The organism is Klebsiella sp. B345 (assembly GCF_051131735.1).
GTDB lineage: Bacteria > Pseudomonadota > Gammaproteobacteria > Enterobacterales > Enterobacteriaceae > Klebsiella.
In genome coordinates this window covers 3,722,552-3,953,237 of record NZ_CP180443.1, presented here as the reverse complement: position 1 = coordinate 3,953,237, position 230,686 = coordinate 3,722,552, and the positions used below count along the sequence as shown (strand labels likewise).

Sequence of the window (230,686 nt, the reverse complement as noted above, 5' to 3'; positions counted from 1 at the left end):
ATGGAACCGTAACAACATGCGTACTAGCCAATACCTGCTCTCCACTCAAAAGGAGACACCTGCCGACGCCGAAGTCATCAGCCATCAGTTGATGCTGCGCGCCGGGATGATCCGTAAGCTGGCCTCCGGGTTGTACACCTGGCTGCCGACCGGCCTGCGCGTCCTGAAAAAAGTCGAAAACATCGTGCGTGAAGAGATGAACAACGCCGGTGCTATCGAGGTGTCCATGCCGGTGGTTCAGCCAGCGGATTTATGGCAGGAGAGCGGCCGCTGGGAGCAATACGGTCCGGAACTGCTGCGCTTCGTTGATCGTGGCGACCGTCCGTTTGTCCTTGGCCCGACGCATGAAGAGGTCATCACTGACCTGATTCGTAACGAGCTAAACTCGTACAAGCAGCTGCCGCTGAACTTCTTCCAGATTCAGACCAAATTCCGTGACGAAGTTCGTCCACGCTTTGGTGTGATGCGCTCGCGCGAGTTTCTGATGAAAGATGCATACTCTTTCCATACTTCTCAGGAATCGCTGCAGGAAACCTACGACGCGATGTACGCCGCGTACAGCAAAATCTTCACCCGTATGGGCCTGGATTTCCGTGCAGTACAGGCTGACACCGGCTCCATCGGCGGCAGCGCATCGCATGAGTTCCAGGTTCTGGCACTGAGCGGCGAAGATGACGTGATCTTCTCCGACAGCTCTGATTTCGCCGCCAACATCGAGTTCGCAGAAGCCGTTGCGCCAAAAGCGCCGCGTGCCGCGGCCACCCAGGAGATGACCCTGGTCGATACGCCGAATGCGAAAACCATTGCTGAGCTGGTTGAACAGTTTAATCTGCCGATTGAAAAAACCGTCAAAACGCTGCTGGTTAAAGCCGTTGAAGATGGAAGCTACCCGCTGGTTGCGCTGCTGGTACGCGGCGACCACGAGCTGAACGAAGTGAAAGCGGAAAAACTGCCACAGGTTGCCAGCCCGCTGACCTTCGCGACCGAAGACGAGATCCGTGCCATCGTTAAAGCAGGTCCAGGATCTCTGGGCCCGGTGAATATGCCGATTCCGGTGGTTATCGACCGTACCGTTGCCGTCATGAGCGATTTCGCTGCCGGCGCCAATATCGATGGCAAACACTACTTTGGCATCAACTGGGATCGCGACGTCGCCACCCCGGAAGTCGCGGACATCCGTAACGTGGTCGCAGGCGATCCGAGCCCGGATGGTCAGGGTACGCTGCTGATTAAACGCGGCATCGAAGTCGGTCACATCTTCCAGTTGGGGACCAAGTACTCCCAGGCGATGAATGCATCCGTACAGGGCGAAGACGGCCGTAACCAGGTCCTGACCATGGGTTGCTATGGTATTGGGGTGACGCGTGTCGTTGCGGCAGCCATTGAGCAGAACTTTGACGATCGCGGTATCGTCTGGCCTGATGCCATTGCACCGTTCCAGGTCGCAATTCTGCCAATGAACATGCACAAGTCTTACCGTGTGCAGGAACTGGCTGAGAAACTGTATGCTGAACTGCGCGCTCAGGGCATTGAAGTACTGATGGACGACCGTAAAGAGCGTCCGGGCGTCATGTTTGCTGATATGGAGCTGATTGGTATTCCGCATACCATCGTGCTCGGCGATCGTAACCTCGACAACGACGATATCGAATATAAATATCGTCGCAATGGCGAGAAGCAGCTGATTAAAACCGGTGACATCGTGGACTATCTGGTTCGCGCTATCAAAGGCTAATTCCGCTGATGAATGTAAAAGGCCCCGCAAATGCGGGGCCTTTTTTATGTCCGTGGTACCAGCAATACGGCCATGGCTGGTTACTGATTACAGTCTTTACCGGGGACAAATTTAATGTCTTTATCCGCCTTCAGGGTTTTCATCATTTCACCGCTGTCAGGGTTGGCTTCCAGGGTAAAGTGTCCGTCCAGCACCAGCAGAACCGGATGCGTTTGGTTGCCGCGAGCGGCGGCATAATCACGTTCCAGCTGAGCATTGTTCGCCACCGCAACCCGCTTACCGGTTGCACAGTCGGTGAAGGTCGCCGCATCCGCCATATAGAAATACATGCCACGCATGGTCATCGGCGTGGTTGGCAGACTGGCTTTAACCGATTTCAGGGTATAGTTCAGAGTCGACTCAATCGGATTGCCTTCACGATCGAGCATATCCAGCGAGTCCCCCTTCGCCCGGTAATAGGATTTCTCGCCTTTGCTGTCGGTCAGTACCAGCTTATCCGCAGTCCGCGCCCAGGTGCCGTATGAGGCAAATGATGACGGCTCACGGTTGACCCCTTGATAGCGCTCGTTCATCACCCAACTACCGTCTTTTTCGAGGAACAGCGTGGTTTCGATGCCTTCACAATCAGCGCAGGGCAAAACACCGCGCCAGCTTTGCTGCATCGGCTTCAGCTCTTCCATCGGCGCTGGCTGCAGCGTTTCAACATCCGAACGATGGTTACAACCAAATAGCGCAAAGAGCGAACACGCCGCTGCCACTGAGAGTACGATTTTCTTCACTGTTAATTCCTTATAATCCATTCCACCGGTTCGCCATAGCGCTTACTGACGAACTTTCCCACGCAGTGCTTTGACTGAGGATTTTTGCGCCTTCGAGGCAAGGCGCCGCTCTTTTGACGCCCGGGTCGGCCGGGTCTCACGACGGCTTTTTTGCACTACGGTTAATTCTTTAATTAACGCAACCAGACGAGACAGTGCTGCTTCGCGATTCATTTCCTGGCTGCGATATTCCTGAGCCTTAATAATAACCACACCGTCGGCAGAAATTAAGTGGTGGCTGGCGGCCAGCAGACGTTCTTTATAATACTCAGGCAGACTTGAAGCTTTAATGTCAAACCGCAGATGGATGGCGGTTGACGCCTTATTGACGTGCTGACCGCCCGCGCCCTGCGCGCGGATCCCCGAAAGAGTCACCTCTTCATCGGGAATAGCAACGCTGCGGCTAATCGTAATCATGCTGACGGTTGCCACGCCGTCAGATTAATTTCCAGATTATTCTTAGCATCCGATAACCAGATGCTGCCGTCCTGGATCGTGGCCTGTAATACCATCGAGCGATCGGCAAATGCGCTGAGCTGGGCCAGTTGAGCATCATCCAGATACCACACCGTCAGCTTACTGAACTGCGCCATTTTGTTCTTATTTTGCTGCCACCAGATTTCCGCCGCCCGGCTATTGTAGGTAAACAACACCACTTCCTGCGAACGCGAGCAGGCTTTTTTTATCCGTCGCTCATCCGGCAAACCGAGTTCAATCCACAGATCAACGCCGAGATGATCGTTGAGCAACCATAGCTCAGCCTCATCATCAGACGACAGGCCACGGGTAAACTGCAGTCGCTCGTCGGCATATTTGATCCACGCCAGCAGGCGTAACATCATGCGCTCCTGGGTTTCTGACGGATGCTGTGCCAGCGTCAGGCTGGCATCCAGAAACTGGTTACGATCCAGATCGGCGACGTTCACCGTTGCCTTATAAATTGTCGCTTTCAGCGCCATGAATAAACTCCCGAAAAAAATGGCGTACATTGTAGCGAAACTCACGACAAAAGGCTGCCGACAATCCGCGGTCCCCTTTTCATCCTGCTGATATTGCTTAAATGACTATGGTATAGTCACCTTGCTAAACAGAGTGTATCTTCGTAGGCTTAAACTTGCATCCCACGGTTGAGTCAGCATACTGACAGGAGGGAATGTGGAGCAATATTGTGAGTTAATACGCAAGCGATATGCGGAAATAGCCAGCGGAGACCTGGGGTATATCCCGAATGCGCTGGGTTGCGTGTTGAAAGTATTGAATGAAATTGCGGCGGATGAGGCCCTTTCGGAGTCAGTCAGGGAAAAGGCCGCGTATGCGGCAGCAAACTTACTGGTGAGCGATTATGTCAATGAATGATACTTATCAACCCATCAACTGTGATGATTATGACAATCTCGAGCTTGCCTGCCAGCACCATCTGGTGCTTGTTCTGACGCTCAAAGATGGTGAGCAGTTGCAGGCTAAGGCAACCGATCTTATCTCACGCAAAAATATCGAGTATCTGGTAGTGGAACTGAGCGGGAATGCTCGTGAGCTACGTCTGGATAAAATCGCCAGCTTCAGCCACCCGGAAATCGGTACCGTGGTGGTGAGTGAGTCCTGAATAAAAACGGGTGGCTCAGCCGCCCGTTTTCCTCCATATCAGCTGTATCCCTTCACCATCACCCACTTCCCCTTCACGGGTAACAAACAGCGCATCTGCGGCCGCAATCAGCGTATCGCCGTAAAACAGCAGCGGCGTGGTATCACGACGCCAGGGGGCGACGCCTAATTCCTGCCAGATTTTTTTCAGCTTACGGCCTCCATGACGACCGACAATATGCAGATGGCCGCTGGCACGAAAGCGTACCGTCACCACCTCTTCCGGACGCGGCCTACGCAACGGCCCACCGGTTTGCAATGCCAGTTCTCCCAATCCTTCCGGCAGCGCTAATGGCTGACGGTAATCGGGCCACGGCACGGTGAGATCGGCCTGACCCGGCAGGTATCTTACCCACCACAGACGCTGCTGATAGCGGCGTACGGAAAAGTCCCCAAGCCGCAGGCAGGGAAACGCATCTTCACGCGCCAGGGCCACTTCACGCCAGATACGCTCCGGTACCTCACGGGAGGGCATCGGCGCGTGCTGTCCTGCCAGCCATCGCCGCAGCAGCGCCGCACGCCGCGGCGCACTCATGGCGATTAGCGGTTCGATAGTCAGCGAGCCATCAGCGGCCACCAGCTTTGCCAGATCTTCGGCAAGCAGTTCATCCAGCAACTGTTCCTGCTCGCCGCACAGCCCGGCGCTGCGGGCCACCGCTTCACTAAAGTGAGGCCAGCGTGCATTCAGCTGCGGGACCACGCGCAGACGAAGAAAATTACGATCGTAGGCATCATCCTGATTGCTCTCATCATCAATCCACTGGAGCTGATGGCTTAGCGCCCACTGTAGCAGCGCCTCACGGCGGCTGTTCAGTAGCGGACGCAGCAGACGGGTGCCGGCGAACTCAGAGGATGCCGCCATCGCCGCCAGTCCGGTCGGGCCGCTGCCTCGTTTGAGCGCCAACAGGAAGGTTTCACACTGGTCATCAAGATGCTGAGCGGTTACCAGCACCTCGCCCGGCAGCAACGCCGTCCGGAAAGCCTGATAACGCGCCTGTCGGGCATGCGCCTCCACGCCGAGCCCCTCATCTGCCAGGGTCACACGCTCAACCACCAGCGGTACCTGCCACTGCTGGCAAAGCTGCTGGCAGTGCGCCACCCAGCTATCGGCATTGGCGCTCAGGCCGTGGTGGATATGGATAGCCCGCAGCTGCAGCGTCGGGTCCCGCTCGCGCCAGCAGACCAGCTGATGTAAAAGTACCGTTGAATCCAGGCCGCCGCTGAAGGCGACTAAAAACTGGCGGTACGGTTGAAGGCGTTGCGCAATATCGGGCGTCATCATCATGATAGTGCTGGCTGGGGAGAGATAGTCCGGCACGTTACCGGGCAGGACGTTCTCTGACAAGGGCTACTGTTGATAAATCTCGAGCGGCAGGCCGTCGGGATCGCTAAAAAAGGTAAAACGCTTACCGGTGAAGGGATCGATACGCACCGCTTCACAGGCCACGCCGTGTGCCTCAAGATGGACAACCGCCGCATCGATATCATCCACGCTAAATGCCAGATGACGAAGGCCACAGGCTTCCGGGCGGCTGGGTCGGGCCGGCGGGAACGGGAATGAGAACAGCTCAATCACATATTCGCCGTTCAACGCCAGATCGCCCTTCCAGGAGTCACGCGCTTCGCGGTAGAACTCGCTCTGCAATGTAAAACCCAGGATGTCGCAATAGAAGGCTTTGCTCTGCTCATAGTTGGTGGCGATGATGGCAATATGGTGAACCCGTTTTAAACCCAGCATATCTACTCCTTCTGTTATTACTGACCAGGTTACTCGCGCCGTTCATCACGGCGCAAGCCGTTAGTCATTTTTTAAGACTCGTACCCGGTATACGCCATCCTCATCACGCTTCGCTCCGTGGATATCCGTTTCAAATCCGGGATAATGACGGCCAATTGAGCAGAGCATTAGCAGGAAATCGAGTACCGTCCGGCTTTCTTCGGTAATCATCTCGCCGGGCATCAGCAGCGGCACGCCCGGCGGATAAGGCAGAATCATATTCGCTGAGATGCGACCGACCAGATTTTCCAGCTCAATGGTTTCCACTTCGCCTTTAATTTGCCGCTGCCAGGCCTTATTCGGCGTCATCTTCATTTCCGGCAGAACATCAAAGGCGCTGAGCATCAATTGCGGTAGCTGATGTTGGCGGATCAGACGGTGGATCCCCTGCGCCAGATCCTGGATGCGCATGTTGCGGTAGAAGTCGGGATCTTCTGCGTAGAGATCCGGCAGCATGTTCTTCACCCGCAGGTTAAGATCGTAGGCGCGCTTAAACTCGGTCAGGCCGCGCAGCAACCCCATTGCCCGGGTTTTATCGATACCGATACTGAACAGAAACAGCAGGTTATAGGGGCCAGTTTTCTCCACCACCACGCCACGCTCATCAAGGAATTTTGCCACCAGCGCGGCAGGAATACCTTCATCATCCATCTTGCCTTGTTCGTCCATACCCGGCGTCAGGATCGTCACCTTCACCGGGTCGAGGAACATATGATCGTCGTCGGCATCGCTGAAACCGTGCCAGCTCTCACCGCTTGCCACTGGCCAGCACTGCGCCTGTTCGATGTCTTCCGGTTGCCAGATATCAAAGAACCAGCCGTCAGACTCTTCGCGCAGGCGCTGAACCTCTTTGCGGAAGTCGAGAGCCCGCTCAATTGAACGCTGAATCAAACGTTTACCGGAGTTGCCACGCAGCATCGCCGCTGCGGTTTCTATCGAGGCGACAATGGGATAGCTCGGTGACGTTGAGGTGTGCATCATAAAGGCTTCATTAAAGGTCTCTTCGTCATAGCTACCTTTAATATGAATAAGCGAGGCCTGCGACAGCGCTGCCAACATTTTATGCGTGGATTGCGTTTCGAAGATCACCTTACCGGGAATGCGATCGCCGCTCATTCCGCTCTTCCCGTGATAGATCGGGTGGAAGTGGGTATAGGGCACCCAGGCGGAATCAAAATGGATCGACGGCACATCCAGCGTCTCTTTGATCCAGGTGGTGTTATAGAGCAAGCCATCATAGGTGGAGTTGGTGATCACCGCATGCACCGGCCACGCGGCGCCACCCGTCCGGTTAACCTTTTGTTGAATGCTGTCGCGGGTGAATTCGCGTTTCGGTATGCCACCGAGAATGCCCAGCGCATTGCGGGTCGGTTTCAGCCACAGCGGAACGACATCGCTCATCATCAGCAGATGGGCCAGTGATTTGTGACAGTTACGGTCGATAAGCAGCGTGCTGCCAGCCGGTGCTGAGTACATGCCAACAATCTTGTTCGAGGTCGACGTCCCGTTGGTCACCATGTAGCTCTGTTCCGCACCAAAAGCGCGAGCGATATACTCTTCCGCTTCCAGATGTGGGCCGGTGTGATCAAGCAACGACCCCAGCTCGGTCACCGAAATAGAGACATCGGCTTTAAGCGTATTGCCGCCGAAGAAGTCATAAAACAGGCAGCCAACCGGGCTTTTCTGGTATGCACTTCCCCCCATATGCCCCGGCGTACAGAAGGTATATTTTCCCTCCTGCACATAGTTGAACAGCGCTTTGGTAAACGGCGGCGTAATGTTATCCAGATATTCACGGGTGTACTGGGCGATACGGGTAGCTATCTCTGGTGCCAGGCCCAGCGCATATTCGAAGAACCACAGCGTCATCCGCAGATCCTGGCTGCTGACGTCCATCGTCGAGTGCGCGTTGATAAAGGCATAAAGCGGGAGGTATTCGTTCAGTTGATTGATATCGCTGCACAGATCGACGTTGTACTCATCCCAGTCAAAGATGACTCCGCAGATCCGAGGATTATGTTCAATAAACTGCAGCAGGTCGGCGCTGTTTTGCGGCCAGATGGTCTGAAAGCCTTGCCGTTGCAGGGCAGCGTCCAGCTCTTTGATCGGTTCGTCTTTATGGTAGACGCCGTGTGGCCCCATGATGGCGATGATATTCACGCTTTCCTCCTGGAATTAACCTAAGTCAGGCATCATATCAATCGCGCTGGCGTATGGCACATAAAAAAGGGGTCGGAAAATCCGACCCCTTATATGCGTTAAGCCGGGAGATTATCAGGCGTAACCGTAGCTCATCAGGCGCTGATAGCGACGGTTTAACAGCTCTTCTTCGCTCAGCGTATCGAGATCCGCCAGATCGGCCAGCAGCTGCGCCTTCAGGCTTGCCGCGATGGCTTCCGGGTTACGATGCGCACCGCCCAACGGCTCCGGAATAATAGAGTCAATAAGCTTCAGCTCTTTCAGACGCGGTGCCACGATCCCCATTGCTTCGGCAGCCAGCGGAGCTTTATCGGCGCTTTTCCACAGAATGGACGCGCAGCCTTCCGGTGAAATAACCGAGTAGGTGCTGTACTGCAGCATGTTGACCTTGTCGCCAACGCCGATCGCCAGTGCGCCACCGGAGCCACCTTCACCAATCACGGTGCAGATGACCGGAACGCTCAGACGTGACATTTCACGCAGGTTGCGAGCAATCGCTTCAGACTGGCCGCGCTCTTCTGCGCCGACGCCCGGGTAAGCACCTGGGGTGTCGATAAAGGTGATGATCGGCATTTTAAAACGCTCGGCCATCTCCATCAGACGCAGTGCTTTACGGTAGCCTTCCGGTGCCGGCATCCCGAAGTTGCGACGAATTTTTTCTTTCGTTTCGCGCCCTTTCTGATGGCCGATAATCATCACCGGACGCCCGTCCAGACGCGCAATGCCCCCGACAATAGCTTTGTCGTCAGCGTAAGCACGGTCACCAGCCAGCTCGTCAAACTCGTCGAAAGCCAGGCGGACATAATCCAGGGTGTACGGGCGACGTGGATGGCGAGCCAGTTGAGCAACCTGCCATGCACCAAGATCGGCGAAGATTTTACGCGTCAGTTCTACGCTTTTCTCACGCAGACGATGCACTTCTTCGTCGATGTTAATATCGAGTTTCTCATCCTGACGGCTTACTGCAGTCAGGGAATCGATTTTCGCTTCCAGCTCTGCAATCGGCTGTTCAAAATCAAGGAAATTCAGACTCATAGTATTCCTGTATTAGTCAAACTCCAGTTCCACCTGCTCCGAGCCGATAAGGCCACGCAGATCGTTGAGTAAACGATCGCTCGGAGAGACGCGCCATGTTGCGCCAAAACGCAACCGCGCGCGTGCATCCGCCCTCTGATAATAGAGGTGTACTGGAATAGTTCCCGAACGGTGGGGTTCCAGAGACTGACGGAGTCGGTTTAAAAGCTGGTCATCAATTTGCCTGTCCGTCAGCGAGATAGCAAGCCCGCGAGCATATTTTTCCCGGGCTTCGTCAATGTCCATCACTTCACGGGCGGTCATTTTAAGCCCCCCGCTAAAGTCATCAAAGCTGACCTGTCCGCTGACGATAAGTATGCGGTCTTTTTCCAGCAATTGCTGATATTTATCCAGCGCGTCGGTGAATAACATCACCTCCAGACGCCCAGAACGGTCATCCAACGTACAGATACCGATACGATTACCGCGCTTGGTGACCATTACCCGCGCGGCAATCACGAGCCCCGCCGCCGTGGTCACTTTACCACGATCGGTCGGATGCATGTCTTTGAGTCTCACGCCACCCACGTAGCGCTCAATCTCTTTCAAATACTGGTTGATGGGGTGTCCCGTCAGATACAGACCGAGCGTTTCCCTTTCACCATCCAGCACCACCTGCTCCGGCCACGGCTGACAGTTGGCATAAGATTGTTCGATCTGTTCCGGCTCTTCTGCCAGCACCCCGAACATATCTGCCTGACCAATCGCCTCGGCTTTCGCATGTTGATCGGCGGCCTTCAGCGCATCACTCAGCGAATTCATTAACGCCGCACGATGCGGACCGAGGCGGTCAAATGCCCCGGACATAATCAATTTTTCCAGTATCCGACGGTTCAGTTTTTTGATGTCGGTACGGGCGCACAGGTCGAACAGCTCGCGGAAATAGCCGCCCTCGTTACGCGCTTCAATAATCGCTTCAATGGGGCCTTCGCCGACGCCTTTAATTGCGCCGATGCCGTAGACTATCTCACCGTCGTCATTGACGTGGAAATGGTACAGCCCGGAGTTAATATCCGGCGGCAGGATTTTCAGCCCCATGCGCCAGCATTCATCCACCAGCCCGACCACTTTCTCGGTGTTATCCATATCTGCGGTCATAACCGCCGCCATAAATTCGGCTGGATAGTGCGCCTTTAACCACAGCGTCTGATAGGAGACCAGCGCGTAGGCAGCCGAGTGCGATTTGTTAAACCCATAACCGGCAAATTTCTCCACCAGGTCGAAGATTTTCATCGCCAGCTCGCCGTCGACGCCGTTTTTCTTCGCCCCATCCTCGAAGGTCCCGCGCTGCTTGGCCATCTCTTCGGGTTTTTTCTTACCCATCGCACGACGCAGCATATCCGCGCCGCCCAACGTGTAGCCAGAAAGCTCTTGGGCGATCTGCATGACCTGTTCCTGATACAAGATGATGCCATAAGTTGGCTCAAGCACCGGTTTCAGGCATTCATGCTGCCACTGTACGTCAGGGTAAGAGATCTCCTCGCGGCCATGCTTACGGTCGATAAAGTTATCGACCATCCCCGATTGCAGAGGGCCGGGGCGGAACAGCGCCACCAGGGCGATCATATCTTCAAAGCAGTCAGGCTGCAGACGCTTGATCAGGTCTTTCATGCCGCGCGATTCAAGCTGGAACACAGCGGTGGTTTCCGAGCGCTGCAGCATGTCGAAGCTTTTCTTGTCATCCAGCGGGATCGCCGCAATATCCAGCGGCGCTTCGCCTTGCTTCTCCCGCCGCTTGTTGATCATCTCCAGTGCCCAGTTGATGATGGTCAACGTACGCAGACCAAGGAAGTCAAACTTGACCAGCCCGGCGTATTCAACGTCGTTTTTGTCAAACTGGGTGACCGGATGCAGCCCGGCTTCATCGCAGTACAGCGGGGCGAAATCGGTAATTTTAGTTGGCGCGATAACCACGCCCCCGGCATGTTTACCGGCGTTACGCGTGACGCCTTCCAGTTTGCGCGCCATGTCGATCAGCGCTTTGACTTCTTCGTCAGCTTCGTAGATTTCCGGCAGCTGCGGCTCGGCCTCAAAGGCTTTCGCCAGCGTCATACCCGGGTCTGGCGGCACCAGTTTTGAAATACGATCAACAAACCCGTACGGGTGGCCAAGCACGCGCCCCACGTCACGGATAACCGCTTTCGCCGCCATCGTACCGAAGGTAATGATCTGCGATACCGCGTCTCGACCGTACATGTCCGCCACGTGTTCGATAACCTGGTCGCGTTTCTCCATGCAGAAATCGACGTCAAAGTCGGGCATTGAGACACGTTCCGGGTTGAGGAAACGTTCGAACAGTAGATCGAACTCCAGCGGGTCCAGATCGGTGATCTTTAAGGCGTAAGCAACTAATGAGCCAGCACCAGAACCACGACCAGGCCCGACCGGCACGCCGTTATCCTTCGACCACTGGATAAACTCCATTACGATCAGGAAGTAGCCGGGGAAGCCCATCTGGTTAATCACCTGGAGCTCAATGTCCAGACGCTCATCATAGGCGGGACGTTTCTCCGCGCGGACAGCCGGATCCGGGAACAGGAACTCCAGACGCTCTTCCAGACCTTCTTTCGATTTCAGGACCAGAAAATCTTCCGTCGTCATCTCTCCTGTCGGGAATTGCGGCAGGAAATATTCGCCTAAACGCACGGTCACGTTGCAGCGCTTGGCTATTTCGACGGTATTTTCCAGCGCCTCGGGAATATCGGAGAACAACTCGCACATTTCGTCTTCGCTGCGCATATATTGCTGCGGCGAATAGTTACGTGGGCGTTTCGGATCATCAAGGGTAAAACCGTCATGGATCGCGACGCGGATCTCATGGGCATCGAAGTCGCCGGTTTCGAGAAAGCGTACGTCATTGGTGGCCACAACCGGTAACCCACGCGCTTCGGCGAGCTGCACAGCGGCATGTAAATATGCCTCTTCATCGGCACGGCCGGTGCGGATAAGCTCCAGATAGTAGCGGTCCGGGAAATGTTCTTCGTAGAAAGCGACGCACTGTTCGACCAGCGGCATATTGCCACGCATCAGGCTGATACCGACGTCACCTTTGCGGGCACCGGACAGCAAAATCAGCCCTTCCTGGTGTTCAATCAACCAGTCGCGATCAATATAAGGCCCCAGCGCGCCATAGCCACGCTGATAGGCGCGGGAAATCAGCAGCGTCAGGTTCTGATAACCGGTATTGTTGGCCGCCAGAACGGTTAATTCGGTTAACTCATCACCCATCAGCTCGCTCTGGACGTGAAAATCCGCCCCGACGATAGGTTTCAGTCCCGCGCCATGTCCCGCGCCGTAGAACTTCACCAGACCACACAGGTTAGTAAAATCGGTGATCGCCAGAGCAGGCATGCCAAGCGCGGCCGCCTTTTTCACCAGCGGCCCGGTTTTTGCCAGCCCATCGATCATAGAATAGTCGCTATGCACCCGTAGGTGGACGAAACGTGGTTCAGACATCTTCAGATTCCGGTTTACTTATTTCTCGACACAAGAATCAGGACGCAAGGCCCAGCGCGCGTTTTACCGGGCCAAAACTACGCCGATGGTGTTCGGTTGCGCCATGTTCGATCAGTTTTTCCAGATGGAAAGCGGTAGGATAGCCTTTATGCTGTGCAAAGCCATATTGCGGAAATTCGAGATCCAAAGCGGTCATTTCCGCATCGCGCACGACTTTAGCCAGAATAGACGCTGCGCTGATTTCTGCCACCCGACTATCGCCTTTGACCACCGCCTGAGCAGGTATCGGCAGCGACGGGCAGCGGTTGCCATCAATTAGCACAAACTCCGGCACCACAGTCAGGCCAGCAACGGCACGCTGCATTGCCAGCATCGTTGCATGAAGGATATTTAGCTCATCAATTTCATGGGGTTCCGCGCGACCCAGGCTCCAGCACAGTGCCTTTTCTTTGATTTCATCGAACAGCGCCAGTCGACGCTTTTCGCTTAATTTTTTCGAGTCGTTGAGGCCCACAATCGGCTTTTCCGGGTCAAGGATCACCGCAGCGGTGACCACCGCGCCAACCAACGGCCCACGGCCGACTTCGTCAACGCCGGCCACCAGGTGGGTATGTGGGTAAACAAACTCAATCATTTTGCTAGCTCCAGTACTGCGTCCGCTGCCTGCTCATCGGCATTGCAACGAATCTGTTGATGCAGCGCCCGGAAGGTGTCGTGCATGTCATGGCTGGTCTTGCCATCAGCCAGCAACGGCCGCAGCGCATCGGCCAGCGACTGCGGCTGGCACTCGTCCTGCAGCAGTTCTTTCACCAGTTCCCGCCCGGCCAGCAGATTCGGTAAGGAGACATAGTCGGTTTTCACCAACCGTTTCGCCAGCCAGAAGGTAAACGGCTTCATGCGATAGCCCACGACCATCGGGCACTTCGCCAGCATACACTCCAGTGCCGCGGTACCGGAGGCCAGCAGAGCCGCATCGCTGGCAATCATCGCATCACGCGCTTGTCCATCCAGCAGATGTACCGTGAGATCCGGTGCCGTTTCCGCTTTAATGCGTTCAAACTGCTCCCGGCGTTTCGCATTCACCAGTGGTACCAGTACCTGCAGGTCGGGATAGTCTTCGCGTAAAATCTGCGCGGTTTTCAGAAAGTCGGCGCTGAGCATTTCCACTTCAGCACCACGACTTCCCGGTAGCAGCGCCAGACAGTGGACATCCCGGGCAATACCTAAACGGTCACGTGCGGCGTCTTTGTCCGGATCCAGCGGCATCGCATCAGCCATGGTGTGGCCGATAAACCGGCAGGGAACGTTAAACCGGTCATAAAACGCTTTTTCGAAAGGCAGAAATGCCAGCACCAGATCGGTCGCTCTGCCAATTTTGAAAACGCGTTTTTGGCGCCATGCCCACACTGACGGGCTGACGTAATGAATGGTTCTGATGCCCTGTTTTTTCAGGTTACCCTCAAGGGTAATATTAAAATCAGGCGCATCAATCCCAACGAACACATCGGGCTGCAGCTCGGTAAATCGTCGGGTCAGGTCGGCGCGAATATGCAGCAGGCGGCGCAGTCGTCCGAGCACTTCAACAATGCCCATCACGGCCAGCTCTTCCATCTCGTACCAGGCTTCACAGCCTTCGGCCTGCATAAGTGGTCCCGCCACGCCAACAAAGCGAGCATCGGGGATACGTGCTTTGAGCGCGCGGATCAGACCTGCACCAAGAATATCGCCGGAGGTTTCTCCGGCGACAAGGGCAATCGTCAGGGGACGCTGTGCAGACATTAACGAATCAGGCCGCGTGTAGAACGGGCGAAGAAATCGACAAATGGCTGTACTTCAGGGTGCTGAGCGGCCAGCTCGGCGATTTCCGGTTTGGCTTCGTCCAGCGTTTTGCCGCTGCGATACAGCAGTTTATAGGCGTTACGAATTGCGGTAATCGCTTCGCGGCTAAAGCCACGGCGCTTCAGGCCTTCAATATTGACGCCATACGGCGTCGCGTGGTTGCCCTGAGCAATCACGAACGGCGGTACGTCCTGTGCGACGCCGGAACAGCCGCCTACCATGACGTGCGCGCCGATGATGCAGAACTGATGCACTGCGGTCATGCCACCGATGATAACGAAATCATCCAGTGAAACATGCCCGGCCAGCGTGGCGTTATTCGCCAGAATACAGCGGTCGCCGACCGTGCAATCGTGTGCAACGTGCGCGTTGATCATCAGCAAGTTATCGCTGCCCACCTTCGTTAATCCACCGCCCTGTACTGTGCCGCGATGAATGGTGACGCTTTCGCGAATGCGGTTGCGATCGCCAATTTCCACCCGGGTCGGTTCACCAGCGTATTTCAAATCCTGGTTAACTTCACCGATGGAAGCGAACTGATAGATCTCGTTATCACGACCAATTTTAGTGTGGCCGTTAACAACAACATGAGACTTCAGTACGGTACCTTCGCCGATTTCGACGTGAGCACCAACAATACAAAACGGGCCAATGTGAGCGTTAGCACCAATAATGGCGCCCTCTTCCACAATGGCAGTAGGATGAATAAAGGCGGTTTTATCAATCACGTATCAGGCCTCCCGGCTACGCGCACACATCATCGTTGCTTCGCAAACCACTTTACCGTCAACCAGTGCCACACCTTTGAAACGCGTCAGGCCACGGCGGGTTTTCTCGAAAGTGACTTCCATAATCATCTGATCGCCAGGTACTACCGGACGTTTGAAACGCGCTTCATCAATCCCCGCGAAGTAATACAGTTCGCCAGGTTCGAGTTTACCCACGCTTTTAAATGCCAGAATCCCGGTGGCCTGAGCCATCGCTTCCAGAATTAACACGCCAGGTAAAATCGGCTTACCAGGGAAGTGCCCCTGGAAAAACGGCTCGTTAACAGAAACATTTTTTACTGCGCGCAGAAAACGGCCTTCTTCAAAATCCAGCACACGGTCTACCAGCAGGAACGGGTAACGGTGAGGCAGAAGTTCCAGAATCTCTTCAATATGCAGAGTATGAGTTTCAGTAGTCAAAATACTCTTCCTGTCTAAATATACTAAAATGCAATAATAACACGGCCTGCTGCAATCTTATGAATGCAACAGGCCGAAAATTTTTACACATCATCTCTTGGGCCACATCGTTGTCAGCAGTAACCGCCGTTACGATATCGCTTACATGATGCCGTGTGTTAACAGAGGCGCTAATCTTGCTGATTAACCTTCCGTTCGATTGATTTGAGGCGTTTGCTTATCTCGTCAATGTTCATCACCAACGCTGCTGTTTTACGCCAGACTTTGTTCGGCTGCAGCGGAATACCTGATGAATAGACGCCAGGCTCGGTAATAGGACGCATCACCATACCCATTCCGGTAACGGTGACTTTATCGCAGATTTCCATGTGCCCGTTGATGACGCTCGCGCCACCAATCATGCAGTAACGGCCAATTTTCAGGCTGCCTGCCATGATTACGCCACCAGCAACGGCCGTATTGTCGCCAATCACAACGTTATGCGCAATCTGGCACTGATTATCAATAATCACGCCATTACCGATGACGGTATCATCCAGCGCGCCACGGTCAATGGTCGTGCAGGCACCAATCTCCACACGATCGCCAATAATCACGCGACCTAATTGTGGGATCTTCACCCAGTTACCACGATCGTTGGCATAGCCGAAGCCATCTGCGCCAATCACCGTACTGGACTGAATCAGGCAATTCTCACCGATCTCAATCTCATGGTAAATGCTCACGTTGGCCCACAAACGGGAGCCTGCGCCAATTTTGGTCTTTTTACCAACGAAGCATCCGGCACCAATCACGACGTTATCGCCAAGCTCAACATCAGATTCGATAACGGCATTAGGACCGATGGCAACGTTTTTACCTAGCTTCGCCGTGCTATCAATCACCGCGCTGGGCGCGATATTCTGCGCCGGCTGCGGCGTAGTATCCAGAATTTGAGCCATACGCGCGTAAGTCAGGTAGGGGTTACGCACTACCAACGCTGCGCCTTGGGCAAAGGGTAAATCTTCCTGCGTCATCACGACGGCAGAAGCCTGGCATGCGGCCAGGTGTTCACGGTATTTAGGATTTACCATGAACGTAATATGGCCTGCTTTGGCAGTCTGCATGGACGCAACACCGGTGATGACGATATCGCCATCACCGTGTAATTCTGCATCCAACTGCTGCGCAAGATCAGCCAGTCGAATTGAAGGCATTACTTATTTAACCTGTTTCAGCACATCAGCGGTGATGTCTTTCACATCGCTGCTGTTGTATGCAACGGCATTAGAATCAACAACCAGGTCGATGCTCTGGCTGCTCGCTACGCTTTTCACAGCGGTCTGGATACGGTTAACCAGTTTGCCACGTTCTTCGTTGGAACGACGTGAACGATCCTGCTCAAAAGACTGTGCTTTTTGAGAGAAAGTCTGGCGCTGAGCCATAACGTCTTTTTCCAGCTTGGTACGGTCGGCACCCGGCTTCATAGACTGCAGACGCTGCATTTTGGACTGCAGGTCGCCTTCCATACGCTGCAGCTCGCTTGCGCGGCCTTTGAACTCGTTTTCCAGCGTATTAGAAACACCCGTTTTCTGGGCTACCTGTTGGAACAGGCTGTTCATGTTAACCATTGCAATTTTATCTGCCGCCTGCGCGGAAGTTACCATTGCCAAACCCAGACCTGCAGCTAATAACCACTTTTTCACAATTAACTCCTTACCATCCCATGAGTACCCAGGGGTACCGTTATTTGCGTGGCCAGGCGATAACCACGGTTATCGCCTAAAGTCAGCGCTATACTGCACTTACATTCCTTTGCTGCCCACAATTACCAGGTTTTACCAATGTTAAACTGGAACTGCTCGGCTTTGTCTCCCTCGTACTTTTTAAACGGTTGGGCGTAGGAGAAGACCAACGGCCCCAACGGCGACATCCACTGTACCGCAATACCGGCGGACATACGGATGTTGCTCGGGTCACCGTAATCCGGATAACCCGCGTAAGCGCTTGAATCCCAATGTGTATCCCACACGGTACCCATATCCCAGAAGAACGAGGTACGGACCGAGTTAGCATACTTATCACTGATAAACGGTGTCGGGGTGATCAGCTCAAGGCTGGCCACGGCCATGGCGTTACCGCCCACCGCATCATCCGATTTACACGGCGCAGATTCAGTGCTCTTACAGTTGCTGTCATAGTTGTCATCGTCATCATGACGATTGCTGGCCGGGAAATATACCGCTTTCGGGCCAATGGTGTTCGACTGGAACCCACGTACGGTGCTTGAACCACCGGCGTAGAAGTTCTCGTAGAACGGCATTTCTTTACCGCCAATACCGTCGCCATAACCGAAGCGAGTACGTCCCAGAACAACCCACTTGTGGTCGTTATCGATCGGCACGTAGGTCGCGGTATCCAGCGTGGCTTTGTAGTATTCGTTATCAGAACCTGGAATGGTCACTTTACCATTCAGGTTGACTCGCGAACCTTCCGTCGGGAAGAAGCCGCGGTCGAGTTTGTTATAGGTCCACCCGTAGTTGAAGGTGAAGTCGTTCGCGCTGAATGAGTTGTTATCATCCGTCGTGCCCGGGTTCTGACCCATTGAGTTCAGGTAACGCCACATCGACACCTGCGGTTGCATGTTGGACAAGGAGTTATGGACATAACCCAAGCCTGCACGCAGGGTGTTGTATTCGTTAACCGGGAAGCCCAGCGTGACATCTGTACCATAGCTTTTGTTGGTATAGTCAGACAGGTCCGCATCGTTCGCGTCGAAGTCGTTATAGAAGATACGACCACCGAGGCTCACGCCATCCACGGTGAAATACGGGTTGGTTACCGACAGTTCAGTATAGGTCTGATAATCGTTTTTGGTGCCGTTAATTCCAACGGAATAGCCGGTACCTAACCAGTTGTCCTGCTGAACGCCAGCCTGGAAGCTTACGCCACTTTCCGTACCGTAACCGATACCGAAGTTGAAGCTACCGGTGTTACGTTCTTTGACCTTATAGACGACATCAACCTGATCCGGGCTACCTGGTACGCGCTGCGTATCGGTATCTACCGTTTCAAAGTAGCCTAAGCGATTCAGACGATCTTTACCCTGATCGACCATATCGCTACCCAGCCAGGCCCCTTCCATCTGACGCATTTCGCGACGCAGAACGGAGTCTTTTGAGGTGTCGTTGCCTTCGAAGCGAATTTTACGCACGTAGTAGCGGTTGCCCGCATCAACATTGACGTGCAGCTTCACGGTCTTATCGGTGTCGTTGATTTCCGGCTGGGACTGTACGCGCGGATAGGCGTAACCGTAGCGACCGAGGAGTTTCTTAATATCATTCTCCATTTTGGTCACTTTGGCGCCGTTATACAGCTCGCCCGGCTCCACCTTGGTCAAGGCTTCGATTTCCGCCGAATGGCCTGCCAGATCGCCCGTCACCTGCACACCAGAAAGCTTGTACTGATCGCCTTCTGTAATGTTGACGGTGATGTAGATGCCTTTTTTATCTGGCGTCAGGCTCACCTGCGTGGAGTCGATGTTGAAACGTGCATAACCGCGATCCAGATAGTAGCTGCGCAGAGTTTCGAGATCCCCTGCCAGTTTCTGTTTCTGGTATTTACGGTCGCCGACCACGTTCCACCACGGTACTTCATCACGCAGTTGGAATGTTGAGATCAGTTCATCGGTGCTGAATGCATGGTTACCGACAATGTTAATCTGCTGGATTTTCGCCGAAACGCCTTCCTGGAACACCAGTTTCAGGTCGACACGGTTACGTGGCAGCGGCGTGACGACAGCTTTTACGCTGGCGCTGTATTTACCGACGCTGTAGTAGAAATCTTCCAGCCCTTTCTCGATATCAGCAAGCGTCGTGCGGTCAAGAGATTCCCCGACACGAACACCGGATGCCTCAAGGTTTTGCTTGAGCATGTCATCCTTCACCGATTTGTTACCGGAGAAGGTGATGCTGGCAATCGTTGGGCGCTCTTTCACCTGCACCAACAGGGTATCACCATCGCGCAGGACGCGAACGTCCTCAAAGTTGCCAGTGGCAAACAGAGCACGGATGGTGTTACTGATATCATCATCGGTTACCGTATCGCCAGGACGCACTGGCATACTGAGGAGGGCCGCACCAACAGCGACACGCTGCAAGCCTTCGAAATGAATGTCCTTCACCACGAACCCTTCAGCACCGTATACGGTTGCGCTGCTAAACAGCAGCGACGCTATGAGCAACTTTTTCATCGCCATCGTTATTATGCGTTCTTCCTAACAAACTCTCTTACAACCGAGAGAAATCATTGAAAAGTGCAAGCCCCATTAACAACACCAGCAGTATTGAGCCAATGCGATAACTAAAGTCTTGAACTCGCTCGGATACCGGCCCGCCCTTCAGCTTTTCAATTGCCAAAAACAGCAGGTGCCCCCCGTCCAGGACGGGAAGCGGGAACAGATTGATTATCCCGAGGTTCACGCTAATCAGCGCGAGGAACATCAGATAATAAATCAACCCAAACTCCGCTGACATTCCAGCCCCCTGGGCGATAGAAATCGGCCCGCTGAGGTTGTTCAGTTTGACATCACCGGTTATCAATTTACCCAACATCCTGACCGTCAACGACATCAGTTGCCAGGTTTTATCCGTGGCTTCAGCAATGGCCGCAAACGGCCCATACTGACGCACTGTCTTATATTCATCGGGCAGCGGAATGACCTTTGGTACCACTCCTGCAAACCCTTCAGCCTTACCTTTCGCGGACTTCGTATCCGGCGTCAGCGTAACAGATAAGGGTGTCCCCTGTCGCTCAATGTCCAACACCAGCGCCTTGCCTGGGTTGTCACGCACCAGATTAACGAACATCATCCACTGCGTTAACGGCTGACCATCGACTTTAACGATCCTGTCGCCCGCTTGCAAACCAGCCTTCTTCGCAGCCGAGTTTGCCTGTACTTCAGCCAGCACCGTATCAATCTGCGCGCTACGAGGCTGAATACCTAACGACGTCACCGGATCTTGTTTATCCGGCTCGAAAGCCCAGTGTCGCAGATCGAGGATTTTATCCTGACGCTGGCTGCTGCCGAAAGGGGCGACCGAAACTATTGTTTGCTCATCACCAATCTTCGTCACCAGCGCCATACGCACGGCATCCCAATCAGGCGTTTCGATGCCATCTATCGCTTTAAGTTCCGTTCCTTTTGCAATTTGTGCGTGTGCAGCAATCGAATCGGGTACTATTTCGCCAACGACAGGGCGAACGCCGGGGACGCCGATGATGAAGACCAGCCAGTAGGCAAAGATGGCAAAAATGAAGTTGGCGATAGGCCCGGCGGCGATCACCGCCGCCCGCTGGCCTACGGTTTTATTGTTAAACGCGTAGTGGCGCATCTCCGGTGCCACCGGCTCGACGCGTTCGTCGAGCATCTTGACGTAGCCACCGAGTGGGATAAGCGCAATGACGAATTCAGTCCCCTGCTTGTCGTAGCGTCGCCATAACGCTTTGCCAAAGCCAATGGAGAAGCGTTCAACGCGAACGCCACAGCGACGAGCCACCCAGAAATGACCAAACTCATGCACGGTGATCAATACGCCCAGCGCAATGATAAAGGCAGCCAAATTCCAGAGTACGCTTAGCATAAAACCTTCCGTCAAATCGTCCTGAAGACCAACAATAGCAGACAGGCGAACACCGGTACCGCCGCCGTCAGGCTATCGATACGATCCAGTATTCCACCGTGTCCGGGAATCAGATGACCGCTATCCTTAATGCCGGCCTCTCGCTTAAACATACTCTCTGTCAGGTCACCCAGTACTGATGCCAGCGCGGCTACCACCGAACAAATCAGCAGTACCGTTGGGGTCACATCGAGATTTGCCCACAGACCGTAGGCCCAGGAGATCACTGCGGCGGTCACCAGGCCACCGAAGAAACCCTGCCAGGTTTTCCCCGGAGACACCTTCGGTGCCAGCTTGTGCTTACCGAACAGCTTGCCAAACATATAGGCACCGGAATCGGCACCCCAGACAAGAATCATCACGTACAGCAGCCACAGCGCGCCGCTGTAGTGATTATCGGCATAGTGCCATGCGCGCAGCGCCAGCATGCCCCAGAAAAAGGGAACGATAGTCAGAATGCCGAAGATAAGGCGCAGAACTTTTGAGTTTCGCCAGAATGCAGCCGATGCCGGGTAAGACAGCACCAGCAACAGCGCCACAATCCACCAGCCAAACGATGCCCACAGCGATCCCTCAACCAAAGGTTGATGAACGTCATAGTGGTATTCTGGCATCAGGAAAAGCATCAACGCTAACAGCAAGCCGCAAAGCAGCGCCAGCCAGATGCGTTGTGAGGTAGAAGTGAAACCGCTAAATTGTCCCCATTCCCACGCAGCGAGCATGCAGACAACCAGCGTGACAATAGCGAAACCCGCCGGCGGCAACAGAAAAAGCGCCGCAATCACCGCGGGAATTAAGACCAAAGCCGATATCAGGCGATACTTCAGCAAAAGTGACCCCCATCAGGCATGATTGCCACCCGGCTCAGTGCCGCCGAAACGACGCTCTCGATTAACAAAGGCATGGAGTGCACCTTCAAAGTCCTGTTCAGCAAAATCGGGCCAAAGAACATCGGTAAAGTAAAGTTCGGCATAGGCAATTTGCCAAATCAAAAAATTACTGATGCGATGCTCTCCCCCGGTCCTAATAACTAAATCTACAGGTGCCAGCTCATGCATACAGACCTGCTGACTCAGCATGTCTTCGGTTATCTGTGCGGGCTGAAGTAACCCTTTCTGTACCTGTTCAGCCAGTTGGCGGACACCCTGAGTAATATCCCAGCGCCCACCATAGTTCGCTGCAATATTCAGCGTTAAGCCCGTGTTGTTTTCCGTCAACGCTTCCGCTTTACGGATACGTTCCTGTAGACGGGAATTAAAACGCGTTGTGTCGCCGATGATCCGCAAGCGGACGTTGTGCCGGTGCAAACTTTTGACTTCGCTATCCAGTGCCCAGACAAACAGTTCCATCAATGCCGTGACTTCCTGCGCGGGACGGTTCCAGTTCTCACTGCTGAATGCGTATAGCGTCAACGCTTCAATACCATTGTTCGCCGCGAAAGAAACGGCACGACGAACCGATTTCGCCCCGGCTTTATGGCCGAATGCGCGAATTTTTCCTTGTTGCTTAGCCCAACGACCGTTGCCATCCATAATAATGGCGACATGACGGCAGCCATGAGCAAGCGACCCTTCGCTGACAGTGTGATTAGCAGACAACATATATGCGTTTTAAGTCCATAATAAGGATTAGCCAAGCCACTAAACGCAAGCAACAGGTCAGCGCTGTATACGCATTTTTATCCAGTGCCGAAGCTGCAGCTAATCGCAGAGAACAACCAAAAGCTTTACGCAAAAAAGCCGTGTTTTTCCACGGCCACCGCAATCTATTACAGCAATATGCAACGATTGGGTGGCGCAGACTATATCACCGAAGCCCAGCGCCCACAAATATCACAGCGTGCCGCTGAGGTTCAGACCCGCGTTATCAGATGTTTAATCTGTTGCTGTGCGCTCACCCTGGCATGGGCGTCAATGGCCAGCACTTCCTCAATGCTTTGAGGTTCATCCAGCGCCAGTCGATCCAGCACGGCCTGGTTGATCGCAGCAATATCAGTGAAGCGAATCTCTTGCGCCAGGAAGGCGGCCACGGAGATTTCATTGGCCGCATTCAGCGCCGTAGTCGCCGCCTGACCAAGCTCAAATGCATCCATCGCCAGTTTCAGACAGGGGTAACGTCCATAATCCGGCGCGGAAAAGCTCAGGTGACTCAACTGGCAGAAATCTAACGCTGGTACACCGGAATTGAGGCGTTCTGGCCACCCCATCGTATGGGCGATAGGCGTGCGCATGTCTGGTTCTCCAAGCTGCGCAATAACGCTACCGTCAAGATAACGCACCATAGAATGGATCACGGACTGCGGGTGAATCAGCACTTCCATCTGCCGGGCCGAGGCATTGAACAACCAGCGGGCTTCGATATATTCCAGCCCCTTGTTCATCATGGTGGCGGAATCCACGGAAATCTTGCGTCCCATTGACCAGTTAGGATGGCGGCAGGCCTGATCTGGCGTCATTGCAGCCAGGTCGGCTATTGCCGTCTCCCGGAAAGGACCACCCGAACCGGTCAGCAGAATCGACGAAACGCCATTCTGCGTTAAATCAGCGTATCCAAGATTATGTTGAACAGTTACCGGCATACTCTGAAAAATAGCGTTATGTTCGCTATCTACAGGCAACAAACGCGCGCCGGACTGCTGCACCGCATCCATGAACAGACGACCGCAGGTCACCAGCGATTCTTTATTTGCCAGCAGCACCGTTTTACCGGCACGAATTGCCGCCAGCGTCGGCACCAGTCCTGCGGCGCCCACGATCGCGGCCATCACCTGATCAACGTGCTCCATCGCAGCAACGTCAGCGGCAGCCTGCTGGCCGCTCAATACTTCAGTACGGCTGCCGCTTTCACGTAGCCGGATGCGCAACATATCCGCACTTTGCGCATCGTCCATGACCGCGTAGCCAGGGGAGAATTCCAGACATTGTTCAACCATGCGGTCGACATTTTTCCCCGCGACCAGCGCGGCGATGGAAAAGCGTTCGGGGTTATGGCGCACCACATCCAGCGTGCTGCATCCAATTGAACCGGTCGAACCGAGAACGGTTAATTGCTTCATGAGATGTCCAGAAGAATTGAGACAGGATAAAAAGAAAAACGCCGCCAGCAAGCCCTTACACATCAGTAATATGGGAACGGTTTTGCACAAGATCGCCTTTAACAAGCGTTAAAGGCAACCCGTTTAACTCATTCCCAGGAACTAAGCGTTCGGTCTTCTGTACGGCGTTTCAGACTTGACGACCGCAGCCCATCAGCAGTGATGCGCAGCAGTCGCTTTAGCAGGAAATCAGAACTGCATCAGTTCCGCTTCTTTATCTGCCAGCGCCGCATCAACTTTCTTAATGGCGGCGTCAGTCATTTTCTGCACGTCGTCCTGAGAACGGCGATCGTCATCTTCGCTGATCTCTTTGTCTTTCAGCAGCGCTTTGACTTTGTCGTTGGCATCACGACGAACGTTACGTACTGACACGCGAGCCTGCTCGGCTTCCGCGCGTACGATCTTGGTCAGATCTTTACGACGTTCTTCCGTCAGCGGCGGCAGCGGTACGCGAATGTCGGTACCCGCGGAGCTTGGGTTCAGGCCGAGGTCAGAAGCCATGATGGCTTTCTCAACGGCCGGGCTCATAGAGCGGTCGAACACGTTGATTTTCAGAGTACGTGAGTCTTCTACCGTTACGCTTGCCAGCTGACGCAGCGGCGTCGGCGTGCCGTAGTATTCCACGACGATGCCATCCAGCAGGCTGGGAGAAGCACGACCCGTGCGTATTTTGCTGATTTGGGTTTTGAACGCTTCGACGCATTTTTCCATGCGTACTTCAGCATCTTTTCTGATATCGCTAATCACGTTACGAATCCTTGAAAACTTGTCTCAGACAGACCAGACGGTCGCTCACCGCAAAAGTGAGCTAAGTATAGTCAGGTTTAATGCAAATCACCGGGCAATACGCCCGCGAAAGTAAAGCGGAATATTACCCGGATTTGGCGCTGACGGGAATTATTCTGTAATCAAAGTGCCTTCTTTTTCGCCCATCACCACGCGACGCAGTGCGCCAGGTTTATTCATGTTGAAGACGCGAATCGGCAATTTATGGTCACGCGCCAGGGTAAAGGCGGCCAGATCCATGACTTTCAGTTCTTTATCAAGCACTTCGTTGTAGCTCAGTTGCTCATACATCGTTGCAGTCGGATCTTTGGCCGGGTCAGCGGTAAATACACCGTCAACTTTCGTGGCTTTCAGCACGACATCGGCTTCGATTTCAATACCGCGCAGGCAGGCTGCAGAGTCGGTAGTGAAGAATGGGTTACCGGTACCGGCAGAAAGAATCACCACGCGGTTGTTACGCAGCAGGCTGATCGCTTCCGCCCAGCTGTAATTATCACACACGCCATTCAGCGGAATCGCTGACATCAGGCGAGCGTTCACATAGGCGCGATGGAGAGAATCTCGCATTGCAAGGCCGTTCATCACCGTTGCCAGCATGCCCATGTGGTCGCCCACAACGCGGTTCATACCCGCTTTCGCCAGACCAGCACCACGGAACAGGTTACCACCACCAATCACGACGCCGACCTGAATACCCAGTTCAACCAGTTCTTTGATTTCCTGAGCCATACGGTCAAGTATGCTTGCATCAATACCGAAGCCTTCCGAACCCTGCAGAGCTTCGCCACTTAACTTAAGCAGAATACGTTTGTAGACAGGTTTTGCATTGGTAGCCATGTTTCTTTCCTGAGACGGTAACAAGTGAGATGAGTTAATTCTGGCGACATTGTATGTCGCTTTTCAGCACAGTCACTATAAGCATTGCGCTGAATTTACAAAACGGGCACAAAAAGAAGCCGCCCTCAGGCGGCTCCTTGTGAAAATTAAGACTGCTTGGACATCGCAGCAACTTCTGCTGCAAAGTCGGTCTCAACTTTCTCGATGCCTTCGCCCACTTCAAAGCGGATGAAGCCAGTTACATCAGCGTTGTGCTCTTTCAGCAGCTGAGCAACAGATTTGCTCGGGTCCATTACGAACGGCTGGCCAGTCAGAGAAACTTCGCCGGTGAATTTCTTCATGCGGCCTTCAACCATTTTCTCTGCGATTTCTTTCGGCTTACCAGACTGCATCGCGATGTCCAGCTGAACCTGGTACTCTTTCTCAACGACTTCAGCAGAAACGTCTTCCGGCTTAACGAACTCAGGCTTGCTTGCAGCGATGTGCATTGCCAGCTGTTTAACCAGCTCCTGATCGGCGCCTTTAGCAGCAACCAGAACACCGATACGTGCACCGTGCTGGTATGAACCCAGAACGTCGCCTTCAAGAGCGGAAACGCGACGAATGTTGATGTTCTCACCGATTTTAGCAACCAGCGCAACACGTTCTTCTTCGAACTGTGCTTTCAGAACGTCAACATCAGTGATTTTGCCAGCAACAGCTGCATCCAGAACTTTGTTAGCAAATGCCTGGAAACCACCATCTTTAGCAACGAAGTCAGTCTGGCAGTTAACTTCCAGAATGATGCCGTAGGTGCCATCGATTTTAGTGATGATCACGCCGTCAGCAGCAACGTTGCCTGCTTTCTTCGCCGCTTTGATCGCGCCGGATTTACGCATGTTTTCGATTGCCAGCTCGATGTCGCCGTTAGCTTCAGTCAGCGCTTTTTTGCAATCCATCATGCCTGCGCCAGTACGTTCGCGCAGCTCTTTTACCAGGGATGCGGTAATTTCAGCCATTCTTTAATCCTCGGGAGAGATGACCTGCCCGGTTCGCAGAACCAGACAGGTTTAAAAGTGAAAAAGGGGCCAAATATAGGCCCCTATTTATACACGGTACTAAATAAGGGATAGACCTTATTATTCAGCTTCTACGAAGCTTTCTTCAGCCTGAGAAGCCAGATCCTGAGAACGACCTTCACGCACGGTAGTCGCAACAGCACCCAGGTACAGGCTTACTGCGCGGATTGCGTCGTCGTTACCCGGGATAACGAAGTCTACGCCGTCCGGATCGGAGTTAGTATCAACGATAGCAAATACCGGGATACCCAGGTTGTTTGCTTCTTTGATAGCGATGTGTTCGTGGTCTGCATCGATAACAAACAGTGCGTCCGGCAGGCCGCCCATGTCTTTGATACCGCCCAGGCTGTTTTCCAGCTTGTCCAGCTCACGAGTACGCATCAGCGCTTCTTTCTTGGTCAGCTTCTCGAAAGTACCGTCCTGGGACTGAGTTTCCAGGTCTTTCAGACGTTTGATGGACTGACGAACGGTTTTCCAGTTAGTCAGCATGCCGCCCAACCAGCGATGGTTCACGAAGAACTGGTCGCAGCTGTTAGCAGCTTCTTTTACCGCTTCGCTTGCAGCGCGTTTAGTACCGACGAAAAGGATTTTACCTTTACGTGCAGAGATTTTGTTCAGTTCAGCCAGAGCTTCGTTGAACATCGGTACAGTTTTCTCAAGGTTGATGATGTGAACTTTGTTACGTGCGCCGAAGATGAAAGGCTTCATTTTCGGGTTCCAGTAACGGGTCTGGTGACCAAAGTGAACACCAGCCTTGAGCATGTCGCGCATGGAAACAGTTGCCATGTTTAAAACCTCTATAGATAAAGTTGGGGTTATGCCTCCACGTATCCCATATTACCGACCCCAAAGGGCACCCCGGAATATGTGCCGATACGTGTGTGTTATTTACACAAAATGAGATTTGTCGCTTCAGTCCATCCTGTGTAGTTCGAATGGAACGGAAGTCCGGCGCGCTTTATACCACAAAACCCGGCCGGACACCAACTCTTGTTGACGTCACGTGCTGTTAATGATTCTCAATTTGGCACCAGGTCGCCCGGACTGTTAACATTGACAGGACTTACTCTATTATTGTCGAAAAAATCGGCGCAGCTGGACAGAATCCACCATGGCTATATCTATTAAAACACCTGAAGACATCGAAAAAATGCGCGTGGCCGGCCGCCTGGCCGCTGAAGTGCTGGAAATGATCGAACCTTACGTGAAACCGGGCGTCAGCACCGGCGAACTGGACCGTATCTGTAACGATTATATCGTCAACAACCAGCAAGCAATCTCAGCCTGCCTCGGCTACCACGGCTACCCGAAATCCGTGTGCATCTCTATTAATGAGGTCGTCTGTCACGGCATCCCTGATGACGAAAAACTGCTGAAAGACGGCGACATCGTCAACATTGATGTGACGGTGATTAAGGATGACTTCCACGGCGATACCTCGAAGATGTTTATCGTCGGGAAACCGACTATCCTCGGCGAGCGCCTGTGTCGCATCACCCAGGAGAGCCTGTATCTGGCCCTGAAAATGGTCAAGCCGGGAATTAACCTGCGCGCGATTGGCGCTGCTATCCAGAAATTCGTTGAGGCAGAAGGTTTCTCGGTCGTACGCGAATACTGCGGTCACGGCATCGGCCGCGGCTTCCATGAAGAGCCGCAGGTGCTGCACTACGACTCCCCGGAAACCAACGTGGTGCTCAAACCTGGTATGACCTTCACCATCGAGCCGATGGTCAACGCCGGCAAAAAAGAGATCCGCAGCATGAAAGACGGCTGGACGGTGAAAACCAAAGACCGGAGCTTGTCTGCGCAGTACGAGCATACTATTGTGGTGACAGAGAACGGCTGTGAGATTCTGACGTTACGCAAGGATGACACCATCCCGGCGATAATCTCGCACGACGCATAACGAAAAGCCGGCGCCCGCCGGCTTTTTTATGACAAGCGTCCTGCCGTCACCCTTTGGGCCGCCGCAGGCGACGTTAAAAATCGCTCCCGGCGTTTATTATGACGGGCGTCCTGCCCGTCACCCTTCGGGCCGCCGCAAGCGACGTTAAAAATCGCTCCCGGCGATTTTTTATGGGCGATAGTTTTTTCATATGGTGACGCAATGAGCAACCCTTTACCTGACACTGTCTCCCCTCCCCTTTCCGGTCAGCCGGCGAATCCCGGCAGTTGGCCACAGGCGGATTTACACTGTGCCGCCATCAAGGCACATCTTGATAGCTTCCAGCGCTGGCTGGGCGAGGCGTTTGATAGCGGCATCGCCGCCGAACAGCTGATCGAAGCGCGAACCGAATTTATCGACCAGTTGCTTCAGCGCCTGTGGGTTGATTACGGCTTTGGCCCGATCAATGACCTGGCGCTGGTAGCGGTTGGCGGATACGGTCGCGGCGAGCTGCATCCGCTCTCCGACGTTGACCTTCTGATCCTTAGCCGCAAAAAACTTGCCGATGACCAGGCACAGAAAGTGGGAGAACTGCTGACGCTGCTGTGGGACATCAAGCTGGAGGTTGGTCACAGCGTCCGTACGCTGGAAGAGTGTCTTCTGGAAGGGCTATCCGACCTCAGCGTTGCCACCAACCTGATTGAATCACGCCTGCTGATTGGCGACGTCGCCCTGTTCCTGGAACTCCAGAAACATATCTTCAGCGATGGCTTCTGGCCCTCGGAGAAGTTCTTTGCCGCCAAGGTCGAAGAGCAGCATATTCGCCATCAGCGTTATCATGGCACCAGCTATAACCTCGAGCCGGATGTGAAAAGCAGCCCCGGTGGGCTGCGCGATATTCACACGCTGCAGTGGGTTGCCCGTCGCCACTTTGGCGCCACCTCGCTGGATGAAATGGTCGGTTTTGGCTTTATTACTGAAGCGGAACGCAACGAGCTTAACGAATGCCTGCACCAGCTCTGGCGGATCCGTTTTGCTCTGCACCTGGAACTCACCCGCTACGACAACCGTCTGCTGTTTGACCGCCAGCTCAGCGTCGCCCGTCGCCTGCGCTACGAAGGCGAGGGAAACCAGCCGATCGAGTACATGATGAAGGATTTCTTCCGCGTCACCCGCCGGGTCGGCGAGCTGAATCACATGCTGCTCCAGCTGTTCGATGAAGCAATCCTCGCTCTCACGGAAGATGAAAAACCACGGCCCATCGATGATGATTTCCAGCTGCGCGGCACGCTTATCGATCTGCGCGACGACACGCTGTTTATCCGCGAGCCGCAGGCCATCCTACGCATGTTCTATATTATGGTGCGGAACAGCAACATCACCGGCATCTACTCCACAACCCTGCGCCACCTGCGCCACGCCCGGCGCCACCTGACGCAACCGCTGTGCTATATCCCGGAAGCGCGCAGTATTTTCCTCAGCATGCTGCGCCATCAGGGCGCTGTCAGCCGTGGGCTATTGCCGATGCATCGCCACAGCGTACTGTGGGCCTACATGCCGCAGTGGTCGCATATTGTCGGCCAGATGCAGTTTGACCTGTTCCATGCCTATACCGTCGATGAGCATACGATCCGCGTGCTGCTGAAGCTGGAAAGTTTCGCCAAAGAAGAGACCCGTAGTCGCCATCCACTGTGCGTGGAGCTGTGGCCTCGCCTGACCCACCCGGAGCTGATTCTGATTGCGGCGCTGTTCCATGACATTGCCAAAGGCCGTGGGGGCGATCACTCGGTGCTCGGCGCGCAGGACGTACTGAAATTTGCCGAGCTGCACGGGCTCAACTCCAGAGAGACCCAACTGGTCGCCTGGCTGGTACGCCATCATCTTCTGATGTCGGTCACCGCACAGCGCCGCGATATTCAGGATCCCGAAGTCATCAAGCAGTTTGCCGAAGAGGTACAAACGGAAAACCGCCTGCGCTACCTGGTGTGTCTGACCGTCGCCGATATCTGCGCAACCAACGAAACCCTGTGGAACAGCTGGAAACAGAGCCTGCTGCGCGAGCTTTACTTCGCAACGGAAAAACAACTGCGCCGGGGTATGCAAAGCACGCCGGATATGCGCGAGCGGGTTCGCCATCATCAGCTACAGGCGCTGGCGCTCCTGCGGATGGAAAACATCAACGAAGAGGCGCTGCATCAAATCTGGAACCGCTGTCGCGCCAACTACTTCGTTCGCCATACGCCAAACCAGCTTGCCTGGCACGCCCGCAATTTGCTCAAGCACGATCTCAGTAAGCCGATGATCCTGCTCAGCTCGCAGGCTACCCGCGGCGGAACGGAGATCTTTATCTGGAGCCCGGACCGGCCTTATCTTTTTGCCGCCGTCTGCGGCGAGCTGGATCGCCGCAACCTGAGCGTCCACGATGCGCAGGTCTTTACCACCCGTGACGGGATGGCGATGGACACCTTCATCGTCCTGGAGCCGGACGGCAGCCCGCTTTCTGCCGATCGCCATGAGATGATTCGGCTTGGCCTCGAACAGACCATCACCCAACGCAGCTGGCAGCCACCGGCGCCACGCCGACAGGCCGCAAAACTGCGTCATTTCTCCGTGGCCACCGAAGTCAATTTCTTGCCAACGCACACCGACAGAAAATCGTTCCTTGAACTGATTGCTCTCGATCAGCCCGGACTGCTGGCGCGCGTCGGTCAGGTGTTCGCTGACCTCAATATTTCACTCCATGGGGCCAGAATTACGACAATTGGTGAGCGAGTAGAAGATTTATTTATAATCGCGACGGCAGACCGGCGTGGGCTTAATAATGAGCTACAACAAGAAGTACAACAACGGTTGACAGAGGCCCTCAATCCAAACGATAAAGGGTGACGAACTTTTAATGTGTAAAGAGAAAGAGTAAACAATGCAGCAATTACAGAATGTTATTGAGTCCGCCTTTGAGCGTCGCGCCGACATCACGCCGGCAAATGTGGATACCGTAACCCGCGAAGCGGTTAACCAGGTGATTTCTCTGCTTGATTCCGGCGCGCTGCGTGTCGCTGAAAAAATCGATGGCCAGTGGGTCACCCATCAATGGCTGAAGAAAGCGGTTCTGCTCTCTTTCCGTATTAACGATAACCAGGTTATCGACGGTGCGGAAAGCCGCTACTTCGATAAAGTACCGATGAAATTCGCTGACTATGACGAAGCGCGTTTCCAGAAAGAAGGTTTCCGTGTGGTACCACCGGCCGCGGTGCGTCAGGGTGCATTCATTGCCCGCAACACCGTCCTGATGCCGTCCTACGTTAACATCGGCGCCTACGTTGATGAAGGCTCCATGGTTGATACCTGGGCAACCGTAGGTTCCTGCGCGCAGATTGGTAAAAACGTTCACCTGTCCGGCGGCGTCGGCATCGGTGGTGTTCTGGAGCCGCTGCAGGCTAACCCAACCATCATCGAAGATAACTGCTTCATCGGCGCACGCTCTGAAGTAGTTGAAGGCGTGATCGTCGAAGAAGGCTCTGTCATCTCCATGGGTGTATACCTGGGTCAGAGCACCAAAATTTACGATCGCGAAACCGGCGAAGTGTTCTACGGTCGCGTTCCGGCGGGTTCCGTGGTGGTTTCTGGCAACCTGCCGTCGAAAGATGGCAAATACAGCCTGTACTGCGCGGTGATTGTGAAGAAAGTCGATGCGAAGACCCGCGGCAAGGTCGGTATCAACGAACTACTGCGTACCATCGACTAAGTGAATCGTTTAAAAAGCGGGGGCAACCCCGCTTTTTTTGTATCTGCCGCTGGCGAAAAGACATTTTATCGTTAATTATTCAAAGGTTATGTTTAATTCAAGGATACCGCTATGTACGACAATCTGAAAAGTTTGGGCATTACCAATCCTGATGAAATAGATCGTTACAGCCTCCGGCAAGAAGCCAACAACGACATCCTGAAAATCTATTTTCAGAAGGACAAAGGCGAATTCTTCGCTAAAAGCGTTAAGTTTAAATACCCGCGTCAGCGTAAAACCGTGGTCGCCGATGGCGTCGGCCAGGGGTATAAAGAAGTCCAGGAAATCAGCCCGAACCTGCGCTACGTGATTGATGAGCTGGACCAAATCTGCCAGCGCGATCGCACCGAAGTCGATCTTAAGCGCAAGATCCTCGACGATCTGCGTCACCTGGAAAGCGTCGTTACCCATAAGATCAGCGAAATTGAAGCCGATCTGGAAAAACTGACCCGCAACAAATAACGCCTTCCGCTCCCCGGCCGGTCATGCCCGCCGGGGCAATTCCAATGACAACCAGGCCGATTATCGTCTAGCGCTGCTCATCCAGCTGCAGCGAAATATACAGCAGCAGGCGGTCGTCGAAGTTTCCCAGATCCAGTCCGGTCAGCTCCGAAATACGGTTAAGCCGATATTCCAGGGTATTACGATGAATAAACAGCGCCTTCGAGGTCGCCAGCGGTTGCACGTTGTGGCGAAACCACGCCTGCAGCGTCCGGCGCAGCAGACCGTTGTTATCCATTGCCTTCAGCCGGACCAGCGGGCGGGCCAGTTCATTGGCCTGCCAGCCGCCGCGCAGGCTATCAAGCAACACCGGCAGCATCAAATCCTGATAAAAATAGCTGCGGCTTTCAGGCATCCGCTGCTTGCCGACCATCATGGTGGTACGGGCGGTACGGTACGAACGGGCAATACTACCGGGACCGGTAAAAAAGTTACCCAGCGCGACGCGAAACCGCAGCTGCCCGTTCTCTTTCATCCTGGCGATAAGCTGCTCAACCCGCTTGCCATGATCGTCTGCGTCCCAGCGGCCAAAAGCATTGAGCGCCGGCTTCAGAACCACCATCTCCGTCAAAGAGACGATAGCGACCAGATTGTTACGATCGGGGGTGGTCAGCGCGGTCTGGAGCTGCTGCAGTTCGGCCATGGCGCTGTCGACGCCAAGCTGGCCGCTGTCCACTTCAATCATCGCGACAACCCGCGGCTGGTTCAGATCGATCCCCAAACGCTGGGCCCACTCCGTTAGCGCCGGCGTATTCTCTTCCGCCTGGATCAGGTTCATCACCAGCTCTTCACGCAGACGGCTGTCCTGAGCCAGCAGGTGCATCAGCCGCGACTGCTCAAGCATCATCTCGGCGGTCATGCACACCAGTTCACCATACTTACGCAGCGTTTCTGGTTCGCCGGTCAGGCCAATCACCCCGACAATCTCCCCTTCCAGACGCAATGGCAGGTTGATCCCCTGACGGACACCGTGCAGATGGCGGGCAACCGCATCATCAATATCCACCACTCGCCCCTGAGAGAGCACCAGCAGCGCACCTTCGTGCAATTCCCCAATTCGCTCACGATCGCCGCTGCCGATAATCCGCCCACGGGCATCCATTACGTTGATATTGGTATCAATGATGCGCATCGTGCGTGCCACAATATCCTGCGCCATTTTGGTATCAAGATGCCAGCCAGCCATGTAACCCTCCCGTAAGCAGGGCTCCAGCATAAAAGAGTTCAGTGTGCCTCGCATTGTGCATATGCATAAAGCAGGACGGAGAAGTGTGGAGTTGCGGGTGGGGTCACAGAATGAAAACGCAGGGTAAATGCGGGCAAAAAAAAGCCCCTTCCCTCAACGAGGAGAAGGGGCAGATTTCACGGTGAACGATTACTGCATCAGCAGATAGATCGTCGCGTCGCCGCGTTGGATATTCAGCGCCAGCACCGAAGGTTTGGCATCGAAGATTTTGCGCAGGTCGGCAATATTTTTCACCGGCTGCTGGTTAGCGCCGACGATAATGTCACCTTTCTTGAGGCCAATTTGTGCCGCCGGAGTCCCCGCCTTCACGTTATTGACCGTCACACCTTTATCCTGACCTTTGTTGCTCATTTCCGCACCTTCAATACCGTTGAAGATGCTGCTGGAGTCAACCTGAGTCTGATTGCTCTGCTGCAGCTCGACGGTGACGTTCACCGGCTTGCCATCGCGTACCAGGCCCAGTTGGACCTTGCTACCAATCGGCATCGTACCGACCTGAGCACGCAGAGCGGCGAAGCTGCTGATCGGTTTACCGTTCAGCGAGGTAATCACATCACCCGCTTTAATGCCGGCTTTCGCTGCAGCAGATCCTGGCATCACCTGGCTGACGAACGCCCCGCGCTGCGCGTCAACTTTCATCGCTTTCGCCAGTTCAGAGTTCAGCTCGGTGCCCATGATACCCAGCTCACCGCGTTTCACCTGGCCATACTTGACCATCTGCTCGGTCAGGTTTTTCACCATGTTGCTTGGGATGGCGAAACCGATACCGATGTTGCCGCCGTCCGGTGCCAGGATCGCAGTGTTAATGCCGATCAGCTCGCCGTTCAGGTTAACCAGCGCCCCGCCGGAGTTACCGCGGTTGATGGCGGCATCAGTCTGGATAAAGTTTTCGTAGTTTTCGACGTTAAGTCCGCTACGGCCAAGCGCAGAAACAATACCCGAGGTCACCGTTTCTCCGAGGCCAAACGGGTTACCGATCGCGACGGTGTAATCACCCACGCGCAGCGCATCGGAGTCTGCCAGCTTGATCGCCGTCAGGTCCTTCGGATCCTGAATCTGGATCAGCGCGATATCGGAACGCGGATCTTTACCAACGACTTTCGCATCAAACTTACGGCCATCGCTCAGCTGTACTTTGATGGTGGTGGCATTGTCGACAACGTGGTTGTTGGTCACGACATAGCCTTTCGCCGCGTCGATAATGACCCCGGAACCTAACGCCATAAATTTCTGCTGCTGACCGCCGTCACCCTGCGCTCCGCCGCCCTGTCCACCACCCTGACAGAATGGTGAACTCTGGAACGGCGAACCATCCTGGCAGAACGGCGAATTATCACCGAAGAACTGCTGGAAGTTACGCGGCATCCGCGGGGTATTTACCGTCGTGCTGCCCTCAACATTAATGCTCACTACCGACGGCATTACTTTTTCCAGCATAGGCGCCAGACTCGGCATCTGCTGCGCGTTGGGGGCTGAAGAGGACGTTTCTGCCGCGCTCGCAGAGAGCGGGGATAACGCCAGACCTAAACTCAGAGCCAGTGCACTCATTGCTAACGTGGTTTTTTTCATCATGTCTCAATCTCGATTTTGGATAACGCAATTGCTATGTAAGTGACTATCAGAGTCATTTTATCGCGCTAAGTTCCGGAATTAAGCGTCGGCAAAAAGTAAAAATTTATTGTCCGTCTTTACAAAACCTGTACCTATTCTACCGCCATTAAGCGGCGATATTCATCCCACGCATACAAGTCCGTCATGCCGCTGATATAGTCCTGAATCAGCCGGCAGCGATAATAATATTCCATTATTGGAAAGGCCTCATCATCGCGAGAAATCTTATTCACCGCCTCAACATAGGCCAGTCGATGACGCGTCGAAAGTTTCTGAAACAAGCGTGAAGCAATGGGGAAAATTCTTACCCGCTCTTTTTCCACTAATAAACTAAAGTCTTCCAGTGACAAATTGAGCAACGGTGCATAGATATCCAGAAGTCCGCTAATAACACGATAGCCCTGCAATTCAAGCTGCTCAACATCCTGATGACTAAACACATGTTTTATAGCAACATTTTTATATAACTCTAACAGCTGGCTACAATCGCTATCATCTTCAAGCAACGCATGATTAAAATCACCGGTAAAGATCTTCGGTAAATTATCGATAAACCGCCGCGCCGCATAGGGCACCAGTTTATTCAGCGTATTGACCCGCAAATACATAAAGAACTGATCTTCAGTGCTTCGACTGAGGGAATTTGAGCGCGATTTCTCCCATGCATTTTCCACCACCTGCGAAAACAGCGAGCCTTTTTCATGCTGGCCCCATGCCTCGTACAGCAGCTGATAAAGCTGTTCGACGCTGAAAATTCGTTTTTCTACTGCATCTTCAAGATCGGCCACGCAATATGAAATATCGTCCGCGGCTTCCATAATCCATGTTAATGGAAAGCGATTGTAAGGTGCCAGATCAAGTTCTTTACGTAACCGCGCAATATAGCCCTCTTCGGCTAAATAATAACCAGGTTTTTTCATTAAATAACTGTGGCTGTCGGGCAGTTCACCGCGCCACCACGCCGGTCGCGTGTACTTTAAAATGCAGCCAACCTGCGCCCAGGTCAGATTCATACGCATTAGCGTATGGACCAAACGAATACCCTGGGCGTTTCCCTCAAACCAGCACAGATCCTGGCGAACTTTGCTCCGCAGCGTATTCAGTTCCGTCTGCCCCACCTGCAAACGCAGTGCTTCAACCGTGCAACGATCCTGCGCTAACGGTTCTCCCGCCGCGTCATCGGGCACAAGCCGCTGTCCAAACCAGTCATTAATTGCCGCTTCGCCAAAATGGCCAAACGGCGGGTTGCCGATGTCGTGCATGAGACAGGCCATCTCGACGACGCTCTCAAACGGCCCGGTCAGCTCATCCAGCCCGTAGCTTTCCAGCAGGTGCTGCTCTTTCAGCCGACTCAGGATCTCTTTGGCGATATAGCGGCCAACCTGCTGAACTTCAAGGGAGTGGGTTAAACGAGTGCGCACCGCTGCATTACGTTCAAGCGGAAAAACCTGCGTTTTTTGCTGCAGACGGCGGATCGCCGGCGAGTTAATAATCCGCCCGCGGTCGCTTTCAAAGATGCGCAGAATTTCACGTTCCGTTTCGACGCCCTGCGGTGAGCGGTAGCGTCGACGCCAGTTAATCTTGTTGCGAAAATCAATTTTTGCCATGGCCTCTCCCGCGCGAGCAATAACGTTTCCTTCTGAGTGCATGATAGACTATGCAACTAAACCTGACACATCGCGAGTAAATCTATGAAAATCGGCATTATTGGCGCTATGGAAGAAGAAGTTACCCTTCTGCGCGACAAAATCGAAAACCGCCAGACCCTGACACTGGGCGGCAGCGAAATCTACACCGGTCAGCTGAACGGCACCGAGGTTGCGCTGTTAAAATCAGGCATTGGCAAAGTGGCAGCCGCCATGGGTGCCGCGCTGTTGCTGGAAATTTGTAAGCCAGACGTCATCATCAACACCGGTTCTGCAGGCGGTCTCGCGCCAACGCTGAAAGTGGGTGATATCGTCATCTCCGACGAAACCCGCTACCACGATGCCGACGTCACTGCATTTGGCTACGAATATGGCCAGCTACCGGGCTGTCCGGCCGGCTTTAAAGCAGACGATAAGCTCATCGCCGCCGCGCAGACCTGCATCGAAGCACTGAACCTTAATGCGGTACGCGGCCTGATTGTCAGCGGAGACGCCTTCATTAACGGTTCCGTCGGGCTGGCGAAAATTCGTCACAACTTCCCGCAGGCCGTCGCGGTCGAGATGGAAGCCACCGCCATTGCACATGTCTGCCATAACTTCGGCGTACCCTTTGTGGTCGTGCGTGCCATTTCCGATGTCGCCGACCAGCAGTCACATCTGAGTTTCGATGAGTTCCTGGCCGTCGCCGCGAAACAGTCCACCCTGATGGTGGAAAAACTGGTGCAGAACCTGGCACGTGGCTAAGTCGCTCACCCTGGCGCTTAGCGCCCTGCTGTTGCTTGTCCCGGCGTGGCTCCTCGCCGCGCCGCGGGTCATCACGCTGTCACCATCTAATACCGAGCTGGCCTTTGCTGCCGGGATCACCCCGGTTGCCGTCAGCAGCTATTCCGATTATCCACCGCAGGCCAGCGCTATCGAACAGGTTGCCAGCTGGCAGGGGATGAATCTGGAACGGATCGTCGCGCTGAAGCCCGATCTGGTCCTCGCCTGGCGCGGCGGCAACGCGGAACGGCAGGTGAATCAGCTGCAAGCGTTAGGCATCAAAGTGCTGTGGGTCAATACCTCGACGATCGAAGAGATAATCGCAACGATCCGCCAGCTGGCGCAGTGGAGCCCGCAGCCGGAAAAAGCCCGTGAAGCCGCCCGGCAAATGCAGGAAGACTACGAGGCCCTCAAAACGCGCTACGCCAACACGCCGAAGAAGCGCGTCTTCATGCAGTTTGGCTCCAACCCGCTGTTTACCAGCAGCCGGGGCTCCATTCAGGATCAGGTCCTGACCCTCTGCGGTGGTGAGAATATTTTCGCCTCCAGTACCGTCCCCTGGCCACAGGTCAGTCGCGAACAGGTTCTGGCAAGGCAGCCCCAGGCGATTGTTATCGCCGGTGACGACAGCCGTCTCCCCGACGTCGAGCGTTACTGGCATAATCAGTTAAAAATTACCCCAATTGCAGTGCATGGCGACTGGTTTGAACGCGCAAGCCCGCGTATTATCCTCGCCGCTAAACAGCTCTGCACTGCGCTCGAACAGGTCAAATAGCACCGTTTACGCAGTACAACAGCGTCATCCCGGCAGCATTACGCCTTATCGGTACGGTAGGCGGACGCCGCCGGATTCACCATGATGAATAAAATAGCCTAAGGAACCGGGCGCGAAACGAGAACTGACGATGCTTGTCTATTGGCTGGATATTATTGGCACCGCCGTATTTGCAATCTCGGGCGTACTGCTGGCCGGTAAACTCCGTATGGACCCTTTTGGCGTGCTGGTGCTCGGCGTGGTGACCGCCGTGGGTGGCGGCACAATTCGTGATATGGCCCTCGCCAACGGCCCGGTATTCTGGGTCAAAGACCCCACCGACCTGGTGGTCGCTATGGTCACCAGCATGATGACTATTTTGCTGGTCCGTCAGCCGCGCCGCCTGCCGAAATGGATCCTGCCGGTGCTGGATGCCGTTGGCCTGGCGGTGTTTGTGGGCATTGGCGTGAATAAGGCCTTTCTGGCGCACAGTGGCCCGCTGGTGGCGATCTGTATGGGCGTGGTTACCGGCGTGGGCGGGGGGATCATTCGCGACGTGCTGGCCCGCGAAATTCCCATGATTCTACGTACGGAAATCTATGCCACGGCCTGTATTGCTGGTGGGATCGTTCATGCTACCGCTTATGATACGTTTCATGTTCCGCTGGAAAACGCAGCGATGATGGGGATGGGCGTCACGTTGATCATTCGCCTTGCTGCTATCCGCTGGCACCTGAAGCTGCCGACATTTGCTCTCGACGAGAACGGACGATAAACGCGAACATTCTCCCCCGGCAGCAACCTGTGCCGGGGCGAGAATCAGACGCCGGGATCAGACGCTGAATGAAGACCCGCAGCCGCAGGTGCTTTTGGCATTTGGGTTGGTCACGATAAACCGCGAGCCTTCCAGACCTTCAGTGTAATCGACGGCGCCACCGACCAGATACTGCAGGCTCATCGGATCGACCACCAGGCCAACGCCCTGTTTTTCAATGGTCATATCACCTTCGTTAACCTGATCGTCAAAGGTGAAGCCGTACTGGAAACCACTGCAACCGCCACCGGTGATATAAACACGCAGCTTCAGGTTCGGGTTGTCTTCATCGGCAATCAGGAATTTTACTTTTTTGGCTGCGGCTTCAGTAAACTCCAGCGGCAACGCGATGTCATCACTCATTTTATGCTCCCATTGATACTTCTGGTCGGTTAAAGAATAACCCGACCTTTTGAGCCATTATCTAATACCCTGGTAAATCGTTCAAGTATTCTCCCCGGCAACCTGCTGCGCTTTCGCCGCTTGCTCCGCGGCCTGCTTTTCCAGGGTTCGTTCAAGGATAGTGGAATACAAAGGCTTACCACCAAGGAATTGCGCCAGTAGTGTTGCGCCAAGACAGGTAATAATCATTGGCAAAATGAGCTGATAGTTATCCGTCATCTCCAGCACCAGCACGATGCCGGTCAGCGGCGCACGAATGGAAGCCGCCAGCAGCGCGCCCATACCGGCAATCGCAAAGGTCCCGGCATCCAGATGATAGGCCGGCAGCAGCGGCGTAACCGCCATACCGAAGGCTGTTCCCAACAGAGTCCCCAACGCCAGCATCGGCGCAAAAATACCGCCAGGAGCGCCGGAGGAGAAGCACAGCAACGTGGTAATCACGCGGGCAACAAAGATAAATAACAGCAGGCCAACGGAGAAATTACCCGCCGCGGCGATAGGAATCAGGTTAAATCCGCCTCCCGACGCCGCCGGCTGAATCAGGCCGAGCACGCCGCACAGCCCACCGATGGCGCCACCGATCAGCACCCATTTTTTCGTGTCGCCGCCATGGAAGCGCTGGAACATATCCTGGGTACTCAACACCAGACGGTTAAACAGCGGCCCGATGCAGCCAAAAATCATCCCCAGAATCAGGTACAGCCACAGGGTATTGACCGGCGCATCACTCAGCTTGCCGACTTCGATGAGCGCCGACTCGCCATTAAACACCCGAAATACGATGCTCGACATAATCACGCCGGTAAAGACGGCTTTAATCGAAATCAGGTTATAGCGGAACTGCGGGCGCATCTCTTCAATAATGAACAGGATCCCCGCTAGCGGCGCGTTAAAGGCGGCGGACAAACCTGCCGCGGCCCCGGTTGCCAACAGCGTATGGCGAGCTTCGGGACTGCGCATGCGGAAGATATCCAGCACCATTCGCCCGACGTTACCGCCCAGCTGTACCGTCGGCCCTTCGCGACCCAGAACCATCCCGGCGCCCAGGGTTCCCATGCCGCCGATAAATTTGACCGGCAGCACGCGCCACCAGCGGACCGGACGCAGCTCTTCCAGCGCCCCTTCGATCTCCGGAATCCCGGAGCCTCCCGCTTCCGGCGCGAAACGCCGCACCAGGAAATAGCCGACCATGGCCAACAGAGCCGAAAAAATAAAGGCCAGCGGCCAAATCAGAAACCAATGATCGGCAACCTGCACCAGGGTACCGATACGCATGTTCTGCACCCAGGTGACGCTCTTTTCAAACGCGACCCCCACCAGCCCTGCCAGGGTTCCGACCACCGCGGCCATCAATAATACGGCCAGCGGCGTCTTGTCACGCTGAACTAATCGACGGACCATATCGCCACGACGCAAGCGCACGATTTGTTTTGCTTCAAAAGTTGAGGCTGCTAGTTTCATACTCTTATCGTCAATAGTCATACAAATACGAGGTGGATATTTTAGCCTTCCGCACGTCTCGCGTCGCGGAAAAATTTCATCGGCTGCGCTTTGTTTCAATTGGGCAAAACTTTCATAACTATCCTGGAATAACTTAGAATAACCAGCAAAACATTTATCACGAACCAGGATCATCGCAATGAGCAAATCTGAAACACTCTATAGCGCCGCACGTGAACTCATCCCCGGCGGCGTGAACTCGCCGGTACGCGCCTTTAGCGGCGTTGGTGGCACCCCGCTGTTTATCGAACGCGCTGACGGCGCCAGACTGTATGATGTCGATGGTAAAGCTTATATCGATTATGTCGGCTCCTGGGGACCGATGGTGCTGGGCCACAACCATCCGGCGATTCGCAACGCGGTAATTGAAGCGGCAGAACGCGGCCTGAGCTTCGGCGCCCCGACCGAGATGGAAGTCAAAATGGCGGAGCTGGTGACGGAACTGGTCCCGACCATGGATATGGTGCGTATGGTGAACTCCGGCACCGAAGCGACAATGAGCGCTATTCGCCTGGCCCGTGGTTTTACCGGTCGCGATAAGATCATCAAATTTGAAGGCTGCTACCACGGCCACGCCGACTGCCTGCTGGTTAAAGCGGGATCTGGCGCCCTGACGCTGGGTCAGCCGAACTCTCCAGGCGTACCGGCCGATTTCGCCAAACATACCCTGACCTGTACCTACAACGATCTGGCATCCGTGCGCACAGCGTTCGAGCAGTATCCGCAAGAGATTGCCTGCATTATCGTGGAGCCGGTTGCCGGCAACATGAACTGCATCCCGCCGCTGCCTGAGTTCCTGCCGGGCCTGCGCGCACTATGCGATGAATTTGGCGCGCTGCTGATTATCGATGAAGTGATGACCGGCTTCCGCGTCGCACTGGCGGGAGCGCAGTCGTACTACAACGTAGTGCCTGACCTGACCTGCCTGGGCAAAATCATCGGTGGCGGCATGCCGGTCGGCGCATTTGGCGGCCGCCGCGACGTCATGGATGCCCTGGCCCCGACCGGCCCGGTTTATCAGGCCGGGACCCTCTCCGGTAACCCAATTGCCATGGCCGCCGGCTTTGCCTGCTTAAGCGAAGTGGCGCAGCCGGGCGTTCACGAAACGCTGACGGATTTGACCAACCAGCTGGCACAAGGACTGCTGGATGCGGCTCGCGACGCGGGTATTCCGCTGGTGGTCAACAACGTAGGCGGGATGTTCGGCATCTTCTTCACCGATGCCGAAACGGTCACCAGCTATCAGGATGTGCTGAAATGCGACGTTGAGCGCTTTAAGCGTTTCTTCCATCTGATGCTGGAAGAAGGGGTCTATCTGGCGCCGTCGGCGTTTGAAGCGGGCTTTATGTCCGTGGCTCACAGCGTCGAAGATATCAACGATACCATCGCCGCCGCACGCCGCGCCTTCGCGCAGCTGTAATCGTGTTTTATCCCCGGCGCACGAAACCCGGCGCCGGGGGAATCTCTTAGCGACTCTGCTTTCTCAGCAAATAGATAAAGTACGGCGCACCGATAAAGGTCGACAGCAGACCGGCCGGGATCTGATACGGGAACATCATCATCCGCCCGCACCAGTCGGCAAAGACCAGCAGCAGACCCCCAATCAATCCGGACACCACCATCTGCGGCATCGTGCGGCGGAATCCCATCATGCGCGCAATATGCGGCGCCATCAGGCCGACAAAACTCAACGGGCCGATCGTCAGCGTAGCGGTTGCCGTCAGGCACGCGGCCAACATCAGCAGGCCAATGCGTGACGGGGTCAGCGCCATGCCCACCGCACGCGCCGCTTCACCGCCTAACGGTAGAATGGTCATCCAGCGTCGGCACAGCGGCGCCAGCGCCAGCAGCACGACCATCGCGATACCGCTGCGCAGTACCATCTCAGGCGTAGCGCTGTAGGTCGACCCGGAGATCCACGTCAGGATCTGCGCCATCCGCGGATCGCCGCTGGCCTGCAGCATCATTAACAGCATGGTGAAGGCGGTGCTGAGCGCCATCCCCGCCAGCAACATCCGGTGCGGCGAGAAGCCACCGCGTCCGGCGGCAATCAGGATCACCAGCAGCGTCACCGCCGCCCCGAGGCTCCCGGCGGGCAGCAGCCAGCCAAACGCGTTGCCAGGGACGAAAAACAGCATCATGACAATCCCGAACGCCGCGCCGGAGCTGATCCCCAGCACTTCCGGGCTTGCCATCGGGTTGCCGGTCAGGCGCTGGATAATACAGCCGGCGACCGCCAGCATCACTCCGGCGAACAGCGCGGCAAATACTCGCGGCCAGCGCCACGGCATCAGTTGATCCAGCAGCGTACCGCTCGCCCACTGCCAGCTCTGAGCATCCCGGCCAAAAGTCAGGGCAACGACGATCGCCAGCAGCAGAATCAGCAAGCCGCCGAGGGCAAACCACTGCACGTTTTGCCGTTCCACCAGCACCTTGTCACCGACGTTCATCACCGGCGCGCTGATGCTCCGCAAGCGTGGCAACAGCCACAGCAGTAACGGTGCGCCAATCAGCGCCGTCACCGAACCGGTAGAGACTTCCATCCACACCCGGGTCAGCCACAGAATAATCTGGTCCGACAGCCACAGAATGAGAGCGCCAATCAGCGCCGCCAGCAGCAGACGCGACAGCAGGCGACGAGCGCCGAGCATTTTCGCCAGCAGCGGCGCAAACAGGCCAATAAAACCGATAATCCCCACCGCATTCACCAGCAGCGCACTGATGACAATCGCCAGCGTCAGCGTTGCCAGACGCGCCAGCGACAGCGCCAGCCCGAGGTTACGCGCCACGCCATCATCCAGCCCCATCAGCGTCAGCGGACGCAACAGCAACAGGGTTAAAATGGCACCGCCGAGCAATTGCGGCCACAGCCGTTGCACCACGCTCCAGTCGGTTTGCGTCAGCGTACCGGTGCTCCACAGGAACATACTCTGCAGCTGATCGTGATGGAAAATCACCATCAGTTGATTCAGCGCTCCGCAGTAAAGACTGACCACCAGGCCGGCAAGAATCAGGGTCACCGGCGACAGCCGCTTGCCCCAGGAGACACCGAACACCAGCGCCCCGACCAGGCAGGCCCCGGCCAGCGCGGCAAACTGCGATGCCAGTACGCCGGGGATCGCCCAGAGCGTCGTCACCGTCATCCCCAGTTGAGCGCCGGTGGCCACCCCAAGCGTCGTCGGTTCCGCCAGCGGATTGCGCAGCACCTGCTGGAACAATACGCCGACCAGCCCCAGACCGGCGCCGACCAGCAGCGATATCGCCAGCCTCGGCAGCAGGCTGTAGTGGAACAGCATCTGGGCAATATTATCGATATCCGGCTGCCGTAACGCCTGCCACCACTGGCTTTGCGGCAACGCGGCATGAAGATTGAACAGGCTGAGGGTAAACGCGGCAATCACCAGCACCGCCAGCAGCAGCGCCGTCAGAGGAGAAATTCGCGATCTCACGCAGCACCTCCCTGAGCATCCGCCAGCACGCGGGCAAAATGCATCGCCGACAACGTCGCACCATAGAACCACACCGCCGGTACACGCTGGAAACGTCCTTCGCGCACAAACGGCATCGCCCGCCATAGCGGCGTCGCCATCAGTTGCGTCATCTCGGCATGATTACCATGGTCAAAGCAGATAACGTCTGCGTCTTTGTAAGCGGCCAGCCGGTCGATCCCGACGCTGACGCTCCCCCAGAAGGCGGTCTCGCCGCGCCAGGCGTTCTTAATGTCAAAGCGATCGAGCACCTCCTGGAACAGGCAGTTGTGCCCGAAAACCAGCACGTGGCGGGGATCAAGCAAGGTGATCATCAGCAGCGGGCGATCGCCGCGCTGAGCAAACCGGGGATGCAAATTCTCCATCAGCGCATCGAATTCCGCCAGATGGCGTTTTGCCGCCTGCTGTCGGCCGATCAGTTCGGCCATTTCGTTGAGGGACTGCTGGGCCATCATCAGCGGGCGTTTGCCATCACTGAAGGTGAAGCCTTGTCCCGGAGCGATGCGCGCCAGCTTCTCCGATGACGGCCCGTAGCCTGCCGACCAGACGATAAACGACGGCTTCATCTGCGTCAGCAGCTCAAGGTTCGGCTCCGTACGCAGCCCGACATCGATCACCGAGGCAGGTAATGCTGGCTCGTTCACCCACAGGTTATAGTTCGGAATATCGGCAACGCCGTACGGCGTCACGCCGAGCGCCAGCAACAGCTCTGCCGGCAGCCACTCCAGCGCTACAATGCGCTGCGGGTCGATCGCCGCAGCCTGCGCATGCCGCATCTGCCACAGCAGTGGCGACAAGGCCATCGCCGTCAACAGGCGACGACGCGTAAGGAAATCGGTCTTGTCCATCAATACACAAAACTTACCGGCGCGTTGCCCGCCGGATGCGGCAGAATGCCCATAGGGATACCGTAAATTTGCTCCAGCGTTTCGCTACGCATCAGCTCCGCCGGCGTGCCCTGGGCAATCATCTCCCCCCCGCGTAGAGCGACCAGATAATCGCAATAACGGGCGGCCATATTAATATCATGCAGGACCGCAATCACCGTTAAGCCGCGCTGCTGGCTCAGACGGTGTACCAGCGCGAGCACATCAACCTGATGGGCAATATCCAGCGCCGAGGTGGGTTCATCCAGCAACAGACAGCGGCTGTCCTGGGCCACCAGCATCGCAATCCACGCACGTTGACGTTCGCCTCCAGAGAGGCTGTCCACCAGCCGGTGCGCCAGCGGTTTGAGACCTACCAGCGCAATCGCTTCTTCCACTTTCTCCCGATCGGCGCTGCCGAAACGCCCCAATGCGCCGTGCCACGGATAGCGACCAATAGCCACCAGCTCACGTACCGTCATCCCTTCTGCCGGCGGCAGCTGCTGCGGTAAGTAGGCGACTTTGCGGGCAAAGGCTTTGCTGCTCCAGCTATCCAGCGGTTGCCCGTCCAGCAACACATCTCCTTCCGATGGCGGCTGATGGCGACCCAGCATTTTCAACAGTGTGGATTTGCCGGATCCGTTATGGCCAATCAGGCCCGTCACTTTTCCTGCCGGGAACGTTAAGGAGAGAGGATGCAGCAGCGTACGGCCTGGTACGCGAAAGGTGACGCGGTTCAGTGAGAACGTGGTATCGGTGTGCGGAGTCTGTTCCTGCATAGCGGCGACCTGGTGAAAGGCGCGGCGAACCGCGCCCATTAAGTGATTAGAAACGGAAGGTTCCGGTCGCAACGATCTGACGACCTGAGCCCCAGTAGCACGCGTATTCGCTGTAGCAGCTGGAAACGTATTCACGATCGAACAGGTTGTTGACGTTGATCCCCACCGACGAGCCTGGCATGCCAAAGCGCGCTAAATCATATTTCACCGTCGCATCCATCAGGCCGTAGGCGGCCACATTGAAGGAGTCGTTTTTCTTCCCGGAGTCCGTGTCATTTTTGTAGTAGCTGACCGTAGAGCCAACATAACGCGCCCCGGCACCAATCGTCAGACCACTTAACGCGGTTTCGTGGAAGGTGTAATCCGCCCACAACGATGCCATGTTGCGCGGGACTTCCGCCGGACGTTTGCCTTTAAAGACGGTATCTTCGGTATATTCAGCATCGGTATAGCTATAGGCTGCGGTCAGGTTGATATTGGCGTTGACCGCCGCTTTCGCTTCCAGCTCAAAGCCGCGCGAGCGAATTTCACCCGTCTGGATGCTATAAATGCCGTACGGATCGTTAGGGTCCGCCGTCAGGTTTTTATCTTTGGTCAGCTGATAGACCGCCGCGGTAACCACCACTGGCATATCTTTCGGTACGTATTTCACACCCGCTTCATACTGCTCGCCGCGGGACGCATCGAACGGGACGCCTTCACGTGAAGAGCCGGAAACAGGTTCGAAAGACTGACTATAGCTAAAGTACGGAGAGATCCCGTTGTCGAACAGATAGTTAATGCCGCCACGCCAGGTAAACTGCTGATCGTGGTTTTTGGCCTCAACGCCAGTAGAGCGCGTCAGGGTTGAAGCCATCGCGTAATCGTAACGACCGCCCAGGGTCATTACCCATTTGTCCCATTGCATCTGATCCTGAGCGTACAGGCCGGTCTGCTCCATACGGTTCAACACCGCATATGGGAAGTTCACGTTGACGTTAGCATCGCCATACTGCGGGTTGCTCATGCTGATCGGATCGGCAGAACCGTAGTCAGCATTCACATCGTTACGCATGCGCGAGTAGTCAACCCCGGTCAGTAACTGATGGCTAACCGCACCGGTCGCGAAGTCAGACTGCAGCTGAGTATCGACGGTAAAGGTATTGAGGTGCTCATCAGAACGTACGTAGGCACGGTTGATCTGCCCCGGAGCCGTATAGCCATTACCGTAGACGGCGCGATACAAGGTATTCACGTCGGTATAACGCAGGTTCTGACGCACCGTGAAGGTATCATCAAACTGATGTGAGAAGCTGTAGCCGACCATCTGCTGGCGGCGGGACATCTTGTTATCCTGCTCACCTTCGTTGTAATCCGTCGGCAGTTTATGCGCGTTGCCGTTAGCGTCGTAATACGGCACCACGGTTCCTTCACGAGGCAACCAGCCGTAGTAACCCGCATCCGGATCGTTCTGGAAGTTGCTCAGGAAGGTGAAATCGGTTTTATCATCCGGACGCCAGCTGAAGGACGGCGCGACCGCGTAGCGGGTCGATTTTGCCATCTGCTGCTGCGCATCCTGACTGCGACCTAAACCGGTCAGGCGGTAGGACCACACGCCAGCATCATCGATGGCATCGCTGAAGTCAAAGCCGGTTTGCCATAGGTTGTCCGTACCCATTTTGAACTGCACTTCTTTCAGCGGTTCAGTGGTCGGACGCTTACTCACCATGCTGACGATGCCGCCTGGGTTACTGTTGCCATACAGCACAGAAGTTGGCCCACGCATCACTTCCACACGCTCGAGGAAGTAAGGGTCCATCGACACTTCGGAGTAGTTATTACCCTGCAGCTTCATGCCATCCAGATACTGGTTGGTGTTGACCGTGGATGAGGTCGTGAAGCCGCGGATGGTCACCACATCATAGGTGGTGGAGCTGCCGCGGGTGGAGAACACGCTCGGCGTATAGGCCAGCGCTTCTTTTACCGTCGTCGGCTGCTTCATATCCATCTCAGCACGGGTCACAACGGAGATAGACTGCGGTGTTTTTTCGATTGGGGTATCGGTTTTGGTGGCAGTAGCTGAACGCTTAGCCGCGATCGTCGGTGCCGGACCCCAGGCACTTTCCTGGTCGGCAGGTGCCGCGATAACAGTGATAGTTTCTTCTTTATTCGGTTCAACCGCCGCCTGTGCGTAGACAGACATGCCGCTAACCGCCGTGGCTACTACGACTGCGATTTTACGCAGCGAGTGATTTGGCTGAGCAGTTTTTGGACGCGCCATTGGTATATCTCTGATGAAAGTGAATGATAACGTAAACGAGAATTATTATTATGACCAATGCAATAATAGGCGAAACGCCGAATACAAGGCAAGCAATATGGCCGCTCTGAATACCGAAGGATGAAATAATAACCAGGCAGTTATTGTGGGGTTAAGTGACTGTTAACTAATGTGCGAAAATAAAAAAGCCCTCTGATACTTTTGCATCAGAGGGCCTGGTCAGACGGGAAATCAGTTGCTGCCGAACATGTCCTTAATCCAGCCCGCTACACCATCGCTCTTTTCCTGCTTCGGCGGCTGCTGTTGCTGCTGTTGTGTTGCCGGCTGCTGCTGTTGCTGCTGTCCGGACTGATTAAACGGATTGTTCTGCTGCTGTTGCTCCAGCTGCTGCTGTTGCATCTGCTCGCCCTGGCGGCACAGCGCATCCGGCGTAGTGGTCCAGACCGGAAGCGAACGGACCCCACCGCTGCACAGGAAGTTACCGCTGCTGTCGACACCCATATCAACCACATCTTCCGGTGCCGTCAGCGCCAACGGCGTCGGCGTCTGATTGGCCAGATAGCGCTGGTAAATCGACATTGCGCCACTGGCACCATACAGCTTGGTCGGTTGGTTGTTATCGCGTCCCACCCAGGTAATCGTCACCTGACTTCCGTCGATGCCGGCGAACCAGGTATCGACGTTATTGTTGGTGGTCCCGGTTTTCCCTGCCAGGTGCAGGCCAGGATACTTCGCGCCAAGTTGACGACCGGTCCCGCGCTGGACAACCTGCTGCATGGTCCACAGCGTCATGTACGCCGCCTGAGCAGGTACCGCGCGTTCTGCCTGCGGATAGCTCTGGTAGAGTACGGTGCCGTCTTCCGCGATGACCGAACGCAGCGCTGAAAGCGTCGCGCGGTTACCGCCGCTGGCGATCGTCTGGAACGCCTGGGCGACTTCGATTGGCGTCAGGTTCAACGCCCCCAGAATCATCGCCGGTACCGGATTAAGCTGCTCTTTCGGTACCCCCAGTTTGACCCAGGTATCGGTGATGGCCGGTAAGCCCAGCGCCATCCCCAGATTCACGGTCGGGACGTTCATCGAGCGCGTCAGCGCGTCCACCAGCATCACCTGGCCGCTGAAACGACGATCGTCGTTCTGCGGAGACCAGGTCTGGCCATTTGGCAGACGAATGGTAATCGGCGCATCGGCAATCGAGGTGTTCAGACGATACTGATTCGGCTGGCTTAATGCCGTCAGATAGGTCGCCGGCTTCGCCAGAGAACCGATCGAACGACGCGCCTGCATCGCACGGTTATAGCCGGCAAACTGCGGCTCCGCACCGCCGACCATCGCCCGGACTTCACCGGTAAAGCGGTCAACCACCACCATCGCGGTTTCCAGATCCGGCAGCTTACGCTGCTTTTTCAAGGCCGGAATACCGTCGATCGCTGCTTTTTCTGCCGCATCCTGCGCCACCGAGTCAAAGGTGGTAAAGATCTTCACGCCGGAGAGATCTTTCACCTTATCGCCCAGTTTAGCCTGCAGCTCCTGACGCACCATCTGCATAAAGGCCGGCTGCGGAGAGATCACCCCACCACGCGGCTGCACGCCCAACGGACGAGCGCTCAGCATGTCGTACAGTTCCTGGTCGATAACATTCTGCTGCTGCAGTAAACGCAGGACCAGATTGCGTCGTTCCAGCGCCAGCTTCGGGTTACGCCACGGGTTGTAAATCGACGCCCCTTTCACCATCCCTACCAGCAGTGCCTGCTGATCGAGGCTCAGCTCTTCGACCGGACGACCAAAGTAATAAAGGCTCGCCAGCGGGAAACCGCGGATTTCGTTGTCGCCGCTCTGACCGAGGTAGACCTCGTTCATATACAGTTCAAGGATGCGGTCCTTGCTATAACGGGCATCGACGATCAGCGCCATATAGGCTTCGTTGGCCTTACGCCAGTAAGAACGTTCGCTGGAGAGGAACAAGTTTTTGACCAGCTGCTGGGTCAGGGTACTTGCCCCTTGCACCGTCCGTCCTGCGGTCAGGTTCGCCAGCACCGCACGACCAATCGAGTACAGGCTAATCCCGTCATGCTCATAGAAATGACGGTCTTCGGTCGCCAGCAGCGTATCCACCAGCAGGTCCGGGAAGCCGCTGCGCTTCACGAACAGGCGCTGCTCCCCGTTAGCCGACTGCAGCATGGTGATCAGACGCGGATCGAGACGGAAGAAGCCGAACTGGCGGTTGTTCTCCATATTCTCGATTTTTTCCAGGCGATCGCCGTCAAAGGTCAGACGCGCGCGTACCTGCCCTTCTTTGCTGTCAGGGAAATCAAACGGTCGGCGGATCATCTCAATGCTGTTGGCCTGCACGGTATATTCACCCGGGCGGGTCATGGCACTGACCTGACGATACTGCGTTGCATTCAGCAGACGCACCATCTCGTTTTTGCTGACCTGCATATCCGGTTCGAGGTTAACCATCCGGCCATACACCGCTGCCGGAAGCTCCCAGACTTTACCGTCGATGCGGCTACGGATTTTCTGATCGAGATAGACGCCATAAGCCGCAACCAGCACCGCCATGACGATACCCAGCTTGAACAACAGCCATAGCCAGGTATGTTTACGGCGAGGCTTGTTACCTTTGCCCTTTGCTTTCTTTGGCATTGGCTCTTCGTCCTCATAATCATCATCGTAATCGTCGTCATAGTCCTCATCCCGGACCCGACGACGAGTCACTTTTTGTTTTGCCGGACGCGAGGTTTTTCCCTTACGTCCGATAGGCTCGCGGTCATCTCCCGCCATGCTTACTCTCCGCAACTTTCAGGCGTAAAAGCCTGATTCTCAATGCTTCCTCTTGAGAGAGGAAGAAGATATCTCTCAAATTCACGCCTGGGGGCTCTTACCCCTGCAGGCAACCTGCTCAGTATCACGGCGCGTCGCGCGCGCGTGGTCATGATGCCAGCTTAAGCCTTAATTTCATTATTCATAAAATAAATCATCATGTTACGCACAGCGCCTGACGAAAATTTAGGGCCATAGCACGAATAGTCCAGGCCACACAGGATAGCACTAAACCGGGGCCGGCTTAACCAGCATTTTACGCCCCCATGGCATGACAAAATCGAAAATATTATGTTTTTTAATAACATAAAAATATTACAGACAGTGCATCATCGCGGCATACCGTCCGGGAGCTGCCGATCGCTAAAAATGGCGTTGACGCTAAATATTATATTCAGATTGTAGCCGGTAATATTCGACAAGAAGTAAAGCGAAACTTTAAGCCATCCGGGGATAAAAGTGAGAGCGCCTTAACAAATATATATAATAATATTTCCTGATGACAGCCTGGAAATATTTGTTAAACTGTCAGCCAGTTAACCCGACCTGTTTAATATATTATGCGAACTTCCATTATATTTCCGCTTCTGATGATTAGCGCGCTGGCAGGTTGCCAGCAAAACCGTTCGTCTACGCTCAGTCCCACCGTCAGCAATGAAGCCCAGCTGGAGCAGCTCTCCTCGGTGGCGGCCGGTGCGCGCTATCTGAAAAACAAATGCAGCCGCAGCGATCTCCCGACAGATGAAACTATCGATCGCGCAGCATGGAATGTCGGTAAAAAAAGGGGATGGAATAATATTGATTACGCCACGCTGAGTCAGCGCAGCACGCAAATGTACCAACAACTCCAGCAGGACAGTACGCCGGAAACCACAAAATGCAGCCAGTTTAATCGTCAGCTCGCACCATTTATTGCCAGCCTACGTCAGCAATAAAAAGCCGAAATAAGTAAATTGTTTTTTATTTCACGCCGATTTATTCCCCTTGCGGGCTATCTTCTATAATGCCTCCCGGCCAGTCGTCCAGCGCCGCCAGCGTGAACGTTTTGCCGTTAAAACTGAACAGAGTGACATCCTGCTGAATCTGTTCAATCACCAGATTTGGCAGCGGCGACTCCCCTTCTTTCCAGGATTGACCATTTAACACGATACTGCGTTTCTCCGCTGATGAGGCGTAGACATGTGCGCTGTAGCGTAGTGCCGGCAAATTATCATCCTCAACGATGCGCTCCGTCTGCGGTTGTGGTGGCGTTTTCTCAGGTGACGGAGCCGGTTCCGGCTGGTGCGCTTTTGGCACAGTATGTGTCATCGGCACCAGCGCTGCATGTGCCACCGGAACCATCAATGCTGGCGCCACGGCGGTATTGCGCCACTGCTCGCCCGCAAACCAGCCGAGGGCAATCAGCAGCGCCGCATAGACCGGCACGGTCAGGTACGGCACCTGCACCATACGCCCGACCACCAGCGGCGTTTCCGCCGCCTCAGGCGCCAGTAACGCAGGCACACGGCAGGTTTTCTCATCAGGCACGACCACAGGCTCTCCTTAATCGCTAAAACGATAGCCCGGCAACGATCGCCGGGCTATCTGGCGCAGTTTGCAAAGCGTTGCAACCCGCCCTGGGTTACTGTGTTACTTACTGCTCACCGGCAGGCCAGTTCCCTGGGCATCGCCCTGCGGTTTTTCCAGAACCACCACGGACCAGGCTGGCAGCGTAATCGCGCCATTGGCGGCAATCTCCACGCCGTTTGCCAGCGAATTATCACCGGCCGTCTGCTGGATTTGGCTTAACTGCAGATTCTCACCGGCAAAGTCATCGAGAGTCCGGCTTTCAGGCGCAGCGTTAATCGCCACCACCAGGCCATCAACCCGGCTATCAAGGCTCGCGCCAGCCTGCACGCCATCGTCGATTGTCATGATCAGCAGACCGGCCAGCTGTTCAGGTCCGGTGTTGCGGAAGTCAACGCGCTTCATGACCGCGCTTCCGTCACCTAAGGTAAACAGCGGGGAGGATTTACGCAGTTGAGTCAGTTCCTGATAGAAAGCGGTCATCTGCTGCAGTTCCGCCTCGCCCGGCGTGGTGACCATCTCTTTCACGCGGGAGATCAGATCGTAGTTATCACCATCGTCGCTACGGCGCGGCATCCCGACGTTAAAGTTATTGTCCTGCATCGCGTAATCCACGCGGTTAAACCAATCGCCGGAGTCATAGGAATCGCGGGTGAAGGATTTCGAGCGCAGCAGTTCCGAACCTTGCTGATCGAAAGCAATCCCCTGGCCCAGCATCACCGTCGCCAGCGATACCGCCTGCATCCGCACCCGGGTATTCAGATCGGCCTGCTGCGCGGCTTTGTAGGTGATCATATCCCACAGGGTTTGGTTATCGTGCTTGGAGACATAGTTAACCACTTCCGTCGGGTCAGCCGCATAGCCGCCAGGCGCGCCGTTGTAGTCAATCTCGCTGCCTTTTTTCACCGCACCGTCTTTATCGATCAGGATAAAGTCGGCGAGGTTGCCGGCCATGCCGAGACGGGTCAGATCGGCCAGGTGGCGCGCATCGTCGTCACTCTGCTGGGTCAGCTCGTTAGGCAGAATCCCGGCGCCGCTGCCGACGCCCTGGTTCTGGCGCAGCGCATCACCTGAGTCAAACGGGCCACCGCCGCGCACTGCGTCACGCAGACGATCGGAGAAGGTGCCGATGCCGGTGCCTTTCAGGTTGATTTGCGAGGCAATATCAAAGCGGTCGCCCTGGCTTGAATCCCAGCCTTCACCGAAGAAGTAGATGTCCGGATTTAACGCTTTCACGCGCTCCCACGCCGACAGAATCTGCGCTTTCGGGTGGTAGCCCATTAAGTCGAAACGGAAGGCATCGATCTTATAGTCGGTGGTCCATACCGCCAGAGAGTCAGCGATCAGCTTGGCAAACATGCGGTGCTCCGGCGCAGAATCCGAGCAGCAGGTCGCCGACTCAACGCTACCGGTGGTTTCGTTCAGACGCTGATAGTACCAGGGGACGATTTTATCCAGTACCGATGTGCGGTCAGTTGGTCCCGCGGCATTGGTATGGTTATACACGACGTCCATAATGACGTTCATCCCCAGATCCTGCTTGATCGCCTGAATCATGGTGCGGAACTCTTTAATGCGGGTCGTCCCTTCCGGGTTGGTCGCATACGAACCTTCCGGCACCGTGTAGTGGAACGGATCGTAACCCCAGTTATAGGAGTCCGTCTGCGCCACCAGCGTGTTCAGGGCCTGCACCTGCGGATTGTCCTGGCTATCGTTCTGCTTCAGCTGGTTGAGCACCTCTTCAACGGTGGAGCCGCTTGAGCAATAACCGGCAAATTCGCTGCTCTTGACCGCGCTGTTGACCTCGCACAGATGGCTGAACGGTTGCTGAATATCGGCGACTTTATCGCTGAACTCGTTAACCGTCGCCAGATCGAAGACCGGCAGCAGCTCCACGTGAGTGACACCTGCGCTGGAGAGCTTTTTCAGATGCTGCACCATATTGCTGTCCTGCGCGGTGAGCGCGAGATACTTACCACGCAGCTCGGCCGGCACGGTCTGATCCCAGGCAGACAGATCGCGAATATGCGATTCATGAATCGTCATTTTGGCGAGGTCGGCCTTGGTTTTCTGGGCATGAGGCATCGCCAGGCTATCCCAGCCTTCCGGCTTGAGATCGCTGTCGTTAAGGTCAACGACCTGGCTGTATTCCGAGTTAGTCGACAGGCTATGGGAGTACGGGTCGGTGACTTCATACTGCTCAACCTGCCGCGACTGCGGATGGTAGACCGTTAGCGCATAGCGGTAGAACGCCCCTTTCAGGTCGCTGCCGCCCTGCCACGCCCAGGAGCCGGAGGCGCTGTCGCGGGTCATCGGATGGCTGGCCAGCACTTTTTTGTCGGCACTGTAGATAACCAGATCGACCTGCTGCGCGGTCGGCGCCCACAGGCGGAAATTGACCCCGCCATTCTCAACCTGCGCACCGTAACTCAGCGCTTCAGCCGCCGACGCATAAGTATCATCCAGCACGCCAGCCGTTTGTACCTGAGTGGCGGAAATTAGTACCCCGTCTTCCTCCGCAGCAATCGCCACGGTTTCGCCTTGAAGCAGCTCGTCGGTTTTAGCGTCATCCGGCAGTTTAAACGCCGCATAGCTGGAAAGCTGCGGGAAGCGCATACTGACCTGCTGGCTGATAGTCGTTGGCGTCAGCTTCAGGTAGCTGTCGGTAAATTTCCCTTCGCTATTGGCCGCCACTTTACTGCTGTGGCTGTAGTACAAACGCACGATGGGTTTATCTTCACCCGCCGGCCACAGCAGCGTCGTTTTATCGACCCAGTGGGCCTCAGCAAGCGCTACACCAAAGGCCGCGCGAAACGCCTCGGCGCGGGAGTCATAGAGCGTGCCGCTACCGGCAATGACCGATACGGTACGATCGGTAAAGTCACCAAACGAGACCTGCAGATCGCTGTCGATCAGTTTGTTAGTACCATCCCGGACGATGACGTTGATGCAACCGCTCTCTTTATTCAGCGGAATAACCCAGTACGGGCCGTATTTATCGCTACCGGCCGGCGTGGTGCTGACATCATTCCAGTCGGCGACAGGCGAGCTTAGTGCATCGCAGGTGTCATTATTCCAGAGATAAAGGTTCTTACTGCTGTAATCCACCGTGCCCGTTCCGGTGATACCCGCGATATCGACCAGGTGGATGACGGCCTGGTTCGCCGTCGCCGTGGCGGCTTCGCCAGGCACCGCCACATCGGGTAAACGGACAACGACATCCTGATTATCAGGATTGCCAGGGTTATCAGGTGAGCCAGAGGAAGAAGATGAAGAACTATTATCGCAGCCGCTAAGTAAAATCAACGAGCCAAGGAATAGGGCATTACAGGTATATCTGAGCATTCGATAGTCCCTAATATGCTTAATAATTTATGAAAGGTAAGAAAAGATGTTTATCTGTGAAGCGTCGCAATTAGATATTTTTGTTTTCTCCGGTTCAATCATCCATTAACAATTAATGGGGGGCGTAGGCGGCCGGGGGAGTAAAAACAAAAAGGGAATGACGACCCGAATCGTGAAACTCATTATGATTCGCGACGACCCGTTCGGTTTCTCGAAATACCAGCTCGCAATATAAAAAAATCACCCACCAATACAGGTAGGGAGACCGTACTGCCTCGAGGGAAATAAAATGAGCGACAAAATAAAAGATATATTTCTGTGATGCGGTTAACAATAATAAATAAAAAAATATTCCTCAAGCCTCGTCAATAGTCATGCTCATCATTTTATTATTGACCGCCCAAAAACTGGCTAAATTAAGCTGGTGGGCGATCGTCCCGGTGACCGCTCCAGATATTGAGATTAACGATACCCCCGTACCTTCAGCTATTCTCCCGACAACCACAACGGAATTACCGCGCCTGACGCTGTTTGGCCGCGCAGAGCAAAAAGCGCCGTCATCTTCCCATGGTGGTAGCCTTGAACAGGCCCCGCTCTCTGCGCTTAAGCTGCGGATAACCGGCCTGCTCACCAGCAGCGATGCATCGCGATCGATTGCGATCATCGCAAAAGGGAATCAACAGGTTAGCCTGATGACCGGCGACAGCACACCGGGTAATGAAGCCCGTATTATCGCGATTCTGGCCGACCGCATTATCGTGAACTACCGCGGGCGCAATGAAGCCATTTTGCTGAATGACGACGCGACGGAAAAAGCGGCGACGTCCTCCGTATCTCCGCAGACACCACGCCTCAGCCAGATTCGCCAGCAGCCACAGAATATACTTAATTACCTCAACATTTCCCCAGTCATGGTCAATGAGCAACTCAGCGGATATCGGCTCAACCCAGGTAAAGACCCCACTCTTTTCCGTGAGTCAGGTTTGCATGAAAACGATCTAGCGGTGGCCTTAAATGGTCTTGATCTCCGTGACAAACAACAGGCTCAGCAGGCATTAAAACAGCTTCCGGAGCTTAACGAAATAACGCTTACCGTCGAACGCGAAGGCCAGCGACAAGATATCTATTTAGCTTTGAGGGATGAATAATTGGCAAATGCAACGATTTTCCGCCTGATGCTCATCACCCTGATGATATTCAGTTCGCTGTTATTCAGACCTGCCGGGGCTGAAGAATTCTCCGCCAGTTTTAAAGGAACGGATATTCAGGAATTTATTAATACGGTGAGTAAAAATCTGAATAAAACGGTGATCATTGACCCCAGCGTACGCGGGACAATTACCGTCCGCAGCTACGATATGCTCAATGAAGAGCAATATTATCAGTTTTTCCTTAGCGTACTGGATGTCTATGGTTTCGCCGTCATCAATATGAATAACGGCGTGCTGAAAGTGGTCCGCTCAAAAGATGCCAAAACCGCGGCAGTTCCGGTAGCCAGCGATGCCGCTCCAGGTGAAGGGGATGAGGTCGTGACCCGGGTCGTGCCGTTGACCAACGTCGCCGCCCGCGATCTGGCGCCACTATTGCGCCAGCTCAACGATAATGCTGGTGCCGGTAGCGTGGTCCACTACGAACCGTCAAACGTCCTGCTGATGACCGGACGGGCCGCGGTGATCAAGCGTCTGTTAACCATCGTAGAACGCGTTGATAATGCCGGCGATCGCAGTGTGGTAACGGTTCCGCTGTCATGGGCCTCGGCGGCCGACGTGGTCAAACTGGTCAACGAGTTGAACAAAGACACCAGCAAATCTGCCCTTCCCGGCTCGATGGTGGCAAACGTGGTCGCCGACGAACGGACCAACGCCGTGCTGGTCAGCGGCGAGCCGAACTCTCGTCAGCGCATTATCACCATGATTAAGCAACTCGACCGCCAGCAGGCGGTGCAGGGAAACACCAAAGTTATCTATCTGAAGTACGCCAAAGCAGCCGATCTGGTGGAGGTGTTAACCGGGATCAGCAGCACGATGCAAAGCGAAAAACAGAGCGCCAAACCGGTGGCGGCGCTCGATAAAAATATCATTATCAAGGCCCATAGCCAGACCAACGCCCTGATTGTCACCGCCGCACCTGACGTCATGAACGACCTTGAACGGGTCATCGCCCAGTTGGATATTCGCCGCCCGCAGGTGCTGGTTGAGGCGATTATTGCCGAAGTTCAGGACGCCGACGGCCTCAATCTGGGTGTCCAGTGGGGCAATAAAAATGCCGGCATGACCCAGTTCACTAACAGCGGCCTGCCCATCTCGACGGTGGTCGCCGGGGCCAACCAATACAACCAGGACGGCACCCTCACCAGCTCGCTGTCCAGCGCCTTAAGCTCGTTTAACGGCATCGCCGCCGGGTTCTATCAGGGAAACTGGGCCATGCTGCTGACCGCGCTCTCCAGCAGCACCAAAAACGATATCCTCGCCACCCCCAGCATCGTCACCCTCGACAACATGGAAGCAACCTTTAACGTCGGCCAGGAAGTGCCGGTACTCAGTGGCTCGCAAACCACCTCCGGGGATAACATCTTCAACACCGTGGAACGTAAAACCGTCGGCATTAAGCTGAAGGTTAAACCGCAGATCAACGAAGGCGACTCGGTGCTGCTGGAAATCGAACAAGAAGTGTCCAGCGTCGCCGACTCCGCCTCCAGCACCAGCTCAGATTTGGGGGCCACCTTCAATACCCGCACGGTCAACAATGCGGTGCTGGTGGGCAGCGGCGAAACCGTGGTCGTCGGCGGGCTGCTGGATAAAAGCGTCACCGACACCGCCGATAAGGTGCCTCTGCTCGGCGATATTCCGGTGATTGGTGCCCTGTTCCGCTCCAGCAACAAGAAAGTCTCCAAACGTAACCTGATGTTGTTTATCCGCCCGACGATCATTCGCGATCGGGATAGCTACCGTCGGGCCTCGTCCGGCCAGTACGAGGCCTTTAACGAAGCCCAGACCAAACAACGTGGCAAAGAGAACAACGAGGCGTTGCTGAACGAAGAGAAGCTACAGATTTACCCCCGCCAGGACACCGTGGCATTTCGCCAGATCAGCGCCGCCATCGATGCCTTCAACCTGGGAGGCACCCCATGATGCCGGTGACCGAACCTCGCCCGTTGCTGCCTTTTGCCTATGCCCGCAGCCACAATATCGTGCTGCTTAACGATGGCGTCTCGTGCCTGGTCCACTGCCTGAGCAGCACGTCCGCGCAGGCATTGCAGGAGGCCCGGCGGGTGGCCGACGGCCCGATTGCCGTCGAGCACCTCACCGGCGAAGCGTTTGAAAAGCTGCTGGTGCTCAGCTACCAGCGTGACTCGGCGGAAGCCCGGCGCATGATGGCCGACATCGGCAATGAGCTGGATCTCTACACCCTGGCAGAAGAGTTGCCGGATACCGATGACCTGCTGGACAGCGACGACGATGCGCCAATCATCCGCCTGATTAACGCCATGCTGACCGAGGCCATCAAAGAAAAAGCCTCAGATATTCATATCGAAACCTACGAACGCCACCTGCAAATTCGCTTTCGCGTAGATGGCGTGCTGCGTGAGATCCTGCGTCCACAGCGTCGCCTCGCCGCGCTGCTGATCTCACGCATAAAGGTCATGGCCAGCCTCGATATCGCGGAAAAGCGCATTCCCCAGGATGGACGGATGGCGCTACGCATCGGCGGACGGGCGATCGATGTTCGCGTCTCAACGCTGCCCTCCAGCTACGGCGAACGTGTGGTATTGCGTCTGCTGGACAAAAACAGCGTCAACCTCGATCTGCTGACCCTCGGGATGCCGCCGGCGCTGCTACAGCAGGTCGACGATCTGATGGCCCGTCCGCACGGCATTATTCTGGTCACCGGCCCGACCGGCTCAGGCAAGAGCACCACCCTGTACGCCGCCCTCAGCCGGCTTGATGCCCGTGAGCGCAATATTATGACCATTGAAGACCCGGTTGAATATGAACTGGAAGGCATTGCCCAGACTCAAGTGAATGCCAAAGTGGAAATGACCTTTGCCCGCGGTCTGCGGGCGATCTTACGTCAGGATCCTGACGTGGTGCTGGTCGGTGAAATCCGCGATGGCGAGACGGCACAAATTGCCGTCCAGGCCTCGCTGACCGGGCACCTGGTGCTTTCCACCCTCCATACCAACAGCGCGCTGGGAGCCATTTCACGTCTGCAGGATATGGGGGTGGAGCCGTTTTTACTCTCGACCTCACTGCTGGCGGTGATGTCGCAACGGCTGGTGCGCCAGCTCTGCCCGCACTGCCGCCAGCCGCAGCCGGCCGATGCTCAGACCGCCAGCCAGATGGCGATCCCCCCGGGAACCCCGCTGTGGCGGGCGGTGGGCTGCGCGGAATGCAGTTTCACCGGCTATCGCGGCCGTACAGGGATCCACGAACTGCTGCGGGTTGATGACCGCGTACGCAGGGCGATCCACCGGGGAGAAAACGAAGTCACGCTGATCCAGCAACTGGGCGAAGACTACACCACGCTACGGGATGCCGGGCGCGCGAAGGCGTTGGCCGGTATTACCAGTTGGGAAGAGGTGCTCAGGGTGACCGAACAACGAACAACGGAAGCAGACTAAGATGGCTATTTACCGCTATCAGGCGCTCGATGCGCGGGGCAAAACCCAGCGCGGCGTGCAGCAGGCCGATTCCGCCCGTCATGCCCGCCAGTTGCTGCGCGATAAAGGCTGGTTGCCCCTGGAGATCCACGCCGTCGACCGCGCCTCGCCAGGCACCGCCCGCTCACTGTTAACGCGGCGCACCAGCGCCAGCGATCTGGCCTTGCTGACTCGTCAGTTGGCCACCCTGGTGGCAGCGGCCATCCCGTTAGAGAAAGCGCTGGATGCCGTGGCCCAGCAGTGTGAAAAAGCGCACCTTAAAACCCTGATCGCAGGCGTTCGCAGCAAGGTCCTGGAAGGCCATTCTCTGGCCGAGGCCATGCGCGGCTATCCGGGATGTTTTGATCGGCTGTACTGCGCCATGGTGGCCGCAGGCGAAACCTCCGGCCATCTCGACGGAGTCCTTAACCGTCTGGCGGACTATACCGAACAGCGCCAGCAGCTGCGCGCCCGCCTGCTGCAGGCGATGATCTACCCCATTGTCCTGACCCTGGTCGCCGTCAGCGTCATCGCCATTTTACTCTCCACGGTGGTGCCCAAAGTCGTTGACCAGTTCATCCATCTGAAGCAGGCGCTGCCGTTCTCCACCCGATTGCTCATGGTTCTCAGCGATATCGTCCGCACCGCCGGCCCCTGGCTGCTGCTGGCCCTGCTCGCCGGCGGTCTGCTGTTGCACTACCTCTTACGCCAGCCCGCGCGTCGCCTGCTGTGGCACAAACAGCTGCTGCGCCTGCCGCTGATAGGCCGGGTGGCGCGCAGCATCAACAGCGCCCGCTACGCGCGAACCTTAAGCATTCTGAATGCCAGCGCCGTTCCGCTGCTGCTGGCAATGCGTATCAGCGCGGAAGTGCTGAGCAACGCCTGGGCGCGCCGCCAGCTGGAGGCCGCCACGGAATCGGTCCGTGAAGGCATCAGCCTGCATCGCGCCCTCGAAATGACCGCCCTCTTCCCGCCGATGATGCGTTACATGGTCGCCAGCGGCGAACAGAGCGGAGAACTCGACGGCATGCTGGCGCGTGCCGCCGACAATCAGGACCGTGAGCTGAACGCGCAGATACAGATGGCGCTCAGCCTGTTTGAGCCTTTGCTGGTAGTGGCGATGGCCGGAATGGTGTTGTTCATCGTTCTGGCGATCCTGCAACCGATCCTGCAGCTCAACACCCTTATGAGTATGTAATTGTCTTAATGGAGAAAAATATGCAACGGCAGCGCGGCTTCACGTTACTCGAAATCATGGTGGTGATTGTCATCCTCGGCATTCTTGCCAGCCTGGTGGTGCCCAACTTAATGGGCAACAAAGAAAAAGCGGACCGCCAGAAGGTAGTCAGCGACCTGGTGGCGCTGGAGGGAGCGCTGGATATGTACAAACTGGATAACAGCCGCTACCCCAACAGCGAACAGGGGCTGCAGGCGCTGGTCAGCCGCCCCACCGCCGAGCCGCAGGCGCGCAACTATCCGGAGGGAGGATACATCCGCCGTCTGCCTCAGGACCCGTGGGGCAACGACTATCAACTGCTCAGCCCGGGCCAGCACGGTCAGATCGATGTGTTTAGCGTCGGTCCTGATGGCGTGCCGGATACCAATGACGATATCGGCAACTGGACTATCGGGAAAAAATAGTGCGACAGCGCGGCTTCACGTTACTGGAAATGATGCTCATTTTGCTATTGATGGGCATCAGCGCGAGCATGGTGCTGCTGGCCTTTCCGACGGCGCGCGACGATGACGCAACCCAGACCCTTGAGCGCTTCCAGACTCAGCTGCAAGTTATCCGCGAGCGCGGGCTACAGACCGGGCAGTTCTTTGGCATCTCGGTTCACCCCGACCGCTGGCAGTTTATGTTGCTGCAACCGCAGGATGACCGCCAGCCGGATAATGCCTCGGACGACAACTGGTCCGGTTATCACTGGCAGCCGCTGCCAGCCGGCCGCGTCGCGACCGCCGGTCAGGTCCCGTCGGGAAAACTCACCCTGGTCTTCCCACATGATGCCCAATGGACCCCGGGGGAACAGCCCGATGTCCTGCTGTATCCCGGCGGTGAAGTGACGCCGTTCCAGCTCCTGCTCGACGGCACAGCGGGAATTGCCGTCGATGCCCGCGGCGCCATCCAACAGGCACAACAGGACGACACACCATGAAATCACAATCCGGGATGACGCTCCTCGAAGTCATGGTAGCGCTGGTGGTCTTCGCTCTGGCCGGACTGTCCGTGATGCAGGCCACGCTCCAGCAGACCCGCCACTTGGGACGAATGGAAGAGAAAACCCTCGCCAGCTGGCTTGCGGATAACCAGCTGGTACAGCTGAAACTGGAAAACCACTGGCCGGCGCTGCGTGACTCAGAAACCACGGTACAGGCGGCGGGCAGCAGCTGGTATATCCGCTGGAAAGGGGTGGAAACGGAGCTCCCACAGCTGCGGGCGCTGGATGTGGAAGTCCGTCACGATAAGCGTGATAAAACGCCGATCGCCTCCCTGCGCACCTACGTGACTCAGCCATGATCGAACGCAAGCTGCACGGCTTCACCCTCGTGGAAATGCTGCTGGCGCTGGCGATTCTGGCGGCGCTGAGCATGGCGGCAATGGCGGTGCTGCAAAACGTTATCCGCGCGGATACCCTGACTCGCGACAAGACACAGCAAATGCAGGCGCTACAGCACACCTTCGGCCAGATGTCCTCCGACATCAACCAAATCATTGCGCGTCGAAGCCGCGAGAGCAGCAGCCTCTTTTTTGCCGGACGTTACCAGCTTAACAGTGAGGACTGGGCGCTAAGCTTCAGCCGCAACGGCTGGCCGAACCCGCTGGGCATGCTACCGCGCTCAGAGATCCAGAACGTCAGCTATCGCCTGCGTCAACAGCGCCTTGAGCGCCTGAGTTATGACCAACAGGATCCGCTTACTGGCGCGCAGCCGACGGTAGAAGTGGTGCAGGAGGGCGTCCAGGCATTCCGCCTGCGCTTTTACGCCAGCGGCCGCTGGCAAGAGCGCTGGGACAACACCCAAAGCCTGCCCCAGGGGCTCGAAGTGACCCTGACGCTGGAGGACTATGGCGACATCACTCGTCTGTTTTTGATAACCCCAGGAGCCAGCCAATGAATCACCGTCAGCGCGGGGTCGCGCTCCTGATGGTACTGCTGATTCTGGCTCTGATGATGGTGCTGGCGAGCGCCATCACCGAGCGAACAGCGCAACTCTATCAGCAGACCGCCACCACCCTCGATAACCTGCAGGCGAAATGGTACGCGCTTGGTGCTGAAACCATGGCGGCCGCCCTGCTACAACGCGACGCGCTGGACTCTCCCAATCAAACCCATCTCGGGCAAAACTGGGCCCAGGAAGGGCGCCGTTTCACAGTCGATGGCGGCGAGATCGGCGCCACGATCCGCGACGGCCAGGCCTGCTTCAACCTGAACGCAATCAACCAGAAGAGCGCTGAGGAGAGCGAAGAGACCCCCTGGCCGGCAGCGACCTTTATCCGCCTGCTGGAGAATCTCGGCGAAGAGCCGCTGCGCGCGCGCCAGCTCACCGCCGCGCTTGGTGACTGGATCGACAGCGATCGCGAGCCACGGCTTAACGGCGGCGAAGACGAGGTCTATATGGCGGGAACACCGGGATATCTTGCCGCCAACCAGAAGATGCAGGACGTCAGCGAACTGCGCCTGCTTAACGGAATGGACGCGGCGCTGTATCAACGCCTGCTGCCCTACGTGTGCGCCCTGCCGGACGACGCGCTGCAGATCAACGTCAATACCCTCAGGCTCGGGCAGGCGCGGCTGCTGATGGCGCTGTTTCCCAGCGGCGTGAATCTTCAGCAGGCGCAGCAACTGCTGCGGGATCGCCCACAGAGCGGCTGGAACAGCGTCGCCGCCTTCCTGGCTCTGCCGGCCTTACAACAAAGCGATACCGCCGCCGCCCGCCCCTGGCTGGCGGTTCGCAGCGAGCGCTTTGTCGCCGCCTTTACCGTGGCGATGGGCAGCACCCAGTATCAACAACGTAGCGTCCTGCAAAAAGAAGGCCGCACGTTCCGCATTATCCAGCGGCAATATGGACGCTATAGGATGGCCGATGAATCACGATAAAACAGCGCACCGCGCGATGCTCATTGTACGCCTTGCCGCGTCCGACGCGCCCGTCGCCTGGCGACTGATCTGCCCGGACGACCCGCGTCAGGAGCGCGCTGGCGAATGGTCCGCCTCCGGCGATGACGCCACGCTCCCCGGTCTGGCGGAACGCGTTCCCGCCTGGGTACTGATACCGGCCAGCGACTGCGCCTTTCATGACGTCACACTTCCGGCAGGGCTACGCAAACCGCCGCTGCAGGTGTTGCCGTTTTTGCTGGAAGAGCAGTTGGCCACCGACGTCGAAGAGACCCACTTCGCCTTGATCCATCGCCAGCGAGAGCACTGTTCGGTGGTGGCGATTGCGCGGCAGAAAATGGCGGACTGGCTGGCCCGCTGCGACAATCTTGGGCTAACGCTGCTGGCACTAACGCCGGATGTATTAACCCTGCCTTGCCACCCCGATCGCTGGAGCGCGGTCCGGACCGACGGCCAATGGTTGATTCGCCAGAATGCCAGCCGCGGCATGGCGGCGGAAGATAGCTGGCTTGCGGCACTGCTTGCCTGCTGGGAAACCCTGCCGCCAATCGACTGCTACTCTCCGCCCCCCACGACCGTCGCCCCCTGGCAGGTGCTCGCACCGCAGGATGTGCTCGCGCTGGCAGCGGCGAACCTGGCAGCCCGCAGCATCTGCCTGCGTCAGGGCAGTTTTACCCCACAGCGTCGCTGGCAGCCTGCCGCTCAACGCTGGCGTCCGCCCCTGTTCGCCGCCGTGGCGCTGGCGCTGCTGTGGAGTACCAACACGGTGATCGATCATCTGTCCCTCAGCCGTCAGGCGGACGCCGCCCGGGAGGCCAGCCTGGCGTTCTATCGCCACTGGTTCAATCACGATAAAAACGTCATCAACCCACGGTTGCAGATGCAGCAGCACCTGCGCCAGCTGGAGAGCTCCACCACGGCATCCCCGCTGATTGACCATATCCGCACTCTGCAAAATGTTGTTTCTGAAACGCCGGGGATCCAACTGCGAACGCTGAGCTGGGACGCCGCCCGCAACATGCTACAGCTCGATGTTTCCGCCGTTTCTGCGCGGGCGCTGGAGCAGTTCACCGCCCGCGCGCAGACGGGATTTCGCGTGCGCACGGGAGAGATGAAACCCCGCCCCGATGGCATTGACGGGCGCCTGACGCTGGAGGGCCACGATGGCTGATGTTCGAGTGTTATGGCAACAGCGTACCCGCCGGGAACAGAGGTTGCTGGTCGGCATGGGCCTGCTGTTGCTTGTGGGAACGATCTGGTCTGCCATCTGGCAGCCCTGGCTCGACCGGGAAGCGCAGTGGCAACAAACGCTCGCCAAAGAGCAGGCCAGCCTGCGCTGGATGCAGCAGCAAACACCGCGACTCCAGCAGCTCGCCCGCCAGCAACCAGACGTTCCGACCACAGCAACCCGGGAAGAGCTCTCCGCCATCGTCATGCGGGAGGCCACGCGTCAGGCGCTGACCATCGTCCGGCTACAGCCGCAGGGCGCACGGGTCAACGTGACGCTCCAGCCCTGTACCTTTCAGGCGCTAATGACCTGGCTGGACCTCCTCGCCAGGCAGGGGATACTCGCCCCAACGCTGGCAGTCAGCGCCGATCCTAGCCGGCCCGGCTGGGTGACGGTCAATACCCTGATACTGGAGCGTCAGCATGAGCAATAAAATCATGCCCGGCATGCTGTTTGCGGGGATCTATCTGCTCTGGCTGCTGGTGAGCGCACCGGCCCGTCTTCTGCCCCTCATACTGCCAGAAGAGCTCAACGTCAGCGGGCTTTCCGGCACCTTGTGGCAAGGTGAAGCCCGGCAGTTGAGCTGGCGCGGCGTGCGCCTCAATCATCTCCGTTGGGCGCTGACCTTCTCTTCCGGCCTGCCAGGTTGGCGGCTCACCTTTCACGATCCCGACGGTTTACGCGGTCAGCTCTCGCTGTACGCCCTGTCGGCGCTCAGAGTGCAAAACGGTTCCCTTACGATGCCGGCCAGCCTCGCCAGCGGCTGGCTGACGCCGACGCTGCCGGTGGAGGCCAGCGGGCTGATCACCCTGCACCTGTCAGAAGGTCGCTTTAACCGCGCCGGCTGTCAGCAGGTCTCCGGAGGGCGTGCACAGTGGCAGCAAGCGCAATTACGCTCCCCGGCGGGTTCACTGGAGCTGGTCAGCGTGGGCGGCACATTTCGCTGCACGCCTACCGGCGCGCTGGCGCTGACCCTCAGCCAGGACTCGCATCAGCTCAGCCTCAGCGGGCAAGGTACCCTGAGCCCCGACGGACGCTACGCCTTTCACGGCCAGCTTCAGACCCGCCAGTCAACCCCAGCACTGCTCGCCCTGCTGATGAGCCAAAATCAGCGCAAGGATGAGCAGGGACGTATTCCCTGGCAGCTGCAGGGAAAATGGTAACCCCAGGAGACATCATGACGCTATTGAGTACATTTTCGCTGCAGTTTCCCCTGGTATGGGGCGGTTTTTTGTTTCTTTTCGGCCTGACGTTTGGCAGTTTTTTTAACGTGGTCATTCACCGTTTACCGCTGATGATGCAGCAAGAAGATAGCCTGCGATTCAACCTGTGCGTGCCTGCCTCCTTCTGCCCACAGTGCCGGCGTCCCCTTCTCTGGCGGGATAACATTCCCCTGCTGAGCTATCTCTCGTTGAAGGGGCATTCGCGCTGCTGCCAGCTGCCAATTTCTCGCCGTTATCCGCTGACGGAGTTGGCCAGCGGGCTGATCTTTGTGCTGGCGGGTAGTCTGCTGACGCCGGGATTACCGCTACTGGGAGGCCTGATCCTGCTCTCCACGCTGCTGGTGCTGGCGATTATCGACGGGAAGACGCAGCTTCTGCCGGATCGCCTGACGCTGCCGCTACTGTGGGCCGGCTTGCTCTTTAATCTCGACGGGACCTTTGCCCCGCTTGAGGATGCGGTAATCGGCGCCATGGCGGGCTATTTATCGCTGTGGGCGCTGTACTGGCTGTTTCGCCTGCTGACCGGCAAAGAGGCGCTGGGCTACGGGGATTTTAAGCTGCTGGCCGCGCTCGGCGCGTGGTCAGGCTGGGAGCTTCTGCCGCAGACGCTGCTGTGTGCGTCTGCCAGCGGGCTGATCTGGACCTTACTGCAACGCCGTATCACGCTTCAGTCACTGGATCAGCCGCTGGCTTTCGGTCCCTGGCTGGCGCTGGCCGGCAGCGGGTTGTTCCTGTGGAACCAGACGCTGTAACCGTTACGGCAATCATAGGGAATGCTCCCGGCAACACCGCTACGAATATTTTTTGGTGCGCCGGGTCGGTGCCGTATTAGCCGGATCGTCCGGCCAGACGTGTTTGGGGTAACGCCCTTTCATCTCTTTTTGCACCTCCCGGTAAGTCCCCTGCCAGAAGGCGCCAAGGTCGCGGGTGATTTGTAGCGGTCGCTGGGCGGGGGATAAGAGCTCCAGTACCAGCGCCACCCGGCCCTGGGCGATGGTCGGGGTCGTGGCCTCACCGAACATCTCCTGCATGCGCACCGCCAACGCCGGCGGGTTTTCCTCATGATAACGTATAGCTATCCGGCTGCCGGTGGGTACGGTGTAATGCGTTGGCAGTTCGCTCTCCAGCTTCTGGCGCAGCGACCAGGGGAGCCAGTTTTGCAGCGCCTGCCGCACATCCAACGCCTTCAGCGCCCGCAACGAATGAACGCCGCTCATCTGGGGCAGCAACCACGCTTCAAGCGAAGCCAGCAGCGATACATCATCCACCGCGGGCCACGCCTCCTCCGGCAGCCATTGTGCCGCACAGTGCAGGCGCAGGCGCAATTGCTCCGCTTCCGGAGTCCAGTGCAGTACGCCCAGGCCTTTATCCCGGATACCGTTGAGCATCGCCTGATGTAGCTCCTCTTCTGAGGGTTTTGCCAGCGGCTGCGTTTTCACCACCAGTTGCCCAATACAGGTACGCCGCCACGCCTTCAGAGTACCTTGCGCCTCGTCCCATTCGACGGTATCAGACTGCTGCGCCAGCGCCGGGCATTGTGTCATCAGCGCGTTAAGATCCAGCGGCAGCGCCAGCAAGATACGTGCATCCGGCGCGCTACTGCCCTGCAACAGCAGCGGGGCAATCAGCCACTCGTGGCGCCCCAGCGCATCGTCAGCATCCAGCATCGCCCCCATACCATTGGCGAGCTGATAACGACCTTCCTGGCCACGGCGTCGGGCAATACGATCGGCAAACGCCGGAGCCAGCAGCGACGCCAGGCGCTGAGCATCAGGATGGCCGCCGCGGCTGGCGAGCCGTTTTAAGAGCTGCTGCGCGCGCTGCTGCCAGTTTGGCTGCTGGCGGGCGAAAGCCGCCCCGAGATCGCTGCTTGCGCCGCGCGGCGGCTCCTCGAGGATCGCCACCAGCTTTGCCGCGGTTGCCGCATCGTCAGGATCGTTCGCTGCCGTGAGGATCGCCGCCAGCCGCGGATCGTTACCTATGCGCGCCATTTTGCGCCCGAGCGCCGATAACCCTTCCCCCTCCAGTGCCGATAGCGCCGTCAGCAGACGCCGGGCCGCCGCCAGGTTGGCGGCAGGGGGGAGATCGAGCCAACTGAGCTGTGCGGGATCGCGACATCCCCACTGTAAAAGCTCCATCAGCAGCGCCGACAGGTCGCTGTGCAGTATTTCCGCCTCGCTCTGTGCCGCGGCCCGTTCCGCCTGCTCTTTGCCGATTAAGTGCAGGCAAATCCCTGGTTCCAGGCGCCCGGCACGACCGGCGCGCTGGGTCATTGATGCCTGACTAATACGCTGGGTCACCAGCCGGGTTAACCCAGTTCGGGGGTCAAAGCTGGCGACTCGCTCCTGAGCGCTGTCCACCACCAGGCGAATGCCTTCGATGGTTAAACTGGTTTCGGCGATATTGGTCGCCAGCACCACTTTACGCTGGCCTGGTGCCGCAGGAAGAATCGCTTTGCGCTGTTCACTCAGCGGCAGCGCGCCGTACAGCGGGCAGAGAACCACGTCATCGGCCACCCGCTCGGCCAGCTGCGTCTGCACCCGTTGGATTTCCCCCACTCCCGGGAGAAACAGCAGCATCGAACCCTGTTCCTGGCGCAGTAATTCGGCGGCCGCGATCGCCACCGCCTCATCAAAACGCTGATGCGCCGCCAGGGCCTGATAACGTTTCTCCACCGGGAACGCCCGGCCTTCAGAACTGATGGTAGGGGCCTCAGGTAACAGCTGCTGCAGGCGATCGTTATCCAGCGTCGCGGACATAATCAGCAGTTTCAGATCGTCGCGCAGCCCCTGCTGGACATCCAGCAGCAGCGCCAGCGCCAGATCCGCCTGCAGGCTACGTTCGTGGAACTCATCGAGGATCACCAACCCGACGCCGCTCAGCTCGGGATCGTGCTGGATCATCCGCGTCAGGATCCCCTCAGTGACCACCTCCAGGCGCGTCTGCGGCCCGACGCAGGTTTCCGCTCGCATCCGGTAGCCGACGGTCGCACCGGGTTTCTCATCCAGCAGCTCCGCCAAGCGTTGGGCGACGTTGCGCGCGGCTAAGCGCCGGGGTTCCAGCAGGATAATGCGTCCCTCAATCTGGCCCGAGGCAAGAATTTGCAGCGGCAGCCATGTTGATTTACCGGCACCGGTTGGCGCATTAAGCAGCACCTGCGGCGCCTGCTGCAGTGCATTAAGAAGTTCAGGAAGGACGGCGGCAACCGGCAATGGGGACACGAAAGGCTCCGGAGGTTAACATTTGAGGGCAAGCATTGTAGCATCCTGATAATTCATAACCGAGTCTCTATCATGTCCGAGCCGAAAAGGCTGTTTTTCGCCCTTGAACTGCCTGAAGAAGTCCAGCAGCACATCGTGCAGTGGCGCGCCGCGCACTTTGCGGAAGATGCCGGACGACCGGTCGCGGCCAGCCATCTGCATCTGACGCTGGCGTTTCTCGGAGAGGTCAGCGCGGAGAAACAGCGCGCGCTGGCGGCGATGGCCGGACGGATCCAGCAGCCAGGCTTTACGCTCACCCTCGACGATGCCGGGCAATGGCTGCGCTCACGGGTGGTCTGGCTTGGCCCTCGTCGGCCAGCACGCGGCCTGCTGCAACTGGCGGACATGCTGCGCGCTCAGGCGGCCCGCAGCGGCTGCTACCAAAGCCCGCAACCGTTCCACCCGCATATCACCCTGCTGCGTGACGCCCGCCATGCGGTAGCGATCCCGCCTCCGGGTTTTGCGTGGACCTTTGCCGCCAGCGAGTTCGTTCTCTATGAGTCCAGTTTTACGCGCGGACGTACCCGCTATACCGCCCTGGAACGTTATCCCTTCAACAAGGAAAGCTGATGCAGTTCACTCCTCCGTTACAGTCCGCCACCCTGATTAAACGTTACAAACGATTTCTGGCAGATGTGGTGACCCCAGAGGGTCAGGAGCTTACCCTCCACTGCCCGAACACCGGCGCCATGACCGGCTGCGCAACCCCCGGAGATACCGTCTGGTATTCCACGTCAGATAATCCCAAACGCAAATACGCCCATACCTGGGAATTAACGCAAACCCAGCAGGGGGCAATAATTTGTGTTAATACGCTACGCGCGAATATACTGGCGAAAGAGGCCATACTGGCCGGGAACATTCCGCAGCTTTCTGGCTATAACGTATTGAAAAGTGAAGTTAAATATGGCGAAGAGAAAAGCCGTATTGATATTATGTTACAGGCAGAAGCGCGACAAAACTGCTATATTGAAGTGAAATCGGTTACGTTGGCGGATAAAGAAAGCGGTTATTTCCCCGACGCGGTCACCGAACGCGGTCAAAAGCACCTGCGGGAGCTCATGAGCGTGGCGGCGGCAGGCGACCGGGCAGTCATTTTATTCGCCGTACTCCATTCGGCGATTGACCGTTTCTCACCCGCGCATCACATTGATGCCAGATACGCACAGCTGTTGATTGAGGCGCAAACCAAGGGGGTGGAAATTCTCGTTTATAAGGCGGAACTTTCTACCGAGATGATGACTCTGAATAAGCCGATTACCGTGGTGTTAACCCCCGGTAAATAAACGGCTAAATAATGTCCGGGTCGCGAGCGCAAATACGCTTTTCTTCACAGGGTTGTCAAGTGTAACGTTTACATAATTGCTATCCGGAAAAGCATCTGCTATTTATAGCGGCCTGATTTTTCCCCCAACATGGGGATCGATAGTGCGTGTTAAGGAGAAGCAACATGCAAGAAGGGCAAAACCGTAAAACATCGTCCCTGAGTATTCTCGCCATCGCTGGGGTGGAGCCGTATCAAGAGAAGCCAGGCGAAGAGTATATGAACGAAGCCCAGCTGGCGCACTTCAAGCGTATTCTTGAAGCATGGCGTAATCAACTCAGGGATGAAGTGGATCGCACCGTATCGCACATGCAGGATGAAGCAGCAAACTTCCCGGATCCGGTAGACCGTGCCGCACAGGAAGAAGAGTTCAGCCTGGAACTGCGTAACCGCGACCGCGAACGTAAACTGATCAAAAAGATCGAAAAAACGCTGAAGAAAGTCGAAGACGAAGATTTTGGCTTCTGCGAATCCTGTGGCGTTGAGATTGGTATTCGCCGTCTGGAAGCGCGCCCGACCGCTGACTTGTGCATCGACTGCAAAACGCTGGCGGAAATTCGCGAAAAACAGATGGCTGGCTAATCCGCTTCGCTATCGTATCTCCGGCGGGAGTCTCTCCCGCCTACATGCTTTAATAGTCACCCCATGAATGACTCACACTATATTGGCCGCTTTGCCCCCTCACCGTCCGGCGAACTTCATTTCGGCTCTTTGATAGCAGCCCTCGGCAGCTACCTCCAGGCCCGTGCGCAACATGGAATCTGGCGCGTGCGTATTGAAGATATCGATCCGCCACGTGAGGTCCCCGGCGCCGCCAGTACCATCCTGCATCAGTTAGAACACTACGGCCTGCACTGGGACGGAGAAGTCCTGTGGCAGTCGCAGCGCCACGAAGCCTACCGCGAACGCCTTGCCTGGCTGCACGAGCAGGGACTGTGCTATTACTGCACCTGCACGCGAGCGCGCATCCACGAAGTTGGCGGCGTTTATGATGGCCACTGCCGGGATTTACAGCTCGGGGCGCACAATGCCGCCCTGCGTTTACGCCAGACGCGGCCGGTCCTCGATTTTTACGACCAGCTGCGCGGGACCCTCGTCGCCGATGAAGCGCTGGCGCGCGAAGATTTTATTATCCATCGCCGCGATGGCCTGTTCGCCTATAATCTTGCGGTGGTGGTGGACGATCATTTTCAGGGGGTGAGCGAAATTGTGCGCGGTGCCGATCTTATCGAACCGACGGTACGGCAGATTTCCCTGTATCACCACTTTGGCTGGCAGGCCCCGGACTACGTCCATCTGCCGCTGGCCCTGAATGCTGAGGGGAGTAAACTCTCCAAACAAAATCACGCCCCGGCGCTGCCGGCAGGCGATCCGCGCCCGGAAATTATGCGGGCGTTAATGTTTCTGAATCAGGATATTGATCAGGAATGGCGAGCGCTCAATATTGAGGATTTACTCAAGCATGCGGTAGCGAACTGGAACCCGAAAAAAATCCAGCATTCTCAAATGACTCTTGCTGAGCTATGATTAGCCGCTATTTTTCTCGTCGCCTTTCAAGTTGCTCCTGCGTTGGCTGCACTTGTTCACCCCAATCACATAGTTATCTATGCTGCTGGGACTCACAAGTTTGCCACCTTCCTGCAACCCGAAATGCCTAGAGTAATATTTTGATCTGAAGTCCGTCTGACACTACGAGGTGCAACATTTTTACCCGAGTCGCTAATTTTTGCCGCAAGGTGCTAAGCCGTGAGGAGCGCGAGGCAGAAGCCGCCGTTGAACAAACGCATATGACGGTTATCCCGCGTGAACAGCATGCAATTTCCCGCAAAGATATCAGTGATAATGCCCTCAAGGTGCTCTATCGACTGAACAAGGCGGGCTACGAAGCCTATCTCGTCGGCGGTGGCGTACGTGACCTTCTGTTAGGCAAAAAACCAAAAGATTTTGACGTCACCACCAGCGCAACGCCGGATCAGGTTCGTAAACTGTTCCGCAACTGCCGTCTGGTCGGCCGTCGCTTCCGCCTGGCACACGTGATGTTTGGGCCGGAAATCATTGAAGTCGCCACCTTCCGCGGCCACCATGAAGGCCACACCACCGACCGTGTGACCTCCCAGCGCGGCCAGAACGGCATGCTGCTGCGTGACAACATCTTCGGCTCCATTGAAGAAGATGCCCAGCGTCGCGACTTCACCATCAACAGCCTGTATTACAGCGTGGCCGATTTTACCGTGCGCGACTATGTCGGCGGCATGAAAGATCTGCAAGAGGGCGTCATTCGCCTGATTGGCGATCCGGAAACCCGCTATCGCGAAGACCCGGTCCGGATGCTGCGCGCGGTGCGCTTTGCCGCTAAGCTCAACATGAGCATTAGCGCCGATACCGCAGAGCCGATACCGCGTCTTGCCGCGCTGCTTCACGACGTGCCTCCGGCGCGTCTGTTCGAAGAAGTGCTGAAGCTGCTGCAGGCTGGCTACGGTTATGACACCTACATGCTGCTGCGCGAATACAACCTGTTCCAGCCGCTGTTCCCGACCATCACCCGCTACTTCACCGAGCGTGGCGATAGCCCGATGGAACACATCATTACCCAGGTGCTGAAGAATACCGATAACCGCATCCATAACGACATGCGCGTTAACCCGGCGTTCCTGTTTGCCGTGATGTTCTGGTATCCGCTGCTGGAAATGGCGCAGAAAATTACCCAGGAAAGCGGTCTGGCCTACAACGACGCCTTCGCACTGGCAATGAACGATGTGCTGGATGAAGCCTGCCGTACGCTGGCGATTCCGAAGCGGATCACCACGCTGGTGCGCGACATCTGGCAGCTGCAGCTGCGTATGTCTCGTCGCCAGGGCAAACGCGCCTGGAAGCTGATGGAGCATCCGAAATTCCGTGCGGCCTACGATCTGCTTGAGCTGCGTGCCGGCGCTGAAAAGAATAATGAACTGCAGCGTCTGACCAAATGGTGGGGCGAGTTCCAGGTCGCTGCGCCGCCAGATCAAAAAGATATGCTGAACGATCTTGATGACGAGCCGGCACCGCGCCGTCGCCATCGTCGCCCACGCAAGCGCGCACCGCGCCAGGGCAACGCATGACCCGCGTCTACATCGCCATCGGCAGCAATCTGGCCTCTCCTCTGGAGCAGGTAAATGCTGCCGTTGCGGCCCTTGCGGCGATTCCCGACAGCCGGGTGATTGCCACCTCTTCTTTTTACCGCACCCCGCCACTGGGGCCGCAGGATCAGCCTGATTACCTCAATGCCGCCATCGCGCTGGAGACCGAACTCCAGGCGGAAGCCCTGCTGGATCATACTCAGCGCATTGAGCTGCAGCAGGGCCGCGAGCGCAAAGCCGAACGCTGGGGCCCACGCACGCTGGACCTCGATATCATGCTGTTTGGCGATGCGGTCATCAACAGCGAACGCCTGACGGTGCCGCATTACGACATGAAAAATCGTGGTTTTATGCTGTGGCCGCTGTTTGAAATCGCCCCGACGCTCCGCTTCCCGGATGGCATCTCCCTGCGTCAGGTGCTGGAAAATCTCGCCGCCGACAAGCCGGCTATCTGGTCACTCCCCTCTTCCCAGGCTTAACCATTCTGGCTATCGGGGTAATCGGTTGCCTATACCCTAAATAATTCGAGTTGCAGGAAGGCGGCGACGCAGGGAATCCCCAGGAGCTTACATCAGTAAGTGACTGGGGTGAGTGAGGAAAGCCAACGCTCATGCAACCCGAAGTATGACGGGTATAAAACCATTGCCCCCTTCAATGCGACTGTTAGAATGCCGGTTAAAATGACTTTCATCATCAGGAAACGTTATGAAACCGACCACTATCGCCCTGCTGCAGAAATGCAAACAGGAGAAGCAGCGCTTCGCCACCATCACCGCCTATGACTACAGTTTTGCAAAGCTGTTTGCCGATGAAGGGATCAACGTGATGCTAGTAGGCGACTCGCTGGGCATGACGGTACAAGGGCACGACTCGACTTTACCGGTGACCGTGGAAGACATTGCCTATCACACCCAGGCGGTCCGTCGTGGCGCGCCACATTGCCTGCTGCTCGCTGACCTGCCGTTTATGGCCTACGCCACGCCGGAACAGACCTTTGCCAACGCCGCTCTGGTGATGCGGGCCGGGGCCAACATGGTCAAACTGGAAGGCGGCGCATGGCTGGCGGATACCGTGAAAATGCTGGCACAACGCGCGGTCCCGGTCTGTGGTCATCTGGGCCTGACGCCGCAGTCGGTCAACATTTTTGGCGGCTATAAAGTACAGGGCCGTGGTGATGCGGCGCAGTCGCTGTTTGAAGACGCGCTGGCCCTGGAAGCCGCCGGTGCACAGCTGCTGGTTCTTGAGTGCGTCCCGGTCGCGCTGGCGCAGCGGATCACCGAAGCCCTAACTATTCCGGTAATTGGTATTGGCGCAGGTAACGTGACCGACGGGCAGATCCTCGTCATGCATGACGCCTTCGGCATTACCGGTGGCCATATCCCGAAATTTGCGAAAAATTTCCTTGCTGAAGCGGGCGACATGCGCGCCGCCGTGCGGCAGTATATTGCCGAAGTGGAGTCCGGCGTCTATCCGGGCGAAGAACACAGTTTCCATTAAGGAGTCTTGTTGTGTTGATTATTGAATCTCTGCCGCTGCTGCGTCAGCATATCCGCCGCTTACGTCAGGAAGGCAAGCGTATCGCGCTGGTGCCTACCATGGGCAATCTCCATGACGGCCATATGCAGCTGGTGGATAACGCGAAAACCAGCGCGGATGTCGTGGTGGTCAGTATTTTCGTCAATCCGATGCAGTTTGACCGCCCCGAGGATCTGCAGCGCTACCCGCGTACGCTGCAGGATGATTGCGAAAAGCTGAACAAGCGTAAGGTGGATTTCGTTTTCGCCCCGGCAGTTGCAGAGATCTATCCCAACGGTACCGAAAGCCAGACCTATGTCGATGTTCCCGGCCTGTCGACCATGCTGGAAGGCGCCAGCCGTCCGGGACACTTCCGTGGTGTATCGACCATCGTCAGCAAACTGTTTAACCTGATTCAGCCGGACATCGCCTGCTTCGGCGAGAAGGATTTCCAGCAGCTGGCGCTGATCCGTAAAATGGTGGCCGATATGGGCTACGACATCGACATCATAGGCGTGCCGATTATTCGCGCCAAAGATGGTTTAGCGCTGAGCTCACGCAACGGCTACCTCACCGCGGAACAGCGTAAGATTGCGCCGGGTCTGTACAAGGTGCTGAGCACCGTGGCAGATAAGCTTGCCGCCGGCGATCGTAACCTCGATGAAATCATCACCCTTGCCGGGCAGGAGCTGAACGAGAAAGGCTTCCGCGCTGACGATATCCAGATCCGCGATGCGGATACGCTACTGGAGCTGACGGAGACCAGCAAAAACGCGGTGATCCTGATGGCGGCGTGGCTGGGCCAGGCACGGTTGATCGATAACCACATCGTGGCGCTGAGCCAGTAGACAAGGGTTAAAAATCTGGCAATATTGCCGGGCATTTACGCCAGGCGGATGTTAAATCCGCTTCGTATCGTTAAGGTATAACCCCTGACGCATCCAGACGACCAGCGCACGCTGATGCACCACGGGAATAAAGGTAGATATCATGATTCGTAATATGCTGCAGGGTAAACTCCACCGCGTTAAAGTCACGCAGGCTGACCTGCACTATGAAGGTTCTTGCGCCATTGACCAGGATTTTCTCGATGCTTCCGGCATTCTTGAGAACGAAGCGATCCACATCTGGAACGTGACCAATGGTAACCGTTTCTCCACCTACGCCATTGCGGCAGAACGTGGCTCCAGAATCATCTCGGTGAACGGCGCCGCCGCGCACTGCGCCAGCGTCGGAGACATTCTGATCATCGCCAGCTTCGTCACCATGCCTGATGAAGAAGCCCGCCGCTGGCAGCCGAAAGTAGCCTATTTCGAAGGCGACAACGAAATGAAGCGCCAGGCCAAAGCCATTCCGGTTCAGGTTGCCTGACCCCTCACCAGGCCCCGGTTCAACGGGGCTTCGGGTTATCCCTGCGGCTGGTTGCTGATCAGCCGCGACATCGTCTCCAGCGAATCCGTACGCAAGATATAGAGCCTTTTCAGTAAGAACGGATTATCCCCCGGCTTAATTTTCCCTCTCACCGTGGTGACCGCCATATGAAAGCCCGCATCGTTTGCCGCCTGGATCGCCGTCGTGTTGTAGCCACCGAAAGGGTAAGAGAGGTACAGCACGTGCGGATTAAATTGCGACAGCGCGCGCCGGGAATGTTCAAAATCGAACAGGATATTGTGATAGCTGCGGCTCAGCAAGATAGGATGACGCTGGGCATCGACCCGGTGCAGGAAGTGGGTGTGAGACTGAATATCAAAGACGTCCTGAATCTGGCGCAGTTCGGAAATGCTCATAAACTGCAGCGATTTCGGGTCCCATTTTTGCGGATGGCGCTTGATGCGTGACGAGATAATAAATGCCGTCGCGTGAAAGCCGTATTGTTTCAGAATCGGATAAGCGTAGCGGTTTACTGACTTCAGACCATCATCAAACGTAATCACCACCGCGCGGGCCGGCAGATTGATTTTGTTCCTCAGATAGCCTTCCAGTTGATACATATTCAACGTGGTGTAGCCTCGATCGCGCAGCCAGGTCATCTGGTTACTAAAGGCACGAACCGAGGTCGTGGTGGAGGTATGGCGAAAACGGCTGTTCTCTTCGTCACGCAGAATATGGTGATAGGTCAGTACCGGAATACCATGATCTTCCTGGGCATCAAGGCTGCTGATCCACGCCAGGCGGTTACCGATGCGGATCTGAAACCAGGTTTGGTTCAGACGGTCTTTCAGCTTGCCGATCACCGGGTAGCGCACATTATTGGCCAGCGTGCCGAACGGCGCGCTGCCGGCAGACGGCGCATCGTAGACCGGGGTATCTTTCCAGGTCAGCAGATTCTGGTTACTCAGCGGTTTATGTAAATCACCGAGGTTATCCTCCACCCGCTGCTTACCCTGAACAGGCTCAAGATGGCCTTTATCAATAAATCCGGTGCCGAAGCCGAAGTTAAATTCATAATAATCGGCCGCCGTCGGCACCACCGCGATAATTTGCCCGCCGCGAATATTACCGACGCTCACCACATCATTGCCGACCTGCGCCCAGATAATCGCATCTTCGGTGGTTTGCATATAACGTGCAGGAGACCCCTGCTGGCTTAACAGGCTGGCGGAGACGCTGACCGACGTCAGCAACAGGAACAGAGCAAAAATGCGGGCAAACATGCATGGCGGGCCGGTGAAGAAATCAGTCGCCATTGTAACAAAAGCGGCATCAATACCAACGCTTAATTCCCGAAGGCATCATGCAGCAGACGAAAAGGTGGATTTTTTTGCTGTTGGTGCCAGAGACTGCTGACCACCGGACCTCCGCTGCTCACGATAGTCTCGCGAAAGGCTTCGCTGCTCAGGCTGGTACGCAGAAGATACATTCGCTCCAGCAATGAATAGCTAATCCCGGAGATCACTTCGCAATGAGTATGTTTGTGGCTCATCAGCGCGGCAATGCGATAGGGAGCTTCACCGGTTTTATCGGTCAGGAAAATCACGCCGTCTCCGCTGTCCGTGGCGTGCAATGCATCACACATCATCCGGCTCAGCATGTTACTGCTCAAATTACGCCAGTAATTAACCGCCCGGCATTGCGCCAGCGGCCCAAACTTTTTTTCCAGACGATCCAGCCACTCCTGTGCCTTCTCATCATGACAGGTAATCACCCAACCTAGCATCGACAGCCTCCTTACTTAGCAGGGAATTACTGTAGCAAAGGGAGTAAGGCGGATGAGTGATGGCCGTCAAGATTAGCGGATAGCGCTTCACCTAATAACAGCGTGAAGCGCTAACGAGGAGACGCCGCTAGCTACGCAGACCGCGTCCACGCTGGATCAGATACCAGCACAACGCATAAAACGCGATGATAAAGACCACCAGTACGCCAAACGTGGTGATCAACGGCACATCGTTGATCCCAAGGAAGCCGTAGCGGAACCCGCTGATCATGTAGACAATCGGGTTAAGGTGCGACAGCGCCTGCCAGAATGGCGGCAGCAGGGTCAGGGAGTAAAATACCCCGCCAAGGTAGGTCAGCGGCGTCAGTACGAAGGTCGGAATCAGGCTGATATCGTCAAAGGTTTTGGCAAAAACGGCGTTCAGCAACCCCGCCAGCGAGAACAGCACAGCGGTCAACACCAGCGTCAGTCCCACAAACAGCCACGAGTGAACCTGGAACGGCACGAAAAACAGCGATATCGCAGTCACCAGAATCCCCACGCACAGCCCGCGGGCTACCCCACCGCCCACGTAGCCGGCAATGACCACGTGCGTTGGCACCGGCGCCACCAGCAGCTCTTCAATGTTGCGCTGGAACTTTGCGCTGAAGAAGGAGGAGGCCACGTTGGCGTAGGCGTTGGTGATCACCGCCATCATGATCAAACCCGGTACGATAAACTGCATATAGGTGAAGCCATGCATTTCGCCGATCCGTGAGCCAATCAGGTTGCCAAAAATGACAAAATAGAGGGTCATGGTTATCACCGGCGGCACCAGCGTCTGGATCCAAATGCGCATAAAACGGTGAATTTCTTTGGTCCAGATGCTTTTCAGCGCGACCCAGTAAAGCTGCATCATGCTGATTCTCCTTTCCGGTCATGCACCAGCGTGACAAACAGCTCTTCCAGACGGTTGGCTTTGTTACGCATACTTAATACCTGAATACCCTGAGCGCTCAGCTGGGCAAAGACGCTGTTGATCCCCTGCTCACGCAGCACTTCCACTTCCAGCGTTGAGGTATCTACCAGGCGATACTGATAGCCTTCCAGCGTCGGTAGCGGGCTTTTGGGCGCCAGGTCGAGGATAAAGGTTTCTGATTTCAGCTTGGACAACAGCGCCTTCATCGAGGTGTTTTCCACCAGCTCACCACGCTGAATAATCCCGATATTGCGGCACAGCATCTCCGCCTCTTCCAGGTAGTGGGTAGTGAGGATAATGGTGGTGCCTTTATCGTTCAGATCCTTGAGGAACCCCCACATCGAGCGGCGAAGTTCAATATCCACGCCGGCGGTCGGTTCATCGAGAATCAACAGTTTCGGTTCATGCATCAACGCACGGGCAATCATCAGACGGCGCTTCATCCCGCCTGACAGCATCCGTGCACGTTCGTTGCGTTTTTCCCACAGATCGAGCTGTTTGAGATACTTTTCGCTTCTCAGCAGCGCGTCTTTACGTTCGACACCATAGTAACCGGCCTGGTTAACAACGATCTGCTGGACGGTTTCAAACGGGTTGAAGTTAAACTCCTGCGGCACCAGCCCGAGCTGGCGCTTGGCATTCACCACGTCCTTTTGCAGGTCGTAGCCAAACACGTTGACCTGACCAGAGGTTTTATTCACCAACGAGCTGATGATACCGATAGTGGTCGATTTCCCCGCGCCATTTGGACCGAGAAGCGCATAAAAATCCCCCGCCTCCACCTGCAGATCTATCCCCCGAAGCGCCTGAACCCCGCCGGGGTAGGTCTTGGTGAGCTGTTTTAGTTCAAGAGCAATGGTCATTAAATTTCTCTTCTCGCGTGATGGCACGCGATGGGTTGTTTTAAAAAAAGTAAGGTTAACCTATATTAGCCCAACGCACTTACTTGGTTACAGGCCGTGAACGTCCATGAACGATATAGATACACTCATCAGCAATAATGCACTATGGTCAAAAATGCTGGTGGAAGAAGACCCTGGCTTTTTCGCAAAATTGTCGCAAGCGCAGAAGCCACGCTTTCTGTGGATTGGATGTTCTGACAGCCGTGTTCCCGCAGAACGGTTAACCGGCCTTGAGCCAGGCGAGCTGTTTGTCCATCGTAACGTCGCCAATCTGGTGATTCATACCGACCTGAACTGTCTGTCCGTGGTGCAGTATGCCGTCGATGTGCTGGAAGTCGAGCATATCATTATCTGCGGCCACTACGGCTGCGGCGGCGTACAGTCGGCGATTGATAACACAGAGTTAGGGCTTATCGATAACTGGCTGCTGCATATCCGCGATATCTGGTTCAAGCACAGCTCGCTGCTGGGTGAAATGCCGGAAGATCGTCGGCTGGATACATTATGTGAGCTGAACGTGATGGAGCAGGTCTATAACCTGGGGCATTCGACCATTATGCAGTCGGCGTGGAAGCGCGGCCAGAAAGTGACAATCCACGGCTGGGCTTACGGTATTCACGACGGGCTGTTACGCGATCTTGATGTTACCGCCGTCAGCCGTGAAACCCTCGAGCAGCGCTATCGACATGGGATTTCCAACCTCAAAATCAAACACGTCAACCACAAGTAACCCGCCCGTTTTGAAAACCCCGGCAGCGCAGCGCGCCATCGTCCGGGGTCGCATGAAACCTTACTCGTCCAGCAGTACGACTTTTCCGACATACGGCAGATGGCGATAGCGCTGGGCGTAATCAATCCCGTAACCGACCACGAACTCATCCGGAATCGCAAAACCAACGAACTCAACCGGGACATTGACTTCACGGCGGCTTGGTTTATCCAGCAAAGTACAAATCGCCAGTGATTTCGGCTCGCGCAGGCTGAGAATTTCGCGCACTTTCGAGAGCGTATTACCGGAGTCGATGATGTCTTCGACAATCAGTACATCTTTACCACGAATGTCTTCATCCAGGTCTTTCAGGATTTTCACATCACGGGTGGTCGACATGCCGCTACCGTAGCTGGAGGCGGTCATAAAATCGACTTCGTGCGGGACCTGAACTTCACGGCACAGGTCGGCCATAAACATAAATGAGCCGCGCAGCAGCCCCACCAGCACCATTTCACTGCCGCTGTCTTGATAGCATTCGTTGATTTGACGACCCAGTTCGGCGATACGCGCTTTGATCTCGGCTTCCGGGATCATCACTTCTACAATATGTTTCATAATCTATATATCTCACTGATTTTAATCAGTTAAATTCAATCTCAAGCCATGCAATTCAGTGAGTATTGATACACCGATTGATATACGGACTATCGCACAAACCTGAAATGATGCGAAAGCATGAGTACCGAAGAAAGGCGGCGAGTATACAGTATTATGTTCTGAGAAGAAAAATGCAGCACTGACTATCAGTTCAAACTGTTAATCCCAGGCAAGGCGTCGTATTCTGGAAATCTGTTAAATGGGAAAAGGGGTAACAAGATGAGCCACCAAGAAGACTACGCTCGCGGGTACAGCGATGGCTACAAATCAGTACAAGGAAACGTCATTCCTCCAATAGCGCCAATCGGTCCAATAACCCCACTAGGTTCTGATCCTTACGAGGAAGGATACAAAGCCGGAGTTGAAGCTGCTGGAGGTTAGCAGAGAAAAACGACATGAACTGGCACTAATCAGTAACATGTTGTTTATAAAAGCATTAGAATTAGGGAATGATAAAAAGGCGGTGGAATCGGAGATCTTCAAAGAAACCACGGAGTACGGGAAAAATTGATTGTGCATACGCTCTCGTTGTCCGTGGGCGTTGAATAACGGGCCTCTGTCGAAGAATTGGCGTATTACGTAAAAAGCTAAACATCATGTCTCAACGACCGTCTGCCCAGCAGAATAACAATCATTTATAAGGGTTTTTATGCTTTTTTTACTTGTGGTTTTTCTTGTGCTATTGGGTGTGCTTTGGCATTGGTTTCAAAATAATATTACATTGATATCAGGACTTGCCACAGCTCTTGCGTTTTTTGCAACAGCCTGGGCTGCCCATGAAGGCAGGAAAAGTGCCAGAGCAGCATTTCGTGCCGTAAAAACATCAGAGGATGCCCTAGAGGAAACAAGGAAAAACTATCTCAGAGATGCCTTCAATCAACGGTTCTCTTTATTACTTGAACAACACAACACCTATCTTGAAAAGGTAAATAATTATGTTCTTACTGAATCAGGATGGCTCTTCATAAAAGAAAAATTCTATTCAACTAATCATTTCGAAGCATTTAATGCGATGAGTGGGCATGTTATACTTAGCCCTTATATGCGTATTTTATATCACACGCTTAGATTTGTTGATCAAGATTATTTTGGCGAAAATAACGATATAAAAGGAAAGAAAAAATACACTTCACTAATCAGATCACTTATAAGCAATGATGTATTGTTTTTGGTTGCAGTTAACTCTAGCTATGTTTCAAATGAAGGTAATAAGAATCAGTATTACAAGTATCAATATCTTTTACAGAGGTTTGATTTTTTTGAGCATGCAAATTTCATTAACATTAATCATCAAAACGAAACCAGCAAAAACTTTGCTTTAACAACTCCAATTCTAAATATTGAGTACGACATTAAAAATACCTTTTATAATTACATCTCAGACGGAAGCTACGATGCCACTTCAAATTTTAAAATAAACATGTACATACCAGCCATTGTTGCATACATATATAAAAACCCTCTTCAGGGTACAATGCGAACGTGGCTCGATAAAGCCCCCTCTTTTTGTTTCACACTTTTATAGAGAAAACAGACAAGAAAAGTCATGAAGATATTTTCAATATGTATTTATTTGAAAAGTTTTCTAACTGTTATATCGATAAAGCCATCTATAACACTAATACTCCATACAACGCAGAGAGCAAGAGCAAATTAGATAAAGAGATATTAAAAAGCATCATCAGGGCTGTCAGGGGTGGACGTTTGCAATCTAACTCTCTTGATTCCATAAAGTTTGTAAAATTAAAAAACAACAGTAGCCACGTCTCAACCTGTTATAATTTTGAAACTCTTTATTATGATATAATAAATTATAACAAACATATTGACAGGAAAAATTATATTTTATTTGGCAATCGTTACTTACCTGTAAAAAACATGGCTACTAAATTCAGAAAATTTGAAAGTGAACTAAAAAAACAATGTGCTCTAACTTACATTGATTAACAGATTGTATACATAACACAATAAGTGCTTGATTTATCCGAGACCGTCACTTTGGTCGTCATGCTTTCAGTGAATTCATATTTATAGCGCAGGTAAATATTCAGCATCTCATACGTCAAACAAGCTTTAGCGGTTCAATGATGAGAAGGAGCTATCGACGAGGTACTGGCTTACTCCAGTGATATTCGGGAGCGGTCATCCGCCGGCGGTGCCGTTCTTTAGCAGCGAGCGAACCCGCAACCCTGCAACGTAACTCCAGCATATCGGCAGCATTCAGCTCATGCCCCTGCAGGCGGGCCAGCTCTTCAATTACCGCCTCGATTTTCTTCTGTTTTAACACCATACATCCTCCAGCCCTACAGGCTCACCGGCTACGCCCTGAGCATCAATATAAAAAGCCAGCCCCGGAGGGCTGGAATAACAGGAGCCCACTGGCACACTTTGGTTTAGTCGATATCGTCGGCCAGGGCATACAGCAACGAAGGGATCGCTCTCCGCATGGCTGTTTCTTCAGTTTCATCGCTCATGAGGGTCAGGGTGTAATCCCGGCACTCGTAAACCACATCATAGGCAGACAGGCCAAACGCACCACCGGCGATGATCTGCCCGATTTCATCATCTGGCGTTTCAACAATCGACAGCCGGTAGCCGCCGAACGTGACAGGCGGGTTATAAGGCCCTTCGCTTAAAAACAGCTCTACAGCCTTTGCGGCCAGCTGAGCGCGTTCGTCCGGGTCCATCCCGGCCACCTTGCCGGCACCTGACGCCATGATGCGCTTAATCTCCGCAACGCTCATTTCCACCAGCGCACTCCCTTGCGCCTGACCGGCTGGTGCAGGTTTGGTTTTACCCCTGGCATTCTTCGTGCGCGGGTCACTGGCGCTGCGGTATCGGGCCAGATAGGCATCGCAGGCCTCCTGGTCAATCTTCCCGTCAACCCGCACCGGAAATCCTTCATGGCTCTCCCAGTTATACAGCGCCTGCCGGCTCATTCCGGCATATTTTGCGTACTGACTGACGCTCATTAGTAACATAACTTTTCTCCTGCCTCATTGTCGCCGGCTGGCCAGTGTGTCAACCCGCAAGCGGAAAACTGTCAATCAAACGTCAAGGGTTCACCCGCTTGACACTTTTTTCTGTCAACTGGACACTTTTCGGGCTGAAAGTGTCAATCAAACTGTCAATCAAAATTCTCACGAACTCCCCTGCATCACGCGCCGCCTCCGGACTTTAACAACCTGACAACAAAAAAGTGTCAAGTGTAAAGTGTCAATCAAATTGAAAACCCGTAGCTACAAAAACACTGCGGCGCGCAATGCCCGTGCCTTACAAAAGTCTCAGGAAGGACCCATTTTTGTAAGGCGACGGCGGAAGGCCGCATCAATAGTTCATGGGCATAATTATTTTCCCGTTGTTCTCAACGTTGTAAGTTTTCCGCTCGCCTTTATCGTTAGTCATAACGATCTCCAGTCTTAACGGTTGTTCTGTGAAAGCATCCTTGAGGGAGCGGGCCAGGTTATCGGTGACGGCATTCGAGTCACTATTGCTTTTCTTTGGCGCCAGTATTGATTCCGGGCGATAGCCACCAGTCGGCATCGAGTTGATATTGTTCCGCTGCTGAGAGAGAAGCTCCGGGTTGCGCTTTCCTGACCACCGGTCATCCGTGATGGCCGTTCTTATTGCGTTTTTGAGTTGTTCTTCCGTGTATGGTTGAGAGCCCTGCTCATGCCTGATCATTGCGGCCATCAACGTCTTGAGGACTTCAGGGTTATGGAGGTCAAGACGCTGGCCTGCACCAAAACCTGTTCTGGAAGTCACATCATCGATATAAGCCCGGGTATTGTTTTCAGAGCTCGGGGCATACGTATGAAGAACGCCCCTTGGGGTATTGTTTCCGCGGTCACCGTATAACATCAGCTGGCGCGCCATTGCTGCAAGCCCATCATGATCACTGGCGAACGTCGAGAAACCGCCGTTCTTCCCTGTTGTGTTTGAGGCATCTCTCAAGTTGCCAGGATTGCGATTCCGAAATCCCAAAGTGTTAGAGGCATTATGGCCATCGTTATAAGGGACTTTGTCATTGCCGGATATTTTGGGAATGGCAGATAAATCATCCTGCAACCGATATGCCTGCCACATTGCGCCGTATCGGGCATTAAGCTTTTTCTCCACCTCGGGGTCGGGTCTGTTAAGTGTAAAGTTGAGCCTTTCAGAAGCTGACAGGCTGGCTTTAAACTCATCATCCCTTAATGCTTTCCAGCGAATGTCTTTATCACGATCGCCATGATAAAACTGAGTTCCATCATATTTCAGACCATCATTCAAACTGTCCTGCCAGCGATTACCATTTATATCTTTTGAATCATTGGCCGGAGATACAATAAATTTACCTACCCGCTGTGTAGCCTGAACTTTAAGACCACCCCAAATCGCCGCCATTTCATTCATCTGGCGATTGGCTTCTGACATTTCCTTATTAAACTCAGGATCCACTGTCAGACCAAACTTCTCTGCCTTCGACAAGAGCGTTGCATATTTGGCCCCCTCACGCATCAAGGTCAGCAGCTCTGGAGTAAGCCCAACCGCATCAGCAAAGGATTTTTGCTGGTCAGGCCGCAGGGTCGGGAAAATTTTCGCAATCGACTCCAGTGTTTTTAGGGTATTTACTGAGCCATCACTGTTCTTTTCTATCTGCGCGCCAATTTGTGCCATTGCAGCCATAACACCCGCATTCTTACCGCTGGCTGCCTCATTGAATGCTTTGAAAATACCCTCTATTGACGCAGCCGCCGTCTCACTGTCCGTACCAAGAATACGCAGGGCACCGGATAGTGCCGAGAAATCTTTAACGCTCATGGCGGTATTTTGGGCGTGGGTCTCGAGGTCATAAGCCCCTTTTGCCGCATCCCGAAAACCGTCAGCAATCTTTTGGACACCGAACCCTACGACGCCAGCCGCTCCGAAGCCAGCCACCTTACCAGCCAGTTCACCTACAATTTTTAGTGGAGGGATAATATCCCCGATGAACTGGACGTTATCCCGCGCACTACGAGACATTTTATCCAGACGCCCGCCAACGTCATCTAGGTTATCAACTGTCCCATCACCGCCCAGATTAAGCTTTTCCTGCGTCTCATCTAGCTGGGGGAGCAGGTTTTTAATGGCCTCGTTGATTTCATCAATGGTGGCGCTGACCCTGTCATCAGCAACCAGCTCAAAATCGAATGAATTACTCATACTTCCTCCACCAGCGAATTAACGCCGTTAACGATTTTAAAAGTTCAGATAGCAGCTGATTTGTTTTCCGCTTCATTCTTCAACCAACCAGACCATAACCGGTTTAAAATTCCGGCCATATGTTCGGCCCGCTCAAGTAAAGCAATAACATCCTGATATTCTTCCAGGCCATCGCTCGTATCCATTGAGTCTTTATTCGGGTTTTGTCGGGCAGCAGAGGCTAATTTTTCCAGTTCCTCAATGGAATACCTCAGATAACCGCTATTCTGGCGATCCAGCTCTCTCATGTAGTCATAAGTTGCCGCCTGTAGCTCATAACTCATGCTCATGGCCATCAGGAAGGTTTCACGTGCAGGAAGCTCATATGTTTTTCGGTTTTCCTGAGTGCCGTCTTCATTGGTATGAACATCATCAATTAAGAATTGATCCGATGACTTACCTAATACCTCGGGTATTTTCTCCAGAAGTTTAACGTTAAGAGTTGGGCTGGTATTTTTATTCAACGTCATTTTCAGTGCTCCTGACTGGTTATATCGTGAGACGCCGGAAGAGAATTAACGATATCGTCAAACGTTACTGGCTCTACAAACTTCTCCAGCGCCGACAGAGCAGCGTTAAAACCAGCCCGATAGCCGTTGGTGTCGCCGTTAATCATGCTGTGCTGGAATGCCGCCATGTTCTGGTCTTCGGCATCAAGGAGCTCCCAGCCAGGATAGGCTTTCTCCATGGCCCGGCGGGTAAAACGACTGAGCTGCCGAACGCTGCCCTGCAGTATGGCGATGGCCCGCTGGTGTGGGCTCCCTTCGGCGATAAGATGAAATGCCAGTATCGGGTTTTGTTTTGCTTCTTTGCTCACCGCGATCAGATGTGCATCCGAATGGCGACATTCAGGGGGGTGCTCGTCTTCAACAGATTGCTGAAGCCGGTGCATGCGCTGCATACGGCGCCCGGAAAAGCCATATGCATGCGCATCGGGCTGCGGCGGATTGAGATGCTGAAAGTTCATAACGCTCATCTCCGCACCACTCAGAGAGACACTTGTGATTTAAGGAGTTCGGCTTCACGTACCGGCCCTTCAATCTTGCCATTTACGCGACGGGTATCCCCCGGCAAGCTCACACCAGATGCACGGATACGATCATTGCGGCGTGCTGTGGCCTGTGCCACTTCCTCCCGGTACTCCTCATCTGCTTTGCGGCGAGCATTGACATTGTCAGGCGACATCGGGTCGTACTCGTTTTGCATCTTCAATGTCATGTTGGCTAATGCCTTGACCTCATCCTCTGTCAGAGGCTCTTCCATTTTTTTCAATGCTTTGATAGCGCTACTCTGGGCAGCGCTGTAACCATTTGCATCACGGTTCTGCGTTGAAAACGTCAGAGCCGTTCGGGCTTTCTCTTCGTCGTCCTGAAACTCCCAGGTCGGATCGTTCTCTTCCATAAATTTCTGGGTAAACACAGAAAGCGCCATCGGCGACGATGCCAATTGCAGCTTTATTTTCTTCGACGAAAGCTTTGTTTCTTTCAGCAAACGAACAGCCAGAACCGGGTTGTTCTTAGCCTCAGAAGACACCGCGACATTGTGACCACGGCTGTGCTGGTTAGGGCGGTATACCTGAATATCGTCACTATCCTGTTTCAGTGGCTCATTACCGTTATCGGACTCGCCTTTCGTTTTGGTTTTGCCTGACAGATGCGAGAAATCAAACATGGATGGGTTTTCCTCAGAGAGTTGGGGCTGTTTTTTCTTACCTTTCATACCGAACGCTGTTTGCGCCCATGCAGGTAGTTTCATTAGCGGCATTGGTTTCTCCTTTCCGGGCGATAGCGTTACTTCTTGCCCGCCTCATGCCGGTGGATGCCCTGGCGCAAAAGGTGACGCGCCAGCTCCTGAATGCTTGGGGCTGCGCCTACGGTAGAACGTCGGCACTCATCATCCCGAAGGCGCTGTAACCCTTCGAGAATCGGCTGATCAACAAGAATCGGCTTTTTGCTGGTTACTGCCATTTCCTGACCTCCTGACACTGGTTAAACATACAGAATTATTCTGCGTTCGCTTAACTTATGATCAATATATTAAATCGTCAAGATAAAATATTTTAATCAAAAGAGAGTGCAGAGTTCATAGTGGCATAATGAATGCGCTTGTTAATGGAGATGCGACAGGAGGTTTCAGTGCCGGTAAAGCGCCGGTAAAGCGCCAGCTCAGCGGCTACGCACTCAGGCGTACAAATCACAGGCTAATGGACTGGAAAAAGAAACTGTGCAGATTTTCACAGTAACGAAAGGGGGTCAGATATCGATGGCGGGAGCTGGGAGTATTACCGGCTTTCTATCCCGGCAAGATGTACAAAGCTTCCTGCACCAGCAACAAAGAGGGGCTACGCATAGTCGCTCCGAACTGCCAGGCAGCGAAGACCAGAAAACCAACCAGGACAACGACAGACACATTCAGTACCCGCCGTTCAGCATGCAGTAACACGACAACGGCGACCAACAGCAGGATCAACGTGACTGGCCAGCAGGAAGCAAGCGCAATGTACGACATCAACAGGTAATCCGTAATCATAGCCTCACCTCTTTTTTTACCTGAACGCCCCATAACTTTCCGTACCATCCTTATTAAATACTGATTAAATTTTTGTGGAAAGTCATTTTCACTGGAATCATTACTTATTTTAATTGGGAATTTTGTGGGTGTGATTTTATCATTTCTTATAGTGATCATAATTAGCATCCACATATAAATAATATTTTCCCATCATGCTTGTAAAAGAAAACTTAAAAGCTAACGTTTATAGAAGATACCAAACATTTCTTTCTGGACTTCACTTACAGTTGAAGTTTGCGAAATGGTTATGGTATCTAAGCAATAAATTAACGGTGAAGTCTTTTTGTCATATTATATGCTTATCAATTAAAACCTCAATGATACAGATTCCTTAACAATGATGTAAGGCGCAACCCCTTAAATACATTCTGGAGTGTCATATCATGGCTACGAGAAAAATACTTAGCATTGATGGTGGTGGTATTCGTGGAATTATCCCCGCCTTAATATTGGCTGAAATTGAAGGGAGGGTAGGAAAACCCATTTCTAAATGCTTTGATTTAATGGCCGGAACATCAACCGGAGCACTACTTGCTCTAGGTTGCGCTAAAAAAGATTCGAATGGTAACGCGAAGTATAAAGCAAGCGATCTTGTGAAAATTTATGAAGACAGAGGGAAAGACATATTCCCTCGTTCTTTCTGGAAAGGCGTTTCTTCTGTAGCGGGATTAGCTGATGAAACATACCCAGCAAAAGGGCTCGAAAGTGTTCTCAATGAGTATTTTGGCGACGATGAAATAAAGTCCAGTTTAACAAAAACGCTCGTAACAAGCTATGATATCCAGCAAAGGACTCCTTTATTCCTAAAGAGCTGGGATGATAAATATAGCAATGTGCTCATGAAAGATGCAGCCAGAGCGACCTCAGCCGCTCCGACTTATTTTGAACCGGCATATATATCTGTTGGAGGGAGCAAAAGAGCTCTTATTGATGGCGGAGTATTCATCAACAGCCCTGCTGTATCCGCATTCGTAGAGGCCAAGAAAATATTCCCTGATGATAATGACTTCATTTTGATATCACTAGGAACCGGCGAACACACACGGGCAATACCTTATGATGAAGCAAAAGAATGGGGGAAATTAGAATGGGTTTTGCCATTGTTAAGTTGCATGTTTGACGGCTCAGCTGACGCTGTAAATTATCAGATGAATTCTCTTTTAGGTGAAAAATACTATAGATTCCAGGCTACCCTTGATAAGGCATCGGATGATATGGATAATGTAACGAAAGCAAATATTGAAGCGCTAAAAATGGCCGCAAACTTTATCATTAGTAATCAAAGCAATGAGATTGGCAGAGTATGTGAATTATTAAAATAGTAATTTACGGTATAACATGAGACAACATATCTTCGTATGTATTTACCAGAAATTATTCTGCACTCAGCTATGAGCAGCACTAACCATCCTGTGCGGTATTACAGGGCAGTGATACCGCCAGTCGGACTATCGCTATATTCGTACCTTTTTCCGTTGTCCGGGTCTCAGGTTCGTCCACCAACCAGCATAATCATTAAGTATCTCCAACAAGCTTATTGATTTTTGTGTAGTTGTAGAGAAGTATTGCCCTTCCTTCAGTGGCCTGAGGGTTAGGGGAGTGCTTCTTGTAATGAATGCCCTCAACCCATCGCCCCTCCCGGTAAGATTTTATTTGCCGAGGAGTCATATACATCTTCGCTACAATTCCCGCTTCCATCATCCATTCATCATCTTGAGTAATATTGGCCATAATTAACCTCATTTCTTTTTTTGACTGGTCAGCTCGCACGAACGGGCGGTTCCGCTGGTGGCTGAGTAGAGTAAATTGGCTGGTGGGCTACCGACAAACTTGTCCGGCCACCAGCCGCCCATAGGCTGATATTTGTGCTGTCATTTTTCGTGGTCCTAAAACTATAAAATTAAAAAATATGCGTTTAAGTGTTCACCCCTTCACCTTTTAAAATTTCATGATTATATTCATGTGGTTATATGGTGAATACCTTCTTTAAGGTATTCACTAGTGTTCACCCTATCCTTCACCTTTTAGGACGAAAAACAATCAAAAGGTGAACAGGTGAATACTTGGTGAACACTTAACAGCTAAGTGTTCACCACTTAACTTACTGTTATGAATAAATTTTTTAACAGGGTGAATACTGGTGAACACTTAATCCATAACTTTACTCTACCTTGCCGCCCTCAGAAGTACTGTTACATGATGGCATCCAGTCTTCTGAATCATCATGCAGGGTGACGTTTGACCTGATACCGTGCTTTGTTTTCCGTTTATCGTACTTCTTCCCATACTCGGCCATAGCTCCGGGCATATCCGTACCGAACCGCATTAACGATACCGGCTTATTCAGGCCATTCGCCCGCATGTATGCCATGTAGGCGTGATACAGATAACGCCGTGGGCTGAATGGCACTATCTCGGCATTACCGATAAACATGCCATCGCACACCACCGATGCCATCAGATAGCCGCAGAAGTCCACCAGCGAATCACCTTCTCGCTTGATAGTCAGCGCCTCCTCTGATTTCTGCTGTTCGTGCAGTAGTCGTTTAGCTTCGTCCTGGCTGGCAAAACGGATCAGCAGGTGGCGAATAATGACGGCCAGCTCACCTTCGATTTTTTCGGCCAGCATCGTATCCCGCTCGTCTTCCGGTACGACCTCGGAAAAGTTGAATATCACACGGCGACGCGATATCCCTCCGCTGCGGTCGCTGAACGTCATAGCGTTGTTATTGACGGCCAGCACTACCGCCTGTATCCGCGTCGAGTATGGCGCCTTATGCTTAGGGTCTACCGACACCTTATCGCCCCCTGTAATGGCCTTAATACCGGCGCCATCGCCAGCGTATCGCGTCATGTCCGGCATGATGATCAGCGAATAACCAACCACCAGCGCCCTGTCCCTCGCATCCTCCAGCGCTTTCATACTAGCCGAGACGGTATTGGCCTTGCCCGCAAGCATCGTGCAAATTTCCGCCATGACGCTTTTACCGCTGCCGCCGGGCCCCGTGACCTCAAGAAACAATTGCCAGTCGTAACGGTTCGCCAGCACCATAAACAGCGCAGCCAGTACACGATCGGTTTTTCGGTCATTACTGGCCACAGAACGGCGAAGCCATTTCCAGAAGTTCGGCGCATGAGTCGCCAGTGTCTCGCCTTCTGCCGGCGGACTGAACGGGAGTTCGCTGGCGATCAGCAGCCAGTCAGTCTTGTTATGCTCCCTGAATTGCCCCGTCCGGGTATCAAATACCCCATTGCTGAAGCCAATAAGGTTGCGGGCTGTAACCCCCATGACCGGTAGACTCAGTTTCATAGTTTCCACCGCAGATTTAATGGCGTTCTGCGAGTAGGCCACCTCAGAATCGATGTAGATCTGTGCCATTTCACGCTGTAGTTCTTTATCCGGTAGTGGATTCCAGACAACACCGTTGTAGTGGTGAACCGTATCAGAGTCGGCATGAATCGCCAGGTTCCCACCATAGTGAGCCAACAGCACCTCACCGCGCTGGCTGGCCCCCATCTGGTTCAGTGCTGGCACTACGCTATTTTGCAAGGGTTCTCGCTTAGTTACTGGCAGATCGACCACAGTGCTTTCCCTTCGTTCCGCTTGTTCACGCAACCGGTTCAGATAATCGTGCCAGTCCTCCGGATGGCGATCCGGAATACCTTTATACAATTTGGCATCCTGGACGCCTGCCAACGCCAGCTTTTCACCAATAGTGTTAATCTGTATCGGTTCAATATCTCCGGCCAGGTACACGCGGGCACTCCGTCGCCCCTTATCAACGATATTAAGGTTCGCCAGCTCAGCCAGTTGTTTTGGGCCTAGGTAGATGGGAGGCGTCGTATCCTCGGCAACCTGTTTACCCAGCCCCTCCTCCCACCCTTTCGCATGCGCATAAGCATCAGTTCCCGCAAAAATAACCGCCTCAGTAAATTTTTCCCTGGGAAGATGTTTAAGGTTCGGTGCATTTTTCACTTCGGGATCCCTCCACTCATCTGGAATTTGCCTAACAGCGGGTGATACCAGTACGCAGATCCGTATTTACGTTTAGCGCTACGTAACACCTGTCTGGCCACCTCCCTGAATTTCTCCTCTGGGGCGACAAAACCACCACTTTTTAACTTAACCATCATCACGCCCGTGTTCTTCGCCAGCTCTTCAGCCTTTTTCGTGGAAATACCGAACTCAGCCGCCAACGTAGACAATGGCGCCATACCCGGGGGGATTTCGCCCCCCTGGCTGTCAGTCAGTGATTTGATCTGCTGCTCAAGAACCAGCACCTTTTCAGTCAGCAGTTCCACACGCCTTTCAAGCGATTCGTTTAACTCAGCCGGGTTATGCATGGCCTACCTCCGGCAATTCTTGCTCAAGCATGAAGGAAGCAAGCTCACACGAAATGTCGTAAGCAAGCTCGACCAGATACTGTCTTTCGTGCTCCTGCAGGGCGTTCTGTGAAATCACCATAAGCAGCGTTGAAAGCTGTAAAGTTCGCGACTTCGCCTTCTTCGGGGTCAATATTTCGAGCCTAGACATCACCTGCCCCCTTCATTTGCTGAAGTGAGACGTCAGCATCACAGCCCATAACAGACCACAAAACAGAACTATCCCGATCCATCCAATGACAGGTGAGAGGACAATCGGAACGGATTTTTGCTGCGAATGTCAGAGAAAAATTACCAGCAAGCTTCGAACGTGCTTCATCTTCGGTATTAGCCTGAGTACGCAGAACGACAGGAAGTGCCCGCGAGTCGGCGTAAGTGGCCAGAAACAACCAGGTAAAGTTTTTCGGTTGAGGGTTACGCATTTTCCTCCTCCTCCTCGCGTGATGATTCTTCACCAAGAAAACCACCTACGTCGCCAATCAACCCTTTAAGCATTGCGAGCAGCGCATCTATCTCGCAATCCTCCATGCTAGCGGCTGTCCTTTTTTTCATCATGCTAAGAATGATTTCTGCCTGAAATGCTTTTTCAGCAGCCTGGTGGACAGTTAGATCACTCATGGCGCACCTCCATAACCTGAAAGGCATGGTATGGGAGGCGGGAGTCGAGAATGAGGCTTACTCCCGGCATAGTGTCGCGGGCTTCCTGCTCGCTGGATGCGTTGACGTAAATCACCAACGGTTTGGCGACAGGAGAACGCTCAGAAATCGAGAGAAAACGCCATGTGAATTTTTTAGAGTCAGCATCTACAGGTTGACGATTCCGGTAGAAGATCGCCGTATACTGGGCTTTCAGCTTTGCTTTGGCTTCATAGAGAGTTTCAGCCGCAACTGATACCAGAACAGATTCACCAGCCATGTTGTCTCGTTCCAGAGCGGTGAATAGGTACTGATATTTAGGGCGAGTTTGGGTATGCTGTTGATCAGCCATAACTGTTACCTCAACTAACGGTTTGTGGTTAGAGGCCCGGTTAGTGTTCCTAGCACTGCCGGGCTTCGCACTTACAAGGTGTATTTCACCTTTGATATTCAAGCTAGCCCAAAGTGAAATACACTTCAAGCCTTTTTCTTTTGTTTTTTTTGCGTATACTGAAATACACCTAACACAAGGAGTTTCAGTAATGGCAACAGGTGCGAAGAACGCAAAGTCACAAATGACTACAGTTCGAATCCCCCATGATGTGATGGAAGATATTGAAAGTTTGAAGCAAGAAGGCGAAAGCACCGCTGGTTTTCTCGTAACTGCAGCCAGAGGTGAGATCAAACGCCGCCAGCGTAAGCAGACTAAAATCGCTCCGAATGAGGCCACATAATGACCATAATTAATGATGAATCCGTACCTAACGTCCAGGAAGTTGAGGAAGCCATTAATCAAGTAAGGCATCACTTCTCTGAGTATAATTGTTTCATTAAAACAGACGATTACGGAAATGTAGTTTTTATCAGATTCCCCGAGTCTGAATCTCATAACCCATTCAATTTCACTATCGACAGCAAAATCTTCAAAAGGAAAAGTCGGCTGAAAGAACACCTCGAATTCATTGAGCGTCAATTGAAAGAAAACGGAAGAATATAAATTTAAGGGCTGACCACCCCATAATCTATCAGCAGATAGGGCACCCCTAATATCGATTGAGAAGTGATTTTGACCACAAGCATTAACCCTGGTATTCTTATTTTTCTTGAGTTTTTGGTAGTGACATTGGCAGCTCTGCAAAGCTGCCTTTGTTTTATGCATCATCTTCAATGCCCTCCAGCAATCCGGGTTGATACTTTCTCCATAATCCAATTTCTTCCATCTCAAGACGGGCTTTCTCTCCTTTGCACGCCTGTAGGTCACTACCGCACTTACTGGCTTTCTTTGTGTACTGATCCTTACGACGACTGAAGTCATTCAGGAATGAGAACGGGACGCCGTATGAACCGGTTTTACGTATGGACGGGATAACTTCGCGGAATACCCAATTGCTGAAGCGGTGGGCGAAGGTCCCGGCAGTGGATGCCTTGCGGCTGCGGGCAATCAATTTGTAGAAGCCTGATTCTGCGGCCATATTCCAGCTACGCGCTCCACCACGCTTACCCGAATGACCCTCAGTTAAAGTTAGGGTCATTACCTCGTCACCATCCAGAGAGGTAACGGCACTGGTTGGGTTGCTGATTTCCAATGCCTGGCACACATCAGACACAACGAACCACGGCTCACCGAAAACATTCACAATCCTGACCGTGCGTCCTTCAAATTTAATTACAGAAATATCATTTTCATTTGCCGTGAAATTAGCCTTTTGGCTGGTTTCAGGGTGAGTTTTGACGCCGCCAGTAAAGGCAGTTAATTTTTCCTGAGTCATTTCTATCGCTCCAAAAAATTCTTATTCAGAGCCGCCGCGACAGCGTTAGGTATGCTGCAATATTTTTAACGCAACGCCACGCAACAAAATTTCTTTTCGCTGATCAGACGAAGTTGCGTGCGGTTGCATTGGTCTTCTGTTAGGCCGATTTACGGCTATATGGGTTATTGACGTTAGGTACAGCTGGAGGGTTACGGACCCACCAAAGCACATCTGACAGAAGCCAGGCGCAGCTATTGCGGCCAAAGTGGCAGCGCGGAGGAAAGCGACCCTCTTGCTCCATCTTCCAACGACTGGAGCGGGAAAGACTTGTGATTTCGCCACATTCATCTTCACGAATCCGGCGATCAAACTTGAAGCCGTACTCCTCAAGAAGGTTACGGCGTTGTTCGGGGTTAGGTGGGGTAAAGATAATATTGTTCATGCTGCCTCCACTGTTTCTGGGTTTGTGGAGGTTATTGTTATCAATCAAAAAAATTTTGTCTGAAATATTCCGGAAAATCAACGGAATTTCCGAAGATCATTCATCGCCAGAGAAAGGGATATCAACACCTTTAACCCAATCCTGAACAGCCTTTCCTGATGGGGGTGTAATATTAATAATTTTAAAATCTTTGCTTATTTCACTATTATCATCCTCAAGAAATCGTCGCGGACTTTCTGCCACCTCGTTTCCATAATGAATGCGCAAAAGAGATTTTATAAACTGAGCACGCTTATTTATGGTTTTTGTTGAGTGAGCTTCATCGGGATTTTTTGACGGTTCTATCTTTTCTTTTCCACCATTAATATAACTTGGAAACTCATCACCATCATTACATTTTTTAATTAAAACAAAATCAGATTTAGAAATACAGAAATCTTCAACATCGAAATTAAGAAATTCATCCATTTCAAAAGAAACAAACATCTTGCTTTCTGCCGAAAACCAAAAATCATCCAAACTTGGTTGGAAACTGTAAAGCGCGGTCATTCCGTATGCATTTTGCGGTAAAGCCCATAATCCGCTAAATGAGCAGGGATAAAACCTTTCTTCGCGTGGGAGGCTATCTAAATCTATATCTTCATATCTCATTAATGAGACAACTCTGGAAAATTTATCGATGGTATGTTTTTCTTTAAAAAGCTCATCTCTGAGATGTTGAGCAGATTCAAATTGTTCCTCTGTGAATCTATCTAAATTCCTGTTCTCTTTTTTTACACCATCACCAATAAAACGGACATATCCATGTCCTTCCTCAAAAGAAACAAACAACTTGATTGCTCCAATCGAAGCCCAATGAAACAAATCTTCAACTTTACATCCGAGCAACTCAGCAGCGCGAACTACTGAGTAATATTCCCGTAATGGCATTCCCATATCGTCACCCTCAACGCCCCCTAAATAACTTGCGGGCCAGGCGGGTAGGGTTTCCCGCTTTTCGGTTGGCCGACCTAGACCCGCAATATCAGTTTAATCTCTATTCGCTACAGGTAACAGAACCACATTTTTATGATTACCCGCAAGAAGTTCTAAGCGTTCATGCCATTTGTTCAGAGCGTCCAGCTTCTCCGGCAAGTACAGGCTACGGTTATAAATAGCCATTACGCCCGGTAAAGCATGACCCAGCAGCAGCTCTACAATATGCGGTGCTATGCCCATATTGTTTAGCCCCGTGGAGAACGTGCGCCGCAGATCGTGAAGAGTCCACGGCTCGTTATGATGGAAATCTTTAAAAAGCCTGCGCCCTTTCAATGATACAGCCTGACGGGTGCGATCTTCTCCCAGTAACAAACCCGTTTTCCCTGTCTCGCGCTTTAACTCTTCCAGCCACGGGCGTATTGCTTCGGGTATCGATCTCACAATTTTCTCGCGGGTTTTGCTGTGCTCTTTCGGTACTGTCCAAATCCACGAGGTAAAATCCCACTCTGACCATCGAGAGAGACGAACCTCCATCGTTCGCGCACCAAACAGCACCAGCATTTTGAGAAGACGTGAATAATACGGCTGCTGATCATCGCTGCCTGTACAGCGCCACACATCAGCCAGCTCGCTATCTGACAATACGCGGTCACGTTGGCCGGATGGCTGGCCCACATCCTGAATGGTGAGAAAGGCCAGAGCATCACTGGCGGCATAGCGGCGAACCTTGCAAAAACGTAACGCCTGTTTGGATATCTGGAACATGCGGCCAGCGGTCATTGGTTTGGTCTGGTTTATTTCATCAAAACAAGACACCCAATGCCGGGTTTCACATCGGGTCAGAGGATAACGACCAAGGCGGGGGTAAATATGCTTGCGTAGCTGTGCCCTTACCAGCTCCTCATCACTGCGCTTTCTCCTGGCGTAATTCACCAGCCAGTATTCGAGAGCATCCTGTACTGTCACAGGTTTAAGCGTTTCTTCGGTGCTCAGTTCAAGCTCTGTTTTTGGATCAAGACCACCAGCCAACCACTGACGACACTTTTCCCTCTTTTCTCTCGCAGCTTTTAGCGACAAATCAGGGTAACGGCCAAGCGTTAAACGTTCGAGTTTGCTACCCCTTCCACCCAACCGGTACGAGAATACCCAACTCAGTTGACCCTGTTTTGATGCCCTGACGCTTAAACCTTCACCATCAGCATACATTTCTGGCGCATCACGGCTGGCCCCCTGGAGTGCCTTGAGCTTTTTATCACTTAGCTTGTTAGTGCCCGCCATAGCCCGCCCCGCCTGGATTCGTGATTGCGATTGATACACCGATTGATACACCGTTCGTTGCTACAGTCAAAAAAACCGCATAAACATACGAACGAAAATAACCGTATCTTACTGATAATAAAAATCAAAATTGAGAATTCGCGAAATCATCTAAAAGCATGAAAACACGAAGTTTTTTGCTTCTACAGTATGTTTCATAAAACTAACCATTTGATTCTTAGGATAAATCATCAAAGCCGCTGCGAGCGCACCGACGTTGACCGGCAAGCTATGCAGTATACCAGTAAAAAGAAATATCCGATGCAGGGAATAATAAAGCCCATTTTGTGATTCCGATCACACTTGTTAAATCCTATAATTAATTGCACTTAAAAAATTAACAAACAACCGAGTCTCTTTCTATGGCAGAAACAAAATCTCAACAATCACGATTACTCGTGACACTGACGGCGCTCTTTGCTGCATTCTGTGGCCTGTATCTTCTCATTGGCGGAGTCTGGCTGGCAGCGATTGGCGGTTCCTGGTACTACCCCATCGCCGGTCTGGTGATGCTGGCCGTTACCGTGAAACTCCTGCGTGGTAAGCGTTCAGCTCTTTGGCTGTATGCCGCACTGCTGCTCGCCACCATGCTCTGGGGCGTCTGGGAAGTCGGCTTTGACTTCTGGGCGCTAACACCTCGTAGCGATATTCTGGTCTTCTTCGGCATCTGGCTGATTCTGCCTTTTGTCTGGCGTCGTTTGCCGTTCCCGTCTGGTGGCGCGGTCGCCGGTCTGGTTGTCGCTCTGCTGATCAGCGGCGGTATCCTGACCTGGGCGGCGTTCAATGACCCGCAAGAAGTCAACGGCACCCTGAGTGCCGACGCTACACCTGCCGCACCGATTTCCGCCGTGGCCGATGGCGACTGGCCGGCCTACGGTCGTAATCAGGAAGGCCAGCGTTTCTCACCGCTGAAGCAGATTAACGCCGATAACGTGAAAAACCTGAAGGAAGCCTGGGTGTTCCGCACCGGCGACCTGAAGCAGCCGAACGATCCGGGCGAAATCACCAACGAAGTGACGCCGATTAAAGTGGGCAACATGCTGTACCTGTGTACTGCTCACCAGCGTCTGTTCGCGCTTGATGCAGCTACCGGTAAAGAGAAATGGCACTTTGATCCGCAGCTGAATTCGGACCCGTCATTCCAGCATGTGACCTGTCGCGGCGTTTCTTACCACGAAGCAAAAGCAGACAGCGCGCCGGCTGACGTCGTCGCCAACTGCCCACGCCGTATCATTCTGCCGGTCAACGATGGTCGCCTGTTCGCCATCAACGCCGACAACGGTCAGCTGTGCGACTCCTTTGCCAACAAAGGGATCCTCAACCTGCAGACCAATATGCCGGTGACCACGCCGGGAATGTACGAACCAACATCTCCGCCGATCGTAACTGACACCACCATTATCATTGCCGGTGCGGTGACCGATAACTTCTCTACCCGCGAGCCGTCAGGCGTCATTCGTGGCTTCGATGTCAACACTGGTAAGCTGATGTGGGTGTTCGATCCGGGCGCGAAAGATCCAAACGCAATTCCGGATGATCAACACCACTTTACGCTGAACTCGCCGAACTCATGGGCACCAGCGGCCTATGACGCGAAGCTGGATCTGGTGTACCTGCCGATGGGCGTCACCACTCCGGATATCTGGGGCGGCAACCGTACGCCGGAACAGGAACGTTACGCCAGCTCTATCGTGGCGCTAAATGCGACGACCGGTAAACTGGCCTGGAGCTATCAGACCGTTCACCACGACCTGTGGGATATGGATATGCCGTCCCAGCCGACGCTGGCGGATATCGACGTTAACGGCAAAACCGTTCCGGTGATCTACGCACCAGCGAAGACCGGTAATATTTTTGTCCTCGACCGTCGTAATGGCGAGCTGGTCGTCCCGGCACCGGAAAAACCGGTTCCGCAGGGCGCCGCGAAAGGCGACTACGTCTCGAAAACGCAGCCGTTCTCCGACCTGAGCTTCCGTCCGAAGAAAGATCTGACCGGCGCGGATATGTGGGGCGCCACCATGTTCGACCAACTGGTGTGCCGCGTGATCTTCCACCAGCTGCGTTATGAAGGTATCTTCACGCCGCCGTCTGAACAGGGCACTCTGGTGTTCCCGGGTAACCTGGGGATGTTTGAATGGGGCGGTATTTCCGTCGATCCAAACCGTCAGGTGGCGATTGCTAACCCGATGGCGCTGCCGTTTGTCTCAAAACTGATCCCACGCGGCCCAGGCAACCCGATGGAACCACCGAAAGATGCCAAAGGCTCGGGTACTGAATCCGGCATCCAGCCGCAGTACGGCGTGCCGTTCGGTGTCACCCTTAATGCTTTCCTGTCGCCGTTTGGCCTGCCGTGCAAACAACCGGCGTGGGGCTATATCTCAGCGCTGGATCTGAAAACCAACGAAGTGGTGTGGAAAAAACGTATCGGTACCCCGCAGGATAGCCTGCCGTTCCCGATGCCTGTCCAGCTGCCGTTTAACCTCGGTATGCCAATGCTGGGCGGCCCGATCTCCACCGCCGGCAACGTGCTGTTTATTGGTGCCACCGCCGACAACTACCTGCGCGCATACAACATGAGCAACGGTGAGAAACTGTGGCAGGCCCGTCTGCCGGCTGGCGGCCAGGCAACGCCGATGACCTATGAAGTGAATGGCAAGCAGTATGTTGTCATCTCCGCCGGCGGTCACGGCTCGTTTGGTACCAAAATGGGCGACTACATCGTCGCCTATGCGCTGCCTGACGACGCGAAATAAGCGCTGACGTCATACGCAAAAGGCCCGGATTATCCGGGCCTTTTTTATTGCTGTCAGAATATCCCTTTAGGGAGGCAAGCTAGACCGTAAAGCCGAGCATCATCCCGGTATCTTCATGTTCCAGCAGGTGGCAGTGCGCCATATAGGCATGCTCTTTCGGCGCTTCATGGTCGAACTTCACTAACACTTCACTGACCCCACCTTCTACCCGCACGGTATCTTTCCAGCCCGAACGGTGAGCGGCAGGCGCGGCGCCATTTTCAGACAGAATGCGGAACTGGGTCCCGTGAATATGGAACGGGTGCAGCATCATGTCGCCTTTGCCTGAAATCACCCAGCGTTCATATTGCCCTTTGGCCGCGGCAAACATCGGCGTATCCATATCAAACGCTTTGCCATTAATCCGGTTGGCATTATGGAAATCAAAGCCCTTAGCGCCATGGTTCATCTGCCCCATATTGCCATGCTTCATGTTCCCCATATCGCCATGATTCATCTGTCCCATGTTGCCCATTTTGCCGTGATCCATCATGCCGCCATGCTCCATGCCGGACATCGCCTGGTCGCCATATTTTTGCATCAGCGCCTGCATACCCATCATGTCGAGCATCGGGTCCATCGATAGCTGCAGCGTGCGCTGGGTCAGCCCTTCCAGCGACGGCAGCACGGACATGCTGACCAGTGAATCCGGAAGCGTACCGGATGCCTGAATCGTCAGCGGCTGAATGCGCAATACCGGCTGTGGCTTGTCGAACGGCGTAATCGCCATCCCCATCTGGCTCACCGGCAGCGTGATCAGGTCAAACACTTTGCCGTCGCGGGTATCTATCAGCACTTCAAAACGCTCGCCCATTAACACCGGCAGCTCATTAACCTTCACCGGTTCGGCAAGCAGACCGCCATCGCTGGCGATAACGTACATCGGTCGGTTATCACTGGTGGAGAAATTGAGCGAGCGGGCATTACAACCGTTAAGCAGGCGCAGACGCAGCCAGCCGCGCGGTGCAGCATGTTCCGGGTAGAGCGCTCCGTTCGTCAGCAGCGTATCGCCAAACCAGCCCACGGCAGCGCTCATGATGTCGAGCTGATAGTCAATCTCGCCGGCCGCGGTAAAACGCTTATCCTGGACGATCACCGGCACATCATCGATCCCCCACTGCTTCGGCAGCAGCAGTCGTTCGCTTTCTTCATCAGATATCAGCACCAGTCCCGCCAGTCCCATAGCAACCTGATGCCCGGTCTTACCATGCTGATGCGGGTGGAACCAACAGGTCGCGGCCCGCTGGCTGGGAGTAAAACTCACGCTGCGGGAGGCGCCCGCCGCAATAATCCCCTGCGGTCCGCCGTCGACCTCCCCCGGAACCTCCAGGCCATGCCAGTGCACGGTGGTTTCTTCCGCCAGGCGGTTATGAATGTCGACGGTCACCGCCTCACCTTTTTTCAGTTTCAGCGCCGGCCCCAGCAGATTGCCGTTATAACCCCAGGTGGACGCCTGATGGGGACCAAACTGCGTCTTCCCGGCCTGGATCGTTAAGGTGATGCGATTTCGTGCGTCGGCGGTCAAAAGATTGGGTACCGGCAGAGCCGGACGGCTGGCGGCAAATGCTGAGCGACTCCAGAGCGGAAGAGCACTTAATACGCCGGCTGCAGCGGTTAATTTGATGAATTCACGACGTTGCATTTTCACATCCTTTTATTCTGCTGGTGAACATTTGAGCTTAAACCTTCCACCAACGGGAAGGTCAAGCAGAAGAGTAAGAATAAAGCTCTGCGCACTGTAACGAAGTATGCTAACGTTGAGCGTCCGTGATGCAATGGTAAAAAAAATGAAGACGCTTTTCAGAACGGTAGTGCTCGGCAGCCTGCTTACTCTTTCCAGCAATAGCTATGCGTTAAGCGAGTCCGAAGCAGAAGATATGGCTGATTTAACAGCGGTATTTGTATTTCTGAAAAACGATTGCGGATACCAAAACCTTCCCAATACCCAAATCCGTCGGGCGCTGGTGTTTTTTGCCCAGCAAAACCAGTGGGATCTGAGCAACTACGACAGCTTCAACATGAAAGCGCTCGGTGAAGACAGCTATCGCGATCTCAGCGGCATTAAGATTTCAACGACGAAAAAATGTAAAGCGCTGGCCCGTGATTCATTAAGTCTGCTGGCCTACGTCAAATAAAATTCATGTCATCACCCTGTCGAATATGTAGCCGATGAAACACGGCTACAGTACTTTATGTATATCCTTCCCATTACCATGTCGCAGTTTCCAGTTTATATATTAATTCATCAAATCAACTAAAACCCATCAATATATTCACCAAATAAATACAAAGTCATATACTTCATAATTTTTGAGAAAGCCGTTCATTGACTTCTATTTTTCGCCACACTATCATCGCCGATTAATGACTCTTATTTTTCAAATGGACTGAAATTTTGAATACCATTTTACTTACTCGTATTGTTCCGTTTGCTGTAATGTTGTTAGTGGGCTGCAATAGCACATTGTCCCGGCAATCAAAGCGTATAACAACGCCAGTCGCAGATCCCGTCACCAGCCAACAGCAAATTGAACAACAAAGAATCGCGGCTGAACAGGAACGAATGAATAATTGCAGCCAAGCGCTGGAATCATTGAAAGAGGTACATCCAAAAGAGGCAGATAAATTCAGTAATGAATTTACAGCGTTAGTCAGCGCCGCTTCACAGTACAATGCGGTTCGTAATAAGGTTGCCGAGCCAACCAAACAAGGTATCGATTCGATGTATCAGTTCAAATCTATCAAGCTGTGCGCTGATATTGAAAAGGAGCTGATAGACAGTCTGGTTAAACGTGGCAACAATACTCCGCTATGAATATCTCAACGGCGGTGAACTCCAGAACGGTAACGCGCGCCATATCGCTTATAGTGGCGTTATATTTTTCGCAGAGTGTTTGGGCAGAAAACGGTGCGCTCGTTAATGTAACAGCCAATTCAGTCAATAATAGTTCGGCGCCAGCGTTCCTTAATTACGTTCAGCAACAGGAGAAAAATAGCCCGACGAAACCAGCTGCACTGACCAACGATAATAAAGCTAACGATTCTCACGACTCGAATAAGAAATCACCTCCTCAGAAAAAGCATTCCGCAGCTCAGCAATCCACCGTTATTCAACAAAAAGACAAAACAATCCGCCAACTTCAGGCGCAGTTGAAAGCGAAAGCCGCAGCGGCAAAGGGTGCTGTTTCTGACGATCAGAAAGCACTTCTTGCTAAAATTAGCGATTTGCAGGGAAAGTTGAACCAGGCGACGGCAGAGAACGCAAAAATACGTTCAGCGGTGAATGACAAAAACCAGAACACCGCACAACCCGGTGCTAATGAAAGTACAAAGAACGCGCTTGCTGCGGTGACATCAGAAAAGCAAAAGATTGCCGCTCAGCTGGCCGCCCTGACCACAGAAAAACAGGCGCTCACGACAACTCTGACCGCCGCACAGGCGAAAAATAAGGACGAGGTTGCAAAACTGGCTACCGCCACCTCGATGATCAAGGATCTCACGGCGAAGCTGAAAGCCTCAGCGGAGGAGAAGCAAACCCTCAGCGCTAAATTAGCCGCAACCGCCCCTGAGAAACAGGCCGTTACCAGCAAACTCACGGCCAGCGAAACCGAAAAGCAGGCCCTCGACAAAAAGCTCAGCGCCGCCCTTGCGGACACCCAGGCACTCACTGCGAAGCTCAAAACCGCCACAGATGAGAAGCAGGCCCTTGTCGCTAAATTAGCCGCAACGGCCCCTGAGAAACAGGCCGTTACCAGCAAACTCACGGCCAGAGAAACCGAAAAACAGGCCCTCGACAAAAAGCTCAGCGCCGCCCTTGCGGACACGCAGGCACTCACTGCGAAGCTGAAAACTGCCACAGATGAAAAGCAGGCTCTTGCCGCTAAATTAGCCGCAACCGCCCCCGAGAAACAGGCTGTTAACAGCAAACTCACGGCCAGCGAAACCGAAAAACAGGCCCTCGACAAAAAGCTCAGCGCTGCCCTTGCAGACACGCAGGCGCTCACCGCAAAGCTGAAAACCGCCACAGATGAGAAGCAGGCCCTTGCCGCTAAATTAGCCGCAACCGCCCCCGAGAAACAGGCTGTTAACAGCAAACTCACGGCCAGCGAAACCGAAAAACAGGCCCTCAACAAGAAGCTCAGCGCCGCCCTTGCGGACACGCAGGCGCTCACCGCAAAGCTGAAAACCGCCACGGAAGAGAAGCAGGCCCTTGTCGCTAAATTAGCCGCAACGGCCCCTGAGAAACAGGCCGTTACCAGCAAACTCACGGCCAGCGAAACCGAAAAACAGGCCCTCGACAAAAAGCTCAGCGCCGCCCTTGCGGACACGCAGGCCCTCACCGCGAAGCTGAAAACCACCACAGATGAGAAGCAGGCTCTTGCCGCTAAATTAGCCGCAACCTCCCCCGAGAAACAGGCTGTTAACAGCAAACTCACGGCCAGCGAAACCGAAAAACAGGCCCTCGACAAAAAGCTCAGCGCTGCCCTTGCAGACACGCAGGCGCTCACCACAAAGCTGAAAACCGCCACAGATGAGAAGCAGGCCCTTGCCGCTAAATTAGCCGCAACCGCCCCCGAGAAACAGGCCGTTACCAGCAAACTCACGGCCAGCGAAACCGAAAAACAGGCCCTCGACAAAAAGCTCAGCGCCGCCCTCGCAGACACGCAGGCACTCACGGCGAATTTGAAAGCAGCAACGGAAGAAAAACAAGATGTTGCCACAAAATTAGCCACCACAATGGTGGAAAAGCTCGTGCTGACGGCAAAAATAGATTCGTTTAATCTCACCAGGCAGCAGGCGGTAAATACTGAAAATGCTCTGAAACTCCAGGCAGAAAAAGATAAAGCCCAGTTACAGGCTAATACGAATGAAATTAGCCAACTGAAGGCAAAACTGACGCAAACCCAAAAGGATGGCAGTGGAAAATCTGTCGCGCTTGACCTGACTAAAGAATCACAGCAACAGGATTACGCCATCGGGACATCGATGGGCGATGAAGCACTAAAAGTCCTGTCTACACGCAATACTCAGGGTGTGGAAATAAACCAAAATATCGTGCTGCAGGGCATAGTGGATACCTTCTCCGGCAAAATCGCGCTGGATGAGAAAGCACGCGACAAAGCCTTATTTGATGTCTCCAATAAACTGTTCCAGAACCTGAATAAAATCGAAAAACAGGCGATTAGCGAAGGGGAAAAATATCAGAAACAGTTCAGCCAACAAAAAGGCGTACTGTTTAAAGACGGGATCTACAGCCGTATCGATTATTCCGGAAAAGGAAAAATTCTCGACAGTGATACCGTCACGATAACCATCAAAGAGATGCTTATCGACGGAACCGTCATTAACGATATGGAAGCCGAAGGTAAGGTCTGGTCTCAGGTGCTAAATAAGTATCCAGCTACTTTCCTTGGACCAATAAAGCGCCTGAGCAATCATGGTGTGATTACTGTGGTGATCCCACCAGAGCAAGCTTACGGTAGTGAAGGTATCCCATCTAAAATTCCCCCTGGCTCAACGATGGTCTACACAATCAGAATCGTCGATGTCAAAGCGGCAGAGTCGCAGGCTAAAAAACCCTGACCCCAATGCCTCCTGAAAAGGAGGCATTATTCATTTTTACCTTAATAAATCCACTGACTGCATTGCTGAAATACCAACCGTGCATCCTCATCTATAGTTGGCTATGATGTTGCGCTTGTTTGTACAGGCGTAACGGGTGTTAACAACGGAGGATCAGCCAGTGGCCGATAGCAATCTGTGGCATGAAACGCTGCACGACCATTTTGGTCAGTACTTTGCAGTCGATAAAGTGCTTTATCACGAAAAAACCGATCACCAGGATTTGATCATTTTTGAGAACGCCGCCTTTGGCCGCGTGATGGCGCTGGACGGCGTGGTTCAAACCACCGAACGCGATGAGTTTATCTATCACGAAATGATGACCCATGTGCCCCTGATGGCCCACGGGCAGGCAAAACATGTGCTGATCATCGGCGGGGGTGATGGTGCCATGCTGCGTGAAGTTTCTCGCCACAACACCATCGAAACCATCACCATGGTGGAAATCGACGCTGGTGTAGTCTCGTTCTGCCGCCAGTATCTGCCTAATCACAGCGCAGGGGCGTACGACGATCCGCGGTTTACGTTGGTGATTGACGATGGCGTCAATTTTGTTAACCAGACGACGCAAACGTTTGACGTGATCATCTCCGACTGTACCGACCCTATTGGTCCCGGAGAAAGCCTGTTCACCTCCGCCTTTTACGAAGGTTGTAAGCGCTGCCTTAACCCTGGCGGAATTTTTGTTGCCCAGAACGGCGTCTGCTTCCTGCAACAGGATGAAGCCCTCGATAGTCACCGCAAGCTCAGCCACTACTTCAGCGATGTCAGCTTCTATCAAGCCGCCATCCCAACCTACTATGGCGGCATCATGACTTTCGCCTGGGCGACGGATAATGACGCCCTACGCCACCTGTCCAATGAGATTATCCAGGCGCGTTTTCACAAAACGAATCTGAAGTGCCGTTACTACAATCCGGCGATTCATAAGGCGGCTTTCGCCCTACCGCAATATTTGCTGGATACGCTGTCTACCAGCGAACCTAAGTAAGGGGGTGAACGAATTGAAAAAATTGAAGCTGCATGGCTTTAACAACCTCACCAAGAGCCTGAGTTTTTGCATCTACGATATCTGCTATGCCAAAACGGCAGAGGAGCGCGATGGTTACATTGCCTATATCGATGAACTTTATAACGCCAACCGCCTGACCGAAATCTTGTCAGAGACCTGCTCGATTATCGGTGCCAACATTCTGAACATCGCGCGTCAGGATTATGAACCTCAGGGCGCAAGCGTCACTATTCTGGTCAGTGAAGAGCCCATTGACCCGCAGCTTATCGATCAGACGGAGCATCCTGGCCCGCTACCAAACGCCGTGGTCGCCCATCTCGATAAGAGTCATATTTGCGTGCATACCTACCCGGAAAGCCACCCGGAAGGCGGACTATGTACCTTCCGCGCTGATATTGAAGTATCGACCTGCGGGGTGATTTCACCGCTTAACGCGCTGAATTATCTGATTCATCAACTGGAATCTGACATCGTTACTATTGATTATCGCGTTCGCGGTTTTACCAGAGATATCAATGGAATGAAGCACTTCATCGATCATGAAATCAATTCAATTCAGAATTTCATGTCCGACGATATGAAAGCGCTGTATGACATGGTGGATGTTAACGTCTATCAGGAAAACATTTTCCATACCAAGATGCTGCTGAAAGAGTTCGATCTGAAACACTATATGTTCCACACCCGGCCAGAAGACCTGACCGAGGAAGAGCGCAAAACCATTACCAGCCTGTTATGGAAAGAGATGCGCGAAATCTACTACGCCAGAAATATCCCAGCGGTATAACCTCCCGACGGAGCACGGAAGCTCCGCTCATCAAAGCGCTGCCTGAAGGCCGTCACCTCTTTTTTTCCTGCTACCGCCAGGAGCACTACCTCCCAACCGGGAGGCAGCCATTAACGCTGTTTCATAAACTCGCGATACGCCGTCACAACCTGAAGAAAATCCTCGACGCCGCACAGAGAGAGACTTTCTTCGTCGTAATAGCTCATCCCCTCTTCGATCTCATCACCCGTAATATCCAACTGATTGGCGCGGATCATCACCTCTTCACCATCCAGCCATAACGTGTATTCATGACCGGCACGCTGCCAGGAACGCTCGCTGCCTTTTACGGTACGTGCTGCCTGTTCCACTTCATCCAGCAGGGCCAGGTTTTCTTTCACTTCTTCATTAAACCAGTGCCCAACGACCTCGTGGCCCATCGACATTCGCACCTTTACCACTCCGGTAATATCGCGCAGAAATTCGTAATCCATAGTCTCTTCCTCTGCAAGGGCAATGCGTCACCGCTACATTGTACCCATAGGGTAATTATCGCAGTACCAGGGCAGAAAAAAAGTGGAGCAGACTGGGCTACAGCAAATAAAAGCGTTGCGGCCCGCTCACCGGTCGTCTTAGCATCAACTACCGAGCATAATTCCACCATCGATCGCCAGATGCTGGCCGGTAATAAAGGTATTTTGCAGTAAGAACAGGTAGGCGCCGGCCAGCTCATCAATGGTCGCGGTACGTCCCAATGGGATCGACTCCGCAAAACGCAACCGGGTCTCTTCCAGCTGTTCGGCCGGCATATCACGCCAGAACGGCGTAATAGTCCAGGTCGGCGAGACGGCGTTAACCCGCACGCGCGGAGCCAGTTCTACCGCCAGCCCCTCGACCAGCGCATTAATGCCAAGATTGCCAACGTAGCTAGCACAGGCATCCTGGGCACGCCCACCGGTGCCGGAAGTGAAGATCAGGCTGCCACCGGTATTCAGTTTCTTTGCCGCCAGCTGGCCAATTTTCACATTGGTGAAGAATTTCGACTCCATTACTTGGCGAATCGTGGATAGCGATGCAGACAGAAAACCGCCGCCCATCACATCACCAACCATAGAAATGAGGTGATCAATGTTTGGCAGCCCGGCAAATACCCCTTCCAGAGCCTGATGATCGTGCGCATCCACAGCATGGGTCTCAACCGTCGCACCCGCCGACGTGAGCCTCATTTTTGCCTCGGCAAGGCGCCCTGCGTGACGTCCGATCACAATCAGATTAGCCCCGGCCTCAGCCGCAAGCTGCGCAACCCGAAAACCTATCCCCGAGCTGCCGCCGATAATAGCCACAGTCTGATGTTGTAACGAAACCATATCTCTCTCCTTCCTGTCTGGGAATTCAGGACCTGTCGATACATTGAGATGTTCTGACACGGCGTGATACAGGAGAGGTTAAGGAATCGCCTGACGGCAGTAATAGACATTTGATGCGCTTAACGTGACAGATCACGCAGCAACAAAAAAGCCACCCCGAAGAGTGGCTTTGAGCAGCAAGATTTGCTTATACCGCGGTCTGGAAAATCACGCCGTCAGCTTTCTCGGTGTACTCTTCCAGCTGGTTGAAGTTCAGATAGCGGTAGGTATCCGCCGCGGTCTTATCCACCTGGGCGACGAAGGTCTGATACTCTTCCGGCGTCGGCAGTTTGCCGAGCAGAGAAGCGACCGCCGCCAGCTCAGCAGAAGCCAGATAGACGTTAGCACCGGTACCTAAACGGTTCGGGAAGTTACGGGTTGAGGTGGAGACCACCGTCGCACCATCGGCAACACGCGCCTGGTTACCCATACACAGGGAACAGCCAGGGATTTCGATACGTGCACCGCTCTTACCAAACACGCTGTAGTAACCTTCTTCAGTCAGCTGTGCCGCATCCATACGGGTTGGCGGAGCCACCCACAGACGGGTCGGCAGCTGGCCTTTATGGCTATCCAGCAGTTTACCTGCCGCGCGGAAGTGACCGATGTTGGTCATGCAGGAACCGATAAACACTTCATCGATTTTTTCACCCTGCACGTCGGACAGCAGACGAGCATCGTCAGGATCGTTCGGTGCACAGAGGATCGGCTCTTTGATATCAGCCAGATCGATCTCGATCACCGCAGCGTACTCAGCATCGGCATCCGCTTCCAGCAGTTGCGGATCCGCCAGCCATTTTTCCATGCCCTGGATACGACGTTCCAGCGTACGACGATCGCCATAACCACCGGCAATCATCCACTTCAGCAGCACGATGTTGGAGTTCAGGTACTCAACGATCGGTGCCTGGTTCAGCTTAATGGTACAGCCAGCTGCAGAACGCTCTGCGGAAGCATCGGTCAGCTCAAACGCCTGCTCAACTTTCAGATCCGGCAGACCTTCGATTTCCAGAATGCGGCCAGAGAAGATGTTTTTCTTACCTTTCTTCTCAACGGTCAGCAGGCCCTGCTTAATCGCATACAGCGGGATCGCATGAACCAGATCGCGCAGGGTGATCCCCGGCTGCATCTTGCCTTTAAAGCGGACCAGCACCGATTCCGGCATATCCAGCGGCATCACGCCGGTTGCAGCGGCAAACGCCACCAGACCAGAGCCTGCCGGGAAGGAGATCCCAATAGGGAAACGAGTATGGGAGTCACCACCGGTACCAACGGTATCCGGCAGCAGCATGCGGTTCAGCCAGGAGTGGATAACGCCATCGCCCGGACGCAGGGAAACACCGCCGCGGTTCATGATGAAGTCTGGCAGCGTGTGGTGCGTGGTCACGTCAACCGGCTTCGGATAAGCGGCGGTGTGGCAGAAGGACTGCATCACCAGATCGGCAGAGAAGCCCAGACACGCCAGGTCTTTCAGTTCATCACGGGTCATCGGACCGGTGGTATCCTGAGAACCAACAGATGTCATCTTCGGTTCGCAGTAAGCGCCCGGACGAATACCGGCAACGCCACAGGCGCGGCCAACCATTTTCTGTGCCAGCGAGTAACCGCGGCTGCTTTCAGCAACGTCTTTCGCCTGACGGAAAACATCGCTGTGTGGCAGACCCAGCGCTTCGCGAGCACGGGTCGTCAGACCACGGCCGATAATCAGCGGAATACGGCCACCGGCGCGCACTTCATCAACCAGTACGTCGGTTTTCAGCTCGAAGCTTGCCAGCAGGTCGTTGGTTTCGTGGTTACGGACTTCGCCTTTGAACGGGTAAACGTCAATCACGTCGCCCATGTTCAGGTCATTCACGTCGACTTCAATCGGCAGTGCGCCAGCATCTTCCATGGTATTGAAGAAGATCGGGGCGATTTTGCCGCCCAGGCACAGGCCGCCGCCGCGCTTGTTCGGCACGTTCGGGATATCGTCGCCCATAAACCACAGCACCGAGTTGGTGGCAGATTTACGCGAAGAGCCGGTACCGACCACGTCACCGACGTAGGCCAGCGGGAAGCCTTTCTGCTGAAGCGCTTCAATTTGCTTAATCGGGCCAACTGAACCCGGCTGATCCGGCTCGATACCTTCGCGGGCGTTTTTCAACATCGCCAGGGCGTGCAGCGGGATATCCGGACGGGACCAGGCATCTGGCGCCGGCGAGAGATCATCGGTGTTGGTTTCACCGGTCACCTTGAAAACGGTCACGGTAATTTTTTCAGCCAGCGGCGGACGGCTCAGGAACCACTCGGCGTCGGCCCAGGATTGCATTACCTGCTTCGCATGCTCGTTACCAGCTTTTGCTTTCTCTTCAACATCGTAGAAGTTATCAAACATCAGCAACGTATGAGAGAGCGCTTTTGCAGCAATCGGTGCCAGTGCGGCATCGTCCAGTGCATCGATCAGCGGGTGAATGTTGTAACCGCCCTGCATGGTGCCCAGCAGTTCAACGGCTTTTTCAGGAGTGACCAGTGGGGAGGTCGCTTCGCCTTTAGCGATAGCGGCAAGGAATCCGGCTTTAACATAGGCGGCTTCGTCGACGCCCGGTGGTACACGGTTGATTAACAGGTCTAACAGGAATTCTTCTTCACCCGCAGGCGGGCTCTTCAGCAGTTCTACCAGCGCGGCCATTTGGGTAGCATCTAAGGGTTTGGCAACAATCCCAACGGCTGCACGCTCAGCTACGTGCTTACGGTATTCTTCTAGCACGACGGTTCTCCTCGCTCTCATTGTAAAATGCGGTAGGCGATTCTCTTCACGCTCCTGTGAGACAGCAGTTTGTAGGGTAAATGCCCGATACCGCGTCGGCAGCATAGCAGGATTTTGGCGAGGTGTTAATCTGTTTACAAAAAAGCAACATTAAAATTTAGCTGAATCGTTAAGGGCAGGATTTTACAGGCTTTCCCCACATTTCCCGGTATATAAATTTAATTCTGTGCAAGATTGCTGGCCAAAAACCCAACAAACATCAAAAACCAAAAATAGACCTGCTTATACTCCGTCACGAGCGCTATTTTCGGCGATACTCAGTGGAAACAGGCCAAACTATTGCGCCGGGAGCTAACATGATAAGACCTTTGAAACCCCACATGATTGCACTGATTTGCAGTGCAGGGTTACTAGCCGCCTCCGGCACCCTGTATGTCAAAAGCCGCGCCGCAGAAACACCGCCCGTACCTGCACCAGTCGCCCAACCTGCCGCGCCTGCTGCCGTGCAGGCCCCGGCTCCGGCAGCTCAGCCAGCTACCGCCACTTACACGTCGGCACAGATCGATCAGTGGGTTGCACCCGTCGCCCTGTATCCGGATAACCTGCTGTCGCAGGTGTTAATGGCGTCTACCTACCCAAGCAACGTGTTGCAGGCCGTCCAATGGTCACAGGATAACCCCACGATGCAGGGCGATGCCGCCGTGCAAGCCGTAGCGAACCAGCCGTGGGACCCAAGCGTGAAATCCCTGGTCGCCTTCCCGGCGCTGCTGTCGCTGATGGGGGAAAATCCGCAGTGGGTTCAGGACCTGGGTAACGCGTTTCTTGCTCAACCACAAGATGTGATGAATTCAGTGCAGAAACTGCGCGCTATCGCCCAGCAAACCGGGACGCTGAAATCGTCGCCGCAGCAGAAAGTGACGACCACCCAGATAACGCCGCCACCGGCAACGGCAACCGCAAAAACCAGCACCACCACCGTGGTTGAACCGGCGCCCACAACGCAAATCATCAAGATTGAATCTACCGATCCGAACGTGGTGTATGTGCCAACCTACAACCCCAATACGGTTTATGGCACCTGGCCGAACACGGCTTACCCGCCGGTATACTTACCGCCAACGCCGGGCGAGCAGTTCACCAACAGCTTCGTCAACGGCCTCGGCTTCAGCCTGGGTATCGCAACAACCTATGCACTGTTTAGCAGCATCGACTGGGATGACGACTATCACCATCACGACGATGACTGGAATCACGGCGGCTACCACGGCGGCGGGAACAACAATATCAATATCGACGTCAATAACTTCAACCATTTCAACAACCAGCGATTTGACGGCAAAAACACCAACTGGCAGCACAACCCGGCGTTTCGCAATAACGTGCCATACCCGAACAATAATGTGGCGCAGCGTTTCCACCAGACCAACGTTCCCGGAGGTCTCAGTGCCACGCAGCGCAACCCGGCGAATCTGACCAACCAGCGTCAGGCGGCACTTGATCAGTTCCAGCACAGCACCCATAACGGCGCGGCGAAAGGCCTGACCGCAGGCGGCGTGGCAGCAGCGGGCAACCGGGATTCTCAGCGTCAGGCGGCCTCGCAGCAGCTCAATAAAATTACTCAACGCAGCAACTACCGTGGCTATGACACCCCGGAAAACCGCAGCGCGGCGAAACAGAAGCTGCAAAAGCCGGCAGCACAGCAACAGCGACGTGAAAATGTGAAGTCGCATGTCCAGAACCCAACGGCTCAGCAGCAACAGCATCGCGAAACGGCGAAATCACAGGTTCAGCAGCACCGGACCAATGCCACGCCACAGCAGCGCCAGCAGAAAGTGCAGAATGTCCGTTCGAATGCGTTCAGCGGCAACGACAGTCGGTCGCCGTCGTGGGAGGCCCAGCGCCAGCGAGGTACGCAGAGCCGGAATTCGGCGCACCTCAACAATAATCAGCGTGCGGCAGTGCAACAGCACGCGGGCCAACATCGCGAACTGCGTCATCGCTAAGGAGCGGTCATGAAAAAAGTCCTGATTTCTGGCTGGTTGGCACTTTTCGCCTTCCCCGTTTTTGCCCAACAACATTTTGCCACTCCGGAGAAAGCAGCCATCGCGCTGGCGGATGCCATTTCGACGCAAAACGAGGCGGCGCTCAACGACCTGCTCGGAGATAACTGGCGTCAGTACCTGCCCCAGCGGGAGGCCGATCCGGAAGCCGTCGCCCGTTTTCTGCGTGACTGGAAAGTCGGACATAAAATTGTCGAGCAGGGTGACACGGCGCACCTGAACGTCGGTCGTGAAGAGTGGCAACTGCCGCTACCAATCCTGAAAACAGCCGAAGGTTGGCACTTCGATATGGCGCAGGCTGAGGATGAGATCCACACGCGTGAAATCGGCCGTAATGAGCTGTCGGCGATCCAGGCAATGCATGCCTATGTTGATGCACAGAATGAGTATTACCAGCATTTCCAGACCTACGCCAAAAAGCTGTTCAGTGGCACAGGGGCAAAAGACGGCCTGTACTGGCCAACTCAGCCCGGCGAAGAGCCTAGCCCACTTGGACCAGCCTTCAGCCCCGCCGAGCCTGGTGAAGGCTATCACGGCTATCGTTTCCGTATCATTGACGGCGGTGACAAGCAGGCCGTTGCCCTACTAGCCTGGCCCGTTGAATGGGGTGAAACCGGCGTGATGAGCTTTATGGTTGATCAGAACGATCGCGTTTATCAGGCTAATCTTGGGGAAGAAACGGCAACCTTAGCCCAGGCAATCACCCGTTTTGCCCCGGATGCAAAATGGCAGGCTATCACGCAATAAAAAATGCCCGGCGCAGTCATCTGCCACCGGGCATCCTGAGAGTCTGAGCGCGGTTTAGCCCTGGTGCGGCATCAGCTGCGGATAGCCGTTGAATGCCGGCCTGGTGCTGCTTAACGCTGCTTCGTCCTGATGAATGCTGCCGGAGTTTGCGGCCCACACGCCTTCCGACGATTTGCTGATCAGCTGATGCTGTGAATTCAGATTTTGCCCCATGTTGGCAATATGCGTATTTTCCGTACCACCGCTGTTATCGGCCCAGGGAATAGAAGGATCGGCGGCACAGGCCAGGCCGGAGACCATCGTAGCGGCTAACAGCGCAGTTGTTAAAAAGAGTTTCATGGCACACCTCACTAATAATTAACTACCTATAAGTTTAGTCAGTAATTATTTCGGAAGTATTTATAAGATGTGCCCATTTGTTTACGCAGACACAGTTCTAAACATCAGGCATAAAAAAAGCGGCTCTGAGAGCCGCTTATATCCTGTTGCGAAAAGAAAACTTATTTCTTCTTCGCTTTCGCGTTCGGCAGGTCGGTGATGCTACCTTCGAAGACTTCCGCCGCCAGGCCAACGGACTCGTGCAGAGTCGGGTGCGCGTGGATAGTCAGTGCGATGTCTTCAGCGTCACAGCCCATTTCGATAGCCAGACCGATTTCACCCAGCAGCTCGCCGCCGTTGGTACCGACAATCGCGCCGCCGATAACACGGTGGGACTCTTTGTCGAAGATCAGTTTGGTCATACCGTCTGCGCAATCAGAAGCGATAGCACGGCCAGAGGCTGCCCACGGGAAGGTGGCAGTTTCGTAGCTGATGCCTTTTTCTTTCGCTTCTTTCTCGGTCAGGCCAACCCAGGCAACTTCTGGCTCGGTGTAGGCAATTGACGGGATGACTTTCGGGTCGAAGTAGTGCTTCAGGCCGGAGATAACTTCAGCGGCAACGTGACCTTCGTGAACACCTTTGTGCGCCAGCATCGGCTGACCCACGATATCGCCGATAGCGAAGATGTGTGGCACGTTAGTACGCAGCTGCTTGTCTACACGGATAAAGCCGCGCTCGTCAACTTCAACGCCCGCTTTGCCTGCATCGAGGTTTTTACCGTTCGGTACGCGACCGATAGCCACCAGCACTGCGTCATAACGCTGTGCTTCTGCCGGCGCTTTTTTGCCTTCCATGGAAACATAGATGCCGTCTTCTTTCGCTTCAACGGCGGTCACTTTAGTTTCCAGCATCAGGTTGAATTTCTTGCTGATGCGTTTGGTGAAGACTTTGACTACGTCTTTGTCGGCGGCCGGGATCACCTGGTCGAACATTTCAACCACGTCGATCTCTGAACCCAGCGCATGGTACACGGTACCCATTTCCAGACCGATGATACCGCCACCCATGACCAGCAGGCGTTTTGGTACGGTTTTCAGCTCCAGCGCATCGGTGGAATCCCACACGCGCGGATCTTCATGCGGAATGAACGGCAGTTCGATCGGGCGGGAACCCGCTGCGATGATGGCGTTGTCGAAGTTGATCACGGTTTTACCGTTCTCGCCTTCCACTTCCAGGGTGTTAGCCCCGGTGAATTTACCCAGACCGTTGACCACTTTCACTTTACGGCCTTTAGCCATGCCAGCCAGACCACCGGTCAGCTGAGTGATCACTTTTTCTTTCCAGGTGCGGATCTTGTCGATGTCAGTTTTCGGCTCACCGAAAACAATGCCGTGTTCGGCCAGCGCTTTCGCTTCTTCGATAACTTTCGCAACGTGCAGCAGTGCTTTAGAAGGGATACAGCCGACGTTCAGGCAAACACCGCCGAGGGTGCTGTAGCGTTCTACGATGACGGTCTCCAGACCTAAATCAGCGCAACGGAAGGCAGCAGAATAACCTGCAGGACCTGCCCCAAGTACCACGACCTGAGTTTTAATTTCAGTGCTCATCATGACCTCTGTAGTTTGTATCCGGCGGGTCTGACGCTATTGTTTTTACGCCCATGTCCACCGGGACGTTCTATCCGCCTGCATTTTACAAAATTGTTAACAATTTTGAAACAACAAACGGCAAACGATTTTGTCCTTTGTTGCTGGTAACCCCGAAATGATGACCAGATTACCAGAAAAAAGCCGGCCGTCAGGCCGGCTTTTCACTTACATCACCAGGCGGCGAATATCGCTCAACGTATTGTTGATGATAGTGATAAAGCGCGCACCGTCAGCCCCATCGATCACGCGGTGGTCGAAGGACAGAGAGATAGGCATCATCAGACGCGGCACAAACTCTTTACCGTTCCACACCGGCTCCATCGCGGACTTGGAAACACCGAGGATAGCCACTTCCGGCGCGTTAACAATCGGCGCAAAGTGGGTTGTACCCAGGCCACCGATGCTGGAGATGGTGAAGCAACCGCCCTGCATTTCGCCAGCGGTCAGCTTACCGTCACGCGCTTTCTTAGAAATCACCGTCAGCTCACGAGACAGCTCGGTAATGCTCTTCTTGTTCACGTCTTTGAAGACCGGAACAACCAGACCATTCGGCGTATCAACCGCAACACCAATGTTGATGTATTTCTTCAGCGTCAGACGCTGTGCATCTTCGGACAGAGAGCTGTTGAAGCGCGGCATCTGCTCAAGCGCAGCGGCTACGGCTTTCATGATGAACACTACCGGCGTGAATTTCACATCCAGTTTACGTTTCTCAGCTTCAGCATTCTGCTGCTTACGGAACGCTTCCAGATCGGTAATGTCGGTTTTGTCGAAGTGGGTAACGTGCGGGATCATCACCCAGTTACGGCTCAGGTTAGCACCAGAGATTTTCTGGATACGACCCAGTTCCACTTCTTCAACTTCACCAAACTTGCTGAAGTCAACTTTCGGCCACGGCAGCATACCCGGGATACCACCGCCAGCAGCGGCTGCAGCCGGAGCGGCTTCTGCGCGTTTCACCGCGTCTTTCACGTAAGCCTGAACGTCTTCGCGCAGGATACGGCCTTTACGACCGGAACCTTTCACTTTCGCCAGGTTCACACCGAATTCGCGCGCCAGGCGGCGAATCAGCGGAGTTGCATGGACGTAAGCGTCGTTTTCCGCAAACTCAGATTTGCCTTCCGCTTTCGCTGCCGGAGCCGCTGCTTTTGCAGCCGGTGCCGGTGCGGCAGCCGCAGGAGCTGGTGCAGCAGCAGCCGGAGCTGCAGCAGGCGCAGCGCCTTCCACTTCGAAGACCATGATCAGAGAACCGGTAGAGACTTTATCGCCGGTGCTGATTTTAATTTCTTTCACGGTACCCGCGAACGGTGCCGGAACTTCCATAGAGGCTTTGTCGCCTTCTACAGTGATCAGTGACTGCTCAGCGGCAACTTTGTCGCCCACTTTCACCATCACTTCAGTGACTTCAACTTCGTCGCCACCGATGTCCGGTACGTTGACGTCTTTCGCGCCGCTGGCGGCTGGTGCCGCCGCCGCCGGAGCAGCTGCCTGTGCTGGCGCAGCAGCAGGTGCAGCACCCGCCACTTCGAAGACCATGATCAGAGAACCGGTGGACACTTTGTCGCCGGTGTTGATTTTGATCTCTTTAACCACACCCGCGAACGGAGCCGGGACTTCCATAGAGGCTTTGTCGCCTTCTACGGTAATCAGGGACTGTTCTGCCGCAACGGTGTCGCCGACTTTAACCATGATCTCGGTGACTTCAACTTCGTCGCCGCCGATATCCGGTACATGAACGTCTTTCGCCGCAGCCGTTGCTGGTGCTGCTGCCGGTGCAGCTTCTTTCTTCTCTTCCTGCGCAGGTGCAGCAGCTGCTGCACCCTCGGCGGAATCGAAAATCATAATCAGTTTACCGGTCTCGGTTTTGTCGCCGACAGAGACTTTGATCTCTTTCACGACGCCAGCCTGCGGAGACGGGACTTCCATAGAGGCTTTGTCGCCTTCTACGGTGATCAGCGACTGTTCAGCTTCAACTTTGTCGCCAACTTTGACCAGGATTTCGGTGATTTCAACTTCATCTGCCCCGATATCCGGTACGTTGATTTCGATAGCCATTATTCTTTTACCTCTTACGCCAGACGCGGGTTAACTTTTTCTGCATCGATGTTGAATTTAGTGATGGCATCTGCAACCACTTTCTTATCGATTTCACCACGTTTAGCCAGTTCGCCCAGCGCCGCTACAACCACATAGGAAGCATCAACTTCGAAGTGGTGACGCAGGTTCTCACGGCTGTCAGAGCGACCGAAGCCATCAGTACCCAGTACACGGTAATCATCAGCCGGTACGTAAGTACGGACCTGCTCGGCGAACAGTTTCATATAGTCAGTAGATGCCACAGCCGGAGCGTCGTTCATCACCTGAGCGATGTACGGTACACGCGGGGTTTCCAGCGGGTGCAGCATGTTCCAACGTTCGCAATCCTGACCATCACGCGCCAGTTCAGTGAAGGAGGTGACGGAGTAAACGTCAGAACCTACACCGTAGTCTTTCGCCAGGATCTGTGCTGCTTCACGAACGTGACGCAGGATAGAACCGGAGCCCAGCAGCTGAACTTTACCTTTGCTACCGTCGACGGTTTCGAGTTTGTAGATACCTTTACGGATACCTTCCTCGGCACCTGCTGGCATTGCCGGCATGTGGTAGTTTTCGTTCAGCGTGGTGATGTAGTAGTAAACGTTCTCTTGTTTCTCACCGTACATACGCTCCAGACCGTCGTGCATGATCACAGCGACTTCGTACGCGTAAGACGGATCGTAAGAGATACAGTTCGGGATAGTCAGAGACTGAATATGGCTGTGACCATCTTCGTGCTGCAGACCTTCGCCGTTCAGCGTTGTACGACCGGAAGTACCACCGACCAGGAAGCCGCGAGCCTGTTGGTCGCCAGCCTGCCAGCACAGGTCACCGATACGCTGGAAACCGAACATGGAGTAGTAGATGTAGAACGGGATCATCGGCAGGTTGTTGGTGCTGTAAGACGTTGCCGCCGCCAGCCAGGATGCGCCTGCGCCCAGTTCGTTGATACCTTCCTGCAGGATCTGACCTTTTTCGTCTTCTTTGTAGTAAGCAACCTGCTCACGGTCCTGCGGGGTGTACTGCTGGCCGTTCGGGCTGTAGATACCAATCTGACGGAACAAACCTTCCATACCGAAAGTACGCGCTTCATCGGCGATGATCGGCACCAGGCGGTCTTTGATGGATTTATTTTTCAGCATCACGTTCAGGGCACGAACGAAAGCGATCGTGGTAGAGATCTCTTTGTTCTGCTCTTCCAGCAGCGGTGCGAAATCTTCCAGAGTCGGCATCTCGAGCTTCTCAGTGAAGTTCGGCTGACGGCTCGGCAGATAGCCGTGCAGTTTCTGACGCTGAGCGTGCAGGTAGGTGTGCTCTTCAGAACCTTCCGGGAAGGTCACGTACGGCAGTTTTTCGATGTCAGCATCAGCAACCGGTACATTGAAACGATCGCGGACGTAGCGTACGCCGTCCATGTTCATTTTCTTGACCTGGTGAGCGATGTTTTTACCTTCAGCGGTATCGCCCATGCCATAGCCTTTAATGGTATGAGCCAGGATAACGGTCGCTTTGCCTTTGGTATCCTGCGCTTTTTTCAGTGCAGCGAAGACTTTCTTCGGATCGTGACCACCGCGGTTCAGGGCCCAAATCTGCTCGTCAGTCCAGTCAGCAACCAGTGCGGCAGTTTCCGGATATTTACCGAAGAAGTGCTCACGCACGTAGGCGCCGTCTTTGGATTTGAAGGTCTGGTAGTCGCCATCAACGGTTTCGTTCATCAGCTGAATCAGCTTACCGCTGGTATCTTTGCGCAGCAGTTCGTCCCAACGGCCGCCCCAGATAACCTTGATGACATTCCAGCCAGCACCGCTGAAGATACCGTCCAGTTCGTTAATGATTTTGCCGTTACCGGTGACCGGTCCGTCCAGACGCTGCAGGTTGCAGTTGATGACGAAGACCAGGTTGTCCAGTTTTTCACGGGTCGCGATGGTGATGGCGCCTTTAGATTCCGGCTCATCCATCTCACCGTCGCCCAGGAAGGCGTAAACGGTTTGTTTAGAGGTGTCTTTCAGACCACGGTGTTCCAGATACTTCAGGAATTTAGCCTGATAGATAGCACCGATCGGGCCCAGACCCATAGATACGGTCGGGAACTGCCAGAATTCCGGCATCAGTTTCGGGTGCGGATAAGAGGACAGACCGTTGCCGTGAACTTCCTGACGGAAGTTGTTCATCTGCTCTTCAGTCAGACGACCTTCAAGGAAGGCACGTGCGTATACGCCCGGAGAGATGTGGCCCTGGAAGTACACCAGGTCGCCGCCGTCCTGCTCGTTACGCGCACGGAAGAAGTGGTTGAAGCACACTTCGTAGAAAGTCGCGGAGGACTGGAAGGATGCCATGTGGCCGCCCAGTTCGAGATCTTTTTTCGATGCGCGCAGAACGGTCATAATGGCGTTCCAACGAATCGCAGAACGAATTCGACGTTCCAGATCCAGATTCCCCGGGTATTCCGGTTCATCTTCAACGGCAATAGTGTTGACGTAACTGCCTGTAGATGTGCCAGCAGCAACCTTCACCCCGCCTTTGCGGGCTTCAGAAAGGAGTTGGTCAATCAGATACTGAGCGCGCTCAACACCTTCTTCACGGATGACCGATTCGATCGCCTGTAGCCAGTCGCGAGTTTCGATCGGATCCACGTCATTTGGTAAACGTTCTGACATGGGGGTTATTCCTTATCTATCTAATCGTTGATTAATCTGGAACCTGTCCCATTGCGCTCTTGCCCGTCATACTTCGACTTGTCTCATTGTTGGCTTCACGTCCTCATCCCAGTCACTTACTCTAGTAAGCTCCTGGGAATTCGACGCTTGCCGCCGCGATACAAGCCGAATTACTTTGGGCAACTGAAGCGAAGAACGCAATAAGACAGGTTCTGCGTTTAGTTGCCGCGCTCTAAAAATGGCGCTTAAGAACCGGAGTTCTCATCTTTCCGTTGCTGTAAACGACGCAGTGAGCGTTCTCGACGACTCTCCTCACGGCTACGATCCAGCAAAATTTCTTCAATGAACGCCAGGTGACGATGCGACGCTTCACGCGCCTGCTCCGGCTCCCCGGCGATTATCGCCTCGAAAATCCGAGTGCGATGATTGCTGACCTGCGGGAGCATTTCCCGACGGGCGTACAACAATTCAAAGTTCTGACGAACGTTTTGCGCCAGCATCGGCTCCATGCAACGTAGCAAATGGAGGAGCACGACATTGTGTGCGGCTTCGGTGACAGCAATTTGATACTGGACGACGGCGTCTGATTCGGCGTCAAGGTCGCCAGATTGCTGAGCCCGCTCAATTGCCTGGTGCAGTTCGCGAATACGCTCACGGTCAGCCTCATTGCTGCGCAGTGCCGCATAATAAGCCGCGATGCCTTCCAGCGCGTGACGGGTTTCAAGCAGATCAAATTGGGATTCAGGGTGATCGGACAGTAGCTCTACCAGCGGATCGCTGAAGCTCTGCCACAGGCTGCTTTGAACAAAAGTTCCACCGCCCTGGCGACGAAGCAACAAGCCCTTGGCTTCGAGGCGTTGAATCGCCTCACGCAGCGAGGGACGGGAAACGTCAAACTGTTTTGCCAGTTCGCGTTCAGGCGGGAGTTTTTCACCGGGACGCAGCGTCCCTTCAAGGATTAAAAACTCAAGCTGCTGCTCTATCACATCAGATAGTTTTGGTTGGCGGATTTTGCTGTAGGCCATATTCCCTGTCTCTGCCATTAGCCCGTAGTCAATTGGTCTTACCAATTCGCAGTTCGTAGCGGTAAAGTAACAAAGTATTCACCTTCTGTCCATACAGGTTTTGATTGAAATCAGTAAACCACGCACATTTTAACAACCTTACAGAAATAACATTTCAGAATTGTAACTTCACACAAATGATGTGTTTACCCCATTAGAGGTAGCATTAACGTTTATGAAACGAAAAATTAGGCTATTTGAACCGATTCAACCCTGAAAAAACCGACTTTTTATTCACATAAAATGAATTTTACATCACAACCTGCTCAACACCCCTGCCACGGCGCCATTTACAAATGGTTTCTTTTTGTTCGCTTCGTCATCATCCCTTCATAAAGCAGGTGCATTCACCCGCACTTACCACTATTCTCCAGGATACGAAAGGCCTTTAGGCGATTTCATGCTGCGCCTTGCGTAAAGAAATCAATACGAAAACGGAATTTCATAATTACACACCACAACAATATGACAGCCAAATCCATCGGGACTGCACTGACTAAAACTCCCTTGAATATAGATAGCTATGCTATTTGGCAGGGACAGACAACGCAGCAGTAACCTGAAGGACGACGCGTATAAACATAATAACCACACACGAGGTTTCATGATGGAAGGTCAACAGCATGGCGATCGGCTTAAGCGCGGCCTGAAAAACCGCCATATTCAGCTTATTGCCCTGGGCGGTGCTATCGGTACCGGCCTGTTTCTGGGCAGTGCATCGGTGATTCAATCTGCAGGCCCCGGGATCATTCTGGGCTATGCAATCGCTGGTTTTATCGCCTTCCTGATCATGCGTCAGTTAGGCGAAATGGTTGTCGAAGAGCCGGTAGCAGGTTCATTCAGCCATTTTGCGTATAAGTACTGGGGTGGGTTTGCCGGCTTTGCCTCCGGCTGGAACTACTGGGTGCTGTACGTTCTGGTGGCCATGGCGGAACTGACTGCCGTTGGGAAATACATCCAGTTCTGGTGGCCTGAGATCCCAACCTGGGTCTCCGCGGCGGTGTTCTTTGTTGCCATCAATGCGATTAACCTGACCAACGTGAAAGTGTTCGGGGAAATGGAGTTCTGGTTCGCCATTATTAAAGTTGTCGCGGTTGTCGCCATGATCCTCTTCGGTGGCTGGCTGCTGTTCAGCGGCAACGGCGGCCCGCAGGCAACCGTGAGCAACCTGTGGGATCAAGGCGGTTTCCTGCCGCATGGTTTCACCGGGCTGGTGATGATGATGGCGATAATCATGTTCTCGTTTGGCGGTCTGGAACTGGTCGGCATCACCGCCGCTGAAGCAGATAACCCTGAGCAGAGCATTCCAAAAGCCACAAACCAGGTTATTTACCGCATCCTGATTTTCTATGTGGGTTCACTGGCCGTCCTGTTGTCGCTGCTGCCATGGACGCGTGTCACCGCGGATACCAGCCCGTTCGTCCTGATCTTCCACGAGCTGGGCGATACCTTTGTCGCCAACGCGCTGAACGTGGTTGTTCTGACCGCCGCGCTTTCGGTATACAACAGCTGCGTTTACTGCAACAGCCGCATGCTGTTTGGCCTGGCTCAGCAGGGTAACGCGCCAAAAGCACTGATGAGCGTCGATAAACGCGGCGTGCCGGTCAACACCATCCTGGTGTCGGCGGTAGTGACTGCACTGTGCGTACTGATTAACTACTTCGCACCGGAGTCGGCGTTTGGTCTGCTGATGGCGCTGGTTGTCTCCGCCCTGGTCATCAACTGGGCAATGATCAGCCTGGCACACATGAAGTTCCGTCGTGCCAAACAGCAGCAGGGCGTCGTTTCACGCTTCCCGGCCCTGTTCTACCCGGTCGGTAACTGGGTCTGCCTGCTGTTCATGCTGGCGGTGCTGGTGATCATGCTGATGACCCCAGGAATGGCGATTTCCGTTTACCTGATCCCGGTCTGGATTGCGATTCTTGGCGTCGGATACCTGTTTAAACAGAAAAGTGCCAGCGCAGTAAAAGCACAATAATACATCTCCCAAGGCTGTGTCCGCCCTGAACTGGCGGGCACAGCGCATTGTTAGCTGGTTCACACTTTCCTCTCCATAGCATATTTATCCATATCGTTGACCTAATACTGCAACGCATTTATTCGTTACTCAGCAAATAATTCTCTCCATATCGTAATGGGGAGATCGCCAGATGGCAGGCAATAAACTTTCAGTCAGAGAAAAGATTGGCTACGGGATGGGTGATGCCGGATGTAACATCATTTTCGGCGCCATCATGTTGTTTGTTAACTATTTTTACACGGATATCTTTGGACTGACGCCGGCCCTGGTCGGTGTGTTGCTACTCTCAGTACGCGTGATCGATGCGGTAACGGACCCGATTATGGGCGCCATGGCCGACCGCACCCGCAGTAAATATGGCCGCTTCCGTCCCTGGCTGCTGTGGATAGCCTTCCCCTATGCGTTGTTCAGCGTGCTGATGTTCACGACGCCGGAATGGACCTATCACAGCAAAGTTATCTATGCCTTCGTCACCTACTTCCTGCTCTCCCTGACCTATACAGCGATCAACATTCCCTACTGTTCATTGGGTAGCGTGATTACTAATGACCCACAGGAACGCGTAGCCTGCCAGTCGTACCGCTTCGTGATGGTCGGCATTGCCACCCTGCTGCTGTCGCTGACGCTGCTGCCAATGGCGGACTGGTTCGGCGGCGCTGATAAAGCCAAAGGCTACCAGATGGCGATGACCGTACTGGCGCTCATCGGAATGTGCATGTTCTTGTTCTGCTTCGCCACCGTGCGCGAACGCGTGCAGCCAGCGGTTCAGACCAATGATGAACTGAAAAAAGACCTTAAGGACGTGTGGAAAAATGATCAGTGGGTCCGCATTCTGCTGCTGACGCTGTGCAACGTCTGCCCGGGTTTCATCCGCATGGCGGCCACCATGTACTACGTGACCTGGGTCATGCAGCAAAGTACCCACTTCGCGACTCTGTTTATCAGCCTCGGCGTGGTCGGGATGATGATCGGCAGCATGCTGGCAAAAGTGCTGACCGACCGCTGGTGCAAACTGCAGGTATTCTTCTGGACCAATATCGTACTGGCGATCTTCTCCTGCGCCTTCTACTTCTTCGACCCGCATGCCACCATGATGATTATGGTGCTCTATTTCCTGCTCAATATCCTGCATCAGATCCCATCGCCGCTGCACTGGTCGCTGATGGCCGACGTGGATGATTACGGCGAGTGGAAAACCGGCAAACGCATCACCGGTATCAGCTTCTCTGGCAACCTCTTCTTCCTTAAAGTCGGGCTGGCGGTCGCGGGAGCCATGGTCGGCTTCCTGCTCTCCTGGTACGGCTACGATGCGGGCGCCAAAGAACAGAGCGCCTCAGCGGTTAACGGCATTGTGCTGCTGTTCAGCGTGATCCCCGGCATCGGCTATCTGATCACCGCCGGCGTGGTGCGCATGCTGAAGGTCAATCGCGAATTTATGCGTCAAATCCAGTCGGACCTGGAAAAGCGCCGTACAAACTACAGCGAACTCAATACCTGGCAGGATCACAAAACCAGTGAACACGTAAGGAAAGCTTGATGAACAACTGGCCCAACCCGTTTATTGAACAGCGCGCAGACCCGTATATTCTGCGCCATCAGGACCACTACTATTTTATCGCCTCAGTGCCGGAATATGACCGGCTGGAGATCCGCCGCGCCGCCACCCTGGAAGGTCTGCGCCAGGCGAAGCCGGTGGTAGTCTGGCGCAAACCGGAAAGCGGCCCGATGAGCCAGCTGATCTGGGCGCCGGAGCTGCATGAAATGAACGGCAAGTGGTACATCTATTATGCCGCCACCCACACCCACGACCTGGATGAACTGGGGATGTTCCAGCACCGGATGTTTGTCCTTGAATGTGCCGACAGCGATCCGCTGAGCGGCCAGTGGGTAGAAAAAGGTCAGGTGCACACGCCGTTCGATACCTTTGCTCTCGACGCTACCACTTTCCAGCATCAGGGTAAGCAGTGGTATCTGTGGGCGCAGAAGGCCCCGCATATTGCCGGCAACTCCAACCTGTATCTGGCAGAGCTGGAGAATCCCTGGACGCTGAAAGGCGAACCGGTAATGCTGAGCAAACCGGAATTTGACTGGGAATGCCGCGGTTTTAAGGTCAATGAAGGTCCAGCGGTACTGGTGCACGGCGACCGGCTGTTTATCAGCTATTCTGCCAGCGCCACCGATGAGAACTACTGCATGGGGCTGCTGTGGATAGACCAGCAGGCCGACCCGCTGCGCCCGGAAAACTGGCATAAATCACCGGAGCCGGTGTTCCGTACCAGCTATGAGAACCGTCAGTACGGTCCCGGTCACAATGGCTTTACGCAAACCCCGGAAGGGGAAGATGTACTGGTCTATCACGCCCGGAACTACACCGAAATTGAAGGCGACCCGCTGTACGACCCCAATCGCCATACCCGGCTAAAGCTGGTGCACTGGCAAGAAAACGGGATGCCTGACTTCGGCATCCCGGCTGCGGACACAGAGTAAAACACCGCCCCTGTCCGGATACGGGCAGGGGGTTAAATCAAGGTGCCGTAAATCGTCAGCAGCGCCATGATGACCACCACCACCAGCGAGGTTTTCTTGGCCATTGAGACCGCGGCTTTTGGCGTCTCGACCTTATCGACATGCGGCTCGCGCGCCAGAGAAAACTGCGCCAGACGAGTCAACACCTGATACTGCGATGAATGGCGATCGCCCAACGAAGCAAACCAGGCCGGCAACGCTCTTTCTCCGTGCCCCACCAGCGCATACACCACACCGACCAGACGCACCGGCAGCCAGTCCACCACGTGTAAAATCGCATCAATCCCCGACTGTTGACGATGGCGAGGCGTTTGATAGCGCGCCAGCCATGTTTGCCAGGCACGCAGCACGCAGTATCCAATCAGCGTGACAGGCCCCCAGCTGCCGCCCACCACAAACCAGAACAGCGGTGCCAGGTAGTACCGGTAATTGATCCACAGTAGCGCGTTTTGCAGCTCGCTGAGAAATTCGCGGTTATCGCAGCCGGGCGGCACACCGTGAATCAGCGTCAGCTCGCTGGCCATCGCATCACAGGCGTGACTATCGTTGCGGGATGCCGCTTTAAGATACGCATGATAATGCAGCCGTACCCGACCGGCGCCAATGCACAGCAGCCCCAGCAGAATCCAGAAAATCAGCAACGGCACGTTAAACAGCACTCCGTGCAGCAGGCGCTGAATAATAAACACCGCCGCCATCGCGACCACCGTCATTAACAGAGTAGCGGCGAACGAAAAATGCTTCACCCGACGAAACAGCACTTCCAGTCGATGATCGAGCTGCCAGTGTTCACCCAGCTTAAACAGACGTTCAGCGATGAGAACCAACAGCGTAGTAAACAACGTCATGGCATCTCCTTTTCTGACGAAGCGGTCAGCAGACCGCGGAATTTTGCCCAGTCAAAAGCCGGGCCGGGATCCGTTTTCCGTACCGGTGCAATATCGCTGTGGCCGGTGATATTGTCGGCGATGGCCGGATACAGCGCGATCAGCTGCCGCGTCACGGCTACCAGTTGCTGGTACTGTGCATCGGTATAGGCCAGCGTGTCTGTCCCTTCCAGCTCAATACCAATAGAAAAGTCATTGCAACGCTCTCGCCCCTGATACAGGGAGACGCCCGCATGCCACGCCCGCTTATCGAAAGGAACATACTGCACGATCTCGCCATCACGGCGAATCAGACAATGTGCGGAAACACGCAGGTGCGCGATCTCAGCAAAGAAAGGATGGGCGTTGGGATCGAGAGTGCCACTGAACAGCGCGTCAATCCACGGGCCACCAAACTCCCCAGGCGGCAGGCTAATATTATGCACCACCAATAACGAAGGGGCTTCATCATCCGGACGGCAATCATGGTGCGGCGAAGGAACCCGACGCGCCTCCATCAGCCATCCCCCATTCAACTGCATGTGACCTCTCCTTTCACTCACTGGTGCTCCCGGGCCTCCACTGGCCAAAGGATGCTGATTATCATACACAAAATTGTTCGGCCTGCCGCACAACATCCCTGCATATTCAACGCCAACGCAGGGAAAAACCAACGGGCCAGGCGGCAGGAACCGCCAAGTGTATATGGTGTAAAAACACGGTTCAGGTTAGCATGTTTCCCATTGCTGAATCTTATCTATCTGGAGCTTTATCATGTCGCCTCGTCGCTACAATCCCGACCGCCGCCGTGACGCGCTGCTGGAACGCATTAACCTCGATATCCCGGATGCCGTCGCCCAATCTTTGCGGGAAGACCTCGGTGGCGAAGTGAATGCCAACAACGATATTAGCGCCCAATTATTGCCGGAAGACGCACGCTCGCATGCGGTCATTATTACGCGCGAAGATGGCGTATTTTGCGGTAAACGCTGGGTGGAAGAAGTCTTCATTCAACTGGCCGGCGACGATGTCAGCATCACCTGGCACGTCGCGGATGGCGATATGATTAAAGCCGATCAGCCGCTGTTTGAACTGGACGGCCCGTCTCGTGTCCTGCTGACCGGGGAACGTACTGCACTGAACTTCGTGCAGACACTGTCCGGCGTCGCCAGCGAAGTGCACCGCTATGTCGATCTGCTAGCGGGCACGAAAACCCAGTTGCTCGATACGCGTAAAACGCTGCCAGGCCTGCGTACCGCACTAAAATACGCCGTATTGTGCGGTGGCGGCGCCAACCATCGCCTGGGCTTATCCGACGCCTTCCTGATCAAAGAAAACCACATCATCGCTTCCGGTTCGGTACGCCAGGCGGTGGAAAAAGCCTTCTGGCTGCATCCGGACGTGCCGGTCGAAGTGGAAGTGGAATCGCTGGATGAACTGGACGAAGCGCTGAAAGCGGGTGCAGATATCATTATGCTCGACAACTTCACCACCGACCTGATGCGTGAAGCCGTGCAGCGGACCCAGGGCCAGGCAGCGCTGGAAGTCTCCGGCAACGTAACCTTCGATACTATCCGCGAATTTGCCGAAACCGGCGTGGATTACATCTCTGTCGGCGCCCTCACCAAGCACGTGCGCGCGCTCGATCTCTCCATGCGTTTTCGTTGATTGACGCCCCCGGTGCCGGTCCGGCGCCGGGGCTATCATTTGCTAAGCCGCTAGCATTTCTCACCTGCCATTTGTGTAACAACACCAGAAAGCCTGGAATCTCGTTTCCTACCCTCTTATTTGCTATTCGCCGCCGTCGCCAAAGCCCGTCACCGTACTCCTGACAACACAAGGAGCACTTATGGACAGACAACGCGGATTTACTCTGATCGAACTGATGGTGGTTATCGGGATCATCGCTATTTTGAGCGCCATCGGTATTCCGGCTTACCAGAATTATCTGCGTAAAGCCGCCCTGACCGACATGCTACAAACGTTCGTACCCTACCGTACAGCCATTGAATTATGCGCCCTCGAACACGGCGGCCTCACCACCTGCGATGCAGGTAGCCAGGGCATACCGTCCCCCGCCACTACGCGCTACGTCGCCACCATGAGCGTCGCCAAAGGCATCGTCACCCTCGACGGGCAAGAGAGCCTCACGGGTCTGAGCGTAACCCTGACACCCGGCTGGGACAATGCCAACGGCATCACCGGTTGGCAACGCGTATGCAATATTGCCAGTAACAGTTCGCTCAAGCAGGCCTGTGAAGATGTCTTTCGCATAAACTGAGGCCACCACGATGAAAACCGAACAATTGGTCACCCTCTGCCAGCGCTATCATGCCCTGCTGCTCAATAGCGATGAGCACACCATCGTCATCGCGGTGGTCGATAGCCCAGCACCAGAACTCATGGAAGCCCTGCGTTTCGCAACCCAGAAGCGAATCGATATTGAGTGCTGGAGCCAGGATCAGATGAACAAGCGTCTGCAGACCGGTCAACCTTTGCTGCCCGCCGGTAACGATATGACGTCAGGCGTTATTAAGCAGGTCAATCAGATCCTTGAGCAGGCCTTACACCAGCGCGCCTCCGATATTCATATTGAACCGGAGGAAAGTCATCTGCGCATTCGCCTGCGAATCGACGGTGTCCTGCACCCGCTGCCATTCCTGTCACCTGAACTCACGGCCCCAATTACCGCGCGGCTTAAGGTGCTCGGTAATCTGGATATTGCCGAACACCGCCTGCCGCAGGACGGTCAGTTCACGCTGATATTTGCTGGCCGTCCGGTCTCGTTTCGTATCGCCACCCTGCCCTGTCGTCACGGAGAGAAAATCGTGCTGCGCCTGTTGCATCAAGTTGAACAAGCGCTCGACATTGACGCCCTGGGGCTGGCACCAGAGCAGCTCAGAGTCTTTCGCTCCGCGCTGGAGCAGCCGCAAGGCCTGATGCTGGTTACCGGCCCTACCGGTAGCGGTAAAACCGTGACGCTCTATAGCGCGCTGCAGGCCCGCAATCAGGACGCCGTCAATATATGTAGCGTCGAGGATCCGCTCGAGATCCCGATCGTCGGTATGAACCAGACACAGATTAACCCCCGCGCCGGGCTTAACTTCCAGAACGTGTTGCGAGCGCTGTTGCGTCAGGATCCGGATATTGTGATGGTCGGGGAAATTCGCGATGCCGAAACCGCGGAAATTGCCATTAAAGCCGCGCAAACCGGGCATCTGGTCCTGTCTACGCTGCATACCAACTCGACCAGCGAAAGCCTGATCCGCCTGCAGCAAATGGGCGTCGCCAGTTGGATGATCTCTTCCGCGCTCTCCCTGGTCGTGGCGCAACGTCTGGTGCGAAAGCTCTGCGTGCATTGCCGATGTGAAACCGGCCAGCATGCCGATGTCCCGCGCACGTTGTGGCCACGTCCGCTCCCTCGCTGGCAAGCCATGGGCTGCCAGCACTGCTATCACGGCTACTATGGTCGCCAGGCATTATTCGAACTGCTGCCAGTGAACACCGCACTGCGTCAGGCGATTGCTCACGGCCTTAATGCCATAGAAATTGAATCTATGGCGCGCGAAGCGGGAATGATGACGCTGTTTGAAAGCGGCTGCGAAGCGGTGGAACAAGGGCTAACCAGCCTTGAAGAGGTTATCCGTGTACTGGGGATCCCTCATGGCTACTAACCGTCTCTGGCGCTGGCAAGGAGTTGATGCACAAGGAGAACATTGCCAGGGAACCCAGTGGAGCCAAAGTCGACTGGACATCTGTCAGGCGCTGACTCATGAACGAATCATTCCGCTGGCGGTTCGCCGCTGCGCGGTCAAAAACGCACTCTGGCACCCACGCTATAGTGGCCAGGTTGTGCGCCAGCTCGCCGCCCTGCTGCAAGCCGGGCTTCCGTTGGCAGAAGGCCTGGTGCTGCTAGCGCAACAGCAGTCCAACGCCCAGTGGCAGGCACTGCTCTGTACTCTGGCTCAGGAGCTGGCGCAGGGTACTTCACTCTCTGCGGCGCTGGAAAAATGGCCTCAGGCATTTTCACCGCTCTATCTGGCGATGATACGCACCGGGGAACTTACCGGTAAACTCGATTTCTGCTGCCTGCAGCTGGCGCGTCAGCAACAGGAGCAGCAGCAACTGGCAGAGAAAGTGAAAAAAGCCGTGCGCTATCCCGTCATCATCCTGGGCCTGGCCCTGCTGGTGGTGATGGCGATGCTCTGTTTTGTTCTGCCAGAGTTTGCGGCTATCTATCAAACCTTCAATACGCCGCTGCCGTTATTGACGCAGCTCGTGATCCACGCCAGTGAAGGGCTGATCCGTCACTGGCCCTGGCTGATTTTGCTGGTCATTTTACCCCTCGCCCTCAATCAGCTCTCCCACCGCCGGCCGCAGTGGCTACTGCAGCGACAGAAAATGCTACATGCTCTGCCCGTGGTGGGAAAGCTTATCCGCGGGCAATTGCTGAGCCAGATCTTCACCGTGCTTACCCTCACCCAACGCGCCGGCATCAGTTTTCTGCAAGGTCTGGAAAGCGTCCAGGATACGCTAACCTGCCCGTTATGGCGCCAGCGGATCCAGCAGGTGCACCAGCACATTACGCAGGGTGTTCCTATCTGGCAGGCTCTCGATCGCAGCGGTGGTTTCACACCATTATGCTTGCAGCTGATCCGCACCGGAGAAGCATCCGGCTCACTGGATACCATGCTGGACAATCTCGCCCGGCACCATAGTGAACAGACGCATTATCAGGCTGAAAACCTGGCGACGTTGCTGGAACCCATGTTGTTGTTGATAACCGGAATAATTGTTGGCGTACTGGTGGTGGCGATGTATTTACCCATTTTTCATCTGGGCGACGCGATTAGCGGTATGGCGGGATAAATGCTGGCGCGTAACGCGCCAGCATCTGGCATTACAGGCTGTTGAACACGCGGTTCTCTTGTTCCTGTACGCGAATAAAGGTGGTGCGTTTGGTCAGTTCTTTCAGACGCGAGGCACCCACATAGGTGCAGGCAGAGCGCAGGCCGCCGAGGATATCGCGCGCGGTATTCTCAACCGGGCCACGCAGAAGCAGCTTAACGGTTTTACCTTCCGCTGCGCGGTACTGCGCAACGCCGCCAACGTGACGGGTCATCGCGGACTCAGAGCTCATGCCGTAGAACAGCATGAATTTCTCGCCGTTTTCTTCGACCACTTTGCCGCCGCTCTCTTCATGACCGGCCAGCATGCCACCGAGCATGACAAAATCAGCACCGCCGCCAAAAGCTTTTGCTACATCACCAGGCATCGTACAGCCACCATCGCTGACGATCTGGCCGCCCAGACCATGCGCCGCATCGGCACATTCAATCACGGCGGAAAGCTGCGGATAACCCACGCCGGTCTTCACTCGAGTGGTACATACGGAACCCGGGCCGATACCGACTTTCACGATATCAGCGCCAGAGAGAATTAGCTCTTCGCACATTTCGCCGGTGACGACGTTACCCGCACAGATAGTTTTCTGCGGCCAGGCTTCACGAGCTTTAGCAACGAACTGAACAAAATGCTCAGAGTAGCCATTCGCCACATCGATGCAAACGAAGTTCAGCTGTGGATTTTGAACGAGGATCTGTTTGGTTTTTTCGAAATCAACATCAGAAGTCCCGGTGGACACCATAATGTATTTCAGCACATCCGCAGAAGATGACTGCACAAAACCCTGCCACTCTTCAACGCTATAATGTTTATGAACCGCGGTGAGAATGCCGAAAGACGCCAGCGCTTTCGCCATGCCAAACGTCCCGACGGTGTCCATGTTAGCGGCAATGATCGGCACGCCGGACCATGACTGGCCAGAATGTTTAAATGTGAATTCACGTTCCAGCTCAACATCAGAACGGCTTTTGAGGGTAGAGCGTTTTGGGCGGATAAGAACGTCTTTAAAACCAAGCTTCAGATCTTCTTCAATACGCATGTGCGAATTCCTGGGGTTAATTGCATTATTGTGAGAGCACAACTCCAGTGACGTTATCATACGCACGAATCATGGCTGCGCAAGACTGCGATTTTCACTTTTTTTACGCTACAATCGTATAAATTTACCTGGTGAATAGTGAATAACGCGATCGCAAGCACCAACATGCGATGCATTAAATTTAACCAGTTGATTTATATATACAAAATAAACCAGTATAGGTTGTGACCCACTCTGTTGGCTTGCGCCACTGTGATGGGATTTCGCTCGTAAGAGCATCGGGGGCGTGTACGACCGGCGCCACTGGAATGTAATGTGTTCATTGGTCAGATCGGGATACGGAGTGTATGAGGTATACGGTAGCGTTAACGGGCGGTATTGGCAGTGGTAAAAGTACCGTGGCCGATGCATTTTCTCACCTTGGAGTTAACGTTATTGATGCCGACATCATTGCTCGTCAGGTGGTTGAACCCGGAACCCCGGCACTGCAAGCTATCGCCGCTCATTTTGGCTCAGGGATGCTCCATGATGACGGTACGCTGAACCGCCGCGCATTACGCGAAAAGATCTTCGCCCACCCCGACGATAAAACCTGGCTTAACGCGCTCCTGCATCCGCTTATTCAGCAGGAAACACGCCGACAGATGCAGGCGGCGAACTCCCCCTACATTCTTTGGGTTGTCCCCTTACTGGTTGAAAACCACCTGGCCGCGAAAGCCGATCGTGTGTTGGTCGTTGATGTCCCGAAAGAGACACAGATCGAACGGACGATGTCACGTGACCGGGTCAGCCGTGAACATGCAGAACATATTCTTGCCGCCCAGGCGACGCGCGAACAGCGTCTCGCCGTTGCGGATGATGTCATTGAAAACACAGGCACGCCGGATGCCATCGCATCGGATGTTGCCCGCCTGCACGACCGGTATCTACTCCTGGCATCGCAGGCCGCCTCACAGGAAAAATCGTAATGCACACCCCTGTTCTGTTTGAACATCCACTGAACGAGAAAATGCGCACCTGGCTGCGCATTGAATTTTTAACGCAGCAGCTGTCCGTTCACCCGACGTTAGCCACTTATGCTGATGCGCTCCATTTTTTCCGCAACGCGGGCGATCTTTTAGATGTTCTGGAGCGCGGCGAAGTCCGAACGGATATGCTGAAAGAGCTAGAACGCCAGCAGCGTAAACTGCAGTCCTGGGCTGAAGTCCCCGGTGTCGATCAAGAGCGCATTGGCGCCTTGCGTCAGCAGCTCAAACAGTGCGGCAGCGTCCTGATATCCGCACCGCGCATCGGCCAGTTTCTGCGCGAAGACCGGCTGATAGCCCTGGTACGGCAGCGGCTGAGCATTCCTGGCGGCTGCTGCAGCTTTGACCTTCCGACGTTGCACATCTGGCTGCATATGCCCCAGGCACATCGTGACGAGCAGGTCGAAAAATGGTTAGCCAGCCTCGAGCCTCTGACACAATCGCTGGTGCTGATCCTTGACCTGATCCGCAACTCTGCCCCTTTCCGCAAGCAAACCAGCCTTAACGGCTTTTATCAGGATAACGGTGAAGATGCCGACCTGCTACGCTTGCGTCTGGATATTGCCAGCCAGCTCTACCCGCAAATTTCCGGCCATAAGAGCCGCTTTGCTATTCGCTTCCTGCCGCTGGATAGCGAGCTTGGCGTGGTACCTGAGCGTTTTGATTTTGAACTGGCGTGTTGTTAAGGAGTAAAAATGTCAGAAGAGACGATAGTCAACTGCCCTACCTGCGGTAAGACCGTAGCCTGGAATGAACAAAGCCCGTTTCGGCCATTTTGCTCTAAGCGCTGCCAGCTGATCGATCTCGGCGAGTGGGCGGCGGAAGAAAAACGTATCCCCAGCGCAGGCGATCTGTCCGACAGCGATGGCTGGAGCGAAGAACAGCAGCACTAATCGCACGAGCCCGGCCATATGGTAAGAGGCCGGGCAACAGTATTTACGGGGCCGCCTGCACTAATTTGGTAATCACCGGTTCGTTCGCCGGCGGGAACGCGTCTGCGACTAATGCCCGCTGCGCAATCCAGCGCCCTGGCTGCCCCTCTTTCCCCCACGGTTCTCCGGCCCAGTCCTCAACCAGCCAGAACCACAGCGTAATATGTCGGTCCGGGAACTGGTACTCCAGGGTGTCAAACAAACGGGAGGACTCGACCGTAATCCCGACCTCTTCCTGAAGCTCACGCACCAGCGCTTGCTCCGGGGTTTCTCCGGCTTCAATTTTGCCCCCTGGAAACTCAAGTTTATTGGCCATATGGGCATCGGATGCCCGCTGGGTAATAAAGATTTCGCCCAGCTGATTACGAATAATGCCGACGGAAATTTGCAGTTTTTTCATTGTCTTCATTCCATAAAAAAGGCGCAGATATCTGCGCCTTTATTTTTTACTCTCTGAGATTAGCTCAGACGGCCGTGGCACTGTTTATATTTTTTACCAGAACCGCACGGGCAAGGATCGTTACGGCCCACTTTACGGTCGCCGGTTTCCTCGGCCAGCGCGGCGGCAGCGGCAGTGTCGTCATCCTGATGGCTGAGCTGCTGCATCTGCGCCAGGCGTTCAGCTTCCTCACGACGCTGCTGCTCCATCGCTTCAACTTCTTCCGGCATGCGGACCTGAACTTTGCTCAGTGTGCTGATCACTTCATACTTCAGGGATTCCAGCATCGCGGCGAACATGGAGAAGGATTCACGCTTATATTCCTGCTTCGGATCTTTCTGCGCATAGCCACGCAGATGGATACCCTGACGCAGGTAGTCCATTGCCGCCAGGTGCTCTTTCCACAGGGAGTCCAGAGTCTGGAGCATGACGCCTTTTTCGAAATGACGCATCATTTCGGTGCCAACCACTTCTTCCTTACGCTGATAGGTTTCAACCGCGCTCTGCAGAATACGCTCGCGCAACGTCTCTTCGTGCAGTTCCGGCTCTTTATCCAGCCACTCTTTCAGCGGCAGCTCAAGGTCGAAGTCGTTTTTCAGACGTTCCTGCAGGCCTTCAACATCCCACATTTCTTCCAGCGACTGCGGCGGAATATGGGCATCGATGGTCGCTTTGAAAACGTCTTCGCGGATGCTGTTAATGGTTTCGCTAACATCGGAGACGTCCAGCAGTTCGTTACGCTGGCTATAGATGGCACGACGCTGATCGTTCGCCACGTCATCATATTCCAGCAGTTGCTTACGAATATCAAAGTTGCGGCTTTCCACTTTACGCTGGGCGTTAGCGATGGCTTTGGTGACCCACGGGTGTTCAATCGCTTCGCCCGGTTTCATCCCCAGCTTACGCATCATGCCGGAGACACGGTCGGAGGCAAAAATACGCATCAGGGCATCTTCCATCGACAGGTAGAAGCGGGAAGAACCGGCATCACCCTGACGACCAGAACGGCCACGCAGCTGGTTATCGATACGACGCGATTCATGACGCTCGGTACCGATAATGTGCAGACCACCGGCAGCCAGTACGGCATCGTGACGAATCTGCCAGTCGGCTTTAATCTGCTCGATTTGTTCCGGCGTCGGATCTTCCAGCGCTGCCACTTCGGCCTGCCAGCTACCGCCGAGCATAATATCGGTACCACGACCGGCCATGTTGGTGGCGATGGTCACCGCTGACGGGTAGCCCGCCTGAGCAACGATATCCGCTTCGCTGGCGTGGAACTTGGCGTTCAGTACGTTGTGTTTGATACCGGCTTTCGTCAGTTCATGTGAAACCACTTCTGATTTTTCAATCGAAATAGTACCCACCAGCACCGGTTGGCCAGCAGCAGTACGCTCTTTAATATCTTCGATGATCGCCTGAATTTTTTCCGCTTCGGTCATATAGACCAGATCCGCCATATCTTTACGGATCATCGGACGGTTGGTCGGCACGACCACGGTATCCAGTTTATAGATAGAGCTGAATTCAAAGGCTTCGGTATCCGCAGTACCGGTCATCCCTGCCAGCTTCTCGTACAGACGGAAGTAGTTCTGGAAAGTGATGGAGGCCAGCGTCTGGTTCTCATTCTGGATATCCACACCCTCTTTCGCTTCAACGGCCTGATGCAGACCATCAGACCAGCGGCGCCCCTGCATCGTACGACCGGTGTGCTCATCGACAATAATGACTTCGCCATCCTTAACGATATAGTCAACGTCGCGGGTGAACAGCACGTGCGCGCGCAGCGCAGCCGTCACGTGGTGCATCAGCATAATATTGGACGGTGAATACAGTGATTCTCCTTCGTCCATAATACCTTCCTGCACCAGCAATTCTTCAATCAGCACCAGACCGCGTTCGGTCAGGTTAACCTGACGCGCTTTCTCATCGACAGAGAAGTGACCTTCACCGGTAAAGGTGTCGGAATCTTCTTTCTCCTGGCGCACCAGGTGCGGGATGATCTTGTTAACGCGTTTGTACATTTCTGAGCTGTCTTCGGCCGGGCCAGAAATGATCAGCGGAGTACGCGCTTCATCGATGAGGATGGAGTCCACCTCATCCACCAGCGCATAGTGCAGCTTACGCTGTACGCGTTCTTCAGGGCTAAACGCCATGTTGTCACGCAGGTAGTCAAAGCCGTATTCGTTGTTGGTACCGTAGGTAATATCCGCACCGTACGCTTCACGTTTGGCTGGCGCAGGCAGACCGGACATGTTGATACCGACGGTCATCCCGAGGAACTCGAACAGCGGACGGTTGTTTTCAGCATCACGCTGTGCCAGGTAGTCGTTGACGGTAACCACGTGGACGCCTTTTCCTGACAGTGCATTCAGATACGCAGGCAGGGTTGCGGTCAGGGTTTTACCTTCACCGGTACGCATTTCCGCGATGCAGCGTTCGTTCAATACCATACCGCCCAGCAACTGGACGTCGAAGTGACGCATCCCGAACACTCGTTTACTGGCTTCACGTACCACCGCAAAGGCCTCAGGGATCAGGCTCTCAACGCTTTCACCTTTCTCAAGGCGAGCACGGAATTCGACAGTTTTACCTTTCAGCTCGTCATCGGAGAGCTTTTCCATTGCCGGTTCCATGGCGTTGATCACGCCAACGATTTTGCGCATACGGCGCAGGGTACGATCGTTACGACTACCGAAAACTTTAGTTAATAATTTGATTAGCATAATAAAATCTCAAACGCCCCGCATCGCGGAGTCACAAAAAAGAATAATCCGTTTTTCGTTTAGCTGAGACGTTGAGGCCCTGCGCGTATCCCGGCGACCTGGCTGATCCAGGCCGAGATACTAAAGGCAGAATGGGACGGGTTGTAGGCCAGAAGACGGACGGCAACCGGCGGTTTGCTCTCCTGCGTCAGCAGTGCGCTGAGCGTGTCGAGTAAAGCCAGGTGCTGCGCCTGTAATGGCGAAGATTCTTCCGCAACCGGCAACGCCTGCGGTGCCATAGCAAATGACAGATGGCGAATAACCGTGCGTATTGCATGCTGATGCCAGTAATCGACGGTAAAGTTAGGTCGACGACTGGCTTCCAGCAGCGCCAGCTGGGAGAAGTTAACTTTCGTTGGATTATGGTTACTGGCCGTTGCTTTCGCCGGTGACGCGGTTTCGTGGCTATTGCTAAGCGCCGGCAAGCCGAGACTAGCCGCGACCATCCCCAACAGGAGATGCGGCCAGAAATATCGTCTGCCAAACTGTCGCCAGCGCGTCAGCAATCCACTCACGTACGTTACCTTTAGTTGAAGCAACCCCAGGAAAAAATTTTGCGCCCAAATACTACCATTAATACTGCGCTACGGCAGCATGAATGACAGCTCTGGCAAGTCAAAAGCGCTCAATAAAACAGCGAACGAACAATGAACAGCGCCGGAGAATTACAGCAGCCATAGGAGGGGAAGGCTAAAAAAGAAAAAAGACTGGCCCCCTGGCCGGAGAGGGTACCAGGTTACCAGTCGATTTTACTGAATGGTCAGGCTTACGCCATAACCATTGACGGTGCACGGAACGCCAGCGGCAGTTCTGCTTCGTCTTCGAAAGTCACATATTCCCAGGCTTCCTGTTTTGCCAGGACGGCCTGCAGCAATTTGTTATTCAACGCGTGACCAGATTTGAACGCCGTGAATGCACCGATGATATTGTGACCACACATAAACAGGTCACCAATCGCATCCAGCATTTTATGGCGGACAAACTCATCTTCGAAGCGCAAACCGTCTTCGTTCAATACGCGATAATCGTCAACAACGATGGCACAATCGAAGCTGCCGCCCAGGCACAGGCCGCGGGACTGCAGATATTCGATATCACGCATAAAACCAAAAGTACGAGCGCGACTAATCTGGCGCATAAATGCATCAGCAGAGAAGTTCATCGCGTAGCGCTGGTTGCTTGCATCAATCGCCGGATGGTTAAAGTCGATGGTAAAGTCCAACGAAAAACCATTGTACGGTTTGAATTCAGCCCATTTGTCGCCATCTTCAACACGCACGGTGTCTTTGATGCGGACAAATTTCTTCGCACAGTTCAGTTCATCGATGCCGGCATCCAGCAACAGATAAACGAACGGCGCAGCACTACCATCCATAATTGGAATTTCCGGCGCATCGACTTCAATCACAATGTTGTCAATGCCCAGGCCAGCCAGTGCGGCATTCAGGTGCTCGACTGTTGAAATCCGCACGTCATGCTCGTTCACCAGGCAAGTACAGAGCATGGTATCCCGCACAGATTTGGCATCAGCCGGAAAATCAACCGGTGGATTCAAGTCGGTGCGACGATAGATGACCCCGGTATTTGCCGGCGCAGGGCGTAACGTCAGGGTGACTTTCTTGCCGGTATGCAAACCGACGCCAGTCGCCTGAACGATACGTTTAAGAGTCCTTTGTTTGATCATCGTATAATCTCGCCAAGTTACCTATCCAACCGAAGTATATTATACATTCGGGAGGGCAGTTTAGCACAAAGAGCGCTGATGCCCAACTTCCAGCCAATTCTTAATCGGCTTGCTTACGCAGGAAAGCTGGAATATCCAGATAATCCGGCTCTTTCGCAGTTTGCGGCGTGTTGTCGTTCACCACTTTTGCGACCGGTTTCTGCTCTTGAGTTAATGGTGCCATACCGTGCTGCTGGTAGCGATCCATCACCGGCTGCTGAACCTGTTTGTTGGTCACCAGGGTGATTTCCGGACGTTTGTCCATGCCGATACCGGTAGCAACAACGGTTACACGCAGTTCGTCGTTCATGTCCGGGTCAAGGGAAGTACCGATAACCACGGTCGCGTTATCCGATGCGAAAGCACGGATCGTGTTACCCACGGTTTCGAACTCATCCAGACGCAGGTCGAAGCCCGCCGTGATGTTGACCAGAACGCCGCGCGCGCCGGACAGATCGATATCTTCCAGCAGCGGAGAAGAGATCGCCATTTCAGCAGCTTCTTCCGCACGGTCTTCACCGCTTGCGACGCCAGAACCCATCATCGCGTAGCCCATCTCTGACATCACCGTGCGCACATCCGCAAAGTCGACGTTCATCAGACCCGGGCGGGTGATCAGCTCGGCGATACCCTGTACTGCGCCTTTCAACACGTCGTTTGCCGCGCCGAAAGCATCCAGCAGAGAAATACCACGGCCGAGCACTTTTAGCAGCTTGTCGTTCGGAATGGTGATCAGTGAGTCCACGTGCTTGGACAGCTCCGTGATCCCCTGTTCGGCGAACGCCATGCGTTTTTTGCCTTCAAAGTTAAACGGCTTAGTGACTACCGCAACGGTCAGGATACCCAGATCCTTCGCCACTTCAGCCACAACCGGTGCTGCACCGGTGCCGGTACCACCGCCCATACCTGCGGCGATAAACACCATGTCTGCACCATCAAGAGCAGCACGTAACGCTTCACGGTCTTCGTCAGCCGCATTACGGCCCACTTCCGGGTTAGCGCCCGCACCCAGACCTTTGGTAATACCGCTACCGATCTGGATAGTCTGGCCAACAGCCGTTTTACGCAGTGCCTGCGCGTCGGTGTTCACCGCGAAGAATTCAACACCTTCGATGCGCTCGCGCACCATGTGCTCAACGGCATTGCCACCGCCGCCACCGACGCCGATGACTTTAATCACCGCGTCGTTGGTCAGTTCCATAGGTTCAAACATAGTTTCTCTCCGTTTTGTGCCTGTCGCCTGAGAACGCTAATTTTCTGCGTTCTCTGAAAAAATTAAAACTCTTTTCGCAGCCAGCTATTAAGTCGCTTAATCCACGAGCCAACTGATGCAGTTACGCGTTTTTCTACTTCTGCTTCACCACTAAGATGAGATTCCTTCCCGTAGTGCAGCAACCCAACCGCCGTCGAATAATACGGCTCCTGGGCATAATCCGTTAATCCGGTAATATTCAGCGGCGCGCCAATACGCACCTGCGTATGGAACACCCGCTGAGCACAGGCAGCAAGACCTTCAATTTGCGCCGCGCCGCCCGTTAATACAATCCCCGCCGCCAGATGGTGTTTCACCCCTTGCTGGCGAAGCTGCTCCTGCAACTGCAGGATCTCTTCGTTAACCAGATTGAGCAGCTCGGTATAACGCGGCTCAATAACCTCTGCCAGCGTCTGACGCTGCAGGCTGCGCGGCGGACGTCCACCGACGCTCGGCACCTCGACGTTTTCGTCTTTGCCGACGATAGAACCCAGCGCGCAACCGTGGCGAACTTTAATCGCTTCGGCATCGCTCGGCGGCGTACCAAAGGCGTAGGCGATATCGCTGGTCACCACATTGCCCGCGTACGGGATCACTTTGGTATGACGCAGCGCACCGCCGGTATACACGGCGATATCCATTGTACCACCGCCGATGTCCACCACGCAGACACCCAGCTCACGTTCATCTTCCGTCAGGACGGAATAACTAGCCGCTAAACCGGCGAAAATGAGTTGGTCTACTTTCAGACCACAACGTTCAACCGCTTTAACAATATTTTTCGCCATATCGTTATGGCAGGTAATCAGATGGACTTTAGCCTGCATACGCACGCCGGACAGACCCACCGGATTTTTAATCCCTTCCTGATAATCGATGGCATATTCCTGCGGAATAACGTGCAGAACACGATGCTCATCGCGTACGCGGACTGACTTCGCGGTATGCACCACGTTTTCAACATCGTCCTGCGTTACTTCTTCTTCCGAGATCGGCACCATGCCGATTTCATTTTGACAGCTAATATGTTTACCTGAAAGCGCCAGATACACCGACGAAATCTGGCAATCCGCCATCAGTTCGGCCTGGTCAATGGCGCGCTGTACGCATTTCACCACGGATTCCAGGTCGTTCACTCCGCCTTTATCCATACCACGCGAAGGGCAACTGCCCACGCCAATGATATTGACCACGCCATCGGGCAGAACTTCCCCTACTAAAGCGGCAACCTTTGCGGTGCCAATCTCCAGCCCAACTACCAGTTTTCTGTCCGTCGCCTTGATCATTGTTGTTCTGCCTGTGCCTGATTCTGTTGTTGGTTAGTTTCCTCTACGGGAGCAGGTACCCAGCCCACTGCCGCACCCGAGTCATAACGCAAATCAACATAGCTAATCCGTTTGCCGTCGGTCTGCGCTTGTTGCTGAAGAACCGGGTAGAGTTCCATAAAGCGCTGAAGTCGTTTCATGGTGTCGCCGCGACCAAGGTTGAGCTTAATATCGTTATTCAGCGTCAACTGCCAGGAGCGACGTGCGGTCATCGCCGCGACTTTCAACGTGAATTTATCCTTTGCCAGCACCTGCCCCATGTCGCGATACCCTTGCAACACTTCGTTCTCACTGCCTTCCGGGCCATACAGCATCGGTAAATTCTGCTTATTGGTACGATCCGCTGGTACGCTGAAGGAGTTTCCTTCTACGTCCACCATATGTTGATCATTCCAACGCGCAATCGGCACATATTCAACCAGATGAATCTTCAATTCATCTGGCCACTGCTTTCTAACGCTCGCCTGCTTAATCCACGGCAGACGTTCGATCTGACTCTGGATGATGTTGACATCCTGGGTCATAAAGGTTCCCGGCGAACCTAACGCCAGAATCGCCTGACGAATATCATCATTGCGCGTGTAGTGACGTTCACCGGTGACCACCATCCTGGACAGAGGTAAACGCTGTGCATCTTCCATCCAGCCCAGAACCATCCACCCGCTGACCAATACGGTACTTAGCACCGCTAGCAGGAAGAAAATCCCGGCCAGACGAGTTCCATTACTCCGGCGCAAAGAAGCGTTTTCTTCTTCTTCCTGGTTTCGCGTATTCAGCGCAGCCTGCGACATATCACCCCGCCAGGTCCAAAATGCGAACGACAAGTTGCGAGAAGCTCATTCCTGCCTGACGCGCCGCCATCGGCACCAGGCTGTGGCTGGTCATGCCAGGGGAAGTATTCGCTTCTAGCAAATAAAACTGGCCATCGCTGTCCAGCATTACGTCAATGCGTCCCCAACCTTTGCAGCCGAGAACATTCCAGGCTTTAAGTACCAGAGCCTGAATTTCTGACTCACGGACGGGATCCTCACAACCAGGGCAGAAATATTGCGTCTCATCAGAGAGATACTTCGCCTCATAATCATAGAAGGTTCCAGCCACCTGGATACGAATTGACGGTAAAATTTCTTCACCGACGATAGCGACGGTAAATTCGGGGCCACTCAGCCATTTTTCAATCAGAACGTCTTCATCATGCTGAAAAGCCAGCGTCAATGCACTCTGTAATGCACAACTTTCGCTCACTTTCGACATGCCAACGCTTGACCCTTCACAAGCCGGTTTGACAATCAATGGCAACCCAAGGGCGGCAATCTGTGCTTCCGTCCCGGCAGAGAGGCCTTTTTCGAACTGCGCGCGCGTCAACGCTACCCACGGTGCAACGGGTAAACCCGCGCCCTGCCACAGCAATTTGCTGCGAACTTTGTCCATGGAGATGGCCGATGCCATCACGCCGCTGCCGGTATAAGGCAGCTGAATCAGCTCCAGCAGCCCTTGCAACGTACCATCTTCGCCACCGCGACCATGCAGCGCAATAAACGCTTTCTTAAACCCCATCTGTTTCAACTGGGTCACATCAACATCACGGGGGTCAACCGGATGCGCATCCACGCCCGCTTCGCGCAGGCCAGCAAGCACCGCAGTGCCCGAATTCAGTGAAACATCACGCTCAGCAGAGGTGCCGCCAAAAAGAACCGCGATTTTATCAGCCACGGTGCTCCTCCTCCGTTTTTTGCGGCACGAGTTTGATTTCAGCCAGGTGGCGTGCGATTTTTCCTATGTTTCCTGCGCCCTGCACCAGGATCAGGTCATTGCCTGTTAACACTGACGCCAGCATTTCAGCCGCCTGAACCGGATCGGAGAGCAGAATCGGGTCGACTTTACCGCGACCACGAATGGTACGGCACAGCGAACGGCTATCCGCTCCCGGAATCGGCGCCTCGCCAGCGGAATAGACATCCAGCATCAGCAACGCATCAACCTGAGTCAGCACGTTGGCGAAATCATCGTAGAGATCGCGGGTACGTGTGAAACGGTGCGGCTGGAATAACATCACCAGATTTTTATCCGGCCAGCCCGCGCGTGCGGCTTTAATCGTGGCATCCACTTCTGTTGGGTGATGACCGTAATCATCAATTAACATCGCGCTGCCGCTTTTCCCGTTGACCGCGGCTAACGGATACTCGCCGAGGAAATCAAAACGACGACCGGTTCCCTGGAAGCTTTCCAGCGCTCTGAGGATCGCGCTATCGTCAATCCCTTCTTCCGTCGCCACGGCAACCGCAGCGGCTGCGTTCAGCGCGTTATGGCGACCCGGCGCATTCAGCGTCACCTGCAGCGGCTCTTTATCCTGGCGAACCAGGCGGAAATGACCCTGAGCGCCAACCTGACGGTACTCTTCGACGCGCACATCGGCATCGTCGCTGAAACCGTAGGTGGTGACCTGACGACCCACGCGTGGGAGCAGTTCACGAATGACCGGATCGTCCACACACATCACCGCACGTCCGTAGAACGGCAGGTTGTGCAGGAAATTAATAAAGGTCTGCTTCAGGTTCTCAAAGTCGCCATGGTAGGTGTCCATGTGGTCGGCTTCGATGTTGGTCACGATAGCGACCATCGGTTGCAGGTGCAGGAACGACGCATCGCTCTCATCAGCTTCGGCAATCAGGTAGCGGCTGTGGCCGAGACGGGCGTGAACCCCCGCCGCTTTCACCAGCCCACCGTTGACGAAGGTTGGGTCAAGGCCCGCTTCCGCATAGATGCTGGAAACCATCGCCGTCGTGGTGGTTTTGCCGTGCGTACCGGCAATAGCAATGCCGTGGCGAAAACGCATCAGCTCCGCCAGCATCTCTGCGCGGCGAATAACCGGGATACGCGCTTCATGTGCCGCGACAATTTCCGGGTTTTCCGCGGAAATGGCGCTGGACACCACCACCACACTCGCATCGCGCACGTTTTCCGGGCGATGGTTGAAATAGATCGTGGCGCCAAGTTGCGACAACTGTTGCGTGACCGGATTCGGCGCCAGGTCGGAGCCGCTAATCTGGTAACCTTCGTTAGCCAAAACTTCGGCAATACCGCCCATACCGGCACCGCCAATGCCAACAAAGTGAATGTGCCGGACGCGACGCATCTCGGGCACTATGGAACGCAGTTTCGCCAGATCTTGTGTATTCATTCTTTACGCCATCTACATCTTTATACGGACGGTGAGATTCACCGTGATTAGCGCGCCAGTGCTGCAGCGCTCACTTCTTCTGCTACCCGTTCGGTAGCATCCGGAATCGAGGCTCTACGCGCTCGTTCCGCCATATCCAGCAGCGTTTCCCGATCCCAGCCAGCCAGCGTCTGCGCTACGGCATCGACGGTGAACTGAGGTTGTTCGAGAATTTTCGCTGCGCCCGCTTTCTCCAGCGGCAGTGCATTCCAGTACTGCTGACGATCCTTGTGCTGAAATGGCACAAATAACGCCGGTAATCCTGCTGCGGCAATTTCACTCACCGTCAACGCACCGGAACGACACACAACAACATCAGCCCAGGCATACGCGGCAGCCATGTCATCAATAAATTCAGTCACTTTATGTTGTGGCTGCCCGGCATCGGCATAGGCCTGCTGTACCGTCTGCTGAGCACCTTTGCCACTTTGGTGCCAGATGGTCACTGCGCCTTCCAGTTTCCCTGCCACCTTCGGCATGGTCTGGTTCAGGACGCGCGCGCCCTGAGAACCGCCCACCACTAACACACGTGTCGGCCCCTGACGCCCGACCAGGCGCTGCTCAGGTAACGGCAGTGCCAGCACATCGGTACGCACCGGATTGCCCACAACATCGGCATGCGGGAACGCGCCAGGGAATGCCTGCAGCACTTTCTTTGCTATCTTCGCCAGCCACTTATTGGTCAGGCCGGCAATACCATTTTGTTCATGCAGTACGACCGGGATACCCAGCGACCACGCAGCCAGACCGCCCGGACCGGAAACATATCCGCCCATGCCTAACACCACATCCGGCTGAAACCGTTTCATGATTTCCCGCGCCTGACGCCAGGCGTGGAAGATACGGACGGGTGCCTGCAACTGCGCTTTGAGGCCTTTTCCGCGCAGGCCAGAAATCTGGATGAAATCAATATCAATGCCATGCTTCGGCACTAAATCCGCTTCCATACGATCGGCAGTACCCAGCCAGCGAACCTGCCAGCCCTGGTCCATTAAATGGTGCGCGACCGCCAGCCCCGGGAACACATGTCCGCCGGTACCGCCCGCCATCACCATTAGCCGCTTTTCCTGACCACTCATCGAACACCCCGTGTAAACGCCTGGGCTTTTTCCAGACGGGTTTCATAATCAATTCGCAACAGCAACATGATGGCCGTTGACATAATCAGCAAACTGGAGCCACCGTAACTGATCAGCGGCAGCGTCAGACCTTTGGTTGGCAGCATACCTGCCGCTGCCCCGACGTTAACCAGTGCCTGAAAGCTGAACCAGATACCAATGGCGCATGCCAGAAAACCGGAGAAGCGATGGTTGATTTCCAGCGCTTTACGCCCAATCGACATGGCGCGAAAGGCGACGAAGAATACCATTAATAGGGCCAGTACCACACCGATATAACCGAGTTCTTCGCCGATAATGGCGAAGATGAAGTCGGTATGAGCTTCCGGTAAATACTCCAGTTTCTGTACCGAGTTACCTAAGCCCTGCCCCCACATTTCACCGCGGCCGAACGCCATCAGCGACTGGGTTAACTGGTAACCGCTGCCGAACGGGTCTTCCCACGGGTTCCAGAAGGAAGTCACGCGGCGAATACGATAGGGCTCAGCGAGGATCAGCAGCACCACCGCCGAGATCCCCATGCCGATAATGGCGATGAACTGCCACAGCTTCGCGCCACCAAGAAACAGCATTGCCAGGGTGGTCACGAACAGCACGACCACGGTACCGAGGTCCGGCTGCGCCAGCAGCAGAATCGCGAGGACGAAAATCACGCCCATCGGCTTTAAGAAGCCGCGGAGGTTATTACGGACCTCATCCCCTTTACGCACCAGATAGTTGGCGATGTAGCAGAACAGCGAGAGCTTGGTAAATTCTGCCGGCTGAATACGCAGCGGGCCCAGCGCAATCCAGCGCGAGGCGCCGTTTACCGAACTACCGACCACCAGTACGATCAGCAGCATCACGATAGAGGCGATGAGCATGGCGGTACTGTGCCGCTGCCAGAACTCCATCGGCAGACGCAGGGTTACCATCGCCAGCCCGAGCGCCAGCAGAATATATAATCCGTCACGCTTGGCGAACAAAAAGGGATCGTTGGCCAGGCGCTGTCCAACCGGCATCGACGCCGACGTCACCATAATAAAACCGACAGCTGCCAGGCCGAAAGTCAGCCACAACAGCATGCGGTCATACATCACCAGGCTATCGTTATCTTTCTGACGCGAGCCCATCACCCAGCCTTTCAGCGCGGCGAACAGCCAGGAGAAGATAAACATCCCCGGCAGGCGCGGCAGTCTCCACTGAGGCATTCTCAGGCGCGGGAGGGATAAACGCATCAGCCTAACTCCTTAGCCAGACGGGCAAAAACATCGCCACGTTGTTCAAAGCTCTTGAACTGATCGAGGCTGGCGCATGCCGGGGATAACAGCACCATATCGCCTGATTTCAGCAGCGGCGCAATCTGGCGCATCGCCTCTTCCATCGTGGCGGTCTGGGTTGCCACGTCCGGGCGCAGCGCTGCCAGCTGTTCGCCATCACGACCAAAGCAGTACAGACGGATATGATCTCCCGTCAGATAGCGCGTCAGCGGCGTAAAATCGGCAGATTTACCGTCGCCGCCCAGCAGCAGGTACAGCGTACCGTCGAGATGCAGCCCGTTCAGTGCCGCTTCGGTGCTGCCCACGTTGGTCGCTTTGGAATCGTTAATCCAGCGAACGCCGTTGTGATCCAGCACCAGTTGGAAACGGTGTGCCAGGCCGGTAAAGGTGGTCAGCGCCTTGAGGCTGCTGGCACGCGGCAGGCCGGCGGCATCCGCCAGCGCGAGTGCCGCCAGGGCGTTGCTGTAGTTGTGCTGGCCGGTGATGTGCATCTCTTTCACGTTAAGCACCTTTTCACCTTTAACCCGCAACCAGGTTTCACCCTGCTGACGGTTAAGGTGATAGTCACCGACATCCACACCAAAGCTAACGCAGCGCTCATCGGCGCCGCGAACCGGCATCGTCAGTCGGTCATCGGCATTCACGATGCAGGTCTTCGCATTTTCATACACCCGCAGTTTGGCAGCGCGATACTGCTGCAAACCCAGCGGGTAGCGGTCCATATGATCCTCGGTAACGTTGAGGATCGTCGCCGCAACTGCCCGCAAACTGGAGGTGGTCTCCAGCTGGAAGCTGGAGAGTTCCAGAACATACAGCTCGCGATCTGCATCAAGCAGCATCAGGGCAGGCAGGCCAATATTGCCGCCAACGCCGACGTTCACGCCGGCCGCTTTCGCCATTTCGCCCACCAGGGTCGTCACGGTGCTTTTACCGTTAGAGCCGGTAATGGCAATAATCGGTGCCTGCGCTTCACGACAGAACAGTTCGATATCGCCAACGATCTCCACGCCAGCATCCGCCGCTTCGCTCAATGCAGGATGCGCCAGCGCGATACCAGGGCTTGCCACTATCAGGTCCGCCGCCAACAGCCAGTCACTGTTCAACCCGCCAACGTAACGTTCAACCGCTTCAGGCAGCTTGTCGAGGCCTGACGGCGTGGCGCGAGTATCCATCACCCGCGGCGTCACGCCGCGCGCCATGAAGAAGTCCACGCAAGATAGCCCGGTCATGCCCAGGCCAATAATGACGACTTTTTTACCCTGATAATCTGCCATGATTAACGTACCTTCAGCGTCGCCAGGCCAATCAGCACCAGCATCAGCGAAATAATCCAGAAGCGCACGATCACGCGCGGCTCCGGCCAGCCTTTCAGTTCATAGTGGTGGTGAATCGGCGCCATACGGAAGATGCGCTGACCGCGCAGCTTAAAGGAGCCGACCTGCAGAATGACCGACAGGGTCTCCACCACGAACACGCCACCCATAATCACCAGCAGGAACTCCTGGCGCAGCAGCACGGCGATAATACCCAGCGCGCCGCCCAGTGCCAGCGATCCGACATCGCCCATAAAGACCTGTGCCGGGTAGGTGTTGAACCATAAGAAGCCCAGCCCCGCGCCGACAATCGCCGTACAGACGATAACCAGTTCACCAGCATGTCGTAGATACGGAATGTGCAGGTAGTTGGCAAAGTTCATGTTACCCGTTGCCCATGCCACCAGCGCAAAGCCCGCGGCCACGAATACGGTTGGCATAATTGCCAGGCCATCAAGGCCATCGGTCAGGTTGACCGCGTTACCGGTGCCGACAATCACGAAGTAGGCCAGCAGGATGTAGAGGATCCCCAGCTGCGGCATGATGTCTTTAAAGAACGGCACAACCAGCTGAGTCGCTGGCGTATCTTTCCCGGCCATATACAGCGCGAACGCGACGCCCAGCGCAATCACCGACATCCAGAAGTACTTCCAGCGGGCAATCAGCCCTTTGGTATCTTTGCGCACCACTTTGCGGTAATCATCAACGAAACCGATAATGCCGTAGCCAATCAGTACCGTCAGAACGCACCACACATACGGGTTGGAGGGGTAGGCCCACAGCAGCACCGAAACCACAATCGCGGTGAGGATCATGATCCCCCCCATGGTCGGGGTACCGCGTTTACTGAAGTGAGATTCCGGACCGTCGTTACGTACGACCTGGCCGAAAGAGAGTTTTTGCAGACGGGCGATCATGCGCGGGCCCATCCACAACGAGATGAACAGCGCGGTCAGCAGGCTGACGATGGCGCGAAACGTCAGATAGGAAAAGACGTTAAAGCCGGAATAATATTTGACCAGATGTTCGGCCAGCCATACTAACATGTTCCATTCTCCTGTAATGCGCGTACTACCTCTTCCATGGCGGCACTACGTGAACCCTTCACTAAAATGGTGATGATTTTGTGTTCTGACGTCAGTTCGCGCAGACGCGCCACCAGCGATGCTTTATCGCTAAGGTGTTCGCCTGCGCCACTGGCGCGACTAATTTCTGCGCTCAGCACGCCGGTGCTGAGGACACGGTCAATCCCTGCCGCTTTCGCCGCCTCGCCGACCTGGCGATGACAGTCTTCGCTTTCTGCACCCAGTTCAGCCATATCGCCAACGACCAGGACACGGTAACCCGGCATCTCGGAGAGCACCTGCACCGCGGCGGTCATCGAACCGACGTTAGCGTTATAGGAGTCATCGAGCAGCAGTTGGGTCTCGCTGAGCGCAATCGGGAACAGACGCCCCGGCACCGCTTTCAGCTGCGCCAGACCGGCTTTCACCGCGCTGAGATCGGCGCCCACCGCCATCGCCAGCGAAGTTGCTGCCAGCGCATTAGCGATATTATGACGGCCCGGCAACGGCAGCAGAACATCCACGCTCCCCACCGGAGTTTGCAGGGTAAATTCGGTGCCATGGCTGGTGATATGGATATTGGTGGCGGTAAAGTCGCTCTGCGCCGCGTCAGGCGAGAAGCGCCAGACCTTGCGTGCGCCGATAACCGCTTGCCAGTTCAGCCAGTCGTTATTGTCCGCATTGAGGATCGCGATGCCGTTTTCAGGCAGGCCGGTAAAGATTTCGCCTTTCGCTTTTGCCACACCGGCCAGTGAACCGAAACCTTCGAGGTGCGCAGCGGCCAGGTTGTTGACCAGCGCAGCTTCCGGACGCGTCAGGCTGACGGTCCAGGCAATTTCACCCTGATGATTAGCGCCTAATTCGATCACCGCATAATCATGTTCTTTGGTCAGACGCAGCAGCGTCATCGGCACACCGATGTCGTTATTCAGGTTACCGGCGGTATACAGGGTATTGCCGCACTGGCTCAGGATCGCCGCGGTCATCTCTTTCACCGACGTTTTCCCGGAGGAACCGGTCAGCGCCACGACGCGCGCCGGCACCTGCTGGCGAACCCAGGCAGCCAGTTCACCAAAAGCCAGGCGGGTATCGTTCACGACAACCTGTGGTAAATCACATGCCAGGCGGCGGCTGACCAGCAGTGCGCCCGCGCCGGCCTGCTTCGCCTGCTCTGCAAAGTCGTGAGCATCGAAACGCTCACCCTTCAGCGCTACGAACAGGCAACCGTTGGTGATCTTGCGGGTGTCAGAGGTCACCTCATCGATGGCCAGATCGCCACCGTGCAATTCGCCGTGCGTGATGTCGGCGAGCTGGCTTAACGTAAAGCGAATCATGCTACCGCTCCCAGCAGACGGGCCACGGTGACGCGATCGGAGTAGTCAAGGCGACGATTGCCAACAATCTGGTAGTCCTCATGGCCTTTTCCGGCAACCAGGACCACATCGCCCTCTTGTGCCTGCATCACGGCGTTGGTCACCGCTTCAGCCCGGCCCTCTTTCACTTTCGCGTGCCCGGCATCAAGCATCCCGGCGAGAATATCGCTGATGATCGCCTGGGGCTCTTCGGTACGCGGGTTGTCATCAGTCACGACGACAATGTCAGCAAACTCTTCAGCAATGGCCCCCATCAGAGGACGTTTGCCTTTGTCACGATCGCCGCCGCAGCCAAAGACGCACCACAGCTTACCGTTACAGTGCAAACGCGCCGCCTGCAGCGCTTTTTCCAGCGCATCCGGGGTATGGGCATAATCCACAACGACGGTCGGTTTGCCCGGCGCGCTGAACACTTCCATACGCCCACAGACCGGCTGCAGACGAGATGCCGTGTTCAGCAGTTCCTCCAGCGGATACCCCAGCGCCAGCAGTGTTGCCAGCGCCAGCAGCAGGTTGCTGACGTTAAAGGCGCCCATCAGGCGGCTCTCTATTTCGCCCTTGCCCCAGCTGGAATCAAACTGAATGGTCGCCCCGCTGTCGTGATAGCTCACCGCCGTCGCCTTCAGCCAGCGGCCGTGGCAGTTCGGGTTAATATGATCTTCGATCGACACCGCGACCGCGTCCGGCAGCTTCGCCAGCCAACGACGGCCCACTTCATCGTCCGCGTTGACAATCGCCTGACCGCAGTGGTGCGTGGAGTAAAGCAGCCATTTTGCCGCTTCGTAATGTTCCATATCACCGTGGTAATCGAGATGATCCCGGCTCAAGTTAGTAAAGACCGAGGCGGCAAACTGCAGCGCCGCTACGCGATGCTGCACCAGACCGTGGGAAGAGACTTCCATGGCAGCAAACGTTGCCCCCTGCCCTGCGAGGCCGGAAAGCACATGCTGCACATCGACCGCAGAGCCAGTGGTGTTTTCCGTCGGAATAACTTTATCCAGCAGACCGTTACCGACCGTCCCCATCACCGCGCTGGTATCGCCAAGCAGTTTGGCCCACTGCGCCAGCAGTTGTGTAGTGGTGGTTTTACCGTTGGTTCCGGTGACGCCCACCAGACGCAACTGTGAGGAAGGCTGATGGTAAAAACGCCCGGCCAGCGCCGACAGACGCTCATTGAGTTGGCTGAGATAAATTACCGGCACGCCGTGCATTTCACGGATTTCGCCGTCTTCAGCCTCATCTTTGGCCTCAGCAATAATGGCAGCAACACCTTGCGCTATCGCCTGCGGGATATAACGACGCCCGTCCGCCTGATGACCCAAAACCGCAATAAAGAGATCGCCGGAAGCAGCCACCCGGCTGTCCAGCGTCATTTCTCGCAGAATTCGCTCCGGCGCATTTGGCACCCACGGAGCGAGAAGGTCGCGCAAATTACGATCTGCCACCTGTTCCCTCGCCTTGATTAATCACAAATTCACTTTTTTCGCCCGTTGCCAGCGCGTCCGGCTCGATGTTCATGGTGCGCAGTACGCCGCCCATGATGGCACCAAAGACCGGCGCGGAAACGGCGCCGCCGTAGTATTTACCCGCCTGCGGATCGTTGATCACCACCACCAACGCAAAGCGCGGGTGGCTGGCGGGCGCAACGCCTGCGGTGTAAGCAATATATTTGTTGATATAGCGGCCATCCGGCCCCACTTTCTTCGCGGTACCGGTTTTGATGGCAATGCGGTAACCTTTGATTGCCGCCTTCACGCCGCCGCCACCGGGCAGCGCCACGCTTTCCATCATGTGTACAACAGTACGAACGAGAGGTTCCGGGAACACACGCTCACCGGGAACCGGCGGATCAACTTTGGTGATCGACAGCGGGCGATAGATGCCATAGCTGCCAATCGTTGCGTAGACTCGCGCTAACTGTAACGGCGTTACCATTAGCCCGTAGCCGAAAGAAAAGGTGGCCCTCTCTATGTCAGACCACCGTTGTTTTTGAGGGTATAAGCCACTGCGTTCTCCGACCAACCCCAAATTGGTCGCTTTTCCGAGCCCAAAACGTGAGTAAGTATCTACTAACGCTGAGGACGGCATCGCTAACGCCAGCTTGGAAACACCGACGTTACTCGACTTCTGTAGTACCCCGGTCAGGGTCAATTCACTGTAGCGTGCCACGTCTTTAATCTCGTGGCCGTTAATTCGGTAAGGAATGGTATTCAGCACGGTATTTTCGTTGACAATCCCGCGCTGCAACGCGGTCATCACCACCATCGGCTTGACCGTGGAACCCGGTTCAAACACGTCGGTAATGGCGCGGTTACGCATGATGTCCTTGGCGGTACCGGAGAAATTGTTCGGGTTATATGACGGGCTGTTGGCCATCGCCAGCACTTCACCGGTGCTGACATCCACCAGCACCGCGCTTCCCGATTCCGCTTTGTTAAACGCCACGGCATTGTTCAGTTCGCGGTAGACCAGTGCCTGCAGACGCTCATCAATGCTTAACGCCAGGTTATGCGCCGCCTGGCTGTCGGTTGAAGAGATATCTTCAATGACGCGGCCATAGCGGTCTTTACGCACGATACGCTCGCCAGGCTGGCCGGTAAGCCATTTGTCAAAGCTCTTCTCGACGCCTTCAATCCCCTGACTATCCACGTTAGTGAAGCCAATGAGGTGAGCAGTAACTTCCCCTGACGGGTAGTAACGGCGCGACTCTTCGCGCATATGGATGCCCGGCAGCTTGAGCTTCTTGATGTAATCCGCCATGTCCGGGTTGACCTGACGCGCCAGGTAGATAAAGCGCATCCGCGGATTGGTATTGATACGTGATGCCAGCTGATCCAGCGGCATGTTTAACGCATCAGCCAGCGCTTTCCAGCGATTATCAATGCTGACGCCACCCGCTTCGTGCAGCTCTTTCGGGTCGGCCCAAATGGCCTTCACCGGCACGCTCACCGCCAGAGGACGACCAGAGCGATCGGTAATCAAGCCACGCGCGGTAGAAACCTCCTGCACGCGTAGCGAACGCATATCGCCCTGACGAACCAGCATGTCCGGGCTGATCACTTGTAGCCAGGCCACACGACCCAGCAGGAAAGTCAGAGCCAGCAGAATACAGCCGCACAGCAACGCAAAACGCCAACTGATAAAGTTGGCCTGTTCTTCCTGACGTTTTGGTTTTAGCGTTTTCGGCGCTGCTTTCATGCGTCGCAATAATCCTTATTTTTGTACAACGATATTTTCTTGTGATGGATCGACGTGTTGCATCTGCAACTTCTCCGTCGCGATCCGCTCAACCCGGCTGTGATCGCCGAGCGCGTTCTCTTCGAGGATCAGGTTTCGCCATTCAATATCCAGCGCGTCACGTTCCAGAACTAACTGCTCGCGCTGCGCGGTTAACAGACGGGTATGGTGCGCCGTCGTCACCACGGTAATCGCCGTAATGATGATGCAAATGAACAGACAGAGTGGCAGCTTCCCATACCGCAGAAGATCGTCCCCGATGACGCCAGGCAAGGCATGGCGCTCGTTGCTTCCTAACGATCCTTTAACTTTGCTTAAGGCTTCTGTCACTCTGCCGATCATGCGTTCGTCCTCTCTGCAATACGCAGAACTGAACTACGGGCCCGTGGATTCTCTGCCACCTCTTCTTCGCCCGGCATCAACTTGCCTAGTGCTCGTAACTCACGGCCGCCCAGTTTTTTGAGCTGCTCTTCGGTCATCGGTAACCCTGCCGGAACCTGCGGACCGCGGCTTTGTTCACGCATAAAGCGTTTCACAATACGGTCTTCCAGCGAATGGAAACTGATGATCGACAGCCGCCCGCCTGGGGCCAGCACGCTGAGCGAGCTTTTTAGCGCCTGCTCTATCTCCTCCAGTTCACTGTTCACCCAAATGCGCACCGCCTGGAAGGTACGGGTCGCGGGATGTTTGAATTTGTCCTTCACCGGCGTCGCCGCCGTCACCACTTCCGCCAGTTCTTTGGTGCGGGTCATAGGCTCGATGCGGTTACGCTCAACGATGGCGCGGGCGATTCGCTTCCCGAAACGCTCTTCGCCAAAGGTTTTAATCACCCAGGCGATATCGGCTTCGTCGGCAGTCTGCAGCCATTCAGCAGCTGACTGACCGCGGGTCGGATCCATGCGCATATCCAGCGGGCCATCGCGCATAAACGAGAAGCCGCGTTCCGCATCATCAAGTTGAGGTGAAGAGACACCAAGATCGAGAAGAATCCCGTCGATCTTGCCAGTTAGTCCGCGCTCACTTACATAGTCAGCCAGCGCAGAGAAAGGTCCGTGTACGATGGAAAAGCGGGGATCATCAATGGTTTTCGCCACCGCGATAGCCTGCGGATCGCGATCGATAGCCAGCAGCCGTCCTTCCGCCCCCAGTTGGGAAAGGATCAGACGCGAGTGTCCGCCGCGACCAAAGGTCCCATCAATGTAGATACCATCAGGACGAATATTCAGGCCATTAACGGCTTCATCCAGCAGTACCGTAGTGTGTTTAAAATTTTCCATCATCTTATAGAGACAAATCCTGCAGTCGCTCCGATAGCTCCCCGGTAGCGGACTGCTCAGCGTCGATATCTTCCTTGACCCGTTGATACCAGGTCGTTTCATCCCACAGTTCAAACTTATTGAACTGTCCGACCAGCATCACTTCTTTTGTCAGCCCGGCATGTTGCCGTAACACCGGAGCAATCAACAGACGTCCGGCATTATCCATCTGACATTCGCTGGCATGACCCAACAGCAGACGCTGTACGCGTCGCTCAACGGGATTCATGCTCGATAAACGCGACAATTTTTGCTCGATGATTTCCCATTCAGGCAAGGGGTAAAGCAGCAGGCACGGGTGATGAATGTCAATGGTACACACCAGTTGACCGGAAGCGTCTTCGATCAGCCCGTCGCGGTATCGCGTCGGTACGGCCAGACGGCCTTTGCTGTCGAGATTGACTAACGTTGCCCCACGGAACATGCCAGCCTCACCCCTTTTCGCCACTTTAACCCACAAATTCCCACCAGAAGGAGTTTACGGAGCGGAGGAAAAGCTTGTCAAGCCAGCACGAATACCAACGGAGCTCAAAAACCCATTATTTGCAGCCGATATTAGGCCTGATGAAATAATCATCAACAAACGAGGCAAATTAACGTTATGAATACGTGTAAGAAAACAACCAACAAATTCGTAACAGTAAAAAGCAACAAAATATCTTCGAAGGGAAAATATAAAGTGTCAGTTTGCGACGCGAGCGGCATTTTAGGCCATTATGATGTCCGTTAACAGTGCCTGTTGCTGTCGGAGAGGTGCGCTTGCTGCGGGTACAGAGCGAAACGAGTCTGATTACGGCGTGAAATGATTGTTAATTCAGCGATTAATTTAATGAATGTAACAAAATAATACAAATAAAGGCCGATTTATCTTTTTTATAGCTAGCGGGTGCCAGAAATCCCCAACTCCAGAATAAAACAAAATAATGCGTAAAGAATTTTAGGGATTTGTCTGAAAGCGATTCCATTTACTTTTTTAAGGTAAATTTGTTCAGATTATCGCCAGACGTTCTTCGTCTGGCGAGCAATACGTCATTATCCTTACTTTTGTTATAAGAATAATCCTGGATGCTGGTGACTCAGCGGCGGTTCAGGCTTCCCCGACGATACAGATTACGGCGAATACGGCTTAACCCCGGTTTCGGCTTACGCGGTTCATCGAGGCTAGCGAGGACAATCTCCAGCACGCGTTCGGCGACATCGCGATGGCGCTGGGCCACGGCCAGAACCGGACACTGCAGGAAATCCAGCAGCTCATTATCGCCAAAGGTCGCAATCGCCAGTTCCGATGGCAGTTTCCCTTCGCGACGTAAAGTCACGTCCATTACCCCCTGCAACAGCGGGAACGACGTTGTAAACAGCGCTTCCGGCATCGGGTGTGTCTCGAGCCATTTCTCGAACAGTTGTGCCGCCGCTTCGCGTTCAAAACTGTTGGCGTACAAATACTGGACTTCACGCGGATCGTCATTCCACGCGGTGCGGAAGCCCTGCTCACGCAGGAAGCTCACCGACAGCTCAGGTAACGCACCGAGATACAGGACGCTTTCACCTGGGAACTTACGCAGTTCAGCGGCAAGCATTTCCGCATCATCCTGATCGGCACCCACCACGCTGGTGAAGTGTTCACGATCGAGCGCACGGTCGAGGGCGACAATCGGGAAAGGGTCGTTAGCCCAGCGCTGATAGAACGGATGCTCTGGCGGGAGCGACGTCGAGACGATAATCGCATCCACCTGGCGCTGTAACAGATGCTCAATACAGCGCATTTCGTTGTCAGGCTGATCTTCCGAGCAGGCAATCAGCAGTTGGTAGCCACGCTGGCGCGCCTGACGCTCCAGGTAGTTAGCAATGCGGGTATAGCTGGTATTTTCCAGATCGGGAATAACCAGCCCAATAGAACGCGTGCGTCCTGCACGTAAGCCAGCAGCAACCGCATTCGGGTGATAGTTATGTTCACGAACGACGGCCATCACTTTTTCAACCGTTTTGTCGCTCACGCGGTACTGCTTCGCTTTACCGTTAATCACATAGCTAGCGGTGGTTCGCGAGACACCGGCCAGCCGGGCGATTTCATCCAGTTTCACAATTGCCCCTTGGGTAATAAGTACAGAACATAACCTTTCTTCAGCTATGGATTCATTTTGATAACATCTAAACGCAGAATAGTTAGCGCAGCAACCGGTTTTGTCTACAGTTCCTACCGATTTCGCAAAAAAATAACCCGACAAATTGTGTCGGGCTATTTTTACGTCAGTTTCAGGGACTCAACGCATTATTTTGTCGCCACGCGACAGCCCGACGACACCCGATCGTGCCACTTCAACGATGCGTGCTACATCGCGCAATGAAGCGAGGAAGGCATCCAGCTTGTCGCTGGTGCCCACCAGCTGAACGGTATAAATCGACGGAGTTACATCGATAATCTGCCCGCGGAAAATCTCCGTGTTGCGCTTCACCTCTTCCCGACCAAAACCGCTTGCCTGCACCTTCACCAGCATGATTTCACGCTCAACGTGTGAGTTCTGCCCGAGTTCGCTGACGCGAAGCACGTCCACCAGCTTATGCAACTGCTTTTCAATCTGCTCGATCGCTTTCTCGTCGCCGACGGTCTGAATGGTCATTCTGGAGAGTGTCGGATCGTCTGTCGGCGCCACCGTCAGGCTTTCAATGTTATATCCGCGCTGCGCAAAGAGCCCGATGACGCGCGACAAGGCGCCCGATTCGTTTTCCAGTAATACAGATAATATCCGGCGCATAATCAGGTTCTCTCCGTTTTGCTCAACCACATCTCATCCATGCCGCCGCCGCGGATATGCATGGGATACACATGCTCGCTGCCGTCTACCATCACATCCACGAAGACCAGACGGTTATTACGTACCTGCTCCAGCGCTTCGGCCAGCTTAGACTCCAGCTCCTGCGGTTCGCTGATTCGAATCCCCACATGGCCATAGGCTTCTGCAACCCGGACAAAATCCGGTAGCGATTCCATATAGGATTGTGAATGACGGCCGGAATAGATCATATCCTGCCACTGTTTCACCATCCCCAGATAGCGGTTGTTGAGGTTCAGCACCAGCACCGGCAGCTCGTACTGCAGCGCGGTAGACAGCTCCTGAATATTCATCTGAATGCTGCCATCGCCGGTCACGCAAACCACGGTCTCCGCCGGCAGAGCCATCTTAACGCCGAGGGCGGCGGGCAACCCGAAGCCCATCGTGCCAAGGCCGCCGGAGTTAATCCAACGTCGTGGTTTGTCGAACGGGTAATAAAGCGCAGCGAACATCTGATGCTGGCCCACATCGGACGCCACATAGGCATCGCCATTGGTCAGGCGCCAGATGGTCTCGATCACCGCCTGCGGTTTGATCTTGTCGCTTTGCGTGTCGTATTGCAGACAGTGACGCGCGCGCCATTGTTCGATCTGCTGCCACCAGTCGCGGATCTCATCCAGCGGCTGATGTGCCTCTTCTTGCTCAAGCAGTTCAAGCATTTGTTCCAGCACCAGACGCGCATCGCCGACGATCGGGACATCAGCCGGAACCGTTTTAGAGATCGAAGTAGGATCGATATCAATATGCAGCACCGTCGCATTCGGGCAGTACTTCGCCAGATTGTTGGTGGTGCGATCGTCAAAACGCACGCCGACGGCGAAAATCACGTCAGAATGATGCATCGTCATATTGGCTTCGTAAGTACCGTGCATCCCCAGCATGCCTAACGCCTGCGGATGGGTCGCCGGGAAAGCGCCCAGGCCCATCAGCGACGAGGCCACCGGCAGGTTCAGTTTTTCCACCAGGGTACGCAGCTGCGGCTCGCATTGGGCGTTAATCGCCCCGCCGCCGACATAAACAACCGGATGCTTCGCCGCGACCAGCGTCTGCAGGGCACGCTTGATTTGCCCTTTGTGACCACTGGTAGTCGGATTATAGGAACGCATGCTGACGCTGTCTGGCCACACGTACGGCAGTTTGTTTGCCGGGTTGAGGATATCTTTTGGTAAATCCACCACCACTGGACCCGGACGGCCGCTGGCCGCCAGCCAGAACGCTTTTTTCAGCACCCCGGGAATGTCTTCCGTCTGCTTAACCAGGAAGCTGTGCTTCACTACCGGTCGGGAGATACCGACCATGTCACACTCCTGGAAGGCATCATAACCAATCAGCGAGGTCGCCACCTGCCCGGAGAGGATCACCAGCGGGACGGAATCCATGTATGCCGTTGCAATGCCGGTAATGGCGTTGGTCGCACCCGGGCCTGACGTCACCAGGACGACGCCCACTTCACCGGTCGCACGAGCAAGGCCGTCCGCCATATGCACCGCCGCCTGCTCATGGCGAACCAGAATATGGTCGATACCGCCAAGGGTATGCAACGCATCATAGATATCGAGGACCGCGCCCCCGGGGTAACCGAATACTTGCTTGACGCCCTGATCGACAAGCGATTGGACGACCATCTCGGCTCCTGACAACATCTCCATGGTTTGCCTCCAGGCTTATTGTTTTTAACGACAGCAGAATTCAATTTCCGCGCGTTCGCACAAGGCCGGGAATCGTCGCCCGACATTGAGGTGAATGGACTGCGTGCCATTACCATAACTGCTCGCCAACGGGCAGGCAATTAGCTACCTCAGAGGCGCACAGGCCATCAAAAGCATAAAAGATAACAATTTGATATGAATCGTGGTTAAAAGCTTCGCAAACCAGAAACGCGTGTGGGCATTACTCGGATAAATAGTCTGTTGGCAGAAAATCATCCATTTTTCACCTGGCGTTCGGCAGACCCGCCGGCGGTAAACAGAATAATATTCTGCATTTTGTGGGATTATTCACACAAATCGAGAGCGCCGGCTCTCGTTTGCGTCACAAAACGGTTAGCGCTGACAAATACCCACCAGCAACTCTTCCATCCACTGATGTCCTTTATCTTTTCCGGCCGCATCATGCCAGGAAAGATAGCAAGTGCGGCTATTTACCTTCAGTGGTAACGGCAAAAGTTGTAGCCCCAGTTTATCTACGTACTCATTTGCCAGCCAACGCGGTGCAATCGCGACCATATTCGTTTGCGAAACCACATTTAATACGCTGACCATGGCATTTCCCTGATAAGCAATACGAGCCTGCTTATTGACGGAGCTATACCATGGCAGGCTAAATGAGGCAAAGCGATCTAAGGCAACCACCGCATGTTCTTCCTGATAAATATCCGTTTCAGAAAGTGGTCCGGAAATACGAGGGTGTTTATCGCTTGCAACTAATACCATTTCATCTTTAAATAGTGGCACGCAGGAAAACTCCGGGCGACGAAACTCCTCATAGCCGATAACAAATTCAATCTCCTGATAACGTAACTGGTGTTCCGTATTGGTATTCAGTGAAGCCTTAAAAATCAAATGAATATTCGGCGCCACAGCGTTCACTTTATTGACAATAACGGAGGTCAAATAGTTGTCCAGAGGACTACAGACACAGAGCGTAAATACCCGCTCGCTGCTGACCGGTTCAAAACCAGAACCCGGCAGCTCATTCTGTACCAGCTGCAATGCCTGACGTACTGAACCAAACAGCTGGAACGCGCGCGCCGTCGGCTGAATCCCCCGCCCGTAGCGCACAAACAGCTCATCGTTAAACATCACCTTCAGACGCGCAACCGCATTACTCACTGCGGGCTGTGACATGCCGAGTGATTGCGCCGCACGGGTAATATTTTGCTCCTGCATGACGGCATCAAAAACCGTCAGCAGATTAAGATCGACAGTTCTGAGCTGTGGCTTGACAATTTCCCCCTCGGAGGAGGATTTAGGTTCAGCAGTTTCAATAGTCATATCCAGGTCCACCATACGCGAAATTCCCTTTTCAAAAAACATGGCCAGTAATACTGTAAATATCATTTACCATACATATCTCATTTACAAAAGGGAGTGGATGCATTTTAGGAATATATCAAACGTTATAAGTAAGTGCAGATATGTAGCATAGTCATTATGTTGAAATACTTACAAAACATAAAATATATCAATTTCTTTATAAGATATAGTTTATCCATAAACCACGGAAATAAACAACACCAGCACCCGTTAACTTAAACTTAAGCATTATTAAAATACGCTGCCAGCGCTCGCTAAATATTAACATCTCAATATCATTGATCACTCATATAAACTCACGCAAACACATTAAAGAAATAAATAACTCCATGTGTTTCATCAAGATATCCTCAGAGCCAAAATATCAGCCGCTATGTTTAACATGATAATAAATTGCGACAATGATTTTGCATCACCCCACCAATACAACTTGCAGAAAAACTATCATCGGTCAAAAGGCCCTTTCATCAGCACAATTAGCTAATCACTTCCGAAGGCGAAAAGCGCTTTTTCCTGTCCAAGGGTTGACATCAAAAGACGTATCCAGTAACTCTAAGAGCATAACGATTTCATCTGGAGCATGACGCAATGATTCGCACTACTCGTTTCATCAGCCTACTACTACTAAACGCATCCACTATGCGCGGTAGGCTGTTGGGCGACGTTCAGCGTTAAGTCATCTTCCAGCAAGACTATAAAACCCGCGCCATTGCGCGGGTTTTTTTATGCTCGTCAGCAAGGCGCCCAGGACACCGATTAAGGATCTAAACCATGAGCCAGCAAGTCATTATTTTCGATACGACCTTACGTGACGGTGAGCAAGCGTTACAGGCCAGCCTGAGCGTGAAAGAGAAGCTGCAGATTGCCTTAGCCCTCGAGCGTATGGGCGTTGATGTGATGGAGGTCGGTTTCCCGGTTTCATCCCCTGGCGACTTCGAATCCGTACAAACTATCGCGCGCACCATCAAAAACAGCCGCGTTTGTGCCCTGGCGCGCTGTGTAGAGAAAGACATTGATGTCGCCGCAGAATCCTTAAAGGTTGCGGAAGCGTTTCGTATTCACACCTTTATTGCCACCTCACCGATGCATATCGCGACTAAGTTGCGCAGCACGCTGGATGAGGTCATTGAGCGCGCGGTCTATATGATCAAACGCGCACGCAATTATACCGACGATGTCGAGTTCTCCTGTGAAGATGCTGGCCGTACGCCGATTGCCGACCTGGCGCGCGTGGTCGAAGCCGCCATTAACGCCGGCGCGACGACAATCAACATCCCGGACACCGTCGGCTACACCATGCCGTTCGAGTTCTCCAACATCATCACCGGCCTGTACGACCACGTGCCAAATATCGACAAAGCCATTATCTCTGTTCACACCCATGACGATTTAGGTCTGGCCGTCGGCAATGCCATCGCTGCCGTCCACGCTGGCGCACGTCAGGTCGAAGGCGCTATGAACGGTATCGGCGAGCGTGCTGGTAACTGCTCGCTGGAAGAAGTGATCATGGCGATTAAAGTGCGTAAAGACATTATGGATGTCCGTACCCGCATTAATCACAACGAAATCTGGCGTACCAGCCAGACCGTCAGCCAGATTTGCAACATGCCGATTCCGGCCAACAAAGCCATTGTCGGCACCGGCGCCTTCGCACACTCCTCCGGTATCCACCAGGATGGCGTACTGAAGAACCGCGAAAACTACGAAATCATGACTCCGGAATCCATCGGCCTGAATCAGGTGCAGTTGAACCTGACCTCTCGCTCCGGCCGTGCGGCGGTTAAACACCGCATGGAAGAGATGGGCTACAAAGACAGCGACTACAACATGGATCACCTGTATGACGCGTTCCTGAAACTGGCGGACAAAAAAGGTCAGGTCTTCGACTACGACCTGGAAGCGCTGGCCTTCATTAACAAGCAGCAGGAAGAGCCAGAACATTTCCGCATGGACTACTTCAGCGTCCAGTCCGGCTCCAACGCTATCGCTACCGCTTCCGTCAAGCTGGTCTGCGGTGATGAAGTGAAAGCCGAAGCCGCCAACGGTAACGGCCCGGTCGACGCCGTGTATCAGGCCATCAACCGCGTCACCGGCTATGACATCGAACTGGTTAAATATGGCTTAAGCGCCAAAGGCCACGGTAAAGATGCGCTGGGTCAGGTCGACATCGTGGTGAACTACAACGGCCGCCGCTTCCATGGCGTCGGTCTGGCGACCGATATCGTTGAATCCTCCGCGAAGGCGATGATTCACGTTCTGAACAACATCTGGCGCGCCGCTGAAGTCGAAAAAGAATTGCAACGCAAAGCTCAAAATAACGAGAACAAGAAGGAAACTGTGTAATGTCGAAGAATTACCATATTGCTGTGTTGCCAGGTGATGGCATTGGCCCGGAAGTCATGAGCCAGGCGATGAAAGTACTGGAAGCTGTCCGTACCCGTTTTGATATGCGCATTACCACCAGCCAATATGATGTCGGTGGCGCCGCCATCGACCGTCAGGGCTCCCCACTGCCGCAGGCCACAGTGGAAGGCTGCGAGCAGGCCGATGCGATTCTGTTCGGTTCCGTCGGCGGCCCGAAGTGGGAACACCTGCCGCCAGACGGTCAGCCAGAGCGCGGTGCGCTGTTGCCGCTGCGTAAACATTTCAAACTGTTCAGCAACCTGCGTCCGGCGAAACTGTACCAGGGACTGGAAGAGTTTTGCCCGCTGCGCGCGGATATCGCCGCTAACGGCTTCGACATTCTGTGCGTCCGCGAACTGACCGGCGGCATCTATTTCGGCCAGCCGAAAGGTCGTGAAGGCAGCGGTCAGCATGAGAAAGCGTTTGATACCGAAGTCTATCATCGCTTCGAAATCGAGCGGATTGCGCACATCGCGTTCCAGTCCGCGCGCAAACGTCGTCATAAAGTGACTTCTATCGATAAAGCCAACGTGCTGCAGTCATCTATTCTGTGGCGCGAAGTGGTCAGCGAGATCGCAAAATCCTACCCGGACGTTGAGCTGTCGCACATGTACATCGACAACGCCACCATGCAGCTGATTAAGGATCCGTCCCAGTTTGACGTGCTGCTGTGTTCTAACCTGTTCGGCGACATCCTGTCTGACGAATGCGCGATGATCACCGGCTCGATGGGCATGCTGCCCTCCGCCAGCCTCAACGAACAAGGTTTTGGCCTGTATGAACCTGCAGGCGGATCCGCTCCGGATATCGCTGGCAAAAACATCGCCAACCCGATCGCACAGATCCTCTCCCTGGCGCTGCTGCTGCGCTATAGCCTGGATGCCGAAGCCGCAGCAACCGCTATCGAAAGTGCGATTAATCGCGCATTAGAAGAAGGTGTACGCACCGGCGATCTGGCGCGCGGCACGGCGGCCGTTGGTACCGATGAAATGGGCGATATCATTGCCCGCTATGTCGCTGAAGGGGTGTAATCATGGCGAAGACTTTATACGAAAAGTTGTTTGATGCTCACGTGGTTTATGAAGCACAAGACGAAACCCCGCTGCTGTACATCGACCGTCATCTGGTGCACGAAGTGACCTCCCCACAGGCCTTCGATGGCCTGCGCGCGCACAACCGTCCGGTACGTCAGCCGGGCAAAACCTTCGCCACCATGGATCACAACGTCTCCACCCAGACCAAAGACATCAATGCGTCAGGTGAAATGGCGCGAATTCAGATGCAGGAACTGATCAAGAACTGCAAAGAGTTCGGCGTGGAACTGTATGACCTGAACCACCCGTATCAGGGTATCGTCCACGTGATGGGCCCGGAGCAAGGGGTTACCCTGCCGGGGATGACCATCGTCTGCGGTGACTCCCATACCGCAACCCACGGCGCATTTGGCGCGCTGGCATTCGGTATCGGCACCTCGGAAGTTGAGCACGTGCTGGCGACGCAGACCCTGAAACAGGGCCGCGCCAAAACCATGAAAATTGCCGTTAATGGCAAAGCGGCACCGGGCATCACCGCCAAAGATATCGTGCTGGCGATCATCGGTAAAACCGGCAGCGCCGGCGGTACCGGTCACGTCGTAGAGTTCTGTGGTGAAGCCATTCGCGACCTGAGCATGGAAGGTCGTATGACCCTGTGCAATATGGCGATTGAGATGGGTGCTAAAGCGGGCCTCGTCGCGCCAGATGAAACCACCTTTAACTACGTCAAAGGCCGTCTGCATGCGCCGAAAGGCGAAGATTTTGACGCCGCGGTGAAATACTGGGAAACCCTGCAAACCGACGCTGACGCCACATTTGATACCGTGGTGACGCTGCAAGCTGAAGAAATTGCCCCGCAGGTGACCTGGGGAACCAACCCGGGCCAGGTGATTTCCGTCACCGATATGATCCCCGATCCGGCCTCGTTTGCCGATCCGGTCGAACGCGCCAGTGCGGAAAAAGCGCTGGCCTATATGGGCCTGAAGCCGGGTATCCCGTTAACCGACGTGGCTATCGATAAAGTGTTTATCGGCTCCTGCACCAACTCACGTATTGAAGATTTACGCGCCGCGGCAGAAATCGCTAAAGGGCGCAAAGTCGCACCGGGCGTACAGGCATTGGTAGTTCCAGGTTCTGGTCCGGTAAAAGCCCAGGCGGAAGCCGAAGGGCTGGATAAGATTTTTATCGACGCCGGCTTTGAATGGCGCCTGCCGGGCTGTTCCATGTGCCTGGCGATGAACAACGACCGTCTGAACCCGGGCGAGCGCTGCGCATCAACCAGCAACCGTAACTTTGAAGGCCGTCAGGGCCGCGGCGGACGTACCCACTTAGTCAGCCCGGCAATGGCCGCCGCTGCCGCCGTTACCGGCCACTTCGCCGACATTCGCGACATCAAATAAGGAAACCATCATGGCAGAGAAATTTACCCAACATACGGGCCTGGTGGTTCCGCTGGATGCCGCAAACGTCGATACCGATGCGATCATCCCCAAGCAGTTCCTGCAGAAAGTCACGCGTACCGGCTTTGGCGCACACCTGTTCAATGACTGGCGTTTTCTCGACGACCAGGGGCAGCAGCCTAACCCGGAATTTGTCCTGAACTTTCCGCAGTATAAAGGGGCATCGATTCTGCTGGCGCGGGAAAACTTCGGCTGCGGCTCATCCCGTGAGCATGCTCCCTGGGCATTGACGGACTACGGCTTTAAAGTGGTTATCGCCCCCAGCTTCGCCGATATCTTTTACGGTAACAGCTTCAACAACCAGCTGCTGCCGGTCACGCTGAGCGACGAGCAGGTCGATGAGCTGTTTACGCTGGTGCAGGCCAACCCTGGCATCAGCTTTGAGGTCGATCTGGAGTCCGAAGTGGTGAAAGCGGGTGATAAATCCTACCGCTTTAACATCGATACCTTCCGCCGCCACTGCATGCTCAACGGTCTCGATAGCATCGGCCTGACGCTGCAGCACGAAGCGGCCATTTCAGCCTACGAGAACAAGCTGCCGGCCTTTATGAACTAACCACGCCGCTGATTACCCTGCCCGGTCCTATGACCGGGCATTTTTTTACCGATGGACCCTACAAATGACAAAAGCGATAACCGTGAAAAACATCACCTTTCAGGAAGGGACGACGCTGATTTGCGTTCCACTGATCGGTAAAACCCTCGACGAGCTGAAAACCCATGCTCGCACCCTGGCGAACACCGGTGCCGATCTTATCGAATGGCGCGTCGATCACTTTACCGGTGTCCGGGACGACAAGCTGATCCGGCTGGCGCTAAAGGAGATCCGCCAGATACTCGCGACGATCCCGCTGCTGTTCACCTTTCGCAGCCACAAAGAGGGCGGCGAAACGGAACTCGACAATGACGCCTACTTTGCGCTCAACCGCCTGGCCGTCGCTAGCGGGCTGGTCGATCTGATTGATATTGAGCTTTTCAATGAGGAAACACAGATTCGGGCGCTGGTCGCTGAGGCCCATGCCGCCGGGGTGAAAGTGATCATGAGCAATCATGATTTCCAGAAAACACCGCCGCAGAATGAGATAGTCGACCGGCTGTGCCGGATGCAGGAACTGGGCGCCGATTTACCTAAAATCGCGGTCATGCCGCAGTCGCCGCAGGATGTGCTGACGCTCCTCGGCGCGACGCTGACCATGAAAGAACAGCACGCCACCCGCCCGTTAATTACCATGTCGATGGGGAAAATGGGCGGAGTGAGCCGGGTAACCGGGCGTCTGTTCGGATCGGCGATGACCTTCGGCAGCGTAGGACAGGCATCTGCACCAGGGCAGATTGCCGTCGGCAAGCTGCGGGAGTTGATGGATATGCTCTCCTGAACATGGTTCTCTGAGTTGATCGAAGTACCGCATCGCCGTCATCCGCGATGCGGCATCAGGACTAGATATCTTTAACTTTGCTGGTCAGAAACAGCGTCAGCACAGAAATCACCGCAATAGCCCAGTAGACGCTGGCGTGACCATAGCTTTGCGACAGTGCCCCTTGCAGCACGCCCGCCAGAATCACCCCGGTCGAAATACTGTTGGTAAACAGCGTAGTTGCCGCTCCCGCTCGTCCCGGCATCAGGTCCTGAAACCACAGCATGCCGATCCCGGCGACAATCCCGATAAATATGGCATTGAACAGCTGTAGCACCAGCAGCGCGGTACGATGGTGAAACAGAATCAGCCCGACATAGAACAGCACGCCGGCCGCCACCGCTGCCACCATCATTTTGCGTTTGCCCCAGCGCTTCACATAGTAGCCTGCCAGAATCATCGCCGGAATTTCCAGCCCGGCCGCCGTCCCCATCAGGATCCCAGCGAGACTGTCCGGTAAACCGAGATCGCTACTGATCCACAGTGGCATATCGATGATATACATGGTGTTGCAGGTCCACATCAGCGTCGAGGCGATAAACAGCATGCGCACGTTTTTATCCTGCCATCCCCCCGCCGGTATCGATGCCCCGTCCGCTTCCGAAGGCTGTTCCACCCGCGCCACCGAGGGCAGCTTCACCGCGATCAGCGCCAGGCTTATCACGAAAATGCCGGCAGCAATCGAGAACATGGTGGTAAAACCGTAATTCAGCGCCAGCATAAAGGCCAGCGGCGGCCCGATAACCCACGCCAGCGACAGCTGAGCACGCATCACCGAGCTGAACATCACCACTTCCCGCGCCGAGCTGTCGGCATATTCCCGCGCCAGGGCAAACAGCTGCGGCATCGCGGCATTGGCGATTGACGCCAGCATCACGCCGCAGGTGATCAGGGTTAAGTAGTGGCGATTGAAGGCAAACAGCAGGGCGTTACCCACTGCCATCAGGCAGCAGAACATAATCAGCCGACGGCGATCGCCCTGGCTGTCGGATCGTTTTGCCAGCGCTAGGCTTACCGCAATCCCGGCAATGGCGTTAACGGTATAAAACAGGCCGACCCAAAAAGGTTGTGCGCCTACTTCGCGGCTGAGGAACAAACTGAGGGTGGGAGCCTGTAGCGCGCCCGCAATGCCCATCATAAACGCGACCAGCATAAAAGCCGCGTAGACGCCGTTCAGCCGCCGTCCCATCGTCATTAACCACAGCATGTCATGTCCTTAAAGCACGCGAAGAAACGAAAAAAGCCAGCAGAAGCAATCTGCTGGCAGGTGATTTTATACTCTATCTATTTCAAGTGACAGACAGGCGACCAAAACGTTTTGGCTTCAGTCACGTGGCCTGCGTTTGAAAGCGGACAGGTATACACCAATACTCAGTCACACATGATATCGGCAAGGCCATGATCAGAGGTCTGTGACGTAACTCCCCACTGCATCAGTTCGCCAAGAATCTTCTGCTGTCTCCCTGCCATCAAGCGGGCCAGCCATGACGCATCCTGCGTCGCAGAAAAGTAGCGTTGGTAAAACTGTTTCGCGGTAGACCTCATCATATTCACCTCCTCGCTTCATCGAAGTGGATTATTGGCCTAATATAGGGATTAATAAATTGCTGACTTTTCATCAGGAGTTCCCCTTTTATGTCTTCTGCTCGTTTGCAACAACAGTTCATCCGCCTTTGGCAGTGCTGCGAAGGCCAATCGCAGGAGACGACGCTTAACGAACTGGCGGAGATGCTGTGCTGTTCTCGCCGCCATATGCGCACGCTGCTGAACATGATGGAAGCCCGCGGCTGGTTAACCTGGGAGGCGGAAGCCGGGCGTGGCAAACGTTCCAGGCTGGCCTTCCTCTATACCGGCCTGGCACTGCAGCAGCAACGTGCGGAAGATCTGCTGGAGCAGGATCGGATCGATCAGCTGGTTCAACTGGTGGGTGATAAAGCCGCCGTACGCCAGATGCTGGTGTCGCACCTCGGCCGCAGCTTTCGTCAAGGGCGGCATATCCTCCGGGTGCTCTACTACCGGCCGATGAAAAACCTGCTCCCCGGCAGCGCGCTGCGGCGCTCGGAAAACCATATTGCCCGGCAGATCTTCAGCGCGCTGACCCGGGTAAATGAGGAAAACGGGGAACTGGAAGCCGATATTGCCCACCACTGGCAGCAGATTTCGCCGACCCACTGGCGATTCTTTCTTCGCCCCGGCATTCATTTTCACCACGGCAGAGAGCTGGAGATGGAGGATGTGATTGCCTCCTTGCAGCGCAGCAACACCCTGCCGCTCTATGCGCATATCGAACGTATTGTCTCCCCCACCGCCTGGACTCTGGACATTCACCTGACGCAACCGGACCGCTGGCTACCCTGGCTGTTGGGCCAGGTGTCGGCGGTGGTGCTGCCGCGGGAATGGCAGTCGATGGACAATTTCGCCAGTATGCCGGTCGGCACCGGGCCATATGCGGTAGTACGCAACAATCAAAATCAGCTGAAGATCCACGCTTTCGATGACTATTTTGGCTACCGGGCATTGATCGATGAAGTCAACGTCTGGGTGCTACCGGAAATTAGCGAAGAACCCAACGGCGGCTTAACGCTGCAGGGCACCACCCAAAGTGAGAAAGCGGTTGAGAGCCGCCTTGAAGAAGGGTGTTACTACCTGCTGTTTGATGCCCGCAGCCCGCTAGGCGACAACAGCGCGGTACGTCAATGGCTCAGTTACCTGTTCCAGCCTGCCACGCTGCTCTACCATGCCGGTGAACATTACCAGGGCAACTGGTTCCCGGCCTACGGCCTGCTTCCTCGCTGGCACCATGCGCGCAGCCACGCCTGTGAAAAACCGGCGGGGCTGGAATCCGTTACCCTGACCTATTATCGCGATCACGTCGAACACCGGGTGATGGGCGGCATCATGGCGGAGCTGCTGGCGGAGCATCAGGTAAAACTGGTGATTCAGGAGCTGGAGTACGAGGAGTGGCACCGCGGTGAAGTGGTCAGCGATATCTGGCTGAACAGCGCCAACTTTACCCTGCCGATCGATTTTTCACTCTTTGCCTTGCTGTACGAGGTCCCGCTGATTCGCCACTGTATTCCCATCGACTGGGAGCAGGAAGCCCGGCGCTGGCACGCCGGCGAATTAAACCCCGCCACCTGGAGCCAGCAATTGCTGGCCAATCAAACCGTCGTTCCGCTGATCCACCACTGGCTGATGATCCAGGGACAGCGCAGTATGCGCGGCGTGCGCATGAATACGCTCGGCTGGTTTGATTTCAAATCCGCATGGTTTGCCCCGCCGGAGCCGTAATGCTTTCAGTCAACTAACAAAATCATTACACTATTTGCCGTTCTCAACGGGGTGCTATTAAACATACACGCCATCGTTCAGACTACCTCAAAGACGGCAAGCCACTGAACAGGCTAGCTAACGCAGAGGCAGCGCGCTCGATGACGTGTGTACACAAAATCATTCGGGTTGCATCAAGGCAACAAGCGGGTGAGTCCCCAGGAGCATAGAAAACTATGTGACTGGGGTGAACACGCGACGCTAACGCAGAGGCAGCGTGAAGGATGACGTGTACAGGCTGAGAAAATACCCGTCGAACCTGATCCGGATAACGCCGGCGAAGGGATTTGGGGCCGACTCAAAATCCTTTGCCACCCTTTTTTATGAGGTGCAAAGTGTTGAAAAAATTACTCCCGCTGCTGGTCCTGGTTGCCGCGCCCGCGCTGGCGAAGCCTGTCCTTACCGTTTATACCTATGACTCTTTTTCCGCCGACTGGGGCCCTGGCCCGGTGGTGAAAAAGGCGTTTGAAGCCGACTGCAACTGCGAGCTGAAGTTCGTGGCGCTGGAAGATGGCGTGTCGTTGCTTAACCGTCTGCGGATGGAGGGCAAAAACAGCAAAGCCGATGTCGTGCTCGGGCTGGATAACAATCTGCTGGAAGCGGCGGCGCAGAGCAAATTGTTCGCCAAAAGTCAGGTGCCGGCCAGCGCGGTTACGGTGCCTGGCGGCTGGGATAACGATACCTTCGTGCCGTTCGATTATGGCTACTTCGCGTTCGTCTACGATAAAAACAAGCTCCAGAACCCACCTAAAAGCCTGAAAGAGCTGGTTGAAAGCGATCAAAAATGGCGGGTGATCTACGAGGATCCGAGGACCAGTACGCCGGGCCTGGGGCTGCTACTGTGGATGCAGAAAGTCTATGGCGATAAGGCCCCAGAAGCCTGGCAGAAACTGGCAGCGAAAACGGTCACCGTCACCAAAGGCTGGAGCGAGGCCTACGGTCTGTTCCTGAAAGGGGAAAGCGATCTGGTGCTCAGCTATACCACCTCGCCGGCCTATCACATTATCGAAGAGAAAAAAGACCAGTACGCGGCCGCCGGTTTTACCGAAGGTCACTACCTGCAGGTTGAAGTCGCCGCGCGCACCGCCGCCAGCAAACAACCCGAACTGGCTGAGAAATTCCTCAAGTTTATGGTGTCACCGGCCTTCCAGAACGCGATCCCTACCGGCAACTGGATGTATCCGGTTACCCAGGTTGCGCTGCCCGCAGGCTTTGACGCCCTGCCAAAACCGCAAACTACCCTGCAATTTACCCCGCAGCAGGTCGCCGCAGAACGTCAAAACTGGATTAATACATGGCAACGCGCCGTCAGCCGCTAAGTCTTAGCTGGCTGATACCGGGCCTGACGGCCAGCGCATTGCTGGTCGTCGTGGCGCTGTCGGCGTTTCTGGCACTCTGGAGCAGCGCGCCGGAGACCGCCTGGTCTTCGGTGTTGAACGATAGTTACCTGTGGCACGTTATCCGTTTCTCCTTCTGGCAGGCGTTTCTCTCGGCGCTCCTTTCCGTCGTGCCGGCCCTGTTTCTCGCTCGTGCGCTCTACCGCCGGCGTTTTCCCGGTCGAACGCTGTTGCTGCGCCTGTGCGCAATGACGCTGATCCTGCCGGTACTGGTGGCGGTCTTCGGTATTCTTAGCGTGTACGGTCGTCAGGGCTGGCTGGCGGCGCTGTTTAACGCCGTCGGCTGGCAGTGGGATTTCTCGCCCTACGGGTTGCAGGGCATTCTGCTGGCGCACGTCTTCTTCAATATGCCGATGGCCACCCGCCTGCTGCTGCAGGCGCTGGAGAATATCCCCGGCGAACAACGCCAGATAGCGGCCCAGCTGGGCATGCGCGGCTATCATTTTTTCCGTCTGGTGGAATGGCCGTGGCTCCGGCGGCAAATCCCGCCCGTCGCGGCGCTGATCTTTATGCTGTGCTTTGCCAGTTTCGCCACCGTGCTGTCCCTCGGCGGCGGCCCGCGGGCCACGACGATTGAGCTGGCTATCTACCAGGCGTTAAGCTTTGATTACGACCCGGCCCGCGCCGCGATGCTGGCGCTGATCCAGATGATCTGCTGCCTCGGGCTGGTGCTGCTTGCCCAGCGCTTGAGCAAAGCGGTCGCCATCGGCGTGAGCCATGTTCACGGCTGGCGCGATCCGGACGATCGCCTGCACAGCCGCCTCAGTGACGCGATGTTAATTGCTATCGCGCTCCTGCTGTTGCTTCCGCCGCTGCTGGCGGTTGTCGTCGACGGCCTGAATAGCAACCTGTTCAGCGTACTGGCCCGCCCGGCGTTGTGGCAGGCATTCTGGACCTCGCTGCGCATCGCGCTGTGCGCCGGGGTGCTCAGCGTTATTCTGACGATGATGCTGCTGTGGAGCAGTCGTGAACTGCGTCTGCGTAACCAGCCTCTGGCGGGGCAGACGCTGGAGCTTAGCGGCATGCTGATCCTCGCCATGCCGGGGATCGTGCTGGCAACCGGCTTCTTTTTACTGCTCAATAACAGTATCGGCCTGCCTGAATCCGCCGACGGCATCGTGATCTGCACCAACGCGCTGATGGCCATTCCCTACGCCCTGAAGGTGCTGGAAAACCCGATGCGCGATATCGCCGTACGCTACGGCCAGCTGTGCCACTCCCTCGGCATGAGTGGTTTCACCCGCCTGAGGGTGGTCGAACTGCGCGCCTTAAAACGCCCGCTGGCCCAGGCGCTGGCCTTTGCCTGCGTGCTGTCGATCGGCGATTTTGGTGCCGTCGCGCTGTTCGGGAACGACACCTTCCGCACGCTGCCGTTCTATCTGTACCAGCAGATTGGCGCCTATCGCAGCCAGGATGGCGCGGTGACCGCCCTGCTGCTGCTGGTGCTGTGCTTTGTCCTCTTTACCGTGATTGAGAAACTTCCGGGGCGTGATGTTAAAACTGAATGATGTAACCTGGCTCTATCAGCATCTGCCGATGCGGTTCACGCTCTCCGTTGAGCAGGGTGAGCGCATCGCCGTGCTCGGCCCCAGCGGCGCGGGTAAAAGCACGCTGTTGAACCTGATTGCCGGCTTTTTGCTACCGGCAAGCGGCACGATAATCATCGACGGCCAGCCGCATAGCGATACGCCGCCGGCCCGGCGCCCGGTGTCGATGTTATTCCAGGAAAACAATCTCTTTAACCATCTCACCGTCCGCCAGAATATCGGCCTCGGGATGCATCCGGGGCTGAAGCTCACCGCCGCGCAGACTGCCAGCCTGCAGGCCATCGCCGGACAAATGGGGATTGATGCACTGCTGGACAGGCTGCCGGGGGAACTCTCCGGCGGCCAGCGTCAGCGCGCCGCGCTGGCACGCTGTCTGGTTCGGGAACAACCGGTATTGTTGCTGGATGAGCCGTTTTCCGCCCTCGACCCAGCGCTGCGTCAGGAGATGCTGGCGCTGGTCAGCGACGTGTGCCAGCAACAGCATTTAACCCTGCTGATGGTGTCGCACAGCGTCGAGGACGCCGCGCGCATCGCCCCACGATCGCTGGTGGTGGCTGACGGACGCATCGCCTGGGACGGCGACACCGACACTTTACTTCGCGGGAACAGCAGCGCCTCTCACCTGTTAGGGATCAGCGCGCGATAACCTTGTGCAGAATATCGAGGTAGACCGGCATCAGCGGATGGCGAATCACCACGGTTAACGCCACGCCGGCCAGCACCACCGTCAGGGGAGTCAGCCAAAGCAAGCGTGGGCGAGGCAGGAAGCGCGTCAGACGATCGCGCGTTTTCGCGCTCCGCCACAGTCGCCAGCACAGCCAGCCCGCCAGCCACACCAGCAACGCGGCCAGCAGCAGCAGCCACTTGAAGCTGGCGCTGTGGTCATCGGCAGGAATATCAATCGCCGCACCGGCCAGAATCCCCGGCATAAAGTACAGCGGCGGCCAGAGCAGACAGCCAATAATATTCGGCGGGATAAACTTCATCACCGGGAGGTCGAGCATGCCGGCCACCATTGGTACCAGCGGTCGCGTCGGGCCGACGAAGCGGCCAATCAGAATGGTTACCATGCTGTGCTGATGTAGCGCGTGCTCGGTTTTATCCAGCAGCGCTTTGTTTTTCTTCATAAACGACCAGCGGTGCAGCGGTTTCTTAAACCGCCAGCCGAGCCAGAAGGAGATCCAGTCGCCGAGTAAACAGCCGACAATCCCCGCCAGCCACGCCTGCCAGAAGTTGACTTCGCCGCTACCGATGAGCGCCCCAAGACCGGCCATCATCACCGTTCCCGGCAATATCAGCCCCACCAGCGCCAACGACTCAAGGAAGGCGACCAGCATCACGGCTATTAAGGAATAGACCGTGGATTGGGTGATAAAATGTTCCAGCAAAGCTTGCATAATGTGCCCGGTTTCAAAACGAAGCACGGATTTTCCAGAGCCGTCGTGCATTCGTCAAGCCATCAATTGTCCAAATAGTTTACTGGTTGTGACAATTTTCCGGCGCAACATTTCATTTTATTTACGTTTTATTCACACCCCGCGCGGAATTCACTCGGGCTGGCGCCGGTACATTTTTTAAATACCCGCGAAAAATAGAGCTGATCTTCGAAACCGACATTACGCCCTACCGTGGCGATCGGCATGCGGGTGGTGCTGAGCAACAGCTTCGCCTGGCTGATGCGCTGATCTTCCCGCCACCCCAGCACGCTGATGCCCAGCTGCTGACGGAACAGATGCGACAGCCGTGAAGGCGACAGACAAACGTGTTGGGCAACGCTAGCGATGTCGAAATGGCTGTCTGCCAGGTGATCGCTAATGTACTGGCAGGCATCGCGCACGCGATTGTCCAGCGGCGGATGCAGCGACTCGTTGATGGCCTCCATGCGCCGCAGCAACAGCTGCTCCAGCAGATTGATCGCCAGCAGCTCCGAATAACGCCCGGCCCCTTGCCCCGCCTCAACAATTTGACCAAACAGCTCGCAAAAACGCGTCTGCCACGGCTCATCGGGACGGAAAAAGCCGGTATGGGCGAAGATCGTCGGCCAGTTCAGCCATTCATGCCAGTAGGCACGTGGACGGAAGTAGACCCACTGGTGATACCACTCCCGGGCGTCAGGATGGCGCCCGTAATGATGAATTTCCCCCGGCGGAAAAAGCAAAATATCACCCGGCCGGCAGACAAACTGCTCGTCGTGGTTGTTGATCACCCCTTCACCGCGAATGGTCAGGTTGAGGATATAGCCCTTCATTCCCAGCGGACGATCGATAAAGAAATCCAGATAACCATCGGCATCAATTGGCGTCAGCCCCGTCACCAGATGGGCGTTGAAAGAGTAGCCCGGCAATAGCGGATCGTTTTGTGTTTCAGCCATAAGATCGGCTCTCCTGGATATCACATGGAAACCAATTGTCCATATTCAACATTGTACTGCTAACCCATTGCTCCGTACTGGGACGGCGGTTGAAATTTAGAGTAAAACCCGCCACCTCACAGCAAAAACCGATGATAGCGCACATTTAAAGCACTTTCACCGGGTAACAGGTGTGTCTATATGGACGGCAGGAAAGTCCACATTGAATATTTGCACGGCGTCACACTTTGCGATGCTATAGCAAAATAGTCCATAAGATTAGCGAATACGGCCTGACGGTTTTTGCCATGAATATCTACTGTTTCACCATTAATGGTTTTCTGCATGGAGTAACAGCATGGCAATTGCGATTGGCCTCGATTTTGGTAGTGATTCAGTACGCGCCCTGGCGGTGGAATGTGCCACCGGCGCCGAACTCGCTACCAGCGTAGAATGGTACCCGCGCTGGCAGGAGGGTCTGTTTTGCGACGGCCCGAATAACCAGTTCCGCCATCACCCGCGCGACTACATTGAGTCGATGGAATCCGCACTGAAAAGTGTGCTGGCGTTATTAAGCGCCGAACAACGTGCCAGCGTGGTTGGCATCGGCGTCGACAGCACCGGTTCCACACCGGCACCGATCGATGCCGAAGGTCAGGTACTGGCGCTGCGCGAAGAGTTTGCTGATAACCCGAACGCCATGTTCGTGCTGTGGAAAGACCACACCTCGGTAGAGGAAGCGGAGGCCATTACCCGCCTGTGCCACCAGCCGGGTAAAGAGGATTACTCCCGCTATATCGGCGGGATTTACTCCAGCGAATGGTTCTGGGCAAAAATACTCCACGTGACCCGCCAGGACAGCGCCGTCGCGCAGGCCGCGGTGTCGTGGGTAGAGCTGTGCGACTGGGTTCCGGCCCTGCTTTCCGGCACCACCCGCCCGCAGGATCTGCGTCGCGGCCGCTGCAGCGCCGGACACAAATCCCTGTGGCATGAGAGCTGGGGTGGTCTGCCACCTGCCAGCTTCTTCGATGAGCTCGACCCGATTATCAACCAGCACCTGGCGTGGCCGATGTTCAGCGATACCTGGACCGCCGATGTACCGGTCGGCTCGCTGTGCGCCGAATGGGCCGAACGCCTTGGCCTGCCGGAAAGGGTGATCCTCTCCGGCGGTGCATTTGACTGCCATATGGGCGCCGTCGGCGCCGGTGCGCAGCCAAATGCGCTGGTCAAAGTCATCGGCACCTCCACCTGCGACATCCTGATCGCCGATAAACAGAGCGTCGGCAACCGCACGGTGAAAGGGATCTGCGGTCAGGTTGATGGCAGCGTGGTGCCTGACTTTATCGGGATGGAAGCCGGGCAATCTGCTTTCGGTGATATTTACGCCTGGTTTGGCCGTATTCTCGGCTGGCCGCTGGAGCAGCTGGCGCAACAACATCCGGAACTGAAATCACAGATTAGCGCCCAGCAGAAACAGCTGCTGCCGGCGCTGACCGAAGCCTGGGCGAAAAACCCGTCACTCGAACATCTGCCGGTGGTCCTCGACTGGTTCAACGGCCGCCGTACCCCCAACGCTAACCAGCGCCTGAAAGGGGTAATTACCGATCTCAACCTCGCCACCGATGCACCAGCCTTGTTTGGTGGTCTGGTAGCGGCCACCGCCTTCGGGGCGCGCGCCATTATGGAGTGCTTCACCGAACAAGGCATCCCGGTCAACAACGTGATGGCGCTGGGCGGCATTGCCCGCAAAAACCAGGTGATCATGCAGGCCTGCTGCGACGTGCTGAACCGGCCGCTGCAGATTGTCGCATCCGATCAGTGCTGCGCGCTCGGCGCGGCGATCTTCGCCGCCGTCGCCGCGGGAGTGTACGAGGATATCCCGACAGCCCAGCACCATATGGCAAGCCAGGTCGAAAGCACCCTGCAGCCGCGCCCTCAGCAGGCACAACGCTTTGAACAACTTTATCAGCGCTACCAGCAGTGGTCGGTCAGCGCCGAACAACAGTATCTCCCTTCGGCTGTGAAGGCGGAAAAAGCCCCGCATTCTCAGGCAGCCCTCACCCATTAAGGACACGACAATGACAATTTTTGATAACTACGAAGTATGGTTCGTGATTGGCAGCCAGCATCTGTATGGCCCGGAAGCGCTGCGCCAGGTGACCAAACATGCCGAACATGTGGTGAACAGCCTGAACGCCGAAGCAAAACTGCCGTGCAAGCTGGTGTTAAAGCCGCTTGGCACTACGCCAGATGAAATCACCCATATCTGCCGCGATGCCAACTACGATGACAAGTGCGCAGGTATGGTGGTGTGGCTGCATACCTTCTCACCAGCCAAAATGTGGATTAACGGCCTGACTATCCTGAATAAACCGCTGCTGCAATTCCACACCCAGTACAACGCTTCCCTGCCGTGGGACAGCATCGATATGGACTTTATGAACCTCAACCAGACCGCGCACGGCGGCCGTGAGTTCGGCTTCATCGGCGCGCGTATGCGTCAGCAGCACAGCGTTGTGACCGGCCACTGGCAGGATCAAGGCGCACATCAGCGTATTGGTTCCTGGATGCGCCAGGCGGTATCGAAGCAGGATACCCGCCATCTGAAAGTGTGCCGCTTCGGCGACAACATGCGTGAAGTGGCGGTGACCGACGGTGACAAAGTGGCCGCACAGATCAAATTCGGCTTCTCGGTTAACACCTGGGCAGTGGGCGATCTGGTGCAGGTGGTCAACAGCATCAGCGATGGCGACATCAGCGCGCTGGTTGACGAGTATGAAAGCAGCTACCGCCTGACCCCGGCGGCGCAGATTCACGGTGATAAGCGCCAGAACGTACTGGATGCCGCCCGCATTGAGCTGGGGATGAAGCGCTTCCTTGAGCAGGGCGGTTTCCACGCCTTCACCACCACGTTTGAAGATTTGCACGGTCTGAAACAGCTTCCGGGTCTCGCCGTACAGCGTCTGATGCAGCAGGGCTATGGCTTTGCTGGTGAAGGCGACTGGAAAACCGCCGCTCTGCTTCGCATCATGAAGGTGATGTCAACCGGTCTGCAGGGCGGCACCTCCTTTATGGAGGATTACACCTACCACTTCGACAACGGCAACGATCTGGTGCTGGGCTCGCACATGCTGGAAGTCTGCCCGACCATCGCCACCCCGGAGAAACCAATCCTCGACGTCCAGCCGCTGGGCATCGGCGGCAAAGCCGATCCGGCTCGCCTGATCTTTAACACCCAGACCGGCCCGGCGCTGGTGGCAAGCCTGGTGGATCTGGGCGATCGCTTCCGCCTGCTGGTGAACACCGTGGAAACCGTACCAACGCCGCACGATCTGCCGAAACTGCCGGTTGCCAACGCCCTGTGGAAAGCCCAGCCGGATCTGCGCACCGCATCAGAAGCCTGGATCATCGCCGGTGGCGCGCACCATACCGTCTTCAGCCATGCGTTGACCCTCGACGATATGCGCCAGTTCGCCGAACTGCAGGATATCGAGCTGACGGTGATCGACGAAGAAACGCGTCTGCCGTCCTTTAAAGATGCCCTGCGCTGGAACGAAGTTTATTACGGTTCAAAACGCTAAGCGTGCCTCCCCTCTTCCTGCCCGCCGGGAAGAGGGGAAATCCGTATTCTCCTGTCATTCGGAGCACACAATGTTAGAAGATCTGAAACGTCAGGTGCTGGAAGCCAACCTGGCGCTGCCAAAGCACAATCTGGTGACCTTAACCTGGGGCAACGTCAGCGCCGTCGACCGCGAGCGCGGCGTGCTGGTGATTAAGCCATCGGGCGTCGACTATAGCGTGATGCAGGCTGACGATATGGTGGTGGTGAGTCTGGAAACCGGCGAAGTCGTTGAAGGGAAAAAGAAACCTTCTTCTGATACGCCAACCCACCGTCTGCTTTATCAGGCATTCCCGACGCTGGGCGGCATCGTCCATACCCATTCGCGCCACGCCACCATCTGGGCGCAGGCCGGGCAGTCTATTCCGGCTACCGGCACCACCCATGCTGATTACTTTTATGGTGCGGTACCCTGCACACGTTTGATGACCGACGACGAGATCAACGGCGAGTATGAGTGGGAAACCGGTGCGGTGATCGTTGAAACCTTCCGCGATAAAGGTATCGACCCGGCCCAGATGCCCGGCGTGCTGGTGCATTCCCACGGCCCGTTTGCGTGGGGCAAAAACGCCGAAGATGCGGTGCATAACGCCATCGTGCTGGAAGAGATTGCCTATATGGGCATATTCTGCCGCCAGTTGGCGCCGCAGTTGCCAGATATGCAGCAGACGCTGCTGGATAAACATTACCTGCGCAAGCACGGGGCAAAAGCCTATTACGGGCAGTAAGGCTGCCGTCTTGCCCGGTGGCGCTGTGCTGACCAGACTACGGTACAATGCGCCTCCGGGATAAACACCACACCTGTATAAAACCCCAGCACCATCTATTAAACCAGGCTATAATCAGGCCTGGTTTTTATTGATGAGAGCACGGCGTGACCCAGCCACGAGAAGGTTTTTTACTGACCCGTCACTGGCGGGATACCCCGCAGGGCACCGTGCTGTCTTTCTGGCTCGCTACCGATGATGGCCCGCTTGAGGTCACGCTGCCGCCGCAGGAATCCGTGGCGTTTATTCCCGAAGCCCAGCGCTCACAGGTCGAACGTCTGCTGCAGGGCGAAAACGGCCTGCGCCTTGCCCCGCTCAGCTTAAAAGACTTTCATCGCCAGCCGGTGTTTGGCCTCTATTGCCGCGCGCATCGCCAGCTGATGCGCCTGGAGAAAAAGCTGCGGGAAAACAGCGTCACGGTTTACGAAGCCGATATCCGTCCGCCGGAACGCTATCTGATGGAGCGCTTTATCACCGCGCCGGTTTGGGTCGAAGGCGACAGCGCGGGCCGGCAGATCGTCAACGCCCGCATGAAGCCCAGCCCGCACTACCGTCCGCCGCTGAAATGGGTGTCGCTGGATATCGAAACCAGCCGCCACGGCGAGCTGTACTGCATCGGGCTGGAAGGCTGCGGCCAGCGGGTGGTCTACATGCTCGGGCCTGAGCCAACGCCCTCGCCCGAAGTCGATTTCCAGCTGGAGTATGTCGCCAGCCGCCCACAGCTGCTGGAAAAGCTTAACGCCTGGTTTGCCACGCACGACCCTGACGTGCTGATCGGCTGGAACGTCATCCAGTTCGATCTGCGGGTCCTGCAAAAACATGCCGAACGCTACCGTATTCCATTAATGCTCGGTCGCGGCAATAGTGAACTGGAGTGGCGCGAACACGGGTTTAAGAATGGCGTGTTCTTCGCCCAGGCTAACGGCCGGCTGATCGTTGACGGCATCGAGGCGCTGAAATCCGCTTTCTGGAACTTCTCCTCTTTTTCCCTGGAAACGGTGGCCCGTGAACTGCTGGGCGAAGGGAAAGCCATTGATAACCCGTGGGATCGGATGGACGAAATCGACCGTCGTTTTCACGAAGACAAACCGGCGCTGGCAGCCTACAACCTGCAGGACTGCGAGCTGGTGACGCGAGTCTTCCACAAAACCGAGATCATGCCCTTTTTGCTGGAGCGCGCCACGGTCAACGGCCTGCCCGCCGACCGCCACGGCGGCTCCGTAGCCGCCTTCAGCCATCTCTATTTTCCGCGTATGCACCGGCTGGGCTATGTCGCCCCGAATCTTGGCGAGGTGCCGCCGCAGGCCAGCCCCGGCGGTTACGTCATGGATTCGCGCCCTGGCCTCTATGATTCAGTGCTGGTTCTCGACTACAAAAGCCTGTACCCGTCGATTATTCGCTCCTTCCTGATCGATCCGGTGGGGCTGATTGAAGGCATGGCCCACCCGCAACCAGAGCACAGCACCGAGGGGTTTCTCGGCGCGCGCTTCTCCAGACAGAAGCACTGCCTGCCGGGAATTGTCGGGCAAATCTGGCATGGCCGCGACGACGCCAAACGCCAGCACAATAAACCGCTGTCTCAGGCGTTGAAGATCATCATGAACGCCTTCTACGGCGTCCTGGGCACCAGCGCCTGCCGCTTTTTCGACCCGCGCCTGGCCTCCTCTATTACCATGCGAGGACACGCGATTATGCGCCAGACTAAAGCGCTGATTGAGTCGCAGGGTTATGACGTGATCTACGGCGATACCGACTCTACCTTTGTCTGGCTTAAACGCCCGCATAGCGAAGAAGAGGCGGCGAATATCGGCCGGTCGCTGGTGACTTTCGTTAACGATTGGTGGGCTACGGAGCTGAATAAAGAACAGCTCACCAGCACCCTTGAACTGGAGTTCGAAACCCATTTTTGCCGTTTTTTAATGCCAACCATTCGCGGCGCCGATACCGGCAGTAAAAAACGCTACGCCGGCATGATCCAGGAGGGCGACGCCCAGCGGATGGTGTTCAAAGGGCTGGAGACGGTGCGAACCGACTGGACACCGTTGGCGCAGCAGTTCCAGCAGGAGCTATATCTGCGCATTTTCCGCCACCAGCCGTACCGGGATTACATCCTGGAAACCATTGATAAGCTGATGAACGGTGAGCTCGACGATCGGCTGGTTTACCGCAAGCGCCTGCGCCGCCCGCTGGCGGAGTATCAGCGCAACGTTCCGCCGCACGTGCGCGCGGCGCGGCTGGCAGACGAGGAAAACGTCCGCCTCGGCAGGCCACAGCAGTACCAACAGCGCGGTAGCATAAAATATGTCTGGACCACCGGCGGCCCGGAACCGGTGGACTACCAGCGGTCGCCGCTCGATTATGAGCACTATTTGTCAAAGCAACTTCAGCCGGTCGCGGAAGGAATTCTTCCCTTTGTCGACGACGATTTTGCTACAATAATGACAGGGCAACTGGGGCTATTTTGATTTCTTCGCCCCCCTACAATTTCCAGCCGACAGTTCTGCAAATTGAAGGGCGACGAGGACGTGACGAACGACCTGCCATCCAGTAATATAGCGCCCTTTCCATTCCTGGACCCAATTTTGATCCCTCTCTGACTTACCCGGAGATGATCAACTATTGCCTGCAATTTAAGAACAAAGAGCTGAACATATATGCCTTTTACACTTGGTCAACGCTGGATTAGCGACACAGAGAGCGAACTGGGATTAGGGACGGTAGTTGCGCTGGATGCGCGTATGGTAACCCTTCTTTTCCCCGCCATCGGCGAAAACCGTCTGTATGCGCGCAATGATTCCCCCATCACCCGCGTGATGTTTAACCCGGGTGATACCATCACCAGCCACGAAGGCTGGCAGCTCCAGGTTGACGAAGTAAATGAAGAGAACGGCCTGCTGGCCTATACCGGCACACGTCTCGACACCGAAGAAGCCAATGTCACACTGCGTGAAGTGCTGCTCGACAGCAAACTGGTCTTCAGCAAACCGCAGGACCGCCTGTTTGCCGGGCAGATCGACCGCATGGACCGTTTTGCCCTGCGCTATCGCGCCCGCAAATACCAGAGCGAGCAGTACCGGATGCCGTGGAGCGGCCTGCGCGGCCAGCGCACCAGCCTGATCCCGCACCAGTTGCATATCGCCCATGATGTCGGCCGTCGTCACGCGCCGCGCGTGCTGCTGGCGGATGAAGTGGGTCTGGGTAAAACCATTGAAGCCGGGATGATCCTGCATCAACAACTGCTCGCCGGCGCCGCCGAACGCGTGCTGATTATTGTCCCGGAAACCCTGCAACACCAGTGGCTGGTGGAAATGCTGCGCCGCTTCAACCTGCGCTTCTCGCTGTTCGACGATGAACGCTACGCCGAAGCCCAGCACGACGCCTACAACCCGTTCGAAACCGAACAGCTGGTTATCTGCTCGCTGGACTTCGTGCGTCGCAGCAAACAGCGTCTTGAGCACCTGTGCGACGCGGAATGGGACCTGATGGTCGTCGATGAAGCACACCATCTGGTCTGGAGCGAAGACGCACCGAGCCGCGAATATCAGGCCATTGAACAGCTGGCCGAACGCGTGCCGGGCGTGCTGCTGCTGACCGCGACGCCGGAACAGTTGGGGATGGAAAGCCACTTTGCCCGTCTGCGTCTGCTGGATCCGAACCGCTTCCACGACTTCGAGCAGTTCGTTGAAGAACAACAAAATTACCGTCCGGTAGCCGATGCCGTAGCCCTGCTGCTGGCAGGCAATAAGCTGAGCGATAACGAGCTCAACACCCTTGGCGATCTGATCGGCGAGCAGGATATCGAACCGCTGCTGCAGGCTGCCAACAGCGACCGCGATGATGCCCAGGCCGCGCGCCAGGAGCTGGTCTCCATGCTGATGGACCGTCACGGCACCAGTCGTGTCCTGTTCCGCAACACCCGTAACGGCGTGAAAGGTTTCCCGAAACGCGAGCTGCATACCATTCGTCTACCGCTGCCGACCCAGTACCAGACGGCGATTAAAGTCTCTGGCATCATGGGTGCTCGTAAAAGCGCCGAAGAACGCGCTCGCGACATGCTCTATCCGGAGCAGATTTATCAAGAATTTGAAGGCGATACCGGCACCTGGTGGAACTTCGATCCGCGCGTTGAGTGGCTGATGGGCTACCTGACCAGCCATCGCTCTCAGAAAGTGCTGGTGATCTGCGCCAAAGCCACCACCGCGCTGCAGCTCGAGCAGGTCCTGCGCGAGCGTGAAGGCATCCGTGCGGCGGTCTTCCATGAAGGCATGTCAATCATCGAACGTGACCGCGCCGCCGCCTGGTTCGCCGAAGAAGATACCGGCGCCCAGGTGCTGCTGTGCTCTGAAATTGGCTCCGAAGGCCGTAACTTCCAGTTTGCCAGCAACCTGGTGATGTTCGACCTGCCTTTCAACCCGGACCTGCTGGAGCAGCGTATCGGTCGTCTCGACCGTATCGGTCAGGCGCACGATATTCAGATCCACGTGCCGTATCTCGAACGCACCGCGCAATCCGTGCTGGTTCGCTGGTATCACGAAGGGCTGGATGCCTTCGAGCACACCTGCCCGACCGGGCGCACCGTCTACGACAGCGTGCATAACGAATTGATTAACTATCTTGCCGCGCCGGAAACCACCGAAGGCTTCGATGAGTTGATCAAATCCTGCCGCCAGCAGCATGATGCGCTGAAAGCGCAGCTTGAGCAGGGTCGTGACCGTCTGCTGGAGATCCACTCCAACGGCGGTGAACAGGCCCAGCAGTTGGCCGAAAGCATTGAAGAGCAGGATGACGATACCAACCTGATCGCCTTTGCCATGAACCTGTTTGATATTGTCGGTATCAACCAGGACGATCGCGGTGAAAACCTGATTGTCCTGACGCCATCCGACCATATGCTGGTCCCGGACTTCCCGGGTCTACCGGAAGATGGCTGCACCATCACCTTCGAACGTGATGTTGCCCTGTCGCGCGAAGACGCCCAGTTCGTGACCTGGGAGCACCCGCTGATCATCAACGGTCTGGATCTGATCCTCTCCGGCGATACCGGCAGCAGCACCATCTCCCTGTTGAAGAACAAGGCGCTGCCGGTGGGTACCCTGCTGCTGGAGCTGATTTACGTGGTGGAAGCTCAGGCGCCGAAGCAGTTGCAGCTTAAGCGTTTCCTGCCTGCCACGCCGGTGCGTATGCTGCTGGATAAAAACGGCAATAACCTTGCCGGCCAGGTGGAGTTTGAAAGCTTCAACCGTCAGCTGAGCGCCGTGAACCGCCATACCGGCAGCAAGCTGGTCAACGCGGTACAGCAGGACGTCCATGCGATCCTCCAGCTCGGCGAAGCGCAGGTGGCCAAAGCGGCACAGGCGCTGATCGACACCGCCCGCAATGAAGCCAACGATAAGCTGTCGGCAGAGCTGTCTCGTCTGGAAGCCCTGAAAGCCGTTAACCCGAACATTCGTGACGACGAACTTTCCGCCATCGAGAGCAACCGTCAGCAGGTCATGGACGCCCTGGCGCAGGCAGGCTGGCGTCTCGACGCGTTGCGTTTAATTGTGGTCACCCACCAGTAACGGAACACGACGATGTCGATGACGATGCCGATGGAAAACTACCATCCGCCCCAGGATCCCTGGCTGGTTATCCTCTATCAGGATGAACACATCATGGTGGTCAACAAGCCGAGCGGCTTGTTGTCCGTCCCGGGGAGGCTGGAAGAGCATAAAGACAGCGTGATGACGCGCGTCCAGCGCGACTTCCCGCAAGCCGAATCGGTACACCGGCTGGATATGGCGACCAGCGGGGTGATCGTCGTGGCGCTGACCAAAGCGGCAGAACGTGAGCTGAAACGCCAGTTTCGCGAGCGTGAGCCGAAGAAGCAGTACGTCGCCCGCGTGTGGGGACATCCGCAACAAGCAGAGGGTATGGTGGATTTACCGCTGATCTGCGACTGGCCGAACCGGCCGAAGCAGAAAGTCTGCTTTGAAACCGGCAAAGCGGCGCAGACCGAGTATGAAGTGCTGGAGTATGCCGACGATAACAGCGCCCGCGTACGCCTGAAGCCGATTACCGGACGTTCACATCAGCTGCGTGTGCATATGCTGGCGCTGGGCCACCCGATTCTTGGCGACCGCTTTTATGCGACGCCAGAAGCGCTGGCCATGGCGCCACGGCTGCTGCTACATGCTGAAACGCTAACCATCACCCATCCGGCTTTCGGCAACGCGATGACCTTCCGCGCCCCCGTCGACTTCTGAATCGTCGCGGTCTGCCCCGGGTTGTGCCGCAGCGGCCTACCCGGGCATTTCTGTCAGCAATGCGACAAGCTAAAACCTCACGTTAATCGCGGGCAAACCACGCATCAATCATCCGATCGACATGTGCCACAAGCTGTTCAGTTTCATGACGATGGCTACGAGCGCACTCCTGTGCCGGTGCATCGCAAAGCAGGCACTGACGCAGATGTGTACCTTCAGACTGGCCGCTCACCAGGCCTTCTTTCGGGGAAATCACATCGATATCCCACAAACGGCCCAGCGGATGCGTCCGCACCAGTTCGTCACACAATGCTTTGATTTCACTGGCCGGATGCGCCACGCACCACAAGGCTTCTGGCCCGGTCGGTAGCCACAGCACCTGACGATCCAGCGTTTGCCAGCGATGTTTCCACAGCATTTGATCGCAAGCCTGCAGCGCCACGCCCATCATATTGCGATAGCGAATGCTGTCTTTTACCGCCCCCGGGGTCACCAGGGTCAGCGAAACCACCGGCTGTTGATAATGGGCGATCCAGTCGGCCTGACGAGCCGCACGCTGCGCTTTCGCCGCCAGCAGCGCTTCCATGCTTACGCCCTCACGGGCGAGAGTATCCACTGACATTTGTTCCTCTCCTTCACTTAAAAAATGACAGCGGTCAGGCTGCCGTCGCAATAGCGAATTACGGCGCTGATTGTAGCGCTAATCAGACAGAATTTAGGATACAGGACAAAGAAATTTTCTTCGTCCTGTGGTCGAAAATTGCAGATTATCCTGTTAGCACAGAGCTAAATCATGCAAGGAAGTGACTGAGGAACAGCAGACCCAGCGAAACATTAATCGCACCGCCAATACGGGTGGCGATTTGGGCGAACGGCATCAGGTTCATGCGGTTGCCGGATGTCAGTATCGCCACGTCGCCGGTGCCGCCCTGGCCACTCTGACAGCAGGAGACAATCGCCACATCAATCGGGTGCATGCCAATCTTTTTACCGACAAAAAAGCCGGTCGCCACCAGCGCCGAAACGGTGCTGACAATCACCAGCAGATTGTCGATGGTGAAGGCGTTTACCAGCTCCTGCCACGGAGTAATCGCCACGCCGACGGCAAACAGGATCGGGTAGGTCACCGCCGTACGGAAGAATTTGTAGACCATCTGCGACCCTTCCTGCAGACGCGGAGAGACACCGTTGACCAGCTTAAGCAGCACCGCCAGAAACAGCATTCCCACCGGGGCCGGCAGCCCTATCATTTTCTGCCCGAGCATGCCGAGCATATACAGCAGCACCGCCAGCAGCGCCCCCGATGCCAGGGTCGTGACATCGGTCTTCGTATCGACATCCTGGGTTTCACGATGCGTTTCGTTGCTGCGGTTTGGCATCAGCTGGCCTTCACCGGTCAGATGCGGGAAACGTTTACCCAGCTGATTCAGGCAGCCGGAGATCACAATCGCCGTCAGACTGCCCAGCATCACCATCGGCAATACCCGGCCTAGCGCGACGCCCTGATCCATATGCATCAGCGCGGCATAGCCAATGGAGAGCGGAATCGCCCCTTCCCCGACGCCACCGGCCATAATCGGCAGGACAATAAAGAAGAACACCTGGAACGGCTCCAGCCCGAGCGCAGTACCGACGCCAACACCAACCAACATGCCGACGATCTCGCCGCACACCATCGGGAAGAAGATGCGCAGAAAGCCCTGAATCAGAGTGGTCCGGTTCATGCTCATGATGCTGCCAACGATAATGCAGCAAATATAGAGATAAAGGATGTTGGTGGATTTGTAGAATTTGGTGGTGGACTCCACCACCACATCCGGCAGCAGGCCGTAATGAACCAGCGCGGAAGGGATAAAGGTGGCGCAGATTGCTGCCGCCCCTAGCTTACCGAGGATCGGCAGGCGTTTGCCAAATTCACCGCAGGCAAAACCGAAAAACGCCAGCGTCGCGACCATCACCACTATATCGCTCGGCAGCTTGCCGTTAAGGCAGTCGAGGGCAATCAATCCCCCGGCTAACAGGAAAAGCGGTAGCGGGATAATCCCGACTTTCATGGTGTCCATCACGTGCCACCAACGTTGTTTCAGTGTTGCTTTTGGCGTATTGATGGGGTCGAGGGTCGCAGAGAATGCATTGTCTGTCGTGCTCATAGGTTTTGGCCCTTTCGTTATTATTCATTTTCAGAGTAGGGAGCCTGAGGCAGAGTTAATGTGAGGCGCGGCGGATTAGAAATGAAGTTTTAATGGTCACTATGGTTTTTATGGTTTCTATTCACCGACGTGATATCTCTCTGATTTATTAGCGTGGTTTTTATGGTTTTTATTCTCTCCTGCTGGCGACACGACTCGACGAGCACACACCAAACGCCCCACCACCGCTGCCATCGCGGGATCTGGCTGTTGCCTCGCAGGTCAGCGCCGTGGGTTAAATGGGATCGTGCGCTATCTTGATAAATATCCGCTGGTAGATAATTCTGGTGGTTCATCCAGACAAAAAAGGCCCGCGCGTTTCCCGCACCATTCCTGTCGTCACCGGGAAAGAGGTTACCGTGCCGATACCACAAAGACGCGGTACAGAACTTATGAAGGTTTCCTTTCAGTTTAAGCTGTTCATTTCGCTGGTGGCGTTCTTCTCCGTCCTGTTCGCCCTGCTGGGAGCCTATTACTACGTTGATGCCAGTCACCAGCTGTATCAGGAGATGAGCGCCCGCGCCAGAATACAGGCCGAAGAGATTGCGCTGATGCCGGAACTTCGTCGCCAGGTTAGCCGCGACGATCCCCAGGCGCTGACCTCATTTATGCGCGACATTGCCGCCCATAGCGATGCCAGCTTTATCGTGGTTGGCGATGCGCGCGGCGTGCATCTGTTCCACTCCGTTCACCCGGAATGGGTTGGTACCCGGCTGGTCGGCGGCGATAATCAGGCGGTTCTGGCGGGCGAGAGCACCACCACCATCCGTAAAGGCGGGCTCGGCGTGTCGCTGCGCAGCAAGGCGCCCATCGTCAATGAAGCCGGCCAGGTGGTGGGGATTGTCTCGGTGGGCTATCTGACCAGCTATCTCGACAGCATCACCCTGACCAAAGTGATCAATATCTTCATTGCGGCGATCCTGCTGCTGATCGCCCTGTTTATATTTTCCTGGTACTTTACCCGCAGCATTAAAAAGCAGATTTTTTCGCTGGAGCCGCGGGAGATCGGCCTGCTGGTGCGCCAGCAGAAGGCGATGATGGAGTCGATCTACGAAGGGGTGATCGTCATTGATAACCACCGGCGTATTGAAGTCATCAACCATGCGGCGCGGAGCCTGCTGGGGCTGAGTCAGCCGGCCCATCTGCTGCGCGGCAGATCCATCGACAGCGTGATTGTACCGCAGCCCTTTTTCGCCAGCGGAGACATGCTGGAGAACGACACTCACGATGAGCTGTGTCGCTTCAATCAGTTGACCGTCCTCGCCAGCCGGGTACGCATTATGCTGGAAAATTCACTGCAGGGCTGGGTGATCACCTTTCGTGACCGGGACGAAATCAACTCCCTCAGCGCTCAGTTGAGCCAGGTCAAACGCTACGTGGATAACCTGCGCATCATGCGCCACGAGCAGTTGAACCGCATGACGACGCTCTCCGGCCTGCTGCATATGGGCCACTATGACGACGCGATCCGCTATATCCAGGCCCAATCCGAACATGCGCAGGAGCTGCTGGACTTTATCTCTTCGCGCTTCCAATCGCCGACGCTCTGCGGGCTGCTGCTCGGCAAAGCCGCCCGGGCGCGGGAAAAAGGAGTGGAGCTGAGTTTCGACCCGGCCTGTCATATCGATCGCCCCCTGCCGTCCTTAATGGAGTCAGAGCTGATTTCAATTATTGGCAACCTGCTGGACAACGCCATTGAAGCCACGCAGCGTGCCGAGCTGCCGCACGAGCCGGTTGAAGTGTTAATCCAGTTAAATGCCCGGGAGCTGATGATTGAAGTGGCCGACCGCGGCATCGGTATTCACCCGGCTATCCGCGATCGTATATTTGAACGCGGCATCACCACCAAAACCCGTGGCGATCACGGCATCGGCCTGTATCTTATAGAGCATTATGTCACCCAGGCGGGCGGCACCATTGAGGTCGCAGACAACGCACCGCGAGGAGCGATATTTACGCTGTTTATCCCTGCAGACGGTCCCGCCCATCCCCAACAAGAGGCCAACTATGCATCATGACCTGGTCGATGTGTTAATCATCGAAGATGAGAGTGAACTTGCGCGGCTGCATGCCGAGCTGATTCAAAAACATCCGCGGATGCGGCTGATCGGAATCGCGGCATCGCTTAGCCAGGCACGGCACATGCTCAATGCCCAACTTCCCCAGTTGGTGCTGCTCGACAACTATTTGCCGGACGGTAAAGGTGTGACCTTGATGACCGACCCGATTCTGGCGGACGCTACCTGTTCGGTGATTTTTATTACCGCCGCCAGCGACATGGAAACCTGTAGCCAGGCGATTCGTAACGGCGCCTTCGACTACATCCTTAAACCGGTGTCATGGAAGCGCCTGAGCCAGTCGCTGGAGCGCTTCGTGCAGTTTTACGATCAGCAGCGCGAGTGGAAAATCGTCGACCAGCAAAACGTCGATTCCCTCTATCAACTTCAGGCTAAGAACTACCGTACCGATAGCGGCAGCAAAGGGATCGAGGAGAAGACCCTGGCGCTGGTGCAGAGCCTGTTCAATGACCGGGAAGCACACAGTTTTTCCGTGGATGAGGTGGTGAACGATGCCGGCTTAAGTAAAACCACCGCCCGTCGCTATCTGGAGCACTGCGTGGAGATTGGCTTTCTGGAAGTGGATATGCTGTACGGTAAGATTGGTCACCCGCGACGCATGTACCGCCGCGTCGCCAGCGCCTCATAAGGCCTCTCCCGGCTGTAAGAGAGGCCCCAGGCGCTGACAGGCCCGGGGCTGGTGCTTAAAAGCCGCGTTGTTCTTTGATCAGTTCCCAGGCTTTTTGAATATCCTGCGCTTTCTGTTTTGCCATCTCCATCATTTCTGGCGGTAACCCCTTCGCCACCAGCTTATCCGGATGGTGCTCGTTCATTAACTTACGATAGGCACGTTTCACAGTAGCGGCATCATCGGTGGGCTTCACGCCCAGCACGTTGCAAGCGTCTTCCAGCGTGGGTCCACGCTGCGCCTGCTGCCAGCCAGCGTTGCCGCCGCCCTGGCCGTAGCTGCCTTGCTGAGAACCTCCGCCGCCAAACTGAGCGCCGCCCTGCATCATGCGCAGGAACTGTTCGAACTGGGCGCGTGAGATCCCGAGTTCTTCGGCAATGACGAACAGCACATCACGTTCATTAGGATGTAACTCACCGTCGGCGAAAGCGGTCTGCAGCTGAATTTCCAGAAACATCCGAATCAAATCAAAGCGGCCGAAACAGACGCTACGCAGCTGGCGCATTTTTTCCCGCAGCGGATAATCGTCTGATTTTCCTACCCGAAATGCATGCTGTGCCGCGGTACGCGACTCACCATGCAGGTTCATACGATCCATCAGGACATTGGCGACATGAATATCGGCTTCGGTGACGCGGCCTTTGGATTTGGTCAGATGCCCCATCACCTCAAAGGTGGTGGCAAAGAACAGCGCCTGGCGCTCTTGCTGGTTGGCAAACACATTGATTCTACGGCTTCGTGCACGGTCAAAGATATGACCGACCAATAGCCCGAGTACCACGCCCCAAAAGCCTGCGCCCATCATTAACGCGACTGCAACCCCAATTATTTTACCCAAATACTGCATAGACTCCCCAATATTTACGCCGCCAGTTAAGCTATATATGACCGCACGTTACAAAGCACTGACGCTTCGGTCAATTGTGGGACATAGCCTATATTTTGCTTTATCATACTCGTCATTCTACACGGTGCCTAACGCTCGGGATCCAAACCGGCAGGATTAACACTAGCGCGATGAAGATGAGTACGTTAGGCTCTGACCGTTTGCAAGCCGCTGCCATAAGATGACGGAACAACAAATACAACGTATGAAAAAACGTATTCCCAGCCTCCTGGCCACCATGATCGCCAGCGCCTTGTACAGCCAGCAAGGCCTCGCAGCCGATCTCGCGACGCAATGTATGCTTGGCGTGCCAAGCTACGATCGTCCTCTCGTTGAAGGAAAAACCAACGAGCTACCGGTGACGATCGATGCCGATCATGCGAAGGGTAATTATCCTGACAACGCGGTATTTACCGGCAATGTCGATATTAACCAGGGCAATAGCCGTCTCCAGGCGGATGAAGTTCAGCTTCATCAGCAGCAGGCTGCGGGCCAGCCTCAACCGGTACGTACGGTTGATGCACTCGGCAATGTGCACTATGACGATAATCAGGTCATTCTGAAAGGCCCAAAAGGCTGGTCAAACCTGAATACCAAAGATACCAATATCTGGAAAGGCGATTACCAGATGGTTGGCCGTCAGGGGCGGGGCACCGCAGACCTGATGAAACAGCGCGGTGAAAACCGCTACACCATTCTGGAAAACGGCAGCTTTACTTCCTGTCTGCCTGGGTCAAACACCTGGAGCGTCGTCGGGAGTGAGGTCATCCATGACCGCGAAGAGCAGGTTGCGGAAATCTGGAACGCGCGCTTTAAAATCGGCTCAGTGCCGGTATTTTATAGCCCCTACCTGCAACTGCCGGTGGGCGACAAACGCCGTTCTGGCTTCCTGATCCCGAACGCCAAATACAGCACCAAGAATGGCGTGGAGTTTTCGCTCCCCTATTACTGGAACATTGCGCCAAACTTCGACGCAACGCTGACGCCACACTACATGAGCAAGCGTGGCGGCGTGATGTGGGAAAACGAATTCCGCTATCTCACCAAAGCGGGCGCGGGTCTGTTCGAGTTTGACTACCTGCCTTCCGATAAAATCTACCAGGACGATCACTCCAGCGACAGCAACAGCCGTCGTTGGCTGTTCTACTGGAACCACTCGGGTGTTATCGATCAGGTATGGCGCCTGAACGCTGATTACACCAAAGTGAGCGATGCGGACTACTTTAACGACTTCAGCTCTAAATACGGTTCCAGTACCGATGGCTATGCCACTCAGAAATTCAGCGCCGGCTACGTTATTCAGAACTTCGACGCCACCGTGTCGACCAAACAGTTCCAGGTCTTTAACCGCGAATCGAGCAACTCTTACGCCGCACAGCCGCAGCTTGACGTTAACTACTACCAGAACGATGTTGGTCCGTTTGACACCCACCTGTATGGGCAGGCGGTGCACTTCGTCAACACTAACGGCAATATGCCAGAAGCCACCCGCGTTCACTTTGAACCGACGATCAGCCTACCGCTGTCGAACGGCTGGGGCAGTATCAATACCGAAGCCAAACTGCTGGCGACTCACTACCAGCAGAGCAACCTCGATAACTACAATGCTGCCAATGGCACTGACTATAAAGAGTCCGTCAACCGTGTGATGCCGCAGTTTAAAATCGACGGTAAAATGGTCTTCGAGCGCGACATGCAGGAGGGTTACACCCAAACGCTTGAACCACGCATGCAGTATCTGTATATCCCGTATCGTGACCAGAGCCAGATCGGTACCTACGACTCCACGCTGCTGCAATCAGACTATACCGGCCTGTTCCGCGACCGTACCTACAGCGGCCTGGATCGCATTGCTTCAGCGAATCAGCTCACCACCGGCGTCACCTCTCGCGTATATGATTCAGCCGCCGTTGAACGTTTTAATATTTCCGTTGGTCAAATCTATTATTTCACCGAGTCCCGGACCGGTGATGACAACATCAACTGGGAGAATGACGACACAACGGGTTCACTGGTATGGGCTGGAGATACTTACTGGCGCATCGCCGATAACTGGGGTTTACGCGGAGGCATTCAGTACGATACGCGTCTGGATAACGTCGCTACCGGTAACGGCACCGTGGAATACCGTCGCGATGAAAACCGCTTAATACAGCTTAACTATCGTTACGCCAGCCCGGAATACATTCAGGCCACGCTGCCTTCGTATTCCACCGCTGAACAGTACAAAAATGGTATTTCTCAGGTGGGCATGACTGCCAGCTGGCCGATTGTCGATCGCTGGTCTGTCGTCGGTGCATACTACTTTGACACCAATACCAAAAAGAGCGCCGACCAGATGTTAGGGGTCCAGTATAACTCCTGCTGCTACGCTATTCGCCTTGGCTACGAACGTAAGATCAACGGCTGGGATTCGAACGGCAACGGCGAGAGCAAATACGACAACACCTTTGGCATCAACATTGAGCTACGTGGCCTGAGCTCCAACTACGGTCTCGGCACCCAGCAGATGCTGCGTTCGAACATTTTACCGTACCAGAACTCCCTGTGATGTGGCTGGTTTAAAACGTAATCCGCACTTGCGGTTAATTGAAATGGAAAAAGTATGAAGAACTGGAAAACGCTGCTTCTCGGTATCGCCATGATCGCGAATACCAGTTTCGCTGCCCCACAGGTTGTCGATAAAGTAGCGGCTGTCGTCAATAATGGCGTTGTTCTTGAAAGCGACGTCGATGGCTTGATGCAATCGGTTAAGCTCAATGCTGGCCAGGCCGGTCAACAGCTGCCGGATGACGCGACCCTGCGTCATCAGATCCTCGAACGTCTGATCATGGACCAGATTGTTCTGCAGATGGGCCAGAAAATGGGCGTGAAAGTCACTGACGATCAGGTCGATCAGGCTATTGCTAACATCGCAAAACAGAACAACATGTCGCTGGATCAGATGCGTAGCCGTCTGGCTTACGAAGGTCTGAACTACAACACCTACCGCAATCAGATCCGTAAAGAGATGCTGATTTCGGAAGTGCGCAACAACGAAGTTCGTCGCCGTATTACCGTGCTGCCGCAGGAAGTTGAATCCCTGGCGAAGCAGATTGGCGATCAGAACGATGCCAGCACTGAACTGAACCTGAGCCACATCATGATTCCGCTGTCGGAAAACCCGTCGTCTGACGACGTGGCTGCCGCTCAGCAGCAGGCAAACTCCATCGTTGAGCAGGCACGCAGCGGCGCTGACTTCGGTAAACTGGCTATCACCTACTCTGCTGACCAGCAGGCGCTGAAAGGCGGCCAGATGGGCTGGGGTCGTATTCAGGAGCTGCCGGGGATCTTCGCCCAGGCACTGAGCACCGCGAAGAAAGGCGATATCATCGGCCCGATTCGCTCTGGCGTCGGTTTCCACATCCTGAAAGTCAACGATATGCGAGGTGGCAGTAAAAGCATCTCCGTCACCGAAGTTCACGCCCGTCACATCCTGCTGAAGCCGTCGCCGATCATGAACGACGACCAGGCACGGGCGAAACTGGAGCAGATCGCAGCAGATATTAAGAGCGGGAAAACCACCTTTGCGAAAGCGGCGAAAGATTTCTCTGAAGATCCAGGCTCTGCCAACCAGGGCGGTGATTTGGGTTGGGCTACGCCAGATATCTTTGACCCGGCATTCCGTGACGCTCTGATGCGCCTGAATAAAGGCCAGACCAGCGCACCGGTTCACTCCTCCTTCGGCTGGCACCTGATTGAACTGATGGACAGCCGTCAGGTCGACCGTACCGATGCCGCGCAGAAAGACCGCGCCTACCGGATGCTGATGAACCGTAAGTTCTCGGAAGAAGCAGCGACCTGGATGCAGGAACAACGCGCCAGCGCTTACGTCAAGGTTCTGAACAACTAATACCACGGCCTCAATATATCCCGGCAGCGTTCGGGGTGTATTGCGGCGGCGCGCCAGCGGCTCCCGATGCCGCTCAGGCAGTGAGCGGGTCCCGCTGGCGTTGCCAAAAAAGACGTCCTGAAGGATGAAGTGTATGAATCGAGTTGTTATCACCCCCGGCGAGCCCGCCGGAATTGGCCCCGACCTTGTGGTGCAGCTTGCACAGCGCGACTGGCCGGTAGAGCTGGTGGTTTGCGCCGATGGCGCACTGTTATCTGACCGGGCCCAACAGCTCGGTCTTCCTTTATCTCTCCTGCCCTACGACGCTTCCCTTCCTGCCACAGCGCAACGCGCTGGCACCCTGACGCTCCTTCCCGTTACGTTAAACGCCCCGGTGGAACCCGGTGTACTGAACATCCCTAACGGGCACTATGTGGTGGAGACGCTGGCTCGCGCCTGCGACGGCTGCCTGAACGGTGAATTTGCGGCATTGATTACCGGGCCGGTGCATAAGGGAAACATCAACGACGCGGGTATCGCCTTCACCGGCCATACCGAGTTCTTTGAAGAACGCTCGCACGCCAGCAAAGTCGTGATGATGCTGGCAACGGAAGAGCTACGCGTCGCCCTGGCGACGACTCACCTACCGCTGAAGGCCGTCAGCGAGGCAATCACGCCGGATTTACTGCGTGAGGTGATCACCATTCTGGACCACGATCTGCGCCATAAATTTGGTATCGCCCAGCCACATGTTTTGGTCTGCGGGCTAAACCCGCACGCCGGCGAAGGCGGACACATGGGTACCGAAGAGATCGATACCATTATTCCGGTACTGGAAGAAATGCGCGCCAGGGGTATGAATCTGAGCGGTCCGCTGCCGGCAGACACCCTTTTTCAGCCTAAATATCTCGACCATGCCGATGCGGTACTCGCGATGTACCACGATCAGGGCCTTCCCGTGCTAAAATACCAGGGCTTTGGCCGTGGCGTGAACATTACGCTCGGTTTACCCTTTATTCGAACCTCCGTTGACCACGGTACCGCGCTTGAACTGGCGGGCCAGGGAAAAGCGGATGTCGGCAGTTTTATCACGGCGCTTAATCTCGCCATCAAAATGATTGTTAATACGCAATGAATAATCGAGTCCATCAGGGCCACTTAGCTCGTAAACGCTTCGGGCAAAACTTTCTCAACGATCAGTTCGTGATCGACAGCATTGTCTCGGCCATTAACCCTCAAAAAGGGCAGGCTATTGTCGAAATCGGGCCGGGTCTCGCCGCACTGACCGAGCCGGTCGGTGAACGCCTTGACGCGCTCACGGTTATCGAGCTCGACCGCGATCTGGCCGCACGTCTGCAAACGCATCCCTTCCTGGGACCGAAGCTGACTATTTATCAGCAAGATGCCATGACCATGAATTTCGGCGAGCTGTCGCAGACCATGGGTCAGCCGCTGCGCGTGTTTGGCAACCTGCCGTACAACATCTCAACGCCGCTGATGTTCCATCTGTTCAGCTATACTGATGCCATTGCCGACATGCACTTTATGCTGCAAAAAGAGGTCGTCAATCGCCTGGTGGCCGGACCGAACAGCAAGGCATATGGTCGTCTGAGCGTCATGGCGCAGTACTACTGCCAGATTATCCCGGTACTCGAAGTGCCGCCGAGCGCCTTTACCCCACCGCCTAAAGTGGATTCTGCCGTTGTGCGCCTGGTGCCTTATCGCACGCTGCCGCATCCGGTGAAAGAGGTGCGTGTACTGAGCCGAATTACTACCGAAGCGTTCAATCAGCGTCGGAAAACGATTCGTAACAGTCTCGGCAATCTGTTCAGCGTTGACGTGCTGACCGAGCTGGGCATCGACCCGGCAAAACGTGCAGAGAATATTTCCGTGGCGCAATACTGTCAGTTAGCCAACTGGTTATCCGACAACGCGCCCACCAAGGAGAGCTAACCATGATCAATTCGCCTCGAGTTTGCGTCCAGGTGCAAAGCGTCTATATCGAATCGCAGTCTTCCCCGGAAGAGGAGCGCTACGTCTTCGCTTATACCGTCACTATTCGCAATCTGGGGCGGACTCAGGTTCAGCTTCTTGGCCGCTACTGGCTTATCACCAACGGCCACGGTCGTGAGACTGAAGTTCAGGGTGAAGGGGTTGTCGGCGAGCAGCCGCATATTCCCGCAGGCGGTGAATTTCAATATACCAGCGGGGCCGTCATTGAAACGCCGCTGGGCACCATGCAGGGACATTACGATATGATCGATGTGAACGGCGTGCCGTTCTCGATCGACATCCCTGTTTTCCGTCTCGCAGTACCAACGCTCATTCACTAAAACAATGTCTACATATCTTATTGGCGACGTTCACGGTTGCTACGATGAACTGATCGCGTTATTAAAGCAGGTGGCCTTTACCCCAGGGAACGATACGCTGTGGCTCACGGGCGATCTCGTCGCACGCGGCCCGGGTTCACTTGAGGTCTTACGCTACGTCAAATCTCTGGGCGATAGCGCTCGTCTGGTCCTGGGTAATCACGACCTGCATCTGCTGGCCGTTTTCGCCGGGATCAGCCGCAACAAACCGAAAGATCGCCTGAAATCACTGCTTGAAGCGCCGGATGCCGACGACCTCCTCAACTGGTTACGTCGTCAGCCGCTGCTGCAAATCGATGAACAGAAAAAACTGGTGATGGCGCATGCCGGCATCACGCCGCAGTGGGATCTGGAGACGGCAAAAGAGTGCGCGCGTGATGTCGAAGCCGTCCTCTCCAGCGACTCCTATCCGTTCTTCCTCGACGCGATGTATGGCGATATGCCGAATAACTGGAGCAACGAGCTGAGCGGCCTTGCCCGCCTGCGCTTTATCTCCAACGCCTTTACCCGCATGCGTTACTGCTTCCCGAATGGTCAGCTGGATATGTATGCCAAAGAGGCACCAGAAAACGCCCCCGCGCCATTAAAACCATGGTTCGCGATCCCGGGTCCGGTCGCCAGTGAATACAGTATTGCGTTTGGACATTGGGCTTCGCTGGAAGGCCGCGGTACGCCTGAGGGGATTTATGCCCTTGATACGGGCTGCTGCTGGGGCGGGGATCTCACCTGCCTGCGCTGGGAAGACAAGCAGTACTTTACTCAGCCATCAAACCGGCAGAAAGATCAAAGCGAAGGCGACGCGAGCGCGTCTTAAGTAGAACGTCCCGGATGACCGCCAGCTGGCGCTATCCGGGCAACGCTTTCGCACGCTAAATGCTCCCCGGAGCGACCGGGGATAGCCTTAACGGCGCTCGAGGATCTCGAAGCAGTAACTGTGTGAATTCTGCGCGTCGGCGTCATGGAATTCGCTGAATACCGATTCCCACTGATCCGGATCGTAGTCAGGGAAATGCGTATCGCCTTCCACTTCTGCATCGATGTGGGTCAGATACAGCTTGTGCGCTTTCGGCAGGAACTGCTCGTACACGCGACCACCACCGATCACCATCATCTCGTCTACATCGCCACAGGCAGCAATCGCCTCATCCACCGATTTCACCCACTGCACACGATCGTCGGTGCCCGGCTGGCTGCTGATAACGATATTTTTCCGCCCTGGCAGCGGACGACCAATAGACTCCCAGGTCAGGCGCCCCATCACTACCGGCTTGTTTAACGTATTACGTTTAAACCAGGCGAGATCGGCAGGCAGGTTCCATGGCATGGCGTTTTCCATACCGATGACGCGATCTACCGCTAACGCCGCAATCAGACTGATCATTGAAAATTTCCCGAATGCAAAAAATTGCCGCCACTATACGGAAAGCGTAATACTTCGTCGACTGCGTGGAGAGTAAAGAATAAGAAAATTTTTAGATTTGCTGGCGAGCCCACGTAAGCCACGTGAACCGCCAGCTGCGGATTTAAATTGAAAACAAAATGTTAACTGTAAACCAAACGTAACAGTGCGTTTTCGCCTCAGGATGCCGGCTTATTGTCGGGTTCGTCGGCGATATCGCCGGTATGTCTACCCTCTTCGGTTCCCTGCCAGCCGTGGCGCTGAACCAACGATAAATGGTTACGATCTTCGTTGATAATCCCGGTCAACATGTCGCTGGTTCGTTTGAACACCGCCACGCGAGACGCCGCATCGTTTTCCGCCATCTCGACCATCTCTTCCACCATTTTCTGGTTAAAGCGACGGAACAGATCGGCACGCTCACGCGCTTCATAGGCACCCAGTCCCAGCGCCTCCAGCGCCATGCGCCCGGATTTCAGCGCCGCTTCGAAGGTTTCACGCTCCGGAGCGTCTACGCCAGCCTGACGCAGCTGGATGTAGTGATCGACATCGCGGGCGCGGGAGATAATCTGCAGATGTGGGAAGTGCTCTTTCGCCAGCTCCACCAGTTGCAGGCTGGCCTGCGGATCGTCGATCGCATTAATCAGCACTTCGGCTTTTGCCGCCCCTGCCGACTCCAGCAGATCCGCGCGGGTGGCATCACCATAGAACACTTTCATATCAAACTTACGCAGCGTTTCCACGTGGTCCGGATCGTGATCGAGGATCACCATCTTCACCCCGCCGGAAAGCAGCACACGCCCGGCGATCTGCCCGTAACGCCCAAAGCCGGCGATAATCACCCGCGGCTGCTCTTCATCAATTTCATCAGCTTCACGCTCCTGGCCGCTGGAGGATTTCTCCAGCCGGGTCAGCAGCACCAGCAGGATCGGCGTGGCCGCCATCGACAACGCTACCGCTAAGGTCAGCGCCTTCGCCCACTCGCTGTCCAGCACGTCCGCCAGCTGCGCTGCGCCGAAGACCACGAAGGCAAACTCACTCCCCTGCCCCAGCAGCACCGCAAACCAGCGGCGCTGCGCGCGCGGTACGCCAAGCGGTTTAGCGATCAGCCACAGCATCACGCCTTTAATGACCAGGAAACCGACCAGTAAAATCAGGATCCGCAGCGGATGGCTCATCAGAGTGCCAAAATCAATCGACATCCCGACACCGATGAAAAACAGCCCCAGCAGCAGGCCCTTAAACGGCTCGATATCGCTTTCCAGCGCATGACGATACTCCGAGCTTGCCAGCAGTACCCCGGCGAGGAACGCCCCCATCGCCATCGACAGCCCCACTTCCTCCAGCAACAGGCCAAAGCCGAACACCAGAAACAGGGCCACGGCGCTGAATACTTCACGCAGGCCCGAGCGGGCCACGAAACGCAGTACCGGACGGGTGACATAGCGCCCCAGCGCCACCACCAGCACCAACGCACCCGCAACTTTAAGCGCGGACAACGCAAAAGCGCCGAGGGTGGTGGAACCGCCGCTGGCGGCCAGCAGCGGGATCATCGCCACCAGCGGGATCGCCGCGATATCCTGAAACAGCAGAACGGCAAACGCGCTGCGCCCCATCTGCGAGACCGTCAGGTTACGTTCGTTCATCGCCTGCATGGCGATGGCCGTCGACGACAGCGCCAGCGTCATGCCAATCAGCTCCGCAACCTGCCAGCGCATCCCCAGCAGCATGCAAAACAGGCCAATCAGCGCCCCACACACCACCATCTGTAATGCACCGCCGCCAAACACCGACGCCCGCAGTTTCCACAGACGCTGCGGGTCAAGCTCCAGGCCAATCACAAACAGCATCAGGACCACGCCAATTTCGGCAAAATGCAAAATCGCCTCGGCGTCCGTCACCAGACGCAGGCCCCACGGCCCAATAATGCACCCGGCGATTAAATAACCCAGCACCGACCCCAGCCCAAGACGCACGGCAATCGGCACAATCAGGGCGGCAGACCCCAGATAAATCAGCGCCTGTATCAGCGTATGGCTATCCATGGTGCGCCTCCTGCCATTCAATTAAGCGTTGTCGATAGTGGCGCGCCTGCGCCTGAAGGGTTTCATCGTCACAGATAAACGTGCAGTGCATGGCGAACGGCGGCAGCCATTTCATGCCGCAGTACAGCCCGGTGGCCTGTAGCGGCTGGGACAGCACTTCAAAGCCAGGAAATGCGCCGATATCGAAGTGGCTCTCACCGCCGCCGGTGGTCACCGCCCACATCAGCGATTTTCCCTGCAGCGCAATACCGTTGTGACCGTAGGCCCAACCGTGCGACAGCACCTTATCCATCCACAACTTCATCAGCGGCGGAACGCTGTACCACTGCATCGGATGCTGCCAGATAATCAGATCGGCTTTCGCCAGCGCCGCCTGTTCGGCGGCGATGTCGATGTTAAAGTCGGGGTAAAGTTGATAGAGGGAGCGTATTTCTACGCCATCCAGCGTCCTTGCCTGCTCCAGCATCCGCTTATTCGCATGCGAGTGATGCGGATAGGGATGAGCATAAATTATCAGAATCATTGATTAGCCTGCGTTAACTCTCGTTGTAATCTGCAAGAGTGTAGTCAGTTAATCGAAGCGCTTACAATCATAACCTGATTTTATGTCTGCGGACTGCCGGCCTTATGTGGCTGCGGGCTGGCGGTAACCTCGGGTTCGCTGACGTCGAGATCGCAGCGTTTCGGCAGCAGGAAGGTCATGGTCCCGGCAATGATTAGCGATCCAGCCAGGGCACAAACCGCCACGTTCTGGCCATACAGATAGATCATCACCCCCACCAGATAGGGACCGCAGAATCCGCCGAGGTTACCCAGGCCATTAATCACCCCGCGAGCGCTACCGGCCACTTCCGCAGAGGCAATCCGCCCCGGCATCGACCAAAACGGGCTGGTGGCTGATTTGAGGAAAAAGCCGCAAATCACCAGTGCGATATAGGCTGCCACCACGTGCTCACGCAACAATACCGAGGCCACTAGCGCCGCCGCAAAGCTGTAAAGCGAGAAGCGCACCCACAGACGACGTTTACCGCTGCGATCGCTGAATAACGAAATGACATAAATCCCGGCAAGCGTCGCCACGAACGGCAATACCGCGAGAAGGCCCACGCTGGCCATACTGCCGCCGGTCAGCCCTTTGAGGATGGTCGGCAGCCACAGGGTGTAGCCGTAATCGCCGGTCTGATAGAAGAAGTTGAGGATCACCAGTTTCATCAGCCCGCCGTTGCGGAAAACATCTTTGACCGGCGCCTTGCTGACCGCATCTTCCGCCAGTTTTGCCGCCCGCTCAGCGGCCAGCGTAGTGACCAGGTAGTGACGCTCTTTCTCCGGCAGCCAGCGGGCCTCTTCCGGACGGTCGCTGATCATGAACCACCAGACCGCCAGCACCACCACCGACAGCAGACCTTCGATAATAAACAGCCAGCGCCAGTCAAGCGCGGCGATGATCGCCCCGGATACCGGCGCGGTCAGCATGCCGCCCAACGGGGCGAACATCATCACGAAGGCGTTGGCACGCCCCAGCTCTTTTTCCGGGAACCAGTTGCTGACCATCGTCAGCACCACCGGCAACATGCCGCCCTCGGACACGCCGAGAATAAAACGCAGCACCAGCAGTTGATATTCATGGGTCACGAAGCCGGTAGCAACCGAAACCACCGCCCAGGCCATCAGCGACCAGGCAATAAAGCGTTTACCACTGCCGTTTACCGCAATTCGCCCACCGGGTATTTGTAGAAATAAATAGCCAATAAAAAAGATGCCGCTGGCAACACCGGCCATCTGGCTGGTAATACCTAAGTCCTCCTCCATTCCACCGGGTAATGCGAAACTAATATTAACCCGGTCCATAAACGAAATAATACAGGCGATCAACACCGGCGTAATAATACGCCACCAGCGGGTGCTGGGAATTTTATCATTCATATTTCGCGCTCTCTATGCAGAGGTTATTGTTGTCATTGAATACGAGCTGGGTACAGAAATAAGAGAGAGAAATTAATTAATCGCGTTCGGTAATGGCGCATCGGCGAAATAAGCCGCCACGTTGGCAAAAACTACCTCGCTCATTTTCTGTCGGGTTTCATGGGTCGCGCTGGCCACGTGCGGCTGCAGCACTACATTATCGAGCGCAATCAGCGCCGCCGGCACATGCGGTTCATCTTCAAACACGTCGAGAGCGGCACCGGCGATAACACCGTTTTGTAACGCCTGAATCAACGCCTTCTCATCCACCAGCGAGCCGCGGGCGATGTTGATCAACCACGCCTGTTTCGGCATGACGTTAAACACTGAATAATCGATCAGCCCGCGATTGGCTTCGCCGCCGGAGGCCGCAATCACGAGGAAATCGCTCTCGTGGGCCAGGGTATGCAGATCGGCACACCACTGATAATCCAGCCCCGGCACCGGTTTGCGGTCGGTGTAAAGCACCTGCATGTCGAAGCCGCGGGCGCGACGGGCAATCGCCTGGCCGATATTGCCCATCCCCAGCAGGCCAATGCGTTTACCACTGACCTGAGTTGCCAGCGGCATTCCGCCCTTCTCCCAGCGCCCTTCCCGGACAAAGCGATCGCCCTGACACAGATTGCGCGACGCGGCCAGCAGCAACCCCATCGCCAGGTCCGCCACGTCATTGGTCAGCACGCCGGAGGTGATGGAGATCTTAATCTGTCTGCTACGTGCATATTCCACATCAACGGCATCAGTGCCGACGCCGAAAATGGCAATCAGGCCAACGTGCGGCAGCAACTCAAGGACACTGTTTTGCACCCCGATGTCTCCACGGGTAACGACAACAGCGATGTTCTCGCCTTGCTCACGCAGAAAACTTATCGGATCGTCCTGCTCGTACAGACGCAGCAGCGGGAAATGGGCCGCCAGTTGCTCCTGCAGTGCATCAATAACGGGGGCCACTAAAAGGACGGCGCGGGTAAGAGTACTCTTCATCAGATCACCTGTTTGACGGTTCGTTACGACGGTAGTCACTATCAAACGGGTTTTTAGCAGGGCGTTTTGCGATCTGCATCACGCTGAATCGTGTTAAAAATAGCTGTTACCCTCTACGTGATCCCTAAGACAAAACCAGCGTATCCGGCTGCGACGCGGGACATGGCGTTAACGGTTTGCTAACACCGCGGCGTCGCACGTTAGACGGGGTTAGATCGTTTCCCCCAGCGACAGGCGGTAGTGTAGATCAACTTTCTCGATGGTTGGCAGTCCTTTGATTTTTTTGATTAAAATCTCAGTAGCGACCTTACCCATCTCAAAGCGCGGGGTCAGAACGCTGGCCAGCCGCGGGGTGATAATCTGGCCGATCTCCAGACCATGAAAGCCGGCGATCGCCAGCTCCTGCGGGACATTGATACCCGATGCGAGGCACTCCTGTAACACCCCAACCGCCAGGTCATCATTGGTACAGAGGATCCCGTCCATGGTGGCATACATCTGCCGCGCCAGATTCATCATGCCGGTGCCGATCGACACCGACGACACCTTGTTCGGTGCAATACGCCCGGTCGCCAGTCCGGCATTCTCCATCGCCTGGCAATAGCCGGCGTAGCGCTGCTCGTCGCGCACGTCAGACATCGAGCCGAAATAGATAATATGCCGCTTGCCGCTCGCCAGCAGCATCGTGGTCATGTCAAAACCGGCTTTGAAGTTATCGAAACCGACGTTGATGCGCCCTGGATTCTCCGCCAGCCCCATCACTTCAGCGATGGGAATTTTGGCGGCGTTGAGGTACTTATCCGCCCGCAGGGTGTGAACCGACTCGGTCAGCAGCAGGCCTTTGACATGAAACGCCAGCACCGCCGCGATCTGTTCCTCTTCGCGTTGGCGGTCGTAATCGTAGTTGACCACCAGCGTCTGGTAGCCATGCGCCGCGGTCACCGATTCGATCCCCGCCAGCAGGTCGGCGAAGATTTGGTTATGAAAAGAGGGAATTAAGACGCCAATGCGCGGGACGACGACGCTGGTCATCGCCGGATTATCGGGATCGGGTTCATAGCCGATTTCCGCAATCACGCTGGCGATACGTTCTGCGGTCTCCGGTTTGACTTTGTCCGGCGTACGTAAATAGCGGCTGACGGTCATCTTGGTTACGCCAGCCAGCGCTGCAATATCATTGAGCGTAATGCGTTGTGCTTTCATCTATCGACCCGTCAAATACATCCACTGCATCAGGCCATTATGCCTGCCGTTCAGGAAAAAGAGAATCACGCCATTCTGCGCTTAACCCCTTGAGCCGCGGTAATTTCCACCCGACATCACGTTTAGCGTAACCCCTTTTCGTAACACCCTTTTGAGTGATCTCCATCACAGATTTACCCGACAAAAATCCGTGAGATAGAGCACAGGTTGTTGCGGGTCATGTTTTGCCACCAACGGCATTAACACGCACCACATCATTTATATTCAGCCGTTAATCAGGATATCAAGATGAAAGATCTTTTCAGCTTACAAGGCAAACGTATTTTAATTACTGGCGCAGGACAAGGAATTGGTTTTGTCATGGCGCAAGGCCTTGCACAATATGGCGCAGAAATTATTGTCAACGATATTTCGGCGTCTCGTGCGGATGATGCGGTCATGAAATTACGTGATGAAGGTGCCATCGCCCACTCCGCGGTATTTAATGTCACCGATGCCGACGCGGTAGAAAATGCCATTGCGAAAATTGAAACCGATATCGGTGCAATTGACGTGTTATTTAATAACGCAGGTATTCAGCGCCGTCACCCTTTTACCGAATTTCCGGTGCAGGAATGGCATGACGTTATTTCCGTCAACCAGACAGCAGTATTCCTGGTCTCCCAGGCGGTAGCCAAACGCATGGTCAGCCGCCGGCGTGGCAAAATCGTCAACATCTGCTCCATGCAAAGCGAGCTGGGCCGCGACACCATTACCCCGTACGCAGCTGCCAAAGGTGCGGTGAAGATGTTGACTCGCGGCATGTGCGTCGAACTGGCGCGCGATAACATCCAGGTCAACGGTATTGCGCCGGGCTATTTTAAAACCGCCATGACCCAGGCCCTGGTGGACGATCGGGCCTTTACCGACTGGTTGTGTAAACGTACGCCTGCCGCACGCTGGGGCGATCCGCAAGAGCTGATTGGCGCCGCCGTGTTTCTCTCCTCCAAAGCATCCGATTTCGTCAATGGACATCTGTTATTCGTCGACGGCGGCATGCTGGTTGCCGTCTGATTAAGGAGCGCATTATGGCAGGACAATGCATTATTTTGATGGGCGTGTCGGGCACCGGGAAGACCACCGTGGGTCAGGCGCTGGCCCAGGCGCTTGAAGCCAAGTTTATCGACGGTGACGATCTTCATCCCCGGCAGAACATCGTCAAAATGGCCGCCAGCCAGCCGCTGGATGACAACGATCGCCAGCCGTGGCTGGAGCGCATTGGCGATGTGATTTTCAGCCTTGGGCAGAAGAACGAATCCGGCGTGCTGGTATGCTCGGCGCTGAAAAAGCGCTACCGCGACCAGCTGCGCGAGGGGAATCCCCATTTACGTTTCCTGTGGCTGACCGGCGACTACGACTGCATTTTGCAACGGATGCAGGCCCGTAAGGGCCACTTTATGCCGGAGGCCCTGCTGCGCAGCCAGTTTGCCGCGCTGGAAACCCCAGACGCCAGCGAAGGCGATATCGTCGCGGTGGATATCGCCCCCGATGTCGCGAGCATTGTGGCGCACTCCATCACATTACTTAACCCGCAACCCACGCAGGGAGTCCCGGCATGATTATCGATACCTTAAGCGCCGCCGCTAAAAACAGCTTTTATCCACCGGTTATTCGTAAAGCGCTGCAGGCGGTACTGCAGCAGGAGCCGCACGCTCTGCCACCGGGGAAATACACCATCGATGGCGATAATCTGTTTTTTACCGTTGTCGAAGGCAGCACGAAACCGCTGGCGGAACAGCGCCCGGAGTACCATCGTCAGTACATCGATATTCATATTGTGCTGCAAGGCGAGGAGATTATCGGGGCCGGTAATAAGGGCCTGGAGATTGTCCCGGACGGGCCGTTTAAGGATGCCCACGATATTGGCTTTTGTGATGGGATCAGCAGCGAAACGCTGATTCATCTGCACCCTGAAGAGCTGGCTGTCCTGTTTCCCGGTGAGCTGCATCGGCCAATGAGCGCCATGGATGCCGGCGCGCCGCTGCGCAAGATTATCGTCAAAATTGACCACGCGCTGCTTTAATCAGCCAGCCATCGGCCCCGCCGCCTTCCATGCGGGGCCACATAATTTGTCTCTTAGTTATCCAGTTCATCCATCGACTTAACCTGATCGCGATTGATCTGCTCGGTACGGCCGGTTTCCGCATTTTTGTAGGACACCATGCCGGTATCATCATCCACCTGCGGTTTGCCATCGGTCACAATGGTTTTGCCATCGGTAGTTTTCAGCGACTGATTGGATGAACACCCGGCGACGGTAAACAGTGCAGCGGCGGCGAAAACAGCAGCGGTGAGGGGTTTATTGTATTGCATCGTGTTTCTCTCCCGTTATTCAGTCAAATTAATCATTTCCTAACCACTTCAGGCTAGCTGACCAAACCGGGAGAGAACACCAGAACTCTCCGAAGTGGTGTTTTCACGCGGATGTCCTTGTTTTTGTTCAAAGCCGATCGCAGTGCAAAAAAAAGCGCCCCCGGTGTCGACCACCGGAGGCGCTTTTTACGAGCAGCTAAAATTACTTCTTAATCTGCGCGTGCATTTCCTGTACCGAGGTGACTTTCTCGATAGCGTTGGCGTTCAGCGCCATTGCCGTCGCGAAACCGCCGTTCAGGGTGGTGTCGTAATGAACTTTGTACTGCAGGGCGCTGCGGCGAATCAGCTTGGAGTCTTCAATCGCCTGACGACCTTCGGTGGTGTTGATGATGTAGGTGTATTCGCCATTCTTGATACGGTCCTGAATGTGCGGACGGCCTTCATGCACCTTGTTCACCAGACGCGGGTTGATACCGGCTTCACCCAGCACAATCGCGGTGCCGTGGGTAGCATCCAGTTCGAAACCGAACTTCAGCAGTTTCGCCGCCAGGTCAACCACACGCTCTTTGTCGCCTTCACGAACGGAGAGCAGCGCGCGCCCCTGTTTTTTCATGGTTGAGCTGCTGCCCAACTGCGCTTTGGCGAACGCTTCCGCAAAGGTACGCCCTACGCCCATCACTTCCCCGGTAGAGCGCATTTCTGGCCCTAACAGCGGGTCAACGCCCGGGAATTTGTTGAACGGCAGCACCACTTCTTTCACCGAGTAATACGGCGGGATAATCTCTTTGGTTACGCCTTGCTGTGCCAGAGTCTGACCAGCCATCACGCGCGCCGCCACTTTGGCCAGCGGGATACCGGTGGCTTTCGAGACGAACGGGACGGTACGTGCCGCACGCGGGTTGACTTCAATCAGGTAGACTTCGTTGTTCTTCACTGCGAACTGAACGTTCATCAGGCCGCGAACCTGCAGCTCGAAGGCCAGCTTCTGCACCTGCTCGCGCATCACATCCTGAATTTCCTGGCTCAGGGTGTAGGCTGGCAGAGAACATGCGGAGTCACCGGAGTGTACGCCAGCCTGTTCGATGTGCTCCATGATGCCGCCAATCAGCACCATTTCGCCGTCGCAGATCGCGTCCACGTCAACTTCTACCGCGTCATCAAGGAAGCGGTCCAGCAGCACCGGCGCATCGTTAGAAACGCTGACTGCGGTCTGGAAGTAGCGACGCAGGTCGGCTTCGTCGTAGACGATTTCCATTGCCCGGCCACCGAGGACGTAGGACGGACGTACCACCAGCGGGTAGCCAATCTCTTTTGCCTTCTCAACGGCCATCTCGATGGCGGTAACGGTGGCGTTAGCCGGCTGCTTCAGCTTCAGACGGTCAACCGCCTGCTGGAAGCGCTCGCGGTCTTCCGCACGGTCAATCGCATCCGGGCTGGTACCGATAACCGGTACGCCAGCAGCTTCCAGCGCACGCGCCAGTTTCAGCGGAGTCTGGCCGCCGTACTGCACGATGACGCCTTTCGGCTTCTCGATACGTACGATTTCCAGCACGTCTTCCAGGGTGACCGGCTCAAAGTACAGACGGTCAGAAGTGTCGTAGTCGGTCGACACAGTTTCCGGGTTACAGTTGACCATAATGGTCTCGTAACCGTCTTCACGCAGCGCCAGCGAGGCGTGTACGCAGCAGTAGTCGAATTCGATACCCTGACCGATACGGTTCGGGCCGCCGCCGAGGACCATGATTTTATCGCGGTCAACGGACGGGTTCGCTTCACACTCTTCGTCGTAGGTGGAGTACATGTAGGCGGTATCGGTCGCAAATTCCGCCGCACAGGTATCCACGCGCTTGTAGACCGGGTGCAGATTGTACTGGTCGCGCAGCTTGCGGATTTCGCCTTCACGCACGCCCGCCAGTTTTGCCAGACGCGCGTCGGCAAAGCCTTTGCGCTTAAGCTGGTGCAGGAAGTCAGCGGTCAGGCCGGTGATACCAAGCTCGGTCACTTTCTCTTCCAGACGTACCAGCTCTTCGATTTGCACCAGGAACCAACGGTCGATGTTGGTCAGGTTGAAGACGCCGTCCACGGACAGCCCGGCACGAAATGCATCGGCGATGTACCAGATACGCTCGGCGCCAGCGTCTTTCAGCTCGCGGCGGATTTTGGTCAGCGCTTCCGGGTCGTCGAGGCTCACTTTCGGGTCGAAACCGGTGGCGCCCACTTCGAGGCCGCGCAGCGCTTTCTGCAGAGATTCCTGCTGGGTGCGGCCAATCGCCATCACTTCACCCACGGATTTCATCTGCGTGGTCAGACGGTCGTTCGCGCCCACGAATTTTTCAAAGTTGAAGCGTGGAATTTTGGTAACGACGTAGTCGATGGACGGTTCGAACGATGCCGGGGTACGACCGCCGGTGATGTCGTTCATCAGCTCATCCAGGGTGTAACCGACCGCCAGTTTCGCCGCCACTTTGGCAATCGGGAAGCCGGTGGCTTTCGATGCCAGTGCGGAGGAGCGTGATACGCGCGGGTTCATTTCGATAACAATCAGGCGACCATCTTTCGGGTTCACCGAGAACTGAACGTTAGAGCCGCCGGTTTCCACGCCGATTTCACGCAGTACCGCCATCGAGGCGTTACGCATCACCTGATACTCTTTGTCGGTCAGGGTTTGCGCCGGCGCCACGGTGATGGAGTCACCGGTGTGAATCCCCATGGCGTCGAAGTTTTCGATGGAGCAGACGATGATGCAGTTGTCATTCTTATCGCGCACCACTTCCATTTCGTACTCTTTCCAGCCGATCAGCGATTCATCAATCAGCAGCTCGTTGGTCGGAGAGAGATCCAGACCGCGGGTACAAATTTCTTCAAACTCTTCGCGGTTGTAGGCAATGCCGCCGCCGGTACCGCCCATGGTGAAGCTCGGGCGAATGATGCACGGATAGCCCACATCGGCAGCAACGGCCAGCGCTTCTTCCATCGTGTGTGCAATACCAGAACGCGCGGTATCAAGCCCAATTTTCTTCATCGCCACATCGAAGCGACGGCGGTCTTCTGCTTTATCAATCGCATCGGCGGTGGCGCCAATCATGGTCACGCCGAATTCTTCCAGCACGCCCTGACGTTCCAGCTCCAGCGCACAGTTCAGCGCCGTCTGGCCGCCCATGGTCGGCAGAACCGCGTCCGGACGCTCTTTTTCAATGATTTTACGAACCACTTCCCAGTGAATCGGCTCAATGTAGGTCGCATCGGCCATTTCCGGGTCGGTCATGATGGTGGCCGGGTTAGAGTTCACCAGGATGACGCGGTAACCTTCTTCGCGCAGGGCTTTACAAGCCTGAGCGCCAGAGTAGTCAAATTCACAAGCCTGGCCGATAACGATCGGGCCAGCGCCAAGAATCAGGATGCTTTTTATGTCTGTACGTTTTGGCATGGCTTTTTTCTCCTGATTATTTCGCGGACTGGCGGTACTGCTCAATTAACTCGATAAAATGGTCGAACAACGGCGCGGCATCATGCGGGCCAGGGCTCGCTTCCGGGTGTCCCTGGAAGCTGAACGCCGGTTTGTCAGTGCGGTGGATGCCCTGCAGGGTACCATCGAACAGTGACTTGTGGGTCACGCGCAGGTTAGCCGGCATGGATGCTTCGTCGACCGCAAAACCGTGGTTCTGTGCGGTAATCATGACCACGTCATTATCGATATCTTTGACCGGGTGGTTGCCGCCGTGGTGGCCGAACTTCATCTTCACGGTCTTCGCTCCGCTTGCCAGCGCCAGCAGCTGATGACCGAGGCAGATGCCGAACACCGGAACGTCGGTCTCGAGGAATTTCTCAATCGCGTCGATAGCGTAATCGCACGGCGCCGGGTCACCAGGACCGTTGGACAGGAAGATCCCGTCCGGATTCATCTTCAGCACCTCTTCCGCAGAGGTTTGTGCCGGCACGACGGTCAGACGGCAGCCGCGGTCGACCAGCATGCGCAGAATGTTGCGTTTGGCACCGAAATCGTAGGCCACAACGTGGAACGGCAGTTCGCTTTCCGCTTTCGCTTCCGGCAGGTCGCCCGCCAGCGTCCAGCTTCCTTGCGTCCAGCTGTAGGTTTCTGAAGTGGTGACTTCTTTTGCCAGGTCCATGCCGTTCAGGCCCGGGAACGCTTTGGCTTTTTCCAGCGCCAGCTGTGCATCCAGGTTATCCCCTACGATGATGCAGCCGTTCTGTGCGCCCTTTTCGCGCAGCAAACGCGTCAGCTTACGGGTATCGATATCGGCAATCGCCACGATGTTATGGCGCTTCAGGTAGGAAGAGAGGTCTTCGGTATTGCGGAAGTTGCTGGCAATCAGCGGCAGGTCGCGAATAATCAGACCCTGAGCATGTACCTGAGAAGATTCTTCATCGGCGGCATTGGTGCCGACATTACCGATATGGGGATAAGTAAGAGTGACAATTTGGCGGGAATAGGAGGGATCAGTGAGGATTTCTTGATAACCGGTCATTGAAGTATTGAAAACGACTTCCCCAACCGCCGTGCCCGTTGCCCCGATGGCCCGACCGTGAAACTGGGTTCCGTCTTCCAGAACCAATAGCGCTGACTTAATCAAAACACCCTCCAGAGAATATTCACTCACTTTATTTGCATATTAATGCATATCGATAGCACGAATCAATGCAAATTTGCTTACCTATGGATTTCTGGCAAACGGCGGCATTCTGGAGAGATGTCGGGCAAAAGTCAACTTAAAGCCGATATTTTTAATCTATTTTTACGTCACTGGACACTTCGTAGTGCTTTAGCGGGCAAAAAGATCAACTAACTATGCTAAGAAAACGCTTGCGGACCAGGAAGATTGAAAAAATGCGGGTCTGAGTGTGAAAAAGTAGACCGGATGGTCAAAATTTACAATAACACAACAGAAAAAGAAGAGATAACGCAAAATTATAAAGACTTAATCAAAAATATTAATGAAACAACTAAAAATAAAAAGGGCAATAAAATATTGCCCTTTGCAATCAATTACATATTGAATGCAACAACCACATCACGATGGGTAATAAACCTTATAAACTGTTTAACTCCAGGACGTCTCGCATATCAAAAAGCCCGGTTTTCTTGCTTTTCAGCCACAATGCGGAACGAACGGCGCCATTGGCAAACGTCATCCGGCTGGAGGCTTTATGGCTGATTTCAATGCGCTCGCCGATATCGGCGAACATCGCCGTATGTTCCCCGACGATGTCACCCGCGCGCACGGTGGCAAAGCCGATGCTGCCCGGTACGCGCTCTCCGGTATAGCCTTCACGGCTGTAGACCGCACAATCCTTCAGATCCTTGTTCAGGGCACTGGCAATCGCCTCGCCCATCGCCAGCGCTGTGCCTGACGGCGCATCGACCTTGTGGCGGTGGTGAGCTTCGATAATTTCGATATCAGTATAGTCACCCATGACCTTCGCCGCTTTTTCCAACAGTTTCAGCATGACGTTAACGCCGACGCTGAAATTAGCCGCGAAAACAATGGCAATATCTTGCGCGGCATCGCGAATGGCTTGTTTTCCTGCGTCATCAAAACCCGTCGTACCAATCACCATCCCTTTCGCATGCTCGCGGCAAAACGCCAGGTGGTTTAAGGTGCCTTCCGGGCGAGTAAAATCGATCAGCACGTCAAAATCATCTTTGACTGCCGTCAGGCTGCTTTGCACCGTGACGCCCATGCGGCCTGCGCCTGCCAGTTCGCCCGCATCGCTGCCGAGCAGGGAGGAACCTTCACGCTCCAGCGCCGCGCCCAGCGCCACGCCGTCCATCTGCTGTACCGCTTGAATCAACTGGCGTCCCATCCGGCCGCCCGCGCCCGCGATGGCCACGCGGATTTGTGCATCATGCATAGCTATTCTCTTTTGTTAACTGCAAGTAAATAGTTTTCAGAGTAACCAGCCCAACGATGGGCCGCTACTCAAAAACACCGATAATTAGAAATTTATGACAAACCGCGATCGATATCAGTAAAAACTATAAGCAGGCAGGCAAAATTGCCAGACAGCGCTGGCAGGAAATACGGGGGTTTTATCGCGGAAATGGGCTGATGCGCTGCAACATTGTTGCTATTCCAGCGTGTAGTTAACGATTAACTGCCCTTTTTTCATTTTCACCTGCAGTATCGTCACCTTACCAAGTTCTGCCAGGCTGGCGACGTGCGTACCGCCACAGGGATAGCTCAGCATGTCGCCGAACCCGACCTTGCGCAGGCCATCGGCAAACGAGATCTGACGCGGTAAATTCTCTGCCTGCCAGGCTTCAACCTGCGCCAGCAGCGCGCTGGCTTCGGGCAGCGACGCCTGTGCTCCGGCATTGAAGGTGATCCGCCCTTCGCCAGGCCAGTGATGAGCCTTAATGGGCTGCCAGCCAAAGCGTTCACCGGCCTGACCAATCAGATGCCCCGCAGAATGCAGCCGGGCGTGCAGGTGCCTTTCGGCAGCATTCACCCGAATGGCGACCTCCCCCAGGGGCAGCGGCTGCGAAACAATATGCACAATGTCATCGCCGCGTGCGCTAACGCTCTCGACAAGAGTATCGCCGATCCAGCCGCGATCGGCCGGTTGTCCGCCGCCCTGCGGGTGAAACAGGGTCTGATCCAAGGTGATGGCGTAGCGGCCATCGGCTTCAGGCTGGCAGTTCACTACCTGTGCGCGCCCTTCGGTCGCATCGCTGGTGTAATAAAGACGTTCAGTCATGGTTGTCCTCCTCTCTGTCAGGACAGTATATTGATATTACGCATGACGATAATCCTGTCATCCATCAATGGACCTTTGCCTGATGAGCACAAATGAATCTTAGTTTACTGTCCGACCTTGCCCTGTTTGTGCAGATTGTCGACCACGGCAGCTTCTCCGCCGTCGCCCGGCTCAACGGGGTAACCCCATCGGCGATCAGCCGCAGCGTCACGCGGCTTGAACATGAGATGGGTTGCAAACTGCTGCAACGCAGTACGCGTAAATTACGCCTGAGCGATGCCGGGGAATCTGTCTATAGCCACGCACTGGACATGCTGGCGTCCGCCCGTCAGGCGATGGACTCCGCCAGCAGTACCCAGCAGGTAGCGCAGGGCAAGCTCACGCTCAGCGTGCCCAAAGCCGTCGGCCGTTTCGTGATCCATCCGCTGATGACCGAGTTTCTCGACCGCTATCCGGAAGTGGATGTCTGCCTGAGGCTCGAAGACCGCTATCTGGATTTGATTGATGATGGTATCGATCTGGCGCTGCGCATTACCCATACGCCTTCTCCAGGGCTGCATGGCAAGCCGTTAATGCCGGTGACGCACATTATCTGCGCCACTCCAGACTACTTACGCCAGTATGGTACGCCGCAGACGCCGGCCGACCTGCGCAACCACAGCTGTATTAGCCTCGGTGAAACGCCGGCCGACTCACGCTGGAAATTCCGTCTGGCGGGAAAAACGGACACCATTCAGACTCACGGACGCTACGCCGCCAACCACACTGCGGTACGTCTTGACGCGGTGAAGCAACATCTGGGGATCGGCAGCCTGCCGTTGTTTACCGCCCGCGAAGCGCTGGAGCGCGGGGAGATCGTGCAGGTTCTGGCAGAATGGGAGTTTATTAGCAGCTATAGCGGCCAGCTGTGGCTGCTGTGGTCGGGCAATAAGCATATGCCCGCCAGAATGCGGGCCATGATCGATTACCTGAGCGAGAAGATTTACCGTCGCTAGCGCCGCTACGGTGCCAGAGACAGAACCTCCGCAGCCCAGCGCTGGAAACCGGCGACATCAAGATCCAGGGCCACCTGTGCGTTCGCAGGCTGGCCCAGGCGCCCTTCGATGTCGACGACGGTGGTGCCGGCGGTCCAGGTTCCTTGCGTTTCTACCGCCACAAAACACGGCTTGAGCGTAAACAGTTCCGGTCGAACCAGCCACGCAATCGCGCACAGGTCATGCATGCGCAGGCCGCTACTCATGCTGCCGCTGCGATAGTGGCTGAATAACGCATGGAGCATTTTACCGGTCTTGTTCAATGCAGGCAGCGTCGCCAGATAATCGGGCGCTAACAATGCCTGGTTCGTTACGTCCAGGCCGCACATGACGATCTCCAGACCGCTGCGGAACACCTGGGCTGCCGCCTCCGGGTCAATGGCAATATTAAACTCTGCGTTGGGCGTGAAGTTACCGCGCCCGGCCGACCCGCCCATGATCACCAATCGGCGAATATTAAAGCGGCATTCCGGGTACTGCGTCAGCAGCAGCGCAATATTGGTCAACGGGCCAATCGCCACCAGAGTGATCGGCTCAGGAGCATGCATCAGCGCATCGCGAATCGCCTGGAAGGCCGGTTTCGGCAGCGGCTGGCAATCGTGTTCGACAAAATCATACCCTTCCATGCCGGATTCACCGTGCACCGAGGCAGCATCGCGTAGCGGACGTACCAACGGCATTGACGCTCCCTGAGCAAGCGGCACATCAGCCCCCCAGAAATGCAGCAGCTGCAGCGCGTTGCGGGTCGTTTTTTCCACCGACACGTTGCCTGCGACGGTGGTCATCAATTGCAGATCCAGCTCGGGGGCAAACAACGCCGCGGCTATTGCCGCCGCATCGTCGATGCCGGGATCGGTATCAAGAATGATCGGTAAGCGCATTGTTTCTCCAAAAAAAATGCCAGACATTAAGTCTGGCATCTTCTCACAACAGAGGACGAAAGAACTTATTCTACTTCACGGACGTCAACCCGCAGCTCTTTCGGCACTTCGAAAACAATGTTCTCTTCACGGCCTTCCAGCGGCACCGCTTCACCGCCGCCCAGCTCCTGGAGGCGCGAAATGACGTTCTGTACCAGAATATCCGGTGCTGATGCGCCCGCGGTCACGCCCACGCAGGTGGCTGTTTTGACCCACGCTTCCTGAATATCAGTCGCGTCGTCAATCAGATAGGCGGCTTTCCCCATCCGCTGAGCCAGCTCCGCGAGGCGGTTCGAGTTAGAAGAGTTTTTCGACCCCACCACCAGCACCACATCCGCCTGCTCAGCCAGCGCGCGGACCGCTTCCTGACGGTTGGTGGTGGCGTAGCAGATATCATCTTTACGCGGCCCGACGATTTTCGGGAAGCGTTCACGCAGGGCATCAATGACCTCAGAGGTATCATCGACCGAAAGCGTGGTCTGGGTCATAAACGACAGTTTGGCGTCATTTTTCACGTCCAGCGTCCAGACATCATCCGGTGACTCTACCAGGTACATTCCCCCTTGCGGGTTGCTGTACTGGCCCATCGTCCCTTCGACTTCCGGGTGGCCGGCATGACCAATCAGGATCGACTCTTCACCACGACGGCTGGCACGGGCGACTTCCATATGCACTTTGGTCACCAGCGGGCAGGTCGCGTCAAAGACCGTCAGGTCGCGGCTTTTGGCTTCGTTGCGTACCGCCTGAGACACGCCATGTGCGGAGAAAATCAGGATCGCGCCGTCGGGCACTTCGCTGATCTGCTCGATAAAAATAGCGCCGCGCTGCCGCAGGCTATCGACCACATAGCGGTTATGCACCACTTCATGACGCACATAAATCGGCGCGCCATAGAGGGTCAGCGCGTTTTCGACAATGCTGATAGCGCGGTCAACGCCGGCGCAAAAGCCGCGCGGGTTAGCCAACAGGATCTGCATTTTACTCCTCCAGCGCCGGATCGATTTCCAGCACTTCAATATCAAAATGGACGGTACGCCCGGCCAGCGGGTGGTTGAAATCAACGGTGATTGAATCGCCGTTCACTTCACGGATCACGCCAGGCATTTCGCTGCCATCCATTGCGGTAAAGAGCATAATTGCGCCGATTTCCGGCTCGCCCGCGTCGATAAATTCACGACGTGAGAAGTACTGGATAAGATCCGGGCTTGGCACGCCAAATGCGGCATCCGGCTCCAGGGAAAAGGTGGTTTTATCCCCCGCTTTCAGCCCCAGAAGATGCTGCTCCAGGCCTTCAGAAAGGGACCCGTCGCCGAGACGAAACAGCGCCGGTTTACCGTTATTACGCGTAGACTCCGCGGTGGAACCATCATCCAGTTTCAGCGTGAAGTGCACCAGCACCGCGCTGTTGCTCTGTACAGAGTTAGACATGCAGGTTTGCTCTAAGTTTTTATTTGTATTCACCCCGCCACACCGAATGGCGCGCTGGCAGGGCAAATTTATCATGAAGGCCGGGCCAGCACGAACGCGACCCGGCAAGGATCATCAGGCAGCTTTTTTGGCAGAGCCAGGTAAAAAACCTTCCAGCACAATCAGCGCCGCGCCGATGCAAATCGCGGTATCGGCCAGATTGAACGTGGCGAAGTGCCAGTCCCCGACATAGAAATCGATCATATCGACGACAAAGCCGTGCCACAGTCTGTCGAACAAATTCCCCAGCGCACCACCAATAATCAGCGCGTAGGCAATATTGTTCAGCTTTTGTGTGGCCTTCGAGCGGTACATCAATACCGCCAGAATCACGCAGATACCGATGGCGATGCCGGCGAAGAACCAGCGCTGCCAGCCCCCGCTATCGGCCAGGAAGCTAAAGGCCGCACCATAGTTACGCGCATAATGCAGATTAAGCGATGGAAACAGCGATACCGTATCCCCCAGAGCGAAGTTCTGGAGGATCAGGAATTTGCTGCCCAGATCGATAATCAGCACGGCTACGACGACCCAAAGCCAGCGTAGCCCCGTTGAACAGACAGATTTACTCATCAGGCAAACTTACGTTGTTCGCCGTCACCGGCGACGTTGCTGACACAGCGACCGCAGATTTCTGCGTGTTCCGCTACCTTGCCGATATCACTGGTGTAATGCCAGCAACGCGGGCATTTTTCGCCCTCGGCTTTGCTCAACACGACTTTCAGTCCTTTCAGCAGTTCACTCTGCCAGGCATCCGCCGGAGCCTGGGCATCTTCGACAACTTTCGCCCCTGAGGTCAACAGGACAAATCGTAATTCCTCGCCCAGCGCGTTCAGCTTCGCCGCCAGTTCGGCGTCGGCATACAGCGTTACCGCTGCTTCCAGAGAACCACCTACCAGCTTGTCAGCACGCGCCTGTTCGATAACCTTGTTAACTTCGCCACGCACCTGCAGCAGCTCGTCCCAGAAGCTATCGTTCATCACTTCATTGTCGGCCAGGCCAAACAGACCTTCATACCATTCACCAGTGAAGACGTATTTCTCACGGGAACCCGGCAGGTAACCCCAGATTTCGTCGGCGGTGAAGGACATGATCGGTGCCATCCAGCGAACCAGCGCTTCCACGATATGGAACAGCGCGGTCTGGCAGCTGCGGCGCGCCACGCTGTCCGCTTTCGCGGTGTACTGGCGGTCTTTGATGATGTCGAGATAGAACGAGCCCATTTCGATAGAGCAGAAGCGCATCAGGCGCTGCACCACTTCATGGAAATCGTAAGATTCATAGGCTTTCAGGATGTCTTCCTGTGCCGCTTGCGCGCAACCAACCGCCCAGCGATCGAGCACCACCATCTCTTCCGGTTTCACCATGTCTTTTACCGGATCGAAACCGTTAAGGTTCGCCAGCAGGAAGCGCGCGGTGTTGCGGATACGACGATAGCTGTCGGCAGCGCGTTTGAGGATCTCATCGGAGACCGCCATCTCGCCGGTGTAGTCGGTGGAAGCCACCCACAGGCGCAGAATGTCAGCACCCAGTTTGTTCATCACATCCTGCGGCGAAACGGTATTGCCGATGGACTTGGACATTTTACGGCCCTGACCATCAACGGTGAAGCCGTGGGTCAGCACCTGACGGTAAGGCGCTTTGCCTTTCATCGCCGTGGAGATCATCAGCGAGGACATGAACCAGCCACGATGCTGGTCAGAACCTTCCAGATACATATCGGCGGCATGACCGGAGAACTCCGGACGCACGTCAACGACGGAGGAGTGGGTAGACCCGGAGTCGAACCACACGTCCAGGGTATCCGGCACTTTCTCGTAGCTATCAGCGTCGGCGCCAAGGATGTCGCGCGCGTCGAGATCCCACCAGGCCTGAATGCCGTCGGTTTCTACGCGTTTAGCGACTTCTTCCATCAGCTCCAGCGTACGCGGGTGCAGCTCCTGAGTCTCTTTGTGTACAAACAGGGACATCGGTACGCCCCAGGTACGCTGACGAGAGATACACCAGTCAGGGCGGTTAGCGACCATTGATTCAATACGCGCCTGGCCCCAGTCCGGGATCCACTGCACGCCTTTGATCTCTTTCAGCGACTGCGCACGCAGGCCTTTCTGATCCATGCTGACGAACCACTGCGGTGTCGCACGGAAGATGATCGGCGACTTGTGGCGCCAGCAGCATGGATAGCTGTGCTGCATTTTTTCAACGTGCAGCAGCGCACCGCTTTCACGCAGCATCTCAACGATGATGTCGTTAGCTTTAAAGACGTTAATGCCGTCCAGCGCCGGGTAAGTTCCCGCCAGGTACGCGCCATCCGGTCCTACCGGGTTGGCGATTTCCAGGCCGTACTTCTGGCTGATGGTGTAGTCATCCGGACCGTGACCGCCGGCGGTATGCACCGCACCGGTACCCGCATCCAGAGTCACGTGATCGCCGAGGATTGCCGGCACGTCAAAGCCGAGGAACGGATGCTTAAAGCGCATCAGTTCGAGTTGATCGCCCTGCACTGCCGCCAGAATGGTGTAATCCGCGATACCCGCGCGTTTCATGACGCTTTCAACCAGGTCTTTCGCCACAATCAGCGCCTGACCGTCAACCTGCACCAGCGCATAGTCGAATTCCGCAGACAGGGAGATAGCGCGGTTTGCTGGCAGAGTCCACGGGGTTGTAGTCCAGATAACCAGGGAAACCGGACCGTTGACGTCGGCCACGCCGAATTTCGCCAGCACCGCCGCTTTGTCTACCGCGTTGAAAGCCACATCGATAGACGGAGAGGTTTTGTCGTAGTATTCCACTTCGGCTTCCGCCAGCGCGGAACGGCAGTCCACGCACCAGTGCACCGGCTTCGCGCCTTTGTGCAGGTGACCGTTGCCGATGATTTTACCCAGCGCACGGATGATGTTGGCTTCAGTTTTGAAGTCCATGGTCAGGTACGGACGCGACCAGTCACCCAGTACACCCAGGCGGATAAAATCTTTACGCTGTCCGTCAACCTGCGTCGCCGCGTATTCACGGCACTTGGCGCGGAATTCCGCGGCGGTGAATTTCTCACCCGGCTTGCCGTATTCCTGCTCGACTTTCAGCTCGATCGGCAGACCGTGGCAGTCCCAACCCGGAACGTAAGGGGAATCATAGCCCGTCAGCCCTTTGGACTTAACGATAATGTCTTTGAGAATCTTGTTAACCGAGTGACCAATATGAATGCTGCCATTCGCATATGGAGGGCCATCATGCAGAATGAAGGTTTTTTTGCCTTTTTTCGCTGCACGGATGATGCCGTACAGGTCATCATCAGTCCAACGCGCCAGCATTCCCGGTTCGCGCTTGGCGAGATCGCCACGCATCGGGAACCCTGTTTCCGGCAAATTCAGGGTCGATTTATAGTCACTCATCAGATTCTCGGTTCCGTATTTCGGTTTGATAAACACCAACAGGCTTATGCCTGCCTGGCCAGCCCAAAGAACTCGCGGGCCGTTAACTCATCACGTGCAATTTGCGCCTTTAGCTCATCAAGCGACGCAAATCGCTGCTCGTTACGTATTTTCTTACGCAGTATTACATCTATATGGCGACCATAGAGGTCCATTACAACGTCCAGAAGGTGCACTTCCAGCTGCTGGCGAACGCCAGCAACCGTTGGACGGGTGCCAATATTGGCGACGCCTACTAGCGGTTTGTCGCCTAAGCCTGTTACTTCAACCGCATAGACCCCTTTCACCGGGGAAACCTGGCGGCGCAGCGGTAGGTTCGCCGTCGGAAAACCAATAGTGCGTCCCAGCTCATCGCCGTGAACCACTCGCCCGGAAATAGCAAAAGGATGTCCCAGCAGGGTTTCAGCCTGTTCGAGATCGTCATCCGCCAGCGCCTGACGCACCGCGGTGCTGCTGATACGCACACCACCTTCACAGTAGGTTTGGGTACTGGTCACGTCAAAGCCGTATTCTGTTCCTGCTTTTTGTAATAGCAAGAAATCCCCCTGGCGACCAGCGCCAAAGCGGAAATCATCGCCGACCGCAAGGAACTGCACGCCCAAACGGCGCACCAGCAGTTCACTGATAAAATCCTGAGCGGTCAGTGCGGCAAAGCGTCGGTCAAAACGCACGCACAGCACATAGTCAACGCCGCTCTCAGCCAGATAGCTCAGTTTTTCCCGTAGCCGCGTTAAACGTGCGGGTGCCTTGTCGGCGGCGAACAACTCCAGCGGCTGTGGTTCGAAAATCATCACCACCACCGGTAAACCACGCTGGCGGCCCTCTGCGCGCAAACGCTGCAGCAGCGCCTGATGCCCGCGATGCACACCGTCAAAATTACCAATGGTCAGCACGCACCCGTGCGGCGCCTGACTGAGATTATGTATGCCGCGTATCAGCTTCATGTCTGGCTCAAAACAGTGAAAATCGTCCGAGTATACCTTGTACAACTGACGACGTTAACCAGCGATTGCACCTCTTCACCGAAAGATCCCGGTAATTCATCAACTCAGCGTAGGAATGCGGCAAAAACTCGTCGGGGTCATCGATTTTTATGGTGGAAAGGCTGTATTCGCCAGCAACAAGCTGGTAGAATCTTGCGCCATCACTACGTAATAAAGCGTTGTTGTTTTAAGCGGCGCTTATTTGCACAAATCCATTGACAAAAGAAGGCTAAACGGGCATTCTCCTCGGCCTTTGAATTGTCCATATAGAACACATTTGGGAGTTGGACCTTGGCTAATATCAAATCAGCTAAGAAGCGCGCCGTTCAGTCTGAAAAGGCCCGCAAGCACAACGCTAGCCGTCGCTCTATGATGCGTACTTTCATCAAGAAAGTATACGCAGCTATTGAAGCTGGCGACAAAGCTACTGCACTGAAAGCATTTAACGAAATGCAACCAATCGTGGACCGTCAGGCTGCTAAAGGTCTGATCCACAAAAACAAAGCTGCGCGTCATAAAGCAAACCTGACCGCTCAGATCAACAAACTGGCTTAATCGCCCGTCTGTTATCGCTTTGAAAAAAACCCGCGAAAGCGGGTTTTTTTATGTCTGTTATTTGCGCCCGGTAACGCCGCTCGCGCAATACTTTACGGCTGTGGTACGGTGAAGAGCGACGAGTAGTCACGATTGCAAATACGCTGTACCGCCGGGTGCTGAATCATCCTCTCGGCGAAAATGGCGTGGTACTCCTCCATCACATTATCCATCCGGCCGATCTCAATAATTGACTCATCCTGATAGAAATCGTGGGCATAAAGCGTTGGCGCCACGAAAATTGCGTTATGTGCCGCCCCAAATGCCTTCATCAGTGCCGCATCGTCAAACTCGCCGAGGATCTCAACCTTCAGCCCCTGCGAATTAAACCAGTTGAGAAGCTTGCGACCAAGCATCGAACGACGGCCAGGGATCAGCAGGCGGCGCTCCTCAAGACAGGCGGGGAACGGTTTCTCTGGCGGTGGGTTCATGCACCAGAAGCTCACGCTGCACTCGCCAATACGCACCGAAAACAGCCCTTCCTGCTGAGTAGAGTCGATAGGACAGTCAGAGATAATCATATCCAGCTTGTGCTGGCTGAGTTGCTCCAGCAGCATTTCGTGGGTCGACTCAAAACAGCGTAAATGAATCTGCTCATCCTCAACCACTGCTGCATCCAGCACGCCGCTCACCAGACGTTTCGACAAGGCATCGGCGACGCCAACGTCGAACAGCAGGTTAGACTCTTTGCGGTAATTCACGATATCGAGCATTTCCTGGCTGAGGGTGAACATCCTGTCCGCGTAGCGGAACACCAGTTCGCCCAGCTCACTCGGCTCGAGCCCCCTGCCCTTACGCTTAAACAGTTTCCCCTGCAAACGCTCTTCAAGCGCTTTGATCTGCCCGGTGATGGTTTGCGGCGTCAGGAACAGCGCCTCCGCCGCGCCAACAACGGAGCCTTCCTTATAAACGTGCCAGAAGTAATAAAGATGGTTGTAGTTAATATGTGACATGTTTCACTCCCTGATAATGTCAGGGAGAGCCACCACAGGCTCTCCCTCGAATGTTAGACAGCAGCCGTATTCGCGACGCGCTGGCGAAGGATCGTATACCCGGTAACCGCCGAGAGGACGGAGCCAATCAGGATACCCAGCTTAGCCCAGTTGATGAGCCCAGGGTCGACGTTACCGAAGGCCAGACTGGCGATGAAAATCGACATGGTGA

Annotated in this window: 205 protein-coding genes (1 of these 205 only partly in view); 84 read left to right on the top strand and 121 right to left on the bottom strand. The window is 55.1% G+C overall.

Going from position 1 to position 230,686, the window contains the following annotated elements; genetic code table 11:
• Positions 1-16: 16 nt before the first annotated feature.
• The gene (gene proS, locus ACMYSO_RS18540; RefSeq protein ID WP_434666638.1) at positions 17-1,735 is read left to right on the top strand and encodes a proline--tRNA ligase; all 1,719 of its coding nucleotides are present in this window, start codon (positions 17-19) and stop codon (positions 1,733-1,735) included.
• Between the two features lie 80 nt (positions 1,736-1,815).
• Here the strand turns inward: proS and nlpE are convergent, their stop codons facing one another.
• The 3 genes from nlpE to ACMYSO_RS18525 are packed head-to-tail and all read right to left on the bottom strand — an operon-like array spanning position 1,816 to position 3,512.
• On the bottom strand, positions 1,816-2,514 hold the full coding sequence (gene nlpE, locus ACMYSO_RS18535) for an envelope stress response activation lipoprotein NlpE (protein ID WP_434666635.1): 699 nt from the start codon (positions 2,512-2,514) through the stop codon (positions 1,816-1,818).
• Positions 2,515-2,556: 42 nt separating this feature from the next.
• Positions 2,557-2,970, bottom strand: a complete 414-nt coding sequence (gene arfB, locus ACMYSO_RS18530; RefSeq protein WP_174509195.1) for an alternative ribosome rescue aminoacyl-tRNA hydrolase ArfB — start codon at positions 2,968-2,970, stop codon at positions 2,557-2,559.
• Entirely contained in the window at positions 2,967-3,512 is a 546-nt protein-coding gene (locus tag ACMYSO_RS18525; protein ID WP_434666632.1) for a YaeQ family protein, read from the bottom strand. The genes arfB and ACMYSO_RS18525 overlap by 4 nt, the downstream gene beginning before the upstream one ends.
• 196 nt (positions 3,513-3,708) lie before the next feature.
• On the opposite strand from ACMYSO_RS18525, the gene ACMYSO_RS18520 reads away from it, so the two are divergent.
• Positions 3,709-3,909 (top strand): YaeP family protein, encoded by a 201-nt coding sequence (locus ACMYSO_RS18520; RefSeq protein WP_123757397.1) that lies wholly within the window; start codon positions 3,709-3,711, stop codon positions 3,907-3,909.
• Complete coding sequence (gene rof / locus ACMYSO_RS18515; RefSeq protein WP_123757398.1) at positions 3,896-4,156, top strand: Rho-binding antiterminator; 261 nt, start codon at positions 3,896-3,898, stop codon at positions 4,154-4,156. Before ACMYSO_RS18520 ends, rof begins: the two co-directional genes overlap by 14 nt.
• Before the next feature lie 15 nt (positions 4,157-4,171).
• On the opposite strand, the gene tilS is transcribed toward rof, so the two are convergent.
• The 20 genes from tilS to rpsB all read right to left on the bottom strand — a co-directional run bounded on the left by tilS (position 4,172) and on the right by rpsB (position 27,947).
• Positions 4,172-5,473 (bottom strand): tRNA lysidine(34) synthetase TilS, encoded by a 1,302-nt coding sequence (tilS, locus tag ACMYSO_RS18510; protein WP_434670835.1) that lies wholly within the window; start codon positions 5,471-5,473, stop codon positions 4,172-4,174.
• A gap of 69 nt (positions 5,474-5,542) precedes the next feature.
• A complete protein-coding gene (locus ACMYSO_RS18505; RefSeq protein ID WP_434666630.1) occupies positions 5,543-5,932 on the bottom strand; it encodes a VOC family protein in 390 nt (129 codons plus the stop codon).
• A gap of 60 nt (positions 5,933-5,992) precedes the next feature.
• Positions 5,993-8,131 (bottom strand): lysine decarboxylase LdcC, encoded by a 2,139-nt coding sequence (locus tag ACMYSO_RS18500; protein ID WP_434666628.1) that lies wholly within the window; start codon positions 8,129-8,131, stop codon positions 5,993-5,995.
• 114 nt (positions 8,132-8,245) lie between these two features.
• Entirely contained in the window at positions 8,246-9,205 is a 960-nt protein-coding gene (gene accA, locus ACMYSO_RS18495; protein WP_045859732.1) for an acetyl-CoA carboxylase carboxyl transferase subunit alpha, read from the bottom strand.
• A 12-nt stretch (positions 9,206-9,217) separates the two neighbouring features.
• Positions 9,218-12,700: a DNA polymerase III subunit alpha gene (gene dnaE / locus ACMYSO_RS18490; RefSeq protein ID WP_434666626.1), complete on the bottom strand. Its 3,483-nt coding sequence runs from the start codon at positions 12,698-12,700 to the stop codon at positions 9,218-9,220.
• A 37-nt stretch (positions 12,701-12,737) separates the two neighbouring features.
• Positions 12,738-13,334 (bottom strand): ribonuclease HII, encoded by a 597-nt coding sequence (rnhB, locus tag ACMYSO_RS18485; protein WP_434586291.1) that lies wholly within the window; start codon positions 13,332-13,334, stop codon positions 12,738-12,740.
• On the bottom strand, positions 13,331-14,479 hold the full coding sequence (lpxB, locus tag ACMYSO_RS18480; RefSeq protein WP_434666623.1) for a lipid-A-disaccharide synthase: 1,149 nt from the start codon (positions 14,477-14,479) through the stop codon (positions 13,331-13,333). Before lpxB ends, rnhB begins: the two co-directional genes overlap by 4 nt.
• On the bottom strand, positions 14,479-15,267 hold the full coding sequence (gene lpxA / locus ACMYSO_RS18475) for an acyl-ACP--UDP-N-acetylglucosamine O-acyltransferase (RefSeq protein WP_434586293.1): 789 nt from the start codon (positions 15,265-15,267) through the stop codon (positions 14,479-14,481). The genes lpxB and lpxA overlap by 1 nt, the downstream gene beginning before the upstream one ends.
• Positions 15,268-15,270: 3 nt before the next feature.
• Positions 15,271-15,726 carry a 3-hydroxyacyl-ACP dehydratase FabZ gene (gene fabZ / locus ACMYSO_RS18470; protein ID WP_004858132.1) on the bottom strand — a complete coding sequence of 152 codons (456 nt, stop codon included), beginning with the start codon at positions 15,724-15,726 and terminating at the stop codon, positions 15,271-15,273.
• A 170-nt stretch (positions 15,727-15,896) separates the two neighbouring features.
• Complete coding sequence (lpxD, locus tag ACMYSO_RS18465) at positions 15,897-16,922, bottom strand: UDP-3-O-(3-hydroxymyristoyl)glucosamine N-acyltransferase (RefSeq protein ID WP_434666621.1); 1,026 nt, start codon at positions 16,920-16,922, stop codon at positions 15,897-15,899.
• A gap of 3 nt (positions 16,923-16,925) precedes the next feature.
• Positions 16,926-17,411 carry a molecular chaperone Skp gene (gene skp, locus ACMYSO_RS18460; protein ID WP_123757406.1) on the bottom strand — a complete coding sequence of 162 codons (486 nt, stop codon included), beginning with the start codon at positions 17,409-17,411 and terminating at the stop codon, positions 16,926-16,928.
• Between the two features lie 122 nt (positions 17,412-17,533).
• The gene (gene bamA, locus ACMYSO_RS18455) at positions 17,534-19,963 is read right to left on the bottom strand and encodes an outer membrane protein assembly factor BamA (RefSeq protein ID WP_434666618.1); all 2,430 of its coding nucleotides are present in this window, start codon (positions 19,961-19,963) and stop codon (positions 17,534-17,536) included.
• 31 nt (positions 19,964-19,994) lie between these two features.
• The gene (rseP, locus tag ACMYSO_RS18450) at positions 19,995-21,347 is read right to left on the bottom strand and encodes a sigma E protease regulator RseP (RefSeq protein ID WP_434666615.1); all 1,353 of its coding nucleotides are present in this window, start codon (positions 21,345-21,347) and stop codon (positions 19,995-19,997) included.
• A gap of 11 nt (positions 21,348-21,358) precedes the next feature.
• Entirely contained in the window at positions 21,359-22,216 is an 858-nt protein-coding gene (gene cdsA, locus ACMYSO_RS18445; protein WP_174509191.1) for a phosphatidate cytidylyltransferase, read from the bottom strand.
• Between the two features lie 12 nt (positions 22,217-22,228).
• Complete coding sequence (gene ispU / locus ACMYSO_RS18440; protein ID WP_434666612.1) at positions 22,229-22,987, bottom strand: (2E,6E)-farnesyl-diphosphate-specific ditrans,polycis-undecaprenyl-diphosphate synthase; 759 nt, start codon at positions 22,985-22,987, stop codon at positions 22,229-22,231.
• Between the two features lie 251 nt (positions 22,988-23,238).
• Entirely contained in the window at positions 23,239-24,441 is a 1,203-nt protein-coding gene (gene ispC, locus ACMYSO_RS18435; RefSeq protein ID WP_434666609.1) for a 1-deoxy-D-xylulose-5-phosphate reductoisomerase, read from the bottom strand.
• Between the two features lie 228 nt (positions 24,442-24,669).
• Positions 24,670-25,227: a ribosome recycling factor gene (gene frr / locus ACMYSO_RS18430; RefSeq protein WP_004858114.1), complete on the bottom strand. Its 558-nt coding sequence runs from the start codon at positions 25,225-25,227 to the stop codon at positions 24,670-24,672.
• Positions 25,228-25,377: 150 nt separating this feature from the next.
• Positions 25,378-26,103, bottom strand: a complete 726-nt coding sequence (pyrH, locus tag ACMYSO_RS18425) for a UMP kinase (RefSeq protein WP_434586299.1) — start codon at positions 26,101-26,103, stop codon at positions 25,378-25,380.
• A gap of 146 nt (positions 26,104-26,249) precedes the next feature.
• Entirely contained in the window at positions 26,250-27,101 is an 852-nt protein-coding gene (gene tsf / locus ACMYSO_RS18420) for a translation elongation factor Ts (protein WP_123757413.1), read from the bottom strand.
• A 120-nt stretch (positions 27,102-27,221) separates the two neighbouring features.
• Positions 27,222-27,947: a 30S ribosomal protein S2 gene (gene rpsB / locus ACMYSO_RS18415; RefSeq protein ID WP_100682499.1), complete on the bottom strand. Its 726-nt coding sequence runs from the start codon at positions 27,945-27,947 to the stop codon at positions 27,222-27,224.
• 325 nt (positions 27,948-28,272) lie between these two features.
• On the opposite strand from rpsB, the gene map reads away from it, so the two are divergent.
• The 4 genes from map to ACMYSO_RS18395 all read left to right on the top strand — a co-directional run bounded on the left by map (position 28,273) and on the right by ACMYSO_RS18395 (position 33,292).
• The gene (gene map, locus ACMYSO_RS18410) at positions 28,273-29,067 is read left to right on the top strand and encodes a type I methionyl aminopeptidase (protein WP_434666606.1); all 795 of its coding nucleotides are present in this window, start codon (positions 28,273-28,275) and stop codon (positions 29,065-29,067) included.
• A 201-nt stretch (positions 29,068-29,268) separates the two neighbouring features.
• Entirely contained in the window at positions 29,269-31,932 is a 2,664-nt protein-coding gene (glnD, locus tag ACMYSO_RS18405; RefSeq protein ID WP_434666603.1) for a bifunctional uridylyltransferase/uridylyl-removing protein GlnD, read from the top strand.
• 34 nt (positions 31,933-31,966) lie between these two features.
• On the top strand, positions 31,967-32,791 hold the full coding sequence (gene dapD / locus ACMYSO_RS18400) for a 2,3,4,5-tetrahydropyridine-2,6-dicarboxylate N-succinyltransferase (RefSeq protein WP_004872026.1): 825 nt from the start codon (positions 31,967-31,969) through the stop codon (positions 32,789-32,791).
• Positions 32,792-32,902: 111 nt separating this feature from the next.
• Positions 32,903-33,292, top strand: a complete 390-nt coding sequence (locus ACMYSO_RS18395; protein ID WP_004858100.1) for a DUF3461 family protein — start codon at positions 32,903-32,905, stop codon at positions 33,290-33,292.
• Between the two features lie 67 nt (positions 33,293-33,359).
• Here the strand turns inward: ACMYSO_RS18395 and cdaR are convergent, their stop codons facing one another.
• From cdaR to dgt, 3 genes are all read right to left on the bottom strand, one after another.
• Positions 33,360-34,517 carry a DNA-binding transcriptional regulator CdaR gene (cdaR, locus tag ACMYSO_RS18390; protein WP_123757416.1) on the bottom strand — a complete coding sequence of 386 codons (1,158 nt, stop codon included), beginning with the start codon at positions 34,515-34,517 and terminating at the stop codon, positions 33,360-33,362.
• A gap of 189 nt (positions 34,518-34,706) precedes the next feature.
• Entirely contained in the window at positions 34,707-36,146 is a 1,440-nt protein-coding gene (degP, locus tag ACMYSO_RS18385) for a serine endoprotease DegP (RefSeq protein WP_434587046.1), read from the bottom strand.
• A 134-nt stretch (positions 36,147-36,280) separates the two neighbouring features.
• A complete protein-coding gene (dgt, locus tag ACMYSO_RS18380; RefSeq protein ID WP_434666600.1) occupies positions 36,281-37,795 on the bottom strand; it encodes a dGTPase in 1,515 nt (504 codons plus the stop codon).
• An 84-nt stretch (positions 37,796-37,879) separates the two neighbouring features.
• On the opposite strand from dgt, the gene mtnN reads away from it, so the two are divergent.
• The 3 genes from mtnN to ACMYSO_RS18365 all read left to right on the top strand — a co-directional run bounded on the left by mtnN (position 37,880) and on the right by ACMYSO_RS18365 (position 40,125).
• Positions 37,880-38,578, top strand: a complete 699-nt coding sequence (gene mtnN / locus ACMYSO_RS18375; protein WP_434666599.1) for a 5'-methylthioadenosine/S-adenosylhomocysteine nucleosidase — start codon at positions 37,880-37,882, stop codon at positions 38,576-38,578.
• Complete coding sequence (btuF, locus tag ACMYSO_RS18370) at positions 38,571-39,371, top strand: vitamin B12 ABC transporter substrate-binding protein BtuF (RefSeq protein ID WP_434666596.1); 801 nt, start codon at positions 38,571-38,573, stop codon at positions 39,369-39,371. Before mtnN ends, btuF begins: the two co-directional genes overlap by 8 nt.
• 130 nt (positions 39,372-39,501) lie before the next feature.
• Positions 39,502-40,125 carry a TRIC cation channel family protein gene (locus tag ACMYSO_RS18365; protein ID WP_123757421.1) on the top strand — a complete coding sequence of 208 codons (624 nt, stop codon included), beginning with the start codon at positions 39,502-39,504 and terminating at the stop codon, positions 40,123-40,125.
• A gap of 57 nt (positions 40,126-40,182) precedes the next feature.
• On the opposite strand, the gene erpA is transcribed toward ACMYSO_RS18365, so the two are convergent.
• Positions 40,183-40,527, bottom strand: a complete 345-nt coding sequence (gene erpA, locus ACMYSO_RS18360; protein WP_123757422.1) for an iron-sulfur cluster insertion protein ErpA — start codon at positions 40,525-40,527, stop codon at positions 40,183-40,185.
• Between the two features lie 81 nt (positions 40,528-40,608).
• Positions 40,609-42,027 carry a H(+)/Cl(-) exchange transporter ClcA gene (gene clcA, locus ACMYSO_RS18355; protein ID WP_123757696.1) on the bottom strand — a complete coding sequence of 473 codons (1,419 nt, stop codon included), beginning with the start codon at positions 42,025-42,027 and terminating at the stop codon, positions 40,609-40,611.
• Between the two features lie 178 nt (positions 42,028-42,205).
• On the opposite strand from clcA, the gene hemL reads away from it, so the two are divergent.
• The gene (gene hemL / locus ACMYSO_RS18350) at positions 42,206-43,486 is read left to right on the top strand and encodes a glutamate-1-semialdehyde 2,1-aminomutase (protein WP_434666592.1); all 1,281 of its coding nucleotides are present in this window, start codon (positions 42,206-42,208) and stop codon (positions 43,484-43,486) included.
• Between the two features lie 46 nt (positions 43,487-43,532).
• On the opposite strand, the gene fhuB is transcribed toward hemL, so the two are convergent.
• The 5 genes from fhuB to mrcB all read right to left on the bottom strand — a co-directional run bounded on the left by fhuB (position 43,533) and on the right by mrcB (position 52,246).
• Positions 43,533-45,515, bottom strand: a complete 1,983-nt coding sequence (fhuB, locus tag ACMYSO_RS18345) for a Fe(3+)-hydroxamate ABC transporter permease FhuB (protein ID WP_434666590.1) — start codon at positions 45,513-45,515, stop codon at positions 43,533-43,535.
• Positions 45,512-46,402, bottom strand: a complete 891-nt coding sequence (gene fhuD / locus ACMYSO_RS18340; protein WP_434666588.1) for a Fe(3+)-hydroxamate ABC transporter substrate-binding protein FhuD — start codon at positions 46,400-46,402, stop codon at positions 45,512-45,514. Before fhuD ends, fhuB begins: the two co-directional genes overlap by 4 nt.
• The gene (gene fhuC, locus ACMYSO_RS18335) at positions 46,402-47,199 is read right to left on the bottom strand and encodes a Fe3+-hydroxamate ABC transporter ATP-binding protein FhuC (RefSeq protein WP_123757697.1); all 798 of its coding nucleotides are present in this window, start codon (positions 47,197-47,199) and stop codon (positions 46,402-46,404) included. Before fhuC ends, fhuD begins: the two co-directional genes overlap by 1 nt.
• 46 nt (positions 47,200-47,245) lie before the next feature.
• Positions 47,246-49,459 (bottom strand): ferrichrome porin FhuA, encoded by a 2,214-nt coding sequence (gene fhuA, locus ACMYSO_RS18330; RefSeq protein ID WP_434666586.1) that lies wholly within the window; start codon positions 49,457-49,459, stop codon positions 47,246-47,248.
• Between the two features lie 231 nt (positions 49,460-49,690).
• Positions 49,691-52,246 carry a bifunctional glycosyl transferase/transpeptidase gene (gene mrcB / locus ACMYSO_RS18325; RefSeq protein WP_434666583.1) on the bottom strand — a complete coding sequence of 852 codons (2,556 nt, stop codon included), beginning with the start codon at positions 52,244-52,246 and terminating at the stop codon, positions 49,691-49,693.
• Between the two features lie 599 nt (positions 52,247-52,845).
• Here mrcB and gspS point away from each other — a divergent pair.
• Positions 52,846-53,220, top strand: coding sequence for a type II secretion system pilot lipoprotein GspS (gene gspS / locus ACMYSO_RS18320; RefSeq protein WP_434666580.1), 375 nt, complete (start codon positions 52,846-52,848; stop codon positions 53,218-53,220).
• A gap of 40 nt (positions 53,221-53,260) precedes the next feature.
• Here the strand turns inward: gspS and gspB are convergent, their stop codons facing one another.
• Both gspB and pulA read right to left on the bottom strand, forming a co-directional pair.
• Positions 53,261-53,818, bottom strand: coding sequence for a type II secretion system assembly factor GspB (gene gspB / locus ACMYSO_RS18315; protein WP_434666578.1), 558 nt, complete (start codon positions 53,816-53,818; stop codon positions 53,261-53,263).
• A 96-nt stretch (positions 53,819-53,914) separates the two neighbouring features.
• Complete coding sequence (gene pulA, locus ACMYSO_RS18310) at positions 53,915-57,196, bottom strand: pullulanase-type alpha-1,6-glucosidase (protein WP_434666576.1); 3,282 nt, start codon at positions 57,194-57,196, stop codon at positions 53,915-53,917.
• A gap of 374 nt (positions 57,197-57,570) precedes the next feature.
• Here pulA and gspC point away from each other — a divergent pair, with 374 nt between their 5' ends.
• The 13 genes from gspC to ACMYSO_RS18245 are packed head-to-tail and all read left to right on the top strand — an operon-like array spanning position 57,571 to position 69,156.
• The gene (gene gspC, locus ACMYSO_RS18305; RefSeq protein ID WP_434666574.1) at positions 57,571-58,344 is read left to right on the top strand and encodes a type II secretion system protein GspC; all 774 of its coding nucleotides are present in this window, start codon (positions 57,571-57,573) and stop codon (positions 58,342-58,344) included.
• 27 nt (positions 58,345-58,371) lie between these two features.
• Positions 58,372-60,327, top strand: a complete 1,956-nt coding sequence (gene pulD, locus ACMYSO_RS18300) for a GspD family T2SS secretin variant PulD (RefSeq protein WP_434670834.1) — start codon at positions 58,372-58,374, stop codon at positions 60,325-60,327.
• Positions 60,324-61,817 carry a type II secretion system ATPase GspE gene (gene gspE, locus ACMYSO_RS18295; protein WP_434666571.1) on the top strand — a complete coding sequence of 498 codons (1,494 nt, stop codon included), beginning with the start codon at positions 60,324-60,326 and terminating at the stop codon, positions 61,815-61,817. The genes pulD and gspE (ACMYSO_RS18295) overlap by 4 nt, the downstream gene beginning before the upstream one ends.
• A gap of 1 nt (position 61,818) precedes the next feature.
• Positions 61,819-63,033 carry a type II secretion system inner membrane protein GspF gene (gene gspF / locus ACMYSO_RS18290; RefSeq protein WP_434666569.1) on the top strand — a complete coding sequence of 405 codons (1,215 nt, stop codon included), beginning with the start codon at positions 61,819-61,821 and terminating at the stop codon, positions 63,031-63,033.
• Positions 63,034-63,053: 20 nt separating this feature from the next.
• Positions 63,054-63,476 (top strand): type II secretion system major pseudopilin GspG, encoded by a 423-nt coding sequence (gene gspG, locus ACMYSO_RS18285; protein WP_123757434.1) that lies wholly within the window; start codon positions 63,054-63,056, stop codon positions 63,474-63,476.
• Positions 63,476-63,994, top strand: coding sequence for a type II secretion system minor pseudopilin GspH (gene gspH / locus ACMYSO_RS18280; protein WP_434666568.1), 519 nt, complete (start codon positions 63,476-63,478; stop codon positions 63,992-63,994). The genes gspG and gspH overlap by 1 nt, the downstream gene beginning before the upstream one ends.
• Complete coding sequence (gspI, locus tag ACMYSO_RS18275; protein WP_434666567.1) at positions 63,991-64,356, top strand: type II secretion system minor pseudopilin GspI; 366 nt, start codon at positions 63,991-63,993, stop codon at positions 64,354-64,356. The genes gspH and gspI overlap by 4 nt, the downstream gene beginning before the upstream one ends.
• Complete coding sequence (gene gspJ, locus ACMYSO_RS18270; RefSeq protein ID WP_434666565.1) at positions 64,353-64,952, top strand: type II secretion system minor pseudopilin GspJ; 600 nt, start codon at positions 64,353-64,355, stop codon at positions 64,950-64,952. The genes gspI and gspJ overlap by 4 nt, the downstream gene beginning before the upstream one ends.
• The gene (gspK, locus tag ACMYSO_RS18265; RefSeq protein WP_434666563.1) at positions 64,949-65,935 is read left to right on the top strand and encodes a type II secretion system minor pseudopilin GspK; all 987 of its coding nucleotides are present in this window, start codon (positions 64,949-64,951) and stop codon (positions 65,933-65,935) included. The genes gspJ and gspK overlap by 4 nt, the downstream gene beginning before the upstream one ends.
• Entirely contained in the window at positions 65,922-67,124 is a 1,203-nt protein-coding gene (gene gspL / locus ACMYSO_RS18260; RefSeq protein WP_434666562.1) for a type II secretion system protein GspL, read from the top strand. The genes gspK and gspL overlap by 14 nt, the downstream gene beginning before the upstream one ends.
• Positions 67,117-67,614 carry a type II secretion system protein GspM gene (gspM, locus tag ACMYSO_RS18255; protein ID WP_434666559.1) on the top strand — a complete coding sequence of 166 codons (498 nt, stop codon included), beginning with the start codon at positions 67,117-67,119 and terminating at the stop codon, positions 67,612-67,614. The genes gspL and gspM overlap by 8 nt, the downstream gene beginning before the upstream one ends.
• Positions 67,604-68,344, top strand: a complete 741-nt coding sequence (locus ACMYSO_RS18250; protein ID WP_434666557.1) for a type II secretion system protein N — start codon at positions 67,604-67,606, stop codon at positions 68,342-68,344. The genes gspM and ACMYSO_RS18250 overlap by 11 nt, the downstream gene beginning before the upstream one ends.
• A gap of 14 nt (positions 68,345-68,358) precedes the next feature.
• Positions 68,359-69,156, top strand: coding sequence for a prepilin peptidase (locus ACMYSO_RS18245; RefSeq protein WP_434666554.1), 798 nt, complete (start codon positions 68,359-68,361; stop codon positions 69,154-69,156).
• A 39-nt stretch (positions 69,157-69,195) separates the two neighbouring features.
• Here ACMYSO_RS18245 and hrpB read toward each other — a convergent pair whose 3' ends face one another.
• Positions 69,196-71,625 carry an ATP-dependent helicase HrpB gene (gene hrpB, locus ACMYSO_RS18240; protein ID WP_434666551.1) on the bottom strand — a complete coding sequence of 810 codons (2,430 nt, stop codon included), beginning with the start codon at positions 71,623-71,625 and terminating at the stop codon, positions 69,196-69,198.
• Between the two features lie 72 nt (positions 71,626-71,697).
• Between hrpB and thpR the strand changes: the two genes are divergently transcribed.
• From thpR to panD, 9 genes are all read left to right on the top strand, one after another.
• Positions 71,698-72,234, top strand: coding sequence for an RNA 2',3'-cyclic phosphodiesterase (gene thpR, locus ACMYSO_RS18235; RefSeq protein ID WP_434666548.1), 537 nt, complete (start codon positions 71,698-71,700; stop codon positions 72,232-72,234).
• Positions 72,234-72,950 (top strand): DNA/RNA nuclease SfsA, encoded by a 717-nt coding sequence (sfsA, locus tag ACMYSO_RS18230; protein WP_434666547.1) that lies wholly within the window; start codon positions 72,234-72,236, stop codon positions 72,948-72,950. The genes thpR and sfsA overlap by 1 nt, the downstream gene beginning before the upstream one ends.
• Before the next feature lie 164 nt (positions 72,951-73,114).
• Positions 73,115-73,570 carry an RNA polymerase-binding protein DksA gene (gene dksA, locus ACMYSO_RS18225; RefSeq protein WP_004858018.1) on the top strand — a complete coding sequence of 152 codons (456 nt, stop codon included), beginning with the start codon at positions 73,115-73,117 and terminating at the stop codon, positions 73,568-73,570.
• A gap of 63 nt (positions 73,571-73,633) precedes the next feature.
• Positions 73,634-74,515: a tRNA glutamyl-Q(34) synthetase GluQRS gene (gene gluQRS, locus ACMYSO_RS18220; protein ID WP_434666546.1), complete on the top strand. Its 882-nt coding sequence runs from the start codon at positions 73,634-73,636 to the stop codon at positions 74,513-74,515.
• A gap of 176 nt (positions 74,516-74,691) precedes the next feature.
• Positions 74,692-76,086, top strand: coding sequence for a polynucleotide adenylyltransferase PcnB (pcnB, locus tag ACMYSO_RS18215; RefSeq protein ID WP_434670833.1), 1,395 nt, complete (start codon positions 74,692-74,694; stop codon positions 76,084-76,086).
• On the top strand, positions 76,083-76,583 hold the full coding sequence (gene folK / locus ACMYSO_RS18210; protein WP_434666545.1) for a 2-amino-4-hydroxy-6-hydroxymethyldihydropteridine diphosphokinase: 501 nt from the start codon (positions 76,083-76,085) through the stop codon (positions 76,581-76,583). Before pcnB ends, folK begins: the two co-directional genes overlap by 4 nt.
• A gap of 226 nt (positions 76,584-76,809) precedes the next feature.
• Positions 76,810-77,601, top strand: a complete 792-nt coding sequence (gene panB, locus ACMYSO_RS18205) for a 3-methyl-2-oxobutanoate hydroxymethyltransferase (protein WP_123757449.1) — start codon at positions 76,810-76,812, stop codon at positions 77,599-77,601.
• Positions 77,602-77,612: 11 nt separating this feature from the next.
• The gene (gene panC, locus ACMYSO_RS18200; protein WP_434666543.1) at positions 77,613-78,467 is read left to right on the top strand and encodes a pantoate--beta-alanine ligase; all 855 of its coding nucleotides are present in this window, start codon (positions 77,613-77,615) and stop codon (positions 78,465-78,467) included.
• A gap of 142 nt (positions 78,468-78,609) precedes the next feature.
• Positions 78,610-78,990 carry an aspartate 1-decarboxylase gene (gene panD, locus ACMYSO_RS18195; protein ID WP_004858002.1) on the top strand — a complete coding sequence of 127 codons (381 nt, stop codon included), beginning with the start codon at positions 78,610-78,612 and terminating at the stop codon, positions 78,988-78,990.
• A gap of 35 nt (positions 78,991-79,025) precedes the next feature.
• Here the strand turns inward: panD and ACMYSO_RS18190 are convergent, their stop codons facing one another.
• From ACMYSO_RS18190 to ACMYSO_RS18175, 4 genes are all read right to left on the bottom strand, one after another.
• Entirely contained in the window at positions 79,026-80,273 is a 1,248-nt protein-coding gene (locus ACMYSO_RS18190) for a polysaccharide deacetylase family protein (protein WP_434666541.1), read from the bottom strand.
• Between the two features lie 62 nt (positions 80,274-80,335).
• Positions 80,336-80,776: a PTS sugar transporter subunit IIA gene (locus ACMYSO_RS18185; protein ID WP_434586332.1), complete on the bottom strand. Its 441-nt coding sequence runs from the start codon at positions 80,774-80,776 to the stop codon at positions 80,336-80,338.
• A gap of 127 nt (positions 80,777-80,903) precedes the next feature.
• Positions 80,904-81,674 (bottom strand): ABC transporter permease, encoded by a 771-nt coding sequence (locus tag ACMYSO_RS18180; RefSeq protein ID WP_434586333.1) that lies wholly within the window; start codon positions 81,672-81,674, stop codon positions 80,904-80,906.
• Positions 81,671-82,597 carry an ABC transporter ATP-binding protein gene (locus ACMYSO_RS18175; protein ID WP_123757453.1) on the bottom strand — a complete coding sequence of 309 codons (927 nt, stop codon included), beginning with the start codon at positions 82,595-82,597 and terminating at the stop codon, positions 81,671-81,673. Before ACMYSO_RS18175 ends, ACMYSO_RS18180 begins: the two co-directional genes overlap by 4 nt.
• A 106-nt stretch (positions 82,598-82,703) precedes the next feature.
• Here ACMYSO_RS18175 and can point away from each other — a divergent pair, with 106 nt between their 5' ends.
• Positions 82,704-83,366: a carbonate dehydratase gene (can, locus tag ACMYSO_RS18170; protein WP_123757454.1), complete on the top strand. Its 663-nt coding sequence runs from the start codon at positions 82,704-82,706 to the stop codon at positions 83,364-83,366.
• A gap of 60 nt (positions 83,367-83,426) precedes the next feature.
• Here the strand turns inward: can and hpt are convergent, their stop codons facing one another.
• Entirely contained in the window at positions 83,427-83,963 is a 537-nt protein-coding gene (gene hpt / locus ACMYSO_RS18165; RefSeq protein ID WP_434666538.1) for a hypoxanthine phosphoribosyltransferase, read from the bottom strand.
• Between the two features lie 691 nt (positions 83,964-84,654).
• Between hpt and ACMYSO_RS18160 the strand changes: the two genes are divergently transcribed.
• Positions 84,655-85,530 (top strand): putative phage abortive infection protein, encoded by an 876-nt coding sequence (locus ACMYSO_RS18160; protein WP_434666535.1) that lies wholly within the window; start codon positions 84,655-84,657, stop codon positions 85,528-85,530.
• Between the two features lie 573 nt (positions 85,531-86,103).
• Here ACMYSO_RS18160 and ACMYSO_RS18155 read toward each other — a convergent pair.
• The 8 genes from ACMYSO_RS18155 to ACMYSO_RS18120 all read right to left on the bottom strand — a co-directional run bounded on the left by ACMYSO_RS18155 (position 86,104) and on the right by ACMYSO_RS18120 (position 91,916).
• A complete protein-coding gene (locus tag ACMYSO_RS18155; RefSeq protein WP_434670832.1) occupies positions 86,104-86,292 on the bottom strand; it encodes a hypothetical protein in 189 nt (62 codons plus the stop codon).
• 106 nt (positions 86,293-86,398) lie between these two features.
• Positions 86,399-86,986: a hypothetical protein gene (locus ACMYSO_RS18150; protein WP_434666532.1), complete on the bottom strand. Its 588-nt coding sequence runs from the start codon at positions 86,984-86,986 to the stop codon at positions 86,399-86,401.
• Positions 86,987-87,332: 346 nt separating this feature from the next.
• A complete protein-coding gene (locus ACMYSO_RS18145; protein WP_434666530.1) occupies positions 87,333-89,189 on the bottom strand; it encodes a hypothetical protein in 1,857 nt (618 codons plus the stop codon).
• A gap of 44 nt (positions 89,190-89,233) precedes the next feature.
• On the bottom strand, positions 89,234-89,698 hold the full coding sequence (locus ACMYSO_RS18140) for a hypothetical protein (protein WP_434666528.1): 465 nt from the start codon (positions 89,696-89,698) through the stop codon (positions 89,234-89,236).
• Positions 89,699-89,700: 2 nt separating this feature from the next.
• Complete coding sequence (locus tag ACMYSO_RS18135; RefSeq protein WP_434666526.1) at positions 89,701-90,195, bottom strand: hypothetical protein; 495 nt, start codon at positions 90,193-90,195, stop codon at positions 89,701-89,703.
• 20 nt (positions 90,196-90,215) lie between these two features.
• Complete coding sequence (locus tag ACMYSO_RS18130) at positions 90,216-90,992, bottom strand: hypothetical protein (protein WP_434666524.1); 777 nt, start codon at positions 90,990-90,992, stop codon at positions 90,216-90,218.
• Between the two features lie 26 nt (positions 90,993-91,018).
• Positions 91,019-91,195: a hypothetical protein gene (locus tag ACMYSO_RS18125; protein WP_022065042.1), complete on the bottom strand. Its 177-nt coding sequence runs from the start codon at positions 91,193-91,195 to the stop codon at positions 91,019-91,021.
• Between the two features lie 325 nt (positions 91,196-91,520).
• Positions 91,521-91,916 carry a hypothetical protein gene (locus tag ACMYSO_RS18120; RefSeq protein WP_434666522.1) on the bottom strand — a complete coding sequence of 132 codons (396 nt, stop codon included), beginning with the start codon at positions 91,914-91,916 and terminating at the stop codon, positions 91,521-91,523.
• A 266-nt stretch (positions 91,917-92,182) separates the two neighbouring features.
• Here ACMYSO_RS18120 and ACMYSO_RS18115 point away from each other — a divergent pair, with 266 nt between their 5' ends.
• Positions 92,183-93,121, top strand: a complete 939-nt coding sequence (locus ACMYSO_RS18115) for a patatin-like phospholipase family protein (RefSeq protein WP_434666520.1) — start codon at positions 92,183-92,185, stop codon at positions 93,119-93,121.
• 193 nt (positions 93,122-93,314) lie between these two features.
• On the opposite strand, the gene xisR is transcribed toward ACMYSO_RS18115, so the two are convergent.
• The 11 genes from xisR to ACMYSO_RS18060 form a co-directional block, all read right to left on the bottom strand.
• The gene (gene xisR / locus ACMYSO_RS18110; protein WP_434666518.1) at positions 93,315-93,530 is read right to left on the bottom strand and encodes an excisionase family protein; all 216 of its coding nucleotides are present in this window, start codon (positions 93,528-93,530) and stop codon (positions 93,315-93,317) included.
• 430 nt (positions 93,531-93,960) lie between these two features.
• Entirely contained in the window at positions 93,961-95,775 is a 1,815-nt protein-coding gene (locus tag ACMYSO_RS18105) for a DNA primase family protein (RefSeq protein ID WP_434666516.1), read from the bottom strand.
• Positions 95,772-96,143 carry a hypothetical protein gene (locus tag ACMYSO_RS18100; RefSeq protein WP_434666514.1) on the bottom strand — a complete coding sequence of 124 codons (372 nt, stop codon included), beginning with the start codon at positions 96,141-96,143 and terminating at the stop codon, positions 95,772-95,774. The genes ACMYSO_RS18105 and ACMYSO_RS18100 overlap by 4 nt, the downstream gene beginning before the upstream one ends.
• Entirely contained in the window at positions 96,136-96,333 is a 198-nt protein-coding gene (locus ACMYSO_RS18095; protein WP_088402385.1) for a hypothetical protein, read from the bottom strand. Before ACMYSO_RS18095 ends, ACMYSO_RS18100 begins: the two co-directional genes overlap by 8 nt.
• A complete protein-coding gene (locus tag ACMYSO_RS18090) occupies positions 96,326-96,604 on the bottom strand; it encodes a host cell division inhibitor Icd-like protein (RefSeq protein WP_434666512.1) in 279 nt (92 codons plus the stop codon). Before ACMYSO_RS18090 ends, ACMYSO_RS18095 begins: the two co-directional genes overlap by 8 nt.
• Positions 96,597-96,800 carry a hypothetical protein gene (locus tag ACMYSO_RS18085; RefSeq protein ID WP_434666510.1) on the bottom strand — a complete coding sequence of 68 codons (204 nt, stop codon included), beginning with the start codon at positions 96,798-96,800 and terminating at the stop codon, positions 96,597-96,599. Before ACMYSO_RS18085 ends, ACMYSO_RS18090 begins: the two co-directional genes overlap by 8 nt.
• Positions 96,793-97,980 carry a host cell division inhibitor Icd-like protein gene (locus ACMYSO_RS18080; protein WP_434666508.1) on the bottom strand — a complete coding sequence of 396 codons (1,188 nt, stop codon included), beginning with the start codon at positions 97,978-97,980 and terminating at the stop codon, positions 96,793-96,795. The genes ACMYSO_RS18085 and ACMYSO_RS18080 overlap by 8 nt, the downstream gene beginning before the upstream one ends.
• Positions 97,970-98,587 (bottom strand): BRO-N domain-containing protein, encoded by a 618-nt coding sequence (locus ACMYSO_RS18075; RefSeq protein ID WP_434666506.1) that lies wholly within the window; start codon positions 98,585-98,587, stop codon positions 97,970-97,972. Before ACMYSO_RS18075 ends, ACMYSO_RS18080 begins: the two co-directional genes overlap by 11 nt.
• A 139-nt stretch (positions 98,588-98,726) precedes the next feature.
• On the bottom strand, positions 98,727-99,011 hold the full coding sequence (locus ACMYSO_RS18070; protein WP_053289919.1) for a helix-turn-helix transcriptional regulator: 285 nt from the start codon (positions 99,009-99,011) through the stop codon (positions 98,727-98,729).
• 96 nt (positions 99,012-99,107) lie between these two features.
• Entirely contained in the window at positions 99,108-99,947 is an 840-nt protein-coding gene (locus tag ACMYSO_RS18065) for a hypothetical protein (protein WP_434666504.1), read from the bottom strand.
• Between the two features lie 93 nt (positions 99,948-100,040).
• Positions 100,041-101,267: a tyrosine-type recombinase/integrase gene (locus ACMYSO_RS18060; RefSeq protein ID WP_434666502.1), complete on the bottom strand. Its 1,227-nt coding sequence runs from the start codon at positions 101,265-101,267 to the stop codon at positions 100,041-100,043.
• Between the two features lie 401 nt (positions 101,268-101,668).
• On the opposite strand from ACMYSO_RS18060, the gene ACMYSO_RS18055 reads away from it, so the two are divergent.
• A complete protein-coding gene (locus tag ACMYSO_RS18055) occupies positions 101,669-104,059 on the top strand; it encodes a glucose/quinate/shikimate family membrane-bound PQQ-dependent dehydrogenase (protein ID WP_434666499.1) in 2,391 nt (796 codons plus the stop codon).
• Between the two features lie 79 nt (positions 104,060-104,138).
• Here the strand turns inward: ACMYSO_RS18055 and cueO are convergent, their stop codons facing one another.
• The gene (cueO, locus tag ACMYSO_RS18050) at positions 104,139-105,740 is read right to left on the bottom strand and encodes a multicopper oxidase CueO (RefSeq protein ID WP_434666497.1); all 1,602 of its coding nucleotides are present in this window, start codon (positions 105,738-105,740) and stop codon (positions 104,139-104,141) included.
• Positions 105,741-105,885: 145 nt separating this feature from the next.
• Here cueO and ACMYSO_RS18045 point away from each other — a divergent pair, with 145 nt between their 5' ends.
• From ACMYSO_RS18045 to speD, 5 genes are all read left to right on the top strand, one after another.
• Positions 105,886-106,233: a YacC family pilotin-like protein gene (locus tag ACMYSO_RS18045; RefSeq protein ID WP_123757459.1), complete on the top strand. Its 348-nt coding sequence runs from the start codon at positions 105,886-105,888 to the stop codon at positions 106,231-106,233.
• Between the two features lie 260 nt (positions 106,234-106,493).
• Positions 106,494-106,913 (top strand): hypothetical protein, encoded by a 420-nt coding sequence (locus ACMYSO_RS18040; RefSeq protein ID WP_434666494.1) that lies wholly within the window; start codon positions 106,494-106,496, stop codon positions 106,911-106,913.
• Positions 106,910-109,681, top strand: coding sequence for an FKBP-type peptidyl-prolyl cis-trans isomerase N-terminal domain-containing protein (locus ACMYSO_RS18035; protein ID WP_434666491.1), 2,772 nt, complete (start codon positions 106,910-106,912; stop codon positions 109,679-109,681). The genes ACMYSO_RS18040 and ACMYSO_RS18035 overlap by 4 nt, the downstream gene beginning before the upstream one ends.
• A gap of 160 nt (positions 109,682-109,841) precedes the next feature.
• Positions 109,842-110,711: a polyamine aminopropyltransferase gene (speE, locus tag ACMYSO_RS18030; RefSeq protein WP_434666489.1), complete on the top strand. Its 870-nt coding sequence runs from the start codon at positions 109,842-109,844 to the stop codon at positions 110,709-110,711.
• Positions 110,712-110,724: 13 nt separating this feature from the next.
• A complete protein-coding gene (speD, locus tag ACMYSO_RS18025; RefSeq protein WP_434666486.1) occupies positions 110,725-111,519 on the top strand; it encodes an adenosylmethionine decarboxylase in 795 nt (264 codons plus the stop codon).
• 110 nt (positions 111,520-111,629) lie between these two features.
• On the opposite strand, the gene yacL is transcribed toward speD, so the two are convergent.
• The 3 genes from yacL to acnB all read right to left on the bottom strand — a co-directional run bounded on the left by yacL (position 111,630) and on the right by acnB (position 115,650).
• Complete coding sequence (gene yacL, locus ACMYSO_RS18020; RefSeq protein WP_434666483.1) at positions 111,630-111,992, bottom strand: protein YacL; 363 nt, start codon at positions 111,990-111,992, stop codon at positions 111,630-111,632.
• Positions 111,993-112,136: 144 nt separating this feature from the next.
• On the bottom strand, positions 112,137-112,865 hold the full coding sequence (locus ACMYSO_RS18015; RefSeq protein ID WP_434666482.1) for an SDR family oxidoreductase: 729 nt from the start codon (positions 112,863-112,865) through the stop codon (positions 112,137-112,139).
• Positions 112,866-113,052: 187 nt separating this feature from the next.
• On the bottom strand, positions 113,053-115,650 hold the full coding sequence (gene acnB, locus ACMYSO_RS18010) for a bifunctional aconitate hydratase 2/2-methylisocitrate dehydratase (RefSeq protein WP_434666479.1): 2,598 nt from the start codon (positions 115,648-115,650) through the stop codon (positions 113,053-113,055).
• A 356-nt stretch (positions 115,651-116,006) separates the two neighbouring features.
• On the opposite strand from acnB, the gene ACMYSO_RS18005 reads away from it, so the two are divergent.
• Together ACMYSO_RS18005 and ACMYSO_RS18000 are read left to right on the top strand one after the other, a co-directional pair.
• On the top strand, positions 116,007-117,653 hold the full coding sequence (locus tag ACMYSO_RS18005) for a DUF3300 domain-containing protein (RefSeq protein ID WP_434666476.1): 1,647 nt from the start codon (positions 116,007-116,009) through the stop codon (positions 117,651-117,653).
• A 9-nt stretch (positions 117,654-117,662) separates the two neighbouring features.
• On the top strand, positions 117,663-118,457 hold the full coding sequence (locus tag ACMYSO_RS18000; protein ID WP_434666474.1) for a DUF2950 family protein: 795 nt from the start codon (positions 117,663-117,665) through the stop codon (positions 118,455-118,457).
• Between the two features lie 54 nt (positions 118,458-118,511).
• On the opposite strand, the gene ACMYSO_RS17995 is transcribed toward ACMYSO_RS18000, so the two are convergent.
• The 5 genes from ACMYSO_RS17995 to pdhR all read right to left on the bottom strand — a co-directional run bounded on the left by ACMYSO_RS17995 (position 118,512) and on the right by pdhR (position 126,182).
• Complete coding sequence (locus tag ACMYSO_RS17995; protein ID WP_434666471.1) at positions 118,512-118,796, bottom strand: hypothetical protein; 285 nt, start codon at positions 118,794-118,796, stop codon at positions 118,512-118,514.
• Between the two features lie 161 nt (positions 118,797-118,957).
• Complete coding sequence (gene lpdA / locus ACMYSO_RS17990; protein ID WP_434587050.1) at positions 118,958-120,382, bottom strand: dihydrolipoyl dehydrogenase; 1,425 nt, start codon at positions 120,380-120,382, stop codon at positions 118,958-118,960.
• A gap of 207 nt (positions 120,383-120,589) precedes the next feature.
• A complete protein-coding gene (aceF, locus tag ACMYSO_RS17985; protein ID WP_434666468.1) occupies positions 120,590-122,479 on the bottom strand; it encodes a pyruvate dehydrogenase complex dihydrolipoyllysine-residue acetyltransferase in 1,890 nt (629 codons plus the stop codon).
• A gap of 14 nt (positions 122,480-122,493) precedes the next feature.
• Complete coding sequence (aceE, locus tag ACMYSO_RS17980) at positions 122,494-125,157, bottom strand: pyruvate dehydrogenase (acetyl-transferring), homodimeric type (RefSeq protein ID WP_434666465.1); 2,664 nt, start codon at positions 125,155-125,157, stop codon at positions 122,494-122,496.
• 245 nt (positions 125,158-125,402) lie between these two features.
• Positions 125,403-126,182: a pyruvate dehydrogenase complex transcriptional repressor PdhR gene (gene pdhR, locus ACMYSO_RS17975; protein WP_123757476.1), complete on the bottom strand. Its 780-nt coding sequence runs from the start codon at positions 126,180-126,182 to the stop codon at positions 125,403-125,405.
• A gap of 643 nt (positions 126,183-126,825) precedes the next feature.
• Between pdhR and aroP the strand changes: the two genes are divergently transcribed.
• The 3 genes from aroP to ACMYSO_RS17960 all read left to right on the top strand — a co-directional run bounded on the left by aroP (position 126,826) and on the right by ACMYSO_RS17960 (position 130,728).
• The gene (aroP, locus tag ACMYSO_RS17970; protein WP_434666462.1) at positions 126,826-128,199 is read left to right on the top strand and encodes an aromatic amino acid transporter AroP; all 1,374 of its coding nucleotides are present in this window, start codon (positions 126,826-126,828) and stop codon (positions 128,197-128,199) included.
• 172 nt (positions 128,200-128,371) lie between these two features.
• Positions 128,372-129,778, top strand: a complete 1,407-nt coding sequence (locus tag ACMYSO_RS17965; RefSeq protein WP_434666460.1) for a glycoside-pentoside-hexuronide (GPH):cation symporter — start codon at positions 128,372-128,374, stop codon at positions 129,776-129,778.
• Positions 129,778-130,728 (top strand): glycoside hydrolase family 43 protein, encoded by a 951-nt coding sequence (locus ACMYSO_RS17960; RefSeq protein WP_434666457.1) that lies wholly within the window; start codon positions 129,778-129,780, stop codon positions 130,726-130,728. The genes ACMYSO_RS17965 and ACMYSO_RS17960 overlap by 1 nt, the downstream gene beginning before the upstream one ends.
• A gap of 32 nt (positions 130,729-130,760) precedes the next feature.
• On the opposite strand, the gene ampE is transcribed toward ACMYSO_RS17960, so the two are convergent.
• Together ampE and ampD are read right to left on the bottom strand one after the other, a co-directional pair.
• Positions 130,761-131,615 carry a beta-lactamase regulator AmpE gene (gene ampE, locus ACMYSO_RS17955; protein ID WP_434666455.1) on the bottom strand — a complete coding sequence of 285 codons (855 nt, stop codon included), beginning with the start codon at positions 131,613-131,615 and terminating at the stop codon, positions 130,761-130,763.
• Positions 131,612-132,175: a 1,6-anhydro-N-acetylmuramyl-L-alanine amidase AmpD gene (gene ampD / locus ACMYSO_RS17950; protein ID WP_123757481.1), complete on the bottom strand. Its 564-nt coding sequence runs from the start codon at positions 132,173-132,175 to the stop codon at positions 131,612-131,614. The genes ampE and ampD overlap by 4 nt, the downstream gene beginning before the upstream one ends.
• A gap of 232 nt (positions 132,176-132,407) precedes the next feature.
• Between ampD and nadC the strand changes: the two genes are divergently transcribed.
• From nadC to hofC, 4 genes are all read left to right on the top strand, one after another.
• On the top strand, positions 132,408-133,301 hold the full coding sequence (gene nadC, locus ACMYSO_RS17945) for a carboxylating nicotinate-nucleotide diphosphorylase (protein WP_154144523.1): 894 nt from the start codon (positions 132,408-132,410) through the stop codon (positions 133,299-133,301).
• 181 nt (positions 133,302-133,482) lie between these two features.
• Complete coding sequence (ppdD, locus tag ACMYSO_RS17940; RefSeq protein WP_174509148.1) at positions 133,483-133,914, top strand: prepilin peptidase-dependent pilin; 432 nt, start codon at positions 133,483-133,485, stop codon at positions 133,912-133,914.
• A 10-nt stretch (positions 133,915-133,924) separates the two neighbouring features.
• Positions 133,925-135,307 carry a type II secretion system protein GspE gene (gene gspE, locus ACMYSO_RS17935; RefSeq protein WP_434666452.1) on the top strand — a complete coding sequence of 461 codons (1,383 nt, stop codon included), beginning with the start codon at positions 133,925-133,927 and terminating at the stop codon, positions 135,305-135,307.
• Positions 135,297-136,502 (top strand): protein transport protein HofC, encoded by a 1,206-nt coding sequence (gene hofC, locus ACMYSO_RS17930; RefSeq protein ID WP_434666449.1) that lies wholly within the window; start codon positions 135,297-135,299, stop codon positions 136,500-136,502. The genes gspE (ACMYSO_RS17935) and hofC overlap by 11 nt, the downstream gene beginning before the upstream one ends.
• 31 nt (positions 136,503-136,533) lie before the next feature.
• Here hofC and ACMYSO_RS17925 read toward each other — a convergent pair whose 3' ends face one another.
• On the bottom strand, positions 136,534-137,577 hold the full coding sequence (locus ACMYSO_RS17925; protein WP_434666447.1) for a GMP reductase: 1,044 nt from the start codon (positions 137,575-137,577) through the stop codon (positions 136,534-136,536).
• A 347-nt stretch (positions 137,578-137,924) separates the two neighbouring features.
• Between ACMYSO_RS17925 and coaE the strand changes: the two genes are divergently transcribed.
• The 3 genes from coaE to yacG are packed head-to-tail and all read left to right on the top strand — an operon-like array spanning position 137,925 to position 139,495.
• A complete protein-coding gene (coaE, locus tag ACMYSO_RS17920; RefSeq protein ID WP_434666445.1) occupies positions 137,925-138,545 on the top strand; it encodes a dephospho-CoA kinase in 621 nt (206 codons plus the stop codon).
• Positions 138,545-139,288, top strand: a complete 744-nt coding sequence (zapD, locus tag ACMYSO_RS17915; protein ID WP_434666442.1) for a cell division protein ZapD — start codon at positions 138,545-138,547, stop codon at positions 139,286-139,288. The genes coaE and zapD overlap by 1 nt, the downstream gene beginning before the upstream one ends.
• Positions 139,289-139,297: 9 nt before the next feature.
• Positions 139,298-139,495 (top strand): DNA gyrase inhibitor YacG, encoded by a 198-nt coding sequence (gene yacG / locus ACMYSO_RS17910; RefSeq protein WP_434666439.1) that lies wholly within the window; start codon positions 139,298-139,300, stop codon positions 139,493-139,495.
• 43 nt (positions 139,496-139,538) lie between these two features.
• Here yacG and mutT read toward each other — a convergent pair whose 3' ends face one another.
• The 23 genes from mutT to leuO all read right to left on the bottom strand — a co-directional run bounded on the left by mutT (position 139,539) and on the right by leuO (position 166,777).
• A complete protein-coding gene (mutT, locus tag ACMYSO_RS17905) occupies positions 139,539-139,934 on the bottom strand; it encodes an 8-oxo-dGTP diphosphatase MutT (RefSeq protein WP_434666437.1) in 396 nt (131 codons plus the stop codon).
• A 59-nt stretch (positions 139,935-139,993) separates the two neighbouring features.
• A complete protein-coding gene (gene secA, locus ACMYSO_RS17900) occupies positions 139,994-142,699 on the bottom strand; it encodes a preprotein translocase subunit SecA (RefSeq protein ID WP_434666435.1) in 2,706 nt (901 codons plus the stop codon).
• A 59-nt stretch (positions 142,700-142,758) separates the two neighbouring features.
• Entirely contained in the window at positions 142,759-143,253 is a 495-nt protein-coding gene (gene secM / locus ACMYSO_RS17895; RefSeq protein WP_434586364.1) for a secA translation cis-regulator SecM, read from the bottom strand.
• A 251-nt stretch (positions 143,254-143,504) separates the two neighbouring features.
• A complete protein-coding gene (lpxC, locus tag ACMYSO_RS17890; RefSeq protein ID WP_123757493.1) occupies positions 143,505-144,422 on the bottom strand; it encodes a UDP-3-O-acyl-N-acetylglucosamine deacetylase in 918 nt (305 codons plus the stop codon).
• 100 nt (positions 144,423-144,522) lie between these two features.
• On the bottom strand, positions 144,523-145,674 hold the full coding sequence (gene ftsZ, locus ACMYSO_RS17885; protein WP_004857884.1) for a cell division protein FtsZ: 1,152 nt from the start codon (positions 145,672-145,674) through the stop codon (positions 144,523-144,525).
• A 62-nt stretch (positions 145,675-145,736) separates the two neighbouring features.
• Positions 145,737-146,999, bottom strand: a complete 1,263-nt coding sequence (gene ftsA / locus ACMYSO_RS17880) for a cell division protein FtsA (RefSeq protein ID WP_123757494.1) — start codon at positions 146,997-146,999, stop codon at positions 145,737-145,739.
• Positions 146,996-147,829 (bottom strand): cell division protein FtsQ, encoded by an 834-nt coding sequence (ftsQ, locus tag ACMYSO_RS17875; protein WP_434586365.1) that lies wholly within the window; start codon positions 147,827-147,829, stop codon positions 146,996-146,998. Before ftsQ ends, ftsA begins: the two co-directional genes overlap by 4 nt.
• Before the next feature lies 1 nt (position 147,830).
• Entirely contained in the window at positions 147,831-148,751 is a 921-nt protein-coding gene (locus tag ACMYSO_RS17870; RefSeq protein ID WP_434586366.1) for a D-alanine--D-alanine ligase, read from the bottom strand.
• Positions 148,744-150,219 (bottom strand): UDP-N-acetylmuramate--L-alanine ligase, encoded by a 1,476-nt coding sequence (gene murC, locus ACMYSO_RS17865; protein WP_434666432.1) that lies wholly within the window; start codon positions 150,217-150,219, stop codon positions 148,744-148,746. The genes ACMYSO_RS17870 and murC overlap by 8 nt, the downstream gene beginning before the upstream one ends.
• A gap of 47 nt (positions 150,220-150,266) precedes the next feature.
• On the bottom strand, positions 150,267-151,337 hold the full coding sequence (murG, locus tag ACMYSO_RS17860; RefSeq protein ID WP_434666429.1) for an undecaprenyldiphospho-muramoylpentapeptide beta-N-acetylglucosaminyltransferase: 1,071 nt from the start codon (positions 151,335-151,337) through the stop codon (positions 150,267-150,269).
• Positions 151,334-152,593, bottom strand: a complete 1,260-nt coding sequence (ftsW, locus tag ACMYSO_RS17855; protein ID WP_434586369.1) for a cell division protein FtsW — start codon at positions 152,591-152,593, stop codon at positions 151,334-151,336. Before ftsW ends, murG begins: the two co-directional genes overlap by 4 nt.
• Positions 152,593-153,909, bottom strand: coding sequence for a UDP-N-acetylmuramoyl-L-alanine--D-glutamate ligase (gene murD, locus ACMYSO_RS17850; RefSeq protein WP_434666427.1), 1,317 nt, complete (start codon positions 153,907-153,909; stop codon positions 152,593-152,595). The genes ftsW and murD overlap by 1 nt, the downstream gene beginning before the upstream one ends.
• Positions 153,910-153,911: 2 nt before the next feature.
• Positions 153,912-154,994: a phospho-N-acetylmuramoyl-pentapeptide-transferase gene (gene mraY, locus ACMYSO_RS17845; protein WP_434666425.1), complete on the bottom strand. Its 1,083-nt coding sequence runs from the start codon at positions 154,992-154,994 to the stop codon at positions 153,912-153,914.
• A complete protein-coding gene (gene murF / locus ACMYSO_RS17840) occupies positions 154,988-156,346 on the bottom strand; it encodes a UDP-N-acetylmuramoyl-tripeptide--D-alanyl-D-alanine ligase (RefSeq protein WP_434666423.1) in 1,359 nt (452 codons plus the stop codon). Before murF ends, mraY begins: the two co-directional genes overlap by 7 nt.
• On the bottom strand, positions 156,343-157,830 hold the full coding sequence (murE, locus tag ACMYSO_RS17835; RefSeq protein ID WP_434666421.1) for a UDP-N-acetylmuramoyl-L-alanyl-D-glutamate--2,6-diaminopimelate ligase: 1,488 nt from the start codon (positions 157,828-157,830) through the stop codon (positions 156,343-156,345). Before murE ends, murF begins: the two co-directional genes overlap by 4 nt.
• Positions 157,817-159,583 (bottom strand): peptidoglycan glycosyltransferase FtsI, encoded by a 1,767-nt coding sequence (locus ACMYSO_RS17830; RefSeq protein ID WP_123757504.1) that lies wholly within the window; start codon positions 159,581-159,583, stop codon positions 157,817-157,819. Before ACMYSO_RS17830 ends, murE begins: the two co-directional genes overlap by 14 nt.
• Positions 159,584-159,598: 15 nt before the next feature.
• Positions 159,599-159,964 (bottom strand): cell division protein FtsL, encoded by a 366-nt coding sequence (gene ftsL, locus ACMYSO_RS17825; protein WP_123757505.1) that lies wholly within the window; start codon positions 159,962-159,964, stop codon positions 159,599-159,601.
• Positions 159,961-160,902, bottom strand: a complete 942-nt coding sequence (rsmH, locus tag ACMYSO_RS17820; RefSeq protein ID WP_004857852.1) for a 16S rRNA (cytosine(1402)-N(4))-methyltransferase RsmH — start codon at positions 160,900-160,902, stop codon at positions 159,961-159,963. Before rsmH ends, ftsL begins: the two co-directional genes overlap by 4 nt.
• A 1-nt stretch (position 160,903) precedes the next feature.
• Positions 160,904-161,362 carry a division/cell wall cluster transcriptional repressor MraZ gene (mraZ, locus tag ACMYSO_RS17815; protein ID WP_123757506.1) on the bottom strand — a complete coding sequence of 153 codons (459 nt, stop codon included), beginning with the start codon at positions 161,360-161,362 and terminating at the stop codon, positions 160,904-160,906.
• A gap of 652 nt (positions 161,363-162,014) precedes the next feature.
• On the bottom strand, positions 162,015-163,019 hold the full coding sequence (gene cra, locus ACMYSO_RS17810; RefSeq protein WP_123757507.1) for a catabolite repressor/activator: 1,005 nt from the start codon (positions 163,017-163,019) through the stop codon (positions 162,015-162,017).
• Between the two features lie 180 nt (positions 163,020-163,199).
• Positions 163,200-163,691: an acetolactate synthase small subunit gene (ilvN, locus tag ACMYSO_RS17805; RefSeq protein ID WP_123757508.1), complete on the bottom strand. Its 492-nt coding sequence runs from the start codon at positions 163,689-163,691 to the stop codon at positions 163,200-163,202.
• Positions 163,692-163,693: 2 nt separating this feature from the next.
• A complete protein-coding gene (ilvI, locus tag ACMYSO_RS17800; RefSeq protein ID WP_434586375.1) occupies positions 163,694-165,418 on the bottom strand; it encodes an acetolactate synthase 3 large subunit in 1,725 nt (574 codons plus the stop codon).
• A gap of 393 nt (positions 165,419-165,811) precedes the next feature.
• Positions 165,812-166,777 (bottom strand): transcriptional regulator LeuO, encoded by a 966-nt coding sequence (gene leuO / locus ACMYSO_RS17795; RefSeq protein ID WP_434670831.1) that lies wholly within the window; start codon positions 166,775-166,777, stop codon positions 165,812-165,814.
• A gap of 615 nt (positions 166,778-167,392) precedes the next feature.
• On the opposite strand from leuO, the gene leuL reads away from it, so the two are divergent.
• The 6 genes from leuL (at position 167,393) to aroD (ending at position 173,077) form a co-directional block, all read left to right on the top strand.
• Positions 167,393-167,479, top strand: coding sequence for a leu operon leader peptide (gene leuL / locus ACMYSO_RS17790; protein ID WP_123757511.1), 87 nt, complete (start codon positions 167,393-167,395; stop codon positions 167,477-167,479).
• A 96-nt stretch (positions 167,480-167,575) separates the two neighbouring features.
• Complete coding sequence (gene leuA / locus ACMYSO_RS17785; RefSeq protein WP_123757512.1) at positions 167,576-169,147, top strand: 2-isopropylmalate synthase; 1,572 nt, start codon at positions 167,576-167,578, stop codon at positions 169,145-169,147.
• Positions 169,147-170,238, top strand: coding sequence for a 3-isopropylmalate dehydrogenase (gene leuB / locus ACMYSO_RS17780; protein WP_434666419.1), 1,092 nt, complete (start codon positions 169,147-169,149; stop codon positions 170,236-170,238). Before leuA ends, leuB begins: the two co-directional genes overlap by 1 nt.
• Positions 170,239-170,240: 2 nt before the next feature.
• Positions 170,241-171,641: a 3-isopropylmalate dehydratase large subunit gene (gene leuC, locus ACMYSO_RS17775; RefSeq protein WP_434586379.1), complete on the top strand. Its 1,401-nt coding sequence runs from the start codon at positions 170,241-170,243 to the stop codon at positions 171,639-171,641.
• A gap of 10 nt (positions 171,642-171,651) precedes the next feature.
• Complete coding sequence (gene leuD / locus ACMYSO_RS17770; protein ID WP_434666417.1) at positions 171,652-172,257, top strand: 3-isopropylmalate dehydratase small subunit; 606 nt, start codon at positions 171,652-171,654, stop codon at positions 172,255-172,257.
• A 64-nt stretch (positions 172,258-172,321) separates the two neighbouring features.
• Positions 172,322-173,077 (top strand): type I 3-dehydroquinate dehydratase, encoded by a 756-nt coding sequence (gene aroD / locus ACMYSO_RS17765; protein WP_434666414.1) that lies wholly within the window; start codon positions 172,322-172,324, stop codon positions 173,075-173,077.
• A gap of 61 nt (positions 173,078-173,138) precedes the next feature.
• Here aroD and ACMYSO_RS17760 read toward each other — a convergent pair whose 3' ends face one another.
• Both ACMYSO_RS17760 and sgrT read right to left on the bottom strand, forming a co-directional pair.
• A complete protein-coding gene (locus ACMYSO_RS17760; RefSeq protein ID WP_434586382.1) occupies positions 173,139-174,323 on the bottom strand; it encodes a sugar efflux transporter in 1,185 nt (394 codons plus the stop codon).
• A gap of 164 nt (positions 174,324-174,487) precedes the next feature.
• Complete coding sequence (sgrT, locus tag ACMYSO_RS17755) at positions 174,488-174,664, bottom strand: glucose uptake inhibitor SgrT (RefSeq protein ID WP_434666412.1); 177 nt, start codon at positions 174,662-174,664, stop codon at positions 174,488-174,490.
• An 87-nt stretch (positions 174,665-174,751) separates the two neighbouring features.
• Between sgrT and sgrR the strand changes: the two genes are divergently transcribed.
• The 4 genes from sgrR (at position 174,752) to thiQ (ending at position 180,036) form a co-directional block, all read left to right on the top strand.
• Positions 174,752-176,407: an HTH-type transcriptional regulator SgrR gene (sgrR, locus tag ACMYSO_RS17750; protein ID WP_434666410.1), complete on the top strand. Its 1,656-nt coding sequence runs from the start codon at positions 174,752-174,754 to the stop codon at positions 176,405-176,407.
• Between the two features lie 374 nt (positions 176,408-176,781).
• Positions 176,782-177,765: a thiamine ABC transporter substrate binding subunit gene (gene thiB / locus ACMYSO_RS17745; protein WP_434666407.1), complete on the top strand. Its 984-nt coding sequence runs from the start codon at positions 176,782-176,784 to the stop codon at positions 177,763-177,765.
• Positions 177,741-179,351: a thiamine/thiamine pyrophosphate ABC transporter permease ThiP gene (gene thiP / locus ACMYSO_RS17740; RefSeq protein WP_434666404.1), complete on the top strand. Its 1,611-nt coding sequence runs from the start codon at positions 177,741-177,743 to the stop codon at positions 179,349-179,351. The genes thiB and thiP overlap by 25 nt, the downstream gene beginning before the upstream one ends.
• The gene (gene thiQ / locus ACMYSO_RS17735; protein WP_434666402.1) at positions 179,335-180,036 is read left to right on the top strand and encodes a thiamine ABC transporter ATP-binding protein ThiQ; all 702 of its coding nucleotides are present in this window, start codon (positions 179,335-179,337) and stop codon (positions 180,034-180,036) included. The genes thiP and thiQ overlap by 17 nt, the downstream gene beginning before the upstream one ends.
• On the opposite strand, the gene ACMYSO_RS17730 is transcribed toward thiQ, so the two are convergent.
• Together ACMYSO_RS17730 and araC are read right to left on the bottom strand one after the other, a co-directional pair.
• Positions 180,023-180,787: a DedA family protein gene (locus ACMYSO_RS17730; RefSeq protein WP_434666400.1), complete on the bottom strand. Its 765-nt coding sequence runs from the start codon at positions 180,785-180,787 to the stop codon at positions 180,023-180,025. The two genes, thiQ and ACMYSO_RS17730, sit on opposite strands and share 14 nt — an antisense overlap.
• Before the next feature lie 128 nt (positions 180,788-180,915).
• On the bottom strand, positions 180,916-181,761 hold the full coding sequence (gene araC, locus ACMYSO_RS17725) for an arabinose operon transcriptional regulator AraC (RefSeq protein WP_434666398.1): 846 nt from the start codon (positions 181,759-181,761) through the stop codon (positions 180,916-180,918).
• A 337-nt stretch (positions 181,762-182,098) separates the two neighbouring features.
• Between araC and araB the strand changes: the two genes are divergently transcribed.
• From araB to rluA, 6 genes are all read left to right on the top strand, one after another.
• The gene (araB, locus tag ACMYSO_RS17720; protein ID WP_434666395.1) at positions 182,099-183,808 is read left to right on the top strand and encodes a ribulokinase; all 1,710 of its coding nucleotides are present in this window, start codon (positions 182,099-182,101) and stop codon (positions 183,806-183,808) included.
• 10 nt (positions 183,809-183,818) lie between these two features.
• Positions 183,819-185,321 carry an L-arabinose isomerase gene (gene araA / locus ACMYSO_RS17715; protein ID WP_434666392.1) on the top strand — a complete coding sequence of 501 codons (1,503 nt, stop codon included), beginning with the start codon at positions 183,819-183,821 and terminating at the stop codon, positions 185,319-185,321.
• Positions 185,322-185,391: 70 nt separating this feature from the next.
• Positions 185,392-186,087 (top strand): L-ribulose-5-phosphate 4-epimerase, encoded by a 696-nt coding sequence (araD, locus tag ACMYSO_RS17710; protein ID WP_434666390.1) that lies wholly within the window; start codon positions 185,392-185,394, stop codon positions 186,085-186,087.
• A gap of 146 nt (positions 186,088-186,233) precedes the next feature.
• Complete coding sequence (gene polB / locus ACMYSO_RS17705) at positions 186,234-188,591, top strand: DNA polymerase II (protein WP_434666387.1); 2,358 nt, start codon at positions 186,234-186,236, stop codon at positions 188,589-188,591.
• A gap of 189 nt (positions 188,592-188,780) precedes the next feature.
• Positions 188,781-191,687 (top strand): RNA polymerase-associated protein RapA, encoded by a 2,907-nt coding sequence (gene rapA, locus ACMYSO_RS17700; RefSeq protein WP_123757528.1) that lies wholly within the window; start codon positions 188,781-188,783, stop codon positions 191,685-191,687.
• Positions 191,688-191,711: 24 nt separating this feature from the next.
• Positions 191,712-192,371 carry a bifunctional tRNA pseudouridine(32) synthase/23S rRNA pseudouridine(746) synthase RluA gene (gene rluA, locus ACMYSO_RS17695; protein WP_434670830.1) on the top strand — a complete coding sequence of 220 codons (660 nt, stop codon included), beginning with the start codon at positions 191,712-191,714 and terminating at the stop codon, positions 192,369-192,371.
• 82 nt (positions 192,372-192,453) lie between these two features.
• Here rluA and citX read toward each other — a convergent pair whose 3' ends face one another.
• Positions 192,454-192,993 carry a citrate lyase holo-[acyl-carrier protein] synthase gene (gene citX / locus ACMYSO_RS17690; protein WP_434666385.1) on the bottom strand — a complete coding sequence of 180 codons (540 nt, stop codon included), beginning with the start codon at positions 192,991-192,993 and terminating at the stop codon, positions 192,454-192,456.
• A 169-nt stretch (positions 192,994-193,162) separates the two neighbouring features.
• Complete coding sequence (locus ACMYSO_RS17685; RefSeq protein ID WP_434586392.1) at positions 193,163-194,521, bottom strand: 2-hydroxycarboxylate transporter family protein; 1,359 nt, start codon at positions 194,519-194,521, stop codon at positions 193,163-193,165.
• Positions 194,522-194,952: 431 nt separating this feature from the next.
• On the opposite strand from ACMYSO_RS17685, the gene ACMYSO_RS17680 reads away from it, so the two are divergent.
• The gene (locus tag ACMYSO_RS17680) at positions 194,953-196,578 is read left to right on the top strand and encodes an ATP-binding protein (protein ID WP_434666383.1); all 1,626 of its coding nucleotides are present in this window, start codon (positions 194,953-194,955) and stop codon (positions 196,576-196,578) included.
• Positions 196,568-197,266, top strand: a complete 699-nt coding sequence (locus tag ACMYSO_RS17675; protein ID WP_434586394.1) for a response regulator — start codon at positions 196,568-196,570, stop codon at positions 197,264-197,266. The genes ACMYSO_RS17680 and ACMYSO_RS17675 overlap by 11 nt, the downstream gene beginning before the upstream one ends.
• 55 nt (positions 197,267-197,321) lie before the next feature.
• Here the strand turns inward: ACMYSO_RS17675 and djlA are convergent, their stop codons facing one another.
• Positions 197,322-198,152, bottom strand: coding sequence for a co-chaperone DjlA (gene djlA / locus ACMYSO_RS17670; protein ID WP_174509122.1), 831 nt, complete (start codon positions 198,150-198,152; stop codon positions 197,322-197,324).
• 244 nt (positions 198,153-198,396) lie between these two features.
• On the opposite strand from djlA, the gene lptD reads away from it, so the two are divergent.
• The 6 genes from lptD to apaH all read left to right on the top strand — a co-directional run bounded on the left by lptD (position 198,397) and on the right by apaH (position 205,248).
• Positions 198,397-200,742 (top strand): LPS assembly protein LptD, encoded by a 2,346-nt coding sequence (gene lptD / locus ACMYSO_RS17665; RefSeq protein WP_434586395.1) that lies wholly within the window; start codon positions 198,397-198,399, stop codon positions 200,740-200,742.
• A 54-nt stretch (positions 200,743-200,796) separates the two neighbouring features.
• The gene (surA, locus tag ACMYSO_RS17660) at positions 200,797-202,083 is read left to right on the top strand and encodes a peptidylprolyl isomerase SurA (protein ID WP_434666380.1); all 1,287 of its coding nucleotides are present in this window, start codon (positions 200,797-200,799) and stop codon (positions 202,081-202,083) included.
• Between the two features lie 133 nt (positions 202,084-202,216).
• Positions 202,217-203,197, top strand: a complete 981-nt coding sequence (gene pdxA, locus ACMYSO_RS17655; RefSeq protein WP_434666379.1) for a 4-hydroxythreonine-4-phosphate dehydrogenase PdxA — start codon at positions 202,217-202,219, stop codon at positions 203,195-203,197.
• Positions 203,194-204,015, top strand: coding sequence for a 16S rRNA (adenine(1518)-N(6)/adenine(1519)-N(6))-dimethyltransferase RsmA (rsmA, locus tag ACMYSO_RS17650; RefSeq protein WP_123757537.1), 822 nt, complete (start codon positions 203,194-203,196; stop codon positions 204,013-204,015). Before pdxA ends, rsmA begins: the two co-directional genes overlap by 4 nt.
• A gap of 2 nt (positions 204,016-204,017) precedes the next feature.
• On the top strand, positions 204,018-204,395 hold the full coding sequence (gene apaG, locus ACMYSO_RS17645) for a Co2+/Mg2+ efflux protein ApaG (RefSeq protein WP_123757538.1): 378 nt from the start codon (positions 204,018-204,020) through the stop codon (positions 204,393-204,395).
• Positions 204,396-204,399: 4 nt separating this feature from the next.
• Positions 204,400-205,248, top strand: a complete 849-nt coding sequence (gene apaH / locus ACMYSO_RS17640; protein WP_434666376.1) for a bis(5'-nucleosyl)-tetraphosphatase (symmetrical) ApaH — start codon at positions 204,400-204,402, stop codon at positions 205,246-205,248.
• 87 nt (positions 205,249-205,335) lie between these two features.
• Here apaH and folA read toward each other — a convergent pair whose 3' ends face one another.
• The 6 genes from folA to ACMYSO_RS17610 all read right to left on the bottom strand — a co-directional run bounded on the left by folA (position 205,336) and on the right by ACMYSO_RS17610 (position 212,027).
• On the bottom strand, positions 205,336-205,815 hold the full coding sequence (gene folA, locus ACMYSO_RS17635; RefSeq protein WP_123757540.1) for a type 3 dihydrofolate reductase: 480 nt from the start codon (positions 205,813-205,815) through the stop codon (positions 205,336-205,338).
• 197 nt (positions 205,816-206,012) lie between these two features.
• Positions 206,013-207,878: a glutathione-regulated potassium-efflux system protein KefC gene (gene kefC / locus ACMYSO_RS17630; protein ID WP_434666373.1), complete on the bottom strand. Its 1,866-nt coding sequence runs from the start codon at positions 207,876-207,878 to the stop codon at positions 206,013-206,015.
• Positions 207,871-208,401 carry a glutathione-regulated potassium-efflux system oxidoreductase KefF gene (kefF, locus tag ACMYSO_RS17625; protein WP_434586400.1) on the bottom strand — a complete coding sequence of 177 codons (531 nt, stop codon included), beginning with the start codon at positions 208,399-208,401 and terminating at the stop codon, positions 207,871-207,873. The genes kefC and kefF overlap by 8 nt, the downstream gene beginning before the upstream one ends.
• 80 nt (positions 208,402-208,481) lie before the next feature.
• Positions 208,482-209,801, bottom strand: a complete 1,320-nt coding sequence (locus ACMYSO_RS17620) for an MFS transporter (protein ID WP_123757544.1) — start codon at positions 209,799-209,801, stop codon at positions 208,482-208,484.
• Between the two features lie 72 nt (positions 209,802-209,873).
• A complete protein-coding gene (locus ACMYSO_RS17615) occupies positions 209,874-210,824 on the bottom strand; it encodes a 2-hydroxyacid dehydrogenase (RefSeq protein WP_434666372.1) in 951 nt (316 codons plus the stop codon).
• 210 nt (positions 210,825-211,034) lie between these two features.
• The gene (locus ACMYSO_RS17610; protein ID WP_174509118.1) at positions 211,035-212,027 is read right to left on the bottom strand and encodes a LacI family DNA-binding transcriptional regulator; all 993 of its coding nucleotides are present in this window, start codon (positions 212,025-212,027) and stop codon (positions 211,035-211,037) included.
• Positions 212,028-212,315: 288 nt separating this feature from the next.
• On the opposite strand from ACMYSO_RS17610, the gene idnO reads away from it, so the two are divergent.
• The 3 genes from idnO to ACMYSO_RS17595 are packed head-to-tail and all read left to right on the top strand — an operon-like array spanning position 212,316 to position 214,089.
• The gene (gene idnO / locus ACMYSO_RS17605; RefSeq protein ID WP_434666370.1) at positions 212,316-213,080 is read left to right on the top strand and encodes a gluconate 5-dehydrogenase; all 765 of its coding nucleotides are present in this window, start codon (positions 212,316-212,318) and stop codon (positions 213,078-213,080) included.
• Between the two features lie 14 nt (positions 213,081-213,094).
• Positions 213,095-213,625 carry a gluconokinase gene (locus ACMYSO_RS17600; RefSeq protein WP_434666368.1) on the top strand — a complete coding sequence of 177 codons (531 nt, stop codon included), beginning with the start codon at positions 213,095-213,097 and terminating at the stop codon, positions 213,623-213,625.
• Positions 213,622-214,089, top strand: coding sequence for a YhcH/YjgK/YiaL family protein (locus ACMYSO_RS17595; RefSeq protein ID WP_434666365.1), 468 nt, complete (start codon positions 213,622-213,624; stop codon positions 214,087-214,089). The genes ACMYSO_RS17600 and ACMYSO_RS17595 overlap by 4 nt, the downstream gene beginning before the upstream one ends.
• Positions 214,090-214,142: 53 nt before the next feature.
• Here the strand turns inward: ACMYSO_RS17595 and ACMYSO_RS17590 are convergent, their stop codons facing one another.
• The 5 genes from ACMYSO_RS17590 to ACMYSO_RS17570 all read right to left on the bottom strand — a co-directional run bounded on the left by ACMYSO_RS17590 (position 214,143) and on the right by ACMYSO_RS17570 (position 221,096).
• The gene (locus ACMYSO_RS17590; protein ID WP_434586404.1) at positions 214,143-214,379 is read right to left on the bottom strand and encodes a YgdI/YgdR family lipoprotein; all 237 of its coding nucleotides are present in this window, start codon (positions 214,377-214,379) and stop codon (positions 214,143-214,145) included.
• 202 nt (positions 214,380-214,581) lie between these two features.
• A complete protein-coding gene (gene carB, locus ACMYSO_RS17585) occupies positions 214,582-217,806 on the bottom strand; it encodes a carbamoyl-phosphate synthase large subunit (RefSeq protein WP_174509114.1) in 3,225 nt (1,074 codons plus the stop codon).
• Positions 217,807-217,822: 16 nt separating this feature from the next.
• Positions 217,823-218,971 carry a glutamine-hydrolyzing carbamoyl-phosphate synthase small subunit gene (gene carA, locus ACMYSO_RS17580; protein WP_123757557.1) on the bottom strand — a complete coding sequence of 383 codons (1,149 nt, stop codon included), beginning with the start codon at positions 218,969-218,971 and terminating at the stop codon, positions 217,823-217,825.
• 457 nt (positions 218,972-219,428) lie between these two features.
• Positions 219,429-220,250 (bottom strand): 4-hydroxy-tetrahydrodipicolinate reductase, encoded by an 822-nt coding sequence (gene dapB / locus ACMYSO_RS17575; protein ID WP_434666362.1) that lies wholly within the window; start codon positions 220,248-220,250, stop codon positions 219,429-219,431.
• A gap of 216 nt (positions 220,251-220,466) precedes the next feature.
• A complete protein-coding gene (locus ACMYSO_RS17570; protein ID WP_434666361.1) occupies positions 220,467-221,096 on the bottom strand; it encodes an alanyl-tRNA editing protein in 630 nt (209 codons plus the stop codon).
• A gap of 92 nt (positions 221,097-221,188) precedes the next feature.
• Here ACMYSO_RS17570 and ACMYSO_RS17565 point away from each other — a divergent pair, with 92 nt between their 5' ends.
• A complete protein-coding gene (locus ACMYSO_RS17565; RefSeq protein WP_434666359.1) occupies positions 221,189-222,091 on the top strand; it encodes a LysR family transcriptional regulator in 903 nt (300 codons plus the stop codon).
• Between the two features lie 5 nt (positions 222,092-222,096).
• Here the strand turns inward: ACMYSO_RS17565 and rihC are convergent, their stop codons facing one another.
• From rihC to ribF, 6 genes are all read right to left on the bottom strand, one after another.
• Entirely contained in the window at positions 222,097-223,011 is a 915-nt protein-coding gene (gene rihC, locus ACMYSO_RS17560) for a ribonucleoside hydrolase RihC (RefSeq protein ID WP_174509100.1), read from the bottom strand.
• A 65-nt stretch (positions 223,012-223,076) separates the two neighbouring features.
• The gene (gene ispH, locus ACMYSO_RS17555) at positions 223,077-224,027 is read right to left on the bottom strand and encodes a 4-hydroxy-3-methylbut-2-enyl diphosphate reductase (protein WP_434666357.1); all 951 of its coding nucleotides are present in this window, start codon (positions 224,025-224,027) and stop codon (positions 223,077-223,079) included.
• A 1-nt stretch (position 224,028) separates the two neighbouring features.
• Complete coding sequence (gene fkpB / locus ACMYSO_RS17550; RefSeq protein WP_123757570.1) at positions 224,029-224,478, bottom strand: FKBP-type peptidyl-prolyl cis-trans isomerase; 450 nt, start codon at positions 224,476-224,478, stop codon at positions 224,029-224,031.
• Positions 224,479-224,592: 114 nt separating this feature from the next.
• Entirely contained in the window at positions 224,593-225,090 is a 498-nt protein-coding gene (gene lspA, locus ACMYSO_RS17545; RefSeq protein ID WP_434666354.1) for a signal peptidase II, read from the bottom strand.
• Positions 225,090-227,906 carry an isoleucine--tRNA ligase gene (gene ileS, locus ACMYSO_RS17540; protein WP_434666352.1) on the bottom strand — a complete coding sequence of 939 codons (2,817 nt, stop codon included), beginning with the start codon at positions 227,904-227,906 and terminating at the stop codon, positions 225,090-225,092. Before ileS ends, lspA begins: the two co-directional genes overlap by 1 nt.
• Before the next feature lie 44 nt (positions 227,907-227,950).
• Positions 227,951-228,889 carry a bifunctional riboflavin kinase/FAD synthetase gene (gene ribF / locus ACMYSO_RS17535; RefSeq protein WP_434666349.1) on the bottom strand — a complete coding sequence of 313 codons (939 nt, stop codon included), beginning with the start codon at positions 228,887-228,889 and terminating at the stop codon, positions 227,951-227,953.
• Positions 228,890-229,219: 330 nt separating this feature from the next.
• On the opposite strand from ribF, the gene rpsT reads away from it, so the two are divergent.
• A complete protein-coding gene (gene rpsT / locus ACMYSO_RS17530; protein ID WP_003018940.1) occupies positions 229,220-229,483 on the top strand; it encodes a 30S ribosomal protein S20 in 264 nt (87 codons plus the stop codon).
• A gap of 92 nt (positions 229,484-229,575) precedes the next feature.
• Here the strand turns inward: rpsT and nhaR are convergent, their stop codons facing one another.
• Positions 229,576-230,475, bottom strand: coding sequence for a transcriptional activator NhaR (gene nhaR / locus ACMYSO_RS17525; RefSeq protein WP_123757573.1), 900 nt, complete (start codon positions 230,473-230,475; stop codon positions 229,576-229,578).
• A 53-nt stretch (positions 230,476-230,528) separates the two neighbouring features.
• Positions 230,529-230,686, bottom strand: partial view of a Na+/H+ antiporter NhaA gene (gene nhaA, locus ACMYSO_RS17520; protein WP_434666346.1) — the end only. 1,015 nt of this gene lie beyond the right edge of the window; the window shows 158 of its 1,173 coding nt (coding positions 1,016-1,173); its start codon lies off the right edge, out of view; its stop codon occupies positions 230,529-230,531.

Excerpts from the sequence above, each read along its gene's own strand:
- aceE (WP_434666465.1), bottom strand. The coding sequence starts at position 125,157 with ATGTCAGAACGTTTACCAAATGACGTGGATCCGATCGAAACTCGCGAC.
- araD (WP_434666390.1), top strand. The coding sequence starts at position 185,392 with ATGTTAGAAGATCTGAAACGTCAGGTGCTGGAAGCCAACCTGGCGCTG.
- ileS (WP_434666352.1), bottom strand. The coding sequence starts at position 227,906 with ATGAGTGACTATAAATCGACCCTGAATTTGCCGGAAACAGGGTTCCCG.
- gspE (WP_434666452.1), top strand. The coding sequence starts at position 133,925 with ATGAAAACCGAACAATTGGTCACCCTCTGCCAGCGCTATCATGCCCTG.
- sfsA (WP_434666547.1), top strand. The coding sequence starts at position 72,234 with ATGCAGTTCACTCCTCCGTTACAGTCCGCCACCCTGATTAAACGTTAC.
- dnaE (WP_434666626.1), bottom strand. The coding sequence starts at position 12,700 with ATGTCTGAACCACGTTTCGTCCACCTACGGGTGCATAGCGACTATTCT.
- panB (WP_123757449.1), top strand. The coding sequence starts at position 76,810 with ATGAAACCGACCACTATCGCCCTGCTGCAGAAATGCAAACAGGAGAAG.
- ftsZ (WP_004857884.1), bottom strand. The coding sequence starts at position 145,674 with ATGTTTGAACCTATGGAACTGACCAACGACGCGGTGATTAAAGTCATC.
- ACMYSO_RS18035 (WP_434666491.1), top strand. The coding sequence starts at position 106,910 with ATGAATATCTCAACGGCGGTGAACTCCAGAACGGTAACGCGCGCCATA.
- glnD (WP_434666603.1), top strand. The coding sequence starts at position 29,269 with ATGAGCAACCCTTTACCTGACACTGTCTCCCCTCCCCTTTCCGGTCAG.
- ACMYSO_RS18175 (WP_123757453.1), bottom strand. The coding sequence starts at position 82,597 with ATGACCATTGCTCTTGAACTAAAACAGCTCACCAAGACCTACCCCGGC.
- fhuD (WP_434666588.1), bottom strand. The coding sequence starts at position 46,402 with ATGGACAAGACCGATTTCCTTACGCGTCGTCGCCTGTTGACGGCGATG.
- nhaR (WP_123757573.1), bottom strand. The coding sequence starts at position 230,475 with ATGTCACATATTAACTACAACCATCTTTATTACTTCTGGCACGTTTAT.
- ACMYSO_RS18055 (WP_434666499.1), top strand. The coding sequence starts at position 101,669 with ATGGCAGAAACAAAATCTCAACAATCACGATTACTCGTGACACTGACG.
- gspI (WP_434666567.1), top strand. The coding sequence starts at position 63,991 with ATGAAATCACAATCCGGGATGACGCTCCTCGAAGTCATGGTAGCGCTG.
- ACMYSO_RS18150 (WP_434666532.1), bottom strand. The coding sequence starts at position 86,986 with ATGTTACTAATGAGCGTCAGTCAGTACGCAAAATATGCCGGAATGAGC.
- gspS (WP_434666580.1), top strand. The coding sequence starts at position 52,846 with ATGCGAACTTCCATTATATTTCCGCTTCTGATGATTAGCGCGCTGGCA.
- rsmH (WP_004857852.1), bottom strand. The coding sequence starts at position 160,902 with ATGATGGAAAATTTTAAACACACTACGGTACTGCTGGATGAAGCCGTT.
- gluQRS (WP_434666546.1), top strand. The coding sequence starts at position 73,634 with ATGAATGACTCACACTATATTGGCCGCTTTGCCCCCTCACCGTCCGGC.
- pulD (WP_434670834.1), top strand. The coding sequence starts at position 58,372 with ATGCTCATCACCCTGATGATATTCAGTTCGCTGTTATTCAGACCTGCC.
- fhuA (WP_434666586.1), bottom strand. The coding sequence starts at position 49,459 with ATGGCGCGTCCAAAAACTGCTCAGCCAAATCACTCGCTGCGTAAAATC.
- sgrT (WP_434666412.1), bottom strand. The coding sequence starts at position 174,664 with ATGATGAGGTCTACCGCGAAACAGTTTTACCAACGCTACTTTTCTGCG.
- secA (WP_434666435.1), bottom strand. The coding sequence starts at position 142,699 with ATGCTAATCAAATTATTAACTAAAGTTTTCGGTAGTCGTAACGATCGT.
- ACMYSO_RS18140 (WP_434666528.1), bottom strand. The coding sequence starts at position 89,698 with ATGACGTTGAATAAAAATACCAGCCCAACTCTTAACGTTAAACTTCTG.
- ACMYSO_RS18145 (WP_434666530.1), bottom strand. The coding sequence starts at position 89,189 with ATGAGTAATTCATTCGATTTTGAGCTGGTTGCTGATGACAGGGTCAGC.
- rsmA (WP_123757537.1), top strand. The coding sequence starts at position 203,194 with ATGAATAATCGAGTCCATCAGGGCCACTTAGCTCGTAAACGCTTCGGG.
- ACMYSO_RS18015 (WP_434666482.1), bottom strand. The coding sequence starts at position 112,865 with ATGGTTTCGTTACAACATCAGACTGTGGCTATTATCGGCGGCAGCTCG.
- ACMYSO_RS17565 (WP_434666359.1), top strand. The coding sequence starts at position 221,189 with ATGAATCTTAGTTTACTGTCCGACCTTGCCCTGTTTGTGCAGATTGTC.
- ACMYSO_RS17610 (WP_174509118.1), bottom strand. The coding sequence starts at position 212,027 with ATGAAAGCACAACGCATTACGCTCAATGATATTGCAGCGCTGGCTGGC.
- degP (WP_434587046.1), bottom strand. The coding sequence starts at position 36,146 with ATGAAAAAAACCACGTTAGCAATGAGTGCACTGGCTCTGAGTTTAGGT.
- proS (WP_434666638.1), top strand. The coding sequence starts at position 17 with ATGCGTACTAGCCAATACCTGCTCTCCACTCAAAAGGAGACACCTGCC.
- ACMYSO_RS18505 (WP_434666630.1), bottom strand. The coding sequence starts at position 5,932 with ATGCTGGGTTTAAAACGGGTTCACCATATTGCCATCATCGCCACCAAC.
- mraY (WP_434666425.1), bottom strand. The coding sequence starts at position 154,994 with ATGTTAGTATGGCTGGCCGAACATCTGGTCAAATATTATTCCGGCTTT.
- carB (WP_174509114.1), bottom strand. The coding sequence starts at position 217,806 with ATGCCAAAACGTACAGACATAAAAAGCATCCTGATTCTTGGCGCTGGC.
- ACMYSO_RS18005 (WP_434666476.1), top strand. The coding sequence starts at position 116,007 with ATGATAAGACCTTTGAAACCCCACATGATTGCACTGATTTGCAGTGCA.
- ispC (WP_434666609.1), bottom strand. The coding sequence starts at position 24,441 with ATGAAGCAATTAACCGTTCTCGGTTCGACCGGTTCAATTGGATGCAGC.
- djlA (WP_174509122.1), bottom strand. The coding sequence starts at position 198,152 with ATGCAGTATTTGGGTAAAATAATTGGGGTTGCAGTCGCGTTAATGATG.
- gspG (WP_123757434.1), top strand. The coding sequence starts at position 63,054 with ATGCAACGGCAGCGCGGCTTCACGTTACTCGAAATCATGGTGGTGATT.
- can (WP_123757454.1), top strand. The coding sequence starts at position 82,704 with ATGAACGATATAGATACACTCATCAGCAATAATGCACTATGGTCAAAA.
- idnO (WP_434666370.1), top strand. The coding sequence starts at position 212,316 with ATGAAAGATCTTTTCAGCTTACAAGGCAAACGTATTTTAATTACTGGC.
- ACMYSO_RS18160 (WP_434666535.1), top strand. The coding sequence starts at position 84,655 with ATGCTTTTTTTACTTGTGGTTTTTCTTGTGCTATTGGGTGTGCTTTGG.
- fhuC (WP_123757697.1), bottom strand. The coding sequence starts at position 47,199 with ATGCAGGAACAGACTCCGCACACCGATACCACGTTCTCACTGAACCGC.
- gspJ (WP_434666565.1), top strand. The coding sequence starts at position 64,353 with ATGATCGAACGCAAGCTGCACGGCTTCACCCTCGTGGAAATGCTGCTG.
- gspK (WP_434666563.1), top strand. The coding sequence starts at position 64,949 with ATGAATCACCGTCAGCGCGGGGTCGCGCTCCTGATGGTACTGCTGATT.
- ACMYSO_RS18135 (WP_434666526.1), bottom strand. The coding sequence starts at position 90,195 with ATGAACTTTCAGCATCTCAATCCGCCGCAGCCCGATGCGCATGCATAT.
- ftsW (WP_434586369.1), bottom strand. The coding sequence starts at position 152,593 with ATGCGTTTATCCCTCCCGCGCCTGAGAATGCCTCAGTGGAGACTGCCG.
- ACMYSO_RS18395 (WP_004858100.1), top strand. The coding sequence starts at position 32,903 with ATGTACGACAATCTGAAAAGTTTGGGCATTACCAATCCTGATGAAATA.
- rseP (WP_434666615.1), bottom strand. The coding sequence starts at position 21,347 with ATGCTAAGCGTACTCTGGAATTTGGCTGCCTTTATCATTGCGCTGGGC.
- mrcB (WP_434666583.1), bottom strand. The coding sequence starts at position 52,246 with ATGGCGGGAGATGACCGCGAGCCTATCGGACGTAAGGGAAAAACCTCG.
- aroD (WP_434666414.1), top strand. The coding sequence starts at position 172,322 with ATGACAAAAGCGATAACCGTGAAAAACATCACCTTTCAGGAAGGGACG.
- tsf (WP_123757413.1), bottom strand. The coding sequence starts at position 27,101 with ATGGCTGAAATTACCGCATCCCTGGTAAAAGAGCTGCGCGAACGTACT.
- leuC (WP_434586379.1), top strand. The coding sequence starts at position 170,241 with ATGGCGAAGACTTTATACGAAAAGTTGTTTGATGCTCACGTGGTTTAT.
- ftsL (WP_123757505.1), bottom strand. The coding sequence starts at position 159,964 with ATGATCGGCAGAGTGACAGAAGCCTTAAGCAAAGTTAAAGGATCGTTA.
- ACMYSO_RS17680 (WP_434666383.1), top strand. The coding sequence starts at position 194,953 with ATGAAGGTTTCCTTTCAGTTTAAGCTGTTCATTTCGCTGGTGGCGTTC.
- murG (WP_434666429.1), bottom strand. The coding sequence starts at position 151,337 with ATGAGTGGTCAGGAAAAGCGGCTAATGGTGATGGCGGGCGGTACCGGC.
- rapA (WP_123757528.1), top strand. The coding sequence starts at position 188,781 with ATGCCTTTTACACTTGGTCAACGCTGGATTAGCGACACAGAGAGCGAA.
- ACMYSO_RS17675 (WP_434586394.1), top strand. The coding sequence starts at position 196,568 with ATGCATCATGACCTGGTCGATGTGTTAATCATCGAAGATGAGAGTGAA.
- arfB (WP_174509195.1), bottom strand. The coding sequence starts at position 2,970 with ATGATTACGATTAGCCGCAGCGTTGCTATTCCCGATGAAGAGGTGACT.
- ACMYSO_RS18365 (WP_123757421.1), top strand. The coding sequence starts at position 39,502 with ATGCTTGTCTATTGGCTGGATATTATTGGCACCGCCGTATTTGCAATC.
- ACMYSO_RS18245 (WP_434666554.1), top strand. The coding sequence starts at position 68,359 with ATGACGCTATTGAGTACATTTTCGCTGCAGTTTCCCCTGGTATGGGGC.
- ACMYSO_RS17570 (WP_434666361.1), bottom strand. The coding sequence starts at position 221,096 with ATGACTGAACGTCTTTATTACACCAGCGATGCGACCGAAGGGCGCGCA.
- ACMYSO_RS18125 (WP_022065042.1), bottom strand. The coding sequence starts at position 91,195 with ATGGCAGTAACCAGCAAAAAGCCGATTCTTGTTGATCAGCCGATTCTC.
- lptD (WP_434586395.1), top strand. The coding sequence starts at position 198,397 with ATGAAAAAACGTATTCCCAGCCTCCTGGCCACCATGATCGCCAGCGCC.
- lpxD (WP_434666621.1), bottom strand. The coding sequence starts at position 16,922 with ATGCCTTCAATTCGACTGGCTGATCTTGCGCAGCAGTTGGATGCAGAA.
- ACMYSO_RS17620 (WP_123757544.1), bottom strand. The coding sequence starts at position 209,801 with ATGAATGATAAAATTCCCAGCACCCGCTGGTGGCGTATTATTACGCCG.
- ACMYSO_RS17600 (WP_434666368.1), top strand. The coding sequence starts at position 213,095 with ATGGCAGGACAATGCATTATTTTGATGGGCGTGTCGGGCACCGGGAAG.
- gspL (WP_434666562.1), top strand. The coding sequence starts at position 65,922 with ATGAATCACGATAAAACAGCGCACCGCGCGATGCTCATTGTACGCCTT.
- ACMYSO_RS18185 (WP_434586332.1), bottom strand. The coding sequence starts at position 80,776 with ATGCTAGGTTGGGTGATTACCTGTCATGATGAGAAGGCACAGGAGTGG.
- gspE (WP_434666571.1), top strand. The coding sequence starts at position 60,324 with ATGATGCCGGTGACCGAACCTCGCCCGTTGCTGCCTTTTGCCTATGCC.
- pdxA (WP_434666379.1), top strand. The coding sequence starts at position 202,217 with ATGAATCGAGTTGTTATCACCCCCGGCGAGCCCGCCGGAATTGGCCCC.
- apaG (WP_123757538.1), top strand. The coding sequence starts at position 204,018 with ATGATCAATTCGCCTCGAGTTTGCGTCCAGGTGCAAAGCGTCTATATC.
- ftsQ (WP_434586365.1), bottom strand. The coding sequence starts at position 147,829 with ATGTCGCAGGCTGCGCTGAATACGCGAAACCAGGAAGAAGAAGAAAAC.
- ACMYSO_RS17685 (WP_434586392.1), bottom strand. The coding sequence starts at position 194,521 with ATGAGCACGACAGACAATGCATTCTCTGCGACCCTCGACCCCATCAAT.
- ACMYSO_RS17960 (WP_434666457.1), top strand. The coding sequence starts at position 129,778 with ATGAACAACTGGCCCAACCCGTTTATTGAACAGCGCGCAGACCCGTAT.
- tilS (WP_434670835.1), bottom strand. The coding sequence starts at position 5,473 with ATGACGCCCGATATTGCGCAACGCCTTCAACCGTACCGCCAGTTTTTA.
- ACMYSO_RS17995 (WP_434666471.1), bottom strand. The coding sequence starts at position 118,796 with ATGAAACTCTTTTTAACAACTGCGCTGTTAGCCGCTACGATGGTCTCC.
- yacL (WP_434666483.1), bottom strand. The coding sequence starts at position 111,992 with ATGGATTACGAATTTCTGCGCGATATTACCGGAGTGGTAAAGGTGCGA.
- zapD (WP_434666442.1), top strand. The coding sequence starts at position 138,545 with ATGCACACCCCTGTTCTGTTTGAACATCCACTGAACGAGAAAATGCGC.
- kefF (WP_434586400.1), bottom strand. The coding sequence starts at position 208,401 with ATGATTCTGATAATTTATGCTCATCCCTATCCGCATCACTCGCATGCG.
- dapB (WP_434666362.1), bottom strand. The coding sequence starts at position 220,250 with ATGCATGATGCACAAATCCGCGTGGCCATCGCGGGCGCGGGCGGCCGG.
- ACMYSO_RS18000 (WP_434666474.1), top strand. The coding sequence starts at position 117,663 with ATGAAAAAAGTCCTGATTTCTGGCTGGTTGGCACTTTTCGCCTTCCCC.
- araA (WP_434666392.1), top strand. The coding sequence starts at position 183,819 with ATGACAATTTTTGATAACTACGAAGTATGGTTCGTGATTGGCAGCCAG.
- panD (WP_004858002.1), top strand. The coding sequence starts at position 78,610 with ATGATTCGTAATATGCTGCAGGGTAAACTCCACCGCGTTAAAGTCACG.
- ilvN (WP_123757508.1), bottom strand. The coding sequence starts at position 163,691 with ATGCGCCGGATATTATCTGTATTACTGGAAAACGAATCGGGCGCCTTG.
- ispH (WP_434666357.1), bottom strand. The coding sequence starts at position 224,027 with ATGCAGATCCTGTTGGCTAACCCGCGCGGCTTTTGCGCCGGCGTTGAC.
- gspC (WP_434666574.1), top strand. The coding sequence starts at position 57,571 with ATGCTCATCATTTTATTATTGACCGCCCAAAAACTGGCTAAATTAAGC.
- ACMYSO_RS18130 (WP_434666524.1), bottom strand. The coding sequence starts at position 90,992 with ATGCCGCTAATGAAACTACCTGCATGGGCGCAAACAGCGTTCGGTATG.
- ampD (WP_123757481.1), bottom strand. The coding sequence starts at position 132,175 with ATGCAGTTGAATGGGGGATGGCTGATGGAGGCGCGTCGGGTTCCTTCG.
- ACMYSO_RS18065 (WP_434666504.1), bottom strand. The coding sequence starts at position 99,947 with ATGGGAATGCCATTACGGGAATATTACTCAGTAGTTCGCGCTGCTGAG.
- ACMYSO_RS17590 (WP_434586404.1), bottom strand. The coding sequence starts at position 214,379 with ATGCAATACAATAAACCCCTCACCGCTGCTGTTTTCGCCGCCGCTGCA.
- ACMYSO_RS18180 (WP_434586333.1), bottom strand. The coding sequence starts at position 81,674 with ATGATGCAGCTTTACTGGGTCGCGCTGAAAAGCATCTGGACCAAAGAA.
- ACMYSO_RS18060 (WP_434666502.1), bottom strand. The coding sequence starts at position 101,267 with ATGGCGGGCACTAACAAGCTAAGTGATAAAAAGCTCAAGGCACTCCAG.
- coaE (WP_434666445.1), top strand. The coding sequence starts at position 137,925 with ATGAGGTATACGGTAGCGTTAACGGGCGGTATTGGCAGTGGTAAAAGT.
- pyrH (WP_434586299.1), bottom strand. The coding sequence starts at position 26,103 with ATGGCTACCAATGCAAAACCTGTCTACAAACGTATTCTGCTTAAGTTA.
- map (WP_434666606.1), top strand. The coding sequence starts at position 28,273 with ATGGCTATATCTATTAAAACACCTGAAGACATCGAAAAAATGCGCGTG.
- cueO (WP_434666497.1), bottom strand. The coding sequence starts at position 105,740 with ATGCAACGTCGTGAATTCATCAAATTAACCGCTGCAGCCGGCGTATTA.
- murC (WP_434666432.1), bottom strand. The coding sequence starts at position 150,219 with ATGAATACACAAGATCTGGCGAAACTGCGTTCCATAGTGCCCGAGATG.
- ACMYSO_RS17830 (WP_123757504.1), bottom strand. The coding sequence starts at position 159,583 with ATGAAAGCAGCGCCGAAAACGCTAAAACCAAAACGTCAGGAAGAACAG.
- ACMYSO_RS18085 (WP_434666510.1), bottom strand. The coding sequence starts at position 96,800 with ATGAGTGATCTAACTGTCCACCAGGCTGCTGAAAAAGCATTTCAGGCA.
- ftsA (WP_123757494.1), bottom strand. The coding sequence starts at position 146,999 with ATGATCAAGGCGACGGACAGAAAACTGGTAGTTGGGCTGGAGATTGGC.
- hemL (WP_434666592.1), top strand. The coding sequence starts at position 42,206 with ATGAGCAAATCTGAAACACTCTATAGCGCCGCACGTGAACTCATCCCC.
- mutT (WP_434666437.1), bottom strand. The coding sequence starts at position 139,934 with ATGAAAAAACTGCAAATTTCCGTCGGCATTATTCGTAATCAGCTGGGC.
- cdaR (WP_123757416.1), bottom strand. The coding sequence starts at position 34,517 with ATGGCTGGCTGGCATCTTGATACCAAAATGGCGCAGGATATTGTGGCA.
- erpA (WP_123757422.1), bottom strand. The coding sequence starts at position 40,527 with ATGAGTGATGACATCGCGTTGCCGCTGGAGTTTACTGAAGCCGCAGCC.
- lspA (WP_434666354.1), bottom strand. The coding sequence starts at position 225,090 with ATGAGTAAATCTGTCTGTTCAACGGGGCTACGCTGGCTTTGGGTCGTC.
- accA (WP_045859732.1), bottom strand. The coding sequence starts at position 9,205 with ATGAGTCTGAATTTCCTTGATTTTGAACAGCCGATTGCAGAGCTGGAA.
- thiP (WP_434666404.1), top strand. The coding sequence starts at position 177,741 with ATGGCAACGCGCCGTCAGCCGCTAAGTCTTAGCTGGCTGATACCGGGC.
- hofC (WP_434666449.1), top strand. The coding sequence starts at position 135,297 with ATGGCTACTAACCGTCTCTGGCGCTGGCAAGGAGTTGATGCACAAGGA.
- ACMYSO_RS17925 (WP_434666447.1), bottom strand. The coding sequence starts at position 137,577 with ATGCGTATTGAAGAAGATCTGAAGCTTGGTTTTAAAGACGTTCTTATC.
- ACMYSO_RS18115 (WP_434666520.1), top strand. The coding sequence starts at position 92,183 with ATGGCTACGAGAAAAATACTTAGCATTGATGGTGGTGGTATTCGTGGA.
- clcA (WP_123757696.1), bottom strand. The coding sequence starts at position 42,027 with ATGAAACTAGCAGCCTCAACTTTTGAAGCAAAACAAATCGTGCGCTTG.
- mraZ (WP_123757506.1), bottom strand. The coding sequence starts at position 161,362 with ATGTTCCGTGGGGCAACGTTAGTCAATCTCGACAGCAAAGGCCGTCTG.
- murF (WP_434666423.1), bottom strand. The coding sequence starts at position 156,346 with ATGATTCGCTTTACGTTAAGCCAGCTCGCCGACATCACGCACGGCGAA.
- folA (WP_123757540.1), bottom strand. The coding sequence starts at position 205,815 with ATGATCAGTCTGATTGCGGCGTTAGCGGTAGATCGCGTCATCGGTATG.
- leuA (WP_123757512.1), top strand. The coding sequence starts at position 167,576 with ATGAGCCAGCAAGTCATTATTTTCGATACGACCTTACGTGACGGTGAG.
- nadC (WP_154144523.1), top strand. The coding sequence starts at position 132,408 with ATGTCGCCTCGTCGCTACAATCCCGACCGCCGCCGTGACGCGCTGCTG.
- ACMYSO_RS17760 (WP_434586382.1), bottom strand. The coding sequence starts at position 174,323 with ATGCTGTGGTTAATGACGATGGGACGGCGGCTGAACGGCGTCTACGCG.
- thiQ (WP_434666402.1), top strand. The coding sequence starts at position 179,335 with ATGTTAAAACTGAATGATGTAACCTGGCTCTATCAGCATCTGCCGATG.
- lpdA (WP_434587050.1), bottom strand. The coding sequence starts at position 120,382 with ATGAGCACTGAAATTAAAACTCAGGTCGTGGTACTTGGGGCAGGTCCT.
- surA (WP_434666380.1), top strand. The coding sequence starts at position 200,797 with ATGAAGAACTGGAAAACGCTGCTTCTCGGTATCGCCATGATCGCGAAT.
- rof (WP_123757398.1), top strand. The coding sequence starts at position 3,896 with ATGTCAATGAATGATACTTATCAACCCATCAACTGTGATGATTATGAC.
- gspF (WP_434666569.1), top strand. The coding sequence starts at position 61,819 with ATGGCTATTTACCGCTATCAGGCGCTCGATGCGCGGGGCAAAACCCAG.
- rihC (WP_174509100.1), bottom strand. The coding sequence starts at position 223,011 with ATGCGCTTACCGATCATTCTTGATACCGATCCCGGCATCGACGATGCG.
- aroP (WP_434666462.1), top strand. The coding sequence starts at position 126,826 with ATGATGGAAGGTCAACAGCATGGCGATCGGCTTAAGCGCGGCCTGAAA.
- aceF (WP_434666468.1), bottom strand. The coding sequence starts at position 122,479 with ATGGCTATCGAAATCAACGTACCGGATATCGGGGCAGATGAAGTTGAA.
- ampE (WP_434666455.1), bottom strand. The coding sequence starts at position 131,615 with ATGACGTTGTTTACTACGCTGTTGGTTCTCATCGCTGAACGTCTGTTT.
- rluA (WP_434670830.1), top strand. The coding sequence starts at position 191,712 with ATGCCGATGGAAAACTACCATCCGCCCCAGGATCCCTGGCTGGTTATC.
- ACMYSO_RS18250 (WP_434666557.1), top strand. The coding sequence starts at position 67,604 with ATGAGCAATAAAATCATGCCCGGCATGCTGTTTGCGGGGATCTATCTG.
- pdhR (WP_123757476.1), bottom strand. The coding sequence starts at position 126,182 with ATGGCCTACAGCAAAATCCGCCAACCAAAACTATCTGATGTGATAGAG.
- kefC (WP_434666373.1), bottom strand. The coding sequence starts at position 207,878 with ATGGATAGCCATACGCTGATACAGGCGCTGATTTATCTGGGGTCTGCC.
- ACMYSO_RS18190 (WP_434666541.1), bottom strand. The coding sequence starts at position 80,273 with ATGTTTGCCCGCATTTTTGCTCTGTTCCTGTTGCTGACGTCGGTCAGC.
- ACMYSO_RS18095 (WP_088402385.1), bottom strand. The coding sequence starts at position 96,333 with ATGTCTAGGCTCGAAATATTGACCCCGAAGAAGGCGAAGTCGCGAACT.
- leuL (WP_123757511.1), top strand. The coding sequence starts at position 167,393 with ATGATTCGCACTACTCGTTTCATCAGCCTACTACTACTAAACGCATCC.
- thpR (WP_434666548.1), top strand. The coding sequence starts at position 71,698 with ATGTCCGAGCCGAAAAGGCTGTTTTTCGCCCTTGAACTGCCTGAAGAA.
- hpt (WP_434666538.1), bottom strand. The coding sequence starts at position 83,963 with ATGAAACATATTGTAGAAGTGATGATCCCGGAAGCCGAGATCAAAGCG.
- ACMYSO_RS18525 (WP_434666632.1), bottom strand. The coding sequence starts at position 3,512 with ATGGCGCTGAAAGCGACAATTTATAAGGCAACGGTGAACGTCGCCGAT.
- rpsB (WP_100682499.1), bottom strand. The coding sequence starts at position 27,947 with ATGGCAACTGTTTCCATGCGCGACATGCTCAAGGCTGGTGTTCACTTT.
- gspM (WP_434666559.1), top strand. The coding sequence starts at position 67,117 with ATGGCTGATGTTCGAGTGTTATGGCAACAGCGTACCCGCCGGGAACAG.
- mtnN (WP_434666599.1), top strand. The coding sequence starts at position 37,880 with ATGAAAATCGGCATTATTGGCGCTATGGAAGAAGAAGTTACCCTTCTG.
- ispU (WP_434666612.1), bottom strand. The coding sequence starts at position 22,987 with ATGTTGTCTGCTAATCACACTGTCAGCGAAGGGTCGCTTGCTCATGGC.
- ACMYSO_RS18090 (WP_434666512.1), bottom strand. The coding sequence starts at position 96,604 with ATGCGTAACCCTCAACCGAAAAACTTTACCTGGTTGTTTCTGGCCACT.
- ACMYSO_RS18070 (WP_053289919.1), bottom strand. The coding sequence starts at position 99,011 with ATGAACAATATTATCTTTACCCCACCTAACCCCGAACAACGCCGTAAC.
- ACMYSO_RS18120 (WP_434666522.1), bottom strand. The coding sequence starts at position 91,916 with ATGATCACTATAAGAAATGATAAAATCACACCCACAAAATTCCCAATT.
- sgrR (WP_434666410.1), top strand. The coding sequence starts at position 174,752 with ATGTCTTCTGCTCGTTTGCAACAACAGTTCATCCGCCTTTGGCAGTGC.
- apaH (WP_434666376.1), top strand. The coding sequence starts at position 204,400 with ATGTCTACATATCTTATTGGCGACGTTCACGGTTGCTACGATGAACTG.
- lpxC (WP_123757493.1), bottom strand. The coding sequence starts at position 144,422 with ATGATCAAACAAAGGACTCTTAAACGTATCGTTCAGGCGACTGGCGTC.
- ACMYSO_RS17965 (WP_434666460.1), top strand. The coding sequence starts at position 128,372 with ATGGCAGGCAATAAACTTTCAGTCAGAGAAAAGATTGGCTACGGGATG.
- leuO (WP_434670831.1), bottom strand. The coding sequence starts at position 166,777 with ATGGTGGACCTGGATATGACTATTGAAACTGCTGAACCTAAATCCTCC.
- leuB (WP_434666419.1), top strand. The coding sequence starts at position 169,147 with ATGTCGAAGAATTACCATATTGCTGTGTTGCCAGGTGATGGCATTGGC.
- araC (WP_434666398.1), bottom strand. The coding sequence starts at position 181,761 with ATGGCTGAAACACAAAACGATCCGCTATTGCCGGGCTACTCTTTCAAC.
- araB (WP_434666395.1), top strand. The coding sequence starts at position 182,099 with ATGGCAATTGCGATTGGCCTCGATTTTGGTAGTGATTCAGTACGCGCC.
- ACMYSO_RS18100 (WP_434666514.1), bottom strand. The coding sequence starts at position 96,143 with ATGCATAACCCGGCTGAGTTAAACGAATCGCTTGAAAGGCGTGTGGAA.
- dksA (WP_004858018.1), top strand. The coding sequence starts at position 73,115 with ATGCAAGAAGGGCAAAACCGTAAAACATCGTCCCTGAGTATTCTCGCC.
- leuD (WP_434666417.1), top strand. The coding sequence starts at position 171,652 with ATGGCAGAGAAATTTACCCAACATACGGGCCTGGTGGTTCCGCTGGAT.
- ribF (WP_434666349.1), bottom strand. The coding sequence starts at position 228,889 with ATGAAGCTGATACGCGGCATACATAATCTCAGTCAGGCGCCGCACGGG.
- ppdD (WP_174509148.1), top strand. The coding sequence starts at position 133,483 with ATGGACAGACAACGCGGATTTACTCTGATCGAACTGATGGTGGTTATC.
- ACMYSO_RS17730 (WP_434666400.1), bottom strand. The coding sequence starts at position 180,787 with ATGCAAGCTTTGCTGGAACATTTTATCACCCAATCCACGGTCTATTCC.
- yacG (WP_434666439.1), top strand. The coding sequence starts at position 139,298 with ATGTCAGAAGAGACGATAGTCAACTGCCCTACCTGCGGTAAGACCGTA.
- pulA (WP_434666576.1), bottom strand. The coding sequence starts at position 57,196 with ATGCTCAGATATACCTGTAATGCCCTATTCCTTGGCTCGTTGATTTTA.
- bamA (WP_434666618.1), bottom strand. The coding sequence starts at position 19,963 with ATGGCGATGAAAAAGTTGCTCATAGCGTCGCTGCTGTTTAGCAGCGCA.
- ACMYSO_RS17615 (WP_434666372.1), bottom strand. The coding sequence starts at position 210,824 with ATGAAGAGTACTCTTACCCGCGCCGTCCTTTTAGTGGCCCCCGTTATT.
- dapD (WP_004872026.1), top strand. The coding sequence starts at position 31,967 with ATGCAGCAATTACAGAATGTTATTGAGTCCGCCTTTGAGCGTCGCGCC.
- xisR (WP_434666518.1), bottom strand. The coding sequence starts at position 93,530 with ATGGCCAATATTACTCAAGATGATGAATGGATGATGGAAGCGGGAATT.
- murD (WP_434666427.1), bottom strand. The coding sequence starts at position 153,909 with ATGGCAGATTATCAGGGTAAAAAAGTCGTCATTATTGGCCTGGGCATG.
- rnhB (WP_434586291.1), bottom strand. The coding sequence starts at position 13,334 with ATGATTGAGTTTGTTTACCCACATACCCACCTGGTGGCCGGCGTTGAC.
- folK (WP_434666545.1), top strand. The coding sequence starts at position 76,083 with ATGACCCGCGTCTACATCGCCATCGGCAGCAATCTGGCCTCTCCTCTG.
- ACMYSO_RS18080 (WP_434666508.1), bottom strand. The coding sequence starts at position 97,980 with ATGATGCATAAAACAAAGGCAGCTTTGCAGAGCTGCCAATGTCACTAC.
- lpxB (WP_434666623.1), bottom strand. The coding sequence starts at position 14,479 with ATGTCTGCACAGCGTCCCCTGACGATTGCCCTTGTCGCCGGAGAAACC.
- ACMYSO_RS17595 (WP_434666365.1), top strand. The coding sequence starts at position 213,622 with ATGATTATCGATACCTTAAGCGCCGCCGCTAAAAACAGCTTTTATCCA.
- citX (WP_434666385.1), bottom strand. The coding sequence starts at position 192,993 with ATGTCAGTGGATACTCTCGCCCGTGAGGGCGTAAGCATGGAAGCGCTG.
- ACMYSO_RS18045 (WP_123757459.1), top strand. The coding sequence starts at position 105,886 with ATGAAGACGCTTTTCAGAACGGTAGTGCTCGGCAGCCTGCTTACTCTT.
- ilvI (WP_434586375.1), bottom strand. The coding sequence starts at position 165,418 with ATGGAGATGTTGTCAGGAGCCGAGATGGTCGTCCAATCGCTTGTCGAT.
- ACMYSO_RS18075 (WP_434666506.1), bottom strand. The coding sequence starts at position 98,587 with ATGACTCAGGAAAAATTAACTGCCTTTACTGGCGGCGTCAAAACTCAC.
- fkpB (WP_123757570.1), bottom strand. The coding sequence starts at position 224,478 with ATGTCTAACTCTGTACAGAGCAACAGCGCGGTGCTGGTGCACTTCACG.
- dgt (WP_434666600.1), bottom strand. The coding sequence starts at position 37,795 with ATGGCAAAAATTGATTTTCGCAACAAGATTAACTGGCGTCGACGCTAC.